General features: G+C 74.4%; 200 protein-coding genes, 1 other RNA gene and 1 riboswitch. Of the genes, 96 read left to right on the top strand and 105 right to left on the bottom strand.

The genetic code is table 11. The features are described 5' to 3' along the window. Positions 1-131: 131 nt before the first annotated feature. Complete coding sequence (locus ACFPK1_RS22820; protein ID WP_378023242.1) at positions 132-905, top strand: HNH endonuclease signature motif containing protein; 774 nt, start codon at positions 132-134, stop codon at positions 903-905. A 4-nt stretch (positions 906-909) separates the two neighbouring features. Here ACFPK1_RS22820 and ACFPK1_RS22815 read toward each other — a convergent pair whose 3' ends face one another. From ACFPK1_RS22815 to ACFPK1_RS22805, 3 genes are read right to left on the bottom strand one after another with little or no spacing between them, the layout of a single operon-like run. Beyond that, a complete protein-coding gene (locus ACFPK1_RS22815; RefSeq protein WP_378023241.1) occupies positions 910-1,044 on the bottom strand; it encodes a hypothetical protein in 135 nt (44 codons plus the stop codon). Positions 1,045-1,073: 29 nt separating this feature from the next. Continuing rightward, on the bottom strand, positions 1,074-1,358 hold the full coding sequence (locus ACFPK1_RS22810) for a hypothetical protein (protein WP_378023240.1): 285 nt from the start codon (positions 1,356-1,358) through the stop codon (positions 1,074-1,076). Positions 1,359-1,368: 10 nt separating this feature from the next. Next, entirely contained in the window at positions 1,369-3,030 is a 1,662-nt protein-coding gene (locus ACFPK1_RS22805) for a sodium:solute symporter family protein (RefSeq protein ID WP_378023239.1), read from the bottom strand. Positions 3,031-3,233: 203 nt separating this feature from the next. Here ACFPK1_RS22805 and galT point away from each other — a divergent pair, with 203 nt between their 5' ends. From galT to ACFPK1_RS22780, 5 genes are read left to right on the top strand one after another with little or no spacing between them, the layout of a single operon-like run. After that, positions 3,234-4,220: a galactose-1-phosphate uridylyltransferase gene (gene galT, locus ACFPK1_RS22800; protein ID WP_378023238.1), complete on the top strand. Its 987-nt coding sequence runs from the start codon at positions 3,234-3,236 to the stop codon at positions 4,218-4,220. Next, positions 4,217-5,389 carry a galactokinase gene (galK, locus tag ACFPK1_RS22795; protein WP_378023237.1) on the top strand — a complete coding sequence of 391 codons (1,173 nt, stop codon included), beginning with the start codon at positions 4,217-4,219 and terminating at the stop codon, positions 5,387-5,389. Before galT ends, galK begins: the two co-directional genes overlap by 4 nt. Positions 5,390-5,399: 10 nt before the next feature. Further along, a complete protein-coding gene (locus ACFPK1_RS22790; protein WP_378023236.1) occupies positions 5,400-6,410 on the top strand; it encodes a LacI family DNA-binding transcriptional regulator in 1,011 nt (336 codons plus the stop codon). Beyond that, positions 6,407-7,054: an alpha/beta fold hydrolase gene (locus tag ACFPK1_RS22785; protein WP_378023235.1), complete on the top strand. Its 648-nt coding sequence runs from the start codon at positions 6,407-6,409 to the stop codon at positions 7,052-7,054. Before ACFPK1_RS22790 ends, ACFPK1_RS22785 begins: the two co-directional genes overlap by 4 nt. Before the next feature lie 8 nt (positions 7,055-7,062). Next, entirely contained in the window at positions 7,063-7,329 is a 267-nt protein-coding gene (locus ACFPK1_RS22780; protein WP_378023234.1) for a CDGSH iron-sulfur domain-containing protein, read from the top strand. Here ACFPK1_RS22780 and ACFPK1_RS22775 read toward each other — a convergent pair. Further along, positions 7,266-8,255, bottom strand: coding sequence for an iron-containing redox enzyme family protein (locus ACFPK1_RS22775; protein ID WP_378023233.1), 990 nt, complete (start codon positions 8,253-8,255; stop codon positions 7,266-7,268). The two genes, ACFPK1_RS22780 and ACFPK1_RS22775, sit on opposite strands and share 64 nt — an antisense overlap. Positions 8,256-8,422: 167 nt before the next feature. On the opposite strand from ACFPK1_RS22775, the gene ACFPK1_RS22770 reads away from it, so the two are divergent. Next, complete coding sequence (locus ACFPK1_RS22770; RefSeq protein ID WP_378023232.1) at positions 8,423-9,184, top strand: HemK2/MTQ2 family protein methyltransferase; 762 nt, start codon at positions 8,423-8,425, stop codon at positions 9,182-9,184. Positions 9,185-9,194: 10 nt separating this feature from the next. Beyond that, complete coding sequence (locus ACFPK1_RS22765; protein WP_378023231.1) at positions 9,195-10,124, top strand: DUF389 domain-containing protein; 930 nt, start codon at positions 9,195-9,197, stop codon at positions 10,122-10,124. 7 nt (positions 10,125-10,131) lie between these two features. Here the strand turns inward: ACFPK1_RS22765 and ACFPK1_RS22760 are convergent, their stop codons facing one another. Then, complete coding sequence (locus ACFPK1_RS22760) at positions 10,132-10,833, bottom strand: DUF4383 domain-containing protein (RefSeq protein ID WP_378023230.1); 702 nt, start codon at positions 10,831-10,833, stop codon at positions 10,132-10,134. A gap of 211 nt (positions 10,834-11,044) precedes the next feature. Here ACFPK1_RS22760 and ACFPK1_RS22755 point away from each other — a divergent pair, with 211 nt between their 5' ends. After that, positions 11,045-12,013: a DUF8129 domain-containing protein gene (locus tag ACFPK1_RS22755; RefSeq protein ID WP_378023229.1), complete on the top strand. Its 969-nt coding sequence runs from the start codon at positions 11,045-11,047 to the stop codon at positions 12,011-12,013. A 75-nt stretch (positions 12,014-12,088) separates the two neighbouring features. After that, the gene (locus ACFPK1_RS22750) at positions 12,089-12,340 is read left to right on the top strand and encodes a hypothetical protein (RefSeq protein ID WP_378023228.1); all 252 of its coding nucleotides are present in this window, start codon (positions 12,089-12,091) and stop codon (positions 12,338-12,340) included. Positions 12,341-12,358: 18 nt separating this feature from the next. Here ACFPK1_RS22750 and ACFPK1_RS22745 read toward each other — a convergent pair whose 3' ends face one another. The 5 genes from ACFPK1_RS22745 to ACFPK1_RS22725 all read right to left on the bottom strand — a co-directional run bounded on the left by ACFPK1_RS22745 (position 12,359) and on the right by ACFPK1_RS22725 (position 18,247). Then, positions 12,359-12,850 (bottom strand): hypothetical protein, encoded by a 492-nt coding sequence (locus tag ACFPK1_RS22745; protein ID WP_378023227.1) that lies wholly within the window; start codon positions 12,848-12,850, stop codon positions 12,359-12,361. Beyond that, positions 12,847-13,083, bottom strand: coding sequence for a hypothetical protein (locus tag ACFPK1_RS22740; RefSeq protein WP_378023226.1), 237 nt, complete (start codon positions 13,081-13,083; stop codon positions 12,847-12,849). Before ACFPK1_RS22740 ends, ACFPK1_RS22745 begins: the two co-directional genes overlap by 4 nt. Positions 13,084-13,226: 143 nt before the next feature. Further along, a complete protein-coding gene (locus tag ACFPK1_RS22735) occupies positions 13,227-14,405 on the bottom strand; it encodes a 2Fe-2S iron-sulfur cluster-binding protein (protein ID WP_378023225.1) in 1,179 nt (392 codons plus the stop codon). Next, positions 14,402-16,303 (bottom strand): NAD(P)H-dependent oxidoreductase subunit E, encoded by a 1,902-nt coding sequence (locus ACFPK1_RS22730; protein WP_378023224.1) that lies wholly within the window; start codon positions 16,301-16,303, stop codon positions 14,402-14,404. Before ACFPK1_RS22730 ends, ACFPK1_RS22735 begins: the two co-directional genes overlap by 4 nt. 3 nt (positions 16,304-16,306) lie before the next feature. Further along, complete coding sequence (locus ACFPK1_RS22725) at positions 16,307-18,247, bottom strand: molybdopterin oxidoreductase family protein (RefSeq protein WP_378023223.1); 1,941 nt, start codon at positions 18,245-18,247, stop codon at positions 16,307-16,309. Positions 18,248-18,452: 205 nt separating this feature from the next. Here ACFPK1_RS22725 and ACFPK1_RS22720 point away from each other — a divergent pair, with 205 nt between their 5' ends. Genes ACFPK1_RS22720 through ACFPK1_RS22710 form a run of 3 tightly spaced genes read left to right on the top strand, consistent with a single transcriptional unit; the run spans position 18,453 to position 20,947 of the window. Then, the gene (locus ACFPK1_RS22720; RefSeq protein WP_378023222.1) at positions 18,453-18,965 is read left to right on the top strand and encodes a hypothetical protein; all 513 of its coding nucleotides are present in this window, start codon (positions 18,453-18,455) and stop codon (positions 18,963-18,965) included. A 60-nt stretch (positions 18,966-19,025) separates the two neighbouring features. After that, the gene (locus ACFPK1_RS22715; RefSeq protein WP_378023221.1) at positions 19,026-19,880 is read left to right on the top strand and encodes an SDR family oxidoreductase; all 855 of its coding nucleotides are present in this window, start codon (positions 19,026-19,028) and stop codon (positions 19,878-19,880) included. Between the two features lie 47 nt (positions 19,881-19,927). After that, the gene (locus ACFPK1_RS22710) at positions 19,928-20,947 is read left to right on the top strand and encodes an NAD-dependent formate dehydrogenase (RefSeq protein ID WP_378023220.1); all 1,020 of its coding nucleotides are present in this window, start codon (positions 19,928-19,930) and stop codon (positions 20,945-20,947) included. A gap of 50 nt (positions 20,948-20,997) precedes the next feature. Here ACFPK1_RS22710 and ACFPK1_RS22705 read toward each other — a convergent pair whose 3' ends face one another. After that, positions 20,998-22,188 (bottom strand): fatty acid desaturase family protein, encoded by a 1,191-nt coding sequence (locus ACFPK1_RS22705; RefSeq protein ID WP_378023219.1) that lies wholly within the window; start codon positions 22,186-22,188, stop codon positions 20,998-21,000. Positions 22,189-22,473: 285 nt separating this feature from the next. Here ACFPK1_RS22705 and ACFPK1_RS22700 point away from each other — a divergent pair, with 285 nt between their 5' ends. Next, positions 22,474-24,000 (top strand): protein kinase domain-containing protein, encoded by a 1,527-nt coding sequence (locus ACFPK1_RS22700; RefSeq protein WP_378023218.1) that lies wholly within the window; start codon positions 22,474-22,476, stop codon positions 23,998-24,000. A 3-nt stretch (positions 24,001-24,003) separates the two neighbouring features. Here ACFPK1_RS22700 and ACFPK1_RS22695 read toward each other — a convergent pair whose 3' ends face one another. From ACFPK1_RS22695 to ACFPK1_RS22680, 4 genes are all read right to left on the bottom strand, one after another. Further along, positions 24,004-24,150: a hypothetical protein gene (locus tag ACFPK1_RS22695; protein WP_378023217.1), complete on the bottom strand. Its 147-nt coding sequence runs from the start codon at positions 24,148-24,150 to the stop codon at positions 24,004-24,006. Positions 24,151-24,382: 232 nt separating this feature from the next. Continuing rightward, complete coding sequence (locus tag ACFPK1_RS22690) at positions 24,383-24,718, bottom strand: hypothetical protein (protein WP_378023216.1); 336 nt, start codon at positions 24,716-24,718, stop codon at positions 24,383-24,385. Positions 24,719-24,801: 83 nt separating this feature from the next. Next, positions 24,802-26,298, bottom strand: a complete 1,497-nt coding sequence (locus ACFPK1_RS22685; RefSeq protein WP_378023215.1) for a multicopper oxidase family protein — start codon at positions 26,296-26,298, stop codon at positions 24,802-24,804. Positions 26,299-26,311: 13 nt separating this feature from the next. Beyond that, entirely contained in the window at positions 26,312-26,764 is a 453-nt protein-coding gene (locus ACFPK1_RS22680; RefSeq protein ID WP_378023214.1) for a hypothetical protein, read from the bottom strand. 276 nt (positions 26,765-27,040) lie between these two features. Between ACFPK1_RS22680 and ACFPK1_RS22675 the strand changes: the two genes are divergently transcribed. Then, entirely contained in the window at positions 27,041-27,307 is a 267-nt protein-coding gene (locus ACFPK1_RS22675) for a PspC domain-containing protein (protein ID WP_378023213.1), read from the top strand. A 69-nt stretch (positions 27,308-27,376) separates the two neighbouring features. Continuing rightward, complete coding sequence (locus ACFPK1_RS22670; RefSeq protein ID WP_378023212.1) at positions 27,377-29,419, top strand: NAD(+) synthase; 2,043 nt, start codon at positions 27,377-27,379, stop codon at positions 29,417-29,419. Position 29,420: 1 nt separating this feature from the next. On the opposite strand, the gene ACFPK1_RS22665 is transcribed toward ACFPK1_RS22670, so the two are convergent. After that, complete coding sequence (locus ACFPK1_RS22665) at positions 29,421-30,329, bottom strand: SCO6745 family protein (protein ID WP_378023211.1); 909 nt, start codon at positions 30,327-30,329, stop codon at positions 29,421-29,423. Between the two features lie 199 nt (positions 30,330-30,528). Here ACFPK1_RS22665 and ACFPK1_RS22660 point away from each other — a divergent pair, with 199 nt between their 5' ends. Both ACFPK1_RS22660 and ACFPK1_RS22655 read left to right on the top strand, forming a co-directional pair. Further along, a complete protein-coding gene (locus ACFPK1_RS22660; RefSeq protein ID WP_378023210.1) occupies positions 30,529-32,901 on the top strand; it encodes a xanthine dehydrogenase family protein molybdopterin-binding subunit in 2,373 nt (790 codons plus the stop codon). Between the two features lie 68 nt (positions 32,902-32,969). After that, on the top strand, positions 32,970-33,740 hold the full coding sequence (locus ACFPK1_RS22655) for a bestrophin-like domain (RefSeq protein ID WP_378023209.1): 771 nt from the start codon (positions 32,970-32,972) through the stop codon (positions 33,738-33,740). A 3-nt stretch (positions 33,741-33,743) separates the two neighbouring features. Here the strand turns inward: ACFPK1_RS22655 and ACFPK1_RS22650 are convergent, their stop codons facing one another. After that, positions 33,744-35,180 (bottom strand): glucose-6-phosphate dehydrogenase, encoded by a 1,437-nt coding sequence (locus ACFPK1_RS22650; RefSeq protein WP_378023208.1) that lies wholly within the window; start codon positions 35,178-35,180, stop codon positions 33,744-33,746. 57 nt (positions 35,181-35,237) lie between these two features. After that, entirely contained in the window at positions 35,238-36,653 is a 1,416-nt protein-coding gene (locus ACFPK1_RS22645; protein ID WP_378023207.1) for an MFS transporter, read from the bottom strand. Positions 36,654-36,984: 331 nt separating this feature from the next. Between ACFPK1_RS22645 and ACFPK1_RS22640 the strand changes: the two genes are divergently transcribed. Next, the gene (locus ACFPK1_RS22640; RefSeq protein WP_378023206.1) at positions 36,985-37,110 is read left to right on the top strand and encodes a hypothetical protein; all 126 of its coding nucleotides are present in this window, start codon (positions 36,985-36,987) and stop codon (positions 37,108-37,110) included. An 80-nt stretch (positions 37,111-37,190) separates the two neighbouring features. Here ACFPK1_RS22640 and ACFPK1_RS22635 read toward each other — a convergent pair whose 3' ends face one another. Together ACFPK1_RS22635 and ACFPK1_RS22630 are read right to left on the bottom strand one after the other, a co-directional pair. Further along, positions 37,191-37,730 (bottom strand): GNAT family N-acetyltransferase, encoded by a 540-nt coding sequence (locus ACFPK1_RS22635; RefSeq protein ID WP_378023205.1) that lies wholly within the window; start codon positions 37,728-37,730, stop codon positions 37,191-37,193. Positions 37,731-37,783: 53 nt separating this feature from the next. Further along, on the bottom strand, positions 37,784-38,020 hold the full coding sequence (locus ACFPK1_RS22630; RefSeq protein WP_378023204.1) for a hypothetical protein: 237 nt from the start codon (positions 38,018-38,020) through the stop codon (positions 37,784-37,786). A 124-nt stretch (positions 38,021-38,144) separates the two neighbouring features. Between ACFPK1_RS22630 and ACFPK1_RS22625 the strand changes: the two genes are divergently transcribed. Then, positions 38,145-38,510, top strand: coding sequence for a hypothetical protein (locus tag ACFPK1_RS22625; RefSeq protein WP_378023203.1), 366 nt, complete (start codon positions 38,145-38,147; stop codon positions 38,508-38,510). Positions 38,511-38,539: 29 nt separating this feature from the next. Continuing rightward, positions 38,540-38,863, top strand: coding sequence for a hypothetical protein (locus ACFPK1_RS22620; RefSeq protein ID WP_378023202.1), 324 nt, complete (start codon positions 38,540-38,542; stop codon positions 38,861-38,863). A gap of 11 nt (positions 38,864-38,874) precedes the next feature. Here the strand turns inward: ACFPK1_RS22620 and tenA are convergent, their stop codons facing one another. Next, complete coding sequence (gene tenA / locus ACFPK1_RS22615) at positions 38,875-39,531, bottom strand: thiaminase II (protein ID WP_378023201.1); 657 nt, start codon at positions 39,529-39,531, stop codon at positions 38,875-38,877. A gap of 157 nt (positions 39,532-39,688) precedes the next feature. Between tenA and ACFPK1_RS22610 the strand changes: the two genes are divergently transcribed. Beyond that, positions 39,689-40,651, top strand: coding sequence for a cobalamin biosynthesis protein (locus ACFPK1_RS22610; protein ID WP_378023200.1), 963 nt, complete (start codon positions 39,689-39,691; stop codon positions 40,649-40,651). Here ACFPK1_RS22610 and ACFPK1_RS22605 read toward each other — a convergent pair. From ACFPK1_RS22605 to ACFPK1_RS22590, 4 genes are all read right to left on the bottom strand, one after another. Then, the gene (locus ACFPK1_RS22605; protein ID WP_378023199.1) at positions 40,636-41,475 is read right to left on the bottom strand and encodes an SURF1 family cytochrome oxidase biogenesis protein; all 840 of its coding nucleotides are present in this window, start codon (positions 41,473-41,475) and stop codon (positions 40,636-40,638) included. The two genes, ACFPK1_RS22610 and ACFPK1_RS22605, sit on opposite strands and share 16 nt — an antisense overlap. Positions 41,476-41,484: 9 nt before the next feature. Continuing rightward, entirely contained in the window at positions 41,485-42,234 is a 750-nt protein-coding gene (locus ACFPK1_RS22600) for a fructosamine kinase family protein (RefSeq protein ID WP_378023249.1), read from the bottom strand. 44 nt (positions 42,235-42,278) lie between these two features. Beyond that, entirely contained in the window at positions 42,279-42,740 is a 462-nt protein-coding gene (locus ACFPK1_RS22595; protein WP_378023198.1) for a low molecular weight protein-tyrosine-phosphatase, read from the bottom strand. A 79-nt stretch (positions 42,741-42,819) separates the two neighbouring features. Next, a complete protein-coding gene (locus tag ACFPK1_RS22590) occupies positions 42,820-43,257 on the bottom strand; it encodes a hypothetical protein (protein WP_378023197.1) in 438 nt (145 codons plus the stop codon). Between the two features lie 159 nt (positions 43,258-43,416). On the opposite strand from ACFPK1_RS22590, the gene ACFPK1_RS22585 reads away from it, so the two are divergent. From ACFPK1_RS22585 to ACFPK1_RS22575, 3 genes are read left to right on the top strand one after another with little or no spacing between them, the layout of a single operon-like run. Beyond that, complete coding sequence (locus ACFPK1_RS22585; protein ID WP_378023196.1) at positions 43,417-44,247, top strand: Nif3-like dinuclear metal center hexameric protein; 831 nt, start codon at positions 43,417-43,419, stop codon at positions 44,245-44,247. Beyond that, entirely contained in the window at positions 44,244-44,984 is a 741-nt protein-coding gene (locus ACFPK1_RS22580) for a zinc ribbon domain-containing protein (RefSeq protein WP_378023195.1), read from the top strand. Before ACFPK1_RS22585 ends, ACFPK1_RS22580 begins: the two co-directional genes overlap by 4 nt. Continuing rightward, positions 44,981-45,646: a histidine phosphatase family protein gene (locus ACFPK1_RS22575; RefSeq protein ID WP_378023194.1), complete on the top strand. Its 666-nt coding sequence runs from the start codon at positions 44,981-44,983 to the stop codon at positions 45,644-45,646. The genes ACFPK1_RS22580 and ACFPK1_RS22575 overlap by 4 nt, the downstream gene beginning before the upstream one ends. 1 nt (position 45,647) lies before the next feature. Here the strand turns inward: ACFPK1_RS22575 and ACFPK1_RS22570 are convergent, their stop codons facing one another. After that, positions 45,648-46,376: a MerR family transcriptional regulator gene (locus tag ACFPK1_RS22570; protein ID WP_378023193.1), complete on the bottom strand. Its 729-nt coding sequence runs from the start codon at positions 46,374-46,376 to the stop codon at positions 45,648-45,650. Between the two features lie 160 nt (positions 46,377-46,536). Here ACFPK1_RS22570 and ACFPK1_RS22565 point away from each other — a divergent pair, with 160 nt between their 5' ends. Beyond that, positions 46,537-47,850, top strand: coding sequence for an MFS transporter (locus tag ACFPK1_RS22565; RefSeq protein ID WP_378023192.1), 1,314 nt, complete (start codon positions 46,537-46,539; stop codon positions 47,848-47,850). Here the strand turns inward: ACFPK1_RS22565 and ACFPK1_RS22560 are convergent. Beyond that, positions 47,756-48,874: a DUF2332 family protein gene (locus ACFPK1_RS22560; RefSeq protein WP_378023191.1), complete on the bottom strand. Its 1,119-nt coding sequence runs from the start codon at positions 48,872-48,874 to the stop codon at positions 47,756-47,758. The genes ACFPK1_RS22565 and ACFPK1_RS22560 overlap by 95 nt on opposite strands. 56 nt (positions 48,875-48,930) lie before the next feature. Next, positions 48,931-49,782, bottom strand: a complete 852-nt coding sequence (locus tag ACFPK1_RS22555; protein ID WP_378023190.1) for an oxidoreductase — start codon at positions 49,780-49,782, stop codon at positions 48,931-48,933. Between the two features lie 100 nt (positions 49,783-49,882). Between ACFPK1_RS22555 and ACFPK1_RS22550 the strand changes: the two genes are divergently transcribed. From ACFPK1_RS22550 to ACFPK1_RS22535, 4 genes are all read left to right on the top strand, one after another. Next, positions 49,883-50,734 carry a helix-turn-helix domain-containing protein gene (locus ACFPK1_RS22550; protein ID WP_378023189.1) on the top strand — a complete coding sequence of 284 codons (852 nt, stop codon included), beginning with the start codon at positions 49,883-49,885 and terminating at the stop codon, positions 50,732-50,734. Between the two features lie 73 nt (positions 50,735-50,807). Next, the gene (locus ACFPK1_RS22545; RefSeq protein WP_378023188.1) at positions 50,808-51,203 is read left to right on the top strand and encodes a nuclear transport factor 2 family protein; all 396 of its coding nucleotides are present in this window, start codon (positions 50,808-50,810) and stop codon (positions 51,201-51,203) included. A gap of 56 nt (positions 51,204-51,259) precedes the next feature. Next, positions 51,260-51,448: a hypothetical protein gene (locus ACFPK1_RS22540; protein WP_378023187.1), complete on the top strand. Its 189-nt coding sequence runs from the start codon at positions 51,260-51,262 to the stop codon at positions 51,446-51,448. 86 nt (positions 51,449-51,534) lie between these two features. Beyond that, complete coding sequence (locus ACFPK1_RS22535; RefSeq protein ID WP_378023186.1) at positions 51,535-51,936, top strand: nuclear transport factor 2 family protein; 402 nt, start codon at positions 51,535-51,537, stop codon at positions 51,934-51,936. A gap of 9 nt (positions 51,937-51,945) precedes the next feature. On the opposite strand, the gene ACFPK1_RS22530 is transcribed toward ACFPK1_RS22535, so the two are convergent. Next, complete coding sequence (locus ACFPK1_RS22530; protein WP_378023185.1) at positions 51,946-53,184, bottom strand: ArsB/NhaD family transporter; 1,239 nt, start codon at positions 53,182-53,184, stop codon at positions 51,946-51,948. 7 nt (positions 53,185-53,191) lie between these two features. Then, on the bottom strand, positions 53,192-53,950 hold the full coding sequence (locus ACFPK1_RS22525) for a sulfite exporter TauE/SafE family protein (protein ID WP_378023184.1): 759 nt from the start codon (positions 53,948-53,950) through the stop codon (positions 53,192-53,194). A gap of 70 nt (positions 53,951-54,020) precedes the next feature. Here ACFPK1_RS22525 and rnpB point away from each other — a divergent pair. Beyond that, an RNA gene (gene rnpB / locus ACFPK1_RS22520) (RNase P RNA component class A) lies at positions 54,021-54,421 on the top strand. Between the two features lie 26 nt (positions 54,422-54,447). On the opposite strand, the gene ACFPK1_RS22515 is transcribed toward rnpB, so the two are convergent. From ACFPK1_RS22515 to ACFPK1_RS22480, 8 genes are all read right to left on the bottom strand, one after another. After that, positions 54,448-55,584 (bottom strand): tyrosine-type recombinase/integrase, encoded by a 1,137-nt coding sequence (locus tag ACFPK1_RS22515; RefSeq protein ID WP_378023183.1) that lies wholly within the window; start codon positions 55,582-55,584, stop codon positions 54,448-54,450. Continuing rightward, positions 55,584-55,781, bottom strand: coding sequence for a helix-turn-helix transcriptional regulator (locus ACFPK1_RS22510; RefSeq protein ID WP_378023182.1), 198 nt, complete (start codon positions 55,779-55,781; stop codon positions 55,584-55,586). The genes ACFPK1_RS22515 and ACFPK1_RS22510 overlap by 1 nt, the downstream gene beginning before the upstream one ends. Before the next feature lie 16 nt (positions 55,782-55,797). Next, positions 55,798-57,327: a replication initiator gene (locus ACFPK1_RS22505; RefSeq protein WP_378023181.1), complete on the bottom strand. Its 1,530-nt coding sequence runs from the start codon at positions 57,325-57,327 to the stop codon at positions 55,798-55,800. Continuing rightward, on the bottom strand, positions 57,324-57,611 hold the full coding sequence (locus ACFPK1_RS22500; protein ID WP_378023180.1) for a hypothetical protein: 288 nt from the start codon (positions 57,609-57,611) through the stop codon (positions 57,324-57,326). Before ACFPK1_RS22500 ends, ACFPK1_RS22505 begins: the two co-directional genes overlap by 4 nt. Next, the gene (locus tag ACFPK1_RS22495; protein ID WP_378023179.1) at positions 57,608-58,504 is read right to left on the bottom strand and encodes an FtsK/SpoIIIE domain-containing protein; all 897 of its coding nucleotides are present in this window, start codon (positions 58,502-58,504) and stop codon (positions 57,608-57,610) included. The genes ACFPK1_RS22500 and ACFPK1_RS22495 overlap by 4 nt, the downstream gene beginning before the upstream one ends. After that, positions 58,497-59,297 carry a hypothetical protein gene (locus ACFPK1_RS22490; protein ID WP_378023178.1) on the bottom strand — a complete coding sequence of 267 codons (801 nt, stop codon included), beginning with the start codon at positions 59,295-59,297 and terminating at the stop codon, positions 58,497-58,499. Before ACFPK1_RS22490 ends, ACFPK1_RS22495 begins: the two co-directional genes overlap by 8 nt. A 129-nt stretch (positions 59,298-59,426) precedes the next feature. After that, positions 59,427-59,675, bottom strand: a complete 249-nt coding sequence (locus tag ACFPK1_RS22485; protein ID WP_378023177.1) for a hypothetical protein — start codon at positions 59,673-59,675, stop codon at positions 59,427-59,429. Next, positions 59,672-60,007, bottom strand: a complete 336-nt coding sequence (locus tag ACFPK1_RS22480; RefSeq protein WP_378023176.1) for a hypothetical protein — start codon at positions 60,005-60,007, stop codon at positions 59,672-59,674. The genes ACFPK1_RS22485 and ACFPK1_RS22480 overlap by 4 nt, the downstream gene beginning before the upstream one ends. A 165-nt stretch (positions 60,008-60,172) precedes the next feature. Between ACFPK1_RS22480 and ACFPK1_RS22475 the strand changes: the two genes are divergently transcribed. Together ACFPK1_RS22475 and ACFPK1_RS22470 are read left to right on the top strand one after the other, a co-directional pair. Next, positions 60,173-61,474, top strand: coding sequence for a helix-turn-helix domain-containing protein (locus ACFPK1_RS22475; RefSeq protein ID WP_378023175.1), 1,302 nt, complete (start codon positions 60,173-60,175; stop codon positions 61,472-61,474). Between the two features lie 65 nt (positions 61,475-61,539). Beyond that, on the top strand, positions 61,540-62,019 hold the full coding sequence (locus ACFPK1_RS22470) for a GNAT family N-acetyltransferase (protein ID WP_378023174.1): 480 nt from the start codon (positions 61,540-61,542) through the stop codon (positions 62,017-62,019). Positions 62,020-62,034: 15 nt separating this feature from the next. On the opposite strand, the gene ACFPK1_RS22465 is transcribed toward ACFPK1_RS22470, so the two are convergent. The 7 genes from ACFPK1_RS22465 to ACFPK1_RS22435 all read right to left on the bottom strand — a co-directional run bounded on the left by ACFPK1_RS22465 (position 62,035) and on the right by ACFPK1_RS22435 (position 67,492). After that, positions 62,035-63,489: a multicopper oxidase family protein gene (locus tag ACFPK1_RS22465; RefSeq protein WP_378023173.1), complete on the bottom strand. Its 1,455-nt coding sequence runs from the start codon at positions 63,487-63,489 to the stop codon at positions 62,035-62,037. A 23-nt stretch (positions 63,490-63,512) separates the two neighbouring features. Then, the gene (locus ACFPK1_RS22460) at positions 63,513-63,710 is read right to left on the bottom strand and encodes an SHOCT domain-containing protein (protein ID WP_378023172.1); all 198 of its coding nucleotides are present in this window, start codon (positions 63,708-63,710) and stop codon (positions 63,513-63,515) included. A gap of 77 nt (positions 63,711-63,787) precedes the next feature. Next, positions 63,788-64,117 carry a rhodanese-like domain-containing protein gene (locus tag ACFPK1_RS22455; protein ID WP_378023171.1) on the bottom strand — a complete coding sequence of 110 codons (330 nt, stop codon included), beginning with the start codon at positions 64,115-64,117 and terminating at the stop codon, positions 63,788-63,790. A gap of 62 nt (positions 64,118-64,179) precedes the next feature. Then, positions 64,180-64,983, bottom strand: a complete 804-nt coding sequence (locus ACFPK1_RS22450; RefSeq protein WP_378023170.1) for a sulfite exporter TauE/SafE family protein — start codon at positions 64,981-64,983, stop codon at positions 64,180-64,182. After that, entirely contained in the window at positions 64,980-65,636 is a 657-nt protein-coding gene (locus ACFPK1_RS22445) for a rhodanese-like domain-containing protein (protein ID WP_378023169.1), read from the bottom strand. The genes ACFPK1_RS22450 and ACFPK1_RS22445 overlap by 4 nt, the downstream gene beginning before the upstream one ends. A gap of 146 nt (positions 65,637-65,782) precedes the next feature. Next, positions 65,783-67,156 carry a rhodanese-like domain-containing protein gene (locus tag ACFPK1_RS22440; RefSeq protein ID WP_378023168.1) on the bottom strand — a complete coding sequence of 458 codons (1,374 nt, stop codon included), beginning with the start codon at positions 67,154-67,156 and terminating at the stop codon, positions 65,783-65,785. 69 nt (positions 67,157-67,225) lie between these two features. Then, a complete protein-coding gene (locus tag ACFPK1_RS22435; protein ID WP_274202261.1) occupies positions 67,226-67,492 on the bottom strand; it encodes a metal-sensitive transcriptional regulator in 267 nt (88 codons plus the stop codon). A gap of 134 nt (positions 67,493-67,626) precedes the next feature. Between ACFPK1_RS22435 and ACFPK1_RS22430 the strand changes: the two genes are divergently transcribed. Further along, on the top strand, positions 67,627-68,028 hold the full coding sequence (locus ACFPK1_RS22430; RefSeq protein WP_378023167.1) for a DUF302 domain-containing protein: 402 nt from the start codon (positions 67,627-67,629) through the stop codon (positions 68,026-68,028). A 532-nt stretch (positions 68,029-68,560) separates the two neighbouring features. Here ACFPK1_RS22430 and ACFPK1_RS22425 read toward each other — a convergent pair. After that, positions 68,561-70,231: a helicase HerA domain-containing protein gene (locus ACFPK1_RS22425; protein WP_378023166.1), complete on the bottom strand. Its 1,671-nt coding sequence runs from the start codon at positions 70,229-70,231 to the stop codon at positions 68,561-68,563. A gap of 868 nt (positions 70,232-71,099) precedes the next feature. Beyond that, the gene (locus ACFPK1_RS22420) at positions 71,100-71,960 is read right to left on the bottom strand and encodes an alpha/beta fold hydrolase (RefSeq protein ID WP_378023165.1); all 861 of its coding nucleotides are present in this window, start codon (positions 71,958-71,960) and stop codon (positions 71,100-71,102) included. Positions 71,961-72,233: 273 nt separating this feature from the next. Here ACFPK1_RS22420 and ACFPK1_RS22415 point away from each other — a divergent pair, with 273 nt between their 5' ends. Beyond that, on the top strand, positions 72,234-72,467 hold the full coding sequence (locus ACFPK1_RS22415) for a hypothetical protein (RefSeq protein WP_378023164.1): 234 nt from the start codon (positions 72,234-72,236) through the stop codon (positions 72,465-72,467). 13 nt (positions 72,468-72,480) lie between these two features. Further along, a complete protein-coding gene (locus ACFPK1_RS22410; RefSeq protein ID WP_378023163.1) occupies positions 72,481-73,674 on the top strand; it encodes an FAD-dependent monooxygenase in 1,194 nt (397 codons plus the stop codon). Here ACFPK1_RS22410 and ACFPK1_RS22405 read toward each other — a convergent pair. Beyond that, complete coding sequence (locus ACFPK1_RS22405) at positions 73,626-74,000, bottom strand: MmcQ/YjbR family DNA-binding protein (protein ID WP_378023162.1); 375 nt, start codon at positions 73,998-74,000, stop codon at positions 73,626-73,628. The two genes, ACFPK1_RS22410 and ACFPK1_RS22405, sit on opposite strands and share 49 nt — an antisense overlap. A 78-nt stretch (positions 74,001-74,078) precedes the next feature. Then, a riboswitch (guanidine-III (ykkC-III) riboswitch) is annotated at positions 74,079-74,149 on the top strand. Between the two features lie 12 nt (positions 74,150-74,161). Here ACFPK1_RS22405 and ACFPK1_RS22400 point away from each other — a divergent pair. Next, positions 74,162-74,476 (top strand): DMT family transporter, encoded by a 315-nt coding sequence (locus tag ACFPK1_RS22400; protein ID WP_378023161.1) that lies wholly within the window; start codon positions 74,162-74,164, stop codon positions 74,474-74,476. Between the two features lie 3 nt (positions 74,477-74,479). Here the strand turns inward: ACFPK1_RS22400 and ACFPK1_RS22395 are convergent, their stop codons facing one another. Beyond that, a complete protein-coding gene (locus ACFPK1_RS22395) occupies positions 74,480-75,622 on the bottom strand; it encodes an agmatinase family protein (RefSeq protein WP_378023160.1) in 1,143 nt (380 codons plus the stop codon). Further along, entirely contained in the window at positions 75,619-77,130 is a 1,512-nt protein-coding gene (locus ACFPK1_RS22390; protein ID WP_378023159.1) for an APC family permease, read from the bottom strand. The genes ACFPK1_RS22395 and ACFPK1_RS22390 overlap by 4 nt, the downstream gene beginning before the upstream one ends. A gap of 187 nt (positions 77,131-77,317) precedes the next feature. On the opposite strand from ACFPK1_RS22390, the gene ACFPK1_RS22385 reads away from it, so the two are divergent. Next, positions 77,318-78,124: a GntR family transcriptional regulator gene (locus ACFPK1_RS22385; RefSeq protein ID WP_378023158.1), complete on the top strand. Its 807-nt coding sequence runs from the start codon at positions 77,318-77,320 to the stop codon at positions 78,122-78,124. On the opposite strand, the gene ACFPK1_RS22380 is transcribed toward ACFPK1_RS22385, so the two are convergent. The 3 genes from ACFPK1_RS22380 to ACFPK1_RS22370 are packed head-to-tail and all read right to left on the bottom strand — an operon-like array spanning position 78,121 to position 79,700. Further along, a complete protein-coding gene (locus ACFPK1_RS22380; protein WP_378023248.1) occupies positions 78,121-78,363 on the bottom strand; it encodes a helix-turn-helix domain-containing protein in 243 nt (80 codons plus the stop codon). The genes ACFPK1_RS22385 and ACFPK1_RS22380 overlap by 4 nt on opposite strands. Beyond that, entirely contained in the window at positions 78,360-78,827 is a 468-nt protein-coding gene (locus tag ACFPK1_RS22375) for a DUF2975 domain-containing protein (RefSeq protein ID WP_378023157.1), read from the bottom strand. The genes ACFPK1_RS22380 and ACFPK1_RS22375 overlap by 4 nt, the downstream gene beginning before the upstream one ends. Before the next feature lie 39 nt (positions 78,828-78,866). Beyond that, positions 78,867-79,700, bottom strand: coding sequence for an intradiol ring-cleavage dioxygenase (locus tag ACFPK1_RS22370; RefSeq protein ID WP_378023156.1), 834 nt, complete (start codon positions 79,698-79,700; stop codon positions 78,867-78,869). Between the two features lie 305 nt (positions 79,701-80,005). Between ACFPK1_RS22370 and ACFPK1_RS22365 the strand changes: the two genes are divergently transcribed. Beyond that, complete coding sequence (locus tag ACFPK1_RS22365; protein WP_378023155.1) at positions 80,006-81,400, top strand: FAD-binding oxidoreductase; 1,395 nt, start codon at positions 80,006-80,008, stop codon at positions 81,398-81,400. Positions 81,401-81,411: 11 nt separating this feature from the next. Here the strand turns inward: ACFPK1_RS22365 and ACFPK1_RS22360 are convergent, their stop codons facing one another. Beyond that, positions 81,412-83,052, bottom strand: a complete 1,641-nt coding sequence (locus ACFPK1_RS22360) for a dihydroxyacetone kinase family protein (protein WP_378023154.1) — start codon at positions 83,050-83,052, stop codon at positions 81,412-81,414. A 219-nt stretch (positions 83,053-83,271) separates the two neighbouring features. Between ACFPK1_RS22360 and ACFPK1_RS22355 the strand changes: the two genes are divergently transcribed. Then, positions 83,272-84,132: a polysaccharide deacetylase family protein gene (locus tag ACFPK1_RS22355; protein WP_378023153.1), complete on the top strand. Its 861-nt coding sequence runs from the start codon at positions 83,272-83,274 to the stop codon at positions 84,130-84,132. 12 nt (positions 84,133-84,144) lie between these two features. On the opposite strand, the gene ACFPK1_RS22350 is transcribed toward ACFPK1_RS22355, so the two are convergent. Together ACFPK1_RS22350 and ACFPK1_RS22345 are read right to left on the bottom strand one after the other, a co-directional pair. Then, entirely contained in the window at positions 84,145-84,636 is a 492-nt protein-coding gene (locus ACFPK1_RS22350; RefSeq protein WP_378023152.1) for a pyridoxamine 5'-phosphate oxidase family protein, read from the bottom strand. A 45-nt stretch (positions 84,637-84,681) separates the two neighbouring features. Then, positions 84,682-85,497: an NAD-dependent epimerase/dehydratase family protein gene (locus ACFPK1_RS22345; protein WP_378023151.1), complete on the bottom strand. Its 816-nt coding sequence runs from the start codon at positions 85,495-85,497 to the stop codon at positions 84,682-84,684. A 184-nt stretch (positions 85,498-85,681) separates the two neighbouring features. Between ACFPK1_RS22345 and ACFPK1_RS22340 the strand changes: the two genes are divergently transcribed. Beyond that, the gene (locus tag ACFPK1_RS22340; RefSeq protein ID WP_465252226.1) at positions 85,682-86,347 is read left to right on the top strand and encodes a biliverdin-producing heme oxygenase; all 666 of its coding nucleotides are present in this window, start codon (positions 85,682-85,684) and stop codon (positions 86,345-86,347) included. Between the two features lie 4 nt (positions 86,348-86,351). Here ACFPK1_RS22340 and ACFPK1_RS22335 read toward each other — a convergent pair whose 3' ends face one another. The 4 genes from ACFPK1_RS22335 to ACFPK1_RS22320 all read right to left on the bottom strand — a co-directional run bounded on the left by ACFPK1_RS22335 (position 86,352) and on the right by ACFPK1_RS22320 (position 89,147). Next, positions 86,352-86,981: a class I SAM-dependent methyltransferase gene (locus ACFPK1_RS22335; RefSeq protein WP_378023149.1), complete on the bottom strand. Its 630-nt coding sequence runs from the start codon at positions 86,979-86,981 to the stop codon at positions 86,352-86,354. A gap of 94 nt (positions 86,982-87,075) precedes the next feature. Next, positions 87,076-87,372 (bottom strand): EthD family reductase, encoded by a 297-nt coding sequence (locus tag ACFPK1_RS22330; protein ID WP_378023148.1) that lies wholly within the window; start codon positions 87,370-87,372, stop codon positions 87,076-87,078. Between the two features lie 91 nt (positions 87,373-87,463). After that, positions 87,464-87,913 (bottom strand): DUF6918 family protein, encoded by a 450-nt coding sequence (locus tag ACFPK1_RS22325; protein ID WP_378023147.1) that lies wholly within the window; start codon positions 87,911-87,913, stop codon positions 87,464-87,466. Positions 87,914-88,010: 97 nt separating this feature from the next. Beyond that, positions 88,011-89,147, bottom strand: coding sequence for an alpha/beta fold hydrolase (locus tag ACFPK1_RS22320; protein WP_378023146.1), 1,137 nt, complete (start codon positions 89,145-89,147; stop codon positions 88,011-88,013). 318 nt (positions 89,148-89,465) lie between these two features. Here ACFPK1_RS22320 and ACFPK1_RS22315 point away from each other — a divergent pair, with 318 nt between their 5' ends. Continuing rightward, the gene (locus ACFPK1_RS22315; RefSeq protein WP_378023145.1) at positions 89,466-90,179 is read left to right on the top strand and encodes a hypothetical protein; all 714 of its coding nucleotides are present in this window, start codon (positions 89,466-89,468) and stop codon (positions 90,177-90,179) included. Positions 90,180-90,264: 85 nt separating this feature from the next. Here the strand turns inward: ACFPK1_RS22315 and ACFPK1_RS22310 are convergent, their stop codons facing one another. Next, positions 90,265-90,570, bottom strand: a complete 306-nt coding sequence (locus ACFPK1_RS22310) for a hypothetical protein (protein WP_378023144.1) — start codon at positions 90,568-90,570, stop codon at positions 90,265-90,267. A 272-nt stretch (positions 90,571-90,842) separates the two neighbouring features. On the opposite strand from ACFPK1_RS22310, the gene ACFPK1_RS22305 reads away from it, so the two are divergent. Next, positions 90,843-91,793: an alpha/beta hydrolase gene (locus ACFPK1_RS22305; RefSeq protein WP_378023143.1), complete on the top strand. Its 951-nt coding sequence runs from the start codon at positions 90,843-90,845 to the stop codon at positions 91,791-91,793. 50 nt (positions 91,794-91,843) lie between these two features. Continuing rightward, positions 91,844-92,545 carry an NADPH-dependent F420 reductase gene (gene npdG / locus ACFPK1_RS22300; protein ID WP_378023142.1) on the top strand — a complete coding sequence of 234 codons (702 nt, stop codon included), beginning with the start codon at positions 91,844-91,846 and terminating at the stop codon, positions 92,543-92,545. A gap of 60 nt (positions 92,546-92,605) precedes the next feature. Here the strand turns inward: npdG and ACFPK1_RS22295 are convergent, their stop codons facing one another. Further along, on the bottom strand, positions 92,606-92,944 hold the full coding sequence (locus ACFPK1_RS22295; RefSeq protein ID WP_378023141.1) for a DUF3140 domain-containing protein: 339 nt from the start codon (positions 92,942-92,944) through the stop codon (positions 92,606-92,608). Between the two features lie 25 nt (positions 92,945-92,969). Between ACFPK1_RS22295 and ACFPK1_RS22290 the strand changes: the two genes are divergently transcribed. Then, the gene (locus ACFPK1_RS22290; RefSeq protein ID WP_378023140.1) at positions 92,970-95,798 is read left to right on the top strand and encodes an ATP-binding protein; all 2,829 of its coding nucleotides are present in this window, start codon (positions 92,970-92,972) and stop codon (positions 95,796-95,798) included. Between the two features lie 62 nt (positions 95,799-95,860). Next, entirely contained in the window at positions 95,861-96,685 is an 825-nt protein-coding gene (locus tag ACFPK1_RS22285; RefSeq protein ID WP_378023139.1) for an alpha/beta fold hydrolase, read from the top strand. A gap of 50 nt (positions 96,686-96,735) precedes the next feature. On the opposite strand, the gene panB is transcribed toward ACFPK1_RS22285, so the two are convergent. Continuing rightward, positions 96,736-97,566, bottom strand: coding sequence for a 3-methyl-2-oxobutanoate hydroxymethyltransferase (panB, locus tag ACFPK1_RS22280; RefSeq protein ID WP_378023138.1), 831 nt, complete (start codon positions 97,564-97,566; stop codon positions 96,736-96,738). 114 nt (positions 97,567-97,680) lie between these two features. After that, positions 97,681-98,871 (bottom strand): cytochrome P450, encoded by a 1,191-nt coding sequence (locus ACFPK1_RS22275; protein ID WP_378023137.1) that lies wholly within the window; start codon positions 98,869-98,871, stop codon positions 97,681-97,683. A 112-nt stretch (positions 98,872-98,983) separates the two neighbouring features. On the opposite strand from ACFPK1_RS22275, the gene ACFPK1_RS22270 reads away from it, so the two are divergent. Next, positions 98,984-100,585: an alpha/beta hydrolase gene (locus ACFPK1_RS22270; protein ID WP_378023136.1), complete on the top strand. Its 1,602-nt coding sequence runs from the start codon at positions 98,984-98,986 to the stop codon at positions 100,583-100,585. Between the two features lie 47 nt (positions 100,586-100,632). Then, complete coding sequence (glnA, locus tag ACFPK1_RS22265) at positions 100,633-101,976, top strand: type I glutamate--ammonia ligase (protein WP_337703100.1); 1,344 nt, start codon at positions 100,633-100,635, stop codon at positions 101,974-101,976. A gap of 1 nt (position 101,977) precedes the next feature. Here glnA (ACFPK1_RS22265) and ACFPK1_RS22260 read toward each other — a convergent pair whose 3' ends face one another. Next, positions 101,978-102,181, bottom strand: coding sequence for a DUF4177 domain-containing protein (locus ACFPK1_RS22260; protein WP_378023135.1), 204 nt, complete (start codon positions 102,179-102,181; stop codon positions 101,978-101,980). Positions 102,182-102,238: 57 nt separating this feature from the next. Here ACFPK1_RS22260 and ACFPK1_RS22255 point away from each other — a divergent pair, with 57 nt between their 5' ends. After that, positions 102,239-105,331 (top strand): bifunctional [glutamine synthetase] adenylyltransferase/[glutamine synthetase]-adenylyl-L-tyrosine phosphorylase, encoded by a 3,093-nt coding sequence (locus tag ACFPK1_RS22255; RefSeq protein ID WP_378023134.1) that lies wholly within the window; start codon positions 102,239-102,241, stop codon positions 105,329-105,331. A gap of 144 nt (positions 105,332-105,475) precedes the next feature. Here ACFPK1_RS22255 and ACFPK1_RS22250 read toward each other — a convergent pair whose 3' ends face one another. From ACFPK1_RS22250 to ACFPK1_RS22235, 4 genes are all read right to left on the bottom strand, one after another. Beyond that, positions 105,476-106,807, bottom strand: coding sequence for a trypsin-like peptidase domain-containing protein (locus ACFPK1_RS22250; protein WP_378023133.1), 1,332 nt, complete (start codon positions 106,805-106,807; stop codon positions 105,476-105,478). A gap of 93 nt (positions 106,808-106,900) precedes the next feature. Further along, positions 106,901-108,118, bottom strand: a complete 1,218-nt coding sequence (locus ACFPK1_RS22245) for an RNA polymerase sigma factor (RefSeq protein WP_378023132.1) — start codon at positions 108,116-108,118, stop codon at positions 106,901-106,903. 17 nt (positions 108,119-108,135) lie between these two features. Beyond that, positions 108,136-108,483: a YciI family protein gene (locus ACFPK1_RS22240; RefSeq protein ID WP_378023131.1), complete on the bottom strand. Its 348-nt coding sequence runs from the start codon at positions 108,481-108,483 to the stop codon at positions 108,136-108,138. 34 nt (positions 108,484-108,517) lie between these two features. Then, complete coding sequence (locus ACFPK1_RS22235; protein ID WP_378023130.1) at positions 108,518-108,940, bottom strand: DUF6069 family protein; 423 nt, start codon at positions 108,938-108,940, stop codon at positions 108,518-108,520. A gap of 184 nt (positions 108,941-109,124) precedes the next feature. Between ACFPK1_RS22235 and ACFPK1_RS22230 the strand changes: the two genes are divergently transcribed. Both ACFPK1_RS22230 and ACFPK1_RS22225 read left to right on the top strand, forming a co-directional pair. After that, positions 109,125-109,460, top strand: coding sequence for a hypothetical protein (locus ACFPK1_RS22230; protein ID WP_378023129.1), 336 nt, complete (start codon positions 109,125-109,127; stop codon positions 109,458-109,460). 43 nt (positions 109,461-109,503) lie between these two features. Further along, complete coding sequence (locus ACFPK1_RS22225) at positions 109,504-109,704, top strand: hypothetical protein (protein WP_378023128.1); 201 nt, start codon at positions 109,504-109,506, stop codon at positions 109,702-109,704. Between the two features lie 58 nt (positions 109,705-109,762). On the opposite strand, the gene glnA (ACFPK1_RS22220) is transcribed toward ACFPK1_RS22225, so the two are convergent. Then, positions 109,763-111,184 carry a type I glutamate--ammonia ligase gene (gene glnA, locus ACFPK1_RS22220; RefSeq protein WP_378023127.1) on the bottom strand — a complete coding sequence of 474 codons (1,422 nt, stop codon included), beginning with the start codon at positions 111,182-111,184 and terminating at the stop codon, positions 109,763-109,765. A gap of 230 nt (positions 111,185-111,414) precedes the next feature. Here glnA (ACFPK1_RS22220) and ACFPK1_RS22215 point away from each other — a divergent pair, with 230 nt between their 5' ends. After that, entirely contained in the window at positions 111,415-111,924 is a 510-nt protein-coding gene (locus ACFPK1_RS22215; protein WP_378023126.1) for an RDD family protein, read from the top strand. Between the two features lie 6 nt (positions 111,925-111,930). Here the strand turns inward: ACFPK1_RS22215 and ACFPK1_RS22210 are convergent, their stop codons facing one another. Together ACFPK1_RS22210 and lipA are read right to left on the bottom strand one after the other, a co-directional pair. Beyond that, positions 111,931-112,677 carry a DUF4191 domain-containing protein gene (locus ACFPK1_RS22210; protein ID WP_378023125.1) on the bottom strand — a complete coding sequence of 249 codons (747 nt, stop codon included), beginning with the start codon at positions 112,675-112,677 and terminating at the stop codon, positions 111,931-111,933. 35 nt (positions 112,678-112,712) lie between these two features. Then, positions 112,713-113,723 carry a lipoyl synthase gene (gene lipA / locus ACFPK1_RS22205; RefSeq protein ID WP_378023124.1) on the bottom strand — a complete coding sequence of 337 codons (1,011 nt, stop codon included), beginning with the start codon at positions 113,721-113,723 and terminating at the stop codon, positions 112,713-112,715. A 92-nt stretch (positions 113,724-113,815) separates the two neighbouring features. On the opposite strand from lipA, the gene ACFPK1_RS22200 reads away from it, so the two are divergent. After that, positions 113,816-114,748 carry an LLM class F420-dependent oxidoreductase gene (locus tag ACFPK1_RS22200; RefSeq protein ID WP_378023123.1) on the top strand — a complete coding sequence of 311 codons (933 nt, stop codon included), beginning with the start codon at positions 113,816-113,818 and terminating at the stop codon, positions 114,746-114,748. 13 nt (positions 114,749-114,761) lie between these two features. On the opposite strand, the gene ACFPK1_RS22195 is transcribed toward ACFPK1_RS22200, so the two are convergent. Next, on the bottom strand, positions 114,762-115,754 hold the full coding sequence (locus ACFPK1_RS22195) for an LLM class flavin-dependent oxidoreductase (RefSeq protein ID WP_378023122.1): 993 nt from the start codon (positions 115,752-115,754) through the stop codon (positions 114,762-114,764). A 28-nt stretch (positions 115,755-115,782) separates the two neighbouring features. Continuing rightward, entirely contained in the window at positions 115,783-116,691 is a 909-nt protein-coding gene (locus ACFPK1_RS22190; protein ID WP_378023121.1) for an SMP-30/gluconolactonase/LRE family protein, read from the bottom strand. 109 nt (positions 116,692-116,800) lie between these two features. On the opposite strand from ACFPK1_RS22190, the gene ACFPK1_RS22185 reads away from it, so the two are divergent. Next, positions 116,801-117,505: a TetR/AcrR family transcriptional regulator gene (locus tag ACFPK1_RS22185; protein WP_378023120.1), complete on the top strand. Its 705-nt coding sequence runs from the start codon at positions 116,801-116,803 to the stop codon at positions 117,503-117,505. Here ACFPK1_RS22185 and lipB read toward each other — a convergent pair. From lipB to ACFPK1_RS22155, 6 genes are all read right to left on the bottom strand, one after another. After that, positions 117,477-118,229: a lipoyl(octanoyl) transferase LipB gene (gene lipB, locus ACFPK1_RS22180; RefSeq protein WP_378023119.1), complete on the bottom strand. Its 753-nt coding sequence runs from the start codon at positions 118,227-118,229 to the stop codon at positions 117,477-117,479. The two genes, ACFPK1_RS22185 and lipB, sit on opposite strands and share 29 nt — an antisense overlap. Positions 118,230-118,239: 10 nt before the next feature. Beyond that, positions 118,240-119,526 carry an NAD(P)/FAD-dependent oxidoreductase gene (locus ACFPK1_RS22175; protein WP_378023118.1) on the bottom strand — a complete coding sequence of 429 codons (1,287 nt, stop codon included), beginning with the start codon at positions 119,524-119,526 and terminating at the stop codon, positions 118,240-118,242. After that, positions 119,523-120,413, bottom strand: a complete 891-nt coding sequence (locus tag ACFPK1_RS22170; RefSeq protein ID WP_378023117.1) for a TIGR01777 family oxidoreductase — start codon at positions 120,411-120,413, stop codon at positions 119,523-119,525. The genes ACFPK1_RS22175 and ACFPK1_RS22170 overlap by 4 nt, the downstream gene beginning before the upstream one ends. Before the next feature lie 199 nt (positions 120,414-120,612). Further along, a complete protein-coding gene (gene sucB / locus ACFPK1_RS22165; protein WP_378023116.1) occupies positions 120,613-122,571 on the bottom strand; it encodes a 2-oxoglutarate dehydrogenase, E2 component, dihydrolipoamide succinyltransferase in 1,959 nt (652 codons plus the stop codon). A gap of 33 nt (positions 122,572-122,604) precedes the next feature. Beyond that, complete coding sequence (gene lpdA, locus ACFPK1_RS22160; protein ID WP_378023115.1) at positions 122,605-123,981, bottom strand: dihydrolipoyl dehydrogenase; 1,377 nt, start codon at positions 123,979-123,981, stop codon at positions 122,605-122,607. 117 nt (positions 123,982-124,098) lie between these two features. Then, a complete protein-coding gene (locus tag ACFPK1_RS22155) occupies positions 124,099-125,625 on the bottom strand; it encodes a leucyl aminopeptidase (RefSeq protein ID WP_378023114.1) in 1,527 nt (508 codons plus the stop codon). 71 nt (positions 125,626-125,696) lie between these two features. Between ACFPK1_RS22155 and gcvT the strand changes: the two genes are divergently transcribed. Next, positions 125,697-126,821: a glycine cleavage system aminomethyltransferase GcvT gene (gcvT, locus tag ACFPK1_RS22150; RefSeq protein WP_378023113.1), complete on the top strand. Its 1,125-nt coding sequence runs from the start codon at positions 125,697-125,699 to the stop codon at positions 126,819-126,821. A 10-nt stretch (positions 126,822-126,831) separates the two neighbouring features. Further along, the gene (locus ACFPK1_RS22145) at positions 126,832-127,335 is read left to right on the top strand and encodes a cupin domain-containing protein (protein WP_378023112.1); all 504 of its coding nucleotides are present in this window, start codon (positions 126,832-126,834) and stop codon (positions 127,333-127,335) included. Here the strand turns inward: ACFPK1_RS22145 and ACFPK1_RS22140 are convergent. Then, entirely contained in the window at positions 127,330-127,926 is a 597-nt protein-coding gene (locus ACFPK1_RS22140; protein ID WP_378023111.1) for a VldE C-terminal domain-containing protein, read from the bottom strand. The two genes, ACFPK1_RS22145 and ACFPK1_RS22140, sit on opposite strands and share 6 nt — an antisense overlap. A gap of 40 nt (positions 127,927-127,966) precedes the next feature. Continuing rightward, positions 127,967-128,626 carry a DUF2461 domain-containing protein gene (locus tag ACFPK1_RS22135; protein ID WP_378023110.1) on the bottom strand — a complete coding sequence of 220 codons (660 nt, stop codon included), beginning with the start codon at positions 128,624-128,626 and terminating at the stop codon, positions 127,967-127,969. A gap of 29 nt (positions 128,627-128,655) precedes the next feature. On the opposite strand from ACFPK1_RS22135, the gene ACFPK1_RS22130 reads away from it, so the two are divergent. Both ACFPK1_RS22130 and ACFPK1_RS22125 read left to right on the top strand, forming a co-directional pair. After that, positions 128,656-130,020, top strand: coding sequence for a PLP-dependent cysteine synthase family protein (locus tag ACFPK1_RS22130; RefSeq protein WP_378023109.1), 1,365 nt, complete (start codon positions 128,656-128,658; stop codon positions 130,018-130,020). 9 nt (positions 130,021-130,029) lie between these two features. Then, positions 130,030-131,130 carry a branched-chain amino acid aminotransferase gene (locus tag ACFPK1_RS22125; protein WP_378023108.1) on the top strand — a complete coding sequence of 367 codons (1,101 nt, stop codon included), beginning with the start codon at positions 130,030-130,032 and terminating at the stop codon, positions 131,128-131,130. Between the two features lie 159 nt (positions 131,131-131,289). Here the strand turns inward: ACFPK1_RS22125 and ACFPK1_RS22120 are convergent, their stop codons facing one another. Genes ACFPK1_RS22120 through ACFPK1_RS22105 form a run of 4 tightly spaced genes read right to left on the bottom strand, consistent with a single transcriptional unit; the run spans position 131,290 to position 134,267 of the window. Next, the gene (locus ACFPK1_RS22120) at positions 131,290-132,045 is read right to left on the bottom strand and encodes an adenosylcobinamide-GDP ribazoletransferase (protein ID WP_378023107.1); all 756 of its coding nucleotides are present in this window, start codon (positions 132,043-132,045) and stop codon (positions 131,290-131,292) included. A 7-nt stretch (positions 132,046-132,052) separates the two neighbouring features. After that, on the bottom strand, positions 132,053-133,051 hold the full coding sequence (locus ACFPK1_RS22115; protein WP_378023106.1) for a nicotinate-nucleotide--dimethylbenzimidazole phosphoribosyltransferase: 999 nt from the start codon (positions 133,049-133,051) through the stop codon (positions 132,053-132,055). 23 nt (positions 133,052-133,074) lie between these two features. After that, positions 133,075-133,602: a bifunctional adenosylcobinamide kinase/adenosylcobinamide-phosphate guanylyltransferase gene (cobU, locus tag ACFPK1_RS22110; RefSeq protein ID WP_378023105.1), complete on the bottom strand. Its 528-nt coding sequence runs from the start codon at positions 133,600-133,602 to the stop codon at positions 133,075-133,077. 8 nt (positions 133,603-133,610) lie between these two features. After that, positions 133,611-134,267: a DUF3043 domain-containing protein gene (locus tag ACFPK1_RS22105; RefSeq protein ID WP_378023104.1), complete on the bottom strand. Its 657-nt coding sequence runs from the start codon at positions 134,265-134,267 to the stop codon at positions 133,611-133,613. A 44-nt stretch (positions 134,268-134,311) separates the two neighbouring features. Between ACFPK1_RS22105 and ACFPK1_RS22100 the strand changes: the two genes are divergently transcribed. Further along, positions 134,312-135,451, top strand: coding sequence for a glycerate kinase family protein (locus ACFPK1_RS22100; RefSeq protein ID WP_378023103.1), 1,140 nt, complete (start codon positions 134,312-134,314; stop codon positions 135,449-135,451). A 312-nt stretch (positions 135,452-135,763) separates the two neighbouring features. Continuing rightward, entirely contained in the window at positions 135,764-136,135 is a 372-nt protein-coding gene (locus tag ACFPK1_RS22095) for a HesB/IscA family protein (RefSeq protein ID WP_378023102.1), read from the top strand. A 65-nt stretch (positions 136,136-136,200) separates the two neighbouring features. On the opposite strand, the gene ACFPK1_RS22090 is transcribed toward ACFPK1_RS22095, so the two are convergent. Both ACFPK1_RS22090 and asnB read right to left on the bottom strand, forming a co-directional pair. Beyond that, complete coding sequence (locus tag ACFPK1_RS22090; protein WP_378023101.1) at positions 136,201-137,187, bottom strand: adenosine kinase; 987 nt, start codon at positions 137,185-137,187, stop codon at positions 136,201-136,203. A gap of 95 nt (positions 137,188-137,282) precedes the next feature. After that, positions 137,283-139,190 (bottom strand): asparagine synthase (glutamine-hydrolyzing), encoded by a 1,908-nt coding sequence (gene asnB, locus ACFPK1_RS22085; RefSeq protein WP_378023100.1) that lies wholly within the window; start codon positions 139,188-139,190, stop codon positions 137,283-137,285. A gap of 317 nt (positions 139,191-139,507) precedes the next feature. On the opposite strand from asnB, the gene ctaC reads away from it, so the two are divergent. Both ctaC and ACFPK1_RS22075 read left to right on the top strand, forming a co-directional pair. Continuing rightward, positions 139,508-140,410 (top strand): aa3-type cytochrome oxidase subunit II, encoded by a 903-nt coding sequence (gene ctaC / locus ACFPK1_RS22080; RefSeq protein WP_378023099.1) that lies wholly within the window; start codon positions 139,508-139,510, stop codon positions 140,408-140,410. 7 nt (positions 140,411-140,417) lie between these two features. Beyond that, positions 140,418-140,816, top strand: a complete 399-nt coding sequence (locus ACFPK1_RS22075; RefSeq protein ID WP_378023098.1) for a cytochrome c oxidase subunit 4 — start codon at positions 140,418-140,420, stop codon at positions 140,814-140,816. A 753-nt stretch (positions 140,817-141,569) separates the two neighbouring features. Here the strand turns inward: ACFPK1_RS22075 and qcrB are convergent. From qcrB to ctaE, 4 genes are all read right to left on the bottom strand, one after another. Beyond that, on the bottom strand, positions 141,570-143,246 hold the full coding sequence (gene qcrB / locus ACFPK1_RS22070) for a cytochrome bc1 complex cytochrome b subunit (protein WP_378023097.1): 1,677 nt from the start codon (positions 143,244-143,246) through the stop codon (positions 141,570-141,572). Further along, complete coding sequence (gene qcrA, locus ACFPK1_RS22065; protein ID WP_378023247.1) at positions 143,243-144,340, bottom strand: cytochrome bc1 complex Rieske iron-sulfur subunit; 1,098 nt, start codon at positions 144,338-144,340, stop codon at positions 143,243-143,245. Before qcrA ends, qcrB begins: the two co-directional genes overlap by 4 nt. Before the next feature lie 68 nt (positions 144,341-144,408). Then, positions 144,409-145,224 (bottom strand): cytochrome bc1 complex diheme cytochrome c subunit, encoded by an 816-nt coding sequence (gene qcrC, locus ACFPK1_RS22060; protein WP_378023096.1) that lies wholly within the window; start codon positions 145,222-145,224, stop codon positions 144,409-144,411. Between the two features lie 87 nt (positions 145,225-145,311). Continuing rightward, positions 145,312-145,935 carry an aa3-type cytochrome oxidase subunit III gene (ctaE, locus tag ACFPK1_RS22055; RefSeq protein ID WP_378023095.1) on the bottom strand — a complete coding sequence of 208 codons (624 nt, stop codon included), beginning with the start codon at positions 145,933-145,935 and terminating at the stop codon, positions 145,312-145,314. A 243-nt stretch (positions 145,936-146,178) separates the two neighbouring features. Here ctaE and ACFPK1_RS22050 point away from each other — a divergent pair, with 243 nt between their 5' ends. Both ACFPK1_RS22050 and trpD read left to right on the top strand, forming a co-directional pair. Beyond that, complete coding sequence (locus ACFPK1_RS22050) at positions 146,179-146,595, top strand: response regulator (protein ID WP_378023094.1); 417 nt, start codon at positions 146,179-146,181, stop codon at positions 146,593-146,595. Beyond that, positions 146,592-147,659: an anthranilate phosphoribosyltransferase gene (trpD, locus tag ACFPK1_RS22045; protein ID WP_378023093.1), complete on the top strand. Its 1,068-nt coding sequence runs from the start codon at positions 146,592-146,594 to the stop codon at positions 147,657-147,659. Before ACFPK1_RS22050 ends, trpD begins: the two co-directional genes overlap by 4 nt. Positions 147,660-147,666: 7 nt before the next feature. Here trpD and ACFPK1_RS22040 read toward each other — a convergent pair whose 3' ends face one another. Continuing rightward, positions 147,667-147,945, bottom strand: a complete 279-nt coding sequence (locus ACFPK1_RS22040) for an Lrp/AsnC family transcriptional regulator (RefSeq protein ID WP_378023092.1) — start codon at positions 147,943-147,945, stop codon at positions 147,667-147,669. Positions 147,946-147,995: 50 nt separating this feature from the next. Continuing rightward, positions 147,996-149,747, bottom strand: a complete 1,752-nt coding sequence (locus ACFPK1_RS22035; protein ID WP_378023091.1) for a DEDD exonuclease domain-containing protein — start codon at positions 149,745-149,747, stop codon at positions 147,996-147,998. Positions 149,748-149,897: 150 nt separating this feature from the next. Between ACFPK1_RS22035 and ACFPK1_RS22030 the strand changes: the two genes are divergently transcribed. The 5 genes from ACFPK1_RS22030 to ACFPK1_RS22010 all read left to right on the top strand — a co-directional run bounded on the left by ACFPK1_RS22030 (position 149,898) and on the right by ACFPK1_RS22010 (position 155,112). Continuing rightward, a complete protein-coding gene (locus tag ACFPK1_RS22030; protein ID WP_378023090.1) occupies positions 149,898-151,253 on the top strand; it encodes an NYN domain-containing protein in 1,356 nt (451 codons plus the stop codon). A gap of 99 nt (positions 151,254-151,352) precedes the next feature. Further along, the gene (locus tag ACFPK1_RS22025) at positions 151,353-151,652 is read left to right on the top strand and encodes a hypothetical protein (protein ID WP_378023089.1); all 300 of its coding nucleotides are present in this window, start codon (positions 151,353-151,355) and stop codon (positions 151,650-151,652) included. A gap of 259 nt (positions 151,653-151,911) precedes the next feature. Beyond that, a complete protein-coding gene (locus tag ACFPK1_RS22020) occupies positions 151,912-152,964 on the top strand; it encodes a C40 family peptidase (RefSeq protein WP_378023088.1) in 1,053 nt (350 codons plus the stop codon). A gap of 56 nt (positions 152,965-153,020) precedes the next feature. Then, positions 153,021-153,908: an alpha/beta fold hydrolase gene (locus tag ACFPK1_RS22015; protein ID WP_378023087.1), complete on the top strand. Its 888-nt coding sequence runs from the start codon at positions 153,021-153,023 to the stop codon at positions 153,906-153,908. Positions 153,909-153,966: 58 nt separating this feature from the next. Then, positions 153,967-155,112, top strand: coding sequence for a glycosyltransferase family 4 protein (locus ACFPK1_RS22010; RefSeq protein WP_378023086.1), 1,146 nt, complete (start codon positions 153,967-153,969; stop codon positions 155,110-155,112). Between the two features lie 111 nt (positions 155,113-155,223). On the opposite strand, the gene ACFPK1_RS22005 is transcribed toward ACFPK1_RS22010, so the two are convergent. Then, complete coding sequence (locus ACFPK1_RS22005) at positions 155,224-157,011, bottom strand: AMP-dependent synthetase/ligase (RefSeq protein WP_378023085.1); 1,788 nt, start codon at positions 157,009-157,011, stop codon at positions 155,224-155,226. Between the two features lie 133 nt (positions 157,012-157,144). On the opposite strand from ACFPK1_RS22005, the gene ACFPK1_RS22000 reads away from it, so the two are divergent. The 5 genes from ACFPK1_RS22000 (at position 157,145) to ACFPK1_RS21980 (ending at position 161,113) form a co-directional block, all read left to right on the top strand. Beyond that, positions 157,145-157,540: a polyketide cyclase / dehydrase and lipid transport gene (locus ACFPK1_RS22000; protein ID WP_378023084.1), complete on the top strand. Its 396-nt coding sequence runs from the start codon at positions 157,145-157,147 to the stop codon at positions 157,538-157,540. Positions 157,541-157,617: 77 nt separating this feature from the next. Then, on the top strand, positions 157,618-158,046 hold the full coding sequence (locus tag ACFPK1_RS21995; RefSeq protein ID WP_378023083.1) for an SRPBCC family protein: 429 nt from the start codon (positions 157,618-157,620) through the stop codon (positions 158,044-158,046). After that, positions 158,047-159,279, top strand: a complete 1,233-nt coding sequence (locus ACFPK1_RS21990; protein WP_378023082.1) for an ArsA family ATPase — start codon at positions 158,047-158,049, stop codon at positions 159,277-159,279. Continuing rightward, the gene (locus tag ACFPK1_RS21985; protein ID WP_378023081.1) at positions 159,276-160,172 is read left to right on the top strand and encodes a hypothetical protein; all 897 of its coding nucleotides are present in this window, start codon (positions 159,276-159,278) and stop codon (positions 160,170-160,172) included. Before ACFPK1_RS21990 ends, ACFPK1_RS21985 begins: the two co-directional genes overlap by 4 nt. Beyond that, positions 160,166-161,113 (top strand): ROK family protein, encoded by a 948-nt coding sequence (locus ACFPK1_RS21980; protein WP_378023080.1) that lies wholly within the window; start codon positions 160,166-160,168, stop codon positions 161,111-161,113. Before ACFPK1_RS21985 ends, ACFPK1_RS21980 begins: the two co-directional genes overlap by 7 nt. Before the next feature lie 9 nt (positions 161,114-161,122). Here ACFPK1_RS21980 and ACFPK1_RS21975 read toward each other — a convergent pair whose 3' ends face one another. Then, positions 161,123-161,725, bottom strand: coding sequence for a hypothetical protein (locus ACFPK1_RS21975; protein WP_378023079.1), 603 nt, complete (start codon positions 161,723-161,725; stop codon positions 161,123-161,125). Continuing rightward, a complete protein-coding gene (locus ACFPK1_RS21970; RefSeq protein ID WP_378023078.1) occupies positions 161,722-162,525 on the bottom strand; it encodes an alpha/beta hydrolase in 804 nt (267 codons plus the stop codon). The genes ACFPK1_RS21975 and ACFPK1_RS21970 overlap by 4 nt, the downstream gene beginning before the upstream one ends. 269 nt (positions 162,526-162,794) lie before the next feature. Between ACFPK1_RS21970 and ACFPK1_RS21965 the strand changes: the two genes are divergently transcribed. The 3 genes from ACFPK1_RS21965 to ACFPK1_RS21955 all read left to right on the top strand — a co-directional run bounded on the left by ACFPK1_RS21965 (position 162,795) and on the right by ACFPK1_RS21955 (position 165,504). Beyond that, positions 162,795-163,484 (top strand): lysophospholipid acyltransferase family protein, encoded by a 690-nt coding sequence (locus tag ACFPK1_RS21965; RefSeq protein WP_378023077.1) that lies wholly within the window; start codon positions 162,795-162,797, stop codon positions 163,482-163,484. A gap of 25 nt (positions 163,485-163,509) precedes the next feature. Next, entirely contained in the window at positions 163,510-164,028 is a 519-nt protein-coding gene (locus tag ACFPK1_RS21960) for a polyadenylate-specific 3'-exoribonuclease AS (protein ID WP_378023076.1), read from the top strand. A gap of 75 nt (positions 164,029-164,103) precedes the next feature. After that, positions 164,104-165,504, top strand: coding sequence for a class II 3-deoxy-7-phosphoheptulonate synthase (locus ACFPK1_RS21955; RefSeq protein WP_378023075.1), 1,401 nt, complete (start codon positions 164,104-164,106; stop codon positions 165,502-165,504). 15 nt (positions 165,505-165,519) lie between these two features. Here ACFPK1_RS21955 and ACFPK1_RS21950 read toward each other — a convergent pair whose 3' ends face one another. Beyond that, positions 165,520-166,815, bottom strand: a complete 1,296-nt coding sequence (locus ACFPK1_RS21950; protein WP_378023074.1) for a protein kinase domain-containing protein — start codon at positions 166,813-166,815, stop codon at positions 165,520-165,522. A 91-nt stretch (positions 166,816-166,906) separates the two neighbouring features. Here ACFPK1_RS21950 and ACFPK1_RS21945 point away from each other — a divergent pair, with 91 nt between their 5' ends. Beyond that, positions 166,907-167,629 (top strand): alpha/beta fold hydrolase, encoded by a 723-nt coding sequence (locus tag ACFPK1_RS21945; protein WP_378023073.1) that lies wholly within the window; start codon positions 166,907-166,909, stop codon positions 167,627-167,629. Between the two features lie 4 nt (positions 167,630-167,633). Further along, positions 167,634-167,996 carry an Rv2175c family DNA-binding protein gene (locus ACFPK1_RS21940; protein WP_378023072.1) on the top strand — a complete coding sequence of 121 codons (363 nt, stop codon included), beginning with the start codon at positions 167,634-167,636 and terminating at the stop codon, positions 167,994-167,996. On the opposite strand, the gene ACFPK1_RS21935 is transcribed toward ACFPK1_RS21940, so the two are convergent. Genes ACFPK1_RS21935 through ACFPK1_RS21920 form a run of 4 tightly spaced genes read right to left on the bottom strand, consistent with a single transcriptional unit; the run spans position 167,965 to position 171,954 of the window. Then, complete coding sequence (locus ACFPK1_RS21935; protein ID WP_378023071.1) at positions 167,965-168,336, bottom strand: hypothetical protein; 372 nt, start codon at positions 168,334-168,336, stop codon at positions 167,965-167,967. The two genes, ACFPK1_RS21940 and ACFPK1_RS21935, sit on opposite strands and share 32 nt — an antisense overlap. Beyond that, on the bottom strand, positions 168,333-169,304 hold the full coding sequence (locus ACFPK1_RS21930; RefSeq protein WP_378023070.1) for a phytoene/squalene synthase family protein: 972 nt from the start codon (positions 169,302-169,304) through the stop codon (positions 168,333-168,335). The genes ACFPK1_RS21935 and ACFPK1_RS21930 overlap by 4 nt, the downstream gene beginning before the upstream one ends. Continuing rightward, the gene (gene crtI, locus ACFPK1_RS21925) at positions 169,301-170,809 is read right to left on the bottom strand and encodes a phytoene desaturase family protein (protein WP_378023069.1); all 1,509 of its coding nucleotides are present in this window, start codon (positions 170,807-170,809) and stop codon (positions 169,301-169,303) included. The genes ACFPK1_RS21930 and crtI overlap by 4 nt, the downstream gene beginning before the upstream one ends. Next, positions 170,806-171,954 (bottom strand): polyprenyl synthetase family protein, encoded by a 1,149-nt coding sequence (locus ACFPK1_RS21920; protein ID WP_378023068.1) that lies wholly within the window; start codon positions 171,952-171,954, stop codon positions 170,806-170,808. The genes crtI and ACFPK1_RS21920 overlap by 4 nt, the downstream gene beginning before the upstream one ends. Positions 171,955-172,086: 132 nt before the next feature. Between ACFPK1_RS21920 and ACFPK1_RS21915 the strand changes: the two genes are divergently transcribed. Next, positions 172,087-172,974 (top strand): methylenetetrahydrofolate reductase, encoded by an 888-nt coding sequence (locus ACFPK1_RS21915; RefSeq protein ID WP_378023067.1) that lies wholly within the window; start codon positions 172,087-172,089, stop codon positions 172,972-172,974. A 35-nt stretch (positions 172,975-173,009) separates the two neighbouring features. Here ACFPK1_RS21915 and ACFPK1_RS21910 read toward each other — a convergent pair whose 3' ends face one another. Together ACFPK1_RS21910 and ACFPK1_RS21905 are read right to left on the bottom strand one after the other, a co-directional pair. Further along, positions 173,010-173,765, bottom strand: a complete 756-nt coding sequence (locus ACFPK1_RS21910) for an LppM family (lipo)protein (protein WP_378023066.1) — start codon at positions 173,763-173,765, stop codon at positions 173,010-173,012. A gap of 35 nt (positions 173,766-173,800) precedes the next feature. Continuing rightward, positions 173,801-174,412: a GNAT family N-acetyltransferase gene (locus tag ACFPK1_RS21905; protein ID WP_378023065.1), complete on the bottom strand. Its 612-nt coding sequence runs from the start codon at positions 174,410-174,412 to the stop codon at positions 173,801-173,803. A gap of 373 nt (positions 174,413-174,785) precedes the next feature. Between ACFPK1_RS21905 and ACFPK1_RS21900 the strand changes: the two genes are divergently transcribed. Then, positions 174,786-175,079 (top strand): hypothetical protein, encoded by a 294-nt coding sequence (locus ACFPK1_RS21900; protein WP_378023064.1) that lies wholly within the window; start codon positions 174,786-174,788, stop codon positions 175,077-175,079. A gap of 33 nt (positions 175,080-175,112) precedes the next feature. Beyond that, positions 175,113-175,682 carry an SAV_6107 family HEPN domain-containing protein gene (locus ACFPK1_RS21895; protein ID WP_378023063.1) on the top strand — a complete coding sequence of 190 codons (570 nt, stop codon included), beginning with the start codon at positions 175,113-175,115 and terminating at the stop codon, positions 175,680-175,682. A gap of 18 nt (positions 175,683-175,700) precedes the next feature. Here ACFPK1_RS21895 and ACFPK1_RS21890 read toward each other — a convergent pair whose 3' ends face one another. Then, positions 175,701-176,540 (bottom strand): ParA family protein, encoded by an 840-nt coding sequence (locus ACFPK1_RS21890; protein WP_378023062.1) that lies wholly within the window; start codon positions 176,538-176,540, stop codon positions 175,701-175,703. A gap of 127 nt (positions 176,541-176,667) precedes the next feature. Between ACFPK1_RS21890 and ACFPK1_RS21885 the strand changes: the two genes are divergently transcribed. From ACFPK1_RS21885 to murC, 14 genes are all read left to right on the top strand, one after another. After that, the gene (locus tag ACFPK1_RS21885; RefSeq protein WP_378023061.1) at positions 176,668-177,414 is read left to right on the top strand and encodes a class I SAM-dependent methyltransferase; all 747 of its coding nucleotides are present in this window, start codon (positions 176,668-176,670) and stop codon (positions 177,412-177,414) included. Then, entirely contained in the window at positions 177,411-178,730 is a 1,320-nt protein-coding gene (dinB, locus tag ACFPK1_RS21880) for a DNA polymerase IV (RefSeq protein WP_378023246.1), read from the top strand. The genes ACFPK1_RS21885 and dinB overlap by 4 nt, the downstream gene beginning before the upstream one ends. A gap of 128 nt (positions 178,731-178,858) precedes the next feature. Then, positions 178,859-179,254 (top strand): DUF3040 domain-containing protein, encoded by a 396-nt coding sequence (locus tag ACFPK1_RS21875; protein WP_378023245.1) that lies wholly within the window; start codon positions 178,859-178,861, stop codon positions 179,252-179,254. Positions 179,255-179,998: 744 nt separating this feature from the next. After that, positions 179,999-180,430 carry a division/cell wall cluster transcriptional repressor MraZ gene (gene mraZ / locus ACFPK1_RS21870; RefSeq protein ID WP_378023060.1) on the top strand — a complete coding sequence of 144 codons (432 nt, stop codon included), beginning with the start codon at positions 179,999-180,001 and terminating at the stop codon, positions 180,428-180,430. 250 nt (positions 180,431-180,680) lie between these two features. Then, a complete protein-coding gene (rsmH, locus tag ACFPK1_RS21865; RefSeq protein WP_378023059.1) occupies positions 180,681-181,676 on the top strand; it encodes a 16S rRNA (cytosine(1402)-N(4))-methyltransferase RsmH in 996 nt (331 codons plus the stop codon). Then, positions 181,673-182,404, top strand: coding sequence for a cell division protein FtsL (gene ftsL, locus ACFPK1_RS21860; protein WP_378023058.1), 732 nt, complete (start codon positions 181,673-181,675; stop codon positions 182,402-182,404). The genes rsmH and ftsL overlap by 4 nt, the downstream gene beginning before the upstream one ends. 164 nt (positions 182,405-182,568) lie before the next feature. Then, a complete protein-coding gene (locus tag ACFPK1_RS21855; protein WP_378023057.1) occupies positions 182,569-184,320 on the top strand; it encodes a peptidoglycan D,D-transpeptidase FtsI family protein in 1,752 nt (583 codons plus the stop codon). Positions 184,321-184,543: 223 nt separating this feature from the next. Next, positions 184,544-186,028, top strand: coding sequence for a UDP-N-acetylmuramoyl-L-alanyl-D-glutamate--2,6-diaminopimelate ligase (locus tag ACFPK1_RS21850; RefSeq protein ID WP_378023244.1), 1,485 nt, complete (start codon positions 184,544-184,546; stop codon positions 186,026-186,028). Continuing rightward, a complete protein-coding gene (locus ACFPK1_RS21845) occupies positions 186,025-187,464 on the top strand; it encodes a UDP-N-acetylmuramoyl-tripeptide--D-alanyl-D-alanine ligase (protein ID WP_378023056.1) in 1,440 nt (479 codons plus the stop codon). Before ACFPK1_RS21850 ends, ACFPK1_RS21845 begins: the two co-directional genes overlap by 4 nt. Further along, positions 187,461-188,528 carry a phospho-N-acetylmuramoyl-pentapeptide-transferase gene (gene mraY / locus ACFPK1_RS21840; protein ID WP_274282601.1) on the top strand — a complete coding sequence of 356 codons (1,068 nt, stop codon included), beginning with the start codon at positions 187,461-187,463 and terminating at the stop codon, positions 188,526-188,528. The genes ACFPK1_RS21845 and mraY overlap by 4 nt, the downstream gene beginning before the upstream one ends. Then, positions 188,521-189,966: a UDP-N-acetylmuramoyl-L-alanine--D-glutamate ligase gene (gene murD / locus ACFPK1_RS21835; protein ID WP_378023055.1), complete on the top strand. Its 1,446-nt coding sequence runs from the start codon at positions 188,521-188,523 to the stop codon at positions 189,964-189,966. The genes mraY and murD overlap by 8 nt, the downstream gene beginning before the upstream one ends. Further along, positions 189,963-191,282: a putative lipid II flippase FtsW gene (gene ftsW, locus ACFPK1_RS21830; protein WP_378023054.1), complete on the top strand. Its 1,320-nt coding sequence runs from the start codon at positions 189,963-189,965 to the stop codon at positions 191,280-191,282. Before murD ends, ftsW begins: the two co-directional genes overlap by 4 nt. 32 nt (positions 191,283-191,314) lie before the next feature. After that, positions 191,315-192,421 (top strand): undecaprenyldiphospho-muramoylpentapeptide beta-N-acetylglucosaminyltransferase, encoded by a 1,107-nt coding sequence (murG, locus tag ACFPK1_RS21825; protein WP_378023053.1) that lies wholly within the window; start codon positions 191,315-191,317, stop codon positions 192,419-192,421. An 89-nt stretch (positions 192,422-192,510) separates the two neighbouring features. Beyond that, positions 192,511-193,941 carry a UDP-N-acetylmuramate--L-alanine ligase gene (gene murC / locus ACFPK1_RS21820; RefSeq protein WP_378023243.1) on the top strand — a complete coding sequence of 477 codons (1,431 nt, stop codon included), beginning with the start codon at positions 192,511-192,513 and terminating at the stop codon, positions 193,939-193,941. Positions 193,942-194,094: the final 153 nt, after the last annotated feature.

Below are 194,094 nucleotides of genomic sequence, written 5' to 3'. Positions count from 1 at the left end.
AGGGCAGCACCGTGCTCGGCTGGAAACAAGCCCTCGGCGCTCTCGCCCTGGCCTACCCCGACCGCATCGGCCCCTACCTCAGCTGACCGACCCATAGATCAACTTACACAGACAACTTGACAGGCCCTGCGGTGGACGTCGAAGCGTTCACCGGGATCATCGACGACCTCGCCGCCCCGTGTGGCCCCGACGACACCCGCCAGCTCGCGCAGCGCCGCATCGAGGGCTTGAAGGACCTCGTCGATACCGCCCGCCACCCACACAACGCGGCACAGCACGCCGCCGGCACCGACCAGCCCGAGCCCACCCCCAACGACCCGCAGGACGACCCGCAGGACGAGACGCAGGACGCGTTGATTCCCGAGCCGCGCCACCCCGCACCCGCCGGGCGACGGCCCAGGCCGGAAGGAGCGGGGCGGGCGCTGCTCACGATCACCATCGACCACCACTGGCTCCGCCAGGCCCTCCAGACCACGGGCGGCTACGGCGTGCTGGACTCCGGGCTCCGCGTGCACCCCGCCACCGTGCGCCGCTGGGCCTGCGACGCCGAGATCATCCCCATGCTGCTCGGCTCGAGATCCGAACCCCTCGACGTCGGGCGCCGCCAACGCACCGCCCCCGACGCCATCCGCCGCGCGCTGAACCACAGAGACGGGGGCTGCGCGTTCCCCGGCTGCACCCGCCCACCCCGACGCTGCCAAGCCCACCACGTGCAGGAATGGGTCGACCTCGGCGCTACCGCGCTCGACAACATGTGCCTGCTGTGTCGCCACCACCACCAACTGATCCACCACGGACACTGGACCATCCACATGATCGACGGCCGGCCCTGGTTCACCCCACCCTGGATCCTCGACCCCGACCGACAACCCCGACCCGGCGGACGACCACACGTCCCCCTCTGAGGTGTCACGCCGACGCCCTCCACCACGTGCAGCTCACGATGCCGGCCGGTCCGGAGGTGCGGGCGCGCGCGTCCGCGCCGGCGGCCGCGAGCTCCGCCTCGGGGTCGAGGACGACGTCCGCTCGGCCCGCACCGGGCACGACGTCACCCCGGCCCGCAGGACCCTGGGTCACGCAGACGGCCCGGCCAGGTCGTCGGCGTCCGCGTCGACGTCGATCCCCAGCGGACGCAGCGACGCCCACGCCAGGAACGCCACCGCGACGAGGACCAGGACGATCCCGGTCCAGAGGTTGACCGCGAACCCGGCCGCCTGGGCGAGCTCCGCGGCGCCGTCCAGCAGCCCGCGGATCACCAGCACGACGCCGTAGAACCCGAGCAGGCCCCCGATCACGTAGCGGACGTCGAACAGGCGCGCCATCCGGCTCGTGACGGCCGGACCGTCTCCAGTGCTCATCGAGGCTCCCTCACGCGAACAGGATGTTGAGGACGACGGTCAGGGCGAGCGCGATCCCGCCGAGCAGGACGGGGCGCCGCCACCAGACGGCCTCGCGCGGCTGGCGCACGGTCGGCACGACCCCGTCGGCGCCCGCGACGCCGTAGACGATGCCGGCGAGCTGCGAGCGGGCCGGGGCGCGGCCGGACAGCGAGACCAGGACGGTGACCACCGCGTCGACCACGAACGCCGCGCCGGCCTGGTAGAAGGTCACCTCGATGTCCGAGCCGAACGTCAGCACGCCAGCCTTGGACAGCACGAACACGAGCGTCCCGGCGACGACACCGGAGAGCAGGCCCCAGAAGCCGCCCGAGCCGGTGGTCCGCTTCCAGAACATGCCGAGGATGAACGTCGCGAAGATCGGCGCGTTGAAGATGCCGAACAGCGACTGCAGGTAGGTCATGATGTTGTTGAAGCCGGCCGCGAGGAACGCGGTGCCCACCGCGATGATCACGCCGCCCGCGGTGACGGCCCGACCCATCCTCAGGTAGTAGGCGTCCGAGCGGCCCCGCGCCAGGTAGGGCTGCACGAGGTCGTAGGTGACGACGGTGTTCAGCGAGCTGACGTTGGCGGCGACACCGGCCATGAACGAGGCGAACAGGCCGGTGACGGCCACACCGAGCACGCCCTGCGGCAGGAGCTGGCCCATGAGCGCGGGGATGGCGTCGTTGTACTCGAGGCCGCCGGTCTCGTCGTTGCCGAAGTTCGGGATGGCGACGAGCGCGACGAGCCCCGGGATGATCGTCACCGCCGGGATGAAGATCTTCGGGAAGGCGGCGATCAGCGGGGTGCGCTGCGAGGCCGACCGGTCCTTGGCCGAGAGCGCGCGCTGGATCTCGGCGAAGTTCGTCGTCCAGTAGCCGAAGGACAGCACGAAGCCGAGCCCCAGCACGATCCCGATCCAGCTGGCGCCGATGGGGTTGGTGACGTCCCCGACGCCGGTGCCCTGCCAGGCGTGCAGGCCGTTCGGGCCGAGGGTGGAGGCCTCCACGCGGCGGCCGAGCTCGGCGAACCCGCCCACCGAGCGGACCGCGACGATCGCGAGCGGGATCAGCCCGGCGAGGATGATGAAGAACTGCAGGACCTCGCCGTAGATCGCGCTGCCCAGCCCGCCGGCGCCGATGTAGATCAGGACGACCGCGGCGGAGGCGAGGATGCCGGCCCAGAGCGGCCAGCCGAGCAGAGCCTGGAGCACGATCGCCAGGGCGTAGAGGTTGACACCGGCGATGAGCACGCTGGCCACCGCGAACACGACGGCGTTGAGCACGTGGGTCTGGTTGTTGTAGCGCAGCTTGAGGAACTCGGGGACCGAGCGGACCTTCGAGCGGTAGTAGAAGGGCATCATCACGATGCCCAGGAAGACCATCGCCGGAATCGCGCCGATCCAGTAGTAGTGCACGGTCGCGACGCCGTACTGGGCGCCGTTCGCCGCCATGCCGATGATCTCGGTGGCGCCGAGGTTGGCCGCGACGAACGCCAGGCCCGTCACCCACGCGGGCAGCGAGCGCCCGGCGAGGAGGAAGTCGGCGCTCGTGCCCACTGCGCGCCGGGCGACGACGCCGATGCCCAGGACCACCACGAAGTAGACCGCCAGCAGCGTGTAGTCCAGCCATCCCAGGTCGAGCCGCAGCATCGCGTCTCCCTGTCGCATGTGGGCCGTGAACGTTAACGTGATGGTTCACGAGATTGATACCGGCGTGAGGTCGGCGTCAAGGGGGAGGGGTCGTTGGACGAGCACGGAGCGTCGGGGCCACCCGAGGAGGCCGCGGTCCGCGAGGAGGTCGAGCAGCTCGCCGACGGCCGCACGATCCGCTGGTTCTCGTGGGGGGACGAGTCGTGAGCGAGCGCCGCTTCGACCCCACCCACGGCGAGTGGGTCACGTTCGCGACGCACCGCCAGGACCGGACCTACAAGCCCGCGGCCGCGGCGTGCCCGCTGTGCCCGACGCGCCCCGGGGGGCCCGGCACCGAGATCCCGCGCGAGCACTTCGACGTCGCGGTGTTCGACAACCGCTTCCCGTCGCTGTCGACCGACCCCCCGCCACCGGAGATCGCCGGCACCGATCTCGTCCCCGTCGAGCCGGCCTACGGCCACTGCGAGGTCGTCGTGTTCACCGACGACCACGACGCCACCCTCGCCGACGTCGGCGTCGCCCGGGTGCACCTGCTCGTCGAGACGTGGGCCCGCCGGGTCGCCGACCTCGGCGCCGACCCCCGCGTGCGCTACGTGCTCCCGTTCGAGAACAAGGGCGAGGCGGTCGGGGTGACGCTGCACCACCCCCACGGGCAGATCTACGCCTACCCCGACGTCCCCCCGCGCCCGGCGCGCGAGCTCGCCGCCGGACGCCGCCACCACGACCGCACCGGGCGCTGCGTGTTCTGCGACGTCGTCGCCGCCGAGGCCGGCGGCCCCCGGGAGGTCGTGGCCGGCGAGCACTTCGTGGCCGGGGTGCCGCCGTGGGCGCGCTTCCCCTACGAGATCGACATCTGGGCCCGCGAGCACGTGCCGTCGCTGCCCGGGACCAGCACAGCGGCGAGAGCCGACCTCGCCCGCGTCCTCGCCCGGGTGCTGGCCGGCTACGACGCGTGGTTCGGCTTCCGGACGTCCTACCTGCTCGGCGTCCACGCCGCGCCCACCGACGGCACCGACCGCGACGTCGCCCACGTGCACCTGGAGATCTGCCCCCCGCACCGCGGCGGGGGCAAGCTGAAGTACCTGGCGGGGTCGGAGACCTTCGGCGGCGCGTTCCTCACCGACGTCGCCCCCGAGCTGGCCGCCGAGCGCCTCCGCGAGGCGTGCCGAGACGTGGAGGTGCCGGCGTGAGCAGCGGGGCGGCGGACCGGGTCGAGGAGATCGTCACGACCTTCCGCGACACCGTCGGCCGCGACCCCGAGGGCGTCTTCTCGGCGCCGGGCCGCGTGAACCTCATCGGCGAGCACACCGACCACAACGAGGGTCACGTGCTGCCCTTCGCGATCGACCGGCGCTGCCGGGTCGCCGCCGGGCGCCGCGGCGACGACGTGGTCACGCTGCGGTCGGCGCAGGAGCCCGGCGAGCCGGTCACGACCACCCTCGACGCCCTGCCGCGGGCCCGGGGCTGGTCGGCCTACGCCCTCGGCACGCTGTGGGCGCTGCGCGAGGCCGGGCTGCCGGGCGGGCACGGCTTCGACCTCGTCGTCGCGGGCGACGTCCCGCTCGGGTCGGGGCTGTCGTCGTCGGCGGCGCTCGAGTGCGCGGTCGCCCTGGCGGTCGCGGAGCTGAGCGGCGCCGACATCGACCGCCCCACGCTGGCCCGCGCCGGCCGGCGCGCCGAGAACGACGTCGTCGGTGCGCCGGTCGGGATCATGGACCAGGCGGCGTCGCTGCTGTGCCGCGACGGGGCCGCGCTGCTGCTCGACTGCCGCACGCTGGAGGGGCAGGACGTGCTGCTCGGGCTCGACGAGGTCGGGCTGGTCACGCTGGTCGTCGACACCCGGGTGCGCCACGACCTCGCCGACGGCGGGTACGCCGACCGTCGCGCCGCCTGCGCCGCGGCCGCCGGCGCGCTCGGCGTCCCGGCGCTGCGCGACGCGACGCGGGACATGCTCGAGCAGCTGGACGGCCAGCTGCTGCAGCGGGCCCGCCACGTCGTCACCGAGCAGGAGCGCGTGCACCGGGTGGTCGAGCTCCTGCGCGCCGGGCGCCCCGCCGAGGTCGGCCCGGAGCTCACCGCGTCCCACGCCTCGCTCCGCGACGACTTCGCTGTGTCCGTGCCGGCGCTCGACGCGGTCGTCGACACCGCACTCGAGCACGGCGCGCTCGGCGCCCGCCTGGTCGGCGGCGGCTTCGGGGGCAGCGCGCTGGTGCTCGCCCCGGCCAGCGCGGCCGAGGGGATCGGCGAGGCCGTCGCGCGCCGCGCCGCCGACGACGGCCATCCGCGCCCCGTGGTCCGCGAGGTGCACCCCGCCGGCGGCGCGCGTCGCGAGCCGTGGACGCCGGACGGGCGGCACTAGGGTCGACACGATGGAGGTCGAGCCGTCGGTCCGCGTCACCATCGACGACGTCGCCCGCGCCGCCGGGGTCTCGCGGCAGACCGTCTCGCGCGCCATGAACGGCAAGGGCGAGATCAGCGCGGCGACCCGGCGCCGGGTGCTCGCGACGATCGAGGAGCTCGACTACCGGCCCAGCGTGTTCGCGCGCGGCATGCGCACCCAGCGGGCCGGGACCCTCGGGCTGATCCTCTCCGACATCGCCAACCCCTTCTTCCCCGCGGTGGCGCGCGGGGTGTTCGACGCCGCCGGGGCCCACGGGTTCTCGGTGGTCGTGCACAACACCGACGCCCACGCGGGGCGGGAGTCGACCGCGGCCCGCGAGATCCTCGAGGGCGGCGCCGAGGGCGTCATCGGGTTCTTCGAGGCGCTCGGCGACGAGGAGCTCGTCGCGCTGCACCGCCGCCTGCCCCTCGTCGTCGCGGACCGGCGCGCGCCCGCCCCCACGGTCGCGAGCGTGTCGTCGGACTTCGCCACCGGCACCCGCCTCGCCGTCGAGCACCTCCACGCGCAGGGGCACCGGCACCTCGGGATGCTGGACGGCGCCGTCGGCGTCGACCACGTCCGCCGCCACGCGTTCGCCGCGGCCGCCGCCCCCGGGTCGCCGATCGTCACCGGCCCCCCGACGATCACCGGCGGCGCCGCCGCGGCCGCGCAGCTGCTCGGCGAGCACCCGGAGGTCACCGCGCTGTTCGCGTTCAACGACCTCATGGCCGTCGGCGCGATCCGCGCCCTGCGCGAGCGGGGGCGCCACGTGCCCGACGACTGCGCGGTCGTCGGCTACGACGACCTCACCCTCGCCGCCGACCTGGACCCGCCGCTGACCACCGTGCACACCGACAAGTACGAGCTGGGGCGCACGCTGGTCGAGGCCCTGGACGCCATCGTGCGCGCCCGCCGCCGTGACACCGGGGACACCGGTGACACGCCCGATCCCGAGCCCCGCCTCCTGCCCGCGACGCTCGTGGTGCGCCGGTCCGCATGAGAGCGGTCGCCGTGCCCGGTCTCGGCCTCACCGAGCGCGGGTGGCGTGACGTCGCGGAGCGCCTCCCCGGCACGGCGGTCGTCGCCCTCCCCGCCTACGGGCTCCGGGCGGGGCCCGGGCCGATCACGCCGGCGGCGTCGGCCGACGACCTCGCACGCCGGCTGCCCGGGCCCGGCCCGGTCGTGCTGATCGGGCACTCCGCGAGCTGCCAGGTGGTCGCCGAGGCCGCACGGCGCCACCCCGACGCGGTCAGCGGGCTGGTCCTCGTCGGTCCGACCGCGGACCCGCGGATGTCGCCGCGGCGCACGCTCGTCACCCGCTGGCTGCGCACGGCCGCCCGCGAGGACCCGCGGCGGGTCCCGGTGATGCTGCGCCAGTACGCCACGACCCGGCTCTCCGGCTTCGCCCGCGCGCTGCGGGCGGCCCGGCGGCACGATCTGCGCGAGACGCTCCGCGGCTCGGACGTCCCGGTCCTCGTGGTCCGCGGCCCCCACGACCACCTCGCGCCGTCGGCGTGGCTGGCCGACCTCGCCGCCGTCCGCCCCGGCATCACGGTGGTGACCACCCGGAACGGGGCGCACATGGTGCCGCTCACGCACCCCGGGGAGCTCGCGCGGGTGTGCCGCCCGGCGCTGCCGGGGTAGTCGCCGCCATGGCCGCACCGTCACGCCCCACCCGCGTCACGATGACCGAGGGCGGTCCGTTCCTCGTCGAGGGACCCGTCGAGCTCGAGCTCCCGGACGGGACCACGGTGACCAGCGAGCGCCCGGTGGTCGCGCTGTGTGCGTGCCGGCGCACCAAGCGCTACCCGTTCTGCGACACGAGCCACCGGCGCAAGGCGCGCCCCCCGAAGGATCAGGCGGGCGCCGGCACCCCGAGCAGCGACGACTCCCCGGCCGACCAGGCCGCCACCAGCTGATCGGCGAGCCGGTCCTCGAGCAGCGTCGAGGCCTGGATCCCCAGCACGACGTCCGCGGCGAGCTCCGGCTCGCGCTCCAGCAGGCCGGCGAGGAGCTCGCGGCGCACCAGCTGCTCGTGCACGGCGTCGGCCTCGACGTGCTCGGCGTAGAACGCTGTGACCTCGGCCGGGAGCCCCAGCCGCTCGATGGCGGTGACGAGGCGCGCCGCCCCGGGCGGTGAGGTGATCTCGATGAGCGCGAACTGGCCCACCGACGCCCCGCGCCAGCGCCGGTGCAGCCCGAACAGCGACATGATGTTGACGGTGGCCAGCGTCGCCGCCGGCGCGACCTCGAGGTAGGCGCCGTACGCGGTGTCGAGACCGAGACCGGCCATCATCTCGCTGTAGATCCGCGCGTGCATGCGCTCGGGGTGGCCGGCGCCGAACTCGTCGTGCTCGACGGTCATCAGCGACGCCTTCGCGCGCCCGTGCACGGCGTCGAGGCGCGGGATCACCCACGCCTGCGGGTCGGCCTCCTTGAGGTGGTAGATCGAGCGGTGCGCGACGTACTCGTCGAGCTGCCAGCGCTCGCCGTCGCGGGCGAGGTGCCACGAGGGCCCGGAGCCGTCGACGGGCTCGACGAGCAGCGCGTCCACCGCCGCCTCGACGTCGTCGCCGCCGGCGACCTCGGCGCGCACGGCGTCGAGGAACAGCGTCTCGAGGTGTCCGCGCAGGCGCAGCAGGTCGGGGTCCCACTCGAGGTCGTCGGCGACGCCGTCGAAGGAGCGGTAGTGCAGCTCGTAGCAGCAGTAGAGGGCGAGCTGGAGGTCCTCGCCCAGCGGATCCCCGTCGGGTCGGTGCGGCAGGTCGGCTGCCGCCCGGCGCCCGGCGAGGACGTCGAGCACGGCGGACGAGACCGGTCCGCGGGCAGAGGGCAGGGCGGTCACGGATCGCTCCTTCGCAGGGGGGCGGACGTCGACGAGGCCGGTGGGTGGGCACGGCGGAGCCGAGGTGGTACCCGATCGGATCGCCGCTCCAGCGCCGTTCCGCACGTGAGATCCGCGACCCGGCGCGGCGGACTCCCCGGCGCCGACAGCCGGGTAACGCCGAACTCATGACCACCGTCGACCCGCGCCGCTCCCCGAGTGCGCCGAGGACCACGACGCCGGAGCCGATGGCCGGCATCCGGCCGCACCACCGCGTCTTCCGCGTGCCCGGCGTGTACCCCGTCCAGCGGGACACCTGGCTGCTCGCGGACGTGCTGCGCGCCGAGCTCACCGACCACGGCTGCGGCGTCGCGCGCCCGTGCCGGGTGCTCGAGCTCGGCGCCGGGGCGGGCGCCCTGTCGGTCGTCGCCGCCGGGGTGCCCTGCACCGACGTCACGGCGGTCGACCTCTCCCGGCGCGCCCTGCTCTCGACCCGGATCAACGCCCTGCGGCACGGCCGGCGGGTCCGGACCCGCCGCGGCGACCTCACCGCGCCGGTGGCGGGGGAGCGGTTCGACGTCGTCGTCTCCAACCCGCCCTACGTCCCGGCCGCGACCGACGAGCTGCCCGCATACGGGATCGCGCGCGCCTTCGACGGCGGCCGTGACGGCCGCGCCGTGCTCGACCGCGTGTGCGACGAGGCCCCGGAGGTGCTGACCGACGGCGGGCGGCTGCTGGTCGTGCACTCGGCCTTCAACGACCCCGCGCTGACCGTTCGCCGGCTGCAGGAGCGGGGCTTGTCCGCGGAGGTCGTCGCCCGCCACGAGCACCCCTACGGGCCCGTGCTCACGGCGCGCAGCGAGCTGCTGTGCCAGCGCGGCCTCGCGACGCCGGGGCAGAGCACCGAGGAGCTCGTCGTCGTGCGGGCCGTGCGTCCCGTCGGCTGCTGAGGGGGCGGGCGTGCACCACCAGATCGACGTGACCGTCCCGTCCGCCGCGGCCGACGACCTGGTCGAGGAGCTCTCCGCCCACGACGGCGTGCTCGCGCTGACCCACCAGCGCGACGGGTCGGTCAAGCCGCCCGGCGACGTGCTCAGCCTGCACGTGCTCAACCGCGCCATCGACGACGTCCTCGCGGCCGTCGAGCGCGCCCGCGAGCAGGGGCCGATCACCGTGGCCACCGTGCGCACGGAGAGCGTCGTCGCCACCGGCATGCAGGACGCCGTCGAGGACGACGCCGACGAGTCGCCGTGGGAGGAGTTCGAGCGCACCCTGCGCCACCACGGCCGGCTGAGCACGAACTACCTCGCGCTGATGGCCCTCGGCGGTGCGATCGCGGTGGCCGGGCTGGTCTCGCCGCCCGTGCCCCAGGCCCTGGCGCTGGCCGCGTCGGCGATCATCGCCCCGGCGTTCGAGCCGGTCGCGAAGCTGGCGGTGGCCGTCCTGCGCGGCAGCCTCTACCGCATCCGCCGCTCCCTGGTGTCGGTCGTCGTCGGCTACCTGGTGCTGGCGGCATCGGGCGGTGTCACGTTCCTCGTGCTGCGCGCCCTCGGGATGGGCACGCCGGAGATGCTCGCCAAGAGCGAGGGCGTGCACATGGTGGTCGACCCGACGGTCGCCGACTGGCTCGTCGGGGCGGGCGGCGCGCTCGCGGGCCTCGTCATCATCACCTCGTTCCGCGAGGCCGTTCTCGCGGGCGCGCTCATCGCGCTGGCGCTCGTGCCCGCGGCGGCGCTCGTCGGCGCCGGTGTGTTCACCGGCGACTGGACGCTCGCGCTCGAGGGACTGCAGCGGACGGGTGCCGACATGGGCCTCGTCGTCGTGCTGGGCGGCGCGGTGGTGCTGATCAAGGATCGGCTCCACCACGGCGGCCGGCGCCCGCTCGCCTGAGCGCTCGTCAGTCCCGGTCCGCGGGGTGCGGCTCCGTGCGTCCCTGGTTGACGTCCGAGTCGCGGCTCGGCTCCGGCTGCGCCGGTGTCGGGCCCTGCGGGGGCTCCTCCCCGGTGTCCGGGAGGACGCCGGGGTAGGGCAGTGACCCGGGCGGGGGCTCGACGATGCGCGCGCTCGCGATCATCACGGTGATGAAGCCGAGGATCGCCAGCACGCCGTGCAGCACGTGGTCGGGCGTGTTGAGGGCGAGGAACGTCGCGGTGCCGGTGTTGAGGCTGTAGGCCGCGCCGAACACGAACAGCAGCAGGTAGACGATGGCCTGGCCGCCCGCGAAGAACCGCAGCCACGTGCGCTTGCGCAGGCTGATCGCGGCCAGCACGGCGGTGACCAGCAGCAGCACGCTGTGGGCCGGGTTGAGGCGCAGCGCGAGGAAGGTGTCCTCGGTCTGCTCGGTGAAGGCGGCGCCCCAGGTCATGACGAGCCCGGCGACACCGACGACCGCGAGCACCACCGCCTCGCCGGCGACGATGGCCGTCGCGATCCGCCCGAGCAGCCCTTCGTGGGGCACGGACGGGATCGGGTTGCCCTGGTCGTCCCGGCCCGGCGGGGAGTAGGGGCCCGAGCCGCGGCCCTCTCGGTCGTGCTGTGCGGCGGTCCCGTGCCTGTCGGGGTTGGGTGGTTCGCCGTGGCGGTTCGTCGGCTGCGACATGGGCGCAGGGGTGCCCGGCCGGTGGGGCCGGGCGAACCCCCGCGGTGCGTCCCAGCGCACGGATCGATCCGGACGCTGCACGAATACGGGGACGGTGGCGGTGGTAGCCGATGGGTGACCGGCCGGTAGGCCGGCCTCGCGAGCGTCGCGGTGACCCCGCGACCGGCGGGGAACGCGAACGAGCAACCCGATCCGTTCACGAGGAGAACTGTTGAGCACAAAGGCCGACATGATCGCCCAGCTGCGTTCGATGCTGCAGCTGACCCAGACCGAGGTCCAGGTCGCGCGCATCCGGGTGTCGCAGGCGCGTACCGAGGCCGTGCGCAAGGAGCTCACCGAGAACGCGCGCAACGCCCAGCTGCGCACCGAGGAGATCGCCCGCGAGCTGCAGCGCCTCGGCGGGGTCGCCGACGTCGTCTCACCGCTGGTGGGACGCGTGGGCGCCGTCGTCAAGGCCACGATCGAGCAGGCGGGCCCGGTCGACGAGGCCCTGCTCGGCGACCTCACCCTCGAGCACCAGCTGCGTGACCGCGCCGTCTACCTGCGCGGGCTCGCCCAGGCCGCCCACGAGCCCGGCGTGCGCACGCTCGCCGAGCGTCTCGAGAAGGCGCACAGCGCGACCATCGAGTGGCTGACCACCGTGCTCGCCGAGCACGCGCTCGGTGGGCCGCCCGCGCTGAAGCCGACCCCGGTGCAGATGGTGGTCGGCGGTGCCACGCGCGCCGTGCGGCTGCCGGTGGACTTCGCCCGCGAGCAGGTCAGCCGATGGGTCAACCGTCTGCAGCAGGGCGGCGACCAGGTCCGCGCGGTCGTCACCGACACCGCCGGCCGCGCCGCCCGCCTCGGTGAGGACGCGCGGGACGTCGTGGTCACCGGCCGCGACGCCGCGCTCGACCGCGCCGAGCAGGTCAGCCGCCGCGAGGGGGCGACCGACGCCGCGCAGGTCCTGCACGAGGCCCGCACGCGCCTCGGCGCGCTGCACGCCTCCGAGCTGCCGATCCGCGACTACGACACGCTCGGCGTCAACGACGCCGTCGCGAGGATCAAGCAGCTCGAGGACATCGAGGACCTCAACAAGGTCATCGTCTACGAGGAGGCGAACAAGAACCGCTCGGGTGTCGTCTCCGCGGCCCAGACGCGCCACGCCGCGCTGGCCCAGGAGCTCGTCGGCATCCGCTGAGCGCGACGCCGTACCGCGACCGGCCGGGTCCCCACCACGGGGCCCCGGCCGGTCGCGTACGTCCGGAGGTGTGCCGTGGCGTTCCTGCGCAGCAACGACCTCGACGGCGAGGACTTCCGGGTCACCGTCTCCTGCACCGACCTGCCCGGCGCCGAGTACTGGAACACCTGGGACATCCAGCCCGCGATCTACGAGGGCTTGCGGCCCCCGGCCCGGCCCGCGCAGCACAGCGAGGACCAGGCCGGGGAACAGACCGGGCGGATCACCGAGGAGCCCGCCGACGAGCGCCGGGTCGCGGCCACCACGGGGGCGACCGAGGGCACGTGAGCCGTCGACCGCGGCCGCTCAGTTCTTGACCGCCCCCACGATCGCCATCACGAGCAGCACGATCGCGAGCACCAGCAGCACGACCGGCGCGAGCACCGCGGTGAGGATCAGCAGCAGCGCGACGACCACCTTCGTCGACGTGCTCATCGCCCCGACCGCGCCCTTGATCGCCGCGACCACGGGGTTCTGGCCCTGCAGCGCCGCGAGCCCGGCCCTGATCATCGCGTTGCCGCCCACGCCGCCGGGGAGCTGACCCTTGACGGCGTCGGCGGCGATGTCCCCGAGCTTGTCGGCGTACTCCTCGACCTTCGCGGCCGCCACCCCGGCCAGCCGGTCGATCGCGGTGACGGCCAGGGCGCGGAGCCGGTCGCCCGCGGACGGCGGCCCCGCGGATGCGGCCGACGACGGGGACGAGGCCGACGCCGTCGGGTTCCCGTTCGGCACCGACACGGGCCGGGCCGGCGCGGGGCGCCCGTCGGCCACCGGGTCGAACGCGGCAGCGGCGGTCACGCCTGCGCCTGCGCCCGCCGAGCGAGGGCGAGCCCGTCGCGCATGCCCTCGGCGTAGGACCGGGTCTCGCGTTCCTCCACCGACGGCTCGTCCGCCGGCTCGCTCTCGATCAGGGTGGTCAGCACCGCTTCGACGTCCTCCACCCGACCGGCCTCGACGAGCTGGTGCAGACCCTCCACCACCTCGTCGGTCCGGTCCTTCTTGCCCGATGACTTCTTCTGTGACACAGCCACGGCGGACTCCTTTCGTCGAGGCCGAGCAGCCGGTTGCGCACACCTCATCAGTCGTGTTCCCCGTCCAGAAGGTCCGCCACGGTGATGGCGACCCATGGCCGCGCGTGTTCGGCCGGACGCTGTCGGTGACGGGGCCGGACGGCTCAGAGGTTCTGCACGTGCTGGAACCCGAACCGCCCCTTGATGCAGAGGTGCCCGTGGGTCACGGAGTGGTCCGACGGGCTGGTGACGTTGACGATCTCGTTCTGCTGGACGTGCAGCTCGAGGTTGCAGCCCACCCCGCAGAAGGAGCAGATCGTGGTGGTGACCGTCTCCTCCTCGGGGTGCCAGTCGCCGGCCTCGCGCAGGTCGTACTCGCGGCGCGACACCAGCGCGCCGGTGGGGCACACGCCGATGCAGTTGCCGCAGTAGACGCACGCCGACTCGGGCAACGGGGCGTCGAACTCGGTGGCGATGCGGGCGTCGAACCCGCGCCCGGCCGCGGCGATCGCGAACGTGAACTGCGCGTCGGTCCCGCAGGCGTTGACGCACTTGTAGCACATGATGCAGCGCGAGTAGTCCCGCACGTAGAGGTCGTTGTCGACCTTGACGGGCTGGGCGACGGTGGCCGCGGTGGACCCGTCGGGGGCGTGATGGTGGCCCGGGTGGCGACGGTCGCGCTCGCCGGCCGCGGCGGGCTCGGCGAACGGCCCGTACCGCTCGGTGTCGACGCCGTACTCGTCCATCCAGCGCTGGACGTCCGCGCTCGCCCGGTCCATCGCCACCGACGACCCCAGCAGCTCGAGCACCATGCGCCGGCTGTGGCGGACCTTCTCGGTGTCGGTGCGGACCTCCATGCCGTCCTCGCACTTCCGTGCGCAGGACGGCACCAGCGTGCGCGAGCCCTCGACCTCGACCACGCAGACCCGGCAGGCGTTGATCGGGTCCATGTTCGGCGCCCAGCACAACGTCGGGGTGTCGGCCTGCTCCGGGGTGCCCTCGTCGTGCAGGGCGCCGAGGATCGTCGTGCCCTCGGGCACCCGCACCTCGCGGCCGTCGAGGCTCACCGTCACCCGGCGCTTGATCGTCCCGAGCATCACCGGGCCGGAGCCCAGGCGTTCCTCGGGACCGCGGGCCGGCGCCACCGGGTCGATGACGGTCGGCCCGACCGGCGCGGGGACGTCGGTGTCGCCGTCGGTGCGCTCGCCCGGCGGGGGCCCCGTCTCCGTGGTGGTGGCGACGGCCGCGCCGCCCGACGCCTCGGTGGGTCCGTCGATCGGCTCGTCCGCGGGGGCGGTCGACCCGCCCTCCGGTCCGACCGGTCCCTTGCCCGTGGTGGTCATGAGCTGGGCACCCTTCCGTTGCGCGACCCGTTCGAGGGCCGGTCGAGCAGCCCGAGGTCCAGCGCCGAGGCGATGGCCGCGGGCGCGGTCTGGCCGAGGCCGCAGATCGACGCGTCCCGCATCACGCGCGCCAGGTCGTCGAGCAGGGCGAGCTCGGTCTCGCGGGACCCGAGCGGGGCGTCGCGCTCGAGGCGCGCGAGCGCCTCCTCCTGCCGCACCGTGCCGACGCGGCACGGCACGCACTGCCCGCACGACTCGTCGCGGAAGAACGCCGCGATCCGGCGCAGCGTGCCGGTGAGGTCGGCGTGGGAGTCGAACACGAGCACCACGCCCGACCCGAGCGTCGCCCCGATCTCGCGCGTGCCCTCCAGGGTGAGCGGGACGTCGAGGTTCTCCGGCATGACGAACCCGCCCGCGGCGCCGCCCAGCAGCACCGTGCGCAGGTCGCCCCGCGCGCCGCCGGCGAGGTCGAGCAGCTCCCGCAGCGTCGTGCCGAACTCCACCTCGTAGACGCCCGGCGTCCCGACCGCCCCGGACACGCAGAAGAGCTTCGTACCCGTGGAGCGCCCGCCGCCGATCTCGGCGAACGCCTGCCCGCCGATGTCGAGGACCCCGAGCACGTTGTAGAGCGTCTCGACGTTGTTGATCGCGGTCGGCTTGCCGAACAGGCCGTTGACGCTCGGGAACGGCGGCTTGTTGCGCGGCTCGCCGCGGAAGCCCTCGATCGACTCGAGCAGCGCGGTCTCCTCGCCGCAGATGTAGGCCCCGGCGCCGCGGCGCAGCTCGATGTCGAAGGCGAAGCCCTCGCCCATGACGTCCTCGCCGAGGAAGCCGCGGGCGCGGGCCGCCGCGATCGCGTTCTCCAGCCGGCGCGTCGCCAGCGGGTACTCGCCGCGGATGTAGAGGTAGCCGGTGCGCGAGCCCGTCACGTACCCGGCGATCGTCATGGCCTCGATGAGCCCGAACGGGTCGGACTCCATCAGCACGCGGTCCTTGAAGGTGCCGGGCTCGGACTCGTCGGCGTTGCACACCAGGTAGTGCGGCCGCTCGGGGGCGCCGGCGACGCCCTTCCACTTCACGCCGGTCGGGAAGGCGGCGCCGCCGCGTCCCATCAGCGAGGAGTCCTCGAGCTCGGTGATGACCCGCGTCGGGCCGAACTCGACGGCCCGGCGCAGCGCCCCGTAGCCACCGTGCGCGCGGTAGTCGTCGAGGCTCTCCGGGTCGACGACCCCGATCCGGCGCAGCAGCCGCAGCGGGCTGCCGCTGGGCAGACGCGCCCCCGGCCCGGACTGCGGCACGCTGACCCGGGTGTCGTCGAAGACCGCGTCGGCGGCCTCGGCGGTGCCCGCGTCGGCCGTCCGCGCCGCGGCCACGACGGCGTCCGGCGTGGCCGGGGCCTGGCTGAGGTCGCGCTCGCCGGTGCGCTGGTGGAGCACCGCGGGCGCCCGCTCGCACAGCCCCAGGCAGGGGGAGCGGACCCAGCAGACGTCGTCCCCGGCGCCCTCGGCACCGAGCTCACCGGTGAGCGTCTCGATGATCTCCTCGCCGCCGTACGGGCCGCACGCCACGTCGTCGCAGACGTGCACGACGTGCGGTGCGCGCGGCTCGACGGAGAACATCGCGTAGAACGTCGCGACGCCGTAGATCTCCGCGGGCGGGACCGAGAGCGTGCGCGCCACGTGGTTGAGCGCGCCCTCGGAGATCCAGCCCACGGCGTCGTGCACGGCGTGCAGCACCGGCAGCAGCAGGTGGCGGCGGGCGCGGGCGTCGTGGCCCGCGTGGTGCGAGCGCGTCGGCCGGTCCTCCCGGCTCGACGGGCCCACGAGGTCGCCGAACGCCGCGTCGATCGTCTCCTGCTCGAGCGTGGTGGGTTCGGCCTTCGAGAGGTGCAGATCCATCCGTCAGCTTCCTGCCACCGGCAGTGCGGGGGCGCGCTCGGACAACTTCTCGACTCGGACCGCCGTGGCCTTGAACTCCGAGGTCCCCGACTTGGGGTCCCAGGCGTCGTTGGTCAGCACGTTGACGTCCACCTCCTCGGTGAAGTGGGGCGTGAACGAGGCCAGCCCCGGGCGCAGTGACGGATCGACGGCGATCGGTGCCTCGACGGCACCGCGCCGCGAGACCACCCGCACGCGCTCGCCGTCGGCGATGCCGAGGCGGGCGGCGTCGTCGGCGTCGATGCGCAGCGACTCGCGGCGGCGCAGCGGCGAGGAGTACCCGCCGGTCTGCACCCCGGAGTTGTAGGCGTCGAGCACCCGCACCGTGGTCAGGCGGATGGGGAAGTCGGCGTCGAGGGCGTCGACGGGCGCGACGTGCTCCACCGGCGTGAACGGCGCCGGCCGGCCCCGGTCGGCGGGGTCGTCGGCCCAGAGCCGGGCGTGCATCAGCGGCGTGCCCGGGTGGTCGAGCGACGGGCACGGCCACTGGATTCCGCCGAGCGCGTCGAGCCGCTCGTAGCTCATGCCGGCGTGCCAGTTGAGCGAGACCGAGCGCAGCTCGTCCCACACCTCCTCGGCCGTCGGCTCGCCCCAGTCGTGCCCGAGCGCGGTGGCCAGCGCACAGATGATGTGGGTGTCCGGGCGGGCCTGCCCCGGCGGGTCGATCGCCTTGCGGACGCGCTGGACCCGGCGCTCGGAGTTGGTGACCGTGCCCTCGTACTCGCACCAGTCGGCCGTCGCCGGGAACACGACGTCGGCGAGCTGGGCCGTGGCCGTGAGGAAGATGTCCTGCACGATCAGGCAGTCGAGCCCCTCGAGCATGTGCCGGGCGTGGGCCGCGTTGGCCTCGGACTCGGCGGGGTTCTCGCCGATGCAGTAGAGCGCGCGCAGCTCGCCGCGCTCCATCGCCTCGAACATCTGCGAGAGGTGCATGCCGGGCTCGGAGCGCAGCGTCACCGGGTGCTCGGGGGTCGACCACGCCGTCTCGAAGCGGTGGCGCGCCTCGTCGTCGCCGAGGTCGTAGCCGCCGGGCAGCTTGGCCGGGATCGAGCCCATGTCGCCGCCGCCCTGCACGTTGTTCTGCCCGCGCAGGGGGACCAGCCCCGAGCCGTAGCGGCCGACGTGCCCGGTGAGCAGCGCGAGGTTGATCAGCGCGAACACGTAGTCGGCGGCGTTGTGGTGCTCGGTGATGCCCAGGGTCCAGCAGATCTGCGCGCGGTCGGCCCGCGCGTAGGCGTGCGCCAGTTCCTTGATCGTCGCGGCGGGCACGCCGGTGATCTCCTCGGCGCGCTCGAGCGTGTAGGGCTCGACGGCCGCGGCGTAGTCGTCGTAGCCGGAGGTGGACCGGTCGACGAACGCGTGGTTCACCAGGCCCGCGTGGATGATCTCGCGCCCGATGGCGTTGGCCAGCGCGATGTCCGTGCCGACGTCGAGACCGAGCCAGGCGTCGGCCCAGTGCGCGGTCGAGGTGTGGCGCGGGTCGACCGAGTACATGCGGGCGCCGTTGCGCAGCCCCTGCAGGACGTGGTGGAAGAAGATCGGGTGGGTCTCACGCGCGTTGGAGCCCCACAGCACGAGCAGGTCGGCGTGTTCCGCCTCCACGTAGGCGGAGGTGCCGCCGCCGGCACCGAACACCGTCGTCAGACCGACGACACTGGGAGCGTGTCAAGTGCGGTTGCAGCTGTCGACGTTGTTGCTGCCCATCACCACCCGCGTGAACTTCTGCGCGGCGTAGTTCATCTCGTTGGTCGCCTTCGAGCAGCTGAACATGCCGAACGCCTCTGGGGAGACCCCGCGCAGGCCGGCGGCCGCGCGTTCGAGCGCCTCGTCCCAGCTCGCCGGCCGCAGGGCGCCGTTCTCCCGGACCAGGGGTTCCGTGATCCGGACGTGGCGTGGCTTGCGCATTGATCAACCCTCCGAACGCTGTTGCCGCGGCCACCACTGTAGGTGTCGATGGGAGGCGCGTCACACGCGGATTTCGTGCTGGGAAACTTTGTTTCCTGACACCTCCCTCGGCGTCCGGAAGGTCCCTTCCGCTCGCCTGTTCGGGGGTGCACGGTTCGGGGTAACGACGCACACACACGAGTCGGGGCCGACGAGGAGGAGCGACATGGCGGGCAACCCGAGGGTCGAGCAGGTGGTCGAGCAGGTCCGGAGCCTCAACGAGCAGATCGTCGATCGCGCCCGCCAGGGCGGCGAGGAGTCGCTGCGGGCCTACAAGGAGCTCCTGGAGAACCTCGCCGAGGCCGAGGAGGCCGCCGGCGACCGCACGGCCGAGTGGGTCCAGGCGTTCGCGCGGGCCCAGGCGTCGTTCACCCGCGAGCTCGCCGAGGCCTTCCCGGCGCTGCTGCAGCGGCTGGGACAGGGCTTCAGCGGGGTCACCGGGGCGGCCGCGCAGCAGGCGCGCCGGGTGCCGGGGGTGGCGACGGCCGAGGGCGAGGCCAAGGGCGCGGTGTCGGTCGAGGACGACCTGCCGATCGAGAACTACGACGACCTGAACGCGGCCGACGCCGCCAAGGCGGTCGAGGGCCTGTCGGCGGGCGACCTCGGCAAGGTCGACGCCTACGAGCGGCGCACCAAGAACCGCAAGACGGTGCTGGACAAGATCGCGTCCCTGCGGTGACGGGTGTCCGTGCCCGGGTCCGGTGTTTCGGGCCCGGGCGCGGGCGTCAAGCCGCCGCGCATGACCTCCGAGCAACCTCCTCCGCAGGAGCAGACCTACCCGGGCAGCACCGGCGCGATGGACCCCGAGCCCACCGACGAGATGCGCGGCTACGTCGGGCGCGACCTGCTGGCCGGGCGCCGCGCGCTCATCACCGGCGGCGACTCCGGCATCGGGCGCGCCGTGGCGATCGCGTTCGCCGAGGAGGGCGCCGACGTCGCGATCAGCTACCTCTCCGAGGGCGACGACGCGACGCACACCCAGCAGCTCGTCGAGGGCAAGGGGCGGCGCTGCGTGCGGCTGCCCGGCGACATCGCCGACCGCGACCACTGCGCCCGCATGGTGCAGCGCGCCGTGGACGAGCTCGGCGGGCTCGACCTGGTGGTCAACAACGCCGCGGTGCAGACCCCGGTGGACGGGCCCGAGGAGCTCTCCGACGAGCAGTGGGACCGCACGTTCGCCACGAACGTCTCGAGCTTCTTCTGGATCACCAAGGACGCGCTCCCGCATCTCGGGGAGGGTGCCGCGATCATCAACACCGGCTCGGTGAACGGGTTGCGCGGCAACAAGTCGCTGCTCGACTACTCCGCGGCCAAGGGCGCGGTGCACGCGCTGACCATGTCGCTGTCCCAGCAGCTGCTCCCGCGCGGCATCCGGGTCAACTGCGTGGCGCCCGGCCCGGTCTGGACACCGCTGATCCCGGCCACGATGCCCGAGGACAAGGTCGACTCGTTCGGCGCGCAGGCCCCGATCGGCCGCGCCGCCTCACCCGACGAGATCGCCCCGTCGTACGTGTTCTTCGCGGCGGACCGGCTCTCGTCGTACTACAGCGGCGAGGTCCTGGCCCCGGCCGGCGGCGAGACGCATCCCGGCTGACGTCACACCGCCGTGTCCCGGGCGGCGGGCGCCGGGTAGCCGACCGCATGAAGGTCGTCTACGTGTCCTACCCGCCGTCCGACGCCGCCGACGGTGACGTCCTGGCGAGCGCCGGCCAGGCGCTGGGGCTGCAGGAGTTCCTCACCTCCCGCGGCCACGAGCTCGTCACCACCACCGACACCGGTGCGGGGCTCGACGAGGAGCTCGCCGACGCCGAGGTGCTGATCACGACGCCCTTCTGGCCGGTGTACCTCGACGCCGACCGGGTCGCGAAGGCGTCGAACCTGAAGCTGGTCCTCACCGCCGGCGTCGGCTCCGACCACACCGACCCGGAGACCGCGCGCCAGCACGGCATCACGGTGGCCGAGGTGACCGGCAGCAACGTCGTCAGCGTCGCCGAGCACAACGTGCTGCAGATCCTCGCCCTGGTGCGGAACTTCATCCCGGCCCACGACAACGCCCGCGAGGGCGGCTGGGACGTCGCCGGGGTGTCGGCGCCGTCGCACGACCTCGAGGGCAAGACCGTGGGGATCGTCGGGCTCGGGGCGATCGGTGCGCGCACCGCGCTGCGGCTCAAGGGCTTCGACGTGACGATGCTGTACTACGCGAACCACCGCCGGTCGCCGGGGGAGGAGGCCACGCTGGGCGTGCGCTACGCCCGGCTCGACACCCTCGTCGCGCAGTCCGACGTGATCTGCCTGGCGCTGCCGCTGATGGACGGCAGCCAGGCCCTCTTCGGCCCCGAGCGCCTGAAGGCGATGAAGCCGGGGTCGTGGCTGGTAAACACCGCGCGGGGCGCCATCGTCGACCGGGACGCGCTGGTCGAGGCCCTCGAGTCCGGGCACCTCGCGGGCTACGCGGGGGACACCTGGTACCCGCAGCCGGCGCCGGCCGACCACCCGTGGCGCTCGCTGCCCACGGGCCACGAGGCCATGACCATCCACTGCTCGGGGATGACGCAGGAGGCGCAGGTCAAGATCGCCGAGGGCGTGCGCGAGATGCTGGAGGCGCACTTCGACGGCAGGCCCCTGCCCGCCGACTACGTCATGGTCGACCCGGCGGCGTAGTCATGTGAGCACTTTCCGGGCCCATGGGCCCGGAAAGTGCTCACACAGGGTCAGGCGGCCACCGGCTCGCGGATCTCGACGGCGTCGGCGGGCTCGGTGCGCGGGGCCGGGGCGTCGGCGGCCGGCTTCTCGCGGCCGGTCAGGCGGGCCACGAAGCGCTTGAGCTCGCCGGCCACCGGCAGCGAGAGCTTCCAGATCGAGCGCGTCGACTGCCAGAACTGCTTCGGGAACGGGCCGGTCGTGTACGGCAGGTCCCAGCGGGCGCAGATGTCGCGCACCTTCTCCGCGATCTCCGGGTACCGGTTGGACGGCAGGTCGGGGAACAGGTGGTGCTCGATCTGGTAGCCCAGGTTGCCGCTCATGAGGTGCATGAGCTTCCCGCCGGTGAAGTTGGCGGACCCGAGCAGCTGGCGCAGGTACCACTCGCCCCACGTCTCGCCGTCGAGCTCCTCCTCCGTGAAGACCTCGGCCCCATCCGGGAAGTGCCCGCAGAAGATGATCGCGTACGACCACACGTTGCGGACGAGGTTCGCCGTCGCGTTCGCCGCGATCGTCGCCGGGAAGAACGGGCCGGACAGGGCCGGGAAGAACACGTAGTCCTTGAGCGCCTGCTTGCCGGCCTTGCGCCCGATCTGGCGCAGCTTGGCCTTCATCTGCTCGGGGTCGGCGTCCATCGTCGCCGCGCCCTCGATGTCGAGGTCGTGCAGCGCGACGCCCCACTGGAACAGGAACATCAGCAGTGCGTTGTAGAGCGGCTGGCCCAGGTAGTACGGGTGCCACGGCTGGTCGGAGCGGACGCGGAGGATCTCGTACCCGACGTCCTTGTCCTTGCCGATGACGTTCGTATAGGTGTGGTGCAGGTAGTTGTGGGAGTGCTTCCACTGCTCGGCCGGGCAGACGTTGTCCCACTCCCACTGCGCCGAGTGGATCTCCGGATCGTTCATCCAGTCCCACTGGCCGTGCATGACGTTGTGGCCGATCTCCATGTTCTCGATGATCTTGGAGGCGGCCAGAGCGGCGGTGCCGGCGATCCAGAGCGGCGGCAGGACGCTGCCGACGAGCGCGATGCGCGCGCCGGTCTCGAGGCGGCGCTGCAGGGCGATGACGCGCCGGATGTAGGCGGCGTCGTCCGCGCCGCGCGAGGCCTCGACCTCCTGGCGGATCGCGTCGAACTCACGCCCGATGGCCGCGACGTCGGCCTCGCTCAGGTGCGTGAACTCCTTGATGTCCGAGATGGCCACGGCGGGGTTCCTTCCGCGTCGGGGGAGTCGGTCGGTACCTGAAGTACTGGGTACCGACGGTACCGAGCATGTGGCGTGAACGGGCCCGTGATCGCTGTGGTGCTGCGCACCGAGCCGGCGATGACCCCCGTCACACGCTGTCGCGGGCGGGTCGGGTGCGGACGCCCGCGCGGGCCGGGCGAGGATGCGTGCCACCCGATCGGGGGGCCCGATTTTTCGTCGTCAGATTCGGTAACGGAAAGGTCACGGCCCGCGATAGGCGGTCACGGAGCAGAAGGGAGGGGTATGTCGACGCCGACCTCGGTGCCGAACGCCCTCGGCGACGCACGGGCCACCATCGAGCCCGGACGCCTGGTCGCCGGGCGCTACCTCCTGATCGCGCCCGTGGGGCGCGGTGGCTCGGGCTCGGTCTGGCGGGCCCACGACGAGCTGCTCGACCGCGACGTCGCCATCAAGCGGCTGCACGGGGGACGGGCGCTCGACGCCCAGCGCGCCCGGCAGATCCGCGACCGCGCCCACCGCGAGGGCCGCGTCGCGGCGCGCCTGCACCACCCGCGCCTCGCCGCGATCTTCGACATGACCGAGCTCGACGGCGAGGTCTGCCTGGTCATGGAGTACGTGGCGGCCCCGTCGCTCGCCGACCTCCTCGACCGCGAGGGCTCCCTGCCGCCCGTGCGGGTCGCGTCGATCGGGGCCCAGATCGCCGAGGGCCTCGCCGCGATGCACGAGCGCGGCATCGTCCACCGCGACGTCAAGCCCGCCAACGTCATGATCGGCGCCGGCGACGCGGTGACGGTCACCGACTTCGGCATCGCGGTCGTCGACACCGACCCCGCCACCGCCGACCAGCTCGTCGCCGGCACCCCCCACTACATGGCCCCCGAGCTCGCCCGCGGCGGCACCGCCACCGCCGCGGCCGACGTCTTCTCGCTCGGCGCCACGCTCTACGCCGCCCTCGAGGGCGCCCCGCCCGCGGGCGACGGCGGCAACGCGCTCGAGGTGCTCTCGCGCGTCGCCACCGGCGTCGTCACCCCGGCCCGCCGCGCGGGTGACCTCACCCCGGTGCTGCGGGCCCTGCTCGACCACGACCCCGCCCGCCGGCCCGACGCCGCCCGCGCCGCCCGGATGCTCGCGAGCCATGACGCCGACGCCGGGCCCCCCACGGGCGTCGGGCCGGTGGTCGCCGTGCGCTCCGACCTGCTCGGGGCCGATGTCACGCCCGAGCCGCTCGCCGCGGACGACGCCCGTACCGGCCCGCTCCGGCTGCCCGGACGCGTCGCCGCGAGGGCGGGCACCGCGACCGCGGCGGTCCCGCGCGGGCGCGCGACGCGGATGGTCACGCCCGTCGACGCCGGCGCGGACCGCCCGGCGCGCGCGGCCCGGATCGGTCGCCCGACGCGGCGGGTCGCCGCGGTGGGTGCGGGGCTCGTCGGCGTGCTCGGTGCGGCCGGGATCGTGGCCGCGGCCACCGGCACGTCCGACCCGACGCCCGTCGCGGCCCCGGACACCGCCGCGCCCCCGGCGCCGATGCCGGTCCCGGTGGCGGCGCCGCCGGTGATCCCGGCGGGCCCGACCACCACGCCCTCGCGCGCCACCCGCTCCGCCACCGCCGACGACGTCGAGGAGGTCGCGTCGTCCACGCGGGCGACCTCGGCCCGGCGCTCGCGCGACGCCTCCGCCGAGCGCGCGGCCGCGCAGTGGGAGCGCTGGTTCGAGCGCTGGCGGGCGCAGGCGCGCGCGGGTCAGGGCAACGGCAACGGCAACGGCGACGACCACTCCCCGCGCGGACGGGCCCGCGGCCACGGCCGCTGACTGTCAGTCCTCCGGGTGCTCGTCGCGCACGGGCCCCCGGGGCGACGGCACGCCGCCGCGCTCGTCGGGCGGTGGTGCGCTCGGGCGGGGGCGCACGATGCGCCGGATGCGCGGCTCCTGGATGAGGCGGTCGTCCGTCCGGTCGCGCATGGTGCCTCCCGTGCGTCCGCGATGGCGGGGACGTCGAGGGCCGAGGCTACGGGCGGACAGCGCGCGAGCGCTGTACGTCATTGTGCGTACGTCCGGGTGGCGGGGGTGCGGGTCGTGCGGTGTCGACCTTCACGACGACCGGACCGCCCGGTACGTTCCCGGACGGGACCGCCGGTGCGGACGAGGGGCCCGCACCGGCGAGGGCCCGGGGCGCGGAGCAGCGTCGAGGGTGTCAGACGCCGCCGCGCAGCACCTCGCAGAGCACCACGGGATCGGCGTCGGCCGGCAGCGCGAGCGGGTGCCACCGCGGCGCGCGGCGCAGCGCGGGGTCGGTTGTGACCTCCCACCCCTCGGCGGCCGACCAGCGCAGCGCCCGCACCTCGCGGGGCGGGTCGGCGAGCACCCGGAGCGTGAACCCGTCGGCGGCGGGCAGGGTCTCGACCTCGTCGCCATCGAGCAGGTCGAGCGCGGTGGCCGCGGCCTCGGCGCACGCGGTGGCGTGGGAGACCAGCCAGGGCTCCGGCTCGAGCGGGGCGAGCGGGGCCGGGGGAGCGGTCGGCGCGGTCATCGGGGGTCACCTCCGGGCGGTCCCGGGATCCGGCCGGGCACCGCGTGGTTACCGGCGAGTATCCCCGCGTCCCCGGGACGGCGTCACTCCGGGTCGTTGTGGGGGTCGCCACCCACCCGGTAGGGCGTCGTGACGCCCTCGTACATGAGGTGGGCGATCAGCCCCTCGCCGGGATGGGCCAGGTTGTGGCAGTGGTCCATCCACAGGCCCGGGTTGTCGGCGACGAACGCGATGTCGACGCTGTGGCCGTCCTGCACGTCGATGCTGTCGGTCCACCACGGGCTGCCGGTGGCCGGGACGCCGTCACGGGCGAGCACCACGGCGTGGTGGCCGTGCAGGTGCATCGGGTGCAGCTCGCCGCTGGCGTTCTCGACGTGCATCCGGACGACGTCGCCCTTGCGCACCACGTACATCGGCACGTCGGGCCAGAGGTGACCGTTGACCGTCCACCACAGGCCGGGGGTGCCGTCGAGGAACCCGGGACGCCGGCCGATCACGTAGTCGAAGCTCCGGGTCGCGGCGGCCGGGTCGAACGGCAGCGCCGCGGGGGTGCCGTGGTGCAGCGGGTCGAGCTCGGCGGCCGGCCGCGGTGTCGGGGCCAGGGGTCGCCCGAAGGTGACCGCCGACGCGCCGCCCAGCTCGACCCGCACGCCCGCGCCGTCGGCGGGGAGGTCGATCTCGAGGTCGGCGCGCCCACCGGCGGTGACGGCGAGCGAGTCGGTCGACGGGGTGGGCCCGGTGACCTCGGTGCCGTCGATCGCGGCCAGTCGGTAGGGCGCGCCGCCGACCCACACCTGGACCGGCCCGTTGTCGGTGTTGACGACCCGCACGCGCACCCGCTGCCCGGGGGCGCCCGCGGCGGGCACGTCGCCCTCGAGGCCGTTGACGGTGCGCCGGCCGGCGTACAGGTGGGTCAGCGCCGTCGTGTCGACCGTGTCGCCGAGCGCTTCGCGCGGGGTGACGACGAGCGCGCCGAAGAGCCCGCCCTTGACCTGCGGGTCGGCGACCTGGTGCGAGTGGTACCAGAACGTGCCGGCCTGGTCGGCGCGGAACCGGTAGACGAAGGAGCCGCCGATGCCCACGGCGTCCTGGGTGACGCCCGCCACCCCGTCGTCGCCGGCCGGGACGTCGTAGCCGTGCCAGTGCAGGGTGACGCCCTCGGCGACGTTCTCGTTGACCAGGCGCACCTGCACCATCTGCCCCTGCACCGCGCGGATCTCGGGGCCGGGCGTGGTGCCGTTGAGCGTGAAGCCGTCGACCACGCGGCCCGACGCGAGCGTCACGCGCCCCGCCCGTGCGACGAGGATCAGGTCGACGTCCGCGGGGCCCGGGGGCTCGCGCAGCTGGTCGACCGGGATGCCGGCCGCACCGCCGTGCGCGGCGTGGTCCGTGCCGGCCGGACCGCCGCCCAGGTCCGGCGTGCCCATGTCCTCGACCGAGTAGGTCGACGGCGCCAGGCTGTCGACCCACATCCAGGCGATCGGGACGACGACCACGAGCGCGGCGACGACGGCGACCAGGGTCCGGCGGCTCCTGCCGCGGCCCCGGGTGCGCCGGAACGGCCGCCGCGCTCGCAGCATCGGTCCGGCCCGCTCAGACGACCGCGGCGGTGCGCTCGTCGACGGTGCGCGCCGCCGGCGTGAGCCGCGCGGACATCACCGCGGTGACGAGGATGGCGAGGGCCAGCGCGCCGTGGAGCATGCCCAGCGACGGCACCGCGTGCGCGATCATCCCGAGCAGGACCTGCGCCACGACCATGAGGAACAGCGCGGCCGCCAGCGCGACGCCCCGCGTCAGCTTGGCGAAGAACGAGACGACCAGCAGGAGCAGGGCCACGACCGGCACGATGATCGTGCCGTTCATGCCGTGGACCATGAAGCCGACGACCCCGTCGAACTGGGGCTCGGCCTGCATGGCGGCCGCGTCGAGCACCCCGCCGTTCTGGATCCAGGTGGACAGCCCGAACAGGGCCCACGCGATCGCCGCGGCCTGGACGACCACCTCGAGGGCGAGGATCCAGGCCAGAACCCGATAGGTCGTGCGCACGGCCGACCCCTTCCCGCGGGTCCCCGACACCGCGTCCGGGCCGCCCGCACTTCGTGGTGGTCCACCGGGAGCCCAGTGGTGGCGGTCACAATAAGTCAGATTTGGGCGCCACGGCTAGTCCGAAGGAATGACTACGCGTGGCGCAAGCAGTTGGTCGTGACGATGCGTGACAGATGGGGCGGGTGGGGACGCCACCCCACCTCGGGGTACGGACCAGGGTCGAACCCGGGACCGACCCCGAGGGCAGGGCCGGCGCGCGGCGGCACGCTCGGAGCCATGACCACACCGCAGAGCCGCCCCACCCCCTCCACTTTCGGCTTCCGCCGCAGCGTCGGTGACCGCTGGATCGCCGGCGTCTGCGGCGGTATCGCCGCCCGCACCGGCCTCGACGTCACCCTCGTGCGCGTCCTCGCGGTACTCCTGGCCGTGTTCGGGCACCTCGTGGGTCTGATCGCCTACCTGGCCGCCTGGGCGCTGGTGCCCGAGGAGGGGGCGGAGCGCACGACGAGCGCGCCGCCGGACCCGTCCTCGACCATCGTGTGACCTCCCGGCGCAGCGCGGGCGGGCGATCTACGCTCGCCCGCGTCGTCGCCCCCCGGGAGGACCCCACCGATGCCCACCCCGCCCTTCACGTCGGTCTACCACCAGGGGTTCGTGCGCGTGGCCGCCGCGACGCTGCGCACCACGATCGCCGACCCGGCGGCCAACGCGAGGTCGTTGCTGGCCGTCGCCCGCGAGTGTCACGACGACGGCGTCGGCCTCGTCGTCTTCCCCGAGCTGACGCTCTCGGGGTACTCGATCGAGGATCTGCTCCTGCAGGACACGCTGCTCGACGCCGTCGTCGACGCGCTGGGCGAGGTCGTGACCGCGTCGGAGGACCTCACCCCGGTGCTCGTGGTCGGCGCCCCGCTGCGCCACCGTCACCGGATCTACAACTGCGCCGTCGTCGTGCACCGCGGGAGCGTGCTGGGGGTCGTGCCCAAGACCTACCTGCCCAACTACCGCGAGTTCTACGAGCCGCGCCAGCTCGCCGCGGGCGCGGGGGAGGACGGCACGATCGCCCTGCTCGGTGCCGACGTCCCCTTCGGCGCCGACCTGCTCTTCGCGGCCGCCGACGTCGACGGCCTCGTGCTGCACGTCGAGGTGTGCGAGGACATGTTCGTCCCGATCCCGCCGAGTGCGCAGGCCGCGCTGGCCGGGGCGACGGTGCTGGCGAACCTCTCGGGCAGCCCGATCACCGTCGGCCGCGCCGAGGACCGCCAGCTCCTGGCGCGCTCGGCGTCGGCCCGCTGCTCGGCCGCGTACGTCTACGCCGCGGCGGGGGAGGGGGAGTCGACCACCGAGGTCTCCTGGGACGGCCAGACGAGCATCCACGAGAACGGCGCGCTGCTCGCCGAGACCGAGCGCTTCCCCTCCGGCGAGCGCCACGCCGTCGCCGACGTCGACCTGCGCCTGCTGCGCTCCGAGCGCCTGCGCATGGGGACGTTCGACGACAACCGCCGCCGCCACGGCCGCGACTTCCGCACCGTCTCCTTCACGCTCGCCCCGCCGGCGGGCGACATCGGGTTCCGCCGGGAGGTCGAGCGCTTCCCGTTCGTGCCGTCGGACCCGGCCCGCCTCGAGCAGGACTGCTACGAGGCCTACAACATCCAGGTCGCCGGCCTCGAGCAGCGCATGCGGGCCATCGGCAACCCGAAGATCGTCATCGGGGTCTCCGGCGGGCTCGACTCCACCCATGCCCTCATCGTCGCCGCGCGGGCGCTGGACCGCGCGGGGCGCCCGCGCTCGGACATCCTGGCCTTCACGCTGCCCGGCTTCGCCACCGGCGAGCGGACGAAGTCGAACGCGCAGCGCCTCGCCGAGGCCCTGGGCGTCACCTTCGAGACGATCGACATCACCGAGACCGCCCGGCTCATGCTGGGCAACCTCGGGCACCCCTTCTCCCGCGGCGAGCCGCAGTACGACGTGACCTTCGAGAACGTCCAGGCGGGCCTGCGCACCGACTACCTCTTCCGCGCCGCCAACCAGCGCGGCGGCATCGTGCTGGGCACCGGCGACCTCTCCGAGGCCGCGCTGGGCTGGTCCACCTACGGCGTCGGCGACCAGATGTCGCACTACACGGTGAACACCGGCGTCCCGAAGACCCTGGTCCAGCACCTCATCCGCTGGGTGATCAGCTCGCAGCAGTTCGACGACGACGTGAGCACCGTGCTGGCCGACGTCCTCGACACCGAGATCAGCCCCGAGCTCGTGCCGGCCGACTCCGACGAGGAGATCCAGTCGAGCGAGGAGAAGATCGGGCCCTACGACCTGCAGGACTTCAACCTCTACTGGGTGCTCCGGCACGGGTTCCGGCCCTCGCGCATCGCGTTCCTGTCCTGGCACGCGTGGCGCGACCTCGACGCGGGCTCCTGGCCGCCCGGCTACCCGGAGGACGACCGCCGCGCCTACGACCTCGCCGAGATCCGCCGGTGGCTGCAGGTGTTCGCGCAGCGGTTCTTCGGATTCGCGCAGTTCAAGCGCTCGGCCATGCCGAACGGGCCCAAGGTCGTCGCCGGCGGGTCGCTCTCGCCGCGCGGTGACTGGCGCGCGCCGTCGGACTCGTCGGCGACGATCTGGCTGGACGAGATCGAGCGCTGCGTGCCGGAGAGCTGACTCAGCCGGCGGCGCGCTTGTAGGGGTCGGGCGGGAACCAGCCACGGGCCACGACGGCCCCCGACCAGCCGCCCAGGGCGTCGACGAGGCGGTCGACGTCGTCACCCAGGGCGTCGACGACGGGCTGCTGGGCGCGGTCGGTGGCCGCCTCGACCCGGTCGCGCAGGCGGCGCCCCTCGGCGGAGAGCGCATCCCCGTCCAGCAGCCCCCGCGCGCGCAGCCGCGTGAGCGCGGTGTCCATGGCCTCGGGCGACCACCCGCGCGTCGAGGTGTACTCCAGCAGCTCGAACCCGACCCACAGCTCGGTCAGCACGTTCGCCTCGATGCCGTCGAGGCCCGCGGCGACGCAGGCGGCGACGTGGGAGTCGCCGCGGTGCTCGCGCAGCAGCGTCGTCGCGTGCCACAGGCGTCCGTGGGCGTCCCGCGGCCAGGGCAGCGCGGACAGCCCGGCGTAGAGCGGGCGCCCGATGACGTCGGCGGGGTCGAGCGCGACGCGCAGCGCCTCGACCACCGTGTCGATCTCGGCCTCGCCCACGTCGGCCAGCACGGTGCGCAGGGCCGCGGTGCCGGCCCGCTCGCGCATGGCGCGCAGGTCGGTCACGGAGCACGCGGCGCGCGCCTGGTCCCAGAGCCCGCCCACCAGACCGGGCTCGAACACCGCGAACGCCGCCGCGACCACCGAGCCCTCGACGTCGCCCAGGGCCGAGGCGCGCCCGCCGACGTAGCCGCCGAGGAAGTCGAGGCCCGCCGCGCCGCTCTGCTCGGCGGCCGGGTCGCTCCACACCGTCACCATCGCGAGCGGCTCGACGGCGTCCCGCAGGCGCCGGGCGGCCCCGGACCCGACGGGAGGGTCGACGACCGTCCCCGTCCGCGGCTGACAGAAGACGGACCGGGCCTCGTCGAAGTCCATGGCGCCGGATCGTCGCCCGCGACCGCGTTCCCGTCCATAGTTGTGGGCGACCTGGACGACGACGATCAGATCGTGCACGACCGACGGGACCGCGGCTGGCCGCACGCCGGGTTCCGGTGGGCCGAATGCCGACTCGACGTGCGGGCGTCGGTCTGATCTTCTGATCGCCACGGCACGGGCACCACTGGAGGACCCCCGCATGACCATCACCCCCACCCGGACCACCTCGATCTTCGGCAACTCGGTCAAGCGCACCGAGGACAAGGGTCTGATCCGGGGCGCCGAGGACTACACCGGAGACCTGCCGATCGAGGGTTCGCTCCACGCGGTCTTCGTCCGCTCGCCGATCGCGCACGGCACGATCACGAGCATCGACGCCTCCGAGGCGCGCTCGATGCCGGGCGTCGTCGCCGTCTACACCGACGGCGAGCTGAACGTGAACGACCGCGCCGGGCTGCCCGGCGTCGTCCCGGACGCGATGAGCCGCCCGGCCCTCGCGCGCGGCAAGGTGCGCTTCGTCGGCGACATCGTCGCCGTCGTCGTCGCGGAGACCGCCGGTCAGGCCCTCGACGCCTCCGAGACCGTCTTCGCCGACATCGAGCCGCTGCCCGCGGTCACCGACATCGAGGCCGCGCTCGCCGACGACGCGCCCCGCCTGTTCGACGAGCTCGAGTCGAACCTCGTCGCCGGGGCCGGGACGGGCGACGTCGAGGGCATCTTCGACGCGGCCGACACGGTCGTGAAGGGCACCTTCTACAACCAGAAGCTCGCCGGCGTCCCCATGGAGCCGAACGCCTGCGTCGCGATCCCGGGCGACGAGGGCCGGATCAAGATGTACCTGTCGACCCAGGGCCCGCACGGCGCGCGCGACGCGATGGCCGGTGACCTGGGCATCGACGGCGAGAACGTGCACGTCATCGCGCCGCGCGTCGGCGGCGGGTTCGGGCCGAAGATGCACGCCTACCAGGAGTGGGGCATCGTCGGCGCCGCCGCGCTCGCCCTGGGCAAGCCGGTCCGCTGGAACGAGACCCGCTCCGAGAACATGCTCTCGATGGTCCACGGGCGCGCCCAGGTCCAGCACGTCGAGCTCGGCGTGAAGAACGACGGCACGATCGTCGGGCTGCGCGCCACCGCCATCGGCGACGCGGGCGCCTACCCCGTCCTCGGCACGATCCTGCCCAGCCTCACCCAGCTGATGGCCCAGGGCGTCTACGACATCCCGGCCATCGACTTCACGTGGAAGGCCGTCGCCACCAACACGACCCAGATCGGGGCGTACCGCGGCGCCGGGCGGCCCGAGGCCACGCAGATGCTCGAGCGGATCATCGACATGGCCGCCGACGAGATCGGCGTCGACCCGCTGGAGATGCGGCGCAAGAACTTCCTGACGCCGGACAAGTTCCCGATGACCAGCATCACCGGGGCCCAGTACGACAACGCCGAGCACGCCAAGGCGCTCGACGCGGCCAAGGAGGCGGCGGGCTACGACGCGCTGCTCGCCGAGCAGCAGAAGCTGCGCTCCGAGGGCTCGCGCAGGGCCATGGGCATCGGCATCGCCTCCTACGTCGAGGTCACCGCGCCGCTGGGGCTCGACGTCGAGTTCGGGTCGGCGCAGGCCCACCCGGACGGCACCTTCACGGTCATGGCGGGCACGAGCGCGCACGGCCAGGGCCACGAGACCGCCTTCACCCACATCGCCTCGCAGATCCTCGAGGTGCCGATGGAGAAGGTGCGCCTCGTCCAGTCCGACACGGCGCTGGTCCGCAGCGGCAACGGCACCGCGGGCTCGCGGTCGCTGCAGACCGGCGGCAGCGCGATCTGGACCGCGTCGGAGAAGCTCGTCGGGCGCGCCCGCGAGATCGCCGCGCACATGCTGGAGGCCGCGCCCGAGGACATCGAGCACCGCGAGGGCGGGTTCGGCGTCAAGGGCGTCGGCGACGCCCAGGTCACCTGGGCGCAGGTGGCGACGGCGTCCGAGGACGGCTCGGGCTTCGAGTGGGGCCAGGGGCGCCCGCTGCTCGAGCAGCTCGACTTCGAGCAGGGCCAGTCGAGCTTCCCGTTCGGGTCGCACATCTCGGTCGTCGACGTCGACCTCGACACCGGCATGGTGAAGCTGCGCCGGCACATCGCCGTCGACGACTGCGGGCGCATCCTCAACCCGATGCTCGTCACCGGCCAGCAGCACGGCGGCATCGCGCAGGGCATCTCGCAGGCCCTCTTCGAGCGCGTCACCTACGACGAGGACGGCAACCCGACCTCGGGCAACCTCGCCTCCTACGTCATCCCCTCGGCCGCGGACCTCATCTCCTACGAGGCCACGAACACCGAGACGCCGACCCCGCTCAACCCGCTCGGCGCCAAGGGCATCGGCGAGTCGGGCACGATCGGCTCGACGCCCGCCGTGCACAACGCGGTGGTCGACGCGCTCTCGCACCTCGGTGTGCGGCACGTCGACATGCCGCTGACCCCGGAGACGGTGTGGCGCGCGATCCAGGGCGCCGCCGGCAGCGACCCGGCCAACCGTCCCGCCGCCGGCCCGGAGTACGCCGGCGAGCCGGGCGCCCAGCACTGACCCCCACGTGAGCGAACTTCGGGGCTATAGCCCCGAAGTTCGCTCACATGGGCCGGAGGGGGGCGGGGATGATCGCGTGGCCGGGGCACGCGCCGCTGCCCGTGCTGGTGCTGGTGGTCTTCGCCGCGGTCTACCTGGGCGCGGCGCTGGTCCTCGCCGGGCTGTGGCTCGCGCGCCGGTCGGGGCACGGCGAGTCGCTGGGGCCGCTGAGCCCGGGACTGCTCTCCCCGCTGGGCCTGATCTTCGGCCTGCTCGTCGGGTTCCTCGTCGCCGACGTCTGGGCCGACCGCGACGACGCCGCGGCGGCCGTGAGCCGGGAGGCGAGCGCGCTGCGCGACGTCGACCTGCTGATGGGGGCGTTCCCGGCGCAGCACCGCGAGGTGCAGCGGCTGCTCGCGGAGCAGATCGACCAGTACGTCACCGACGAGTGGCCCGAGATGGCCGACGGCGACGCCACGCTCACCGTCGCGCCCGCCCGGCTCGTCGCCGTGCAGGCGGCCGTCCTGTCGCTGCCGGTGCAGACCGAGGGGCAGCGGGTGGCCCAGGACCGCCTCGTGACCGCGGTCGACCAGGCCCTGGAGTCCCGGCGGACCCGCCTCGTGCTCAGTGGGTCGGCGATCGATCCCCTGCGGCTGACGGCGCTCTACCTCGTCGCGCTCACGACGCTCGCCGCCATGGGCTGCATCCACGCCGACCGGCTGCGGCGCGCCGGGGTGTCCCTCGCGCTGCTCGCGACGGCGATGGCGCTGGCCCTGACGCTGCTGTGCGCCCAGGCGGCCCCGTTCGCCGGCTACTTCGCGATCGACCCCGACCTGCTGCTCCAGGTCCGCCCCACGTGAGCACTAGCCGGGGAGCACCCAGCCGACGGGGTCGGCGAGGCGCAGGGCGGACTCGGGGCCCCAGGAGCCGGGCGCGTAGGGCTCGGGCGCCCGGTGGTCGTCGAGCACCTCGGCCGCCGCGATCCAGACGTCCTCGAGGCCGTCGGGTCGGGTGAACAGCGCGCGGTCGCCGGTGAGCACGTCGTGGATCAGCCGCACGTACGGGGGCAGCGGGTCGCCGCCGGACAGCGTGTCGAGCGGGATCTGGGTCCAGGTGGTGCCGAGCTCCGAGGAGGCCCCGGGCGTCTTGACGTTCATCGACAGCGCCAGCGCCCCGTCGCCGGCGAGGTCGAAGCACAGCACGTTGCCCCGCGTCGGCAGGTCGCGCTCGTCGACCGGGCCGTCCTGGGGGTCCCGGAAGATGAGGTTGACCTTCTGGTGGCTCTCGGCCATCCGCTTGCCGGTGCGCAGCAGGAACGGCACGCCGCGCCAGCGGTCGGTGTCGATCCACAGCCGTGCCGCCACGAACGTCTCGGTGGTGGAGTCGTCGGCGACGTGGTCGAGGTCGCGGTAGCCCTCGAACTGGCCGCGGACCACCTCGTCGCGCTGCAGCGGGCGGAAGTGCCGCACGGCCTCGTCGCGGGCCGCGGCCACGTCGTCGGCGCGGAACGACGCCGGCGGGTCCATCGCGACCTCGGCGGCCACCTGGAACAGGTGCGTCACGAGCATGTCGAGCACGGCGCCGGTGGCGTCGTAGAACTCGGCGCGGTCGGCGACGTCGAGGGTCTCCGGGACGTCGATCTCCACCGCGGCGACGTGGTGGCGGTCCCAGGAGCTGCCGAACAGGCCGTTGGCGAAGCGCAGGGCCCGCAGCTCCTGGGTGGCCTCCTTGCCCAGGAAGTGGTCGATGCGGAAGACCTGCGACTCGTCGAGGACCTCGTGCACGACCCGGTCGAGCTCGCGGAAGCTCTCGAGCGAGGTGCCGAAGGGCTTCTCGTAGACCACGCGCGAGCCCTGCGCGAGGCCCTGCGCCCCGATGGCACGCGTGTACTCGCCGAACGTGGTCGGCGGCAGGCCCAGGTAGTGGACGAGCTGGGCGTCCTCCCCGATCTCGCCGCGGGCCTCGGCGATCCGGTCGAGCAGCTCACCGGGGTCGTCGGCGGTGAACCCGCCGCCGGCGAAGCGCAGCCCCGCGGCGAACTCGTCCCAGGGACCGTCCTCGGGCGTCAGGCCGCCGAACTGCTCGAGGGCCTCGCGGACCTCGTCGCGGAACTCGTCGTCGGTCTTGGTGCGGCGCCCGTTGCCGATCAGCCGCCAGTCGTCGGGCAGGAGCTTCTCCTGGACCAGGCGGAAGAACGACGGCAGGACCAGGCGCTTGGCCAGGTCGCCGGTGGCGCCGAACAGGACGAAGACGGTGGGGCCGGGTGCGTCCTCGGACGGCCCTGACGCGGACGAAGTCACGGGAGCATCGTGCCCGCGATCAGGGAGGGCCGACACCCGGCGACCCACCGTCGTGGCTCAGCGACGCGAGGCGACCAGCTCGCGGGCCTCCTGTTCGGTGGACACCGCCGGGTGCGACCCCGGCAGCGGCCTGCCCGCCGGGTCGCGCAGTCTGGTCAGGACGACGACGCCCGCGATGCCGAAGATGATCAGGTAGACGGCCGGCCAGTACGCCCAGCCGGTGCCCAGCACGACCGCGGTCATGATCAGCGACGTGGTCCCGGCGAAGGCCGACACGAAGATGTTGAACGAGATCGAGAGGCCGCCGTAGCGGATCTCGGTGGGGAACAGCGCCGGCAGCGTCGAGGGGCAGGTCGACGAGAAGCAGATCAGCAGCGCGCCCATGACCGCGAGCCCGACGCCGACCAGCGGCACCGACCCGCTCTTGAGCACCAGGATCATCGGGAAGGCCAGCACGATCGTGCCGACCGCGCCGGTCCACAGGATCGGCTTGCGGCCGACCCGGTCGGACAGCCGCCCCAGCAGCGGGATGATGAAGACCGCGACCCAGAGGACCCCGATCTGGAGCCACTGCGACGTGGTGCTGTCGATGGCGATGCCGCCGACCACGGAGACGTTGTCCTCGAGGTAGGTCGGCATGTAGCTGGTGAGCATGTAGTTCGGGACGTTCCAGGCGACGACGAGACCGCCCGCCGCGAGCATCGCCGGCCAGTAGTCGACGAACAGTTTCTTGATGCCGGCGCCGGCCTGCGTCCCCTCGCGCTCCTCGGATTCCGAGAGCAATGTCTGGAATGCCGGGGTCTCCTCGAGCTTCACGCGCAGATAGACACCGACAATGCCCAGCGGCAGCGCGATGAAGAACGGGATGCGCCAGGCCCAGGTGGACGCGAACTCCGGCGTCGAGACCAGCGGGATGACGGTGGCGACCGTCGCGCCGAGCGCGTAGCCGATGAACGTGCCGCATTCCAGGAAACTGCCGAAGAAACCGCGTCGGCGATCGGGGGAGTACTCGGCGATGAACGTCATCGCGCCCGCGTACTCGCCGCCGGTGGAGAAGCCCTGCACGACGCGGCAGAGCACGAGCAGGATCGGCGCCCAGATGCCGATCGACTCGTACGGCGGGATGAACCCGAGCAGGAACGTGCCGATGGCCATCATGATGACGGTGATCGAGAGGACCTTCGTGCGGCCGATGCGGTCGCCGAGCGGCCCGAAGAACAGCCCGCCCAGCGGCCTGACCAGGAACGACACCGCGAACCCGGCGAACACCCCGACCTGGGCGAGGGTCGGGTTGTCGGGCGGGAAGAAGTTCTCCTCGATGGTGGTGGCCAGGTAGGCGTAGACGCCGAAGTCGAACCACTCGGTGATGTTGCCGACCGCCGCCGCGCCGACGGCGCGCTTCATGGTGGCGGTGTCGGTGACGGTGACGCCGTCGGGCGCCCCGCCTCCGTCACCCGCTTCCGTCTGCGTCATGTCGTCTCCCTGCCGTCGCCGAAGCACTGCCCCCGACGGGATCGCGCGTCCGATTTGACGGAAACGACCCGAAAGTCGTTAACGCCCGTTTACTTTTCTCGCTCGCCGGACACTACTGCGCCCGCTCCGGGATCACACGGTGAACGCAGACGCTTGCTGTGAGTGGGGTCATGGGCGTGGGCCGGACCGGGATGGAACACGCCCCCCGCCCGATGCGTCTCTACGGGTGGGCGCAGACAGCGCCCACCGTTCGCAAGCGCACGCGGACCGGTCGGGTCATCCGGACCCGGGCACCGGCCTCGGCGCGTGCACGTGGTGAGGAGGAGCCGTCATGGCGGCAGTGTTCATCGGCATGATCGTGAGTGCGGGAGCGGGCGTCGGGGTGGCCACCGCCCTCGTCCGGCACGCGCAGCGCCACTGGGTCAGCCGTCCGTCGGCCGTGGCCGTCGAGGCCTGACCCGCTCGATCAGCCGACCGGGCCGTCCCGCACCCCGCGGGGCGGCCCGTCGTCGTTCCTGTGCCTCTTCCGCGGCCCGGTCAGCCGTCGGGGCGCAGGTCGGCCTGCATGAGCACGGTGTCGGCCCACTGGCCGTTCTTGTAGCCCGCCGACGGCATCCGGCCGACCTCGACGAAGCCGAGGCGGCGGTGCAGCACGATCGACGGGGTGTCGTGGCGGGAGCCGGCCAGCGCCGCGATCACGGCGACGACGTGACGGATCTCGGTGCCGCGCAGCGTGTCGAGCAGGCCCGCGAGCAGCTGCGAGCCGAGCCCGCGCCCGGCCGCCTCCGGCGCGATGTAGATCGAGTCCTCGACCGTGTAGCGGTACGCGGCATGGGGCCGGAACGACGTGATGTAGGCGAAGCCCTCGACCTCGCCGTCGACCTCGGCGACGAGGAAGGGCCGCGTCGGCCCCGCGGCGGTGATGCGCTCGCGCCAGAGCTCGTCGGAGGGCGGCTCCTCGACGAAGGTCGCGATCGAGTGCAGGACGTAGCCGGCGAAGATCGCCGCGACCCGCTCCGCGTCCTCGGGAGCGGCGGGACGCAGCACGCCGGTGGCGGTGGCGGGATCCGTGGTCACGACCCGATTCTGGACCATCACCCCGGACCGCCACGACCGTCCGACGAGCGGGGCTACTCCACGCGCACGAGCGTGAACTCCCACTCGGCCGCCTCGTTGTAGCCGGTGCGCTCGTAGATCGCGGTCTGCCCGCCCCCGGCCATGTCCGACACCGTGCGCCGCAGGCCGTGCTCACCGCTGGGCAGCGGGATGCGCTGCAGGAGCGGCGGCTCCGCGCCGGCGGCATCGGGCTGCGTGATCGACCCGACGCCCTGCAGCGGGCCGTTGACGTACCGGACAGCGAACTCCATGTGCCCTCCCTGGCGAGATCGGCTCACACTACGACCCCGCGTCGCGATCGTCACCGCCACCATGCGGACGTCATTGCCCCGAACAGCCGACTGTTCGGCCGAGATGACCACGTAGCGTGGTCTCGTGCGCTCCGCTCTCCTCCTGCTCGGCGGTCTGGTCCTCCTCGGGGCCGGCATCGCCGTCATCGCGCTCGGGGTGCCCGGCGGATGGGTGTTCGGGCCGGGGCTCATCGTCGCCGGCCTCCTGGTCAAGGTCGCCGGTTTCCTGCTCACCGACGACGCCCCGGGGACCCCGCCCGGTGGGTCCGGCCGCACCGTGACGACGCTGGGCCCCGCCGCGGAGCGGACCCGCGGCGCGACGGCCGCGGGGCGCACCTCGGCGCTGCGCCGGGCCCGCACGGCCCGGACCGCGCGCGCCACCGAGGCCGCCCGCGCCGCCGCGCTGTCACCGGTGACGGGCCGGCGCGGACCGGGTCGGCGCGCGTCCTGACCGGGCGGGACGCGGGTTAGGGTCGGCCCGTGGCCGGCGCCTGGGAGTACGCGACCCTGGAGATCTCGGCCGTGGGCCTGTCCGAGGACGCGGCCGGCGAGGTCGGCGCCGAGTGGCAGATCTACGCCATCGGCCCCGCCGACGAGCTGATCCTCGAGGAGTACCGGCCCTACCGCGTGGCGTGGGCGCGCGTCTACGCCGAGCAGCTCAACCGGCTGGGGCAGCAGGGCTGGGAGCTCGTCGCGCTCGCGGGCCCGCAGGGTGCCCTCGTGCCGAGCGCCCCGGGACGCGCGCCGGGCACGGCGCCGCACGTCGTCGAGACGCGGTTCGTGCTGCGGCGGCCGGCTCGCTAGACGGCGCGCTCTCAGACCGGCCAGGCCTCCTGGCGCCACGCGGCGTCCCAGAACATCCACTCGTAGCGGCACGTCGTCACGTAGTGCTCGGTGACGCGCCGGCGCTCGAGCTCGCCGAGGGTCGGGCCGACGCGGTCGGTCAGCGCCAGCACCGCGTCGACGACCGCCTGGAACTCCTCGCCGCCGTACATCGCGATCCAGCGCGCGTAGAGCGGGTCGGGCGACGAGCCCTCGAGCAGCGCCTCGCCGACCCGCGCGTAGATCCAGTAGCACGGCAGCACCGCGCCGAGCCCCTCCGCGAACGACCCGCCGTGGCACGTGGCGAGCAAGTAGCTGGTGTAGGCGGTGGTGGTCGGGGCGACGGGGACGTCGGCGTCGCTCGCGGTTCCGAGGGCGTCGGCGAGCTCGGCGTGCATGTCCTGCTCGGCGGCGATCGCGCCGGCGGCGTGCTGGCTGAACATCACCGTGTCGGCCTCGGTCGGCGCCCGCGCGGCGAGCACGGCGAGCGCCCGGGCGTAGCCGCGCAGGTAGTGGGCGTCCTGCACGACGAAGTGCCGGAACGCCGCGTGCGGCAGCGTGCCGTCGGACAGGCCGGTGAGGAACGGGTGCGCGCGGACCCGGTCGTAGACGCCGGCGCCCGCGGTCCAGAGCTCGTCGCTGAAACCCACGGCGAGCACCCTGTCACGGGCGGGGTGAGATCATCGCGGGGTGCTGGCGGCGTCGGCGGTTCCGAGCGAAGGGCACCTTCGATCGGATAGATGGGCGAGGGGCGCTCCTCGCCGGGACCGCCGCCGCCGGTGTCGCGCGGCGAGGGGCACGATGCGCATGATCGACAGGGCCCGCCGCCTGCCGAACGCACCGCTCGCGCGTCCCGCCGGCCTCGCGCTCGGGGTGCTGGCGGACGCGGTGCTCGGCGACCCGCGGCGCGGCCACCCCGTCGCGGCCTTCGGCACGGTGGCCGGCACGCTCGAGCGGCGCTGGTGGGCCGACCGGCGCGGCCCGGGGGTGGCGTACGCCGCGGTGCTCGTCGGCGGGGCGGTGGGCGTGGGGGTGCTCGCCGAGCGTGTCCGGCACCCCGTCGCGCGCACGCTGCTGACCGCCGCGGCGACGTGGACCGTGCTCGGCGGGACGTCGCTCGCGGCCGAGGGCACGGCGATGGCGGCGTCGCTGCGGGCGGGCGACGTCGGCGCCGCCCGCGCGCGACTGCCGCACCTGTGCGGGCGCGACCCGTCGGCCCTCGACCCCGACGGCCTGGCGCGCGCGGCGCTCGAGTCGATCGCCGAGAACACCGCCGACGCCGTCGTCGCGCCGCTCGTGTGGGGCGCGGTGGCCGGGGTGCCAGGGCTGCTCGGGCACCGCGCGGTGAACACCCTCGACGCGATGGTCGGGCACCGCTCGGCGCGCCACGAGCACTTCGGCTGGGCCTGCGCGCGCGCCGACGACGTCGCCGGCGTGGTGCCCGCGCGCGTGTCGGCGCTGGTCACGGCGGCGTGCGCCCCGCTGGTCGGCGGACGCCCGGCCGACGCGTGGCGGGCGTGGCGCCGCGACGCCCCGGCGCACCCGAGCCCGAACGCCGGCCCCGTGGAGGCGTCGTTCGCGGGGGCGCTGGGCCTGCGTCTCGGCGGGCGCACCGTGTACCCCTACGGCGTCCAGGACCGCCCGGTGCTCGGCGACGGCCGCGCGCCCGCCGTCGCCGACCTCCCGCGCGCCGTGCGCCTGTCGCGGGCAGTGAGCCTCGCGACAGCCGCGGGCGCGGTGGTCGTGGCGGCGACTCAGCGGCGGCCGTAGCGGTCGGCGAGCTTCTCGTCCGCGGGGGAGGGCTGTGCGTCCCAGGGCGTGCCGTCGGCGGCGTCGCGGGGGTCCTCGCGGTCGCGGGGCCGCGGTTCGAGCCCGTGCTCGCGGCGGTACTCGAGGCGCGCGAAGTAGACCCACGCGCCGATCGCCATCAGCCCGAAGATCAGCCACTGCCAGGCGTAGGAGTACGACGGGTTCGGGTCGGGCGGGGGGAGCGGGACGGCGGTGAGCACGCCGGGCTGGCCGGGCAGCAGCTGGACGTAGCCCGGGCTCGTCGCCACCCCGCCGGCGGCGGCGATCGTGGCGGCGTCCGCGGAGTAGACCTGCCGCTGCCCGTCGGCGACGACCGCGGGGCGGGTCGGCGCGCCCTCGTCGAGGCGCTGGTGGCCCGCGACCGTCACCGTCCCCGCCGGCGGCGCCGGGATCGGCGGCAGCGTGCCCTGCCCGTCGGTGCGCACGTAGCCGCGGTCGACGAGCACGGTCTCGCCGGTGGTGCTGACCAGCGGCGTCATGACCTCGCTCGCGGGGTGCCCCTCGATGCTGCGCAGGCGCACCAGCACCTGGCCCTCGGGGCGGTAGGTCCCGGTGACGACGACCTGGCGCCACGCCACCTCCGCGCCGGGCGCCGCGCCGGGGGCGACGAGCTCGCCGCGCGGCACCGGCGCCGTCGCGACCGCCCGCACCAGCGCGGCGTTGTCCCCGGAGCGCTCGTCACCGCGGTGGAACTGCCACGGGGCCAGCAGGTAGTAGCACGCGAACGCGAAGGCGGCCACGGCGAGCGTCAGTGCGATCCACCCGGGTCGCAGCAGGAACCGCACGGGCCCAGGTTACGTCGCGATCCGTGAGCAGACCGCGAGCGCCCGGTCGCCGTACCCGCCCCCGAACAGTTCCGCGTGCACGAGCAGGGGCCACAGCTGGTGCAGCCCGACGCGGTCGCGCCAGCCCTCGGCGAGCGGGGCGGCCTCGTCGTAGGCGGCGAGGATCGTCTCCAGCTGCGGGGTGCCGAAGAGCGCGAGCATGGCGAGGTCGGTCTCGCGGTGCCCGCCGTGGGCGGCGGGGTCGATCACCCACCCCTGCCCGCCGGACCACAGCACGTTCCCCGTCCACAGGTCCCCGTGCAGGCGCGCCGGCGGTTCGGGCGGGCCGGCGACGTCGTCGAAGCGCGCGCAGGCCCGTTCGACGAGCGCGAGGTCGTCGCCGGACAGGGCGCGCCGGGCGTGGGGCAGGACGCGGTGCTCGGCGTACCAGGAGGGCCAGTGCTCGCCGGTCTCGTTGACCATGCGCGCCTCGCCGATCCACGCGTGCACGGGCCCGCCGGGCGGCGGCGCGCCGAACGCGGGCGCGCCGGCGGCGTGCAGCGCGGCGAGACCCCGCCCGAAGCGTTCGGCCGATCCGGCGTCGGGCCGGCCGGACGGGATCCGCGTCGACACCATCCGGCCCTCGGTCTCCCCGAGCACCTCCGGCACACCCACGGCGCCGGGCGAGGCGAGCCAGCGCAGCCCGGCCGCCTCGGCGGCGATCGCCGACGGTGCCCCGGACTTGACGACGACCTCGGTGCCGTCGTCCAGCGTGGCCATCGCCACGCCGCGCCCGCTCCCGGCCAGCAGCGCGTCGACCGACGTCACGGGGTGACCCGCGCGACCAGCCCCGGCATCGCCGCCTCGACCATGTCGAGCACCTCGTCGAAGCCGTCGGGGCCGCCGTAGTACGGGTCGGGGACCTCGGCGCCCTCGGGAGCGGCGGGGTCGAACGCGCGCAGCAGCACGACCTTCTCCGGGTCCGCGCCGGCCGCGATCAGGTCGCGGGCGTGGTCGCGCGTCGCGGCGACGAGCAGGTCCGCGGCGAGCAGCTCGGGGTCGATCTGACGCGCGGTGTGCTGCGTGTCGTAGCCCCGCTCGCGCAGCGTCACGGCCGCGCGCCGGTCCATCGGCTCACCGACGTGCCAGTCCCCGATCCCGGCGCTGGCGACCGTCACCGCGCCGTCGAGGCCGGCCTCGGCGAGACGCGTGCGGAAGACGCTCTCGGCCACCGGCGAGCGGCAGATGTTGCCCGTACAGACGAAGACGACGTGCACGGGCGCCATGATCCCGGTGCGGCCCCGGTGCGGGCGAGGGCGTCCCTCGCTGCGTGCGACGCAGCCGGGGCGTCCCTCGCCCGACCGGTCAGGCCGCCGCCGGGGCCGCGCCCGGCCGGCGCATCGACGTCGGGGCCACCGCGTCGGACAGCAGCTCGATCTCGACGAGGTCGTCGGCCAGCTCCGTGACGCGGATGCGGTCCGCGTCGAACGCCCGCGCGATGGCCTTCCCGACCGCCGTGAGGTCGTCGAACGTCTGGCCGGCGCCCAGCCGGACGGTGAAGCGCTCGGGCCGGCCGAGCACCACCCGGGCGATCCGCGGTTCGACACGGTGGACCCCGCCGGGCAGGTACACCCGTTCGGACAGGCCGATCTCGCGGACCGCCGCCCGCCAGCGCCGGTGGATGTCGTGGCGGCGCGCGCCCGCGGCGGCGTGCGGCGCGGCGCCGGGGTGCCCCGGGCCCCACCAGCGGTCGGCGGCCTCCCGCGCGATCCGCCGGCCGCGGTGCAGGAAGGTCTCGGTCATCGTGGTCCCCCTCGTGGTCGCGTCCTCGCTGCTCACGAGCCTGATCCGGGGCGCCGCCGGCCACGAGGGGGCGGGCCCCCGCGCGGGTGGGGCGGACCCGCCGCCGCACCGGGGGACACTACCCGGCGCTCACGGGCGCGATGGGCAGAATGGGCGGCCATGACCCCCGCCCCCGCGATCACCGTCGCCGACGCCGTCGCCGCGCTCGAGGCCGCGTACCCGCCGGCGCTGGCGCACGACTGGGACGCGGTGGGGCTCTCGGTCGGCGACCCGGCGGCCCCGGTGCGCCGGGTCCTCGTCGCCGTCGACCCGCTCCCGTCGGTCATCGAGGAGGCCCTGGACGTCGACCTCCTCGTCACCCACCACCCGCTGCTGCTGCGCGGGGTGCACGCCGTCGCGACGACCGCCCCGAAGGGCTCCGCGATCCACCGGCTCATCCGTGGCGGCGTGGCCCTGTTCACCGCCCACACCAACGCCGACGCGGCGAGCCCCGGGGTCTCCGACGCGCTGGCCGCCGCGCTCGGCGTCACCGTCGAGCGCCCGCTGGCCCCCGAGGGCGACGGCACGGTGGGCATCGGGCGCATCGGCACGCTGCGCGCCCCCGAGACCCTCGCCGCGTTCACCCGGCGGGTCGCCGATGCCCTGCCCGCGACCGCCTGGGGCGTGCGCGCCGCCGGCGACCCGGAGAGGATCGTCGAGAGGGTCGCGCTCTCCGGTGGCGCCGGCGACTCGATGCTCCACCTCGCCCGCGCGGCCGGGGTCGACGTCTACGTCACCGCCGACCTGCGCCACCACCCCGCCACCGACCACCTCGCCGAGCCCGGAGCCCCCGCCCTCGTCGACGTCGCGCACTGGGCGTCCGAGCACCCCTGGTGCGCGCAGGCCGCGGCCGTGCTCGCCCGGGCCGCGCCCGACCTCGAGATCACCGTGTCCACCACCCGCACCGACGCGTGGACCGTCGGCCAGCCCTCAGGAGCCGTGACCGCATGAAGGCCGACCCGACCGCCCAGCGCCGCCTGCTCGAGCTGGCCGCGCTCGACGCCGAGCTCGCCCGCGCCCAGTACCGGCGGCGGACGCTCCCCGAGCAGACGGCGGTGGAGGAGGCCGAGACGACGGTCCGGGGCCACCGCGACGCGGTCGTGCGCGCGAAGACGTCGGTGAGCGACCTCGGCCGCGAGGTGGCCAAGCTCGAGCAGGAGGTCACCCAGGTCCGCACCCGCGAGGACCGCGACCGCGGGCTCATGGACTCCGGCAGCGTGTCGGCCAAGCAGATGACCGACCTCTCCCACGAGCTCGACACCCTCGCCCGTCGCCGCGGCGTCCTGGAGGACGAGCAGCTCGAGGTCATGGAGCGCCTCGACGCGGCGGAGACCGACCTCGCCCACGAGCAGTCGCAGCTCGAGACCGCCGAGACGTCCCTCGCCGACGCCGTCGAGCGCCGCGACGGGGTGCTCGGCGACCTCGACGTGCTCGAGGAGCGCCGCGGCGGCGAGCGCACGACGCTGGCCGCCGAGCTGCCCGCCGACCTCGTCGCGCTCTACGACCAGCTGCGCGCCCGCAGCGGCACAGGGGCGGGCGAGCTCGTCGGCAACCGGTGCGGCGCCTGCCGGCTGGAGATGGACCGCAGCGAGCTGCGCGACATCGCCGCGGCCGCCCCCGACGACGTCGTGCGCTGCGAGCAGTGCGGCGCGATCGTGGTGCGCACCGGCAAGGGGGCGAACGCATGACCACCGCCGGTTCCTGGACCGGGCGCGGGAGCACCCAGCCGACCCGGGTCCTGCTGCTGCGCCACGGGCAGAGCCCGCTGTCGGTCGAGCGGCGCTACTCGGGACGCGGCAACCCCGAGCTCACCCGCGAGGGGCTCGAGCAGGCGGCGGCCGCGGCGACCGCGCTGGCCGCCCGCCACGTCGCCGCCGACGGCCACATCCGCGCGGTGATCAGCTCGCCGCTGCTGCGCGCCCGCCAGACCGCCGAGCCCGTCGCGGGCGTGCTCGGGCTGGGCGTCACCGTCGATGACCGGCTCACCGAGACCGACTTCGGCGCGTGGGAGGGGCTGACGTTCTCGGAGGCCGCCGCGCAGGACCCCGAGGTCCACCGCGCGTGGCTCGGCGACAGCGCGGTCAGCCCGCCCGGGGGCGAGAGCTTCGACCTCGTCGCGGGCCGGGTGAACGGCGCGCTCGACGACCTGCTGCGCCGCTTCCCCGGGCAGACCGTCGTGGTCGTCAGCCACGTCACGCCGATCAAGCTGATCCTGCGCCGCGCGCTCGACGCGGGCCCGCAGATGCTCTATCGGCTCCACCTCGACCTGGCGTGCCTGTCGGTGGTCGAGTTCTGGCCCGACGGCGGGGCCTCCGTGCGCCTGGTGAACGACACGTCCTACCTGGCCTGAGTCACGCCTCCAGCTTCTTGATCTCGGCCTCCAGCCGGATGAGGACGTCGATCTGGGCGCGGTTGTACAGCTCGCGCATCGCCGTGCCCATCGTCTCGCCCGCGCGCTTGCGCCCGAGCGGGCTGTCCGTCCCCAGGTCCGGCACGGGATGGCTGGCGCGCAGCGCGCGGCTGGGCTCGGCCATCCGCGCGGCCAGGTCCTGGCGGGTGCTCTCGTCGGCGTCGGCGGGGAGGTCGTCGAACTCGGTGAACGACGGGTGCTTGGGCACCTCGCGGAGCATGTCCGCGTAGGCCTGGAGGCTCTGCGTCCCCAGCACCCGGCTCATGACCACCGTGAACGCGCGGTCGGCCTCGGAGAGCTCGACGGTGCGCGCGACCTGCCCGAGCTCGGGCGGGAGGTCGGTGGGCGTCGACTGGTTGAGGATCAGCGCGAGCTCCACCCGGGCCCGCTGCAGCCGCTCGATGGTCTCGGCGAGCTCGGCGTCGAGGGTGCGCAGGGCCTGCTCGGGGTGGTCGTCGGCGTCGCCCATGTCCTGGATCTGCGCCAGCGAGAACCCGAGGTCGGTCAGGCGCTTGATCCGCAGCACCCGGACGAGGTGCGTCACCCCGTACTGCTTGTAGCCGTTGGCGCGCCGCTCGGGCTCCTCGAGCAGCCCCACCTCGTGGTAGTGCCGCACCGCCCGCAGCGTCGTCCCGGTGAGCTCGGCGAGCTGGCGGGTGCTCCACCCCATGCGTCGGTCCTCCTGGTCACGGCGACGAACACCCACAGTGGAAACCGTGCCGCTGCGTCACGGTCAAGCGTGGCGTGGATCACCGCGCCACCGCCTTGAGTGTGCCCCGGCGGCCGGGTGCGTCCTGGTCCGGTCACGGGACCACGGGAGGCACACACCGATGACCGCCAGCAGGACGACGTTCTTCGTCTCGTACGGCCTGTCGCTGCTCGGCCAGGGCATCGCGTCGGTCGTCCTGCCGCTGATCGTGCTGGCCCGCACCGGCGACGTCCTCGCCGCCGGCGTCCTCGCGACCGCGACGACCACCGCGGCGGCGCTCGCCGGGCTGGTGTCCGGGCTGCTCGTCGACCGCGTCGACCGGCGCCGCGTGTCGATCGCCTGCGACGTGCTCGCCGCGGGCGCCGTCGCGGCGCTCCCGGTGGTCGACGCCCTCGTCGGCCTCGACACGGGCTGGTTCCTGCTGCTCGGCGTGATCGGCGCGGTGATCCGCGTGCCTGGGATGACGGCGCGCGAGACGCTGCTGCCCGCCCTCGCACGCCTCGGTCCCGGAGGACCCGCGGCGCTCGACCGGCTCGTCGCCACCCGCGAGACGGTCGGCAACGTCCTGATCCTCACGGGCCCCGGCCTGGGCGGGCTGCTCGTCGCCGTGCTCGGGCTGTCGCCGGTCGTCATGCTCGCGACCGCCGCGACGAGCCTGCTCGCCGCGGTCACGGCCCTGGGCGTCGACCCGCGCGCCGGCGCGGTGCCCCCGCGGGAGGCGGGGTCGGGCGGCGCGGTCCGCCGCGCGGTGACCGACCTCGTCGACGCCTGGCGCTTCCTCGCCCGCCGGCGCCTGGTGCTGGGCGCCACTCTGCTCACCGCGGTGCTCGCCGCCGTGCTGGGCGCGCTGCAGACCACGCTGATGCCTGCCTACTTCAGCGCCGAGGGCCTCGCCGGGCTCACCGGCCTCACGCTGTCGGCGATCGCCGGCGGCAGCATCGCCGGCTCCGCGCTCTACGCCGCGGTCGCCGGGCGGCTGGCGCGCCGGACCTGGTTCGTCCTCGGGATGGTCGGGCTGCTCGTCGGGTTCGGCGCGGTCGGCAGCATTGCCTCGCCGTGGGTCGTGCTCGGCGGCGCCGCGGTCGTCGGGCTCACCTACGCCCCGGCGGCGGCGCTGCTCGGCGTGGTCATCGTCGAGGAGACCCCGGACGCCCTGCGCGGGCGCGTCCTCGGCGCGCAGAACACGGTCGTGCTCGCCGCGCCCGCCGTCACCAGCGCCCCGCTCGCGGCGGTCGCCGCCGGCGCCGGGCTGCCGGTGGCCGGGCTGGTGCTCGCCGTCCTCGTCGGTGTCGCGGCCCTGCTGACCCTCGTCGCGCCCGCGTTCCGCGCGCTGGACGCGCCTAGAACCACTCCAGCCACGCCCCACCCGGATGCGCCAGACCCAGCACCTCTCCGGACGACGACCCGTCCCGACGCACCGACAGGTGCCCGATGACCCCCGTGACGCCCGCGCGGGTCGCCTCGAGCGCCCGAGGCGGCACGCGCAGCGACTGGGTGCTCTCGCGGCCCTCGGCGCCCAGCGGCACGAGGGGGTCCACCGCGATCCACTCGACGTCGCGGCCCAGCTCGCCGAGCCCGCGGCGGAAGTCGGCCCGCTGATCGTCGGTGAGGAAGACGGTGACGTAGGTGTCGACGAGCACCAGCAGCGCGTCCGCGGGCATCCGCGCGCACAGCGACGGCAGGTCGGCGACGAGGTCGGCGCGCGCGGTCGTGGCCGGGTGCGTCCGCGCGATCTCGGACGCCGCGGCGAAGCGGTCGACCGCGGAGGTCTCCGGCGGGATGCAGGCGGCGAGCCAGTCGCGCACGCGCGCGTCCTCGAGGTCGAGCGGCTCGACGTCGACGCCGAGCCGCGCGACGATCTCGGGCAGGCGCGCCGGCAGCGGCGCCGGGCGCCCGCGCAGCTCGGGGGCGAGGGTCAGCGCGGCGTCCGCGGGCCCGAGGGTGCGCCCGCCGAAGTCGTAGCGGTAGCGGTCGAGGTGCAGCCCGAGCCCCGCACCGGTGCCGAGGTCGACCAGGGCGATCGGCCGGTCGGGGTCGAGGCGGGACAGCACCGGGACCACGTCGGCGCTGCGGGCGACCTCGTTCATCTGGTAGCGGTGCTCGAGGCAGAGCTGTGCGAGCTCGTCGGCGTGCTCGCGGGCGAAGGCGACCAGCGCGGGGCGGAAGCCGTCGTCGAGCGCCGGCTGTCCCGAGCCGGGCACCGGGAAGTACCCCGCGAGGGGGTCGGGCCGCCGCCGGGCCACGAGGTGGCGCAGGGCGGCGCTGAGCAGCAGCGGGGGCAGGCGGTCGAGCGGGATCGCCGCGGCGAGCTCGAGCAGCTCGGGCTCGTCGGCGATCGTCGCGAAGAGCTCGGCGGTGAGCGCCCAGGTCGGGGGCGCGTCCGGCCCCGACCAGCCCGCCGCGACGCCCTGGGCCTGTTCACGGACGCGGGCGCGTGCCTCCACGTCGGCTGCCGTCACGCCGGTGAGCTTGCCGAGGGGCGGGCCGGCCGCGCAACGCGACCGGCCCGCGTCCCTCAGATGGCGTCGAGCTCGGCGACCGCGTCGGCGGGCAGGACGAGGTCGGCGGCGGCCAGGTTCTCCCGCAGGTGCGCCCGCGAGGACGTGCCGGGGATGAGCAGCATCGTCGGCGAGCGCTGCAGCAGCCACGCCAGCGCGGTCTGCTGCGGGGTCGCCCCGAGGCGCTGCGCGACGCGGGCGAGCGTGTCCGACTGCAGCGGGCTGAATCCGCCGAGCGGGAAGAACGAGGTGTAGGCGATGCCCTCGGCGGCGCAGTGGTCGACGAGGGCGTCGTCGGCGCGGTGCACCAGGTTGTAGTGGTTCTGCACGCATACGACGGGCGCGACGCCGCGGGCCTCCTCCAGCTGCTCGGGGGAGACGTTGCTGACCCCGAGGTGGCGGATCAGACCCTTCTCGCGCAGCTCGGCCAGCGTCCCGAACGCCTCCGCGAGCGACTCGGAGTGGTCGTCGGAGACGCGCAGGTTGACGACGTCGATTTCCTCGAGGTCGAGCCGCTCGAGGTTCTCGTGCACCTCGCGGACCAGTTCGTCGGGCGAGGTGTCGAGGTTCCACGACCCGTCCTCGCCGCGCCGGCAGCCGACCTTGGTGACGATCCGCAGGTCCGCCGGGTAGGGGTGCAGGGCCTCGCGGAGGATCTCGTTGACGATGAAGGGGCCGTAGTAGTCGCTGGTGTCGATGTGCGTGACGCCACGCTCGACGGCCTCGCGCAGGACGGCGATCGCCTCGTCCCGGTCCCGCGGCGGACCCATGACGCCCGGCCCGGCGAGCTGCATGGTGCCGTAGCCCATGCGGGTCAGGACGAGGTCGTCGGCCAGGGCGAGGCGGTCGGTCAGCTCGGGTGTGGTCATGGACCCAGGGTTACCCCGTCGCGACACCCCGGGGAGCGACGGATCGTCCTGGTACATCCCGTACCCCCCAGCCGGGCCTGCGCGGGCGGATGATCGGGGCGTGAGCACGGGTGAGCTGGCCGCGGCCCTGCGGACGTGGCGCGACCGCACCGACCCCGCCGACGTCGGGATGGCCGTCAACGCGCCACGGCGCGCGCCGGGGCTGCGCCGCGAGGAGCTCGCGCTGCTCGCCGGTATCTCCATCGACTACGTCGTGCGCCTCGAGCAGGGCCGCACCCGCACCCCGTCGGCGCAGGTGTGCGCCTCCCTCGCCCGCGCGCTGCGCCTCTCCGACCACGAGCAGGCGCACCTGTTCCGCCTCGCCGGCCACGCCCCCGACCGCGGGCGCGTCTCCCGGCGTGTCCCCGCGGGCGTGCGCCGCATCGTCGAGGCGCTGCACGACCACCCCGTCGCGGTCCTCGACGCCACCTGGACGCTGATCTCCTGGAACCCGCTCTACGCCGCGCTCATGGGCGACCCGAGCGGGCTCTCCGACCGCGGCCGCAACACGCTGTGGAAGCAGTTCACCGAGGGCCACACCAACGCCCGCGTCCGGCACACGCCCGAGGAGCGCGACGTGCTCGTCCGCTCGCTGGTCGCCGACCTGCGCGGCAGCACCAGCCGCTACCCCCACGACACGGATCTGACGGAACTGATCGCCGACCTCTACGCCGCGAGCGAGGAGTTCGCCGCGCTGTGGGACTCCGGCGTCGTCGCGGGCCACCACCAGAGCCGCAAGACCGTCGAGCACCCCGAGGTCGGCGACGTCGTCGTCGACTGCGACACCCTCACCACCGCCGAGGACGACCTGCGCCTGCTCGTCTTCACCCCGGCGCCGGGCTCCGACGCGCGCAGCCGGCTGGACCTGCTGGCGGCGGTGGGCACACAGGCGATGGGCGCGGCCAGTACGTAGTTCGCGCCCTGTCCCGGCGGCCCTGGCCGCCCCAGGCTTCCCGGGAGGCCGTACCGATCACGGGGAGCACCGGATGACCACCACCACCGACACCGCGACCGCCGTCCGCGCGGTCTACGACGCCTTCGGCCGGGGCGACATCCCCACCGTCCTCGAGGCCTTCGACCCCGAGATCGTCTGGATCGAGTCGACCGGGCTCATCCGCGGCACGTACCGGGGTCCGCAGGGCGTCCTCGAGGGAGTGTTCGTCCCGATCGGGAACGACTGGGAGGGCTTCACCGTCGAGACCGAGCGCCTGGTCGGCCAGGGAGACGTCGTCGTCGCCGTCGGCACCTACCGGGGGACCTACCGCGCGACCGGCAAGGCGATGACCTCCCGCTTCGCCCACGTGTGGGAGATGCGGGACGGCAGGGTCGTGCGCTTCGAGCAGATCGCGGACACCGAGTCGTTCAACGCTGCGCTGACCTGAGCTCCGTCACCACGACAGGACGAGGGCGAGCGCGGGACCGTCGCGGGGCCCCACCAGTGCCGCAAGACCGTCGAGTACCCCGAGGTCGCGACGCCGTCGTCGATCGTGACACCGCCACCACCGCCGAGGACGACCTGCGCCTGCTCGTCTTCACCCCGGCGCCGGGCTCCGACGCGCGCAGCCGGCTGGACCTGCTGGCGGCGGTGGGCACGCAGTCGATGGAGGTGAGCCGACCCCCCGCCTGACGTCGATACGTACATCTACGAACTGTCCGACCTCGTGGATCGGCGCAGGCTCGCTCCACGAGCCCACTCCGAGCGGGGGACCCACCATGAGCACCGTCGCCACCGACAACGTCGCCGCCGTCCGCAGCGCCTACGAGGCCTTCGCGCGGGGCGACATCCCCGCCGTGATCGATTTCCTCGCCCCCGAGGTGCTCTGGATCGAGACCCAGGGCGGGCCGTACGGCGGTGTCTACAAGGGCCCGCAGGCCGTGCTCGAGGGCATCTTCGCGCGGGTCGGCTCCGACTGGGACGGGTTCGTCTGCGACGTGGACCGTGTACTCGCCGACGGCGACACGGTCGTGGGGATCTGTACCTACCGCGGAACCTACCGGGCCACCGGGCGCGACATGGCCGCACGTGTCGTCCACGTCTGGGAGGTGCGCGACGGCCAGGCCCTGAGCATGGAGCAGTTCGTCGACTCCGAGCAGCTCAACGCGGCCGCGCGCTGACCCCGACCGTCACACCACCAACGCCAGCGCGGCGGTCCCGGCGACGATGGCGAGGGGGACCGTCGCGAGCCCCGCGACCGTGAACGTGCCCAGTGGGGCGGGGACGCCGCGGGCGGCGAGGACGCGACGCCACAACAGCGTCGCGAGCGAGCCGACCGGGGTGAGGTTCGGCCCGACGTTCACGCCGATGAGCACGGCGAGCACGGCGCCGACCGCCGGGGTCGGGCCGAGCGCGGCCAGCAGGACCAGCGTCGCCGGGAGGTTGTTGACCAGGTTCGCGAGCACGGCCGCGATCGCCGCCAGCCCGAGCAGCGCCCCGAACGACGTGCCGTCCGGGAGCAGGCCGGCGACGAGCTGGCCGAGGCCGCGGTCGGTCACGGCGGCCACCACGACGCCGAGGGCCAGGACGAACAGGCAGAACAGCGGCGAGGCCGCGGCGACGACGTCCGGGACGCGGGTGCGGTGAGTGGCGAGCGTCCGGATCGCCAGGACGCCCGCGCCCGCCACCGCGACCCACACCGGCTCGATCCCCAGCGGCGACGAGGCGGCGAAGCCGAGCAGTGTCGCGCCGAGGACCGCGAGCGCGACGCGGGGGACCGGCGCCTCGTCGTCCGGGCCCGCGGGATCGGCGGGCGCGGCGAGGTCGCCGCGGAACGTCAGCCGCAGCCCCACGTACTCGACGAGCAGCACTGCGAGCTGCGGCAGCAGCATCAGCCCCGCGAACCCGAGGAAGGTCACGCCGCTGGACTGCAGGGCCTGCAGGGCCAACAGGTTGGTCAGGTTGGCGACGGGCAGCAGCAGCGATCCGCTGTTGGCCAGGTGCGCGCAGGCGAAGGCGTGCGGGGCGGGGCGCGCGCCGAGGCGCCGGGCGGTGTCGAGCACGACCGGCGTGAGCAGCACGACGGTGGCGTCGAGGCTCAGGACCGCCGTGGTCGCCGTCGCGGCGAGCACGACCAGCGCGAACAGGCGCCGTGGGCGGTGGTGCGAGTGGTGGGCGAGCAGCCCGCCCGCCCAGCGGAACACCCCCTCGGCGTCGGCGAGGTGCGCGAGGACCAGCACCGCGGCGAGGAAGCCGACCGTCGGCCCGAGCTCGCGGACCTCGTCCCACGCCCGGCCCGGCGCGATCAGGCCGGTCACGAGGACGATCAGCGCGGCCGGGATCGCGGCGGCCGCCTCGGGCAGGTTGCGGGGACGGGTGACGGCGCCGACGAGCACGACGGCCAGCAGGCCGACCGCGAAGACGGTCACCGTGCCGTCACCGCAGGAAGAGGTAGATCGCCACCGCGACGCCGAGCACCACGACGCTCCAGCGCAGCACGCCGTCGGGCATCTTCTTGGCGACGGCCATGCCGAGGAACCCGCCGATCAGCGTGGTCGGCGCGAGCAGCAGCACGGCGAGCCAGTCGACGGGGGCGAAGAGCGCGAACAGCACCACGGTGACCGTGCTCGTCACCAGCGAGAGCAGGACCTTGACGGCGTTGAGCCGCCGCAGGGTGTCGTGGGCGAGCAGGGAGAGCACGGCGATGAGGACGACGCCCAGCGCGCCGCCGAAGTAGCCGCCGTAGACCGCGGCGACGAAGATCGTCGGGAGCAGGACCCTGGGGTTGTCGGCGGTGCGCTCGGTGCGCCCCGTCCACTGCTTGATCCAGGGTTGCGCGCCGAGCGTGAGGCTCGCCAGCAGCACGAGCACGGGCACGACGGCGTCGAACACCGACTGCGGGAGGACCAGCAGCAGCCCGCACCCGAGCGCCGACCCGAGCGCGGCGACGATGCTCGTGCCGACGAGGCGCCGGCGCTGTCCCCGCAGGTCGCGGCGCGCGTTGACCGTCGAGCCCGCGTAGCCCGGCCACTGGGCGACGGAGTTCGTCACGTTCGCGGGCAGCGGCGGCAGCCCCACGGCGAGCAGGGCGGGGAAGACGATGAGCGATCCGCCCCCGGCGACGGCGTTGACCGCGCCGGCCAGCAGCCCGAGGGCGGCGAGCAGCGCGATCTGGAGCACCGACGGGTCCGACACGATGCGCGACGCTAACGGTCGTGCCGACCCGTGTCCTGGGGACACGGGTCGGTACCATCGGCGGCGCGGACGAGTCGGCCGGGCGACCGCGGCGGGTGATCCCCGTCGAGGAAAGTCCGGACTCCACAGGGCAGGGTGGTTGCCAACAGCAACCCGGGGTGACCCGCGGGACAGTGCCACAGAGAACAGACCGCCATCGGGCTCGCGCCCGGTGGTGAGGGTGAAACGGTGGTGTAAGAGACCACCAGCGTCCTGGGCGACCAGGACGGCTCGGTAAACCCCACCCGGAGCAAGGTCAAGAAGGTCGGTCCGCGAGGACCGGCCGCGCAGGTCATCCGAGGGCTGCCCGCCCGAGACCTGCGGGTAGACCGCTGGAGCCCGCCGGCGACGGCGGGCCGAGATGGATGGTCGCCACCCACGCGCCTGTGAGGGACGTGGGCACAGGATCCGGCTTACAGGCCGACTCGTCCGCCCCACCTCCTGTGACCTGCATCTTCCTAGCTGGCTCCTTCCTCGGACTCCTCATCGGGGCACACCGGGGGCACAGCAGGCCGACGGAGCACCGTGTCCACCGCCTCGCGCGTGCGGTCGTCCGAGTCCGGCCACAGGTGCGAGTAGGTGTCCAGGGTCTCGGCCGCGGTCGCGTGCCCCAGCCGGCTCTGTACGGTCTTCACCGACTCGCCGTGGCGGATCAGCAGCGACGCGAAGTAGTGCCGGAGATCGTGGAAGCCGGTGCCGACCGGAGCGCCGGCGGCGGCCACCATCGGACGCCAGACGCGGGAGAACGCCGTGCGCCGCAGTCCGCTCCCGTTGCCGACGGTGAAGACCAGACCGTCGGGATGCGACGACGGGAACCGCCGCACGTGCTCGGCCAGCTCCTCGACGACGACCTGGGGGAGTGGAATCGTCCGGTGCGAGGCCGACGTCTTCGGCGGCGCGAGGAATGTGGCCTTCCCGGGCATGAGCACGAGCTGTTGGTCCACGCGCAGCGTCCGGCGCAAGAAGTCGATTCGGTCGAGCGCGAGCCCGAAGCACTCGCCCTGCCGCATCCCCGTTCCGGCCCCGAGGACGACGAGCGCGCGGAGACGCGGGGGAGCGGCTGAGATCAACGCCTCGACCGTCTCGGTCGTCAACGGGACGATCTCCCGCGGGAGCTTCTTGGGCAACCGCGTCCCCTCGCACGGCGACGAGGAGACGAGCCGGTCGCGGATCGCCGCCTTATAGATCGAGGCCATGATCCCGTGCACGACCTGGACCGTGGAGGCCGACAGCGCGTCCGGTTCCGACGACAGCCGGCTCACCCACGCCTGAACCTCACTCGGGCGGATCGAGGCCAGCCGACGGTCACCGAAGCACGGATAGACGTTCCGGCGCAGATTGGTCTCCACGTGCGCCTGCGTGGTCGGTCGGTGGACCTGCGCCAGCCGCCACGATTCCGCGTAGTCCCGGAAGACCGTCTTGTCGTTCGGGTCGACGTACGACCCACGTACAAGATCGGCCTCCACCGTGGCGAGGAAGCGTTGCGCGTCGAGCTTGCGCGAGAACGAGCGCTTGCGCTGCTTCCTCGACGGGTCGCGCCACCTCGCGACCCACGTGGTGTTGCCGTCGCGAAGCCGCTTCTCGATCGACGACATCAGGCAGCGCCGTCAAGGTCGGCAAACCAGCGGCGCACGTCCCGCGGGTCGTATCGGACATGACGGCCCACGCGTCGGCCCACGGGGCCGATGCCCTGGTACCGCCACTGATAGAGCGTGCTCACCGGCACGCCCAGGAACGCCGAGACGTCGGCGACTCCCCACAGCCGTTCCGGTTCCTCGTTCTGCATCGTCATTCCCCCTCCTCGTTGTTCACGCAGTGATCGAGTCGACTTCGTCGCGGGCGGCACATCGCCGGGCGCGGGCGTTGGCCGCCGAGGTGTTCGCGAGGAGCGCGTCGGCGCTGGTGTGCCAGCCGATGCCGGCGTAGGCCAGAGAGCTGACGATGATCTCGGTGGTGTCCTCCTCGCTCGGCTCGTCGTCCTCGTCAGGGCCAGCCTGGTGCTGGGCCAGGCGCCAGTCCCGGCGCGCCCGGCGCAGGGCGCCGAGGGTGGTGGAGTACCGGCGGCTGCGGGTGGAGAAGTGGCCACCGAAGCCGAGCATGTGCGCCCAGCGTTGGAGCCGGCCCCAGCTGGCGGCCCATTCCTTGGCGTCGGCGCGTTCGGGGCGGGTGCCGAGGTGCCAGCAGGCGTCGACCTGTCGGCCGGGGTGGGTGTCGAGAGTGGCGTGGTCTCTGACGGTGTCGGGGCGCAGGCGGCTGGAGGTGTGGCCGGCGAGTTCGGTGGCTTTGGTGGCGTATTTGGCGAGGTAGCCGGCGACGGCGGTGGTGGTGATCTCTCCGGCGTCGTCGAGGTCGAGCCGGGAGAGTCGGACGGGGCGGGGGTCGACCTGCTCGCCCCACGTGATCGGCCACCCCTGCTTGCGGCCCGGGTGCGGCGCAGTCGTGAACCGGGTCTCGGCGACGGCGTCCCGGAGGATCGTGGCGAGGTGGTTTGCGCCGACGCGGGGGTCGGGCGGGTTGACCGCGTCGGGGTCGCGGGGGTCGAGCCCGTCGAGGCGAACCAGGGCATGGAAGTGCACCGCGCCGCGGTGCTGGAACTCGGCGACCTTGGTGTACGAGAGCCGCAGCTTGATCCCGTCGCGCTTCGCGAGCGCCGAGACGGCCCGGCGGGCGGTGATGATGGTGCGGCGCCACAGCTCCCCGCTCGCCAGGTTCCACACGGCCTGGTGGGGGTGGTCGTAGCAGTCCAGGCACAGCGGACGGCCCCGCTCCTCGGCGTCGTCGCCGTGGCGGGTGAAGCAGGCGAGCGGGTGGCCGTGGGGGCAGTGCTCGAGGGAGCGGCGGGGGCGGCACGGCAGGGTGCGTCCAGCGCGGTCGGTGCGGTGGGTGTGCACGGGGCCGAAGGAGGGGGCGGTGGCGGTCAGGAACACGCAGGGGTGCTCGCCGACGGAGGCCGGGACGCCTTTGCCGCCGACGAGGCCGGCGGTGACGAGCTGGTAGGTGTCGGCGCGGTAGGTCTCCGCGCATCCGGGGCAGACGGCGGCGCGTCGGTTGCCGCAGGGGGTGTAGAGGACCCCGTCGGGCATGTCGGTGGTGTGGCGCTCGCCGGTGATACGGCCGGTCGCGGCCTGGACGTGTTGTACGAGACCGGTCAGGCGGATGGGGTGGGAGCAGCCGGCGGCGCCGGCCACGTGGGCGGTCCAGGCGTCGTAGTCGCGGGCGAGGGAGGCTGCGAGCTCGTCGAACGACACCCCGCGAGCCGCCTTCGCGAGCCGGCGGGCGGCGAGCTCGTCGACCGTCGCCCCCGTCGGCCGCGTGATCTGAGCGGTGGCCGTGGTCATCGTCGGTCCCATCGGGAGGTGTCGATCGATGGATCGCGGCTGGCGAGGTAGCGGGCGTTGGCGCGCAGGTCGCGTCCGAGCAGGTCCGCCTCGTTCGGCGAGAGGATCACTTCCACGGTGGTGTCGGGCAGGACGGTCAGCCGGACGACGAGCACGATCGCGGCGGCGTCCATGACCGTGGCGATGTTGGCCGCGCACAGCCGGAACAGCAGTGGTCGCCCGTCGTCGTCCGGGGCGGCATCGAGGGCGAGCTGGGTGGCCTCACCGCGAGCGGGGGCGTTCACGGCGTGCTCCCGGCGCGGAGGGCGGTGGCGCGGTCGGCCAGGGCGTAGACCTGCTCGTCGGACAGGTAGGCCGACTTGATCCGGCGCGGTTCGCCGCCTTCGGCCAGGAGAAGCCCGACGCCCTTGTCTTCGGGGGCGATGGCGGCGGCGCTGTGGCCGCGGGTGGCCCAGCCGGCGCCGAGCACGATGTCGCTGCTGCTGTCGGTGGTGCAGCGGAACGCCCACCGGTAGCCGAACAGGTCCCGCAGGCTCGTCGGGATGATGTCCGAGGACGGGCGCTGGGTGGCGGCGATGACGATGATCCCGGCCGCGCGACCGCGGGCGACGAGGTCGCGGACGAGGACCGCGAACGTCTCGCGCTGGGTCTTGGTGCCGACCGTGGCTGAGTAGTAGGCCACCTCGTCGAAGACGCCGACGATGGGGCGGATGCCCTGCGCGGCATCGTCGGGCGTGATCTTGCGGCGGCGTCCGGCGTCGAGGCGGTCGTAGCGGCGATCCATCTCGGCCTGCAGCTCTTCGCAAGCGCCGATGGCCTCGTCGAGGTCCGGGCCGACGAACCGGTCCGCGCAGGTGCGCCAGAGGCCGAGTTCGACCAGCTTGCCGTCGAAGAGCCAGAGGTCGCAGTCGGTCGAGAGAGCGGCGTGGCCCACCGGCAGGTTCAGCCCGACCGACTTCCCCGCGCCGGGCTCTCCGGCCAGCAGCATGTTCCGGTAGGCCAGCGTCACGCGCACCGGGCGGCCGTGCTCGTCGACCCCAAGGTGGATCGGCTCCCAGATCGACAGACCAGCCGGCTCGGGAGCCTCGTCGCAGAAGAGGGCAGGGGGGCGCACGGCGGCGAGCCAGTCGCGCAGGAGAGCGCGGAGACGGACGGGTTCGGTGGCCGGCTCAGACATAGTCCGACCAGTCCCCACCCCGGTCGGGCACGACCGGCCGGTCCTGCGGGCCGTCGGGCGCGTGCTTCGGGTCATGGTGCTCGACGAGAGCGGGGACGTCGTCCCGCTCGTCGACGGTCGCGCGGGGAGTCGAGACCCGCGCTCCGGAGCGGTCGCCGGTCCCTGACCAGTGCCGGTTGGCCGGGATGGGCGGCACCACGACCGCGCCGACCGGCGGGGGCGTGCCGTTAGAGGCGGTCCAGTCGTCCAGTTCGGATGCGATCAGCTCCGTGGCGAGCGGGTCACGGCGGATGACGTCGACCCGCACGAGCGCCGTCATGCGCCGCGTGGTGGTCACACGGGCATCGCGGGCGAAGCAGCCCGAGGCGATCCACTCGGCCTCGTCTTCGACGTCCGAGGGTGAGATGCCGGCCCGCAAGAGCAGCCAGACGGTCTCGCCGACCTCGGTGGGGTGCGACCACAGGAACAGCGGCGCAGCGCGGGAGAAGTTCAGGCAGCGGCGCTCGATGAGGACCTGACGCAGGCGGTGACGGGTCATCACCGCCGCCGCGCGGCGGGTTACGAAGCGCCGCAGCACTGGCACCGCCAGCACCACGGCAACGATCACGGCGATGAACGCCGAGGCAGCCACGGGCGGGAGCCAGGAGTAGGCGACGGCGAGGAACACGAAGACCAGCGCGAGCGCGGCCAGTTCGGCCCGTAGCCGGACCGCGAGACCGGCCAAGCGCGCGGCCGGATGGATCGGGGGCGAGGTGATGATCTCGAATCCATCGGTCCGCGAGCCGCGGACCATCGGACGAGAGCGGGAGGACGAGGAGCGAGCCATGACGTGACTCCGAGGACGAAGGTGAATGGGGAGAGGCGAGGGCGTGGGTCGGGGCTGCGGGGAAGCCAGCCCCGACCTACGACAGCGACCGGGCCGTCAGTCGGGCCAGGCGAGCGCGGCGCAGATGCCCGCACACGCGAAGACCTGCGACCCGGTCCGCGACCGGCCGACCGGCACCGCGGCGATGCCCGACGGACCCGACCGCGTGCCGGGGATCGGCTCCGGGAGGTACTCGGGTGGGAGTTCGGGCAACAGGAACGAGCGCTCGCACATCGCGCACTCGGTCCCGTCGGCCTGGCTCTCGTTGAGCCCGGACCACACCGCCTCGCTGCGGGCGGCGGTCACGACCCCGAGCCCTTCGGCGCCGGGGCGCCCGCCGGCGCATGCTCGATGCTGTCGGCGCGGAAGGCGACCCCGGAGCGCTGCCCCTGCTGCCACGGGATGGCGACCAGGTTGACCGGCCGGACCTCTGCGCCCTGCCCGACGTCCGGCGCGCCCGGCGTGGTCACGGTGATGATCTCCGCGCCGTCGTCGTCGAGCTTGATGAGCTGTGTGACGAACAGCGGCGTTCCGGTCAGGCGGTCGGTGCGCTGGCGGCCTTCCATGTCGTTCTTCGGGCGCGGCACCACGCCCACGCTGTAGCGAGAGCCCGAGATGTCGACCTTGATCGCTGCCATGATCTTCTCCTGTATTCGCGTCCCGCGAAGTGCGGGAATGTCGCGAAGCCAGTAGAGGCGCCGGCAGTCGAGTGAAGCCCCGGCCTATTCAGCTCTGAATCGCCACCGCCGTGTCTGCATAGCGGGGTACGGTCAACCTGCCCGCTCACGGCCAGGGGAGGCGCCATGGCGGACGAGAAGGCGACTGTCGTCGCCGCTCTACTCTCGCCCGAACACCGGACCGCTACCGCGGCCGGTGACGCCGGCTCGGTCGTCCGTGCCGCACGCAAGGCGCTCGGATGGAGCCAGGGGGAGCTTGCATCGCGCGTTGGCTACTCGCAAGCGACGATCTCACGCTTGGAGCGCGGGTCGACCAGGGCGGCGCAGGACGCCGTGCTGCTCGCCGACGTGGCCGACGCGCTCGGCGTTCCACCTGCGGTTCTTGGCCTCGCCACGGCCCGTGCCGGACCCGCCGGGACTAACCTGGACGATGTGAGACGGCGCGACTTTCTTGGCGGCGCCGCCGCGCTCACAGCGGCGGCGTTGCTGCCGCAGGCCATTGTCTCGCCGGCTGCGGTGGGTCAGCCCGAGATCGATCAGGCATGGCGGGCGCTGGAGCGCCTCTTCGAGCTGGACGACCTCCAGGGCGGCGCGCAGGTCTACCAAGTCGCCGACGCCATGGCCACCAAGCTCGGCGCAGCCCTGAACCAAGGTCGCTTCACCGCGGACGTCGGTCGCCAGCTCGCCGGCGTCGCCGGAACCACCATGGAACACGCCGGATGGCTCGCCTTCGACGCCGGCCAGAACGCCGCCGCCCGCTCCTGGTGGCTCGAGACCATCCACCTCGCCCGCGACTTGGGCGAGGCACCCACCGCGCACGTCGCGGCCCTAGCGTCGATGTCCTTGCAGGCAAGCGGCGACCCCACAAGAGCGCGGGAGGCGTCGACCCTGGCCGATGCAGCGCGTACAGCGGCCGGGGGAGAGGCCACGCCAACATTGCTCTCCGTCCTCGCCGCCCGCGAGGCGGTCGCGCACGCGCAACGGGGCGACGCCGTGGCGGCCAAGGCGGCGATGAGCGAATCGCGCCGGCAGCTGGACCACGGTCCGCGCGCCGACGAGCCGCTGTGGCTTCAGTTCTGGAGCCCGGCCGACCTCGCGTGCCACGAGACTCGGGTAGCGCTCGCTCTTGGTCACCCCGGTATCGCGGAGACCTCGGCTCGCGCGGCGCTTGCCACGGCCGACGAGCGGCGGTTCCCTCGCAACCACGCGATCTACTCTGCCCGCCTCGGCTCCGTCCTCGCGCGTCGCGGACAGCTCGACGAAGCGATCTCCGTGACCGCCGACGCCGTGAAGCGCATCGACCAACTGAGCGGTTCACGACGCATCGTCGCCGACTTGACCACGACGGTGGACCACCTCGGCACGCGGTCCTACGCGCCGGCCCAGCACTTCGCCACGGCCGCACGTCGACTTCTGGCGGCCGCGTGACCCTCGCCTCCGCCAGCATCACGACTTACGGAGCCGGCGCCCCGGACTCTGCTCTCGCGGACGCCGTGGCGCTCTACCGCCTGGTGTACGCGGAGCCGCCTTACAGCGAGGGTGAAAGCGACTTCCGGGACTTCGCCGACTCGCTCCCACGTCGTGCAAAAGCGCCAAATTTTCGCCTGGTCATCGCACGCGAGAGTTTCCGAGCGGTCGGCTTCGCCATGGGTCACAACCTCACCCCGAACACCAGATGGTGGCAGGGTGCGATTACGACGCTACCTGAGGACCTCACCCTCGAGCACGATGGCCGCACATTCGCCGTCATCGAGCTCGCAGTGCTTGCGGAGCGGCGGCGTCAGGGTTACGCACGAGCGCTGCACGCGCATCTGCTCGCCGATCTGCGCGAGGAACGGGTAACGCTGCTGGTCCGACCTGACGCGACGGCTGCTCGATCAACCTACGAAGCACTCGGTTACGAGGCGGTCGGGCAGATCAGGCCCTTCCCGGATGCACCGATTTACAACGCAATGGTTCGACAGCTTCGGTAGTTCGCCGAGGCCGTTCTAGCGTGCGTCGATGGTGGCCATCATGCCGGCGTCCTCGTGGTCCAGGACGTGGCAGTGATAGACGCTTCGTCCGGGCTGGGCGGTGAAGGGGACACGGAGTCGCGCCCACCCTTGCGCGGGGACGAGGACGACGTCCTGGAGGGTGCCGGTGGGTGGTGTCGCGGCGCTGGTGGCGAGGACCTCGAAGGGCCAGACGTGCAGGTGGAACGGATGGGCCATCGGGGTTGGGTTGGTGATCGTCCATTCCTCGATCGATCCGAGAGCGACGTATTGGTCGGTCCGGACGGGGTCGTAGGGTCGGCCGTCGATTGCGAAGGTCATCCCGCCCCCGGGACCGTTCCCGCCCATTCCGCCGCCCATCCCCATCGTGAAGGCGATCTGGCGGCGGCCGGTGATCGGCCCGCTGGGGGCGCTCTCGGGGACCGGAGTGGCGGGCAGGGCTGCGGGTGCGGTCTCGGCGCCGGTGACGGTCAGGGTGGCCAAGGTCGTGGTGGACGTGGTGGCGGTGCCGCCGGGATTCATGCCCATGGCGGTAGTGCCTCGGTCGTCGGGTTCCGCGCGCAGGGCGTAGGTACCGGGTCGGGTGGGCCGGACGAGGACGTCGGCGCGGTTGCCGGGAGCGAGCAGGACGCGGTCGCGGGCTGCGGGCGCGGGCAAGTAGGCGCCGTCGAGCGCGATCTGGGTGAGGACGTGGTCGTCGAGGCGCAGCGCGAGTGCGCGCGAGCTGCACGCGTTGATCACCCGCCAGCGCTGGACATCCCCGGCGGCAACGTCGATGGCGGGTTGGTGCTGGCCGTTGACCAGGAGCAGCTCGCCCTGGCGGCCGGCCATGCGCTGCATCGGGTCGGGGGTGACGACGCCGCCCTCGGCGTCGAGGGTGGTGTCGGTGATGAGGACGGTGTGCTCGGCGCTGACGGCGAGCTCCTCGCCGCCTTCGACGATGAGGGCGCCGGCGAGGCCGCCGTAGAGCTGGTCGGCGACGGTGCCGTGGTGGTGGGGGTGGTACCAGAAGGTGCCGGTGGGATGGTCGGACGGGATGGTGATCCGGTAGTCGAAGGCCGTGCCGGGGTCGATCCGGAGGAAGGGGTTGTCGGAATTGCCTTCGGGGGAGACGCGCAGCCCGTGGGTGTGCAGGTTGGTGGGCTGGTCGAGCTCGTTGCGCAGCCGCAGCGCGATCTCGTCGCCGGGACGTACCCGCAGGGTCGGGCCGGGCGAGGAGCCGGTGTAGCCCAGCGCCTGGGTGCGGCGCCCGGCCAGCACGGTCCCCACACCGGCGGTGAGCTCGAGGGCCAGCCGACCGCCGCCGCTGCGCATCTCCGACGGGTCGCGCAGCGGTTGGCCGGTGACGGGCTCCAGTCGGCCGCCGTCGCTGGTGGTGATCCATCCCGCGGTGCCGGCGGCCACGGTGGCGGCGCCCAGCCCCATCAACCCCAGGGCAGCGCGCCGGCTCATCCGTGGTCCGCGAGCGGGGTGGCTCATGACAGCTGGTCGCGTCGGCGCTGGTACTCGGCGTCGTCGATCTCGCCGCGGGCGTAGCGCTGGTCGAGGAGCTCGCGGGCGGTGGGCCCGGAGCTCGCGACCCCGCGTCGGCGGCTGAGGGCGATGACGCCGATGGCGAGCACGATCAGCCCGATGATGATCAGTGTGGGCCACAGCCAGCCCAGCATTCCCATCGAACCCATCATGGTGGTTGCTCCTTTGGGGAGATGGTGCGCTGTGGTGCGCCTGGGACCTCGGTCCCGGAGTCGGTTCAGCGGCGTCCGGTCTCGGTGGGTCGGCCGGACTCGCTCCAGCCGGAGGTGCCGCCGGTGACGGAGACGGCGTCGATGTCGGCTCGCAGGAGTTGCTGGACGGCTTGCGCGCTTCGACGCCCGGACTGGCAGACGACGTGGACGGGCCGGTCGGGTGGGACGTCGCCGAGGCGCTGGTCGAGCTCGGAGAGCGGGATCAGCACGGCGCCGGGGATGTGGGCGTCGGCGTACTCATCCGGGTTGCGCACGTCGAGCACGCGCCCGCCGGAGGCGAGGTGGCGGTCCAGCTCGTCGACGGTGGTCTCCGGGGTGGTGTCGGGGGTGGTCATTCGAGTCCTTTCGGGGTTCGTCGTCGGGTGGAGTAGCGGTGGTGGTGACGTCTGCGGCCGGCTCAGGTGAGTAGCTCGATGACGGTGTCGGTGGCGATGCCAGCGGCGACGAGGAGTACGAGGACCGCGAAGCCGCGGCGCAGGGTCTGGGCGGGGAGTCGGCGGGCGAGGTGCCCGGCGGGCAGAGACGCGACGATCGCGGCGAGGGCGAAGGTGCCGATGAGGGCCCAGTTCATCGGGGGCCCGCTACCGGCGGGGGCGGTGAGGTAGGGGATAAGGCCTGCGACAGCGTTGATGGTGACCACGACGAGGGAGGTGGCGACCGCGGTGGGTGTGCGCAGGCCGAGCGCGACGATGAGCGCGGGGACCAGCAGGAAGCCGCCACCGACCCCGAGCAGGCCGGTCAGGAAACCGACGGCCAGCCCGGTCAGCACGGCCCGGGGCAGGCAGCGCCGCCAGGCCACCCCGCCCTCAGGGAGCTCGCACACCCCGCCGCCCTCGCCGGTACCGCGCAGCATGCGCACGCCCGCGGCGACCATGATCGCGGCGAAGGCGAGCATGAGCCATCGCTGGTCAAGGTGGCGGTTGACCACGCCGCCGGCCAGGGCGGTGGGGACGCCGGCCGTCCCGATGATCGCCGCGAGCCGCCAGGCGACCTCGTGGCGGGCCCGCGGGGCGACCGCCACCGCGGAGGCGGCGCCGATGACGACCAGCGACGCGGGCACGGCGGCGGCCAGTGGCAGTCCCAGGCCGTAGACCAGGGCGGGAACGGCGAGGATGCCCCCGCCGCCGCCCACCAGGCCGAGCAGGGCCCCGATGACCAGCCCGAACACCGCGGCGAGCACGGCGGTCAGGGCCATCGTCATCGCCTCCGCGGCCTCGAGGCGGCGACGTCGCCGAGCTGGGTGAGGCTCTCGGTGGCGGTGGGTTCCGGGGTGGCCTGGTTGATCGGCAACCGCGAGAGCAGCCGGCCCATCGCGCAGGTGTCGGTGAGCGCGGAGAAGGTCAGGCCGGCGCCGACACCAGTAGCGAGCAGCCGTGCCCTCGGCGAGAGGTAACGCCCGGCGGCGAGCCCGACGAGCACGAGGGACCCGGCGGCGAGGCGGACCTGGCGCTCGAGGGCCCAGGTGCGGCGTCCGCGCACGACGTCGCCACCGGCTGCGGTGTATGCGGGTACTCCGCCGTCGAGCACGCGGGCGTTGTCGAAGCCGGCCGCGAGCAGGCGCTGGCGGGCCTGCTCGGCGCGGACCCCGGACTGGCAGACCAGCACCACCGGCGTGCCCTCGTCCGGCGTGCCGGGTGTCTGCGAGCTGTCGAGCTGGCGGACCAGCTGCTCGGTGTGCTCGGACAGGATGGGCAACGGCACGTGGTGGGAGCCGCGGATGTGCAGCGCTTCGTACTCGGCGGCGCTGCGTACGTCCACGACGACAGGCGCGGCGGAGCGCTCGACGACCTCTGGTCGCATCCAAGCGGTCAGCGTCGGAGCGGTCAGCGTCTCCGGGGTGGCGGAGGCGGCCATGGAAACGGTTCCTCTCGGTGCAAATGCTCGTTGGGGATGACGGGCCGGAGTGCTCGCGCCAGCGGGAGGGCGACCCGGGATGGCCGGGCCGCCCTCGCTGCGCCGAACGCGGGTGGTCCGCGGAGCTCCGGGTGGCGCGGATGCGGCTACCGGCCGCCAGTGGTGATGGGCAGGCCAGCGTCGGCGGCGTTCGCCCACTCGTCGTTGATCACCACGAGGTGTCGCTCCTTGTCGTCGCCGGCGGCGAGCAGCGAGGCGGCAACCGAGGCGCGGTAGCCCGAGCCGCAATAGACCCAGACCTCGCCCTGGGTGGGGACCTCGTCGCGGCGGGCGGGAAGCTCGTGCAGCGGGATGTGCACCGAGCCGCGGACGCCGCCGCTGGCGCGCTCGCCGTCGGTGCGGGCGTCGATGACGAACACCCGGTCGGGGTCGCGCTCGGCCAGCCCGGCGAAGTCCGAGACCGGGTAGGACTCGAGGGCCTGCCCGTCGGCGAGCTCGTCGATGCTGCCGGTGGCGGCGGCCATGCGGTCGATGCCGATGCGCACGAGCTCGCGCTGGGCCTCGGCGACCTGCTCGGGGCTCTCGCCGATCAACGTCAGTTCCTGGTCGAACGGGAAGAGCCAGCCCAGGTAGGTCACGAACGGCTGCGCGAGCTGGAAGGACAGCGACCCGGGCAGGTGCCCGGCCGCGAACGCGGTGCGGTCACGCAGGTCGGCGACCCACTGCCCGGCCTCGAGGCGACGCCGCAGCTCAGTCGTGTCGACCCGTTCGGGTGCGGAGAGGTCGGCCGGGGCGGGACCGGCGGCGTTGGTCGGGCCCATGCGGGCGTAGTAGGCGGGGTAGGCGCCGAGCCCGGCGATGAGGTCGTCGACGAACTGCTGCTCGTCCTTGGTCAGCGCGGGGTTGGCGTCGGCCTCCTCGCCGATGGTGGAGCTGTCGGCGCCGGAGGCGGGGGTGCCGGCGCAGAAGCTGCCGAACCCGTGGGTCGGGTACACCGCGGCCTCGGCGGGGAGCTCGTCGACCAGGCGGCGCACCGAGTGGTACTGGGCGTGGGTGAGCTCGTCGGTGTCGGCGGGGGAGACCAGGTCGGTGCGGCCGGTGGTGCCGTAGAGCAGCGAGCCTCCCGTGAACACCGCCTGCACCCGCCCGTCGGCGTCGGTCAGGGCGTAGGACAGGTGGTGGTGGGTGTGTCCGGGGGTCGCGATCGGGCGCAGCCGCATCGACCCGACGACGATCTCATCGCCCTCGGAGACCGGTGTCCGCTCGAACCCGACCTCGTCGCGGGCATCCACGAGGTACGCGGCACCGGTGCGCTCGGCCAGATCGAGGCCGCCGGTCAGGTAGTCGTTGTGGATGTGGGTCTCGGCGACGTGGGTGACCCGCACGCCCAGCTGCTCGACCAGCTCGGTGACGCGGTCGATGTCGCGCTGCGGGTCGACCACCAGGGCGACCTCGCCGTCGTGGGCCAGGTAGCTGCGGTCGCCCAGCCCGGGGGTGGCGATCGTCTGGATGTCGATCATCTTGGTTCCCTACCCGGTAGGGTATATCCTACCGTTACGTCGATCTCGGGACGAGAGGGCGAGCGATGGTCAGGCCAGCGAGAGGAACAGACGTTCCATCTCGGCGACGTCGACCGCGCGCTCGCCCTCGTCGTTCTCGGTCATGCAGTGCCGCAGGCCGGTGGCGATGATCTTGAAGCCTGCCTTGTCCAGAGCCCGGGCTGCGGCGGCGAGCTGGGTGACCACGTCCTTGCACTCCCGACCGTCCTCGATCATGCGGATGATCCCGCTGATCTGGCCCTCGACCCGGCGCAGCCGGCTCACCACGTCGCTCAGCTCGCTGGCCTGCACCTGCATGGCTGTCTCCGTCTCTGGACATCCCCACGGTGGGTCCGTGGGCTTGCCCCTCGCACAACCAAGGTACCCCTGGGGGTATTTCGTCCAGTCTGTGACCCCGACCACCCGAACAACAATCAGGAGAGGCATCCGCTGTGCAGATCGCCCACACGGTCGAGGTCGACCTCGACCACCAACAAGCCATCGACGCCGTCACCGCCGCCCTGGCCGACCAGGGTTTCGGTGTCCTCACCACCATCGACATCAAGGCCACCCTTGCGGCAAAGCTCGGCCAACAGGTCGACGACTACACCATCCTCGGCGCCTGCAACCCCCGCCTCGCCCACGCCGCGCTCAGCGCCAGCCCCGAGGTCGGCCTCCTGCTGCCCTGCAACGTCACCGTCCGTCGCGCCGACGACCGCACCATCGTCCAGGCCGTCGACCCCGGTGCTCTGCTCGGTATGGCCGCCGGTGACGACGCCGAGCTCGGTGACACTGCCGCCGATGCCGGCAAACGACTCCGAGCCGCGCTCGACACCCTGAGTCGTAGCTCTTGACATGACCTGAACCGGCCAGACGAGACGAGTATCCAATGTCTGGTGAGGACTTTCTTTACGTCTTCAAGCCGGCCCTGACGGGCCGGACCGGGCGGCCTCGCAGCCGGCACGCCTCTACCTTCGGCCCGGCGGCCGGCGCGGGCACGCCCGGCCATACCCTTAGACCAGCAGTAGACGCACAAGCCTCCCCGGACGCGAGGCAGCTCAGGGCCGCGCGGCCAAGAACATCAACCGGGAACCGCCTCCGGCGGTGCTCAACGACGAGGCGTCGGCGCGAGCTTGACCGGCCGTCCCTCGCCAGCAAGGGCCGCAAACCATCTTGCCCGGCGACATCACGAGGAATGGCCGTCCGGCAGGACGGGCCGTTCAAGATCGTTTGCTTCCTCCCTTGCTGGCGAGCCTCCGACGGCCGAAGCGCCCGCGTGCGCGGTGGAGCCAAGAACGGGCCCCACCCACCACGCGCCGACGCCGCGTAATCCTGGCGCCGAATTGATCGACATGTCGAGGCAGGAGACATATCGCGTTATGGCTACTACGACAGGGCACTCGGAGGATCAACTTCCACGATAACCGGACTGTCGCAGTTGAAGGCGGGTCCTACACAGAGCATCTCATGCCTGCCCAGAGAGGGAACGACATCTCGCACAATCGGCCCGCCAACTGTTTCGAGATAACTTAGAGAAGTGTCGTCGACGGTACGAAAAACCGCGTAGCTTTCACACTGACTCAGCACGGACTTCGAGAGCACGGCTGTTCTCTGGGTGACCATTAGGAAGGATAGGGCGTACTTACGCGCCTGCATCACCATGCGTGCAGTGTCGTTCACGTGGTCCAAGTTAGGCCGAGCGCAGAAGTTGAACTCAGGGACGAACGTGTGCGCCTCCTCCATGCATATCACACGCGAGAGCGGCAACTGACCAGAGGCGTACTCGTTGTAGGCAACGGTCATCGCATCTTCTACGAGTTTCTTTGCCTGCTTCGGCTCCTCGCCTCGCGGCTCATAAACCCAGGTTCCGGTTGACCCAAAGTCTCCACCCTCCCAAGAGCTCATTCCGAGACGTTGGACATATTCGCCAGTTGTGTCAACCGCAAGTACGAACTTAGAAGACCCCAAGCTCCGACAAACCTCAGACACCAGTGTGGTCTTGCCCATGCCGGACATCCCGACCACAGCGATGTGTCCACTCACAACGGCGTCGCCGGTGATTCCGATCGGGAATTCAGTGCCTTTTACCTTCCCAATCCGATGGTATCCACCGGGAAGCGTAGAAGTAACCAAACTGGACGGCCGCCTGACTGAAGAGTGAGCGGGCGGCAGCTCGGGAGCCACTCGCAGATGGCCGTTCTCGTTTTCACCGAGGAGGGTGGCGGAAGTGCGAGCCGTTACTGTCTTGCTGCCACTCCATGATTCATCAACAAGCCGCATTCCGCTAACCTGGTAAAGCCGATCCCCCTCACGAAATCCGACGACTAGGGGATCGCCAATAGCAAGCGGTTCAACTTCATCAAACAGTACCGATGTTGGAGTCGAGCCGGCAGCCACAAGACCAACCACGGCTGGGTGAGTCGCAGTTGCTTGCAGATCGATATGAGAGCCAATCTTGGCGGTCAGTACGTGAGATTCGCTCTCCATAACAAGAACTGCCCTCGACCTACCTTCACCCGGAAGTAGCGCGACAACCGCAGCGCGAATCTCGGAGGCTCCGCTTCCTAGCAGTACTGCGTCCCCAGTTTCGACCGAGTCTCCGACATTGCTGACCACGATCATCGAGGGCGAGCGGGCATCGACGATCTGCACCAATTCCCTCGACTGATCCTTAGATCGCCTCCAGAGCGTCGTCCAGTCTACGGATAAGCTGACGACCAGAAGGAGAGTTCCAACTATCAATGGCACCCCTCCGACCTGGTCTGCGGAGATTCGACTAACTCCCTCGAGGATAAGAGCCGAACCACCGAGAAGAACCACGCGACCTGCCCTAGTTGACAGCTGGTAGCAGGCCGACTTGAGAAATGAGGGTGGTCGAACGACTGACGGGTAAATAGCGATGACCATCAACGCGAGCACTGCCCACAAATACACATTCCACAGCTGAGGGAGACTATCTTTGTTCGCCGAGAAATAGGCGGCGACCGAGGCTGCACTATTTACTATTGCGTCTTGGGGCTTGGTAATGAAGGGCTCCACGAATGTCGCCCCGATCACTACTGCAGCTCCTACGTAGAACCACCATTGTGCCCAGATGTTCAGGTCAGCGAATAGACCTAAGCCTGTAAACGCCAGGAACCCAACGCTGGCCGGGACAAGGCGCGCCCAAACTGGCACTGAAACAACCCCCCTGAGGATCTTTGACGCACGATTATCGCCGTGCGGTCGCAGGTGTTACGGGTAGTGGGCCACTCTGGGGCGAGCGCCGAGCGGCCCCGCGTGCCACCGGGGCGTCTCGCTCGGTCTCCTCCTTCGACTCAGAGTCCGGGGCGCTTGCCATGGCTCGCGCATACGCTCGCCTATGTGCGAGAGCGGCAGCATGGGCGCTCTCGGGCACGGACTTCCGGGTCCCGGCGGCACGTAGCGGACCGTCGCCGCGCCCGCTCACAACCGACGAGCGTCAGCCAGAAGGTATTGCCGGTCCCGAGGGCGATCACTGTGGAGTTGGCAAGGATCATGTCCCCAGCGGCCCGCGTGCGACTAATGTGCGATTAGGGGCGGTCAGCCGGAGTTATCACAGGCAGCACCAGCTGGGTGTCGACCGGGGCAGCCCACGTAGTCGCTCCCCCACGCGGCCTTTCCAAGCTGGGGCTCGGCCCACATTGCGATCGACCTCCGGGGCACAGCGGGGGCACGGGAGCCCTCGACGGGCCGCGAGACGGCCAGATACGACAGAAGGTCAACGCGCAGGTCACCACCAGGATCAGCCCGTTTCCCCTGGTCGTCCTCGACCCCTGAACACGCTCCGGCTTACAGGCCGACTCGTCCGCCCCGCACCCCGCCCGACGAGGAGCGGACTCCTGATCTTTCGGACCCTGCGGTCTTTCGCGGTCTCGGACGGCTCCGGCTACCGGCCCGTCAGGGCCTACTTGCTCGCTTGCACGATGGCGCCGGCGAAGATGTCGGGCGCCTCGACCGGGACGAAGTGACCGACCCCGTCCACGAGCTGCACGGTGACCTGCGCGAAGAACTCTCCGAGGCGGTCGGACCAGGCGCGCAGGAACAGGGGGTCGTGCTCGGCCCACAGGAACGTCGTGGGGACCATGATCTTCTCGTCGGGGACCGTCTCGCCCAGGTAGCGCGCCACGACGCTTCCGGCCGCTCGGTAGTACCCGATCGAAGCAACGAACGCGCCGGCGGGGCCGTACGCCGACGTCAGGTGCTCGAGCCGGGCGGCGTCCACGATGAAGTCAGGGCCGGACCAGTGCGTCCAGAAGTACTCCAGATAGTCCCGCACAGCGTCCGGTTTCCCGTCGAGGAGCTTCTCGGCCAGGTCGAGATGATGGAAGGACTGATACCAGAACTCGCGAAACGGACCTTCGCTGAGGATCCGTGACCCGACGCCTGGAGCTGGTGGCGTGATGACCATGGCGCTGAGCAGGTCGGGCCTGTCCTTCGCGAGCTGCTGACCGACCCTGCTGCCGATGTCGTAACCGCCCAGCACGACGTGGGAGAGCCCCAGCTCGTCGATCAGTCCCGCGACACTGCGGGCCTGGGCCACCAGGCTGTAGTAGTCGCCGGGGTCGCGGAGGTGCTTGTCCGAGGCGCCGAAACCGCGCAGGTCCGGCACGACGACGTCGAACTCGTCCCCGAGCCTCTCGGCGACGGATGCCATGTCTGTCCGGTCCCCGGGCCAACCATGGAGCAGGACCACCGGCGGCCGACCAACCGATCCCAGACGGTCGAAGCTCAGGGTGAACCCATCGACCGGGGCTCCCGTCGGCATCGAGAACACGCTCCTTCCAGCAACGCTTGCCCGCGGCCCGAGCCGCGAGCCGACGCACGCTCTCGCGCGCCGAGCGACCCACCATCGACGATCACCTTCCGCGAACTCTAGTGGCCGGACGGGCAACAACCGTCAAGATCAAGCCACTCCCGCACACCGGCCGGGCTCGTCACCCAGCACCACGAGCACCTCCGCCGCGGGATCCAACGAGGACTGTCACCCGGGGGCCAACTGGGGACCACAGCGGGTCCACGCGGAGTTACGGTGCCGCGCATGGACAGATCCACCCTCGACACGCTGCGACGCCTCCTCGTGGCGGCGGTGCTCGTGAGCGCCGGGACCTTCGGAGTGCTCGTCTCCATGGCCTTCGACGCCGGGGCCGACCTGTTCGCGTGGATCGTCGTGGTCCTCGCCTTCGTCGCGCTCGCCCTGGTCGGGCAGGCCCGGCGCCTGGTCGACCGCGTCGAGGTCCCGTCGTCGACGACCGTCGACGCGCCGAACGTCTGAGCGGGGGAGCACGGTGGGCGGCACCAGGGTGTTGGTGGCGGGGGCGAGCATCGCCGGGCCCGCGGCGGCCCACTGGCTGACCCGACGGGGCGCCGAGGTGACCGTGGTGGAGCGGGCCCCCGCGCTGCGTCCCGGCGGGCAGGCGGTCGACGCGCGTGGGGTGGCCAGGGACGTCATCGTCCGGATGGGGCTGGACGTGCCGGTGCGCGCGGCCCGCACCCCGACCGCCGGCGCCCACACCGTCGACGTCGACGGGAACGTGCTCGAGACCTTCCGCGCGGACGACGACGGCGGCGACGGGTTCATCGCGGACATCGAGATCCTGCGCGGGGACCTGTCCCGGGTGCTCCACGACGACACGCAGGACCGCGTCGAGTACGTCTTCGGCGACCGCATCGCCGAGCTCACCCAGGACGCGGACGGGGTCGACGTCGCCTTCGCAGGGGGCGACCGGCGCCGCTTCGACCTGGTGATCGGCGCCGACGGTCTGCACTCGTCGCTGCGGGCGATGGCCTTCGGGCCGCATGACCGGTTCGTCCGCCACCTCGGCCACGTGCTCGCCTTCTACAGCGTGCCCAACGAGTTCGAGCTGGACGACTGGCTGATCGACTGCCAGGAGGCCGCCACCGGGCGCTCCGCGGGCCTGAGGCCCATCCGGGACGCCACCCGGGCGATGGCGATGTTCTCCTTCCCCTCGCCCGACGTCGGCTTCGACCACCGTGACGTCGCGGCCCAGAAGCGCCTGCTGCGCGAGCGCATGGACGGCTTCGGCTGGTGGAGCCCGCGGATCCTGGCGCACCTCGACGACACCCCGGACTTCTACCTCGACCAGGTCGCCCAGGTGGTGATGGACCGCTGGTCGACCGGGCGGGTGGGGCTGATCGGCGACGCCGCGTTCAGCTCGTCGCCGATGTCCGGGCAGGGCACCGGGATCGCCCTGGTCGGTGCGTACGTGCTGGCCGGGGAGCTGGCCGCCGCCGGCTGGGACCCGGAGGCCGGGTTGGCCGGCTACGAGGCGCGCATGCGTGCCTTCGTCGAGGACAACCAGCAGATCGGCCGGTGGAACGCGGAGAGCCGGATCCCCGGCGCGACGACGGACCCGTCCGAGTGGGACATGGCGGTGATCGAGCGCGCGATCAACGGCATCGAGCTGCCCGACTACGCCGGGGCGCCGGAGCCCGGACCGTCGGGGTGGGCGAGGTCGTAGGCGCGGGCGAGCTTCTTCGGCACGACCATGCGCCAGGCGTCGACCACGAACTCGCGCGCCTCGGCCGGGTCGAGGGCGGCGAGGTCCGACTCGACCCAGTGGAAGCGCAGGTCCGAGGCGCGCGGCAGGTGGAAACGGTCCGGCTGGCCCTCGACGAGCGCCGCCCGCTCGTCCTTCGGGAACGCGAAGCCCATCCGCGTCTCGTCGCGGGAGAACGCGACGTAGACGATCTGCCCGACGCGGAACTTCAGGCAGCCGCGCACGACCACCGGGTACGAGCGCTCCAGGCTCGAGCCCAGCGCCCGCACGTCCTCGACGTCGGCCACGATGCCGAGCCTGCCCCCGGGAGACCAGCCTCACCAGCACCCGCCTGGCCTCGCCGCCGCCCGGTTGCGATCATGAGGTCGTCGCCCCGAGGACGCGGGGTACCTGGACGAGCGGCGCCGTACCCAGACCACGACAAGACGGCAGCCCTGCGAGGTCCGTCATGGCGTGGATCGTGCTCGTCGTGTCCGGGGTGCTGGAGGCCGTGTGGGCCACCGCCCTCGGCAGGACCGCCGGGTTCTCCCGGCTCACCCCCTCGATCGTCTTCGTCGTCGGCCTGGTGCTCTCGATGGTCGGCCTGGCGTACGCGATGCGCTCGCTCCCCACCGGTACCGCTTACGCGGTGTGGGTCGGGATCGGCGCGGCGCTCACCGTCGCCTACGCGATGCTCAGCGGCGACGAGGCGGCGTCGCCGCTCAAGATCGTCCTGCTGCTCGGCGTCGTCGGCTGCGTGGTCGGGCTCAAGGTGCTGTCCTGACCGTCAGGACCCGTCGCCGGGGGCGCGCGTGCCCAGCTTGCCCTCGGCGACGAGGACGCCCAGCACGTCCATGATCGCGCGGCAGCCGAGCTGGGCGGTGGAGTCGCTGGTGTCGTAGGGCGGGGAGATCTCGATGACCTCCATGCCGCAGATGCCCTCGCGCGCGATCGTGCGCAGGGCGTGCAGCGCCTCGCGGGGGAGCAGCCCGCCGGGCTCGGGCGAGCCGGTGCCCGGGGCGATCCCGCCGTCGACCGAGTCGATGTCGAACGAGAGGAACACCGCTGCGGCGTCCTTCCACGCCACCTCGAGCGCGATCTCGACGGCCTTGTCGATGCCCAGCTTCTCGACGTCGCCGATGGTCATCACCGTGGTGTCGCGCTCGTAGGCCACCGAGAGGCCGGGCCGCGAGCCGTACCAGCCCCCGATGCCGATCTGCACGAGGTTCTCGGGCGGCACGTTCGGGATGTTCGTGGCATGGAACCAGTGCGTCGTGTGCATGCGCTCGTCCATGTCGCGCTCTTGGATGTCGATGTGGCGGTCGAAGTGGATGATGCCGACGTTGCCGTCGACGTACTTCGAGATCGCGCGCACGTCGGGGTAGCCGATGGAGTGGTCGCCGCCGATGATCACGGGGAAGACGCCCTGGGACACGACGTGCGAGATGGCCCGGTCGATCTGGTCGAACGTCTTCTCGATGTTGGACGGGATGACGAAGACGTCCCCCGCGTCGCACAGCGCGAGCTCCTCGTCGAGGTCGACGCCGAGATCGAGGCTGTAGGAGTCGTAGACCGCGGAGATCCGCCGCACCGCCTGCGGGCCGAACCGGCAGCCCGAGCGGTAGGTCGTCCCCATGTCGAAGGGCACCCCGATGACCGCGGCGTCGTAGCGCCCGACCTCGCGGATGTCCTCGCAGTAGGGCGCCTTGAGGAAGGTGTTGATGCCGGCGAAGGCGGGCTGCGCGCCGCGCGAGAACGTGCTGATGCGCCGGTCCTGCACCGAGTCCGCGGCCTCGAGCCCGTACTCGAGACCCTGCTGCACGGCGCGGTGCTGCGCCGTCGCCGGGATCTGGGCGAGGCGCCGCAGCCCCTGCATCCCCTGCAGGGTCGAGCGGTCGAAGCCGTGGGTCTGCTCGGGGCCGTCGGTCATGCTGGCTCCTTCCCGGGGACCTGCTCCTCGGTCGACGGCTCTCCCATCGACACGCTGTTCTCGACGAACCGGCGGTCGGGGCGGCTGGCGAGGAAGTACGCCAGCCCGACCGCGCCGAAGCACGCGAGCCCGAGCAGGAACGCGTAGGTCTGCCACCACGGCAGGCCCAGGTCCCGGGGCCAGGCGATGTTCACGAGCTCGAACGTCAGCCACAGGACGGCGACGACGTTGATGACCAGGCCGGCCTTCCCGTACCCACGCTCCCCGGGTGCGCCCCGCCAGCGGCCGCGCAGACGCTGGTAGAGCAGGGCGACCACCGGGGCGAGGAACCCGACGTAGTAGGCGCCCGTGGCGAAGGCGACGAGCACCGTCAGGGCGTTGGCGTACACGAAGGCGAGCGCCGAGAGCGTGGCGACCAAGCCGACGGCGTACAGCGGCGTCTGGTTGCGGGTGGAGACCCGCCGCCACACCCGCGACAGCGGCAGCATGCCGTCGCGGGCGTAGGAGAAGACGACCCGGACACCCGTGGCCTGCACCGCGATCCCGCAGGCGATGAACGCGATCACGACGACGACCAGGAAGGGCTTGGCCGCCCACGCGCCGAGCCCGGCCACCACGGCGTCGGAGACGGGGTCGGCGGACTGCCCGCTGATCACCGCGCCGAGGTCGGGGTTGGCGAGCACCAGCGCGCACGCCGCGAGGATGTCGACCGCCCCGACGGTGATCAGCGAGACGACGATCGCGCGGGGCACCTGACGGCGCGGCTCGCGGGTCTCCTCGGCCACGCTGCCGCAGGCGTCGAAGCCGAGGATGACCCAGCCGCCGATGGCCAGCGCGGCGATGAACGCGGGCAGGAAGGGGGCGCCGTCGGGCGTCATCGAGGTGTCGACGAGGACGCCCACCGGCTGCACGCGGAACAGCGAGATCAGGAGCACGCCGATCCCGATGCTCGCCACCAGCTCGCAGGCGATGCCGATGTTGACCACCCACCGCAGCAGGTGCAGGCCCGCCGCGTTCACCGACGTGAAGATCGCCATGACGACGAGGCCGAGCAGCACGCTCTGCGCCGTCGTCGGCTCCTCCCAGCCGATCAGCTGACCGAGGAAGAACCCGCCGCCGTAGGCGACCGTGGACAGCGTGAGCACGAGCGCCCACATGTAGATCCAGCCGGCCCACCACCCGTACGCGGGCCCGACGAGCCGCCGCGACCACTGGTAGATGCCGCCGGCCAGCGGCCACCGGCTGGCCAGGTTGGCGTACACGAGCGCGACGAACATCTGGCCGAGCAGGACGATCGGCAGCACCCACACCCACGCGGGCCCGGCGGTCTGCGCGCCGAGCGCCACGACGGTGTAGAGGCCGACGATCGGGGAGATGAAGGCGAACCCGAGCGCCCAGTTGGTCCAGAAGCGCAGGACCCGGGGCAGCTCCTGGCGGTAGCCGAACTCGGAGAGCAGGCGGTCGTCCTCGGAGCTCTGCTGGGCCGGCGCCGACGTCGCTTCGTCCATGGGCCCGTCCTGTCCGGTTGCTAGAACAAGTGGGGCCGTCAGTAGAGGGGCAGCGCGAGAGGGTGTCAAGGCTTCGAGAGGCCTTTGACCAGCGCAGATGCCCCCTCCGACCGTGCTCGGAGCCTGGGGTTGTCCGGTGACTAGTTGTACGGTTGTCCCATCGACCGAGATCTGCGGGGAGCCGAGGATGGCCAGGTGGAGCGGGAAGATCCCTGCCGGCGCGGGCGCGCTTGACCGGACGAGCTTCGTGCCCCTGTACTACCAGCTGCAGGAGCTGCTGAAGCAGCACATCGAGTCCGGAACCTGGCGGCCCGGGGATGTCCTGCCGTCCGAACCGGAGCTCGCGCGGCACTTCGGTGTCAGCCGCGTCGTCGTGCGCCAGGCCCTGGCCATCCTCGAGGACGACCGCCAGATCCGGCGCGTCCGCGGGCGCGGCACCTTCGTCGCGCCCCCCAAGCGCTCGTCGCGCGCAGGCGGGCTGTCGCGCCAGCTCGGGTCGCCGGAGGCCGCCGAGGGTGGCGTCCTCATCCTCGACGTCGGCGTTCCCGTGGTCGAGCGCAGCATCCGCGAGCGGTTGGACGCCGCCGACGGCGAGGACGTCCTGCGGGTCACCTCGCTGCTGACGTTGGACGAGACCGCGCTGGCGATCGCGTACTCCTTCTTCCGCCGGGCGGACGCGGCCTGGTTGGAGGAGCGCCTGCACGTGGGGCGCCACCTGCCCGAGGGGCTGTCGCTCGCCGACCACGGCGTCGTGCTGGGCCGCTCGCAGATGTCCATCGAGACCAGCCAGTGCGGCCAGTTCGAGGCCGACCGCTTCGGGGTGCCGCACCGCACGCCCGTGTTCCTGGTCCTGTGCACCGAGTACCGGACGACGGCGACCGGCGACCGGCCCTTCGAGGTGGCCCGGGTCGAGTACCGGGGCGACGTGGTGCAGCTGCGCCTCGACACCGGCACCGACCGGGGGAGCGGGCTCGAGGCCGTCGTCGGGCGTTAGGGACCGACGGGCTGCGCCGCCGCGCTCGTCTCGTCGTCGGGCACCCAGCGCAGGACGTCGCCGGGCTGGCAGTCGAGCACGCGGCACACGGCGTCGAGGGTGGTGAAGCGGACGGCCTTGGCGCGCCCGTTCTTGAGCACGGCGACGTTCGCCGGCGTGATGCCCACCGCCTCGGCGAACTCGGCGACCGACATCTTGCGGCGCGCGAGCATGACGTCGATGTCGACGACGATCATCAGACGACCTCGTCGAGCTCGCGGCGCAGCACGGTCGCGTTCTGCAGCAGGCCGTGCATCACCAGCATGAGCAGGGCATAGGCGGTGCCGCCGATCCCGATGCCGCCGCCGATGAGGATGAGGCCGGGGGCATCGTCGATCTCGCCGTAGTGCACGCACACGGCGGCGACGAGGAGCGCGGCGGCGAGGCCGGCGGCGGTGACGACGCGGACCCAGCGGAACGCGCCGTCGTCGAAGATCGCCTCCCGGCGCACCATCCCCAGCAGCACCCACAGGGCGACCAGCCCCACCTCCAGTGCCCCGAGCGCGAGCAGGCCGAGCACGGCGTAGACCGCGAGGAACGCCGGGACCCCGGCGCCGGCGAGCTCCACGACCAGCGGCACCACGATCGCGACCTGCCCGGCGAGCGCGCTGAGCCCGATGAGGACGAGGAGCACCCGCAGGGCGGCGATGACGAGGGGACTCATGCATCGATCATCGAGCGGAAGCTATCGATAGTCAATAGGTCACCGCGGGGGTCCGCCGCTCCCGGGCGCGGTCGCCGGGTCGACGCGCACGGGGAGCGCGACGGTGTAACCGGTGGTGACGTCGCCGGTGACGGTCGCGAGCTGGCTCGCGCCGCCGTCGTCGCCGAAGACGGTGTCGCCGGCGAGGGTGACGTCCCCGAGGTTCGCGACCGACCGCTCGTACCCCGGCTGGGCGTAGACCTGCCGGCAGGTGTCCTCGGGCAGCGCGACCTGGGAGGTCGCGACGGCCCTCGCCGCGTCGGTGATGCTCGCGGGGTCGGGATAGACCTCGAGGTGCACGTGCGGCCAGCGACCCGCGTAGCAGGCGGGGACGATGCTGGTGAACCGCACGCGGCCCGCCGCGTCGGCGATCTGGACCCCGCGCAGGTAGTTCTCGCCCTCGACGCCCGGCGAGTAGAGCGAGTACCCGCCGGCGCGGTCGCAGTGCCAGACGTACACCGCGGCGCCGGCGTAGGGCTCGCCGCCCCGCGCGAGGTCGGCGACGGTCAGCTCGAGGGTCATCGGGACCCCCTCGGCGACGCCGGTCGGGCCGCCGAAGCTCGGTCGGATGTCGCTGCGCACGACCCCGCTCTGCGCCAGCACGTTGACGCCGTTGGACCCGTCGCCGGGGAAGGGCCCGGCCGTCTCCTCGGGGATCTCGCCGGGGCTCGTCGCCGCCGGTGCCGGCGGACCCCCGCACGCGGCGACGCCGAGCGCGACCGCGCCGAGCCCCAGGACGCGCAACGCCCGCCGGCGGCCGAGCGTGCCGAGGTCGAAGCCCAGTCCCTGGTCCTCGAGGTCCTCGCCGGGGCGGGGGAGCGGTCGGTCGTCCACGGGTCCTCCGTACACCTGGTCCACGGGTGATCGGGACCATGACACGCGTCCGGGCTGGGTGGCGGCTGTGGGCGTCCTGGTCGCGGGGTGTGCGCCGCGCGCTCCTCCTGATCGCTCCCGCCCGTGGGGATATCGACCCGTACCGTCAATCGCCCCGCGCGGGCGAGCCGCGCGGCCCGGCGCGCCCCCACCGTGACCCGTTCCAGGAGTGAGCCCCGTCCGCCGGGGCGGAGCGGGGTGGATCGAGGATCGGGGACAGAGCGATGACAGTGACGGCAGTTCGGCCGGACGGCTCACAGGAACAGTTGGCCGAGGACGTCCTCCAGGAACTCCAGGCGCACTTCCGCGGCGCGGTGGTGGCGCGGGACGGGGCGCCGGACACCACCGAGCCCCGCGCGGCGTGGAACGCCATGCACACGGACAGCCCGGCGATCGCGACCCGGTGCAGCGGCGCCGCCGACGTCGTCGACGCGGTGCGGTTCGCGCGCGAGCACGGTCTGCTCGTCGGTGTCCGTGGTGGCGGGCACTCGGTCGGAGGGCTCTCGACGATCCGCGACGGCATGCTCATCGACCTCTCGGCGATGCGCGGTGTCCAGGTCGACCCCGTGCGGCGGCTCGCCCACGTCCAGGGCGGGGCCCTGCTCGGCGATGTCGACCGCGAGACGCAGGCCTTCGGTCTGGCGACCCCGCTCGGGCGGGTGTCCGAGACGGGGGTCGCGGGTCTGACCCTCGGCGGGGGTTACGGCAACCTGAACTCCAAGTACGGCTTGAGCTGCGACAACGTCGTCGAGGCCCAGGTCGTGACCGCCGACGGCCGCCTCCTCACCGCCTCCGCGGACGAGAACCCCGACCTGTTCTGGGCGTTGCGCGGCGGAGGCGGCAACTTCGGGATCGTCACGTCGTTCACCTTCCGGCTCCACCCGGTCGGCCCGATCGTCGGCTTCGTCGGGACGTTCTATCCGCTCGCCGACCTCGCGGAGGTGGAGCGGCGCTGGCGGGACTACGTCGAGGACGCCCCACGGGAGGTCACCTCGTTCATCGTCACGATGACGTTCCCGGCGGCCCCCGGCATGCCCGACGTCATCCACGACCGGCCGGTGGCCATCGTCGGCGGGGTGCACTGCGGGGAGCCCGAGGCCGGGATGGGCGTCCTCCAGCCGCTGCGCGAGCTGGGGACACCCCTGTTCGACATGTCGCAGCCGATGCCGTACGACGTGATGCAGGCGTCGTTCGACGCGTTCTTCCCGCGGCAGACGCTGCGCGCCTACTGGAAGTCGCAGTACCTCGACGTCCTCCCGGACGAGGCCATCGACATCATCGCGGCTCGTGCCTCCGAGAGACCGGGACCGATGAGTCTCGTCAACACCTTCCATCTGGGCGGCGCCGTGCACGACGTCGGCACCGAGGAGACGGCGTTCCCGGAGCGGTCGGCCCCGTTCCTCGTGTCGTTCGACAGCATGTGGACCGACCCGGCGCAGGACGAGGCCGCCGTGGCGTGGACCCGGTCGGCGTGGGAGCAGATGCGGGCCTTCGGCACCGGGGCGCCGTTCCTGAACTTCACCGGGCTCGCCGACGAGCCCCTCGACGCCGGTGTCGGCGCTGCCTTCGGTCGCAACCTCGAGCGGCTCCGCCGGGTCAAGACGGCGTACGACCCGGAGAACTTCTTCCGGCTCAACAACAACGTCCTGCCCCTCGCCTGACGGGTCCCGCGTCAGGCGTCCGCGAGCGCGCGCAGGACGATGCCGACCGCCTCGGCGCCGGCGTCGCGGTGGCCGTGGGCGCGCTCGCCGAGGTAGCTCGAGCGCCCGCGCCGCGGGGTCATCGTCGCCGTCGCCTCGGCGCCCTCCTCGGCGGCGCTCGCGGCCGCGGCGATCGAGCCGGACGACGCGAGCTCGTCGGCGGCGGGGTAGAGGGCGTCGAGCAGGGTGCGGTCGCCGCGCCGGGCGCCGCCCAGGTCGGCGATGCCGTCCGCGGCGGCGCGCAGGGCCTCGTCCGGTGCGCCGCCGTCGTCGAGGTGCTCCGCGGCGTGCAGGAAGGCGGTGGCCAGGAGCGGGCCGGACGTGCCGCCGATCGCGCGCCGGACGGCGGCGGCCGCCGTCCGCAGGGTGGCCGCGGTGTCGTCGAGGTCGGTGCTGTCGAGACCCTCGAGGACGGCCGTGGCGCCGCGGGTCAGTGAGGTGCCCAGGTCGCCGTCGCCGGTCGCGGCGTCGAGCTCGGTGAGGTGGCCCTCGGCGTCCTGCACCGCCCGGCACACGCCCTCGACGGTGGCGCGCAGGCGCCCCGTGCCGTCGCCCGAGGCGGGATCGGTCTCGGTCGGCACGGACACCGTCGGCACCGGCTCGGCGGCGGGCCCGGAGAGGACGCCCGAGCCGGAGGGCCACCCCGCCGACCGGGCCGGCGCGTCGACCAGGGCGAGGCGGTCGTCGTCGACCGGCAGCAGCGCGACCGAGACCCCGGCCATGTCGATGGACGACAGGAACGTCCCCGACCAGCCCCGCTCCACGGTGACGCCGCGCTTCCCGAGGTCGTCGACGACCCGGCGCAGCACGATGGAGAGCTCCATCGGCGGCGTGGCGCCGGTGCCGTTGACCAGGGCGACGACGCGGTCGCCCGCGGTGATCCCCCGGTCGGCGCACACCGTCTCGACGAGCTCGTCGGCGAGGGCGTCGACGGGGCGCAGGGACTCCCGCCGGACGCCGGGCTCGCCGTGGATGCCGAGGCCGACCTCGATCTCGTCCTCGCCGAGCGCGAAGCCGGCCTCGCCGCCGGGCACGGTGGCCGGCGTGAGCGCGAGCCCCATCGTCCCGACGGCGTCGGCGGCCTCCCGAGCGGCCGCGGTGACCTGCTCGAGGGAGCGGCCGTCGGCGGCCGCGGCGCCCGCGACCTTGGTGACGAGCACCGTGCCGGCCAGGCCGCGGCGCCCGGCGGTCACGTCGTCGTCGGCGTCGAGGGCGACGTCGTCGGCGACCGTGATCATCGTGGCCTCGCGGCCCTCGGCCCGGGCGAGCTGCGCGGCGAGGCCGAAGTTCAGCCGGTCGCCGGTGTAGTTCATGACGATCAGCAGGGTCGGCGCGTCCACCGCGCGGATCGCCGCCAGGACGGCGTCGACGCCCGGCGAGGCGAAGACCTCGCCGCAGACCGCGCCGTCGAGGTGCCCCGGGCCGACGTAGCCGGCGAACGCGGGCTCGTGCCCGGAGCCGCCGCCCGAGAGCACGGCGACCCGGCCCGACGGGCGGTCGGTGCGCACCAGCACGCGGTGGCCGTCGACCAGCGCCGCGCCCTCGGTGACCCGGGCGACCCCGGTGAGGGACTCGTCGACGACGTCCGCGGGGTCATTGATCAGCTTCTTCATCCGCCGGGTCTTCCCGGCGCCCGGCGGTCCGGAACGGCGGGGTGATCCACGAGGCGGCGGACCGGGCGGTCCCGTTGCGTGCCCGCGCGGTGGCGAGCCGCCGCCATGTTCACTCGATCAGAGGTAGAGGGTCTATCGCGAGTCACCGAGCCGACCCTCTATGGTGACCAACGCTGTGACGCGTGTGGTTCCTGTGACCGATGGGACGGTTGAGACTTGATGCTCACCCCGAGGCAGCGCGTCATCCTGCGCCAGATCGTCAGCCCGCCCTACATCTACCGGTGGGCCGGGCTCCTCACGACGCTCGCGCTGATGACCGGCGTGACGTTCGTGGTCCTCAGCGACGTCGGCTCGCGCGAGGTGCTGGCCACCGGGGCGGCGCCCGCCGTGTCGACCGGACCGGCCGGGCGCCCGGTGCGGTCGGCGGCCGACGCCCCCGCGCTCGGCATGCCCGGCATGGCGCGGCCGGCGATCACGCCGTCGCTGCTGACCGTCACCGACTCGAGCGTCGACCGCCCCGCGGTGGCGCTGACCTTCGACGACGGGCCGACCCCGCAGTACACGCCGCAGGTGCTCGACCTGCTCGCCGAGTACAACGTCAAGGCCACGTTCTGCACCATCGGCAACCAGTCGGTGGCCCACCCCGAGCTGATGCAGCGCATCATCGCCGAGGGCCACCGCCTGTGCGACCACACGATGACCCACGACGCGACCGTCGGGCAGAACCCCCACGACCTCATGAGCCGCCAGCTCGGCACCAGCAGGACCACGATCGCCGGCTCCGTGGACCCGCCGGCCACGATCGACTACTTCCGTGCCCCGGAGGGGGCGTGGACCCCGGCGCTCGACCAGGTCGCGGCCGAGACGGGCATGCGGCCCCTGGGCTGGTCGGTGGACACCCTGGACTGGACCCAGCCCGGGACCGCCGCGATCGTGAACAGCGTCAAGCAGGGCATGCACCCCGGCGCGATCGTGCTCTTCCACGACGGCGGCGGCCCGCGCGAGCAGACCGTCGAGGCCGTGCGTCAGCTCCTGCCCTGGATCCAGGAGCAGGGCTACCAGACCGTCTTCCCGAGCTGACGCGCTCGGCGGTCAGTGCTTGCGGACGACCTTCTCCTGGGCGCCCTCCCGCCAGGTGGTGACGTCCATGTGCTCGTCGCCGACGGCCACCGACGCCGCGCCGACGATGTCCGCGCGGAGGAACTGGTCGAACCGCTGGCCCCGCAGGTCGAGCCCGATGTCCGCGTAGACCGCCTCGGCGAACCGCTGGTGCAGCGCCTCGTCGCGGACGTCCTCGACCCGGCCCCACAGCTTCGCGTCGCCGTCGGAGACCTGCGTGTCGACCGTCGCGGTGTGCAGCGCGAAGCGCGGGTCGGCCTGCAGGTCGGCGAACTTCGCGGTGTGCGGCATGCCGACCAGCCACAGGTCGCCCTCGAGGAAGCGCGGCTCCATCGGGCTGATGCGCGGGAAGCCGTCGGGGCGCAGCGTCCCGAGCATGCAGAGGTTGCCCGTGGCGGCGTGACGGCGGGTGAAGACCTCGGCGATGCGGGGCGCGGCCGCGGCGAAGTCGGTCCAGAGAGCCATGCACCGCACGGTAGGGGTGACCCCCGACACGGCTCGTCGATCCCGTCAGGACAGGGCGTCGCGCACGATCCGGTCGAGGGTGGAGCGGCGGGCCGTCCAGCCCAGCTCGTCGCGCGCCTGCACCGGGTCCACGGTCACCGCCGGGGCCTCGGGGGCCGCCTCGCGGTGGCGCACCGGCACCGGTCGACCGGTCGCCCGGGCGACGGCGTCGAGCACGTCGAGCACGCTGACCGGGCGCCCGCTCCCGATCGGCACCGCCCGGTACGACCCCGGCGCCGCCACGGCGAGGGCGGCGACCACGGCGTCGGCGGCGTCCGCGACGTGCACCAGGTCCCGCACCGCCGACCCGTCGCCGTTCACCACGAACTCCTCGCCCCCCGCCGCCGCGGCGAGGACCGCCGGGAGCAGGCGGCTGCGGTCGTCGTCGCCCGGTCCGGCGACGTTGGCGAAGCGCAGCGACACCGCGCCCACCGCCCCGGTCCCCGCGACGTCGCGGAGGGCGACCTCGGCCGCCAGCTTCGAGGCGCCGTACGGATGCGCGGGGGGCCGGTCGCCCGCGAGCGCGGCCGTCGAGGCCAGCACGACCCGCGCGCCGGGCCGCAGGGCGTCGAGCACCGCGAGCGTCCCGCCGACGTTGGTGCGCCAGGTGCCGAGGGGGTCGGTGCGAGAGTCGCGCACCCGCACGACGGCCGCGAGGTGGCACACGGCGTCGACGTCCGCGAGCGCCGCGGCGACCTCGGCCGGGCGCGCGAGGTCCGCCCTCGCCCGCGTCACGGGCGCGACCGTGTGGTCCGCCGCCGCGAGCGCGGCCACCACGGCCCGCCCGACGAACCCGCCCGCCCCCGTGACCGCGACCCGCACGCCGGCCACCCTCGCAGGTCGAGCGCGTGGCCCTATCGGCGTGCTCAGTAGGACACGGACACTCAACGTCTGCGACGCCACGCCGCTGACACGGGGACGCGCCGAAGTGAGGGTAGCCTTACCGCGCCGCGGACCCTACTGTCGACCTCGACCGGCGACACCCGGCCACCCCCGGAGGCGGACCGTGAGCGTGAGCGAGCAGCAGCCCTTCTCCCAGTCCCTGCGTCGGGCGACGGCCGCCGCCCACGACCGCGCGCACCACTCGCGCTACATGGACGCCCTCTTCGGCGGGCGCCTCGCGCTCGCGGACTACGGCACGCTCGTCGTGCAGTACTGGCACATCTACGCCGCGCTCGAGGACGGCGCCGACCGCCTCGCGGACCACCCGGTGGTCGGCGGGTTCGCGGTGGACGCGCTGCGCCGGCGCGACGCGATCGCCGCCGACCTGGCGTTCCTGCGCGGCCCCGACTGGGCGGACGAGCTGCACCCGCTGGCCAGCACGGCCGCCTACGCCGCCCGCATCCGCGAGACCGTCGAGGCGTGGCCCGGCGGCTGGGTGGCCCACCACTACACCCGCTACCTCGGCGACATCGCCGGCGGGCAGGCGGTCCGGGTGCTGCTCGAGCGCCACTACGGGGTCACCGGCGACGGGGCGCGGTTCTACGACTTCGCCGCGCTCGGCCCCGTGCCGCCCTTCCGGACCCACTACCGCGCACTGCTCGACGCCGCCGCCTGGGACGACGTCGAGCGCGCCCGGATCGCCGACGAGGCGTGCCACGCCTTCGAGCTCAACATCGCGATGCTCCGGGAGCTGGCCGACACGGTGCCGCCGGAGCACCTCGCCGCCTGACCCGTCACACGCGGCGGGCCACCGCCAGCCACGCCGGCAGGTCGACGTGCCCGCCGACGGGCACGCGCAGCGTGTCGGCCTGCGCCTCGTCGGGCACGCGCCCGCGGTAGGTGCTCTCGCGGAGCTCCTCGAGCGTCCAGCCGGGGCGCGAGAACGCCGCGCGGATCTCGTCGTCGGTGACCTCGGGACCGAACGCGGGGCCGGGCGCCAGGCCGAGCAGGACGACGCGGCCGCCGTCGACCACGACGTCGCGCAGGGCGTCGGCGTACCGGGCCTGGTCGTCGCCGTCGAAGATGTGGAACAGCGCGCTGTCGAGGACGGTGTCGAACCCGCGCAGCTGCGCGGGGTCCATCGCGTCGGCGACGACGAACTCCGGGTCGACGCCGTGCGCGGCGGCGACGGCGCGGGCGCGCTCGAGGGCGGCCGGGGCGGAGTCCGCGCCGACGACGTCGTAGCTGCGCTCGGCGAGCAGGACGGTGTGCTCGCCGGTGCCGCAGCCGAGATCGAGCACCCGGCCGCGGAGCAGGCCCTCGGCCTCGGCGGCGACCACGGCGGGCTGGGGCTCGCCGATGATCCACGGAGGCTCGCCGGTGAGGTAGGCGTCCTGGAAGCGGGACGGTGCGGGGGTGGACATGGGGACCTCCTGGGCTCGGTCGACGACGTGATCGTCGGTGTCGACCGAGCCTCGGCCCTCGACCTCGCTCGAGGTCAAGGGCCGGGGCGGGAGATCAGTCGTGGGCGATGAACATCGTCACGCCGGCGCCGGCGAAGTTCGGGACGTCGGCCACCGCCGCCTGGCCGGCCTCCGAGCCCAGCGCGCCCTGGAGGGTCTCGAGGGAGTCGAAGGCGAGTTCGGCGATGAGGTGGTAGGGCGGCGGGTTCTCGTCCAGCGAGACGGTGTGGCGATAGGTGAAGGACTTCACGTCGGGGATCGCGTCCGCCAGGGGGGCATGCGTCTCGCGGTAGTACTTGTCGAACGCCGCGGGGTCGTCGGGGTGGTGGTACAGGACCGTGAGGATGTGCATTGGATCACTCCATCACGAACGACGGCCCCGGAGCCACGGTCTGTTCGTACAGTCCGCGGCGCCGGGGCCGTCGTGGGGGAGCGGGGAGGGCTCAGACGCGCGCGTGCTTCTCGATCACGGCGCCGAGGCCCGGGAGGGCCTCGATGACGTTCTCCTGCGCCTTCGGGCGCAGCTTGCTGTAGATCGAGGTGATCGCGCCGCGGCTGCTGCGCTCGGCCCGGCGGTCGGTCACCGTCAGCAGGGCCTCGGAGGCCTCCTGCGGGCGGGTGCCGAGGAACGTGCCGAAGTCGCCGGTGGCCTCGGTGGTGTAGGTGGTCCAGAAGGGCTCGAGCTGCTCGACGAACTCGTCGAGCATCTTGTCGAGCGCCTCGCGGACGATGCCGGGCTTGATCTTCTTGAGGCCGGCGTAGCCGGTCTTGACGACGCCGCCGGAGAGGCCGCTCTTGTTCGCGACCTCGGAGTCGACGAGGCCCTGCAGGTCGTCGATGACGGCGCTGCGACGGTCGGAGTCGAGAAGGCGGGCCTTGAGCGTCTCGGCCATCGGTGTCCTTCCTCGGGGAGCAGGGGAGCGGCGCCGACCGTACGGGAGCCCAGGGTCCGGATCTCCACCAGGGGCCGCGGAACGACACGCGTGTGGTTCACGCGTCGTGGTCGGCGAGGAACTCCTGGAGGTCGCGCCACGAGTTCTCGCGGGCGCGGCGCCCGGCGAGCACACCGAGGTGCCCGCCGGGGCGCACGACGAAGCGCAGGTCGGGGCTCGCGGTGAGCAGCTCGGTGGCGCGCTCGACGGAGGCGACCGGGGCGATGACGTCGTCGGCGCCCGCGATCAGCAGCACCGGGACGTCGACGTCGGCCAGCCGCACCGGCCGCCCGGCCAGGCGCAGCTCGTCCTGCGCGAGGTCGTTGGAGCGGACCACGTGGTGGTAGATCTGCCCGAACGCCCGGCCCGGGTAGGCGGTCATGCTGGCCATGAGCAGGTCCACGGCCTCGATCTGCTCGAGCAGCTCCCGGTCGTCGAGGTGGGTCGCGAGGGTCACCGGCTTGGTCAGGTAGCGCTCGACGCTGGTCAGCTGGAACGCCCACTTGACGGCGGTGGCGGGGAACGAGCCGAGCGTGCGGTACGCCGCGGAGAAGACCCGCCCGCCCGTGTACTCGGCGACCGACCGGAACGGCGCCACGAGCGGGACCGCGGAGACGTCCACGGGCGACGCGAACGCGGTGACCGACCGGATCGGCGCCCCCGAGATCCCGCTCGCGGCCGCGAGCAGCGTGAACAGGCCGCCGAGGCTCCAGCCCGCGAGGTGGACCGCGCGGTCGCCGTGGCTCTCGGCGATGGCGTACAGGGCCGCCGGGACGATCTCGTCGACCCACAGCTCGAGGCCCCGTCGCCCCGCGGCCGGCCCGGTGGCGTCGTAGGTGACGATGACGACCTCGCGCCCGGTCGCGAGGAGGTCCTCGACGAGGCTCGCCCCGCGGCGCAGGTCGAAGGCGAAGTCCGGTGCCCCGAGCGGCGGGACGAGCAGGAGCGGCGCGAGCGCGGGGTCGGTCGGCGCGGTCGGTTCGTAGCGGTACACCGTGTAGCCGTCGCCGTGGTGGATCGGCAGCCGCGGCATGCGCCGGGTGTCGGCGAGGTGGCCGTGGGCCGCCCAGTCGCGCACGTTGTCCCACGCCCGGGCGGCCGTGCTCGCGGGGACGCCGGCCAGCCCGGCGAGGGCGGGCAGCGCGCCGCGGGGGGCCCGCTCGGGGGACGGGTCGTCGGACTGCTCGGCGGTCACGCGCGCCGATGCTAAGGCCGCCGGGGCATCCGTGACGGCCGCCGTCACTCACGCGTCGTGGGACCGGTTCACGCTCGGTGACCCCGGAGGAGGGGTGCCGACGCCGTTCCCGCAGCTCGGAGCCCGATCCGAGGTGCAGCGCGCTGCGCCGTCCGGGCGCCGCCCGGTCCGCCCGATCGTCAGAACCACCGTCACGACCGCGGCGCGTTGGACCAGGTGGCGCCGCCCCGGGATCTGCGCCCGGGGCGGCGAGGCGCTCGCCGCGCACCCGCGGCCGAGAGCGCCGCCGGGTCGCCGAGGATGAGGAGAGAACGCGCCGTGAGCCTGTGGGAGCCCACCTCGGCGGTCACCGACGAGTCGACCCGCGCCCCGCAGCCCCACAGCGAGACGCCCTGCGACCCGCCCCCGCTCCCGCGCGGGGAGCGCCGCGCGCGGCTGTCCCGGATCGCGGCGGGCTTCGGCGTCGGGATCATGGGCGCCGCCTCGCTGACGACGGCGGTGTACCAGACGACCACCCAGGCCTCGACCGCGCTCGGGATGCCCGGCGCGGTCGACGAGCTCGACAGCCCGCTGCCGTGGGCCGCCGCGCCGGTCGCGGCGGCCGGGACCGCGCTCCCGTCCTCCACCACGATCGTTCCGACCGTCGCGGACCTGGCCCTGCGCGCCGACCAGCAGCCGCTCCCGGCGCCGTCGCCCGCGGCGGCCGGGCCGGCGTCCGCGGGGCCCGCGCCGGCGGTCGTCGCAGCGGCCCCGGAGCCCGGACCGCGGGCGGCGCCCCCGGCCCGCGGGACCGCCCGCCCGTCGTCCCCGGGGACCTCGTCCGGCACCGGTCGCCCGACGACCTCGCCCGGGTCGAGCACCCCGGCGCCCTCGAGCCCGACCTCGTCGCCGGAGACGACCACCCCGGCGCCGTCGGAGACGCCGAGCGAGACGCCGAGCGAGACGCCGTCCGAGGCGCCGTCCGAGACCCCGAGCGAGACGCCTCCGTCCTCGGGGACGAGCGGGACCACGACCCCCGCCGGCGACGGCTGAGCCCGCCGACCGCTCCCCGCGAACGCCGACGGCCCCGCCCCCGGGAGGGAGCGGGGCCGTCGGTGTGCGGGACCCGGTGTGCCGGTCAGCCCAGGGGGCGACGCAGCGCGGTGCGGCGCTCCGGGCGCAGGTGGTAGACGACCGCGGGCAGGACCACGACGGCGACGAACGGCAGCCCCACCAGCGGCAGGACGAACAGCAGCGCCAGGCCGACGAGCATCACGACGAGCGCGGTCAGCGGGTTGGTCGCGATCTCGCCGAGGCGCACCAGGCTCGGGTGCCGGCGCGCGGCGGTGCCGACGCGACCGGCGACGCCGGCCGGCGTCGGGCGCGGGGCGGCGGGGACGGGGCGGGGGAGGGTCGGGGCGGTGTTCGGCCAGGGGAGAGCCATCGCGAGCGTCGGTCCTAACGGGGTCGTGAGGGGGTCCAGCGGGGCGCGTCGGGGAGCCGCGCCGGGGCTCGCGGCCGGGTGGGGCCGGAGAGCTCCGGGGCGTCGCGGGGATCGACACCGGGATGACGCCCGTGCGCCCCGGGTGGTTCCCGCCGTTCGGTATCGATTCGGCAACGGCGGGTCCCCGTCGTCGCCGACCATCATCCTCGCGTCACCCGGATGGCGGCAGTGCCCCGAGCAGGTGAACTGCTCGGCATCCTAGGGTGAGGCGAATGACCGGCGTACCCGACCGTGCCGACGAGGACACACTCCGCGCACCCCTCGATGCGGGCGTGCGCGCGCTGCTCGACCGGTGGGCGGACGAGCCGGCGATGTTCGCCGGCACGGCACCGGGGACGACCGACGGCGTGCCCGAGGCGCGCGCCCGGTTCGCCGCGCAGATGATCGAGGGAGCGGGGCGCGCACCGCGTGATCCGGAGGTGCGCGAGGCCGGTGGGGTCACCGTCCGGGTGCACCGGCCGGCGGAACGCGTCACCGACGTCCTGGTCGTCTTCGTCCACGGCGGCGGCTGGGTGCTGGGCACCGGCGACGCCTACGACGCGGTGGCCGCGCGGCTGGCCGACGACCTCGGGGCGGTCGTCGCCGCCGTCGACTACCGGCCCGCGCCCGAGCACCCGTTCCCGGCGCCGCTGGAGGACACGCTCGCCGCCGTGCGGGCGCTGACCGGGGACGGCACCCGTTACGCCCTCGTCGGCGACAGCGCCGGCGCCAACCTCGCCGCGGTCACTGCCCTGACGCTGCGCGAGGAGGGCCGGGCGCCGGCCGCCTGCCTGCTCGTCTACCCGCCGCCGGACTTCGAGGGCCGCTACCCGTCGGTGGCCGAGAACGCCGAGGGCCACTGGCTCACGGCGTCCGACGTGAAGACGTGCTCGAGGCTCTACCTCGCGGGCCACGACCCTCGCGGCGACGTCCGGCTCTCGCCGCTGCGGGCGCCGTCGCTGGCGGGGTTCGCGGCGACGATCGTGGCGACGGCGGGCTGGGACCCGCTGCGTGACGCCGGTCATGCGTTCGCCGACGCGCTGCTCGCGGCGGGTGTGGACGCGCGCCGGCGCGAGCACCCGACGCTGGTGCACGGCTTCTACGGGTTCACTGCCGCGGTGCCCGCCGCCGACACCGCCGTGGGCGCGCTGCACGCCGAGCTCGCCGAGCTGCTGGGGCGCTGATCGTGGTAGGAACCCGTCCGATCTGACCGTCCGTGGCAGGGAGCGTCCCCGTGAGTGCACCGTCCTCGTCGGACCAGCCGATCGATCCGACCGCGTGGACGGTCGGCGTCCTGGGTGGCACCGGCAACCAGGGCAAGGGGCTGGCGCTGCGCTGGGCCGCCGCCGGGATCAAGGTGATCGTCGGGTCGCGCGCGGCCGAGCGCGCCGAGAACTCGGCGCAGGAGTACTGCGACGCCGCCGGCGTCGACCACGTGCGCGGCGCCGACAACGCGACCTGCGCCGCCGAGGCCGACATCGTGCTCGCCGCGATCCCGTGGGAGTCGCACGCCGAGACCCTCCAGGGCCTCGTCGAGCCGCTCAAGGGCAAGATCCTGATCGATTGCGTCAACCCGATCGGCTTCGACAAGAAGGGCCCGTACCCGCTGCCCGTCGAGGAGGGCAGCGTCGCCCAGCAGGCCGAGCAGCTGCTGCCCGAGACCCGGGTGACCGCGGCGTTCCACAACGTGTCCGCGGTCCTGCTCGCCGACCTCGAGCAGCCGCGGGTCGACTGCGACGTGCTCGTGCTCGGCGACGACCGCGAGGCCACCGACGTGGTGCGGGCCCTCGCCGACGCGATCCCCGGCGTGCGCGGGGTCTACGGCGGGCGGCTGCGCAACGCCTACCAGGTGGAGTGCCTGACCGCGAACCTCATCGCGATCAACCGCCGGTACAAGGTGCACGCCGGCATCAAGATCACCGATCTGGATGGCTGACGCCACGTGAGTGATCCGGGTTGCCCTGGCGACCCGGATCACTCACGTGGCCGGAGGCCATCACTTCAGCGGGTCGTGGCCCCAGTTCATCAGCGAGTAGCGCCACTTCGACGTCTTGAGCTCCTCCGTCGACGGCTTCTGCTTCAGGTGCCGCGCGACGTAGCCGTGGACCTTCTTCATCGCCGCGAGGTCGTCGTCATCGAGGTCGCCCTTGTTCTTCTCCAGGATCTCGACGATCCGGCGACCCATGTAGTGGCCCGTCGACTCGTCGCCGTCACCCGACGACTGCCCCACCGACTGCGACTCGTCGGTGCCCAGCCAGTCCTTCAGCTCCTTCGAGCCCATGTTGACGACGTCGTCGAACTCGGAGCGGATCTCATCGGTGCTCTTGTCGGCCATGGGCCCGGTTACCCACGCTGACCCGGTGCAGGCAGGTCCGGGGAGCGCACCACTCGTCGGGCGCGACGACGAGCTCGGCGCGCTCGTCGCGGCGGCGCTGTCGGGCGGCGGCGGGGTCACCCTGCTCGCCGGCGAGGCGGGCAGCGGGAAGACGCGGCTGCTCGACGAGGTCGCCGACCGGGCCGCGCGCGCCGGCGCCCGCGTGCTGCGGGGCCACGCGGTGCCGGGCGGGGGTGCGTTCCGTCCGCTCGCCGAGGCGCTCGCCCCGGCCGCGGACCCGGCGCTCGCACGCGACGAGCGCGTCGCCGCCTTCCGCCCGGTGCTCGCCCGCATCCTGCCGGCCTGGACCGCGGGCGGCGTCGACGCGGTCCACCTGGTCGACCCGGTGCTCGTGCTGGGCGAGGCGGTCGGCGAGCTGCTCGGGGTGATCGCGGGCGACGGCCGTGCGGTCGTCGTGCTCGACGACCTGCACTGGGCGGACCGCGACACCCTCGCCGTCCTCGAGTACCTGGCCGGCCGCCTCGAGGGCGCCCGCGTCCGGGTGCTCGGCTCGATGCGTTCCGACGAGCACCCGCCCGCGGGCCTCGCGCCGCTGCGCCGGGCCGCCGGGGTCGGGACGGTGGACCTGGGCCGCCTCGCCGGCGACGACGCCGCGCGCCTGGCGGAGGCGGTGGTCGGCGGCGCGCTGTCGGTCGAGGTCCGCGAGCACGTCGTGGGCGCGGCCGAGGGTCTGCCGCTGCTGGTCGAGGAGCTCGCCGCCCGCCTCGCCGAGTCCGGGGCGATCATCCGGCGCGACGGGCGCTGGGCGGCGTCGGGCCCGCTGCCGACCGAGGTGCCCGAGGCGTTCGCGGAGACCGTCGCCGAGCGCGTCGTCGCCCTGGACCCCGCCGACCGGGACGTCGTGCGGGTGGCCGCCCTGCTCGGGCGGGACCTCCCGTGGGACCTGCTGCCCACCGCCGCCGGGACCGACGCCGCCGCGGCCGCGGGGGCACTGCGGCGCGCCGTGGAGGCCCGCCTGCTCGTCGCCGGGCCGGACGGGGTCCTGCGCTGGCGCCACGCGCTGACCCAGGACGCGGTGCTCGCCGGCCTCACCGGCCCCGAGCGTGCGGTGCTCGCCGCCCGCGCCGCGGGGTCGCTCGACCGGACGGACCTCGCCGGGCCGGCCCTGGCGCGCGTGGCCGAGCTGCACGCGCGCGGCGGCGACCCCGACCGCGCGGCCGCCCTCCTGCTCCGGCACGCCCGCGAGCACCGCGCCGCCGGCGCGCCCGCCGCCGCCCTCGGTGTCCTGGAGCAGGCCACGGCGCTGGCGGGGGCGACCCACCGCGTGCCGGTCGCGGTGGAACGGGTCGAGGTGCTCTCCCTCCTCGCCCGCCCCGACGCCGCGCTGGCCGTGGGCGCGCCGCTGCTCGGGGCCGCGGCCGGCGCGTCGCGCACCGCACTGGCCGTGGCCCTCGCCCGCGGGTGCGTGGCCGCCGACCGGCTCGACGAGGCCCGCGCGTTCCTCGACCGGGCCGGCGACCCCGACGACCCGGGCGTGCTCGCCCTGTCCGCGCACGTGGCACTGGGGTCGGGCGACGTCGGCGAGGCGCTGCGGCTCGCCGGGGCGGCCGTCGACACCGCGGTCGACACCACCGTCGAGGCCGGGGGGCACCCGGAGGCGGCCTGCGAGGCGCTCGAGGTCGTCGGACGGGTGCACCGGCGCACGGACCCGGAGCGGTCGGCGGCCGCGTTCCGGCGCGCGGCCGACCTCGCCGAGCGGCACGGGCTCACCGACTGGCGCATCCGCGCGCTCGCCGAGCTCGGCGTGGCCGACATCTTCGGCACCGGCGACGGCGAGCCCCTGCGCCGCGGCGCCGAGCTCGCGCGCGAGGCCGGCATGCTCGCGACGGCGGCGATGCTCGAGGTGCAGCTGATCGCGGTCGCGAACGGCCGGCAGGGCCCGGTCGCCTCGGGGGTGGACGCGGAGCGGGTCGCCCAGCGCGCCGGGCGCCTCGGGCTGCGCGGGCTGCAGGGGCACGCGCTGGCGTTCGTGGCGCGCGGCCGGGTGTTCGCCGGCCGGATCGAGGAGGTCGACGCGCTGCTCGACGAGGCGGCGGCGCTCTCGGCGAACCCCGTGCACGTCGAGAGTGCCCGCGCCCTCGCCCGGGCCCACGACCGCTGGCTCGCCGGGGACGTCGCCGCGGCCCTGCCCGCGTACGACACCGCGATCGACGTCCTGCGCCGGGCCGAGGGCTCGAACCCGACCCCGTCGTGGGGCGAGCGCGCCCTGCTGCGCACCGCGCTGGCCCCGGAGGACGACGGCCCGCGCGAGGAGCTGCGCCGCTCCGACGTGCTGGTCCAGTCCCTCAACCGCGGCGCCCTGCACTGGTGCGACGCGGTGGCCGCCGCCGCGCGCGGCGACGATCCGGCCCCGGAGCTCGCGGCCGGCGACGAGCTCCTGCGCCACCGGCCGTTCTTCCGGCACCTGCTGCGCGGCTACCTGCTCGAGGGCACCGTGCTCGGGGACACCGTGCTCGGGGACCCTCTCCCGGTCCTGCACGAGGCGCTGGCGTGGGCGGCCGGCACCGGCGAGGTCCGGCTCGCGGAGTGGTGCCGGGAGCGGCTGCGGCAGCTGGGCGCGCCCGTCCCGCGCCCGCAGCGCGACCACACCGGGGTCCCGCCGGAGCTGCGCGCGGTCGGGGTCACCGGGCGGGAGATGGAGGTGCTGCGCCTGGTCGGCGAGGGGCTGGCGAACCCGGAGATCGCCGCCCGGCTGCACCTCTCGCGGCGCACGGTCGAGACCCACGTCGGGAACCTGCTGGCCAAGACGGGGGCGCCGAGCCGGGGCGCGCTGCGGAGCCGGGTCCCGAGCTGAGCGCGCTGGATCCGTGTGGCGCACGGAGTCGCCGCCGCGTCGGGGCCAGCAGGCTCGACGCCATGACCGAGACACACGAGATCACCACGGGCACCGTCGACGTCGAGGGCGTCCGCCTGCACTATCGCGAGCGGGGCACCGGCGCCCCGGTGCTGCTGATGCACGCCGGCGGGTTCGGGGAGTGGTTCTCCCCGGTGTTCGAGGAACCCGCCCTCGACGGGGTGCGCCTCGTCGAGATGCACCGCCCCGGCTACGGCGGGAGCTCGACCCCCGAGGGCCACGTGACCTTCGCCGACGACGCCCGCTACGCCCGCCTGCTCCTGCGCGCGCTCGGCATCGAACGGGCGACGTGGGTCGGGCACTCGTCGAGCGCGAGCATGGCGCTCCAGGCCGCGATCGACACCCCGGACGCGGTCGAGCGCCTGATCCTGCTCGAGCCGGCGCCCAGCCCCGCCGGCCCGTCGTCGGAGGAGCTCGTGCGCACCGCGGTCGGCCCCGCGATCGGCGCGGCGCAGGCCGGCGACGTCCGCGGTGCCACCGCCATGTTCATGACCGGGGTCTGCGGGCCGGGGTGGGCCGACCTCGTCCGCGAGCGCCTCGGCGACGACGCGGTCGAGCGGCTGATGCGCGACTCCCGCTTCTTCCTCGCCGACGAGGTCGTCGCCGCGATGGAGTGGCCGATCGACGAGGAGACCGCGGCGCGGGTCACGGCGCCGACGACGCTCGTGTACGGCGACTCCGGCGCGACGAAGGCGCACGAGGAGACCACCCGGCAGCTCGCCGCGTGGATCCCCGGCGCCGAGCTGGTCGCCCTGCCCGGCGTCGGGCACGCCATGACCCTCGAGGACCCGGCCGCGGTGGCCCGGCTGGTGGCTGCCGCCACGTGAGTGTTCTGGGTCGCTCCGGCAACCCAGATCACTCACGTGGCCGGAGGCCATCAGTCGAAGCTGTGCTCCGGGCCGGGGAAGGAGCCCTCGCGGACCTCGCGGGCGTAGGTGCTCGCGGCGTCGGCGAGGACCTCGCCCATCGCCGCGTAGCGCTTGACGAACTTCGGGGTCCGGCGCGACGGGTCCGACAGCCCGACCATGTCGGTCCACACCAGGACCTGCGCGTCGGTCTCCGGGCCGGCGCCGATCCCGACGGTCGGGACGGCGATGTCGGCGGTCACGCGCTTGGCGACGTGCGCGGGGACCATCTCGAGCACGACCGCGAACGCGCCCGCCTCGGTGACCGCTCGGGCGTTGGCGATGAGCTTCTCGGCCGCGTCGTCGCCGCGGCCCTGGACCCGGTAGCCGCCGAGGGCGTGCTCGCTCTGCGGGGTGAAGCCGAGGTGCGCCATCACCGGGATGCCGGCGTCGACGATGGCCCTGATGCGGTCAGCGTAGTGCGCCCCGCCCTCCAGCTTCACCGCGTGCGCGCCGCCGGCCTTCATGAACTCGATCGCGGTGCCGACGGCCTGCTCGACCGAGACCTGGTAGCTGCCGAACGGGAGGTCGGCGACGACCAGCGCGTGCGGGGCGCCGCGGACCACGGCGCGGGTGAGGATCAGCAGCTCCTCGGTGGTCACCGGCACCGTCGTGTCGTAGCCGAGCACGGTGTTGCCGGCCGAGTCGCCGACGAGGAGGACCGGCACCCCCGCCTCGTCGAAGATCCGCGCCGTGTTCACGTCGTACGCCGTGAGCATCGGCCAGCGCTCACCGCGGGCCTTCATCTCCTGGAGGTGGTGGACGCGGGTGCGCTTGCGTGCAGGGGCCTGCGGTGACGTCATCGTCGTCCGTCCTTGCCTCGAGGCCCGCCGAGAGCGGCGGGTCCCCGGGTCGTCGGGGTGGATGAGCACACGGTGTCACCGCGCGAGCGCGCCGACCGCTCGCTGGGACCAGCCTCACAGCGCGGGCGGCCCCCACGTCACCGGGAGGTCGGTCAGGCCCCGGAACACCCAGCCCGACCAGGCCTCCTCGCGCCGGGTGTCGGTGCGCAGGCCGGGCAGGGCCGCGTAGAGCCGCGGGACCGCGATCTCGCCGACGGCGATGCGTGCCGCCCAGTGCCCGGGGCAGAGGTGCACCCCGCTCCCGAAGCCCAGGTGCGCGCGCTGCGAGCGGGCGATGTCGAAGCGCTCGGGGTGGTCGAACACGGCGGGGTCGCGGTTGGCGGCGCCGATCACGACACCCAGGATCGTCCCGCGGGGCAGGTCGACGCCGTCGAGCACCGTCGCCCGGGTCGTCTCGCGGGGGTACATCCCGATCGGGGAGAGCCACCGCAGCGCCTCGTCGAACACGACCGGCCACAGCGCGGGGTCGGCGAGGACGCGGTCGCGCTGCTCGGGGTGCCGGCTCAGCGCCCACACCATGTTGGTGATCATGTGCTGGGGCTCGTTCATGCCCCCCGAGATCGTGAGCTTCACGTTCGCCCGCACGGCCGGCTCGGGGAGGCCGCCGTTGACCAGCGCCGAGGTCATCGAGGGGTCCGGGTGGCGCCGGAGGTGCGGGATCAGCGCGTCGAGGTGCTCGTCCACCTCCCGCTGGGCGGCGTCGCACCGGGCCCAGACGTCCGGGTCGTCGCCCAGGTTCCCGATCCCGGCGATGAAGGCGTGCGACCAGCGCTGCATCCCCTCGGGGGTCGCCTCGGGGAGCCCGAGCAGGTCGACGAGGTTGCGCGCGGCGACGGGCGCCGCGTAGTCGCGGTTCAGCTCGGCCCGCTCGGGGCCGCGCTCCCGCAGGACGTCGAGCTGGCTCTCGGCGTTGTGCGCGAAGCGCGGCACCCACGTCGCGCGGATGCTCTTCGCGCGCAGGCCCGGGTTGATCGGCGCGCGTTCCGCCTCGTGGCGGGGGTCGTCCTGGCGCAGCATGGGCTTCGCGCCGAGCGCCCTCGCCATCGTCGCGCCGCTCCCGCTCACGTCGGCCGAGTACGTGGCCTGGTCGGCCTCGACGGCGCGGCACGCGGCGAACCCGGTGACGAGGTGGCGTCCCAGCGCCGGCACGCGGACCACGGGCCCCTGCGCGCGGAGCCGGGCGTACGTCTCGTAAGGGTCGCGGAGCATCGCCGCGACGTCGACCCAGTCCGCCGTCGCGGTCATCGCGCTCCTCGGATCGCACCGCCAGGGAGGCGACCAGGGTCGGGCGAGCACACCGCCGCTGTAAAGGTGCCCGTCACCGGACGATCACGGACCCCGTGGGAAGGTGACCGCCGTGCGCGCCACCCTCCGCCGACGCCCCCTCCGACGCCGGGGCAGCACCCTGATCGCCACCGCTCTCGGGGCCGCGGCCGTCGTGCTCGCGGGGTGCGCGCAGGTGGTCCCGGGGGTCGCGGTGCCCGACCCGGCCGCGAGCGCCCCGCCCGGGCTGGAGCGGTTCTACGGCCAGCAGCTCGCCTGGGGGCCGTGCGCGCCGTTCGCGGCCACCGAGGAGGACCGCCAGATCTACGCGGACCCCGCGCTGCAGTGCGCGCGGATGGAGGTCCCGCTGGACTACGCGCAGCCCGACGGGCGCACCGGCTCGATCGCCGTGCTGCGCCACGCGGCGCCGGCCTCGCCGCAGCGCCTCGGGTCGCTGGTGCTCAACCCCGGCGGGCCGGGGGCGTCGGGCATCCAGACCGCCGCGTACCTGTCGACGTCGCTGGCCCAGACCGAGGTCGGGCGCCGCTTCGACGTCGTCGGCTTCGACCCCCGCGGCGTCGGGGAGAGCGAGCCCGCGATCCGGTGCCTCGAGGGTCCCGAGCGCGACGCCGACCGTCGCGACGACGACACCGACGCCTCGCCGGCCGGGGTCGCGCAGACCGAGGCCGAGGAGCGCGGGACCGTCGACCGCTGCGCCCAGCGCACCGGGGTCGACGTGCTCGCCAACGTCGGCACCCGTGACGTCGCGCGCGACATGGACGTGCTGCGGGCGACGCTGGGCGACGCGCAGCTGACCTACCTCGGCTACTCCTACGGCACCCGGATCGGCTCGACCTACGCCGAGGAGTTCCCGCGCAACGTGCGGGCGATGATCCTCGACGGCGCGCTCGACCCCGACCAGGACCCGACGGTCGAGCTCATCGAGCAGGGCCGCGGCTTCCAGGGCGCGTTCGACGCCTTCGCCCGCGACTGCACCACCCGCCCGAACTGCCCGCTGGGCCAGGACCCGGCGCAGACGACGGCGGTGTACCAGCAGCTGACCCGCCCGCTGATCGACGCGCCGCTCCCGCTGCCCGACGGCCGCGTCCTGTCCTACGGGGACGCCCAGCAGGGCACGATCAACGCGCTGTACGTCGAGGCCTACTGGCCGCGCCTGAACCGGGCGCTGACCGAGCTGCGCGCGGGCCGGGGCAGCCAGCTGATGACGCTGGCCGACGAGTACTACGAGCGGAACCCGGACGGCACCTACGCCTCGTCGCAGGACGCCTTCGAGGCCATCCGCTGCGTCGACGACCCCCGGGTCACCGACCCGGCCCAGTCGCTCGCGCGGGCCCAGGCCTACAACCAGGCCGCGCCGTTCCTCGACAGCGGGCGCGGGGCGTCCGCGGCGCGCGACAGCTGCGCGTTCTGGCCGGTGCCGCCCACGAGCCAGCCCCACATCCCGCAGGTCCCGGGCCTCGCGCCGCCCCTGGTCGTGTCGACCACCGGCGACCCGGCGACGCCGTACCAGGCCGGTGTCGAGCTGGCCCGCGCGCTGAACGGCTCGCTCCTGACGAAGATCGGCGACGAGCACACCGCGGTGTTCCAGAACTCGCCGTGCGTCGACGACATCGCGACCCGCTACCTCATCGACGGCACGCCGGCGCCGCCCGGCGCCACCTGTCCCGCGACGTGACCCACCCTCGTCTTCCGGGCGTCACACCGCGCACTTAGGGTCGGCCCATGGATCGCCAGCAGGAGTTCGTCCTGCGCACGCTCGAGGAGCGCGACATCCGCTTCGTGCGGCTGTGGTTCACCGACGTGCTCGGTTACCTGAAGTCGGTGGCCGTCGCGCCCGCCGAGCTCGAGGGCGCGTTCGCCGAGGGCATCGGGTTCGACGGGTCGGCGATCGAGGGCTTCGCCCGCGTCTACGAGTCGGACATGGTCGCGAAGCCCGACCCCGCGACGTTCCAGGTGCTGCCGTGGGAGACCGCGGGCGGCGGGCACTACTCGGCGCGCATGTTCTGCGACATCACGATGCCCGACGGCTCGCCGTCGTGGGCCGACCCGCGCCACGTGCTGCGCCGCGGGCTCTCGCGGGCCGCCGAGGCGGGGTTCACCTGCTACGTGCACCCCGAGATCGAGTTCTACCTGCTGCGCGACCTGCCGGGCGACGGCACGCCGCCGGTCCCCGCCGACACCGGCGGCTACTTCGACCAGGCGAGCCACGACGCCGCGCCGCACTTCCGGCGCCGGGCGATCGAGTCGCTCGAGGCGATGGGCATCTCGGTCGAGTTCAGCCACCACGAGGGCGGGCCGGGCCAGCAGGAGATCGACCTGCGCTACGCCGACGCCCTGACGATGGCGGACAACATCATGACGTTCCGCTACATCGTCAAGGAGGTCGCGATCACCCAGGGGGTGCGCGCGTCCTTCATGCCCAAGCCGTTCACCGAGCACGCGGGCTCGGCGATGCACACGCACATCAGCCTGTTCGAGGGCGACCAGAACGCGTTCCACGACGCCGCCGAGCCCTACGAGCTCTCGAAGACCGGCAAGGCGTTCGTGGCCGGCATCCTGCGCCACGCCCGCGAGATCTCCGCGGTGACCAACCAGTTCGTCAACTCCTACAAGCGCCTCATCGTGGGCGGCGAGGCCCCGACCACCGTGTGCTGGGGCCACGCCAACCGTTCGGCGCTGGTCCGCGTGCCGATGTACTCGCCGGGCAAGGCGTCGTCGCGCCGCGTCGAGGTGCGCACGATCGACACCGCGGCGAACCCGTACCTGGCGTACGCGGTGATCCTCGGCGCCGGGCTGCAGGGCGTGGCCGAGGGCTACGAGCTGCCGCCGGCCGCCGAGGACAACGTCTGGATGCTCTCCGAGGGCGAGCGCCGGGCGATGGGCTACGAGACGCTGCCGCAGAACCTCGACGGCGCGCTCGCGGCGATGGAGCGCTCGGAGCTCATGGCCGAGATCCTCGGTGAGCACGTCTTCGACTTCTTCCTGCGCAACAAGCGCGCGGAGTGGGACGCCTACCGCCGCAACGTCACCCCGTACGAGCTGGCGACGTACCTGCCGACCCTCTAGATCAGACCGGTCGCTCGAACGTGACCAGCAGGCCGTCGACGCCGCCCGGCCCGAGCCGCCCCTTGACGTCCGCGCCGGTGATCGTCCGGAGCTGCCAGCCCTCGGCGGCCTCCTTGTTGAGGACCTTCTCGAGCTTGTCGTCGGACAGCTTGCCGCCCATCAGGCTCTCGCGGAGCTGGACGACCTTGTACTCGAAGCGCTGCATGTCCCCGATCCTGCCAGTGGACGCGCCGGTCACCGGCCGGGCTGGAATCCTCGGGGCATGACCGAGTCCGCGACGGGGAGCCCACGGCGCGACCGGACGGGACGCGCGCCGGCACGGCTCGGACTCACCGACCCCGACGCCGGTCCGCGCCTGGCCGCGCTCGGCTTCTGGGACGGCGACGCGCCCGTCCCCGACGCCGAGCTCACCGTCTGGGCGCTGGCCCGCAGCCCCGACCCCGACCTCGCGCTGCTCGCGATCGAGCGGCTGCGCGAGGCGATGGGCGAGCAGGAGTGGAGCGCGCTCGTCGAGGCGCTGCGCACCGACCAGGGCCTGCGCGGGCGGCTGTTCGGCGTCCTCGGCGGCTCGACCGCGCTGGGCGACCACCTCGTCGCCCACCCCGACCGCTGGCGCACGCTGCGCAGCCGGAGCACCCCGGGGCGCACGTACGACGCCTCGGAGCTGCCCGACCTCGACGACCGGACGCGGACGCTGCTCGACGCGGTCGGCGCCGAGCGCACCGGCGACGGCCCGCCCCGCGCGGGCGTGCTCGAGCCGGAGGGCATCGGGGTGCTGCGCCTGGCCTACCGCGACGAGGTCCTCGCCGTGGCCGCGAGCGACCTGCAGTCGGTGTGCGAGCCCGACCTGCCCGTCGTCCCGGTCGAGGTCGTCGCCGCCCAGCTCGCCGACCTCGCCGCGGCCGGGCTGCGGGCCTCGCTCGCCGTCGCCGACGCGACGATCGCGGACGCACTGGGGACCAGGGACGGGCGCGAGCCCGGCGACCCGCTCCCGTGCCGCCTCGCGGTGATCGGCATGGGCAAGTGCGGTGGGCGCGAGCTCAACTACGTCAGCGACATCGACGTGATCTTCGTGGCCGAGGGCGCCACCGACCTCGCCACCCGGCTCGCCTCGACGATGATGCGCATCGCCACCGAGGCGTTCCTCGAGGTGGACGCCAACCTGCGCCCCGAGGGCCGGCAGGGCGCGCTCGTGCGCACGCTCGAGGGCCACGTCACCTACTACGAGCGCTGGGCGAAGACCTGGGAGTTCCAGGCGCTGCTCAAGGCCCGCCCGGTCGCCGGCGACGACCCGCTGGCCCGCGAGTACTGCGAGGCGCTCGCGCCGATGGTGTGGAGCGCCGCCGACCGCGACGACTTCGTCGCCGACGTGCGCGCGATGCGCCGCCGGGTCGTCGACCACATCCGCGCCGAGCACGCCGACCGCGAGCTCAAGCTCGGGCGGGGCGGGCTGCGCGACGTGGAGTTCGCGGTGCAGCTGCTGCAGATGGTGCACGGCCGCGGCGACGAGACGATCCGCAGCCAGAACACCCTCGAGGCCCTCGCGGCGCTGGCCGACGGCGGCTACGTCGGCCGCGACGACGCCGCCAACCTCGCCGCGTCCTACCGCTTCCTGCGCCTGCTCGAGCACCGCGTGCAGCTGCAGAAGATGCGCCGCACCCACCTCTTCCCGCCCGACGACGACACCGCGGGCCTGCGCTGGCTCGCCCGCGCCGCCAAGCTGCGCGCCGACGGCACCCGCGACGCGGTCGGGGTGCTGCAGCACGAGCGCTCGCGGCACACGGTGCGGGTGCGCCGCCTGCACGAGAAGCTCTTCTACCGCCCGCTGCTCGAGTCGGTGGCGCGCGTGCCGGGCGAGGACCTGGTGCTGACCTCGGAGTCGGCGATGCGGCGGCTCAAGGCGCTGGGCTGGACGTCGCCGCAGGGCGCGCTCGGGCACCTGCAGGCGCTGACCAGCGGCGTCAGCCGGGCCAGCCGCATCCAGCGCGCGCTGCTGCCGGTGCTGCTCGACGAGCTCGGGCACTCCGCCGACCCCGACCACGGGCTGCTCGCCTACCGCAAGGTGTCCGAGGCGCTCGCCGACACGCCCTGGTTCCTGGGCTACCTGCGGGACGAGGGCATCGCGGCCGAGCGGCTGATGCGGGTGCTGGGCACGTCGCGCTGGGTCGCCGAGATGATGCCGCGCACCCCCGAGGTGCTGCGGCTGCTCGCCGGCGACGGGCCGAACGCCGAGCTCGTCGCGCGCCGGCCGGAGGACGTCGCCGCGTCCCTGCGCCGCGCCGTCGCCCGCCACACCGACCCCGACTCGGCCGGCCAGGTCGGGCGCTCCATGCGCCGCATCGAGCTGGTGCGCGTGGCGTGCGCCGACCTGCTCGGGCTGCTCGACGTGTCGGCCGTGTGCGCGGCGCTGTCGAGCATCTGGGTGGCGGTGCTCCAGGCCGCGCTCGACGCCGCGTCCCGCGGCCACGTCGGCGACGGCGACGCGCCCGCCCGCATCGCCGTGATCGGGATGGGGCGTCTCGGCGGCGGCGAGCTGGGCTACTCGTCGGACGCCGACGTGCTGTTCGTCTGCGAGCCCGCCGAGGGCGTCGACGACGCCGAGGCCGTGCGCTACGCCAAGGCCGTGGCCGAGGCGACCGTGTCGGCCCTCGGCGCGCCGAGCCCGGACCCGCCGCTCGAGGTGGACACGAAGCTGCGCCCCGAGGGCAAGAGCGGCCCGCTCGTGCGGACCCTGGACTCCTACCGGCAGTACTACGCGAAGCTCGCCGACACCTGGGAGTTCCAGGCGCTGCTGCGCGCTCGGCCGGTGGCCGGCGACGAGGCGCTGGGCGCGGCGTTCGTCGAGGTCATCGACCCCTACCGGTACCCCGCCGACGGGCTGCCCGACGAGAAGGCCCGCGAGATCCGCCGGATCAAGGCGCGCGTCGACAACGAGCGGATGCCGCGGCGCGCCGACAAGGCCCTGCACACCAAGCTCGGCACCGGGGGGCTCTCCGACGTCGAGTGGACCGTGCAGCTGATCCAGCTCCAGCACGCAGGGAAGGTCCCGTCGCTGCGGACGCCCTCGACGCTGGAGGCGCTCGCCGCCGCGGCGAAGGCCGGCCTGATCGAGCCGGGCGACGCCGACGAGCTCGCCGCCGGCTGGACGATGGCCACCCACGCCCGGGGCGCGGCGACCCTGGTCCGGGGCCGGCCCACCGACGAGGTCCCGCGCTCCGGCCGCGACCTCGCCGCCGTCGCCTCGGCGCTGGGCCACGACCCCGACGACGACCCGGGCGAGTTCCTCGACGAGTACCGCCGCCTGACCCGCCGTGCCCGCGCCGTCGTGGACCGGATCTTCTACCTCGTGGACTAGCGGTCGTGCAGCGAACGGGCGGTTCGCTGCTTCTATGCGACCGAAGTCCCCGTTGATCACCGACTGCGCCGGGCCCGCGGGAGATCAGCAGTGCGACAGGCACCTCGAGGGGCGTCCCCGAGGTGCCTGTCGACCTGGTGATCTTCAGCAGACGGTGTCGGCCCTGGACGGCGGCACCTCGGGGGACGGGGTCCGGGGCACCGGGGGCCCGAAGGGCGACACGACCGGCGGCGGCCCGTACGGCCGGGTCAGCGGAGGGATCGGGCCCGTCGGGGGATCCACCGGCCCCGGGGGACCGGCCGGGCGGCGCCGCCGCACCACGATCACCGCGGCGGCCGTCCCGACGACGAGCAGCAGCAGCGCCCCGCCGGCGATGCCCCACACCATCGCCCGCCGCTCGCTGACGTCACCGTCGGCGGCGTAGGCCGCCTCGGCGAGCCGCAGCTGCTCCTGCGCGCTGCCGTGGTCGGGCCGCAGGCGCAGGGTCTCGCGGAAGGCGGCGACGGCGTCGGCGTTCTCACCGGTCACGCGGTGGTCGAGCCCGGCGCGGTAGGCGACGTCGACCGGCCCGGGCCCGGTGCGCACGCCGTGGCGGTCGAGCATCGCGCGCAGCGTCGATGTCGGTGCGACGAAGTTGAACGCGCCGGACTCGCCGAGTCCCATGCTGTTCAGCCCGAGGACCCGGCCGCGGCCGTCGACCGCCGGCCCGCCGCTCATCCCCGGCGCCATCGCGGCGCTGACCTCGACGAACGGGATGCCGTTGCGGGTCTGCACGGAGCTGACCGTGCCGTCCTTCCAGCTCGGCTCGCGGCTCGGGTCGAGCGCGCGGTCGCGGTCGGCGGGGTAGCCGACGCTGGTGACGGGCGTGCCGGGCGTCGGCTCGCCGGCCGGCGCGAGCGCGGCGGCCGGCAGGTCGGTGGCGTCGACGTCGAGCAGCGCGACGTCGCCGCGGCGGTGGGGCTCGGCGTCGACGATCCGGGCGGGCATGCGGGTCTCGCCGTCCGTGCCGTCGGCGCGCACCGCGGTCACCGTCCGGTCGATCGGGGTGCCGGGGGTGCGTCCCTCGAACTGGTAGCGGATGAGGATGAAGGCGAAGAGCCGGTCGCGGGGGCCGACGCCGCGGGCCTCGAGCCGCGCGGCGAGGTCGCGGGCCATGGTGGTGCGGATGTCGTCGGGGTGCACGCAGTGCCCGGCGGTGGCGATGTGCCCGTCGTTCGACACCACCACCCCCGAGCAGGTCCCGGTGACCGCCACCGAGCCGATCTCGCGGCCGGTGCCCCGCTCGCGGACGACGGCCTCGCTGCGGGTCTCGAGGTAGGTCACCGCCGGCAGCACCTCGGCGACGACCCGCTCGCGGGGGAGCGGCGGCTCCGCGGGGGTCGTGGCCAGGGCCGGGGCGGCGGTGAGGAGGAGGGCGGTGCCGGCGACGGCGCCGGCGAGCACGGTGCTCCATGGCCGGGTCCACGGTCGAGTCATGGGAGGGCTCGCTTCTCTCGTGTGTCGTGCGCGGTCGCTGACCTGCGGTGACACCGAAACTACGAAGCGCAACCGTGTCCGGTATGCGTAGAGCTACCCGGTCGGGGCAGGGGTTTCCCCGGGCGCGTCGGCCAGGCGCGCCCGTCGCGCCTCCAGGAAGGCGCGCTCGGTGTCGTTGGTGACGAGCGTGATCGCGTCGGTGTAGGCGGCGGCCGCGTCCGCGGGGCGGCCGAGGCGGACGAGCAGGTCCGCGCGGGTGGCGGGCAGCAGGTGGTAGCCCGGGATGTCCAGGGCGTCGACGGCCGCGAGCGCCGCCTCCGGCCCGTGCACCTCGGCCACGGCGACCGCGCGGTTGAGCGCCACGATCGGGGTCGGCACGTGCGCCACGAGCTGGTCGTAGAGCGCCAGCACCTGCGTCCAGTCGGTCGCCGGGCCGTCGGTGTGCACGGCGTTGATCGCCGCCTGCAGCTGGTAGGGACCGGGGCGGCCGCGGCGCAGGCACCGGCGCACCAGCCCGTGGCCCTCGGCGATCAGCTCATGGTCCCAGAGCGACCGGTCCTGCTCCGCGAGCACCACCAGCTCGCCCGAGGGTCCCGTCCGCGCGGGCCGGCGGGCCTCGGTGAGCAGGAGCAGCGCCAGCAGCCCGAGCACCTCCGGCTCGTCGGGCATGAGGTCGGCGAGCGCGCGGGCCAGCCGAATCGCCTCCCGGCACAGGTCCGTGCGCACCAGCTCGCCCGTGGTCGACGTGTATCCCTCGTTGAAGACGAGGTAGAGCACGGTGAGCACCGGGTCCAGGCGGTCGGGGAGCTCGGCCGCGCCGGGCACGCAGTAGGGGATGCCGGCGTCGCGGATCTTCTTCTTGGCGCGGACGATCCGTTGGGAGATCGTCGCCTCGGGCACCACGTACGCCCGCGCGATCTCGGGCACCTCGAGCCCGCCGAGCAGCCGCAGGGTCAGCGCGGTCTGCGCGAGCGGGGAGAGCGCCGGGTGGCAGCAGGTGAAGATCAGGCGGAGCTGGTCGTCGCGCACCGGTCCCACCTCCTCCGGCTCGTCGGGGGTGTGCAGCAGCAGCGCCTGGGCGTGGCGGGCCTCGCGGGTGGACTCGCGGCGCAGGCGGTCGAGGGCCCGGTTCCGGGCGGTGGTGACGATCCAGGCGCCGGGGTTGCGGGGCGGCTCCTCCTCCCACGCCCGGACCGCCGTCGCGAACGCGTCCTGCACGGCCTCCTCGGCGAGCCCGATGTCGCCCAGCAGGCGGGTCAGCGTGGCCACGCAGCGCCCGTACTCGGCGCGGTAGACCTCCGTGAGGTCCACGGTATCCACCCCCGGGCTCAGGCGACGCCGTCGAACGGGCGCACCTCGATCGGCACCCGGCAGGCCCCGGCGACCTTCTCGGCCCAGGCCAGCGCCGCGTCGAGGTCGTCGACCTCGATGACGTAGAAGCCCCCGAGTTGCTCCTTGGTCTCGGCGAACGGCCCGTCGGTCATGGCGGTCCGGCCGTTCTCGACGCGCACGACGGTGGCGCTGTCGGAGGGCCGCAGCCCGCCGCCGAACACCCAGATCCCCGCCGCCTTCATCTCGTCGTTGACGGCCCCCACCCGGGCGAAGGACGCCTCGAGCTCCTCGTCGGAGTACGGGAGCACGCTCTCGTCGATCCGGACACCCATGAGGTAGTGCACGGCACTCTCCCTGCGTCTCGTCGGTCGGTGGTGGTCAGGACAGCCGGCGGGCGACGGCCGGGATCACGATGGCAGCGGCGACGACGTGGGTCAGCATCAGCAGCGCCTTCGTGGTCACCGAGGCGTCCGCGACCACGTCGGGGACCAGCGACAGCACGGTGAGCGCCAGGGTGGTGCGGACGAACGTCGTGCGCGGGCGGCGTGCCCAGCGGGCCAGCCCCAGGGCGAGCAGCACGCCCACCACGGAGAAGATCGCGGTCAGGACGGCGAAGCCGAGCGCGGGGATCGGCGCCCCGCCGACGATCGCGCCGACGCCGGCGAGCTCGCCCGCGGCGGCGACGGCCGCGGTGGCCACGGCGGCGACGGCGGTGGCGGCCAGCCCGTCGCGGACCAGGGGCAGGGTCCGGGCGCCGGGAGCGGTGGTGGCGGGGACGGGGCTGGCGGTGGTGACGGACATCGTGGCCTCCGGGGGCGGGCGACCGGCCCGTTGCCGGTCTCTCACTGGTGCGACGAACGCCCGCGCCGCCTTTCGACATCACCTCCGGAGATTTTCCCGGGCGGTCGTGAGCTGTGCCGCCATCTGCGGACACACCCGGCCGTGCGGCTGGCGTGGCGGGCCCGGATGACCGACGATCGAACACGTGTTCGACGATCGGGGTCCGGCGCAGCGCCGCAACGACCGGTCCGGTGCGCTGCAGCGAGACGAGGTCAAGCGGGTCTGGGTCGACCTCGCGATCGCCTACCCGCGCCCGCAGGAGCGGCCTGTGCGCCCGATGCCCGAGGGCGTCGACCTCCAGAGCCGCGTCCCCGGCGAGCTGCTGGCCTGGCGGCGCACCACGACGGGGGAGTGGGTCGGCTGGGTGTGCCTGCCGGTGCGGCGGGGCGAGGAGATCCGCTACGTCTACCAGTACGTCGTGGCGGCGGCGCTGTCCCCGCGCGAGGACGTGCCCGACAAGAGATCACACGACGGTCCGTAGCGAACACAGCACGCCGATAGGAGGTCGTGCCAGCATGGCGGGCATGTTCTCGGCTCTCGGTCTGACGACCATGCGCGGCTGTGTCATCGGCTGGGTGATCAGCGCCGTGCTCCTGGTGGCCGGCCTCTTCTTCGTCTTCTCCCCGAACTCGGTGCTCGGGATCATCCTGTTCACCGTCGGCGCGGTGGGGGTGGTGACGGTGGCGCTCGCCGTCCTGCGGGTGCGCAAGGGCCAGGCGCACTGACGCACGACGGCCCGGCCACCCCGCGGGGTGACCGGGCCGGTCGGTGCTGCTCAGGCGCTCAGCAGTTGTAGTACAGCTCGAACTCGTACGGGTGCGGACGCAGCCGCAGGCCGGTGACGTCGTCGCGCTTGAGCTCGATCCACTTCTCGATGAGGTCCGAGGTGAACACGCCGCCCTCGAGCAGGAAGTCGTGGTCGGCCTCGAGGTTGTTGATCGCCGCGTCGAGGCTGGCCGGCACCTGCGCGATGTTGGCGGCCTCCTCGGGCGGGAGCTCGTACAGGTCCTTGTCGATCGGCGTCGGCGGCTCGATCTTGTTCCGGATGCCGTCGAGGCCGGCCATCATCATGGCGGCGAAGGCCAGGTACGGGTTGCCCGACGAGTCGGGGCAACGGAACTCGAGGCGCTTGGCCTTCGGGTTGTCGCCCGTGATCGGGATGCGGACGCACGCCGAGCGGTTGCGGTTCGAGTAGACCAGGTTGATCGGGGCCTCGAAGCCGGGCACCAGGCGGTGGTACGAGTTGGCCGTCGGGTTGGTGAAGGCCACCAGGCTCGGGGCGTGGTGCAGGATGCCGCCGATGTAGTGGCGGCCCAGGTCCGACAGGCCCGCGTAGCCGTTGGCGTCGTAGAACAGCGGCTCGCCGCCCTTGAACAGCGACTGGTGGCAGTGCATGCCCGAGCCGTTGTCGCCGGCGAGCGGCTTCGGCATGAAGGTGACCGACTTGCCGGCCTGCCACGCCGTGTTCTTGACGATGTACTTGAACAGCTGCAGGTCGTCCGCGGCGTGCAGCAGGGTGTTGAACTTGTAGTTGATCTCGGCCTGGCCGCCGGTGCCGACCTCGTGGTGCAGCTTCTCGAGGGCGAAGCCGGCGTTGGTGAGGTTGGTGCCGATGGCGGCGCGCAGGTCGGAGCTCTGGTCGGTCGGCTCGACGGGGAAGTACCCGCCCTTCATGTTGACCTTGTTGCCCTTGTTGCCGCCGAGCTCGTCACGGCCGGTGTTCCAGTGGCCCTCGATCGAGTCGACCTCGTAGAACGTGCCGTTGGCCTTCGACTCGTAGCGCACCGAGTCGAAGATGTAGAACTCGGCCTCGGGGCCGAAGAAGCAGGTGTCGGCCACGTCGACGGTCGAGAGGAACTTCTCGGCCTTGCGGGCGACGTTGCGCGGGTCGCGGCTGTAGGCCTCGAGCGTCAGCGGGTCGTGCACGAAGAAGTTGACGTTCAGCGTCTTCTGCGCCCGGAACGGGTCGATCCGCGACGTCGCCACGTCGGGCAGCAGCGTCATGTCCGACTCGTTGATGCTCTGGAAGCCGGTGATCGACGAGCCGTCGAAGGCCAGTCCGGTGGTGAAGACGTCCTCGTCGAACTCCGACGCCGGCACGGTGAAGTGCTGCATCTGCCCCGGCAGGTCGCAGAAGCGGACGTCGACGTACTTCACCCCCTCGTCGGAGATGTACTTGAAGACCTCGTCCTGGTTGTTGAACACCCTCGGTGGCTCCTTCACACGCTTGCCGGGGACGACGGGGGTCGAGTCGTCAGCGGATCGCACCGTACCCACTGATCGGGGGTACCGACCGTGACCGATCCTGGTGATCCCGACGCTAGGTCGGTGCTGTTGCTCGGCCGTCACCGGCATGTTTCACAGCAGTTAACGCGCGCTGGGTGGTCGTGTGGTGACTCACCACCCCCCGCTCCCGATCGCCGTAGCCTGTCACGGTGGCGTGGTTTCGGGAATGGCTCGAGGGCTCGGGCGGGGACGGGCGCACGGCGGCACCCCCGTCCGCGCCGCGGGAGACGCCCCGCACCCCGGCGCCCGGAGCCACCGAGGAGGGCTACCCGGGCGAGCGCTTCGGGCTCCCCGAGCGGGGGCCCGGGTCGGTGGCGACGCTGGGCCGTCGGGGCGCGCAGTTCCTGCTCGACGCGGTGCTCGCGGGCGTCCTCGCGGCGCTGTTCACCTACCCGGCGCTCCCGCAGAACTGGAGCCTGCTGACCTGGGCGATCATCATGGTCGTGCCGGTCGCAGTGGTCGGCGCGACGCCCGCGATGGTGCTGCTGGGCATGCGCGTGGTCCGCCTCGACCGCCCGGAGCGCCCCGGCGTCGGCCTGCTCTGGACGCTGGTGCGCACGGCGTCGCTGTTCTTCGTGATCCCCGCGCTGATCGTCGACCGCGACTCGCGCGGCATCCAGGACCGCGCGAGCCGCACGGTCGTGGTGAAGTCCCGCTGAGCCTCTCTAGCGCCGACGGGCCGTGCGCTGCATGCCCTTGAGCTGCTGGGCGTTGCGCGGCACCGGGCCCTTGGGCATGGCCGGCCCGGCGCGGTTGGCCAGGGCGGCGAGGCGCTTCTCGACGGTCTCCATCTGGGACTTGTCGATGTTGCGGGGCAGCTTCGTCATGTGGCGCTGCAGCCTGGCGAGCGGGACCTGGCCCTCCTCCTCGCCCACCGTGACCTCGTAGATCGGCACCTGGCCGATGATGCGCGCGACCCGCTTCTTCTCCTGGGCGACCAGGCTCTTGGTGCGGTGCGGGGCGCCCTCGGCGACGAGGACGACGCCCGGCCGGCCGATGACGCGGTGCACGGCGTCGAGCTGGGTGGTGCCCGCGACGGCCTGGGTGACGCGCCACTGGCCGCGCATGTTGTCGAGCGCCCAGCCGGCGGCACCGGGCTGGCCGGTGGCCTTCGAGTAGACGTTCTTCTGCACCCGGCGGCCGAAGATGATCACGGCGAGGAGCACGCCGAGCAGCACGCCCGTGGGCAGCAGGAACCACTCCTGGCCGATGAGCAGGCCGATGCCGAACAGCACCAGCGCGGTGACGACGACCGCGCCGATCATCAGCGGGAGCAGCGCCTTGTCCTCGCGGCGCTGCATCTGGAACGCCTGCCAGATCTGGCGGAACCGCTCGCGACGGGCCGCCTTCGCGGCCTGCTTGGCGGCCTTCTTCTCTTCCTTGCTCGCCGCGCCGGAGCCCTTCTTCGCCATGTGCCCCATTCTGCCCTACGGGGACATCACGGCACTCAGGAGCGCGTGCGGGCCAGCACCTCGCCGACCTCCTGGCGGGCGGGCCCCTCCTGCGCGAGCTCGGCCATGCCCGCGGGCAGCTCCTCGCCGCGGGCGATCTTGGCCTGGGCGTAGAGGCGGCCCGCCCGGTACGACGAGCGCACCAGCGGTCCGGCCATGACGCCGGGGAAGCCCATCGCGAGCGCGGCGTCGCGGTGCTCGACGAACTCCTCGGGCTTGACCCAGCGCTCGACGGGGTGGTGGCGCACGGTCGGGCGCAGGTACTGGGTGAGCGTGAGCAGCTCGCAGCCGGCGTCGACCAGGTCCCGCATCGCGCCGGTGACCTCCTCGGGGGTCTCGCCCATGCCGAGGATGAGGTTCGACTTGGTGACCAGCCCGGCGTCGCGCGCCTGGCGGATGACGTCGAGGGAGCGCTCGTAGCGGAACGCCGGCCGGATGCGGCGGAAGATGCGCGGGACGGTCTCGAGGTTGTGCGCGAGCACCTCGGGGGCGGCGTCGAACACCGGGCCGAGCTGGTCGGCGCGCCCGTCGAAGTCGGGGATCAGCAGCTCGACGCCGGTGCCGGGGTTGAGCTCGTGGACCTGGCGCACGGTCTCGGCGTAGAGCCACGAGCCGCCGTCGTCGAGGTCGTCACGCGCGACGCCGGTGATCGTGGAGTAGCGCAGCCCCATCTGGCGGACCGACTCGGCCACCTTGCGGGGCTCCATCGTGTCCAGCGGCGAGGGCTTGCCGGTGTCGATCTGGCAGAAGTCGCAGCGGCGCGTGCACTGCTCACCCCCGATGAGGAAGGTGGCCTCGCGGTCCTCCCAGCACTCGAAGATGTTCGGGCAGCCGGCCTCCTCGCACACGGTGGCCAGCCCCGACCCCTTCACCAGGCCCTTGAGCTCGGTGAAGTTCGGTCCGGTGGCCACGCGCGTGCGGATCCACTCCGGCTTGCGCTCGATGGGCGTCTGGGAGTTGCGGACCTCGAGCCGCAACATCTTCCGTCCTTCGGGAGCAACCGTCACGCGCCCGAGCCTACGCCGCCCGCCGCACGCGCCCGGCGGATGCGACCCCGGGGGGACGGTTCGGAACGTGACGCGGTGACTACCCTGATCGTGTGGACCTCCGGATCTTCACCGAGCCGCAGCAGGGCGCGTCCTACGATGACCTGCTCCGCGTGGCCCGGGCCGCGGAGGACGCCGGCTTCGACGCCTTCTTCCGCTCGGACCACTACCTCGCCATGGGGGAGGCCAACGGCCTGCCCGGCCCGAGCGACGCGTGGGTGACGCTCGCTGCCCTCGCCCGCGAGACGCGCACCATCCGCCTCGGCACGCTGATGACCGCGGTGACGTTCCGGCTGCCCGGCCCGCTGGGGATCGCGGTGGCGCAGGTCGACCAGATGTCGGGCGGGCGCGTCGAGCTCGGCATCGGCACCGGGTGGTACGAGGCCGAGCACCGCGCCTACGGCATCCCGTTCCCGCCGCTGGGGGAGCGGTTCGCGATGCTCACCGAGCAGCTGGAGATCCTCACGGGGTCGTGGCGCACGCCGGTGGGCGTCAAGTTCACCCACCACGGCGAGCACTACACCTTCGACGACAGCCCCGGCCTGCCCAAGCCGGCGCAGACCCCGCACCCGCCGATCATCGTCGGCGGCAACGGTCCGCGCCGCACCCCGGCGCTGGCGGCGACCTACGCGACCGAGTTCAACATGCCGTTCGTCGGGCTCGACGACCTCGTGGCCGGGCAGGAGCGCGTCGACGCGGCGTGCCGCGAGCTCGGGCGCGACCCCGCGACCCTGGGCCGCTCCACCGCCCAGGTGCTGTGCGCCGGCCGCGACGACGCCGAGGTCGCCCGGCGCGCCGCCGCCATCGGGCGCGACCCCGCCGAGCTGCGCGCCAGCGGGCTCGCGGGCACGCCGGCCGAGCTCGTCGACAAGCTCGGCACCTTCCGCGAGCGCGCGGGCCTGCAGCGGGTCTACCTGCAGGTGCTCGACCTCTCCGACCTCGACCAGCTCGACCTCGTCGCCTCCGAGGTCGCCGCGAAGCTGTAGCGCGACCATCCGGTCAGCGCGAGGTCGCCGCGTCGTGGAAGCGCTCGAGCTCGCGGCGGGTGTCCGGCCCGCAGGGCTGGAAGACGATCTCGGTGACGCCCTTGCCCGCGAGCTCGTCGAGGCGGTCGCGGACCTCGTTGCGGGTCCCGGAGATCGTGGCGTCGCGCAGCATCGTGTGCCCGCCGGCGTCCCAGGCCGCCCGGTCGGCGTCGTTGAGCTCCACGCAGTGCCCGACGTGGACCGCGAGGTGCCGGCGGCCGTCGGGGGCCTTCTCCACCGTGTCCATCCACGCGTCGCCCCCGGCCAGCTCGCGGACCGCGTCGGGCCCGCCGAACTCGTAGGCGCCGTGGTAGGCGAGCGCCCAGCCGGGGCCGGCCGCGACCTTCGCGTGCTCGGAGTCCTGGGCCTCGTCCTCGTCGAGCACGGTGCCCCAGGCCAGGTACGGCACCCAGGAGTACGCCGGCATGAACTCCGGCTGCGCGAGGGTGACGTACAGCCCGTCGCCGAGCTCGCGCGCCACGGCGTCGCCCTTCGGCCCGAGCGCGCCGACGAGCACCGGGACCTCGACGGGGCGCGCCGGCGCGTGGCCGTCGGGGTGGAGCATCTGCATCTGTGCGCCCTCCCACTCGACGACCTCGCCGCGCAGCAGGGCGCGATAGGTGCGGATGTAGGCGTCCATGAACGACCACGGGATGGCGCGGTAGCCCATCGCGCGGCGCCCGGTGAAGCCGGTGCCGAAGGCGACGGCGACGCGGCCCGGGGCGAGCGCGGCGAGGGTCGCGGTGGCGGCCGCGTTGGTCATCGGGTGGCGCAGGGTCGGCACGAGCACGCCGGGCCCGAGCCCGATCCGCTCGGTGCGCTCGGCCGCGAGCGCGAGGGTCATCCAGACGTCCGGGCTCTGCTGCGGGGTGTCGTAGACCCACGCGCGGGCGTAGCCCAGTTCCTCGGCGAGGGCGATGTCGTCCGGCGAGCTCAGGGCGGTGGGGAAGGCGACGGACACGTCCATGTGTTCTCCTCCTCGCGGTCGGGACGGATCAGGGCAGGCCGGCGTGCGGCACGTCCACCCGCACGGCGAGCAGCTGGGCCTCGCGGACCGGGCGCCGCTCGTGCTCGGCGAACGAGGGCGCCGCGCAGAGGAACAGGGTGCGGCCGTCGTCGCCGCCGAGCATGCAGGCGAACACGCCGGTGCCGGTGGGGATCTCCTCGACGACCTCGCCGCCCTCGCGGACCCGCAGGACGCGCGCGTGCAGGGCGTCCGCCACCCACACCGCGCCCTCGGCGTCCGCGCAGATGCCGTCCGGGGCGACCTCGAGCGCCGCGACGGCCTCGCCGACGTCGGTGGTGCGCGGGGGCTCGCCGAACCCGGCCCAGACCCGCCGTCCCACGAGGTCGCCGTCGTCGGTGACGTCGAACGCGGTCAGGCGGCCCCCGAACGTCTCGGCGACCACGAGCACGCCCCCGGGCAGCAGCACCATGCCGTTGGGGAAGGCGAGGTCGCTCGCCACCGTGGTGACGGTCCCGTCGGGGTCGACGCGCGTGAGGGTGGTGTCGCGCAGGGGCTCGCCGCCCATGAGGTCGAAGCCGAAGTTGCCGACGAAGGCCCGGCCGCGCTCGTCGACGAGCATGTCGTTGAGCACCCCGCTCACGGCGCCCGACAGGTCCGCGTGCTCGGTGAGCGTCCCGCCGGCGTCGCGCACCAGCAGCCGGTGGTCGCGCATGGAGACGAGCAGCGGGCGCCCGTCGGGCAGGAAGCCCAGCCCCGAGGGCTGCCGGGGGATCTCGGCCTCGACCCGCACGTCGCCGCGCGTGTCGGTGGAGACCACCTGCTCGGTGTAGAAGTCCGAGACCCACAGGCGGCCGTCGTGCCACCGCGGGCACTCGAGGTACGAGTACCCGTCGAGCACGACGGTGAGCTGCCTGTCCGCGGTCCGACCGTCCGCCATCCGTGAGCCTCCTCGCGACCGCCCGGCCCCCGGGTCCACCGACCGCTCGCCCGGGATCCGGGCGGCGGGGGCTGGTGCGCTGATGTGACTGAGCGCATAGTTACCTCTGATGGCGGCTGTGTCAACGGTCACGGAGGGCGGGCACGTGGGGGCGTCGGAGGCGCGGGACGGGCGTGACGACCACCGGGCGGTCCCGGACGGGTTCTGGGATCCCCGGACCACGACGGCCGCCCGCGCGCTGCTCGACTCGGCGGTGCGCTGCTTCGCCGACCTCGGCTACCACGCGACGACGACCCGCCACATCACCGCCGGCGTCGGGCTGAGCCCGGGCGCGCTCTACGTGCACTTCGCCTCGAAGGAGGAGCTGCTCCACGAGATCACGCGCACCGGCCACGAGCGGGCCCTGGAGGCCCTCCTCGCGGTCCCGGACGACGGGGACGCCCGGGAGCACGTGCGCCGCCTGGTCGCCGCGCACGTCACCTGGCACGCGCGGCACCACACGGTGGCGCGGGTGTGCCAGTACGAGCTCGCCGCCCTGGACGCGCCGCACCGCGCCACCGTGCTCGACCTGCGGGCGCGCTTCACCGCGACGCTGCGGGCCGCGGTCGAGCGGGGCGCGGCGGAGGGCCTGTTCGACGTGCCCGACGTCAACCGCGCCCTGCGCGCGATCATGTCCCTGGGGATCGACCTGGTCCGCTGGTACCGGCTCGACGGCGCGGACTCCCCGGAGTTCCTCGGCGAGTGCTACGCCGAGCTGGCGCTGCGCATGATCGACGCGCCGGGGCTCAGCGGGCCGCGCCCACCCGCACCGTGAGGCCGCCGACGGTGACCTCCTGCGCCTCGTCGGCCGGGGGCACGGCGAGCGTGCGGTCGGTGATCTCGAGGGTGCCGTCGAGCGCGGCCAGCACGGCGTCGCGGGTGTCGTCACGGACCTCGTCGACACCCACGTGGCGCCCCAGCTCGGCGGTGAGGCTGGTGACCCCCGCGTCGCGGATGCCGCACGGCACGATGGCGCCGAACGCGGCGAGGTCCGGGTCGGCGTTGAGGGCGAACCCGTGCAGCGTCACCCCGCGGGCCACCCGCACGCCGATCGCGGCGATCTTGCGGGCCGGGCCGCGGTCGTCGGCGGGCAGCCAGACGCCGCTGCGGCCGTCGATGCGCCCGGTGGCCAGGCCGTAGCCGTCGCACACGGCGATGAGCGCCTGCTCGAGGCGCCGCACGTGCTCGACCACGTCCACCGGCTCGGCCAGCCGGATGATCGGGTAGCCGACCAGCTGCCCGGGCCCGTGCCAGGTGATCTTGCCGCCGCGGTCGACGTCGATCACCGGCGTGCCGTCGACGGGCTTCTCCTCGGGCAGCGTGCGCCGGCCCGCCGTGTAGACCGACGGGTGCTCGAGCAGCATGAGGACGTCGCCGCCCGTGCCCGCCACCCGCGCGTCGGCGTGCGCGCGCTGGCGCTCCCAGGCCTCGAGGTAGTCGACGGTGCCGAGCGCGTGGACCTCCACGGGCTCGGCGGCGGCGCGGCTGGAACGGCTCACGGCGCCGACGCTACCCCTGCCTCGTCGGGTCCGGCTCCGCTCCGCTGCGCGTCCCGCCGAGGTACCGCAGGGCCTCCTGTGCCGTCCGCCGCCCGCTGACCAGCGCGCCCTGGGTCGACGGGGTGTCGCGGTGGTCGCCGGCGACGAAGAGGCCGTCGCCGACGTCGACGGGCCGGCGCAGCCCGGCCGGGGTCGGCGGCACCGCGGCGGGCAGCGCGTGCGGCACCCGCACCGTCGCGAGCGCGTCCCACGCGCCGGCCGGCGTGCCGTACAGCCGGGTGAGCTCCCGGCGCAGCTCGGCGTCGGGCAGCGGCTCGGCGCCGAGGACGGTGCTGGCGACGAGGTGGCGGTGGTCGGGGGAGTAGGACGGCGCGGCCGCCGTGAGCACCACGGTGTTGACGACCGGGCCGCCCGCCCCGTCGAGGTGCAGCAGCGCCTGGCGCGTCGGCGGATCGGCGGTGACGTGGTAGTGCGTGGTCAGGGCGAACGTCCGCGGCGGCGGCACCCGCCCGGCGAGCAGCGCCGACGCGGAGGTGCCCTCGGTCGCGACGATCACCGCGCCGGCGCGCACGCTGCCGCGGGCGGTCCGGACGACGCCGGGCGCCACCTGCTCGACGGGCGTGTCGGTGAGCACCGTCCCGGCGGGCAGGCGCGCCGCGAGCTGGGCGGGCACGGCGCCGATCCCGCGCGAGGGCAGCGTCAGGTCGCCGAGGGCGAAGCTGCGCCAGAACAGCGAGAACACCCGCGACGACGTCTCCAGGTCGCGGTCGCCCAGCACGCCGGCGAGGAACGGGCGCAGGAACGTGTCGGTCGGCGTGCCCCCGAGGCCCCAGTGCGCCAGCTCGTCGGCGGTGGTGCGCTCCGGGGCGCGGGCCTGGCGCTGCGGTGGCACGAGCAGCGAGCGCAGGGTCACCGCGCCGATGCGGGCCTTGTCGCCGGGGCCGAGCAGCCGGTCGAGGGCGGTGCGCGGGGCCCAGGTCGGCACGCGGCGGGGGTCGGCGAGGCGGTGCAGGCGCGCCTCACCGTCGCGCACCGCCGCGCCGGGCACGAAGCGGCGCAGGTCGAGCGCGTCGAGGTCGACGCTCGCGCGCAGCGCCGGGTACGAGGTGTTGAGGATCTGGAACCCGCGGTCCACGAGGAAGCCGTCGACGACGTCGGTGCGCACCCGCCCGCCGACCGCGTCCCCGGCCTCGCAGACCACGACCGAACGCCCGGCGCGCGCCACCGTCTGCGCCGCGCGCAGGCCCGCCAGGCCCGCGCCGACCACGACGACGTCGACGGCCTCCGGGACGCTCATCCGTCGAGCACGGCGTGCAGCGCCTCGCCGAGGGTCTGGTGACGGAAGACGTAGCCGTCCTGCTCGAGCTTGACGGGCAGCGCGCGCTTACTGGTCAGGAGCGCCTCGTCGGCGAACTCGCCCAGCGCGATCCGCAGCGCGAACGGCGGAGCGAACCACGGCGCCGGCCGGCGCATGTGCGCGGCGACCTGGCGGGTGAACTCGGCGTTCGTCACCGGCTCCGGTCCGGTCGCGTTGACCGGTCCGTCGAGCGTCGCGCTCTCCAGCGCGTGGGCGATCAGGCCGACCTCGTCGTCCAGGGTGATCCAGGGCCAGTACTGGTCGCCGGACCCGAGGCGGGCGCCGAGACCGAAGCGGAACAGCGGCGTGATCTGACCCATCACTCCACCGCTCGGCGAGAGGACGAGGCCGGAGCGCAACGTGACCACCCGCGCGCCCCCGCTCGCGGCCGGCTCGGTGGCGCGCTCCCAGTCCCGGCAGAGTCCGGACAGGAAGCCGGTGCCGGCGCGGGCGCTCTCGTCGATGGGCATCGAACCCGCATCGGCGTAGTAGTCGACGCCGGACGCGCTGACCATGACCGGGATGCCCTGGTCGGCGACGGCCCGGGCGAGCACGTCGGTCGGGATCAACCGGCTGTCGCGCAGCTGCTGCTTGTAGGCACCGGTCCAGCGCTTGTCGCCGACGCCGACGCCGTTGAGGTTGACGACGGCGTCCGCGCCCTCCAGCGCGCCCGGCGCGAGGTGGCCGGCGGCGGGGTCCCAGCCCCGCTCGTCGGGGGCCTGCGGGGTCCGCCGCACCAGGCGGACGACCTCGTGGCCCGCCTCCCGCAGGCGGGGGACCAGTGCGGAGCCGATGAGCCCGGAGGACCCGGCGATGACGACGCGCATGGGGTGATCGTCGCGGAGTGTCCGGCCCGCCGCGACCCGGGGGTGGGGGCCCGGTGCCGAGCGAAGGGCACCTTCGTTCGCACAGACGAGCGAGGGGCGCCCTTCGCCGCAATCTCGGCGCGGGTCCCGGAGTGAGCGAAGGGCACCTTCGCTCGACCAGTTCGAGCGAAGGTGCCCTTCGGTCAGGACGGGCGCGGGATCAGAAGCCCAGCTCACCCTCGAAGGCGCCGCCCTCGAGGCGGTCCTTGACGGTGGTCAGGAAGCGGGCCGCGTCGGCGCCGTCGACGATCCGGTGGTCGTAGGACAGGCACAGGTACGCCGTGGAGCGCACCGCGATGACGTCGCCGCCCGAGTCGTCCTGGAGCACGACCGGCTTCTTGACGACGGCGCCCGTGCCCAGGATGCCGACCTGGGGCTGGTTGATGATCGGCGTGTCGATCAGGGCGCCGCGCGAGCCGGTGTTGGTGATCGTGAAGGTGCCACCGGCCAGCTCGTCCGGGGTGATCTTGTTCGCGCGGGTGCGGTCCGCGACGTCGGTGATCTTGCGGGCGAGCCCGGCCAGGTTGAGGTCCCCGGCGTCGTGGATCACCGGGACGATCAGTCCGGCCGGCGAGTCCACGGCGATCCCCAGGTGCTCGGCGCCGTGGTAGGTGACCTCGCTCTTCTCGGTGTCGATCGAGGCGTTCACCGACGGGTGGGCCTTGAGCGCCTCGACCGTCGCCAGCGCCATGAACGGCAGGAACGAGAGCTTCACGCCCTCGCGGCGCTGGAAGTCGGCCTTCACGCGGTCGCGCAGGCGGGCGATCCGGGTGACGTCGGCCTCGACGACGGTCGTGAGCTGCGCGGAGACCTGCAGCGACTCGACCATGCGCTTGGCGATCGTCTGGCGGCGCCGCGACATCTTCTGCGTGGTGCCGCGCAGCCCGGAGGTGTCCGGGGCCGGCGCGCTCGACGAGCCGCGGGCGCCGGCCGCCGCCGGCCTCTGCACCTCGCCGCCGTGCACCGTGCCGCCGCCGGAGCCGCCCGAGGGGGCCGCCTGGGCCGGGGCGTCTGCGGCCGGGGCGGACTTCTGCCGGTCCTGCTCGTCGGCCGCCTTGACGACGTCCTGCTTGCGGATGCGGCCGCCGACGCCGGTGCCCGTCAGCGACGAGAGGTCGACGCCGCGCTCGTTCGCGAGCTTGCGCACCAGCGGCGTGACGTACGGCGAGCCGGTCTCGGTGGTGCCCGAGCCCTCCGTGTCGGCCGCGGCCGAGGTCCCGTTGCCCCCGCCCCGGGGCTCGAGGGCGCCGGCGTTGGCCGGGCCGCTCGCGGTGGTCGACCGCTCGGTCTCGTGCGAGACGTAGTCGTCGGCGCCGGACGCGGCCTGCGCCCCGGCCGGGGCCGACGCCGGCTCGGGCTCGTTCGGGCGCTCCGGCTCGGGCCGGGGGTCCTGCTGGGCCGGCTGCTGGGTCTCCTGCTGCGCGGGCTGCTCCTGCGCCGGCGCCGCGGACCCGCCGCCCGCGGCCTGGGACGCGTCGCCGATGACGGCGAGGGCGCCGCCGACCTCGACCGTGTCGTCCTCGCCGGCCTTGAGCTCCAGGACCGTGCCGGCCACCGGCGAGGGGATCTCGGTGTCGACCTTGTCGGTGGAGACCTCGAGCAGGGGCTCGTCGACGTCGACCGAGTCGCCGACCTGCTTGAGCCAGCGCGTCACCGTGCCCTCGGTCACCGACTCGCCGAGGGCGGGCATCTCGACGGTCGTGCCGCCGGAGGAGCCCCCCGACGACGCCGCCGCGGCCGGCGGCTGCTGCGGCTCGGCCTGCGGGGCGGGCTCGGGCTCGGGCGCCGACTGCTGCGGCTCGGCCTGCGGGGCGGGCTCCGGCTCGGGCTGCGCGGCGGGCGCCGACTGCTCGCCACCACCGCCGCCCCCCGCGGACTCACCCTCGTCGCCGATCACGGCGAGCTCGCCGCCGACCTCGACGGTGTCGTCCTCCTGCGCGACGATCCGCTGCAGGACGCCCGCCTGGGGCGAGGGGATCTCGGTGTCGACCTTGTCGGTGGAGACCTCGAGCAGGGGCTCGTCGACGTCGACGTGGTCGCCCTCCTGCTTGAGCCACCGCGTGATGGTGCCCTCGGTGACGCTCTCCCCGAGAGCGGGCATCTGGACGGAGTAGGCCATCGTGCTCGAACTCCTCGCTCGGTCTTCTCGGGGTCAGGAGTGGCTGTGCAGGGGCTTGCCGGCGAGCGCGAGGTGCGCCTCCCCGAGGGCCTCGTTCTGCGTCGGGTGGGCGTGGATGAGGTTGGCGACGTCGTCGGGCAGCGCCTCCCAGTTGTAGATCAGCTGGGCCTCGCCGACCTGCTCGCCCATCCGCGTGCCGATCATGTGGACGCCGACGACGGGGGCGTCGTCCCCGGTGCCGCCCTTGACCAGCTTGATCGCGCCGGCGGTCTTGAGGATCTGCGACTTGCCGTTGCCGGCGAGGTCGTAGGTCATCGTCCTCACCTCGCCGTAGAGCTCCTTGGCCTGCGCCTCGGTGAGCCCGACCGACGCGACCTCGGGCTCGCAGTAGGTGACGCGCGGGATGCCCTTCTCGTCGATCACCGGCGGGTGCAGCCCGGCGATCTCCTCGGCGACGAAGATGCCCTGCTGGAAGCCGCGGTGGGCCAGCTGGAGGCCGGGGACGATGTCGCCGACGGCGTAGATGTTGCCGACCCCGGTGTGCAGCCGGTCGTTGGTCGGCACGAAGCCGCGGTCGAGGGTGATGCCGTTCTCCTCGTAGCCGAGGTCGGCGGTGTTGGGGCCGCGGCCGACGGCGACGAGCAGGAGGTCGGCCTCGATCTGCTCGCCGGTCTCCAGCGAGATCGTCACCGAGTCGGAGGTCTGCGTGACGCCGGTGAACTTCGTGCCGGTCTTGAACGCGATCTTGCGCTTGCGGAACTGGCGCTCGAGCTGCTTGGAGAGGAACTCGTCCTCGTTGGGCACGAGGTTGGGCAGCGCCTCGACGATGGTGACCTCGGCGCCGAAGCTCTTCCACACGCTGGCGAACTCGACGCCGATGACGCCGCCGCCCAGGACGACGACCCGCTCGGGCACGTAGTCGAGGTTGATGGCCTCGGTGGAGGTGAGCACACGGCCGCCGAGCTCGAGCCCGGGCAGCGTCTTGGAGTACGAGCCGGAGGCCAGGACGACGTGGCGACCCTGGTAGCGCCGGCCGTCGACCTCGACGGTGTCCTGCCCGACGAGCTTGCCGGCGCCCTCGATCAGCGTGACCTTGTTGGCCTTCACCAGGCCCTGCAGGCCCTTGTAGAGGCGGGCGACGACGTTGTCCTTGTAGGAGTTGACGCCGCTCATGTCGATGCCCGACAGCGAGCTCTTCACGCCGAACTGCTCGCCCTCCCGCGCCGAGTCGGCCACCTCGGCGGCGTGCAGCAGCGCCTTGGTGGGGATGCAGCCGCGGTGCAGGCAGGTCCCGCCGACCTTGTCCTTCTCCACCAGGGCGACCGACAGGCCCAGCTCGGCGGCGCGGAAGGCGCAGGCGTAACCGCCCGAGCCCGCTCCGAGGATGATGACGTCGTACGTGTCGCTCACTGCTGCTTCTCCCGCGTCGGCGTGTGGCGTGCGGCGGCCCCGCCGCCGAGTGGTGACTCCGACGGGGCGATGTCCGGGTTCATCCTTCCACCTCGTCCTGTACCCCGTCGGGGCCGATCAGCCATGCCGTGCGATGTCGTCCAGCAGGGCCGCGATCGTCCGGACGGGGACGCCGGTGCCACCCTTGGGGGTGTAGCCGTGCGGGCCGCCGGTGTTGAACGCCGGGCCGGCGATGTCGAGGTGCACCCACGGCACGCCGTCGGCCACGAACTCGCGCAGGAAGATGCCGCCGACGAGCATCCCGCCGAAGCGGTGGTTGGTGACGTTGGCGAGGTCGGCGACCCGGGAGTCGAGGTCTGAGCGCAGCTCCTCGGGCAGCGGCATCGCCCAGCCGCCGTCGCCCGCGGCCACGGCGTGCCCGGCGACGCGGTCGCGGAACTCCTCGGTGCCCATGACACCCGGGGTGCGCGCGCCGAGGGCGACGGTCTGGGCGCCGGTGAGCGTGGAGGTCTCCAGCAGGTAGTCCGGGGCGTCCTCGCAGGCGCGGGCGATCGCGTCGCCCAGGACCAGGCGGCCCTCGGCGTCGGTGTTGAGGACCTCGACGGTGGTGCCGCCGTACATCCGCAGCACGTCGCCCGGGCGGTAGGCGGTGCCCGAGGGCATGTTCTCGGCCATCGGGACGGTCGCGACCACCTCGACGTCCAGCCCGAGCTCGGCGGCCAGGCAGGTCGCGGCGACGACGCCGGCGGCCCCGGACATGTCCGAGGTCATGTGGTCCATGTTCGCCGCCGGCTTGATCGAGATGCCGCCGGTGTCGAACGTGATGCCCTTGCCGACGAGCGCCACCTTCTTGCGCGGGTTCGCCGGGGAGTAGGTCAGCCGGACCAGCCGCGGCGGCCGCGAGGACCCGCCGCCGACGCCGAGCACGCCGCCGAAGCCGCCCTCGGCCAGCGCCGACTCGTCGAGGATCTCGACGGTGACGCCCGCCGCCTCGGCGAGGGACCTCGCGCGCTGCGCGAAGGCGTCGGGGTAGAGGTCGTTGGGCGGGGTGTTGACGAGGTCGCGGGCGTTGCGGACGGCCCGGGCGATGGTCGCCGCGCGCGTCACGGTGTCCTGGTCGCCGTCGCCCACCAGCCCGACCCGCGCCAGCTCCGTCGGCGCCGTGTCCGGGGTCTTCTTGTAGTCGGTGAAGGCGTAGTCGCCGAGCAGCGTGCCCTCGACCGTCGCGGCCGTGTCGAGCGTCGAGAGCGTCGTGACGACGTGCGCGGCCTTCCCGTGGAGGGCGCGCGCGGCGGCGCCGGCGGCGCGGCGGACCTGCTCGGCGAGATCGGGGGCCTCGCCGGCGGCCTGCGCCGGCTCCTTGCCCAGCCCCACCGCGAGGACCAGCGGGGTCCCGATCGCCCCGCGCGTCGGCACCCGGGTGACTTCCTCGGCCTTCCCGGTGCCGCCGAGGAGCGCGACGAGGGCGGGCAGCTCGCCGGCCAGGTCGCCGAGCACGGCCGTGTCGCCCGCGACGACGGGGTCCGCCCCACCAGCCCCGTCACCACTGCCGGGACGGACACCGACGACGAGCGCGTCGGCGTCGGTGAGGGCGTCTCCACCCGGCGCGGCGCCGAGGAGCTCGAGGGCGGGGGTGCTGCTCACGTGCGGTCTCTCCCCAGGTCGGCGGTGTCGATCACATGCTAGGACCGGACGGGCTCGGTTACCGTGCCGCGGTGTCCGACACCGATCCTCGCCGGAGCCCGCTGCACGATCACCACGTCGCCCTCGGCGCCTCGTTCGCGCCCTTCGGCGGGTGGGAGATGCCCGTCCAGTACAGCCGTGACGGTCGTGGGGGCACGGTGGCCGAGCACACCGCGACGCGCGAGGCCGTCGGGCTCTTCGACGTCAGCCACCTGGGCAAGGTCCGCGTCAGCGGCCCGGGCGCGGCGGCGTTCGTCGACCGCTGCCTGACCAACGACCTGTCCCGCATCCAGCCCGGCGGGGCGCAGTACACGCTGTGCTGCGCGGACGACGGCGGGGTGATCGACGACCTCATCCTCTACCTCGTCGGGCCCGACGAGGTGTTCGCCGTCCCCAACGCCGCCAACTCGGCGGGGGTCGGCCGGCAGCTCGCCGAGGTCGCGCCGGAGGAGATCACGGTCGCCGACGAGCACGAGGCCCACGTCGTGCTGGCGGTGCAGGGGCCGGCGTCGCCGGCGGTGCTCGCCGAGGTCGGCCTCCTCGCCCCCGACACCGAGCTCGACTACATGGCCTTCGTCGACGCCGAGTGGCACGGGCGCCCGGTGCGGGTGTGCCGCACGGGCTACACCGGCGAGCGCGGCTACGAGCTCATCGCCCCCTCCGACGGTGCGGGGGAGCTGTGGGACGCGCTGGCCGCCGTGGTGGCCGAGCAAGGTGGCCTGCCCGCCGGGCTCGGCGCCCGCGACACGCTGCGCACCGAGGCGGGGCTCCCGCTGCACGGCCAGGACCTGGGCCCGGACATCACGCCGCTGCAGGCGCGGTGCGGGTTCGCGGTGGGCTGGAAGAAGGACGCGTTCTGGGGCCGGGAGGCCCTGGTCGCCGAGCGCGAGGCCGGGCCGCGGCGCCGGTCGTGGGGGCTGAAGGCCACCGGGCGCGGGGTGCCGCGCGGGCACATGACCGTGAGGCGCGGCGACGAGACCGTCGGCGAGACCACGTCGGGCACCTTCTCGCCGACGCTGAGGACCGGCATCGCGCTCGCGCTTCTCGACACCGCCGCGGGGCTGGACGAGGGCGACGTCGTGGCCATCGACGTGCGGGGACGCACCCTCGAGTGCGAGGTCGTCTCGCCGCCTTTCGTGGCCTCGCACGTGCGGTGAGGATGGCCGGGTGAGCTTCCCGACGGAGATCCCCGCGTCCGACCCCGGCGTCTTCCGCTTCCGCTCGCAGGCCGAGCAGGCCGGGCCGGCGATCTTCCTGGCGCCCGGCGACGTCACCGGCGGCGGCTACGGGCTGTTCGAGAGCGCCGCCGAGCCCGGGCGGATGGGCGCGGTGCCGCACTTCCACACCGGGTTCAGCGAGGCGTTCTGGGTGATCTCCGGGCGTCTCGCGGTGATGAGCGGGCGCGAGTGGCAGGTGCTGGGCAGCGGCGACTTCGCCCACGTGCCCGTCAACGGCGTGCACGCGTTCCGCGCCGTCGGCGACGAGCAGGCCCGGTTCCTCATCCTCTTCGTGCCCGGCGCACCGGCGTCCCGGTACCCGCGCGAGCACTACTTCCGCGGGCTCGCCGAACGCTTCGCCCGCGGCGCCTCGGCCGAGGAGATCGACGAGTTCGCCCTCGAGTGCGACCAGGTCAACCTGCGCGACTGGGAGAGCGGCCCGATCCCGTCATGAGCGACCCACGCTGACGTGCACGTGGTCGAAGTGCCCGCCGGTGGCGTCCTCCGGGTCGTACACGCCGCCGCCGCGGTAGGGCCGGCCCCAGCCGTCGGCGGCGTCGGCGCTCCCGCGGTACCAGATGCGGCCCTGCCAGATGACGTAGCGGACGTCGAGCTCCCGGGCCTCCGCCCGCAGCCACTCCGCGACGGCCCACCCGGCGGCGAGGTCGTCGCCCTGCGGGAACTCGCCCGAGCGGGCGGGGAAGAAGTCGCAGGCGCGGCCCTTCGGATGGTCGCTCGAGGGGTTCCAGGCGTGCTCGGACCAGCAGCTGATCGACCGGATCGGGGCGTCGCGGCCCGGGTCGCCGAAGCGGGCGACGGCCGCGTCGTGCAGCCGCAGGGCGGTCGGGGTCAGGCAGCCCCGGGCCGACCCGTCGGCCGTCGGGTCGCTCTCGCTGCACGGCTCCGGCGGCGGGGGCTCGACGACCTCCCACAGGTCGCGGGCGGTGAGGCCCCGCTCGGCGGCCACCCACCACAGGAGGCCCGCGAGCAGCGCGAGGACCAGCAGGAGGCCCGCCCCGACCGCCGCCCGGGTCCTCGTCTGCACGGGGACCAGGCTAGGCGCGCCGTGGCGTGGTGACGGTGAGTCAGCGGCGACGCCCGCCCGGGCGCTCGGCGGCGTCGTCGAGGTCGACCCCGACGTGGTCGTCGAGCCAGCGGCCCAACGGCGCGAGGCGGCGCCAGGTGGTCGCGACGCGGTCGGCGAGCCCGGGCTCGTGCAGCTCGTCCGACGGCGGCCAGGCGTACCAGGCGAACAGGCTCTTGTGGCGCAGCAGCGCGAGGCGCGGGTGCGCGGGGTCGACGCCGCGCGGGCGCGACTTCAGCTGCTCGCCGCCGATCGTGAACCCCTCGCCGCGCAGGCCGTCGACGATCTCCTCGAGCGCCGGTCCGTGGCGCTCGTCGTCCACCGCCGCCCGGTAGCGGGCGACCTGCGCCGAGGTCATCCGGTAGTAGCCGCCGGCCACCATCAGCCCGTCGGCGGAGACCTGGACGTAGTGCGGGCCGGCGGTGGCCCCGCACTGCGTCTTGTAGGGCGTCTTGTCGGCCGCGAACCGGACGTCGCGGTAGGGGCGGAAGACCTTGCCCGCGCCGAACTCCGTCTCGAGGTCCGCGAGCAGCGCGACCATCGGCGCCCGCACCTGCTCGTCGTAGACCGCCTTGTGGTCGGTCCAGTACGCCTTGGTGTTGTCGGCCTCGAGACCCTCGTAGAAGTCGACGACCGCCTCGCCGAAGCCCGGGAACGTCACGGGGACATCCTGACGTGTAGACACGACCCGTGTCCGGAGCGGTGCACGAGTCGGTGCTCGACGCGATCGGGGCGACCCCGCTGATCCGCCTGCGGCGGGTGAGCGAGGGCCTGGCCCCGCGGATCTACCTCAAGGCCGAGTGGCAGAACGCGGGCGGCAGCGTGAAGGACCGCGCGGCGCTCGCCATGGTCCGCGCCGCCGAGCGGTCCGGGGACCTGCGGCCGGGCGGGGTGATCGTCGAGGGCACCTCGGGCAACACGGGGATCGGGCTCGCGCTGGTCGGCGGGGTGCTCGGCTACCGCACGGTGATCGTCGTCCCGGACACCACCGCCGCCGAGAAGATCGCCGCGCTGCGGGCCTACGGCGCCGAGGTCGTGCCGACCCCCGGCGGCCTGACGCGCGAGGACCCGCGCCACGTGAACAACCTCGCCGCGAGGATCGCGCAGGAGACGCCGGGCGGCTGGCTCGCCGACCAGTACGGCAACCCCGCCAACCCGCAGGCCCACCGCGACACCACCGCGCCCGAGATCTGGGAGCAGACCGGCGGCGCGGTGACCCACCTCGTCGCCGGCATCGGCACCGGCGGCACCATCTCGGGCACGGGGTCGGCGCTCAAGGAGCGCGGCCCGGTGCGGGTCGTCGGCGTCGACCCCGCGACCTCGGCCTACGGCGGCGGGGACGGCAGCCCGTACTACGTCGAGGCCATCGGGCACTACCGCCACCCCGACACCGTCGACGACCCCTGGCCCGCCAACTGGGACCGTTCCGTCGCCGACGAGATCGTGCGCGTCGACGACCGCACGACGATGCTCACCGCCCGCCGCCTGGCCCGCGAGGAGGGCCTGCTGCTGGGCGGGTCGTCGGCCACGGCCGTCGCGGGGGCGCTGCGGATCGCCCGCGACCTGGGCCCCGACGACGTCGTGGTCGTCATCGCGCCCGACTCCGGGCGGGCCTACCTGTCGAAGTACTTCGACGACGGGTGGCTCGGCCGGCTGGGGTTCACCGAGGAGGGGCCGGGGTCCGTCGGTGAGCTGGACGTCGTCGATCTGCCGGTGCTGCGCGCGTCGTGGACGGTGGCCCGCGCCCGCGAGGTGCTCGACGGGGTGCCCGGCCCGGTGCCGGTGTCCCGCGACCGCGACGCCGGCGCCGCCGCGCCGTCGGAGATCCTCGGGGCGCTCGCGGTCCGCGACCTGGACGGCCTGCCCGACGGCGACGCCGTCGTCACCCACGTCCGCCCGGTGGCACCGAGCGTCGGGGCGGGGGAGGGGCTCGAGGCCGCCCGCGCGATCGTCGGGGACGCCGAGGCGGCGTGGGTGGTGCGCGACGGACGGGTCACCGGTCTCGTGACGCGGGCGGCGCTGGGCTCACCCGAGAGTCTTGCCCCGTCGGACTAGTCTGGGCCCATGAGTACGACCTTCACCCATGCCCCGCACCCCGCCCCGGCGACCGCGGAGCGTGTGGCGGAGGTACTGGCCGCGCCCGGGTTCGGCAAGTTCTTCACCGACCACATGGTCACGATCTCCTGGGACGCCGCCCGCGGCTGGCACGACGCCACCGTCGGGCCCTACCAGCCGCTGGCCATGGACCCGGCCTCGGTCGTGCTCCACTACAGCCAGACGATCTTCGAGGGCCTGAAGGCGTACCGCTGGGCCGACGACTCGGTGCACGCGTTCCGCCCGGCCGCCAACGCGGCCCGCATGGCCCGCTCCGCCGAGCGGCTCGCGATGCCGCCGCTGCCCGAGGACCTCTTCCTCGACTCGCTGCACGAGCTCATCGCGGTCGACCACCGCTGGGTCCCGGCCGCCGGCGGCGAGGACTCGCTGTACCTGCGGCCGTTCATGTTCGGGTCGTCGTCCGGGCTCGGTGTGCGGCCCAGCGAGGAGTACCTCTACCTGCTCATCGCCTCCCCGGCGGGCGCCTACTTCCCGCGGGGCCTGGCCCCGGTCACCGTGTGGCTGTCCACCGACTACGTGCGCGCGGTGCCCGGCGGCACCGGCGAGGCGAAGTGCGGCGGCAACTACGCGGCCTCACTCGCCGCGCAGGCCCAGGCGTCGGCGCAGGGCTGCGACCAGGTCGTGTGGCTCGACGGCTTCGAGCACCGGTGGATCGAGGAGATGGGGGGCATGAACCTCTTCTTCGTGTTCACCGACCCCTCGGGCGCGGTCGAGGTCGTCACCCCCGAGCTCTCCGGCTCCCTGCTCCCCGGCGTGACGCGCCGGTCGCTGCTCGAGCTCGCCCAGGAGGAGGGCGCCACCGTCACCGAGCGGCGGATCTCCACCGACGAGATGGAGAAGGAGGTCGCCGCGGGCCACCTCACCGAGGTGTTCGCGTGCGGCACGGCGGCGGTGATCACCCCGGTCGGCACGGTGAAGCACGAGGGCGGCGGCTACGACATCGGCGACGGCACGCCCGGCCCGATGACCCACCGCCTGCGCGACCGCCTCACCGCCATCCAGCGTGGCGCGGCCCCCGACCCGCGCGGCTGGATGCAGAAGCTCGCCTGAGCTCTCTTTGTCGCAGCGAACGCGCTGTTCGCTGCTTCTCGGCGCGCAAAGTCCCCGTTGATCACGACTCCCCGTTCGCGGTGCTCGCCGCGAACCGGGCGTTCGCGCGCCGAGAAGCACCGAACGCCACGTTCGCTGCGGCCAGGCTGGCCGGGCTGCTCAGGCCGTCGCGAGGACGATCAGGGCGGCGGTGGCGGCGAGCTCCGCGCAGGCGCCGAACACGTCGCCCGACACGCCCCCGAGGCGCCGGCGCGCGTGGGCCGCGACGAGCACGACGACCACGGCGGCGAGCACCGCCGCGACCGGCGCGCGCCAGCCCAGTACGGGGGACGCGCCGGCCGCGAGGACCACCGCCCACGCGGGCGCCACCCACGCCGGCTGGGTGCCCGCGACCAGGGCGCCGAGGCCGTCGGGCGACGCCGCCGGCACCCCGCGGCGCGCGACCCACGCGAACGCCGCACGCCCGAGGGCCAGGGCCAGCGCGCCGGCGACGACGGCGATGAGCAGGCCCCGGTCGGCGAGCGCCCCGACCGCGGTGGCCTGCACACCGATGACCACGACCAGCCAGACGACCGCGAACGCCCCGGTGCCCGGGTCGCGCATCACCGCGAGGGTGCGGGCGGGGTCGCCGTGGCTGCCGAGGCCGTCGGCGAGGTCGGCGAGCCCGTCGAGGTGCAGGCCGCGGGTGGCCGCGGCCCCGAGACCGACCGCGACGAGGCCCCCGAGCAGCGCGGGCGCCCCGAGGGCGACGAGCCCGGTCGCGGACGCCCCGAGCAGCGCGCCCAGGACCACCCCGACCAGCGGCACCACGACCAGCGCGACGCCGGCCGCCGCCCGGTCGATCCGCGACGCGCGCACCGGCGCGACCGTGAACATCGCGACCGCGAGCGCGACCCCGGCGCCGATCCGGCTCACACGGGGCTCAGACCGCGACGGCCGCGCGGACCAGCCCGACCGCGGCGAGCGCTCCCGTGCCCTGGCCGGCCCGCATCTGCAGGTCGAGCAGGGGCTCGAGGTCGAGGACGGTGAGCGCGAGGGCCTGGGCGGGCTCCGTGCACCGCGACCCGGCCACCCACCAGGCCCGCGCGCCGGGGGCCTCGGCGTCGGCGAGCAGCGCGGCCACGGCCGTCGCGGCGCCGTCGAGCACGACCGGGGTGCGCCGGCGCGCGGCCTGGGCGAGGAAGCCCACGAGCGCGGCGAGGTCCGCACCGCCGGTGATGCGCAGCAGGCCCTGCGGGTCGCGACCCACCGAGCGGGCACGCCACAGGCCGTCGCGCACCGCCGCCGCCTTCACCATCCACACGCGGTCGTCGATCCCGCTGCCGCGCCCGACCGCGGCCACCGGCTCGCGGCCCGTCATCGCCGCGGCGAGCACCGCCGTCGGGGTGCTGACGCCGACGGCCAGCTCGCCCACGACGAGCAGGTCGGCGCCCTCGTCGACCTCCTCGTCGGCCACCTCGCGGCCGGCGCGGACCGCGGCGGCGGCCTGGTCGGCGGTCAGGACGTCCTCGACGTCGAGCCGACCGCCGCCGCGCACGACGGCCCGGTCGTCGCGCGCGTCGCCGGGCGCGGGGGCGGCGAGCCCCACGTCGACGACCCGCAGCCCGGCTCCTGCGGCCTCGGCGAAGCGGCAGACCGGCGCGGACCCGTCCCGCACGGCGGCGACCCGCGCCGCGGTCTCGCTCGGCGCGTGCGCCGAGACCCCGGCGGCAGCGATCCCGTGGTCGGCGGCGAAGAGCACCGCCCGCACCCGCCGCGGCGCGCGCACCGGCGCCCGGCCCTGGCAGGCGGCGAGCCACGCCGCGAGCTCCTCGAGCCGTCCGTAGCTCCCGCCCGGCATCGCCGCGAGGGCCTCGCGCCGGGCGGTCTCGTCGGGCGGCGCCACGGCGTGCGACGAGGCGGTCGGGGTCGCGGGCTGCACGCCGCCGACGGTATCCACAGGTCTCACCGCAGGCGCAGCGGCACCCCGGCGACGAGCAGCCACACCTCGTCACACACGGCCGCGAGCTCCTGGTTCAGCGCGCCGAGCTCGTCGCGGAAGCGGCGCCCCGCGCTCGTCGAGGGCACGACGCCGAGCCCGACCTCGGCCGACACGAGCAGCAGGGTGCCGGCGAACCCCGCGACCGCCGCGACGAGGTCGGCCCGCGCGGCCGCCACCGACAGCGCGTCGCGCTCCCAGCCGGCGTCGTCGAGCAGGCCGGTGACCCAGGTGGCGAGGTCGTCGACCAGCACCGGGACGCCCGGGGCGCCGGCCAGCACCGCGGGGAGGTCGGCGTCCTCGATGGTGCGCCAGTGCGGGGGCCGCCGGGCCCGGTGGACCTCGACCCGGCCCGCCCACTCCGGGTCGGCGGCCGGGTCGACGCCGCGCGCCGTCGCCACGTAGAGGGCGGGCGCCTCGGCGTCGAGCAGGGCCTCGGCGTACGCGGACTTGCCCGAACGGGTGCCGCCGAGGACGAGGACGCGCGGGGTCACGCCACCCGTCAGTCGACGGGCGTGCCGCGCGCGACCCGCGGCGCCGGCATGCGCAGCTTGCGGATCTGGGTGGCGCGGGTGAAGGCGTACCAGCCGAAGGACAGGCCGCCGACCTGCTCGTTCGGGAACTTCGCGCGGACCTTCGAGACCACGTGCCGGCCGAGCAGCACGCCCTCGAGCGCCATCATCACGAGCATGATCAGGCAGATCAGGCTGCCCGCGGTCTGCACGGCGGGCACGGGGACGATCACCGTCACGAAGATGACGACCGCCAGCGGCATGAACAGGCCCATGAGGTTGCGGCGGCCGTCGACGAGGTCGCGCGCGTAGGCGCGGGCGGGGCCGCGGTCGCGGGGCATGAGCACCGCGTCGTCGCCGGCCATCATCCGCTTGCGGCGCTCGGCGGAGGCGCTGCGCCGGTCCTCCTTGCTGCCGCGCAGCGACCGCGCGCGCTTGATGGCCTCCCGCTGGGTCTTCGGTGCGGGCGCGACGGGACCGCGCTTCTTGCCCTCGGCGTCGCGCCGCGACGGCGTCGGGCGGCCCTTGCCCGCCGTCTGCGAGCGCACCCGCTCGCCCACCACCACGGACTCACGGTCCTCGGTCTCGTCCGACACGGCGGTGTCGGTGGACTCGGAGGAAGCGGTGCCGCGGCGCAGGAACTTCACGCGACCAGGATAGGACACGGCCCCCACCCCCTACCGTGATCCTCATGCGCGTTCTGCTCGCTCCCGACTCCTTCGGCGGCAGCCTCACCGCTGCCGAGGCCGCGACCGCGATGGCGGAGGGCTGGGCGCGCACGCACCCCGACGACCGGACGGTGCTGCTGCCCCTGGCGGACGGGGGGACGGGGTTCGTGGAGGTCCTGCACACCGCGCGCGGCGGCACCCGTCACGACGTCGAGGTCACCGGGCCGCTGGGGGAGCCGACGACGGCGACGTGGCTGGAGCTCGACGGGACCGCGTACGTCGAGTCGGCGTCGGCGTGCGGCCTGCACCTCGTGCCCGAGCGCACCCCGGAGACCGCCGCGGCCGCGACGAGCCGGGGCGTCGGCGAGCTGGTGGCCGCGGCGCTCGCCCGATCGCCGCAGCGGATCGTCGTCGGGCTCGGCGGCTCGGCGTGCACCGACGGCGGCGCCGGGATGCTCGCCGCGCTCGGCGCGGTCGCCCTCGACGGCGACGGCCACCCGCTGCCCGACGGCGGGGGCGCGCTGGCGGCGGTCGCGCGCCTGGTCGGGCTGCCCGACGTCCGGGCGCACCTCGCGGGCGTGGCGCTGGTGGTCGCCGCCGACGTCGACCACGTGCTGACCGGCCCCGAGGGCGCCGCGGCGGTGTTCGGGCCGCAGAAGGGGGCCGACGAGCAGACGGTCGCCGCCCTCGACGCGGCGCTCGCGACGTGGGGCGGCGTGCTGGGGGAGGAGTGCGGGCTCCCGGACCTCGCGGGGCAGCCCGGCGCCGGGGCGGCCGGCGGCCTGGGGGCGGCGCTCGCCGCGCTGGGCGCGGCGCGTGTGCCCGGCGGGGAGCTGGTCCGCGACGTCGCGGGGCTGGACGCGGCGATGCGGGACGCGGACCTCGTCGTCACCGGCGAGGGACGGCTCGACGGGCAGTCGCTGCACGGCAAGCTCGTCTCGGTCGTTGCCGCCCGGGCGCGCGAGCACGAGGTGCCGTGCATCGCGCTGGCCGGACAGGTCGAGATGACCGGCGGCGAGGCCGTCGAGGCCGGGCTGGACGGCGCGTACTCGGTGGCCGCCGACGCGGGCTCGGTGGAGGCGGCGCTCGCCGAGCCGGCGGCCCGCCTGGCGGACCTGGCGGAGGGCGTCGCCCGGAGGTGGGGCGCGCGGCCCCCCGGGTGACGGGAGACGGAGCGAAGCGGGAGCTCGACCCGAGTGACGGGAGACGGAGCGAAGCGGGAGCTCGACCCGAGTGACGGGAGACGGAGCGAAGCGGGAGCTCGACCCGAGTGACGGGAGACGGAGCGAAGCAGGAGCTCGACCCGAGTGACGGGCGTGAGCGCGCTCGCATGAAGCACCGCGTCCGGTGTGCGACGATGGGATCAGGCCGCGGGGACGGGTACACCGGTCCCCGAGGGAACACACGGCACCGCGCCCGGGTTGCACTCGGCGAGTGTGTGCACCACGTCCGTCCCGGGAGCTCAAGGGAGAACCATGACCGTCGAGAACCCTGCCGCGCCGACCGAGGCCGACACCAAGCCCCACGGCGTCGAGCTGACCGACTCGGCCGCCGGGAAGGCGAAGGCCCTGCTCGACCAGGAGGGCCGCAACGACATGTCGCTGCGCATCGCCGTGCAGCCCGGTGGCTGCGCGGGCCTGCGCTACCAGCTGTTCTTCGACGACCGCAGCCTCGACGGCGACCTCGAGGTCGACTTCAACGGCCTGACCGTCGCGGTCGACCGCATGAGCGCCCCGTACCTGCAGGGTGCGGTCATCGACTTCGTCGACACCATCGAGAAGCAGGGCTTCACGATCGACAACCCGAACGCGGGCGGATCGTGCGCCTGCGGCGACAGCTTCAACTGATCGCCGCCTGACGGCACACGGCCCCGGACCTCGCCGAGGTCCGGGGCCGTCGTGCGTCCGGGGTCCTACAGGCCGTCGACCTCGGCCGCGACCTTGTCCCGCAGGCCCTCCGGCGGCTGGGCGCCGAGCTGGGCCACGACGTGGGACGCCGCCACGGCGCCGATCCGCCCGGAGGTGGCGTGGCCGAGCCCGCGGCTCCAGCCGTAGAGGAACCCGCCGGCGTAGGCGTCGCCCGCGCCGGTGGTGTCGACGAGCTCGTCGGCGTCGCGGACGCCGACCTCCTCGACGCTGCCGTCGGCGTCGTAGACCGTCGAGCCCTTCGGCCCGTGGGTGACGACGACGACCTCGCAGTTGCCGCCCTGGCCGCGCAGCAGCGAGGTGACCGGGTCGTCGCCGACCAGCGCGGCGACCTCGTCCTCGTCCGCGATGAGGATCTCGACGTTCTCGCGGGTCAGCTCGCGGAAGTACTCGCGGTGGCGCTCGACGCAGCCCGCGTCCGAGAGCGTGAGGCCCACGCGCGCCTCGCTCTTGGCGGCGGCGTCCACGATCTTGCCGATCGTGCGGCGCGCGTGCTCGGTGTCGGCGAGGTAGCCCTCGATGAGGCTGACCTTGCTGCCGGCGACGTCGTCCTGCTCGATGTCGTCGGGGCCGAGCGCGGTGCAGGCGCCCAGGAACGTGCTCATGGTGCGCTCGCCGTCGGGCGTGACCATGACCAGGCAGCGGGCCGTGGCCGGGCTGCCGGACAGGGCGGGCGTGCTGAACGAGACCCCGTGCGAGCGGATCGACTCGGTGAACGACGTCCCGAGACGGTCGTCGGACACCTTCCCGACGTAGCCGGCGTCGGCGCCCAGGGCCGCGGCGATGGCGATGGTGTTGGCGACGCTGCCGCCCGAGCGCTCCGTCGTGTCGCCGGCCTCGGTGTAGAGCTTCTCGGCCTGGGCCTCGTCGATGAGCGTCATGCCGCCCTTGGGCAGCTCGTGCGCACGGATGGTGTCGTCGTCCGTGCGGAACAGCACGTCGACGATGGCGTTGCCGATCCCCAGTACGTCCATGCCTACCTCTCGAATCGCACTACGTCCTTCGGACCAGCGATCGAGCCTAGGTGAAACTCAGCGCGACCGGGACCGGACCGTTGCGTGGCGCACGTTCACGCATACACCGGGTAGTTCGGCTCGGGGATCTCCGGGCGGATGCGCCGCTCGACGAAGATGCCGTGCCAGAGCATGAACACGAGCAGCGTCCAGATGCGCCGCGAGTGGTCGACCGGCCCGGCGCGGTGCTCGTCGAGGAGCCGCAGCACGGCCGCCTTGTCGAGGATCGCGTCGGTCTGCGAGTCGCGGACGATCTGGCGCGCCCAGTCGAGCATGTCGTGGGCGAGCCAGTAGCGGATCGGCACCGGGAACCCGAGCTTGCGGCGGTTGAGCACGTGCGGGGGCACGATGCCGTCGATGGCACGGCGCAGCGCGTACTTCGTGGTGCCGTGCGCGACCTTCTGCTCGGTGGGCAGGTGCGACGCGACCTCGAACACCTCGCGGTCGAGGAACGGCACCCGCAGCTCGAGCGAGTTCGCCATCGTCATCTTGTCGGCCTTGACGAGGATGTCGCCGCGCAGCCAGGTGAACAGGTCGACGTGCTGCATGCGCGCCACCGGGTCCCAGCTGCCGGAGTCGGCGTAGAGCGGGGCGGTGACGTCGACGTGCGAGAGGCCCGGGTCGTGGCCGCGCAGGACGGCCGCGAGCTGGTCGTTGCGGAAGATGCGGGCGTTGCCGTAGTAGCGCTCCTCGAGGGGGAGCGCGCCGCGGCGCAGCAGGTCCTTGCCGCGCATGCCGTCGGGCAGCCGGGACGAGAGCGCGCCGGCGAGCTTGCGCACGGCGCCCGGGAGCTTCTCGAACGGCGCGAGGGAGAGCGGCTCCTTGTAGATGGTGTAGCCGCCGAAGAGCTCGTCGGCGCCCTCCCCGGACAGCACGACCTTGACGTGCTTGCGGGCCTCGCGCGCCACGAACCACAGGGGCACCAGCGCGGGGTCGGCCACCGGGTCGTCGAGGTACCAGACGATGAGCGGGAGCGCGTCCATCATCTCCCGGGCGTCGACCGTGCGGACGACGTGCCGCACGCCGATGGCCTCGGCCGACTCGCGCGCGACATCGACCTCGGAGTAGCCCTCGCGCTCGAAGCCGGTGGTGAAGGTGATGAGGTCCGGGTTGTGCTCGCGGGCCAGCGCCGCGATCGCCGTCGAGTCGATGCCGCCGGAGAGGAACGCGCCCACCGTGACGTCGGCGCGCATGTGCTTGGCCACCGAGTCGCGCAGCACCTCGGTGATCTCGTGGTGCAGGCGCACCTCGTCGTCGACCGGCTTCTCGTCGAACGACGGGGTGAAGTAGCGCTCGGCGGTCATCGGCTCGCCGGGGGAGACGGTGAAGCTCGTCCCGGACTCGACGCGGCGGATCGAGCGGTGCAGCGTCAGCGGCTCGGGGACGTACTGCAGCTGGAGGTAGTGCTGCAGCGCGGTCGGGTCGGGCGCGGTGGTGGGCTCGCCGAGGGCCTGCGCGAGCTCGAGCAGGCTCTTCTTCTCGCTGGCGAACGCGACGCCGTGCGGGCCGGCGGCGACGAACAGCGGTTTGATGCCGAACGGGTCGCGCGCGCCGAACAGCACCCGCTCCTGCGTGTCCCAGATGAGGAACGCGAACATGCCCCGCAGCCGGCGGACCGCGTCGGCGCCCCACACGTCGTAGGCCGCGACGATGGCCTCGGTGTCGCCGTCGGTGACGAACTGCGCGCCGTGGTCGCGGGCCAGCTCCTCACGCAGCTCGAGGTAGTTGTAGATCTCGCCGTTGAAGACGATGCGGTAGCGGTCGCTCGCGTACGTCAGGGGCTGGTGCGAGCCCTCGACGTCGATGATGGACAGCCGGTTGAACCCGAGCACCACGTCCTCGTCGTGCCACTCGCCGGACTCGTCCGGCCCGCGGTGGCGCATGCACGTGAGGCTCTCCCGCACCGCCTCGGCGCGCGCCGCGCCCGCACCGTCGGACGTGATCAATCCCATCAGGCCGCACACGCGTCCGCTGACACCTCCGGTTCCGGGGTCGCCGTCGGGCCCGGACGAGCCGGGCCCGGGCCAGTATGACGACCCTCGGGACCGGGCCTCCGGACGCCCCGGGCCGCGTGGGCGAGCGACCCGCCGCGCCCCTCCGACAGCGCGTAGTGGCTGGCTCGGCTAGTCTCCGCAACGACGTCGGGGCCCGGGTCCGCCGGGCCGCTCACCACGCCGACGCCGGGCTGTATGACCAGCGCGGACGTGGGGGCACCGCCCGAGGAGGAAGGCAGCCAGCAGTGCGCCGAGATGGGACGCCGGTCCGGAGCCGCACCGGTCGCGTGCGCCGGGCCGTGGGCCTGGCCTTCGCGGCCGTCACCGTGGCCTTGTTGACGTCCGGCTGCACCGTCGACGAGGTCCTGCGCTTCGGCTGGCCCGTCGGCGTCACGCCCGAGGCGACGCAGATGCGCACCCTCTGGACCTGGTCCGCGGTCGCCGCCCTCGTCGTCGGCGCCATCGTGTGGGGGCTGACGGCCTGGACCGTCGCCTTCCACCGGAAGAAGGCCGGCGCGTCGGACCTGCCGCGGCAGTTCCAGTACAACCTGCCGCTCGAGCTGGTGCTCACGGTCGTCCCGCTGATCATCGTCGCGGTGCTCTTCTACTTCACGGTCGTCGTGCAGAACGTGGTCGACCGGAACGCGACGGGCAACGAGCTGAAGGTCGACGTCGTCGGGTTCCAGTGGAACTGGGAGTTCAGCTACCCCGACACCCCGGCACCGAACGGTGAACCCGCCTCGGTCATCGGGACGACGACCCAGGTGCCGATCCTCGTGCTGCCGGTCGACCGGCCGATCGCCTTCACCCAGGAGTCGCAGGACGTCATCCACTCGTTCTGGGTGCCGGAGTTCCTGTTCAAGCGTGACGTCATCCCGTACCCGGCCGAGAACGACCAGAAGAACACCTGGGTGATCGACCGGATCGAACGTCCCGGTGCCTTCGTCGGACGCTGCGCGGAGTTCTGCGGCGCGTACCACTCGATGATGAACTTCGAGGTCCGTGCCCTGCCGCAGGACCAGTTCGAGCAGTTCCTGCGTCTGCGCGGCCAGGTCAACCCGCAGACGGGGCAGGGTTACACGACCGCGGACGCCCTGGCGACGATGAACTGCGGCGAGCTGTGCGCCCCGCAGTCGATCACCACGCCGCCGTTCGACCAGAGCCCCACCTCGCAGATCGCCGTCAAGTGAGGACCCGATGAGAGTCGAATCCCGCATCTTCGAGATCCTCACGGTCTTCTGCTTCGTCTGCGCGATCGTGTACGGCATCCTCTCGGGCGAGGAGGTCGGCATCGTCGCCCTGACGCTGACCGGCGGCCTCACCCTGATCATCGGCACCTACTTCCGCTTCGTGGCCCGCCGCCTCGAGGAGCGCCCCGAGGACAACCCCGAGGCCGAGGTGTCCGACGGCGCCGGCGACCTGGGCTTCTTCAGCCCGGGCAGCTACTGGCCGCTCGCCGTCGCCGGCGGCACCGCGATGACCGGCCTGGGCATCGCGCTGTGGCAGTGGTGGCTGATCGTCCTGGCCGGCATCGGCCTGCTCATCGCCATCTGCGGCCTCGTCTTCGAATACCACGCGGGCCCCGAGGCGCACTGAGGTCCGCACCCGCGTTGCCCCCACGACCCCGCTCCGCCCGCCGGAGCGGGGTCGTGGTGTGTCCGGGGCGTGCGTGCGGGGCTCTGAGAGGCGTTCTGCGGGGTCGGCGGGCTGGTGTCGGCGTTGGAACGCACGAACGGCGCGTTCGCTGCCTCTGGCGGCGCGAACGGCGCTTTCGTGTCATCGCTGGGCGGGGGTGCGAGGCGTGGCCCCGCGCGACCGGCACGTTCGGCAGGCGGGCGAGCCCGTCGATCATGCGGAAGGTGCTCCTCGGCGCGGCGGTGACGGGATGTTCGGGGCGGCGGGCCCTGCGCCCCTGATCAGGAGAGCGTGGTGCACCGGGGGCGTCGTTCCGGGGTGCACTCGGTGCTCGTGATCTCGGTGGCGGCGGGGTGTGGAGCGGGCGCACCGGGTGTCGGGGCTCTGGCGAAGATCAGGAGGTCGAAAGACCCTCGTGCGCCGGCTCTGGGGTGCCTTTCCGCCTGCTGATCACCGGACGTACGGAGGCTGCGCCCCGACCTCGTGATCAGGGGAGCGTGTTGCACCGGGGGCGTCGTTCCGGGGTGCACTCGGTGCTCGTGATCTCGGTGGTGGGCGGGGAGTGGGGCGGGGGCGGGTTCGCGGGGCCTTGCCACCTGCTGATCACCGGAGGCCAGCAACGCCGCATCGCTCGCACACGCCCACCCACGCAGAACAACGACGGGCCGGGAGCGTACGTGACGCTCCCGGCCCGTCGTGGGTCGTGCTGGGTGCCTACTCCTGGATGTCGCGCGGACGGCCGGCGTCCGGACGGCCCGCGAGCTCGCGGGTCTCGCCGGGCTCGACCTCCAGCGGGTCGCCACCGCCGCCGCCGAGGGCGTCCTGCTCCTCGGCCGGGTCGGGGCGGAACCAGCCGCCCTTGAGGGGCTGGCCGGCCGAGCCGAGGTCGTTCATCCGCTTCGGCACCTTGGCGCCCTGGTAGGCGAGCGGCACGGCGTGGCCGTGGTCGTCGACGCCGCCGAGGGGCTGGTGCACCTCGATGAACTCGCCGTGCGGGAGGCGCTTGATGTGCCCGGTCTCGATGCCGTGCTCGAGCACCTCGCGGTCGCTGCGCTGGAGGCCCAGGCAGATGCGGTAGGTCGCGAAGTACACCAGCGGCGGCAGCACGAGCAGGCCGATGCGCCCGATCCACGTCATCACGTTCAGGGAGATGTCGAACGTGTAGGCGAAGATGTCGTTGCCGCACGCCAGCAGCAGCCAGAAGTAGAACGTCATGGCCATCATGCCGGTCGCCGTGCGGACGGGGACGTCGCGCGGCCGCTGCAGCAGGTTGTGGTGGGCCTCGTCGCCGGTCAGCTTGCGCTCGATCATCGGATAGAGCGCCAGCAGTGTCGTGAGGATGCCCATCCCGATCACGGCCGGGAAGAAGATCGCTGGGATCGTGTATCTGCCGAACAGGTACATCTCCCACGACGGCCACAGCCGGACCGCGCCGTCGAACACGGCCATGTACCAGTCGGGCTGCGAGCCCGCCGAGACCTGTGTCGGGTCGTACGGCCCCAGCTTCCAGATCGGGTTGATCTGGAACATCCCCGACATCATCGCCATCGCGCCGACCGACACGACCATGAAGCCGCCGGCCTTGGTGGCGAACGTCGGGAGGATGCGGACACCGACGACGTTGCGCTCGGTGCGGCCGGGCCCGGGGAACTGCGTGTGCTTCTGGAACCACACGAGCGCCACGTGGATCGCGATGACCGCCGTGATGATCCCGGGCAGCAGGAACACGTGGACGATGTAGAGCCGCGGGATGATGATCGAGCCCGGGAACTCGCCCCCGAGGATCGCCCAGTGCAGCCAGGTGCCGATCACCGGGATCGACAGGACGATCGCCGAGAGGCCGGTGCGCAGGCCCGTGCCGGAGAGCAGGTCGTCCGGCAGCGAGTAGCCGAGGAAGCCCTCGATCATGCCCGTGAGCAGGAGGACGACGCCGAGGATCCAGTTGGTCTCGCGCGGGCGGCGGAACGCTCCGGTGAAGAACGTCCGCATCATGTGCGCGATCATCGCGGCGACGAACAGCAGGGCCGACCAGTGGTGGACCTGGCGGATGAACAGGCCGCCGCGCACGTCCATCGAGATGTTGACGGTCGACTCGTAGGCCATCGACACCGTGACGCCACGGAGGCCCGGGTAGGTGCCCTCGTAGGTGGTCTCGGCCATCGACGGGTCGTAGAAGACGGCCAGCCAGGTGCCCGAGATCAGCAGCACGATGAAGCTGTACATCGCGACTTCGCCGAGCATGAAGGACCAGTGCGTCGGGAAGACCTTGTTGATCTGACGACGGATCGGTCCCGCGGGGTGGATGCGGCTGTCGACCTCGTCGGCGGCGGTGCCGGCGAGCTTCATCGCCAGGCCGCCGCCCTTGCGGGTGGGTGTGGTGATCGAGCTCATGAGTTCCGCTCCCAGAACGCCGGACCCACCGGTTCGATGAAGTCGCTGCGTGCGTACAGGTACCCCTGATCGTCCACCGCGATCGGCAGTTGCGCCAGCGGACGGGTCGCGGGACCGAAGACCGGCTTCGCGAACTCGTTGGCCTGGAACTGCGACTGGTGGCAGGGGCACAGGATGCGGTTCGTCTGGTCCTCGTACAGCGACGTGGGGCACCCCATGTGGCTGCAGATCTTCGAGTAGGCGAACAGCGTGCCGTAGTTGAAGTCCTCCTGGCCCGCGCGCTTGATCACGGCGACGTTGGGCCGGAGGCGGATGAGCATGACCGGCGAGTCGGACGAGCGCAGGACCTCGGCGAGGTGCTCGGGGTCCTCCCGCTCCTCCTCGCGGAACGGGAAGACCGTCTCCATGGCCCCGGGCTCGAGGTCGCCCGCGCGGACGAGGACGACGTCGGTGTTGATGCCGGAGTTCTTGCGCAGGTAGACCCGCTCGCCGTGCTTCGACTTCCAGTCCGTGACGAGGAGCGGCGAGTTCGGCCCCTCCTTCCACGGGTTCTTCACGAAGCCGCCGAACGCGGCGACGAGGACGCCGAGGCCCAGCACGCCGCCGGCCGCGCCCATGGAGCGGTAGATCAGCTTGCGGCGCGAGAGCCCGCTCTGCTGACCGGTCTGGACGAGGCGCGCGGCCGCGGTGCGGCGGTCGACCTCGGAGGAGCGCCCGTCGTGGCGCTGCTGGATCGTGAGGTCCTCGGGCAGCAGCTTCTTCGAGTAGGCGATGACGCCCATGCCCACCGCGAACACGGACAGCCCGAAGGTGATGCCGATGATCGGGGTGTAGAGCGCGTAGACCCACGCGCCCTCCTCGGTGGGCGAGCGGTACTCCCACGGCCACGCGATGAACGCGACGATGAAGACGATCCCCGAGATCAGGGCGAGGATGAACCATCCCGCGACCTGGCGCTCGGCGCGCTTCTCGGCGCGCGTCCCGGGGACCGGGAAGCGCTCGCGGGACGACACGACCTCGATGTCGTCGATCTGGTTGCCCAGACGCACGAGGTCGTCGGTGCTCATCCGGGCGAGCTCCTCGTCCGACGGGATGCGCGGGGTGGCGTCCGTCGGGTGGGGCTCGCTGGGCGCGTTGGCGCCGCGGTCGGCGGGGCGCGTGCTCACTGGCGGCTTCCGATCCAGAGGGAGATACCGATCAGGGCGGCGAGCCCGACGAAGAAGGCCACGATGCCCTCGGGCACGGGGCCGAATCCGCCGAGACCGTTGCCGCCCGGGTTGGCGCCGGTGTTGTTGCTCGACACCGACTTGATGTAGCCGATGATGTCGCGCTTCTCCTCGGGGGAGAGCTGCGAGTCCGCGAAGGTCGGCATGTTGGCCGGGCCCGAGAGCATCGCGGCGTAGATCTGCTGCTCGTTCGCCGGGTCGAGGTTCGGCGCGAACTTGCCCGACGAGAGCGCGCCGCCGCGGCCGGTGAAGTTGTGGCAGGAGGCGCAGTTGAGGCGGAACAGCTCACCGCCGCGCCCGAGCTCCTCGCCGCGCAGCGCCTCGCCGCGCTCCTCGGGCAGCACGGGTCCGCCGCCGTTGGCCTGGATGTAGGCGCCGAGGGCGTCGATCTGGGCCTCGTCGAACCGCGGGGGCTTGCGCTCCGCGGCCGCACCCTGGGCCGCGAGCGGCATGCGGCCGGTGGAGACCTGGTAGTAGACCGAGGCCTCGCCGGTGCCGATCAGGCTCGGGCCGCGCCCCTCCACGCCCTGCAGGTTGCTGCCGTGGCAGGTGATGCAGGAGTTGTCGTAGATCTGCTGACCCTCGCGCACGATCGCCGGGTCGGCCGCGATCGCCTGGTCCGGCTCGGGGGTGAACACCGTGTAGAGGCCGCCGACGGCGACCAGGGCCACGCCCAGGGCGAGCAGTCCGGACAGGCGCCGGCGCATCTTCGACCCGCGCCGTGCCCGGGTGCGGGGCTTGTCGTCACTCATGGGGTGCCCAACCTCGAGCTCTCCTCGCCGTGGGTGGTGGTCCTGGCGGTCGTGCGCCGTGTCGTCGTGCGGGGTCGCGGCCATCGATCAGCGGATGAAGTAGATGACGGCGAACAGGCCGATCCAGACGACGTCGACGAAGTGCCAGTAGTACGAGACGACGATCGCGGCGGTGGCCTGCGCCGGGGTGAACCGGCTGAGGAACGTGCGGGCTATGAGCAGGACGAACGCGATCAGACCGCCCGTGACGTGCAGCGCGTGGAAGCCGGTCGTGATGTAGAAGACCGACCCGTACGAGCTGCTGGAGATCGTCGTCGCGTGCGCGGTGACCAGCGTGTAGTACTCGAACACCTGGCCGAGCACGAAGACCGTGCCCATCACGAAGGTGATCGCGTACCAGCGCCGCAGCCCGAAGACGTCACCCCGCTCGGCCGCGAACACGCCGTACTGGCAGGTGAACGACGAGGCCACGAGGATGATCGTGTTGACCAGCGCGTACGGCACGTCGAGCTCGGTCGGCTCCGGTGGCCAGCCCTCGGTCGCGTTCGCCCGCGCGACGAAGTACATGGCGAACAGCCCGGCGAAGAACATCAGCTCGCTGGAGAGCCAGATGATGGTCCCCACGCTCACGACGTTGGGCCGGTTGAGGGAGTGAATCCTCGCGCTGAAGGAAGGCGCCGGCGCACCCTGGGCGGTCGTCACGGGCGTCATGATGACACCTCCGGCCGACGTGAGCCCGTCGGGGCGAGGCCTCGTCGTGTCACCGGCCCGTCCTCCCGCGATCGCCTCCCCGACGGCGCCCGTACCCGCGCCGACCTGCACCGCCTCTCACCTGCGGGTTCTCCTACCCGTCGTCGTACGTCGGGCCGTCGTACCGGTTCCCGGGCGGGTCGGCAGGTGGTCGTGACGGTGCGTGCGGCCCGCTAGCATCCGGCGCATGCAGGAGCGCACGCGATGACGGCCCCGACCACCACGCTGACGGTCGTCGTGATGAGCCACCGGCCGGAGGTCCGCGAGGCCATCGCGGGAGCCGTCGGGCGCCGTCCGGCCCCCGATCTCCCGCGCCTGCGCTTCGTCGAGGCCGGCAACGTCGCCGACGTCCTCGGCGCGGCCGACGCGGGGGAGATCGACCTCGCCGTGCTCGACGGCGAGGCGCAGCCCACCGGCGGGATGGGGGTCTGCCGCCAGCTCAAGAACGAGAGCGACGACCCGCCGCCCGTGATCGTCGTCGTGCGCCGCCGCGACGACCACTGGCTCGCGACGTGGTCGCAGGCCGACGCCGTCCTCGTGCAGCCGCTCGACCCGGTGACCGCGGCCGAGACCGTCGCCACCGTCCTGCGCGAGCGCGCCCTCCCGGCCGTCCGCGGGTGACCGCCCCGGTCGGGGCCCCGAGCTGGCCCGGGCTCCTCGGCCGCCTGCTCGCGGGCCGGGACCTCGCCGCGGACGACACCGAGTGGGCGATGGACCAGGTGATGTCGGGCGAGGCGTCGCCCGCGCAGGTCGCCGGGTTCGTCGTCGCGCTGCGGGCGAAGGGCGAGACGGCCCCCGAGATCGCCGGGCTCGCGACGGCGATGCTCGCCCACGCGCGCCCGGTCGAGGTCCCCGGCCCGGTCGTCGACATCGTCGGCACCGGCGGCGACGGGGCGCACACGGTCAACATCTCGACCATGTCGGCCGTGGTGATGGCCGCCGCGGGCGCGCGGGTGGTCAAGCACGGCGGGCGGGCGGCCTCCTCGCAGAGCGGGTCGGTGGACGTCCTCGAGGCGCTCGGGGTCCCGGTCGACCTCGGCCCCGACGCCGTCGCGCGCTGCGTCGCCGAGGTGGGGATCGGGTTCTGCTTCGCCCAGGTGTTCCACCCGGCGATGCGCCACGCCGGCCCCGTGCGCGGCCAGCTCGGCGTCCCCACCGCGTTCAACCTGCTCGGGCCGCTGACCAACCCGGCGCGCCCGGGCGCGGCGCTCATCGGGTGCGCCGACGTGCGCTTCGCGCCGATCCTCGCCGAGGTGCTCGCCGCGCGGGGCGACCGTGCGGTGGTGGTGCGCGGCGACGACGGGCTCGACGAGGTCACCACGGCCACGACCACCACCGTCTGGCACGCGGGCCCCGGCGGGGTGCGCGTCGAGACCCTCGACCCGACCTCGCTCGGCGTGCCCGTGTCCACCGCCGGCGACCTGCGGGGCGGTGACGCCGCGCACAACGCCACGGTGGCCCGGGCGGTGTTCGCCGGCGAGCGCGGGCCGGTCCGCGACGCGGTGCTGCTTAACGCCGGGGCGGCGCTCGCCGCCTACGAGGAGGCCGTCACCGGCACGGCGATGGCCGACCTCCACGAGGGCGTGGCGGCCGGGCAGCGCCGCGCCGCCGAGGCCGTCGACTCCGGCGCGGCGACCGCGCTGCTCGAGCGCTGGTCGGCCGTCGCGCGAGCCGTCCGCGAGTGATCGGGGACTAATCGAGCCCGACCGAGAAGGCCGACGCGTCGTCCCGCGAGGAGTACGAGCGGAAGGCGATGTGGGTGGTGGTGCTCTGCACGCCCTCCACCTTCGACAGGCCGCCGGCGATGGCGTCGGCGAGCTGCTCGTGCTCGCGGACGCGGACCACGGCGACGAGGTCGACGTCCCCCGCGCAGGAGTAGACCTCGGCCACGCCGTCGAGGTCGGCGATGGCCTGCGCGGTCTCGGGGATGCGGTCGGCGTCGGCGTGGACCAGCACGAAGGCCGTGATCACGGGCGCTCCTCGGTGGCTCGGGGTGCTCGGTGGGTGTCGCCCGGGGGAGTCTAGGGCGGCTCGCCGGGCGCCCTCACGGGATCGCGGCGCGCCTCGCGGGCGCGTCCCACCCAGCCGGCCCACGCCCCGGCGCCGAGGGCGGGCATCGCCCAGGGCGTCGTGGTGCGCACCATCCGCGTCCCGGGCCGCTCGAGCCACCGCGTGACCACCGCGACCTCCTCGGGCGGCGCGCCCCGCAGCGGGCCGTCGCCGGGGATCACGGTCTCGGCCGACGCGACGAGGGCCTCGACGACCGGCATCGGCGGCACCCCGCGCCGCGCGCGCCCGGCGCTGGCGAGGCGGCCGTGGCGCACGACGGCGAGGTCCCAGCCGCGGGCGCCGTCGGGGCGCGCCGCGATCATCTCGGGCGTGCCGGCCACCGACGACAGCCGCTGCACCCGCCCGAGCGCGGTGGCGAGGTCGGCGAGCCGGTCGCGGTGGGCGGCGGCGTCCTCGAAGCGCTCGGCGTCGGCGAGCGCGCCCACCGTCGCCGAGAGCCGCCGCAGCCCCGCGTCGTCGGCGCCGCGGACCAGCGCGCGGGCGTCGGCGACCACCGGCCGGTAGGCCTCCACGTCCACGTGACCGGCGCACGGGGCGCCGCAGCGGCCCATCTCGTGCAGGGCGCACGGCGTGCCCGAGGCCCCGCGCGCCGGGATGCGCTGGGTGCAGGGGCGCAGCGGCAGCGCGTCCTGGAGCGCCTGGACGGCGTTGACGGCGTCCGGGCGGCGCCCGAAGGGGCCGACGGCGTCGGCGCGGGGCGTGCGCACGACGGACAGGCGGGGGAAGGGCTCGTCGGTCAGCGCGACCCACCAGCCGCGGTGAGGGAAGCGCGAGCGGCGGTTGTAGCGCGGCGCGTGCCCGGCGAGCAGGCGCAGCTCGCGGACCTCGGCCTCCAGCGAGGTCGAGCACACGACCCAGTCGACGCGCTCGACGAGGCCGATCATCTCCTTCATGCGCGCCCGCTTGTCGCCGCCGGTGAAGTACGAGCGCACGCGTCGTCGCAGGTCACGACTGGTGCCGACGTAGAGCACCTCGTCGCCCGGCCCGCGGAACAGGTACACGCCGGGCTCCTCGGGCACGGCGTCGGCGAGGTGGCGCTTGGCGCGCTGGGCGGGGCTGACCTCGACCTGGAGCGCCAGGAGGTCCTCGAGCGTCGACACGCCGCGGCTGCCGACGCGCTCGAGCAGGCCGTGCAGGACGTCGACGGTGGCCTTGGCGTCGTCGAGGGCGCGGTGGATCGGGCGCGTCCGGGCGTGGAAGAGGGTCGCCAGCGCCGAGAGCCGGCACGACGGTGCCTCGTCGCGGGTGAGCACGCGCCGGCCCAGCTGCGCCGTGCAGACCACCGCGGGGCGCGCCCACGGCGGGCCGTGGCGCCGGCAGGCCGCGCGGAGGTGGCCCATGTCGAACGGGGCGTTGTGGGCGACGAGCACCGCGCCCGCGCAGAACTCCAGGAACGCGCCGAGCACGGCCGGCAGGCGCGGGGCGTCGCGCACCATCGCCGTGGTGATCCCGGTGAGCGAGACGATCTGCGGGGGCACCGCGACCCCCGGGTCGACGAGCGTGGCGAACTCGCCGACGACCTCGCCGCCGCGGACCTTGACCGCGCCGATCTCGGTGATCGCGTCCGAGTCGGGCGGTCCGCCCGTCGTCTCCAGGTCGACCACGACGAACGTGACCGCCGACAGCGGCGTGCCGAGCTCGCCGAACGAGAGCTGGGGGTCCGGGCCGGTGACCGGACGGGCTGAACGGGCTGTGGCGTCCATCGCCGGCGGACGCTAGGCGCGACCCCCGACAGCGCTCCGCCGTGTCAGCGGCGTGGCGTCGCAGACACTCAACGTCCGTATCGCCACGCGCTCGATCGCCGGTGGCGAGGGTCGGCTCCGGGGCGCGGGGCGGGTCTAGCCTGACCGGTCATGGAGGAGGGGGCCGCCGGGCCGGAGGAGACGTCGGACGACGACGTCGCCGCCCGGTCCGCGGTCCGCGCCCGGCTGCTCGAGGCCGCGCCGGAGACGGTGCGCGCGAAGGTCGCCGAGCTGGTCGCGGTCGCCGTCGGGAACCTGCCCGTCGCCGACCTCCCGCCCCCGGTCCGCCCGGTGGCCCGGTTCGCGCCGGCCAAGCGGGCCCGGGCCGGCGCGGGCCCCCTGCTCGGGGCGCTGGGCGGCACCACGGGGTTCGCCGCCCGCGTCGTCGACTGGTGGACCGAGGAGCGCCCGGCGGACTGGCGGCCGCCGTCGCCCGACCCCGTCCACGCCGCCGCGGTCGCCGTGCTCGAGGGCCGCGAGGAGGGCTCGGGGCTGGTCCGCGACCTGGGGGAGCGCGCGGACGCCGGGCGTGCCCGCGCCGAGCGCGACGCCGCCCTCGCCCGCGCCGAGCGCCTCGAGGCCGAGGTGCGCCGCCTGACCGCCGAGCTCGACCGGGCGCGCGCCGCGGTCGACGAGGCCGCCGAGGGGAACCGCGACGAGATCGCCAAGCTGCGCGCGCGGCTGCGCGAGCAGGGCACCCGCGTCCGCCGCGCCGAGGACGAGGCCGCCGAGCTGCGCGCCGCCCGGGAGGCCGGCGACGGCGGCCTGCGCGCCGAGCTGGCGGAGCTGCGCCGCGACCGGGACCGCCAGCGCGAGCTCGCGGCCGCCGCCGAGGACCGCGCCCGGCGCGCCGCGGACGACCTGACGAACGCCCGGCGCGCCGCGGTCGACGCCCGCCGCGCCGACGACGCCCGGCTCGCGCTGCTCGTCGACACCGTCGCGGGCGCCGCCGAGGGCCTGCGCCAGGAGCTCGGGCTCCGCGCGGGTGACACCGGGGCGCGGCCCGCCGAGCTGGTCGGCGCCGGGTCCGGGTCGGCGCCCAAGGCCCGCGTCACCGACCCGGCGGCGCTGGACCGGCTGCTCGCGCTGCCCGAGGTGCACCTCGTGGTCGACGGCTACAACGTCACCAAGACCGGCTGGCCCGAGCTCTCCCTGGCCGTGCAGCGCGAGCGGCTCGTGGCGGCCCTCGCCCCGCTCACCGCGCGGACGGGCGCGGAGACGACGCTCGTGTTCGACGGGGCCGGGATCACGAACGTGCCGACGCACTCGGTGCGCGGGGTGCGGGTGCTGTTCAGCGACCCCGGGGTGATCGCGGACGACCTCATCCGCTCGCTGGTCGGCGCCGAGCCGGAGGGGCGCCCGCTGGTGGTGGTGACCTCGGACCGCGCGGTCGTCGACTCGGTGCGCCGCCAGGGCGCCCACCCCGTGCCGTCGAGCGTCCTGCTCGCGCGGCTGTCCCGCATCTGACCTGCGCGTCCGTCCTCGTCGGGCGGCGTTGTCGGGGGTCGCTCCTAGCGTGCGTGCCATGACCCCGGACCGGCCGGGGAGCGAGTCCGGGAGGCTCCCGTGCTGATCGACTGCGACACCTGCACCGTCCGCGACGTGGCGTGCCACGACTGCGTGGTCGGCGTGCTCCTCGGCACGCCCGCGGTCCCGGCGGCCGGCGACGCCGCGGCGCGCCCGTCCGACGCCGCGCCCGGCGGCCCGCTGCCCCTCGAGTTCGGGCCCGTCGAGCAGCGGGCGCTCGAGGTCCTGGCCGACCACGGACTGATCCCGCGGCTGCGGCTCGTGCCGCCCGCCCCGCAGGCCCCGCCACGGGAGCGTCCGGGGCGTCCGGCCGCCCGCCGGGCCCGGGGCGTCGGGTGAGCGCACGCCGCCGCCGGCGCGCCCCGCCCACCGCCGCCCGGGCGCCCGCCGTTCGGTGCCGGTCGGTGCGGGACGCCGATGACCCGTCGGTAGGGTTCGCTCACCCGCGAGGCGCCGACGGCGTCGCCGCGGGCTCCGGATCGTGGCCGTCGGGGGCCGACGCGTCCGGCACGGGGGCGGTGTCCGAGGGCCGCCCGCGGGTCCGGGAGCGCGGTCGGGCCGGGCAGCGCAGAGAGGACCCGACGAGACCGTGGTCGCGGTGGACAGATCCCGACGCCGCATCGTCCCGGCGCTGGGCGCCGGTGTCGTCACCGCGCTCGTGGCGGCGCTGCTCGCGACCGGGCTCGCGGCCGCCCCGCCCGCCGCGGCCGACCCCATCGTCCCGCCCGGAGCCCCCGACGCCGTCGCCGCGCTCGCCGCGGCCAACGCCCGCGCGGCCGACGCCACGGAGGCGTCGCTGGACGCCGAGGAGCAGCTGCGCGTGCGCCGCGGCGAGGCCGACCGCACCCGCCGCGACGCCCGCACCGCCCGCGACACCGCCGACGACGCCCGCGCCGAGCGCGACCGCGCGTTCGTCGACGTCGACCAGATCTCCCGCGCCGCCTACCAGGGCGGGCAGCTCGACGCGCTGGCCGCCGTGCTGGGCAGCGAGTCCCCGCAGGCCTACCTCGAGCGCACCACCCTGCTCGACACCATCGCCACCGAGAACCGCGCGTTCGTCCAGCGCTTCCTCGACGCCACCGCCGCCGCCGAGTCCGCCGAGCGCGACGCCGAGGCCCGCGCCCGCGACGCCGACCGCTCCGCGGCCGACGCCCAGACCGCCGAGGACGCGCAGCGCCGCCGGGCCGACGCCGACCGGGGGGTCGCCGCGGCCGAGCGCGCCCTCGAGGACGCCTCCCCGGCCACGCTGGCCGCGCTGCGCCGCGGGGGCACCACCGACTTCCCCACGAACATCCCCGGCACGGGGATCGCGATCGAGGCGCTGCGGGTGGCGCTGACCCAGCAGGGCAAGCCGTACCTCTGGGGTGCCACCGGCCCGAGCACGTACGACTGCTCGGGGCTGGTGCAGTGGGCCTACCGGCAGGTCGGGGTCGGTCTGCCGCGGGTGTCGCGCCAGCAGGCGCTGATCGGCATCCCGGTCTCGATGGCCGACGCCCGCCCCGGCGACCTGCTGTTCTTCAACGACCCGGTCACCCACGTGGGGTTCTACGTCGGTGGCGGCAAGTTCCTCGAGGCCCCGCAGTCCGGCGACGTCGTCAAGGTGTCCGACGTCCGGTCGAGCCTCAGCGGCGTCCGGCGCGTCGTGCTGTAGCGGGTCCGGAACGCCCGATTGACACGAGGGTGGTCCACACCACACTCTCCGCTCCCATGAGCGCCGCTCGGACGATCACCGTGCCCCACCTCGGCTCCTCGCACGTCGGGTACGCGCTGAGCGAACCCTTCGACGAGGCGCTGCCGACGCTGGTGCTGATCAACTCGTTCACGACCTCGTCGGAGCTCTACCGCCCGCAGTTCCACGACGAGGAGCTCGGTCGCACCGCGAACCTGCTCGCCATCGAGCCGTACGGCCACGGCAGCACCCGCGCCGGGTACGCCGACTTCACCTACTGGGACACCGCCGTCGCCGCGCTGCAGGTCCTCGACGCCCTCGGCATCGAGCGCGCGTTCGTCCTCGGGACCTCGCAGGGCGGCTGGCTCGCCGTCCGGATGGCCCTGCTCGCGCCCGACGCCGTCCAGGGCGTCATCGTGCTGGGCAGCTCGATGGACTACGAGAGCGCGCGCAGCCGCGAGCTCGGCTGCTGGGACGGCATCGCGTTCCTCAGCCCGGCGATCGACGCGCTCGCCGAGCCCGTGGGCGACGGCTGGGTGATCCCGGTCGAGCTGGTCGACGCGGTGCTCGCGGAGGGCCTCGGCCCCGACGTCGACGACGAGACCCGCAGGTTCTGGCACGCGACCCACCAGCAGAACTACACCGGCGACGCCGGACGCCGCCGGCTGCGGACCTCCTCGATCAACCTGCGCGACCGCGACGGGCTGCACGGGCGTCTCGACGAGGTCCGCTGCCCGGTGCTGTGGCTGCACGGCACGGCGGACCCGGTGTACTCGGTGGCCAACGCGCAGGAGGAGATCGGGATGTTCACCCGCTCCCCGCAGGCCGAGCTGCGGATCGTCGAGGGCGGCCAGCACTTCCTCAGCGCGTCGCACCCCGAGGTCGTCGACGCAGCGGCCGTCGAGTTCCTCGGGCGCTGGGCGTAGCCCGCCCCGGCGAACGGCCGGTGCCGACCGTCCGGGGAGCCCGTGCGAGGCTCCGGCGGTGGCGCGGACCCTGCTGGTCACCAACGACTTCCCGCCCCGCCCGGGCGGCATCCAGTCCTACCTGCACGCGCTCGCCACGCACCTGCCGTCCGACGAGCTGGTGGTCCTCGCGTCGACCTGGCAGCGCACCGACGAGGCCCGCGCGGCGTGCCGGCGCTTCGACGCCGAGCAGCCGTTCGAGGTCCACCGCCTGCCCACGACGATGATGCTGCCCACCCCGGGCGCGACCCGGCGGGCGGCGGAGCTGGTGCGCGCGCACGGCGCCCGCACGGTGTGGTTCGGCGCGGCGGCCCCGCTGGGCCTCATGGCGCCGGGGCTGCGGCGCGCGGGCGCCGAGCGCGTGCTCGCGAGCACCCACGGCCACGAGGTCGGGTGGTCGATGCTGCCGGGCAGCCGCCAGCTGCTCGCGCGGATCGGGCGCGACAGCGACGTCGTGACGACGGTCAGCCGGTACACGCGCGGGCGGATCGCGCCGGCGCTCGGGCCCGACGCCGCCCTGGAGCCGTTGCCGTCGGGCATCGACACCGACCGCTTCCGGCCCGATCCGGGCGGGCGAGAGGAGATCCGGCGCCGCCACGGGCTGGGGGAACGTCCCGTGGTGGGGTGCGTGTCGCGGCTGGTGCGCCGCAAGGGCCAGGACGTGCTGATCGAGGCACTGGCGCGCCTGCGGCGGATCGTGCCGGGCGCCGCGCTGCTCATCGCCGGCGACGGGCCCGACCGCGACCGCCTGCGCCGCCTCGCGCGCCGCCACGACGTCGCCGACCACGTGGTCTTCACCGGCCCCATGACCCCCGACGAGGTGCCCGCGCACCACGCCGCCGCCGACGTCTCCGCGCTGCCGTGCCGGACGCTGGGCGGGGGCCTGGACGTCGAGGGCCTCGGCATCGTGCTGCTCGAGGCCCAGGCGTGCGGGGTGCCCGTGGTCGCCGGGCGGTCCGGCGGCGCGCCCGAGACGGTGCAGCCCGGGAAGACCGGGCGCCTCGTCGACGGGCGCGACGCCGCGGACGTCGCCGACACCCTCGCGGACCTCCTCGCCGCCCCCGACGCCGCGCGCGCGATGGGCGAGACCGGGCGACGCTGGATGCGCGCCGACTGGACGTGGGACGCCCGCGCCGCGCGCCTGCGCACCCTCGCCGCCGGCTGACCCGCTCGGCGTATCCCGCTGCTCCGCCCGCGCGCCGACCCCAGTGATCAACGGGGACTTCGCGCGCCTAGAAGCAGCGAGATACCCGTTCGCTGCAACCCCGGCGGGCGCTCAGCGCTGGTAGACCGCCTCGATGTCGTCGGCGCGCTTCTCGGCGATGACGTTGCGCTTGAGCTTCATCGTCGGGGTGAGCTCGCCGCTCTCCTCGGTGAAGTCGGTGCCGAGGATGCGCCACTGGCGGATGGCCTCGGCGCGCGAGACGGCCCGGTTGGCGTCGTCGATCGCCGCGGAGATCTCCGACTGGATGTCGGGGTCGTCGGCGAGCGCGGCCGGGTCGGAGGTGTCCTTGCCGTTCTCGGTGCTCCAGCCCGGCAGGGCCTCGGCGTCGAGGGTGATCAGCGCGCCGACGTAGGGGCGGTTGTCGCCGACGACGAGCGCCTGGCTGACCAGGCGGTGGGCGCGCACCCGGTCCTCGAGCACCGCGGGGGCGACGTTCTTGCCGCCGGCGGTGACGATGAGCTCCTTCTTGCGGCCGGTGATCGAGAGGTAGCCGTCGTCGTCGAGGCTGCCGAGGTCGCCGGTGTGGAACCAGCCGTCGACGATGGTCGAGGCCGTCGCCTCCGCGTTGTTCCAGTAGCCGCGGAACACGACGTCGCCCTTGGCGAGGACCTCGCCGTCCTCGGCGATGGCGATCGTGACGCCGGGGATCGGCTTGCCGACGGTGCCGACCCTGATCGCGCCGTTGGGGTTCGCGGTGATCGCCGCGCTGGTCTCGGTGAGCCCGTAGCCCTCGTGGATCGGGACGCCGACGCCGCGGAAGAAGTGGCCGATGCGCGCGCCGAGCGCCGAGCCGCCGGAGACCGCGCCGATCACCTTGCCGCCGAGCGCCGCGCGCAGCTTGCCGTAGACGAGCTTGTCGAACAGGGCGTGCTGCAGCCGCAGCGCGATGCCGGGCCCGCCGTCGTCGAGCGACTTCGAGTAGTTGACCGCGGTGGTCTCGGCGATGTCGAAGATCCGGCCCTTGCCGTCGCCGTGCGCCTTGGCCTTCGCGCCGTTGTAGACCTTCTCGAACACGCGCGGCACCGAGAGCAGGAAGTCCGGCCGGAAGCGGGGCAGCTCGGCGGTCAGCTTCTTGGTGTCGGCGAAGTGGCCGATGGTGTAGCGGTACTCCTGGGCGGCGCACTGGATCACCCGGGCGAAGATGTGCGCGAGCGGCAGGAACAGCAGCGTGCTGTTGCCGGGCTGCATGAGGTCGCCGAAGGTGTCGGCGACGGCGCGGACCTCGAACAGCAGGTTGCGGTGGGTGATCTCGCAGCCCTTGGGACGCCCGGTGGTGCCCGAGGTGTAGATCAGGGTCGCGAGGTCGTCGGCGTGCACCGCGGTGCGCCGCTCCTCGAGCGTCGCGTCGTCGACCCCGGCGCCGGCCTCGCGCAGCTCGTCGACGGCCCCGGCGTCGATCTGCCACACGTGGCCGAGCTCGGAGAGCTTCTCGCGCAGTCCCTCGACGATGCCGCGGTGCTCGTCGGACTCGATGACCACGCCGCGCGCGCCCGAGTCGGAGAGGCACCACTCGACCTGGTCGGCCGAGGAGGTCTCGTAGATCGGCAGCGTCACGGCGCCGGCGGCCCAGAGCGCGTAGTCGACGAGCGTCCACTCGTAGCGGGTCTTCGAGATCAGCCCCACCCGGTCGCTCGGCTGCAGGCCCGCGGCGATGAAGCCCTTGGCCACGGCGGCGACCTCGTCGCGGAACTCGGCGAACGTGACGGGCTGCCATTCGTCCTGGACCAGGCGCCGGTAGGCGACGTCGCCACCGTGCGCGGCGGCGTTGGCCCACGGCGCCGAGGTGAGGTTGTCGTCGTCGGCGACCTTGCCGACCGCCGGCTCCGTGTACTGCTGCATCTGTCACCTCTCCGCACCCGCGCCTCTGCGTCGGCTGTGACCATAGTCGCGCCGGACTACTTCCCGGTAGCCGGACAATCCGCCCAGCGGCGTCGCCGGAACGGGCTCGGGGCGAGCCTGTCAGGCTGGGCGTGTGGCGACCGTCGACGTGGTGGACGAGACCTTCCTGGCCGTGCCGCCCGAGCGGCTGGCCCCGGAGTTCGCCGACCCCGCGGCGTGGCGCCGGCTCTGGCCCGACCTCGACCTGCGCGTCTTCGCCGACCGCGCCGAGAAGGGCGTGCGCTGGAGCGTCGTGGGGGACGCGTGGCGGGGGAGCATGGAGGTGTGGCTCGAGGCCGTCGGGGACGGCACCGTGCTGCACTGGTTCCTGCGCGTGGACCCCGTCGGCGAGGCCCTGCCCCCGCGCGCGGCGACGCGGGAGGTCGTCCGTCGCCAGCGGGCGGCGAAGGCGCTGGCGTTCGCCCTCAAGGACCGGCTCGAGGCGGGCCGCCCGCCCGGTGTGCCGCCGGGGCAGTGGTCGGGGGTGTGAGGGGTCGATCACGTGCCGTCGGCCCCGGTGCACGGGGCGTGCCCGCCCGGCCGGGCGCGGCGGTAACCTCTCCCGCCATGGCCGACGAGTCGACCCAGTCCATCACGATCGCGGCGCCGGCCTCCGACGTGCTCGGGGTCATCGCCGACTTCGAGGCCTACCCCGAGTGGGCGGACTCGATCACGTCGGCCACGGTGCTGACGCACGACGACGAGGGACGTCCCGAGCAGGTCCGGTTCAACCTGGACGCCGGTCCGATCAAGGACAACTACGTCCTGGCCTACGACTGGGTGGACGACGGCGTCACCTGGGACCTCGTGTCCGGGCAGATGCAGCGTTCGCAGCGGGGCCGCTACCGCGTCGCCGACGGCGGTGACACCACCGAGGTGACCTACACCCTCTCGGTGGACCTCGCGGTGCCGCTGCCCGGCCTGCTCAAGCGGCGGGCCGAGAAGCGGATCATGGACCAGGCGCTGACCGGGCTGAAGCGTCGCGTGGAGGGCTGAGTGCGGGTCCTGCTGTTCACCGGCAAGGGCGGGGTCGGGAAGACGACCACGGCGGCCGCGACGGCCGTCGCGCTCGCGCGCGGCGGGCGCAAGGTGCTCGCCCTCTCGGCCGATCCCGCGCACTCGCTGGGTGACGCGCTCGCCACCCGCCTCGACGGCAGCCCCCGCGAGATCGCCCCGGAGCTCTACCCGGGCCTCTTCGCCGCCCACATCGACACCCGCGCGCTCGTCGACGACGCGTGGGAGCCGCTGCGCACCCAGCTGCGCACGCTGCTGGCCGGTGCCGGCGTCGACGAGATGGTCGCCGACGAGCTGACCGTCCTGCCCGGCGTCGAGGAGCTGCTCGCCCTCGAGGACGTGCGGCGCGCGACGACCGACGGGCCCTGGGAGGTCGTCGTCGTCGACTGCGGGCCGACCGCCGAGACCCTGCGCCTGCTGGCACTGCCCGAAGCGCTCGGCTCCTACCTCGAGCGGCTCTTCCCGACCCACCGGCGCGCCGTGCGCGGCGTCCTGGCGGGCCTCGCGGGCAGCAGCGCCACGGTCGCCCGGTGGGACGCCGCCGCGGCGTCGCTCTCGCGGCTCGCCGAGCAGCTCGCGGGCCTGCGCGACCTGCTCGCCGACCACCGCACCACGACGATCCGGCTCGTGCTCACCCCGGAGCGGGTCGTGGCGGCCGAGACGCGCCGCACGCTGACCGCCCTGGCGCTGCACGGGCTGCACGTCGACGGGATGGTCGCCAACCGGCTGGTGCCCGACGCCGGCGGCGGGCGCGGCGAGGCCGCGACCTGGGTGCGCGCCCGGCGCGCCGAGCAGGAGGCCGTCCTCGCCGACCTCTCGGGCGCCGGCGGCGACGTGCCGGTGCGCCGCGTGCCCCACAGCGCCGGCGAGCCTGTCGGCGTCGAGGCCCTCGCCGAGCTGGCCGACACCCTCTACGGCGACGACGACCCCCTCGACGGCCCGGTCGGCCGGGCGCTCGTGGCCGTGCGCCGCACCGCCGGGGTCGGGACGGAGCCCGACAGCGAGTTCGCCCTCGACCTGCACGTCGCGGGCATCGGCGAGGCCGAGGTCGACCTGGCCCGCATCGGCGACGAGCTCGCCGTCACCGTCGACGGCCGCCGCCGGGCGGTCGCGCTGCCCCCGGTGCTGCGCCGCTGCGAGGTCACCGGCGCCGACCTGGACGACGACCTGCTCTCGGTGGTCTTCCGCCCGGACCCCGCGGTGTGGATGCGGTGAGCACGCCGGGGGGAGACGCCGGGCGTGCCGCGCAGGAGCGCCTGACCGAGGAGGCCCGCGCGACGGCGTCGGCGCTGATCGACTGGCTCTCCACGCGCGTCGACGCGGCCGCGGCCGGCACGCACGCGACCCCGCACGGCACCCCGCACAGCACCCCGCACGCCACCCCGGGCCCGACCCGGACCGGGCGCGCGCGGCTGGGCATGCGGCCGCCGCAGAGCCCCGGACCGTGCTCCTGGTGCCCGGTGTGCGCGCTCGTGGCGGCGCTGCGGGGCGAGCAGCCCGAGCTCACCGCCCGCCTCGCCGAGCAGGCGTCGGGGCTGATGGTGCTGCTGCGGCTGATGGTGCAGGCGCACCAGGAGCCGGCCCACACCCACGCCCCCCCACCCCCCGCGCCGGACCGGACACGGGGACCGGGCACCGGCGACCGCCCGCCGGCGGGCTGGCCGGCCGAGTGGGGTGCGTGGGACGCCTGGGGCGCGACGCCGCCGCGCGCCGAGGCCGGGGAACCGGCGGGGGAACCACCCGCGGAACCCCCACCTGCGGAATCCCCACCCGCGGAACCCCCGACCGCGGCGCCGCGCCCCCGCCGCTCCGCCGGCGGCCCCGGGGGTCGTCGCGTGCCGATCCGCCGGGCGTCGCCCCGGTCCGCGGCGTTCCGGGACGTGACGGGTGAGCCCGCGGCGTCGGCCAGCGTCACGCCGGACCACGGAGACGTCGCCGGAGCCACGGCACCACCCCCGACCGCCCACCGCGGCGCCACCCCGACCGACGGCACCACGCCGCCCGCGGGCGCGCCGCGGCCGTCCGTGCAGCGCATCGCGATCCGGCGGCCCGAGCGCCCGGGCCGGTCGCCGGGCCGGGACGGCCCCGAGGGCCCGGTGTCGTGCTGACCGTCGGCGTCGACATCGGCGGCACCTCGGTGCGCGCCGGGGTGGTCGACGCCGACGGCACCGTGATCGCCGACGTGTCGGCGGCGCCGACCCCGACCCGGGCCGACGAGCTCGACGACACCGTCGCCGACCTCGTCGGCGGGCTCGCCGCGCAGCACGATGTCAGCGCGGTCGGGCTCGCGGTCGCCGGGTTCGTCGACCCCGACAAGCGCAGCGTGGCGTTCGGCGCGCACCTGCCGTGGCGCGACGACCCGGTGGTCGACCGGCTCGGCGCGCGCCTCGGCGTGCCCGTGGTGCTCGAGCACGACGCGAACGCCGCGGGCCTGGCCGAGCACCGGGTCGGGGCGGCGGCCGGCGCGTCGGTCGCCGTGCTCGTGGCCCTGGGCACCGGCATCGGGGCGGCGCTGCTGGTCGAGGGCGCCGTGTTCCGCGGGGCCCACGGCGTGGCGCCGGAGCTCGGGCACCTCACGGTCGTCCGGGGCGGGCGCCCGTGCCCGTGCGGCAAGCGCGGCTGCCTCGAGCGGTACTGCAGCGGCACCGCGCTGGGCCGTTCCGCCGAGGAGCTGGTCGCCGCCTCCGAGGACTTCTCGGTGCTCCGGGCGACCTGGGAGCGCGCCGAGCCGATCACGGGGCGCGACGTCGCCCGCGCCGCCGAGGCCGGCGACGCCCTGGCCCGCCGGGTGGTCGACCAGTTCGCCGACTGGCTCGGGCAGGCGCTCGCCCTGGTCGCCGACGTGTTCGACCCCGACGTGGTGGTGATCGGCGGCGAGGTCTCGGCGTCGGCGTCGCTCTACCTGGACCGGGCGCGGCGGCGCTACGCCGACGAGGTCACCGGGAACGGGCACCGTCGGCTCGCCGAGGTCCGCCCGGCGGTGCTGGGCGGGCGCGCCGGGATCATCGGCGCGGCGCTGGACGCCCGCGAGCAGGCGATCAGTTCCTAGGGAACGGCCCTAGAGGACCGCGCCGCCGTCCGGCCCGTCCTCGGGGTCGCGGTGGCGGCGCAGCCCGAACACGAGCCAGCCCAGCCCCGCGGTCATCGCGAGCAGCCCGGGCACGATGCCCAGCCCCACCGGCCCGCCGAGCAGGCCGGGCACCGCCAGCAGCACGACCCCGACGACGAGCAGCGCGAGGCCGAGCAGGCTGCTCAGCCCCAGGCGCGGCAGCGGCGGGGGCTCCGGCGGGACGTAGTGCTCGTCCTCGGGGGGCGTCGGCGGCGTGTGGCGCCGGTGGCCCCCGGCGGCGGGGTCGACGGTCGGGCGCACCGCGGGGCCCGGCGCGTCGGGACGGGGCGCGTCGGGGGCGGGCGGCGAGGGCCGCGGCCCGCGCGGCGGTGTCGCCGTGACCGGGCCCGAGGAGGGCCCGTCGTCGGAGCGGGACTGCGGCGCCGGCGACCCGGCGTCCTCGTCGGGCCAGCGCGGGGCGCCGTCGGCGGCCCAGTCGGCGACGATGGAGGCGAAGGCGGCGTCGACGTCGTCGGGCAGGTCGGGGCGCCGGCCGGTGGGGTCGGGGCGGACGCCGTCGGGTCCGGTGGCGTCGGGGTCGGGCGCGGTCATGCGGTGGTCCCTGGGGTGGAGCCGGCGGAAGCCGTCGAGCGGGCGGCGTGCACGCGGCGGACGAACGCCACGCTGTCGGTGAAGATGCGGGGGGCGTCGTTGTCGAGCGTCGCGACGTGGTGGCTGTCGTGCAGGACGACGTCGGTGACGTCGTCGGACCCGACGCCCTCGAGGACGAGGTCGCTGTTGACCGGCTCCACCACGTGGTCGGTGGGCGAGCGGAACAGCAGGACCGGGCAGCGCACCCGGCCCAGGTCGGGCCGCACGAGCCCCCACAGGGCGGTCAGCGACACCGCCGCGCGCGTCGGCAGCCGGTCGTAGGCGAGCTCGGTGGCGCCGGGCTTCTTGATGTCGTTCGCGACGCCGGGCACCCAGGGCACGAACCACTGGATGTACGGCGCGATGGTGGCGTCCTTGCGCAGGGTCGTCACCGAGGGGTTGACCAGCGCGATGCCCGCCAGGTCGTCGCCGCGCTCCTGCGCGAGGCGCAGCGTGAGCGTCCCGCCCATCGACTGCCCGAAGACGAACACCGAGCGGTACTCGCGCCGCAGGTCGTCGACGGCGCGCTCGACCTCGGCGTACCAGTCGGGCCAGCGGGTGCGGTTGAGGTCCTGCCACCGGGTGCCGTGCCCGGGCAGCCGGGGTCCGCGCACGCCGATGCCCTCCGCCGCGAGGTGCTCGCCCCACGCCCGCATGCTCTGCGGCGTGCCGGTGAGGCCGTGGCTGAGCACGACCCCGATCTCCCGCGCTCCGTCGCCGGGGTCGGAGGCGAAAGGCTCGGCTCCGGGCAACACGGGCACGGGGTCCTCCGGGCGCCGGACGGCGCGGCGTCGGGCCGCCACGGGGGCGGGGGAGCGGTCGGGATCCCTATCGTGGCATGTCCCACACGGTCGGGTCACGCGCCGGGTCCCGTGTCGCGCCGGACGGTCCCCGCCTGCGGCGGACCGGGTGCCCCGTGTCCGGTGATCGGACGCACGACGGGTGTGACCCGTCGCGCGGCGGTGCCGCCGCGGACCCGCCACGACCTAGGCTCGGCGCCGCGGCGGGGCGACGACGGACGGGAGGCCCGATGCTCTACTGGATCATGAAGTACGTCCTGCTCGGGCCGCTGATGCGGGTCGCGTTCCGGCCGCGCGTCGAGGGCGCCGAGAACCTCCCGCGCCACGGCGGGGCGCTGGTCGCGTCCAACCACCTCGCGGTCCTCGACTCGTTCGTCCTGCCGCTGATGGTGCCGCGGCGGATGGCGTTCCCCGCCAAGGCCGAGTACTTCACGCAGCCCGGCCTCGTCGGCACCCTCAAGCGCTGGTTCTTCACCGGCATGGGACAGGTGCCGATCGAGCGCGGCAACGGCCGCGCCGCGCGCGCCGCGCTCGACACCGGCATCGGGGTGCTGCGCGAGGGCCGGCTGTTCGGCATCTACCCCGAGGGCACGCGCTCGCCCGACGGCCGCCTCTACAAGGGCCGCACGGGCGTCGCCCGGATGGCGCTCGAGGCCGGCGTGCCCGTCGTCCCGGTCGCGATGATCGGCACCGACCGGGCCAACCCCGTCGGCTCGCGGTTCTGGCGCCCCTGCCGCATCGGCATCCGCATCGGCCCGCCGCTGGACTTCTCGCGCTACCTGGAGATCACCGACGACCGGCAGGTCGAGCGGGCCATGACCGACGAGATCATGGACGCCGTCCGCGTGCTCTCGGAGCAGGAGTACGTCGACGTCTACGCCAGCACCGTCAAGGACCAGGGCACCCCGCAGGCGGCCTGACCGCCGGCCCGCGACAATGGGCGCCGTGGCGCGGTACTTCTACGACTGCGAGTTCATCGAGGACGGGACCACCATCGAGCTGGTCTCCGTCGGCGTGGTCGACGAGCAGGGCCACGAGTTCTACGCGATCTCCCGCCAGTTCGACCCGATGCGCGCGGGGCCCTGGGTCCGCCGGAACGTCCTCGACAAGCTGCCCCCGATGTCCGACCCCGCCTGGAAGAGCAGGCTCGCGATCCGCGAGGCGTTCTACGAGTTCGTGACCGCCGGCGAGGGCCCGGTCGAGCTCTGGGCCTGGTACGCGGCCTACGACCACGTCGCGATCGCCCAGCTCTGGGGCGCGATGCCCGACCTCCCGCGGGCCCTGCCGCGCTTCACCCGCGACCTGCGCCAGCGCTGGGACGACGTCGGGCGCCCCGAGCTCCCGCCGGCGCCGGCCGACGCGCACGACGCCCTCGCCGACGCGCGCCACAACCTCGCGCGCTGGCAGGTGATCGACGCCCACTGGCGGCGCCGGCTGGGCAGCGAGCCCGTCACCGCCGACTGACCGACACGCGCGGCGACGAGGCGGTCGCGGGGAACACAGTCGACGGTCCTGACCGCACCATTACGCTTGCGTGTCGTGTGGTCCGTCGACCTTCCCGTGGATGCCCTCCCGGGTCTGCCCCCGTTGCCCTCCCACCTGCGTGACCGCCTGGACGACGCGCTCTCGCGCCCGGCGCTCCAGCAGCCGGACTGGCCGGACGCGCAGGCGGTGACGGACGTGCGCACGGTGCTCGAGCACGTCCCGCCGATCACCGTGCCCGCCGAGGTCGACCGGCTGCAGTCGCAGCTGGCCGCGGTGGCGCGGGGCGAGGCGTTCCTGCTGCAGGGCGGCGACTGTGCGGAGACCTTCGCCGACAACACCGAGCCCCACCTGCGCGGCAACATCCGCACGCTGCTGCAGATGGCGGTGGTGCTGACCTACGGCGCGTCGCTGCCGGTCGTGAAGATCGGGCGGATCGCCGGGCAGTACGCCAAGCCGCGCTCGTCGGCGACCGACGCGCTCGGCCTGCCCAGCTACCGCGGCGACATGGTCAACTCGCTGGCCGCGCACGCCGAGCGCCGGATCCCCGACCCGGGCCGCATGATCCGCGCCTACGCCAACGCGGGCGCGGCGATGAACCTGGTGCGCGCGCTGACCTCGGGCGGCATGGCCGACCTGCACGAGGTCCACGAGTGGAACCGCGAGTTCGTGCGCACCAGCGCCGCCGGCGAGCGCTACGAGGCCGTCGCCGCCGAGATCGACCGGGCGCTGCGGTTCATGTCCGCGGCGGGGGTGAACGACCACTCGCTGCGCGGCACGGAGATCTTCGCCAGCCACGAGGCGCTGGTGCTGGACTACGAGCGGGCCCTGCTGCGCCTGGACTCGCGGGTCGAGGCCACCAGCCGGGAGGACGCGCGCCTGTTCTCCCTGGGCGCGCACTTCCTGTGGATCGGGGAGCGCACCCGCGCGCTGGACGGGGCGCACATCGCGTTCGCCGAGCTGCTGGCCAACCCCATCGGCATCAAGATCGGGCCGGGGACCACCCCCGAGCAGGCCGTGGAGTACGTCGAGCGCCTCGACCCGCACCGCCAGCCCGGCCGGCTGACGCTGATCTCGCGGATGGGTGCGGGCAAGGTCCGGGACGTGCTGCCCGCGATCGTGGAGAAGGTCACCGCGTCCGGCCACCAGGTGATCTGGCAGTGCGACCCCATGCACGGCAACACGGTCGAGGCCACCACCGGCTACAAGACCCGCCACTTCGACCAGGTCGTCGACGAGGTCCAGGGCTTCTTCGAGGTCCACCAGCGCCTGGGCACCCACCCCGGCGGCATCCACGTCGAGCTCACCGGCGAGAACGTCACCGAGTGCCTCGGCGGCGCCCAGGACATCTCCGACACCGACCTCGCCGGGCGCTACGAGACGGCCTGCGACCCCCGCCTGAACACCCAGCAGTCGCTGGAGCTGGCGTTCCTGGTCGCGGAGATGCTGCGGGGCTGATCGCACCCGGCGGGATCAGCCGGGGAGGCCGAGGCCCCACCCGGCGGCCCCGGCCACCACGGTCGCGACCGCCTCGAGCAGGAGCCACGCGGCGAGCAGCCGGCGCGAGCGCGAGCGCGCGCGCCGGCGCTCGATCTGCTCGATCGCGACGTCGATGTCGTCCACCGGGGCGTCGGCGCGGCGCCGCCCGGAGGGCTGGTCGTCGTCCTCGTCGTCCTCCTCGGGCCCGGGGTCGTCGAGGAGGTCCTCGTCGGGGTCCTCCTCCCAGGCCTCGCCCTCCCAGGTGTCGTCCTCCCAGCGGTCGTCGCCGTCGTCCTCGTCGAGGTCGTCCTCCGGTGGCGGCGGGCGCCGCGTGCGCAGGCCCTCGGCGCCGTCGAGGTCGAGCAGCCGCGTGCCCCGCAGCGGCCGGGAGCCCCCGGTGCTCGCGCGCCGCGGCGGCAGCGGCACGGGGTGGAACGGCAGGTCGGCGTCCATCCGCACGCCGCGGGCGGCGGCGAGGAACGCGTGGGCGTCGGCGAGCCGGCGCTCGGGGTCGCGGTGGGTCGCGGCGATCACCAGCCGGTCCAGCGCCCGCGGCACGCCCCCGACCACCGACGAGGGGAGCGGCACGTCGTTCTGCACGTGGCGGCGCGCGACGGTCACGGCGTCGTCGCCGCCGTGCGGCGGGACACCGGTGAGCAGCTCGAACAGCACGATGCCGGTGGCGTAGAGGTCGCTGCGCGCGTCGGCGCGGCCGTCGGTGACCTGCTCGGGCGCCAGGTAGGCGACGGTGCCGAGCACCATCTCGCCGGAGTCGTCGGGGTCGGTCTCCCACGCGGCCGCGACCAGCCCGAAGTCGGCGACCTTCACCGCCCCGTCGCGCCCGATCAGCACGTTCTCCGGCTTCACGTCGCGGTGCACCAGGCCCCGGTCGTGGGCGACCTGCAGCGCCGTGACCACCTGCTCGGCCACCGTCAGCGCCGCCGCCGGGTGCAGCCGGGCCTGGTCGCGCAGGACGTCGCGCAGCGTGCCGCCCTCGACCAGCTCGAGGACGAGGAACACGGTGCCGTCGGGGTCGCGCCCCTGGTCGTGCACGGCGACGATGCCGGGGTGCGCGAGGCGGGCCGCGGCGCGCGCCTCCCGCTCGAAGCGCCGCACGAACGCCGGGTCGGACGCCAGCGCGCCGTCCAGCACCTTGATCGCCACCGGGCGCTCCAGGCGCAGGTCGACGCCCCGGTGCACCACCGACATCCCGCCGCGCGCGAGCACCCCGTCCACCCGGTACCGCCCCTCCAGCACCGTCCCCTCGGGGTGGATGGTGGGTGCGGCCATGGCCGCGATGCTACGAGGACGGCGATGACCTGCGGGGATCCTCGGGCGCGACGCGCGGTCCCCGTCGGGTGACGGCCCTAGGGTGCTCGCCATGACGACGTGGCTGCTGCTGGCCGGTGCGGGCGGCGCGGGGTGGTACTGGCACCTGGTGGCGCAGCGGCTGCGCGCCCGCGGCGACGACGTCGTCGCGCCCGACCTGCCCGCCGACGACCCGAGCGCGGGCATCCCGCGCTACGTCGAGGTGGCGCTCGCGGCGCTGGGCGACCGGTCCGACGTCGTCGTGGTGGGCTCGTCGCTGGGCGGACCGAGCGCGGCCGAGATCGCCCGCACCACGCCGGTGCGCCGGCTGGTGCTGGTCAACGCCATGATCCCGGCGGTCGGGGAGTCGCCGGGGGACTGGTGGACGGCCTCGGGGCACGAGGAGGTCAAGGAGGCGGCGGTCCGGGCGGCGGGACGCGAGGACGCGGGGTTCGACGAGGAGTGGGAGTTCCTGCACGACGTCCCCGCCGACGTGGTCGCCGCGGGCGCCGAGCACCAGCGCGAGCAGACCGACGGCCCGTTCCGCGACGGCTGGTCGCTGCCGGCGTGGCCGGACGTGCCGGTCACGGTCGTCGTGGGCCGCGACGACCGGTTCTTCCCCGCCGACTTCCAGGTCCGCCTGGCCCGCGAGCGCGCGGGCGTCGAGGCGGTCGTGATCCCGGGCGGGCACCTGCTCGCGCTCGCCAACCCGGACGGTCTCACCCGGGCGCTGGTCGACGCCGTGTCGGACCCGGCGCGTACGGGGTCCGAAAGCGCCCCGCCTCTGGCACAGTGACCGCGTGTCCGAGTCCGCCGTCGCCGCCATCGTGGGCCACGACATCGAGGTCGAGACGCTCGCGCAGGTCGCCGAGCGTCTGGACGTGCCGCGCACGCGCGTCAGCCAGATGATCAAGCAGGGTCAGCTGCTGGGGATCCGCGAGGACGACCGGTGGGTGGTACCCAGCGCGTTCCTCACCGCGGACGGGGTGGTCAAGGGCCTGCCCGGCACCATCCAGGTGCTCCGCGACGGCGGCTACGCCGACGGCGAGATCCTGCGCTGGCTCTTCGCGCACGACGAGTCCCTGCCGGGCATGCCGATCGACGCCCTGCGCTCCGACCGCGGGCGCGAGGTCAAGCGCCGCGCCCAGGCGATGGCTTTCTGAGGGACCTCCCGACACCGACCCGCACGGCGTCGGACAGGACGCCGTGCGCGTGCAGGGCCCGCACCAGCCGCACCGCCCGCCGTGCGCCGAGCCTCCGCACCAGTGCTGTGACCAGCGCGGGCCCGGTCCACGCGCGGACCCGGTCGTCGCCGTCGGTCGCGGTGATCTCGATGAGGGTGGGCACGTCGTCGTCCACGCCGGCCTCGGCGCGCCACAGGGCGACGCGGTAGTCGGCCAGCGGCAGCACGTCGAGGTCGGGACCCACGGTCCGCGCGACGGTCGCGGCCACCGCCCGGCAGCGCCGGCACTCCGCGTCGAAGGCGAGGACGAGCTCGCTCACGCCGCCGACCCGGCGACGCGGTGGCGCCACCGGGTCCCGACGGCGTGCGCCAGCCGGGGCAGGGCCACGGCCGCGCGCCGCCCGGAGCCGACCGCGACGCGCCGGGCGAGCACGTCGTAGTCGGCGGCCACGATCTCGTCGAGGATCCCGCCGTAGAGCACGTGGGCGGTCCGCACGCACGGCCGCGAGACCGGGTGGAGCAGGGCGATGCCGCGCTCGGCGCGCCGGTAGACCGCGCGGGTGCGGGCGACGAGGTGGGCCAGCGCCCGGCGCACCCGCGGGTCGGTGCGCCCGTTCGCCCGGCCGTGCGCGAGCAGGTCGCGGTCGACGCCGAACGCCGCCAGCTCGTCGCGGGGGAGGTAGACGCGGCCGCGGTCGAGGTCCTCGCCGACGTCGCGCAGGAAGTTCGTCACCTGGAACGCCACGCCGAGGTCGGCGGCGTAGGGCGCGGCCTCCTCGCGGGGCACGACCGTGCCGAGCACGGGCAGGACCTGCAGCCCGATGACCGCGGCCGAGCCGTGCACGTAGCGGGCGAGGTCGTCGAAGGTCGGGTAGTCGGTGACGGTGAGGTCCATGGCCATCGAGTCCATGAAGTCCTCGAGGTGGCGGTGGTCGATGCCGTAGCGGGCGACGGTGTCGGCCAGCGCGGCGACCACCGGCTCGCCCTCGGCCACGAGCTCGCGCGGGTCGGTGCCCGCGAGCCCGCGGCGCATGCGCGTGCGGACCTCCTCGAGGCGGGCGGCGACGGCGGCGGGGGAGGCGTCGGCCGCCGGGTCGTCGACGACGTCGTCGGCCATCCGCGCGAACCCGTAGAGCGCGTGGATCGCCGGGCGCTGGGCGGGGGCGAGCAGGCGCGTGGCCAGGAAGTACGTGCGCCCGTGCGCGGCGTTGAGCCCGCGGCACTGCGCGTACGCGTCGCGCAGGGCCGGGTCGGTGACCCCCGCGGCGTCGAGCTCGGTCGCGCTCATCCCGTGATCCGCGCGGCGGCCAGCTTCCCGGACACGAGCACGGTCGGCACCCCGACGCCCGGGGTCGTCCCGGAGCCCGCGAGCACGACGTTGCCCTCGCCGCGCACCAGGTTGCCGGCGCGGAAGGGCCCGGTCTGCGCGAAGGTGTGCGCCGCCGAGAACGGGGTGCCCGCGGCGAGGCCCAGGCGGCCCCAGTCGTCCGGGGTGATGAGGTGCTCGGCGACCGGCTCGCCCAGCTCGATCCCGCGGCCGGCCAGCACCCCGCGCAGCTCGTCGCGGTAGCGCGGTCCGATGCGGTCCCAGTCCAGCGGGGCGAGGTCGGTGTTCGGGGCGGGCGCGAGGACGCTGACCAGCTCGTGGCCCGGCGGCGCGAGCGCGGGGTCGGTCGCCGTGGGGTGCGTGATCAGCAGCGACGGGTCGGACATCAGCCGGCCCTCGGTGATGATCTCGTCGAAGGTGCTCGCCCACGCGTCGCCGAACGAGATGGTGTGGTGGCCCAGCCCGGTGCCCGCGGGGACGCCGGCGTGCCACACGTACGCCGACGGCGACCAGCGCATCGGGACCGCGCGCCGCGGCGTGCGCCCGAGCAGGCCGTACGCGACGGGCAGGTCGCAGGTGAGCACGACGGCGTCGGCGGCGAGGCGGTCGGTGTCGGCGGTGGGCGCGCCGGTCGGCACGGTGCGCAGCGCCCGCACCCGGCCGGCGGAGCGCTCCAGCCCGGTCACCGTCGTCCCGTACCGGAACTCGGCCCCGGCGTCGGCCGCCGCGTCGGCGAGGGCCTGCGGCAGCGCGCGCACCCCGCCCTTCGGGAAGGAGACGCCCGCGATCGTGTCCATGTAGGCGATCACGGCGTACGCGGCGAGCGCCCGGGCCGGCGGCACACCGGCGTAGAGCGCCTGGAATGAGAAGATCCGCCGCAGCCGCTCGTCGGCGAGGAACTTCCCGATCCGCGGGCCCAGCCGGCCGAAGCCGCCCATGACGCCCAGGCGCGCGAGGTCGGGGGAGAGGACGTCGAGCGGGGAGTCGAAGTTGGCGTCGATGAACGTCGCCATCTGCACCCGGTAGAGCTCGGTGAGCCAGTCGCGCAGCCGCCGGTAGCCCTCGGCGTCGGCGGCGGAGACCTTCTCGCGGATCTCCTGCTCCATCGCCCCGGGGTCGGTGTGCACGTCGATCGCCGAGCCGTCGGCGAACCGCGCGTGGTACGCGGGGTGCAGGTCGACCATCTCGAGCCGGTCGCCGATCTTCTCCCCGACCGCGCCCAGGGCCTCGTCGATCAGCTCGGGCATGGTGATGACGGTCGGGCCGGTGTCGAGGCGGAAGCCCCTGTCGGCGTGCTGCCCCCCAGTGAGGTCGAGCCGGCCCGCGCGCCCGCCGGGCGTGGGGTCGCGCTCGACGACGGTGACCCGCCGGCCCGCACCGAGCAGGTGCAGGGCGGTCGCCAGCCCGGCGAGGCCCGCGCCCACGACCACGACGTGGTCGGTGGGGGACCGGACGGTGCGGGTCACCGGGCGCGCCGGGTGGCGGCGACGGCCAGGTCGGCGAGCCGTTCCGGGGCGGGCGGGGCGAGGACCGGGGCGTCGGGGCCGCGGACGGCGTCGAGGGCCGAGGCGGTGAGCTCGGCGATCCGCTGCTCGACGTCGTCGACGACGCCGAGGGCCTTCAGCGCCTCGCGGGCGGCGGCGACGTCGTCGGTGCCGAGGTCGGGCTTGCCGAGGGTCCGCTCGACCACGGCGGCGGTCTCGCGGTCGGGGTGCCGGCGGGTCAGCGCGACGAGCAGCGTGAGCTTGCCCTCGCGCAGGTCGTCGCCCGCGGGCTTGCCGGTGACGGCCGGGTCGCCGAACACGCCGAGCAGGTCGTCGCGCAGCTGGAAGGCGATGCCGAGGTCGCGGCCGTAGTGGCGCAGGGCCTGCACGGTCGCGTCGTCGGCGCCGGCGATGGCCGCGCCGAGGTGCAGCGGGCGCTCGATCGTGTAGGCCGCCGTCTTGTAGCGGCTGATGCGCAGCGCGGTCTCGGGCCGCGAGTCCGACGAGGCGTGGCCCGCGACGTCGAGGAACTGCCCGCCGAGCACCTCGGTGCGCATGGCCTGCCACACCGGGCGCGCGCGGGCGATCGCGGCGCGGTCGAGCCCGGCGTCGTGGAGCATGTCGTCGGCCCACGCCAGCGCCACGTCACCGAGCAGGATGGCGACCGCGGCGCCGAAGCGGGTCGGGTCGCCCGCCCACGCGGCGCCGGCGTGGCGCGACGACCACCGGGCGTGCACGGTCGGCTCGCCGCGGCGGGTGTCCGAGTCGTCGATGAGGTCGTCGTGCACGAGCGCACAGCCCTGGATCAGCTCCAGGGCGCTCACCGCGCGCAGCACGGTGGCGGCGTGGTCGAGCCCGCCCGCCGCGCGCCAGCCCCACCACGCGAACGTCGGGCGCAGGCGCTTGCCGCCCGCGAGGACGAACCGCGTCAGGTCGTCGGTCGCCTCGGCGAACTCCTCGGCGACGTCGAGGACGTCCATCCGGCGACCGGCCAGGTAGTCCGCGAGCTCGGCGGTGACGGCCGCGGGCAGGTCGCCCTCGAGGGCGTCGAGGTCGTACCGGCCGTCGGTGTGGAAGGGGTCCGCAGGCCCGCTCCCGACCGTCGTCGAGGCTCCGCCCACCGTCATCCGCGCTCTTCCCCTCCGGACGTCCGCCGTGTATGGGAACGAGCGTAGGGGCGTCCGGCGGAACCGGCTGATCGGGCGGTCCCGGTCACAACGGGCCCCCGCACGAACGCCCCGTCACCGTAGGGTCGCCGGATGGCTACTGTGACGGAGCGCATCCAGCGCGGGGTGCCGACGTTCTCGGCGGAGTTCTTCCCGCCCAAGGACGACGAGGGCGAGGCGACCCTCTGGCGGACCATCCGTGACCTCGAGCCCCTGGACCCGGCCTTCGTGTCGGTCACCTACGGCGCGGGCGGCTCCAGCCGCGACCGCACCGTGCGGACCACCGGGCGCATCGCCACCGACACCACCCTGACGGCGATGGCCCACCTCACGGCGGTGGACGCCTCCCTCGACGACCTGCGTCAGGTGATCGGCTCCTACGCCGCGGCCGGGATCAGCAACGTGCTCGCCATCCGGGGTGATCCCCCCGGGGACAAGGACGCCGACTGGGTGCCGCACCCCGCCGGGCTGAGCTATACCGAGGAGCTGGTGCACATGGTGCGCCGTCTCGGCGACTTCTGCTGCGGCGTCGCGGCCTTCCCCTACCTGCACCCGCGGTCGGTCGACGAGGACTCCGACACCCGCTTCTTCATCCAGAAGGTGAAGGCGGGCGCGGAGTTCGCCATCACCCAGATGTTCTACGACGCCGACCAGTTCCTGCGGATGCGTGACCGGATCGCCGCCGCGGGCTGCGACATCCCGATCATGCCGGGGCTCATGCCGGTGACCACGCCGAAGTCGGCGGAGCGCGGCGCGGACTTCGCGGGCGCGCCCCTGCCCGCCGCGATGCGCGAGCGGCTCGACCCGCTGCGCGACGACAAGGCCGGCTACCGCGACGCGGGCATCGACCTGTGCGTGGAGCTGTCCCAGCGGATGTTCGACGAGGGCGTCACCAACATCCACTACATCAGCATGAACCGGTCGCCGGCGGTGGTGGACGTCGTCCAGCGCCTCGGCATCGCGGCCCGCCCGGGCGCCTGACCCGCCCGACCCCGTCCGGTGCTCCCCGGGCGGGGTCAGCGGCGGGCGCGCGTGTGCGTCTGGGTGCGCGAGGAGTTGGCCAGCACGAACACGATCGCCACGGCCACCGCGACGACCGCGAGCAGCAGCAGGGCCCAGAGGATCCAGGACGGCGCGTCGGGGTCCGGGTAGTCGACCACCGCGTTGACGTCGGTGACCGTGCCGGGCTGGAAGGTCCAGCTGATGACGCCGTTCGCTGCGGTGCCGTCGGTCTGGCGGATCTCGCCCGGGAACGCGATCTTGAGCTGCACGTCGGCGCTCTCCGGCGACACCCGGGTCAGGTCGACCTGCCCGGTGACCAGCACGCGGTCGCCCGAGCGGCGCATCTGCACGCGGACGGCCTGCCCCGTCGACGGGCTGACCGCGGGCAGGACACGGGTGACGTCGTCGAAGGACAGGTCGTCGAAGCGCAGGCGGGAGCCGATGTAGCCGTCCTGCTCGTAGCGCTCGACCGAGACGTCGCCGCTGAGGTCGTCGGGCACCTGGAGCGGCGGCCCGGACCCGCCGGGCGCCCCGTCCGGCGTCGCGATGTCGACGACGCCCGAGACCCGGTCGTCGGGGGAGACCGCCATGCCGGCCCGCACCCGCACGCAGCCGGTGCCCACGACACCCACCAGCGCGAGGACGACCGCGAGCAGGACCAGCGCGCGACGGCTCCGGCCCGGGCCGGGGCCGGGCGTGCTCCCCGGGCGGGTCACCGGGTCGGTCCCGGGAGCGGTGCCGGCGGTCGGGGCGGGAGCGGTGTCGGGCACCCGCGCATGGTGCCAGGCGCCCCCGACGCTCCTCCTCAGGCGCGGCCCGGGTGCCCGCGCTCACCCTCGGGCGGGTCGAGGGGCAGCGCGCGTCCGAGCACGGCGAAGGGGCGCGGGTCGCTGGTGAAGCGGTGGTGGCGCAGCACGTCGCGGAAGCCGAGGCGCCGGTAGAGCGACCACGCCCGGGTCGGGTTGTCCGCCTCCGGGGTGGAGAGCAGGACGTGCCGGTCGGCGGGGTGGACGAGCAGCCGGCGGGCGAGCGCCTCGCCGATCCCGCCGCCCTGGACGTCGGGGCGCACGTGCAGCTCGGTGAGCTCGAAGTAGTCGCCCAGGACGTTCTCGGCCAGCTCGCGGCCCGCCGCGCCGGCGGCCAGCAGGCCCCGGCGCACCTCCTCGTACCACCACTGGCCGCGCGCCCCCGGGTAGCCGTAGGCGATGCCCCACAGCGAGCGGTCCGGGCCGATCGCGGCCGCGGCGTGCCATCCCGCGCGGCGGGAGTGCTCGGTCCACATGGGACGGCGCTGGCGCACGGTGCCCGCCGGGTAGCCCATCGCCCGGACGTAGACGGTCAGCGCCTCGTCGAGCCGCGCCGCGAGATCGGCGGGCGTCAGGTCGACGACGGACGCGCGGGCGGGAGCGGCGGTCACCGGCCGGCTCCCGGACCGGCTCCCGGACCAGCTCCCGGACCAGCTCCCGGACGAGCAGCGGCGGGGTGGGGCACCCCGTCATCTCACCACGCCACCCCACCGCGGCGGGGCCGTCGGGCCACCCGTCCGTCGTCCGGAGGAGGGTCGTCGGGGACGCGACGCAGCGGCGCCCGACACCCCGCCGGGGCGACTTGACGGCGCCGGACCGAGCGGGTTCACTGGTCGCCATCGAACACATGTTCGATGGCTCGGGCGGCGGGGCGGGGGAAGCGCCCCGTCGCCCGGGAGTGCCGCCGGCTCCCCACGGTGGCAGGCACCCCACCCGGCCCGAGCCACGGGCCGGGGAGCACGAGCCGCCGTGGAGGAACGCATCGTGGTTCGCAGTCCCTCGCCGGTCCAGGTCCGCTGCGCGGACGGCGACCCCGTCGAGTTCCATCGCCGGCCCAACCGGCGCGACAGTCACTACCTGGTCACCGAGGTCCGCGATCGCTGGATCGAGGAGTCCCGCTGGCCGTTCCTCTCGGCCATGCCCGTCGGGGGCGACCGGTGCCGCTGCTGGCGGGTGCTCGCCTGCCGCACCGACGAGCCGCACCTGCCGCCCGGCGAGTTCGTGCTGCGCATGCGCTCCGGGCCCGGCGTGTGGGACCTGCGCTGGGCCGGTGCCTGACCCCTGCTCGCCCCGCCTCGGAGGAGACCGACCGTGACCAGCGCTCTCGCGATGCCCGGACTGTTCGACACCACGCCGGCCGACGGCCCGCACGCCGCCGTGCCCGCCGGCCGGCACGCCCACCCGACCGCCGTCCCGGCCCCCGCCACGGGACGCGAGGGCCGTCCGGTGCGCTCCGCCACGCGCGGAGCCACCGGCCGGTCCGCCGAGCCCGCCCCGCCCGCCCCGCCGCCCTCGCGCACCGTCGTGCAGCTGCTGGGCGCGGCGCGCGACGAGCTGCGGGCCGCCCAGGCCGCGGACGAGCCCGCCGAGCGGTTCCGGTCGGCCCACCTCGGGGCGCTGCGCGCCGCGGCGGCCGTGCTCGCGCTGCGGGCACGCTCCAAGCGCGCCTCGCGTCCCACCGACGCCTGGACGCTGCTCGCGTCCGTGGCGCCCGAGTACGGCGAGTGGGCGGCGTTCTTCGCGGCGCACTCGGCGACGCGCTCGGCGGTGGAGGCCGGGGTGCGGGGACGGGTGTCACAGCGTGACGCCGACGACATGGTGCGCCAGGCCGACCTGTTCCTCGCCCTCGTCACCCGCACCGTGGCGGGCCGAGCGCGCTGAGCGGGCGCCGGGCCCGGGTCAGGCGTCGGGAGTGCGGCGGGCGCGGGCGCGGTGCGACCGCCCCGAGCGCGACCGGACGATCCGGCCCAGCAGCCCGTCGAACTGGTTCGAGATCTCGCGGGCGCCCGGGGTGTCCCAGCGCTGGATCGGCACCCCGGCGCCCTGGGCCTGCTGCACGGCGCTGCGGTCGGGCAGCACGCCGGAGAGCACCAGCGGGCCGAAGAGCTCGCGCAGCTCGGCGACGCGGAACTCGTGCTCCGACGACCGCGAGCGGTACTTGTTCACCAGCACGCCCAACGGCTGCAGGTCCGGGTTGTTGTCGCGCTCGGCCTGCACGGCCTCGAAGGCACGTTGCACCCCGGACACCGCGAAGATCGTCGGCTCGGTCACCAGCACCGCCCGGTCGACGGCGACCAGCGCCGACCGGGTCAGCTGGCCGAGCGAGGGCGGGCAGTCGATGAGCACGAGGTCGTACGCCGCGACCCCGGTCTCGGTGGCGTCGGCGCCGTCGCGGGGCAGGGCGGCGAGCAGGCGCGCCAGCCGTCCGAGGCGCTGCGAGTTCGGGTCGGGGTGGTTGTGGCGCTCCACGTCCTCCGACCCGACGAGCACGTCGACGTCCTCGCCCCACGCGCTCATGCCGATCGACGACGCGAGCAGGGCCGCCGAGGGCCGCTCCATCGCCTGGGCGATCGTGGTCTCGGTGGGCTGGGGCTCGAGCGCCGTGGTCGCGTTGCCCTGGGGATCGAGATCGACCACCAGGGTCCGCAGACCCGCCCGGAGCGCCGCCCCGGCCAGGCCCAGGACGACGGTCGTCTTGCCGACACCGCCCTTGAGGCTCAGCACCGCCGTGACGTGCACGCGGCGAACCTACCGGCCCGACGCGGAGCCTGCCGGAGCCGGACCGTCGACTCGACGCCGAGCCTGCCCCAGCCGGACCGCGATCCTGGTGGCGCCGAGGTCCCGGCACACGTTCTACGGTGTCGTCGTGTCCCGCGCCGCGTCGTTCGCCCCGGTCGACGTCGTCGCGCGCACCCTGCGTGTCGAGCTCACCGCGGCGCGTGCCCGCCGCGACGGTGCCGCGCCGCGCGTGCTCGACGTCGGCGGGGGCAGTGGCACCTGGGCGGTCCCGCTGGCGGCCGACGGCTGCGAGGTCACCGTGGTCGACTCCAGCGCCAACGCCCTCGCCGTGCTGCAGAGCCGGGCCCGCGAGTCCGGGGTGGCCGCGGGCGTGCGCGCGGTCCAGGGCGACGTCGACGCGCTCGCCGACGCGGTCGGCGACACCGAGGCCGACCTCGTCCTCGGCCACGGGCTGCTCGAGTACGTCGACGACCCCGCCGAGGCGTGCCGCGCGCTGGCCGGCGCGGCGGCACCGGGCGGCGCGGTCTCGCTGCTCGTCGCCGGGCGCTTCGCCGCCGTGCTCTCGCGGGTCGTCGCCGGCCGGCTCGTCGAGGCGCGCCAGGTGCTCGTCGACCCCACCGGTCGCTGGGGCCCGGGCGATCCGCTGCGCCGGCGCATGGACGTCGAGGAGATCCGCACGCTCGTCGAGGCCGGCGGCCGGCTCGCGGTCGAGCGGGTGCAGGGCCACCGGGTGCTCGCCGACCTCGTGCCCGACGGCGTGCTCGAGTCCGGGTCGTCCGACCCGCTCGCCGAGCTCGAGGACATCGCCGCCGGCACCCCGCCGCTGCGCGACATGGCCGCGCGTCTGCACGTCCTCGCCCGGCGGCCGGGCTGAGCGGCTCCTCGGCCGACGCCCGTCCCGGCGCCGACGCCGGGTGCGGCGTCCTGCACGTCGACATGGACGCCTTCTACGCGGCCGTGGAGATCCGGTCGCGTCCGGAGCTGAAGGGCCGGCCGGTGGTGGTCGGCGGCGGTCCCGAGCGCGGCGTGGTGCTCTCGGCCAGCTACGAGGCGCGGGCCTACGGGGTGCGCTCGGCGATGCCGTCCGCCCGCGCGCACCGCCTCTGCCCGCAGGCCGTGTTCCTGCGCCCCGACTTCGCGGCGTACGCCGAGGTGTCCCGCGCGGTCATGGCGGTGTTCCGCTCGGTGACCCCGCTCGTGCAGCCGCTGAGCCTCGACGAGGCGTTCCTCGACGTCTCCGGCGCGCTGCGCCGTCTCGGGACCACGCCGCTCGGCGTCGCCGCGTCGATCCGCGAGGAGGTCGAGGCGGGCCAGGGGATCACGTGCTCGGTCGGGGTCGCCCCGACGATGTTCGTGGCCAAGCTCGCCTCCCGGGTCGCGAAGCCAGACGGGGTGCACCTCGTGCCCGCCGACGGCGTGCGCGCCTTCCTCGACCCGCTGCCCGTGGGGGCGCTGTGGGGCGTCGGCGCGCGGACCGAGGAGGTGCTCGCCCGGCACGGGATCAGCACGGTGGCCGACGTCGCCGCGGCCGGGCCCACGACGATGCGCCGCGCGGTGGGGGAGGCGCACGCCGCGCACCTGATCTCCCTCGCCCACGGGATCGACGAGCGCAAGGTCGACCCGCACGGCCGGGAGAAGTCCGCGGGAGCCGAGGAGACCTTCGCCCGCGACCTCGTCGACCCGGCCGTGCGGCGGCGCGAACTGCTGCGCCTCGCCGACCGCGCGGCCCGGATGTTGCGGCAGCGCGGGATGCGCGCGCGGACCGTCGCCCTCAAGGTCCGGTTCGACGATTTCACGACGATCACACGCGCGCGGACGCTCGCGGCGCCCACCGATCTCGCCCGCGACCTCCACGCCACCGCGGTCGACCTCCACGACGCGCTCGGCGAGATCGCGCCGGTCCGGTTGCTCGGCGTGCGTGGTGAAGGCCTCGTCCCGGCCGACCGCGCGCCCGAACAGATCGTCCTCGGCGAGCCCGAGCACGGCTGGTCCGACGCGGAGCGCGCCGCTGACCAGGCGCGTTCCCGGTTCGGCGTCGCGGCGATCCGGCCGGCGAGCCTGCTGGGGGACCCGGACCCGGAGCGCGCGCGATCACCGGTCGAGGCCGCGGACCCGAGCCGGGACCGTCACCGACAGCATCCGGCCGGTTCCCGAGCGACATCGCTCCGGCGCCGAACGGATGATCAGTGACGGCAACACGCCGGTCCGGGTAGTCGGACTGCCGACGGACTCGTAGGATGGTGCTGGGTCATCAGGACGATGCCCGCCAGACCCTGACGGGTCGGGCGAATTTTCCATTCCGGTGCCGGAGGAGAATCATGCCGCTCTCCGAGCACGAGCAGCGTCTGCTCGAGCAGATCGAGCGCGCTCTCTACGACGAGGACCCGAAGTTCGCGTCCACGGTTCGGGGAGGCAAGCTCCGACGCCCGTCGCGTCGCCGGCGCGTCCAGGGGATCGCGCTGTTCGTCATCGGCGTCGTGATGCTGGTGCTCGGCGTCGTCTTCAGCTCCTCCACGGTGGGCATCATCGTCAGCGTGGTGGGCTTCCTCGCGATGTTCGGCGGTGCCGTCCTCGCGATCACCTCGTTCGGCGCCCGCAAGAAAGAGGCAGCCGCCGAGGGTGAAGCCACGGCCGGCGCCACCGGCGAGAAGGAGCGGAGCCGCTTCACCTCGCGCATGGAGGAGCGCTTCCGCCGCCGCTTCGAGCAGGAGTAGATCGCTCAGCTCGCCCGTTCTCCGACGCGCCGCCGACCCTCGTGGTCGGCGGCGCGTCGTCGTCGTGCGCCCGGGGTGGTCGCAGCGAACGCGCCGTTCGCTGCTTCTATGCGCGCGAAGTCCGCGTTCGCGGGGCCGGCCTGGAGATCAGGAGGCCGATATGCACCTCGGGAGCGCGTGCGGGGTGCGTGAGGTCCTGCTGATCTCCGCCGGGTGCTGAGCGCCCCACCCCGCCCCACCCCGGTCCCCACCTCGCCCCACGCCGAGCAACGAACGCGCCGTTCGCTGCTTCTATGCGCGCGAAGTCCGCGTTCGCGGGGCGGGCGCGGAGATCAGGAGGGCGACATGCACCTCGGGAGCGCGTGCGGGGTGCGTGAGGTCCTGCTGATCTCCGCCGGGTGCTGAGCGCCCCACTCCGCCCCACCCCCGCCCCCCACCTCGCCCCACCGGCGCCCTCGCGAGCCCCCACCACCCCCCACCGGGCGCCCCACCACGCCCCACACGGCGCATCCGCCCTGCTCAGGAGGGGAAAGGCGGGGCGCACGGCGGCGTGTCGGTGGACCTCCGGGCCCTCGGGCCGTCAAGGTCACGGTCGGTCCCCCCACGGCTCCCCACCGCCGCTGACCAGCGAGAACTCCCTCGATCGGGCATCACGACACCGGTGATGTGGTTTGGTCGTGGGGCTTGGTGGGGTATGGTGGTGGACAGTGGGGCGAACGGGGCCTCACCGGGGAGGTGGGGGCCGTGTTCCTCGGCACCCATACCCCGAGGTTGGACGACAAGGGCAGGTTGACCCTGCCCGCGAAGTTCCGCGACGAGCTGGCAGGGGGACTGATGATCACGAAGGGTCAGGACCACTGCCTCTACGTGTTCCCCCGTGACGAGTTCGAGCAGATGGCCCGCAAGGTGGCCGAGGCGCCGTTCACCGACGAGCGGGTGCGCGCCTACCAGCGCTACCTGTTCGCCGGCACCGACGAGCAGCGCCCCGACTCCCAGGGCCGCATCCCCATCGCGGCCGAGCTGCGTCGCTACGCCGGTCTCGAGCGGGACTGCACCGTGATCGGTGCGGTCAACCGCCTCGAGATCTGGGACAGCACCGCGTGGAGCCGCTACCAGGACGAGCACGAGGCCGGCTACGCCCAGGCCCAGCAGGAAGTGCTGCCGGGCGTCTTCTGACGCCGACCGCACCGACGACAAGCGAACAGGGAGCGCCCCGCACGGGGCGCACGGGTCCGGTGCCGTGAGGCCCCGGCCCGCAGGGCGACGGCCCTGGCGCACCTTCCCCGGCGCCAGGTCCGTCGATCTGCGGACCGGGACGTGACGACATCGGACCCCTCGGGACACGGAGCTCGGTCGAGCCGGCCCGTGGTCCCGGCAGGCGAAGGGCCGATCCCGGCCCGGGCGACGAGTCGGTGGAGGGCGTGCGGTGGACGAGCACGGGGCACGGCCTCCGGGGGGAGACCCCGCAGACCGCGAGCGTCACGTCCCCGTCCTGCTCGACCGCATCGTCGCTCTCTTCGAGCCCGCCCTCGCCGACCGCGACGCGGTCGTCGTGGACGCCACCCTGGGGGCCGGCGGCCACTCCGCCGCGCTCCTTTCTCAGCACTCGAGACTCACTCTTGTGGGTGTTGATAGAGACGAGTCGGCGCTGCGGCTTGCCCGAACGCGCCTCGCGCCCTACGCCGACCGGACGCACCTGGTGCACGCGGTGTTCGACGCGCTGCCCGAGGTGCTCGACGACCTCGGCTACGACGCGGTGCAGGGCGTCCTGTTCGACCTCGGGGTCTCCTCGATGCAGCTCGACGAGGACGAGCGCGGCTTCTCCTACGCCCGCGACGCCCCCCTGGACATGCGGATGGACCCGACGACGGGCCCGACCGCCGCGGACGTCCTCAACACCTACGCACCCGGCGAGCTGATCCGGGTGCTCCACGACTACGGCGAGGAGCGAGCGGCCCGGCGCATCGTCGAGGCCGTCGTGCGTGCCCGGCGACGGGCTCCGTTGCGCACCAGCGCGGAGCTCGTCGCCCTCCTCGAGGACGCCATCCCGGCCGCCGCCCGGCGCACCGGCGGCAACCCCGCGAAGCGCACGTTCCAGGCGCTGCGTGTGGAGGTCAACGGCGAGCTGGACGCGGTGCAAGCGGCGGTCCCGGCCGCGGTCCGCGCGCTCGCGGTGGGCGGCCGGGTGGTCGTGATGTCCTACCAGTCGCTGGAGGACCGCATCGTCAAGCGGGTGCTCGCCGAGCACAGCCGCTCCAAGGCGCCGCCGGACATGCCGGTGGTGCGCCCCGAGGACGAGCCCGAACTGCGCCTGCTGACCCGCGGCGCCGAGAAGGCCGACGACGACGAGATCGCCGCCAACCCCCGGGCGGCGTCGGTGCGGCTGCGTGCCGCCGAGCGAGTGCGGGAGGCCGCAGCATGAGCAGCGCGACCCTGGCCGAGCCCCGCACGGGGACGAGCACACGGACCGAGCCCCGCCGCCAGGCCGGACGGGACACCGGACGGGACAGCGGCCGCGACGCCGCGCGCCGTCCCGGGACGCGCCCGGCGGGCGGGGCCACCACGACGACGGCCGACGTCCGCTCCGGCGGCACCGCGCCCTTCGTGCTCCTGATCATGGTGCTGCTCACCGGCGGCCTCGTGGCGACGCTGTGGCTCTCCACGGCGGCCGCCGCCGACTCCTACCGCCTCGACGAGGCCCGCCAGGTCGCCCGCGACCTCTCCGAGCAGACCGAGCGCCTGCACCGCGACGTCGCGGCCGCCCAGTCCGCGCCCGCCCTGGCCGCCGCCGCCCGCGCGCAGGGCATGGTGCCCGCCGGGGAGCCGGCGGTGCTGCTGGTCGCCCCCGACGGGTCCTCGCAGGTGATCGGCGACGCGAAGCCCGCCCAGGCGGCCGCCCCGCCGCCCGCGCCCCCGGTCGACCCCGCGCAGCAGAACCCCGGGCAGCAGAACCCCGCGCAACAGAACCCCGGGCAGCAGGCCCTCGCGCAGGACACCAACGGCGCGCAGGCCGCCACCGACGGCCAGCCGGCCCCCGCGCCCGCCGGCGCCGCCGCGGCCGAGGACCACCTGACCGCGGTGCCGAGCACGCAGCCCGGCGACGCGGAGACCACCACGGACGACGCCGCGCCCACCCCGGCCGGCCGGTGATGGCGCGCAGCGCGCCGACCCTGAGCCGGCCGCCGGCCCGCGGACCGGGTGGTCGCGCCCCGAGCGGTCGGCGGCCGTCGCCGCCACCTCCGCCCCCGCGCCGCCCCGCGCGCCGGCCCGCCCCCCGCCCGCCGGACCCGCGCCGCCGGCTGCGCGTCGGCCGGGTGCTGCTGGTGGCCGTGCTGCTGCTGTGCACGCTGAAGCTCGTCGAGGTCCAGGGCCTGCGGGCGGGCGAGCTGTCGGCCGACGCCGCGCAGCAGCGCACCACGCGGCTGAACGTGCCGGCCGAGCGCGGCGCGATCCTCGACCGCTACGGCACGCCGCTGGCGTTCAGCGTCGAGGCGAAGGCGCTCGTCGCCAACCCGCGGCGGATCACGCAGGACTGGAACGAGCCGGCTGTGCGCGCGCAGCCGGGGGCGCCGACGCCCGACCAGCGCAAGTCGGCGATCGCGGTCGGCATGGGCCGCGTCCTCGGCCTCGACCCCGGCCCGATCTTCGCCTCGCTGACCTCGGACCGCAGCTACGTCGTGCTCGCCCCGCTCGTGGACCCCGGCGCGGCGCGGCAGGTGCGCGAGATGTTCCCGGAGATCGCCGAGGAGGACCGCGAGTCCCGCCAGTACCCGGCCGGCGACGTCGCGGCGACCGTGGTGGGCAGCGCGTCCTGGAACATGGACCGCCAGAAGATCCGCGGCTCGATCGGGCTGGAGAGCGCGCTCGACACCACGCTCGCGGGCACCGACGGCTTCCGCGTCGTCGACACCGCCGAGGGCAGCGACGCCGTCATCCCGGGCACCACCCGCGCCGAGCAGCCCGCCCAGGCCGGGCGCGACGTCGTGCTCACCCTCGACACCGACCTGCAGTACGCCGTCGAGCAGCGCCTGCGCGACTACACCGCGCGGGTCGGCGCCCGCAGCGGCAGCGCGGTGGTCCTCGACGCGCACACCGGCCAGGTGCTCTCGATGGCGAACTCGGGGTCGTTCAACCCCGCGGCGCCGGGCGCGGCGGGCGCACAGCTGAGCAACCCGTCGGTGACGTCGCCCTTCGAGCCGGGCTCGGTCAACAAGCTCGTGACGATGGCCGCGGCGATCGAGAACGGCATCGCCCGGCCCGAGGACGTCCTGCAGGTCCCCGGCAGCATCCGCGTGGCCGACCGAACGATCAGCGACGCCTGGTCGCACGGGACGATCACCATGACCCTCAACGGCGTGCTCGGGCGCTCGTCGAACGTCGGCACGCTGATGACGGCGCAGCGCCTCGGGCCGGACCGGTTCAACGCGATGCTGCGCGCGCTCGGCATCGGCCAGCGCACGGGCATCGAGCTGCCGGGCGAGAGCCCCGGGTCGGTACCGGCCCGCGAGGACTGGTCGGGCAGCACGTTCGGGAACCTGCCGATCGGCCAGGGCCTGTCGATGACGACCCTGCAGATGGCCAGCATGTACCAGGCGGTGGCCAACGACGGCGTGCGCGTGCCGCCGCGGGTCGTCGAGGCCGAGGTCGGCGGCGACGGGGTGCGCATCCCGTCGGCGGTGCCCGAGGGCGTGCGGGCGATGAGCCCGGAGACGGCCCGGACGATGCGCGACATGCTGCAGTCGGTGACCCAGGACGGCACCGGGGCCAACCGCGGCACCGGACCGGCCGCCGCGATCCCCGGCTACCCGGTGGCGGGCAAGACCGGCACCGCGCAGCAGGTCGACCCGGGCTGCGGTTGCTACTCGCAGTCGAACTACTGGATCACCTTCGCCGGCATGTTCCCGGCGCAGGACCCGCGCTACGTGGTCGCGCTGATGCTCGACCGCCCGCCGGGCGGCGACTCCGCGGCGCCGCTGTTCCACGAGATCGGCGCCTACCTCGCCCAGCACGGGGCCGTGCCGGTGTCGACCGCGCCGCCGCGCGAGGTGCCGCTCACGCTCCCGTAACACACCCGCCCCGGGCGTCCCGCAGGCCACAGGGCCTGCGAGGGGGCCCCGGAGACGGTGAGTAGCCTGCGCGATCGTGCCCGCCGCACCGCCGAGGACCTTCGACGACGCCGCCGGCCCCGCCTCGGGGCGGGTCGTCGGCGGTGACTCCGACGGCGACAGCGGGGGTGCCCCCGAGGAGACCGGCACGGGCCCGTTGCGGCCGCGCCGGACGGAGCCCGTGATGATCACTGCCGTCGCCGAGCGCATCCGCTCCGCCCGCCCCGACGACGGGCCGGTGGAGATCGTCGGTGACGCCGGCGCGCGGGTCACCGGGGCGACGCTGCGCGCCCACGAGGTCCGCCCCGGCGACCTGTTCGCGGCCCTGCCCGGCGCCCGGGCGCACGGCGCGGACTTCGTCGACCAGGCGCTCGCGCGCGGCGCGGCCGCCGTGCTGACCGACCCGGACGGCGCCGCGCGCACGGCCGTCCGCGACGCCGGCGTGCCCGTCCTCGTGCACGCCGACCCGCGCGCGGCGATCGGCCCGGCGTCGGCCCTGGTCTACGGCGACCCCTCGACGCGCCTCGACGTGCTCGGCGTCACCGGCACCAGCGGCAAGACCACCACCGTCTACCTGCTCGAGGCCGCCCTCGCGGCGGCGGGCGCGTCCACCGGGCTCATCGGCACCGTCGAGACCCGCCTCGGCGGCCGGCGCCTGCCCAGCGCGTTCACGACGCCCGAGGCGCCCGACCTGCAGGCCCTGCTCGCCCGGATGGCCGACGACGGCGCGACCCACGTGGCGATGGAGGTCTCCAGCCACGCGCTGAGCCTCGGCCGGGTCGCCGGCACCGGCTTCGCCGTCGGCGCCTTCACCAACCTGTCGGCCGAGCACCTCGACTTCCACGCCGACATGGAGGACTACTTCGCGGCCAAGGCGCGCCTGTTCGACGGGCGCTCGCGCCGCGAGGTCGTCTGCGTCGACGGGCCCTGGGGCCGCCGGCTGGTGCGCGAGGGCACCGTCACCGTCGGCGCACCCGACGCCGACTGGCGCGCCGAGGACGTCGTCGCGCTCCCGGACGGGACGCAGCGCTTCACCGTCCACGGCCCCGACGGGCTCGTGCTGCCGGTGGCCGTGCGGCTGCCCGGCGCCTTCAACGTCACCAACGCCCTGCTCGCCCTGGCCTGCGGCGCGGCCACCGGGTACGACACCGCGGTGCTCGCCCGCGGGCTCGCGGAGGTCCGCGTGCCGGGCCGGATGCAGCGCGTCGAGGCGGGGCAGCCGTTCCTCGCGGTCGTCGACTACGCCCACAAGCCCGCGGCCGTCGAGGCGCTGCTCGAGACGCTGCGCGCCGGCACCGAGGGCCGCCTGCTCACCGTGCTGGGCTGCGGCGGCGACCGCGACCGCGCCAAGCGCCCGGTGATGGGCCGGCTCGGCGCGCAGCTCTCCGACCACCTGTGGGTCACCGACGACAACCCGCGCTCCGAGGACCCGGCCGCGATCCGCGCCGAGGTGCTCGCCGGCGCCCGCGACGTCGAGGGCGCCCTGGTCGACGAGATCGGCGACCGGCGCGCGGCCATCGCGGCCGCCGTGGCCGACGCCCGGCCCGGCGACGTCGTCGTGGTGGCGGGCAAGGGGCACGAGACCGGCCAGCAGGTCGGTGACGAGAAGCTCCCGTTCTCCGACGTCGAGGAGCTCGAACGCGCCCTGCGGGCCGGTGATCGCCCGTGATCGAGCTGACCCTCGCCGACGTCGCCCGCATCACCGGGGGCCGGCTGCACGGCGCCACCGGACAGGAGCGGGTCACCGGCTCCGTCGAGTTCGACAGCCGCGCGGTCACGCCCGGCGGGCTCTTCGTCGCCCTGCCCGGCGAGCGCGTCGACGGGCACGACTTCGTCGGCGCCGCGACCGCGGCCGGTGCGGCCGGGGTGCTCGCCGCCCGCGAGGTCGACGCGCCGGCGGTGATCGTGCCGCCGGTGGCGCAGGTGTCGTCGTCCTACGTCCTCGCCGCCGACGCGGACGGGGCGGGCGCCGGCGTGCTCGCGGCGCTGGCCCTGCTCGCGCGCCACGTCGTCGACGTCCTCGCCGCCGACGGCCTGCTCGTCGTCGGCATCACGGGGTCGTCGGGCAAGACCTCGACCAAGGACCTCACCGCGCACCTGCTCGAGGAGCTCGGCGAGACCGTCGCCCCGCCCGGGTCGTTCAACAACGAGCTCGGGCACCCGTGGACCGCGCTGCGCGCCACGCCGGGCACCCGCCACCTCGTCCTCGAGCTCTCCGCCCGCGGTCCGGGGCACGTGGCCGCGCTGTGCCGGGTCGCGCCGCCGCGCATCGGCGCGGTGCTCAACGTCGGGTCGGCGCACCTGGGCGAGTTCGGCTCGCGCGAGGCGATCGCGCAGGCCAAGGGCGAGCTGGTCGAGGCGCTGCCGAGCGACGGCGTCGCCGTGCTCGGCGCCGACGACCCGGTCGTCGCCGCGATGGCACGGCGCACCGCCGCCCGCGTCGTGCACGCCGGGCGGGCCCCGGAGGCGACCGTCCGTGCCGCCGACGTCGTGCTCGACGACGCCGGGCGCGCCGCCTTCCGCCTGGTCACCCCGGCCGGCGAGGCCCCCGTCCGGCTGGCGCTGCACGGCGCCCACCACGTCGACAACGCCCTCGCGGCCGCGGCGATCGCCCTCGACGCGGGGCTGGGCGTCGCGGCGATCGCCGAGCGTCTCGGCACGGCCGCGCCGCGCTCGCGCTGGCGCATGGAGCTCACCGAGCGCCCCGACGGCGTCCGGGTGCTCAACGACGCCTACAACGCCAACCCCGAGTCGATGCGGGCCGCGCTCGCGACGCTCGGGGCGATGGGCGGGCGCCACACCGCGGTGCTCGGCGTCATGGCCGAGCTCGGCGACGACGCCCCGCGCGCCCACACGGAGATCGGGCGCGAGGTCGCCCGCACCGGGGTGGAGCGACTCGTCGTCGTCGGGGACGCCGCGCGTCCGCTGCACGAGGCGGCCGCGTCGGAGGGCGTCGACTCCCGCCTGGTGCCCGACGCCGCGGCGGCCGCCGAGCTGGTGAGCGCCGGCGTCGCGCCGGGGGATGTCGTCCTGATCAAGGCCTCGCGCTCGGCCGGACTGGAGAAGGTCGCCGAGGCGCTCGTCGCACGGGGAGGAGCCTCATGAGGGGCGTGCTGGTGGCGGCGGGGGTCGCGCTGGCCGTGTCGATCCTCCTGACCCCGTACGTGATCCGCCTGTTCATCAAGCAGGGGTTCGGGCAGGAGATCCGCGAGGAGGGGCCGCAGAGCCACCGCGGCAAGCGCGGCACGCCCACCATGGGCGGCGTCGCGATCCTCGCGGCGGTGTGGATCGGCTACCTCGCCGCCCACCTCGTCGGCGACGTCGCGATCTCCGCGTCGGCGCTGCTGGTGCTGATGCTGATGACGGCGCTGGGGGTCGTCGGGTTCCTCGACGACTTCATCAAGATCCGGCGCCAGCGCAACCTGGGCCTGAACAAGACCGCGAAGCTCGTCGGGCAGTTCGTCAGCGCGGTGGTGTTCGCGGTGCTGGCGCTGCAGTTCCCCGACGAGCAGGGCCTGAGACCGGTGTCGACGAACCTCTCGTTCGTGCGCGACATCGCGGTCGTCGGCTTCGGCGCGGTCGGGTTCGTGCTGTTCTGCTACCTGATCGTCACGGCGGCCTCGAACGCGGTGAACCTCACCGACGGGCTCGACGGCCTCGCCGCGGGCACCTCGGCGATGGTCCTGGCGACCTACCTGATCGTGTCCTTCTGGCAGTTCCGCAACGCCTGCGGGGTGCAGATCGAGGCGGGCTGCTACCAGGTCCGGGACCCGCTCGACATCACGCTCGTGGCGGCGGCGGCCATGGGCGCGTGCATCGGGTTCCTGTGGTGGAACGCCGCCCCGGCCCGCATCTTCATGGGCGACACCGGGTCGCTCGCGCTCGGCGGGCTCTTCGCGGGCCTGGCCATGGTGACGCGCACCGAGCTGCTGCTGGTGGTGCTCGGCGGCGTGTTCGTGGTCGAGGCGCTGTCGGTGGTCATCCAGGTCGCGGTGTTCCGCACGACGCGCCGGCGTCCCTTCCGGATGGCGCCCTTCCACCACCACTTCGAGCTCGCGGGCTGGGCGGAGACCACGGTCATCATCCGGTTCTGGCTGCTCGCCGCGATCTGCTGCGCGCTGGGGCTGGGCCTGTTCTACAGCGAATGGCTGGCGGCCTCGGGTGGTTGAGTGGTCGGCGAGGCACGTCCTCGTCGCCGGGGCCCGCCGCACCGGCCTCTCGGTCGTCGACGTGCTGCTGCACCTCGGCGCGCGGGTGACCGTCGCCGACGGCGACCCGGCCCAGCTGGACACCCTCGGCGAGCGGCCCGTCGCACGCACGCAGGACATGACGACCGTGCCCGCCGGGGTCGACCTCGTCGTGACCAGCCCCGGCTTCCGCACCGACTCGCCGCTGGCGCTGGCCGCCCGGGCCGCGTCGGTGCCGATGGTGGGCGAGCCGGAGCTGGCCTGGTGGCTGGGGGAGGACCCGGCGGTGTGCCCGGACGGGCCGCCGCGCTGGCTCGCGGTCACCGGCACCAACGGCAAGACGACCACGACGACGATGCTCGAGGCGATCCTGCGCGCGGCGGGGGAGGACACCGTCGCCTGCGGCAACATCGGCCTGCCGATCGTCGACGCCCTGCGCGCGGGGCACCGGGTGCTCGCCGTCGAGCTCTCCAGCTTCCAGCTCGAGTGGTCGCCGTCGGTGCGCCCGTTCGCCGGCGCGGTGCTCAACCTCGCCGAGGACCACCTCGACTGGCACGGCTCGATGGCGGCCTACGGCGCGGCGAAGGCCCGGGTGCTGCGCGGGGAGGTCGCGGTCGGGGGCCTCGACGACCGCGAGGCGGCGGCGCTGCTGCTCGCGGCGCCCGCGCCGCGCCATGTCGGCTTCACCCGCGGCGAGCCCTCGCACGGCGAGCTGGGGATCGTCGACGGGCACCTGGTCGACCGCGCGTTCGGGGACCGGGTGCGCCTCGCCGAGGTGGCCGACGTCGCCCCGCCCGGACCGCCGGGGGAGGCCAACGCCCTGGCCGCCGCGGCGCTCGCCCGGGCGCACGGGGTGTCCCCGGAGGCGGTCGCCGCCGGGCTGCGCGCGGTGGCGCCGGGGCCGCACCGGGGCGCCGTGGTGGCCGAGGCGGGCGGGGTCCGCTGGGTCGACGACTCGAAGGCCACCAACCCGCACGCCGCCGCGGCCTCGCTCGCCGCGCATCCCGGCGTCGTCTGGGTGGCCGGCGGCCTGCTCAAGGGCGCGGACGTCACCGACGTCGTCGTGGCCCACCGCGGGCGGCTCGCCGGGGCCGTCGTGCTGGGCCGCGATCGCGCCGTCGTGGCCGCGGCCCTTCGGCGACACGCCCCCGAGGTCCCCGTCCTGGACGTGGGCGGGGGCGACGATGACCGGGTGAGCGATGACGAGGACGGCATGCTGCGTGCGGCGCGGGCCGCCGCCACCCTGGCGCGGCCCGGCGACACCGTGCTGCTCGCCCCGGCCGCGGCGTCGATGGACATGTTCCGCGACTACGCCGCGCGCGGTGACGCGTTCGCCGCGGCGGCGCGCACTGTCGCGGGCGGGGTGGGCCCCCACGGGGCCACGACCACCCCCGACGTCGAGACCTCGCCGACCTCGTGAGCGCGCCGGCCCGCGGTCCGGGCCGGCAGCGTGGCGCGGGGCGGGGTCCCTCCCGTCCCGGCGTCCTCGCCGCCGCCCGCTCGGCGCTGCACCAGTGGCTCGAGCGCCCGCTGACGTCGCTGCACCTCGTGCTCGCGGTGTTCGGGCTGCTCACCGCGCTCGGGCTCGTCATGGTGCTCTCCGCGTCGGCGGTGTCGGCCTACGCGGCGGGCGGCTCGTCGTACGGGGTGTTCTTCCGCCAGACCGTGTTCGCGCTGATCGGGCTGGTGCTGTTCTGGCTGGGGCTGCGCGTGCCGCCACGCCGGCTCCGGGCGGCGAGCCCGTGGCTGCTCGCCGGGTGCCTCGTGCTGCTCGTCCTGGTGCTCGTGCCCGGGCTGGGCGCGGTGGTCAACGGCTCGCGCTCGTGGTTCCGCGTCGCGGGCCTGTCGCTGCAGCCCTCGGAGCTGACGAAGATCGCGCTCGCGCTGTGGGGCGCCCACGTCCTCGTGCGCCACCGGCCGCACCCGCGCACCTGGCGGGCCGCGCTCATGCCGCTGCTGCCGGTGTCGCTCGCGATCCTCGGGCTCGTGCTCGCGCAGCCCGACCTGGGCACCACGGTCTCGCTGATGATCATCGTGTTCGCCCTGCTGTGGTTCGCGTGCGCGCCGCTGGGCCTGATGGCGTTCATCGTGTCGAGCGGGGTCGTCGCCTCGGTGGTGCTCGGGGTGGTCGCCACCTACCGGCAGAGCCGCATCACCGCGTTCCTCAACCCGGACGCCGCCGACCCCCTCGGTCCCGCCTACCAGGCCCGCCAGGCCCTCTTCTCGCTCGCCGACGGCGGCCTGTTCGGCGCCGGGCTCGGCCAGGGTCGCGCGAAGTGGGACTACCTGCCCAACGCCGACAACGACTTCATCTTCGCGATCATCGGCGAGGAGCTGGGGTTCGTCGGCGCCGCGGCCGTGATCGCGCTGTTCGCGACGCTCGCCTACGTCGGCCTGCGGATCGCCGTCCGCAGCGTCGACCCGTGGATCCGCGTGGTCGCCGCGACGCTGACCGTGTGGCTCGTCGCCCAGGCCTGCATCAACATCGGCTACGTCGTCGGCCTGCTCCCGGTCACCGGCATCCCGCTCCCGCTGGTGTCCTCGGGCGGCACGTCGCTCGCGCTCGCGCTGCTCTCCGGGGGCCTGCTCGCGAACTTCGCGCGTCACGAGCCCGAGGCGGCGCGGGTGCTGCGGGCCCACGGCCAGGGCCGGCTCGCCCGCGCGCTGCGCCTGCCCGAGCCCGAGGTCGCGTCGCGCCCGGCGGCGAGGAACGGACCCCGGGGAGGGGGCCGGTGAACCGCGCCGAGGGTGGGCCGGACCATGGGGGCATGGACACCCCGCTCTCCGTGGTCGTGGCCGGCGGCGGCAGCGCCGGGCACGTCGAGCCGGCCCTCGCCACCGCCGACGCCGTGCGCCGCCTGCGCCCGGACGCGCGGGTCACGGCGCTGGGCACGGAGAAGGGCCTCGACACCCGCCTCATCCCGGCGCGCGGCTACCCGCTCGAGCTGATCCCGCCGGTCCCGCTGCCCCGCAGGCCGAACGCCGACCTCGCGCGCCTGCCCTACCGCGTCGTCCGCTCGGTGCACCGCACCCGCCGGGTGCTGCGCGAGGTCGGCGCCGACGTGGTCGTGGGCTTCGGTGGCTACGTCGCCCTGCCCGCCTACCTCGCCGCCGCCTCGATGCGCCTGCCGGTCGTCGTCCACGAGGCCAACGCCCGGGCCGGCGTGGCGAACAAGGTCGGCGCCCGCTTCGCGCGCGAGGTCCTCGCCGCGGTGCCCGGGAGCGGGCTCGCCGGCGCCCGCGTCATCGGCATCCCGCTGCGCCGCGCGATCACCGACCTCGACCGGGCGGGGCTGCGCGCGCAGGCGCGCGAGCACTTCGGGCTCGACCCGCAGGCGCCCGTGCTGCTGGTGTTCGGCGGCTCGCAGGGCGCGCGCTCGCTCAACGAGGCCGTGTCGGCCGCCGTCCCCGCGCTCACCGCCGCCGGGGTGTGGATCCTGCACGCGCACGGGCCGGGGAACGCGCCGACGGTCGAGGCGCCCGGCTACGTGCCCGTGCCCTACCTCGAGCGGATGGACCTCGCCTACGCCGCCGCGGACGTGGCCCTGTGCCGGTCCGGGGCGATGACCGTCGCCGAGGTCTCGACGGTCGGGCTGCCCGCGATCTACGTGCCGCTGCCGCACGGCAACGGCGAGCAGGAGCTCAACGCGAAGCCCGTCGTCGACGCCGGGGGCGGCGAGCTCGTGCCCGACGCGGAGCTCACCGGCGAGCGGGTCGCCGCGCTCGTCACGGGGCTCGTCGCCGACCCCGCACGGCTCGCCGCGACCGCGGAGGCGGCCCGGCGTTCGGGGCACGCGGGGGCGGACGAGACACTGGCGCGGACGGTGCTCGACGTGGCGGGTCACGTGGGCGCGAGCGCGACGGGGAGGACGTAGGCATGGGCTCGACGGACCAGGCGGAGCAGGCCGGACGCGTAGCGCAGCGGAGCCGGACCCTTGACTCCGTCGAGTCCGGCGTACCGCCCCTGCCGAGGTTGCTCTCGCGCGTGCACTTCATCGGCGCGGGCGGCGCGGCCATGAGCGGGATCGCGCGCATCCTGCTCGCCCGCGGTGCGATGGTCTCGGGCTCGGACGCCAAGGACTCGCGTGCCGTGCTGGCCCTGCGCACGCTCGGCGCCGAGGTCACCGTCGGCCACGACGCCCACAACCTCGACCTGCTGCCCGGCGGCCCGACGTGCCTGGTCACGACGAAGGCCGTGCACCAGGCCGACCCGGACAACCCCGAGCTGGTCGAGGCCGCCGCCCGCGGCATCCCGGTGCTGCACCGTTCCGCGGTGCTCGCCGAGCTGATGGCCGACCACCGCGCCGCCTGCGTGTCGGGCAGCGCCGGCAAGACCTCGACGACCTCGATGCTCGTGGTCGCGCTGCAGGCCTGCGGCGAGGACCCGTCGTTCATGATCGGCGGTGACCTGCTCGCCTCCGGCTCGAGCGCCCACCACGGCCTGGGCGACGTCTTCGTCGCGGAGGCCGACGAGAGCGACGGCTCCTTCCTGGCCTACTCGCCGGCCGTCGCCGTCGTCACCAACGTCGAGCCCGACCACCTCGACCACCACGGCACCGCCGAGGCCTACATGGCCGTGTTCGACGCGTTCGCCGCGCGCATCGAGCCCGGTGGCGCCCTCGTGGTCTGCGCCGACGACCCCGGCTCGGCGACGCTGGGCGACCGCGCCGCGGCCACCGGGGTGCGCGTGCGCCGCTACGGCCGCACCGCCACGGGCCCCGACGACGTGACGGTGCTCGACTACCGCGCCGAGGGGTCCGCGGGCATCCTGCGCATCCGCCTCGCCGGGCAGGAGCACGAGCTGCGCCTCGGCGTGCCCGGCGAGCACCAGGCCCTCAACGCCTGCGCCGCCCTGCTCGCCGGCCTGGACCTCGGCGCCCCGATCGACGGCCTGCTCGGCGGGCTCGCCGGGTTCGACGGGGTGCGGCGGCGCTTCGAGTACCGCGGCACCGCCGCCGGGGTGCGGGTCTACGACGACTACGCGCACGCCCCCAAGAAGGTCGCGGCCCAGCTCCGCGCCGCCCGCCCGGTGCTCGGCGAGCACGGCCGGCTCATCGTGGCGTTCCAGCCGCACCTGTACTCGCGCACCCGCGACTTCGCCGCCGAGTTCGGCGCCGCGCTCTCGCTGGCCGACGAGGTCGTGGTGCTCGACGTCTACGGCGCCCGCGAGCAGCCCGAGCCCGGCGTCAACGGCGAGCTCATCGCCCGCCAGCTCACGCTGCCCCAGGAGAACGTGCACTACGAGCCCTCGTGGGGTCAGGTGCCGGCGCTGCTCGCCGACCTCGCCCGGCCCGGCGACCTCGTCGTGACGATGGGCGCGGGCGACATCACGGTCCTCGGTCCCGAGGTCCTCTCCGAGCTCGAGCGCCGCGAAGCGCAGGCCGACGCGCGGTGACCGGCCCACGATGACCGGCCAGGCCCGGCCCACCGGACGACCCGGCCGCGGCGGCCGGGCCGGCCGGTCGGGGCGGGCGGGCCGTCCCGACCGGGCCCCGCGCGCCGAGGCCCCGCGCACCGACCTCCGCTCCGGCGGTGCCGGCGCCCGCCC

The organism is Actinomycetospora rhizophila (genome assembly GCF_042657905.1).
Taxonomy (GTDB): domain Bacteria; phylum Actinomycetota; class Actinomycetes; order Mycobacteriales; family Pseudonocardiaceae; genus Actinomycetospora; species Actinomycetospora rhizophila.
This window is presented reverse-complemented; position numbering and strand designations above follow the sequence as displayed.

Bases quoted from the DNA above. Each gene is read 5' to 3' on its own strand.
- ACFPK1_RS22810 (WP_378023240.1), bottom strand. From the start codon at position 1,358: ATGAGCACTGGAGACGGTCCGGCCGTCACGAGCCGGATGGCGCGCCTG.
- ACFPK1_RS22805 (WP_378023239.1), bottom strand. From the start codon at position 3,030: ATGCTGCGGCTCGACCTGGGATGGCTGGACTACACGCTGCTGGCGGTC.
- ACFPK1_RS22790 (WP_378023236.1), top strand. From the start codon at position 5,400: ATGGAGGTCGAGCCGTCGGTCCGCGTCACCATCGACGACGTCGCCCGC.
- ACFPK1_RS22785 (WP_378023235.1), top strand. From the start codon at position 6,407: ATGAGAGCGGTCGCCGTGCCCGGTCTCGGCCTCACCGAGCGCGGGTGG.
- ACFPK1_RS22780 (WP_378023234.1), top strand. From the start codon at position 7,063: ATGGCCGCACCGTCACGCCCCACCCGCGTCACGATGACCGAGGGCGGT.
- ACFPK1_RS22770 (WP_378023232.1), top strand. From the start codon at position 8,423: ATGACCACCGTCGACCCGCGCCGCTCCCCGAGTGCGCCGAGGACCACG.
- ACFPK1_RS22760 (WP_378023230.1), bottom strand. From the start codon at position 10,833: ATGTCGCAGCCGACGAACCGCCACGGCGAACCACCCAACCCCGACAGG.
- ACFPK1_RS22735 (WP_378023225.1), bottom strand. From the start codon at position 14,405: ATGACCACCACGGGCAAGGGACCGGTCGGACCGGAGGGCGGGTCGACC.
- ACFPK1_RS22730 (WP_378023224.1), bottom strand. From the start codon at position 16,303: ATGGATCTGCACCTCTCGAAGGCCGAACCCACCACGCTCGAGCAGGAG.
- ACFPK1_RS22720 (WP_378023222.1), top strand. From the start codon at position 18,453: ATGGCGGGCAACCCGAGGGTCGAGCAGGTGGTCGAGCAGGTCCGGAGC.
- ACFPK1_RS22715 (WP_378023221.1), top strand. From the start codon at position 19,026: ATGACCTCCGAGCAACCTCCTCCGCAGGAGCAGACCTACCCGGGCAGC.
- ACFPK1_RS22710 (WP_378023220.1), top strand. From the start codon at position 19,928: ATGAAGGTCGTCTACGTGTCCTACCCGCCGTCCGACGCCGCCGACGGT.
- ACFPK1_RS22700 (WP_378023218.1), top strand. From the start codon at position 22,474: ATGTCGACGCCGACCTCGGTGCCGAACGCCCTCGGCGACGCACGGGCC.
- ACFPK1_RS22695 (WP_378023217.1), bottom strand. From the start codon at position 24,150: ATGCGCGACCGGACGGACGACCGCCTCATCCAGGAGCCGCGCATCCGG.
- ACFPK1_RS22690 (WP_378023216.1), bottom strand. From the start codon at position 24,718: ATGACCGCGCCGACCGCTCCCCCGGCCCCGCTCGCCCCGCTCGAGCCG.
- ACFPK1_RS22685 (WP_378023215.1), bottom strand. From the start codon at position 26,298: ATGCTGCGAGCGCGGCGGCCGTTCCGGCGCACCCGGGGCCGCGGCAGG.
- ACFPK1_RS22675 (WP_378023213.1), top strand. From the start codon at position 27,041: ATGACCACACCGCAGAGCCGCCCCACCCCCTCCACTTTCGGCTTCCGC.
- ACFPK1_RS22670 (WP_378023212.1), top strand. From the start codon at position 27,377: ATGCCCACCCCGCCCTTCACGTCGGTCTACCACCAGGGGTTCGTGCGC.
- ACFPK1_RS22665 (WP_378023211.1), bottom strand. From the start codon at position 30,329: ATGGACTTCGACGAGGCCCGGTCCGTCTTCTGTCAGCCGCGGACGGGG.
- ACFPK1_RS22660 (WP_378023210.1), top strand. From the start codon at position 30,529: ATGACCATCACCCCCACCCGGACCACCTCGATCTTCGGCAACTCGGTC.
- ACFPK1_RS22655 (WP_378023209.1), top strand. From the start codon at position 32,970: ATGATCGCGTGGCCGGGGCACGCGCCGCTGCCCGTGCTGGTGCTGGTG.
- ACFPK1_RS22645 (WP_378023207.1), bottom strand. From the start codon at position 36,653: ATGACGCAGACGGAAGCGGGTGACGGAGGCGGGGCGCCCGACGGCGTC.
- ACFPK1_RS22640 (WP_378023206.1), top strand. From the start codon at position 36,985: ATGGCGGCAGTGTTCATCGGCATGATCGTGAGTGCGGGAGCGGGCGTC.
- ACFPK1_RS22630 (WP_378023204.1), bottom strand. From the start codon at position 38,020: ATGGAGTTCGCTGTCCGGTACGTCAACGGCCCGCTGCAGGGCGTCGGG.
- ACFPK1_RS22610 (WP_378023200.1), top strand. From the start codon at position 39,689: ATGATCGACAGGGCCCGCCGCCTGCCGAACGCACCGCTCGCGCGTCCC.
- ACFPK1_RS22600 (WP_378023249.1), bottom strand. From the start codon at position 42,234: ATGGCCACGCTGGACGACGGCACCGAGGTCGTCGTCAAGTCCGGGGCA.
- ACFPK1_RS22595 (WP_378023198.1), bottom strand. From the start codon at position 42,740: ATGGCGCCCGTGCACGTCGTCTTCGTCTGTACGGGCAACATCTGCCGC.
- ACFPK1_RS22590 (WP_378023197.1), bottom strand. From the start codon at position 43,257: ATGACCGAGACCTTCCTGCACCGCGGCCGGCGGATCGCGCGGGAGGCC.
- ACFPK1_RS22585 (WP_378023196.1), top strand. From the start codon at position 43,417: ATGACCCCCGCCCCCGCGATCACCGTCGCCGACGCCGTCGCCGCGCTC.
- ACFPK1_RS22580 (WP_378023195.1), top strand. From the start codon at position 44,244: ATGAAGGCCGACCCGACCGCCCAGCGCCGCCTGCTCGAGCTGGCCGCG.
- ACFPK1_RS22575 (WP_378023194.1), top strand. From the start codon at position 44,981: ATGACCACCGCCGGTTCCTGGACCGGGCGCGGGAGCACCCAGCCGACC.
- ACFPK1_RS22570 (WP_378023193.1), bottom strand. From the start codon at position 46,376: ATGGGGTGGAGCACCCGCCAGCTCGCCGAGCTCACCGGGACGACGCTG.
- ACFPK1_RS22565 (WP_378023192.1), top strand. From the start codon at position 46,537: ATGACCGCCAGCAGGACGACGTTCTTCGTCTCGTACGGCCTGTCGCTG.
- ACFPK1_RS22555 (WP_378023190.1), bottom strand. From the start codon at position 49,782: ATGACCACACCCGAGCTGACCGACCGCCTCGCCCTGGCCGACGACCTC.
- ACFPK1_RS22545 (WP_378023188.1), top strand. From the start codon at position 50,808: ATGACCACCACCACCGACACCGCGACCGCCGTCCGCGCGGTCTACGAC.
- ACFPK1_RS22535 (WP_378023186.1), top strand. From the start codon at position 51,535: ATGAGCACCGTCGCCACCGACAACGTCGCCGCCGTCCGCAGCGCCTAC.
- ACFPK1_RS22515 (WP_378023183.1), bottom strand. From the start codon at position 55,584: ATGTCGTCGATCGAGAAGCGGCTTCGCGACGGCAACACCACGTGGGTC.
- ACFPK1_RS22510 (WP_378023182.1), bottom strand. From the start codon at position 55,781: ATGACGATGCAGAACGAGGAACCGGAACGGCTGTGGGGAGTCGCCGAC.
- ACFPK1_RS22505 (WP_378023181.1), bottom strand. From the start codon at position 57,327: ATGACCACGGCCACCGCTCAGATCACGCGGCCGACGGGGGCGACGGTC.
- ACFPK1_RS22495 (WP_378023179.1), bottom strand. From the start codon at position 58,504: ATGTCTGAGCCGGCCACCGAACCCGTCCGTCTCCGCGCTCTCCTGCGC.
- ACFPK1_RS22490 (WP_378023178.1), bottom strand. From the start codon at position 59,297: ATGGTCCGCGGCTCGCGGACCGATGGATTCGAGATCATCACCTCGCCC.
- ACFPK1_RS22480 (WP_378023176.1), bottom strand. From the start codon at position 60,007: ATGGCAGCGATCAAGGTCGACATCTCGGGCTCTCGCTACAGCGTGGGC.
- ACFPK1_RS22475 (WP_378023175.1), top strand. From the start codon at position 60,173: ATGGCGGACGAGAAGGCGACTGTCGTCGCCGCTCTACTCTCGCCCGAA.
- ACFPK1_RS22465 (WP_378023173.1), bottom strand. From the start codon at position 63,489: ATGAGCCGGCGCGCTGCCCTGGGGTTGATGGGGCTGGGCGCCGCCACC.
- ACFPK1_RS22460 (WP_378023172.1), bottom strand. From the start codon at position 63,710: ATGGGAATGCTGGGCTGGCTGTGGCCCACACTGATCATCATCGGGCTG.
- ACFPK1_RS22455 (WP_378023171.1), bottom strand. From the start codon at position 64,117: ATGACCACCCCCGACACCACCCCGGAGACCACCGTCGACGAGCTGGAC.
- ACFPK1_RS22450 (WP_378023170.1), bottom strand. From the start codon at position 64,983: ATGACGATGGCCCTGACCGCCGTGCTCGCCGCGGTGTTCGGGCTGGTC.
- ACFPK1_RS22445 (WP_378023169.1), bottom strand. From the start codon at position 65,636: ATGGCCGCCTCCGCCACCCCGGAGACGCTGACCGCTCCGACGCTGACC.
- ACFPK1_RS22440 (WP_378023168.1), bottom strand. From the start codon at position 67,156: ATGATCGACATCCAGACGATCGCCACCCCCGGGCTGGGCGACCGCAGC.
- ACFPK1_RS22435 (WP_274202261.1), bottom strand. From the start codon at position 67,492: ATGCAGGTGCAGGCCAGCGAGCTGAGCGACGTGGTGAGCCGGCTGCGC.
- ACFPK1_RS22420 (WP_378023165.1), bottom strand. From the start codon at position 71,960: ATGCCGACGGGAGCCCCGGTCGATGGGTTCACCCTGAGCTTCGACCGT.
- ACFPK1_RS22415 (WP_378023164.1), top strand. From the start codon at position 72,234: ATGGACAGATCCACCCTCGACACGCTGCGACGCCTCCTCGTGGCGGCG.
- ACFPK1_RS22400 (WP_378023161.1), top strand. From the start codon at position 74,162: ATGGCGTGGATCGTGCTCGTCGTGTCCGGGGTGCTGGAGGCCGTGTGG.
- ACFPK1_RS22395 (WP_378023160.1), bottom strand. From the start codon at position 75,622: ATGACCGACGGCCCCGAGCAGACCCACGGCTTCGACCGCTCGACCCTG.
- ACFPK1_RS22390 (WP_378023159.1), bottom strand. From the start codon at position 77,130: ATGGACGAAGCGACGTCGGCGCCGGCCCAGCAGAGCTCCGAGGACGAC.
- ACFPK1_RS22385 (WP_378023158.1), top strand. From the start codon at position 77,318: ATGGCCAGGTGGAGCGGGAAGATCCCTGCCGGCGCGGGCGCGCTTGAC.
- ACFPK1_RS22375 (WP_378023157.1), bottom strand. From the start codon at position 78,827: ATGAGTCCCCTCGTCATCGCCGCCCTGCGGGTGCTCCTCGTCCTCATC.
- ACFPK1_RS22360 (WP_378023154.1), bottom strand. From the start codon at position 83,052: ATGAAGAAGCTGATCAATGACCCCGCGGACGTCGTCGACGAGTCCCTC.
- ACFPK1_RS22355 (WP_378023153.1), top strand. From the start codon at position 83,272: ATGCTCACCCCGAGGCAGCGCGTCATCCTGCGCCAGATCGTCAGCCCG.
- ACFPK1_RS22350 (WP_378023152.1), bottom strand. From the start codon at position 84,636: ATGGCTCTCTGGACCGACTTCGCCGCGGCCGCGCCCCGCATCGCCGAG.
- ACFPK1_RS22335 (WP_378023149.1), bottom strand. From the start codon at position 86,981: ATGTCCACCCCCGCACCGTCCCGCTTCCAGGACGCCTACCTCACCGGC.
- ACFPK1_RS22330 (WP_378023148.1), bottom strand. From the start codon at position 87,372: ATGCACATCCTCACGGTCCTGTACCACCACCCCGACGACCCCGCGGCG.
- ACFPK1_RS22325 (WP_378023147.1), bottom strand. From the start codon at position 87,913: ATGGCCGAGACGCTCAAGGCCCGCCTTCTCGACTCCGACCGTCGCAGC.
- ACFPK1_RS22310 (WP_378023144.1), bottom strand. From the start codon at position 90,570: ATGGCTCTCCCCTGGCCGAACACCGCCCCGACCCTCCCCCGCCCCGTC.
- ACFPK1_RS22305 (WP_378023143.1), top strand. From the start codon at position 90,843: ATGACCGGCGTACCCGACCGTGCCGACGAGGACACACTCCGCGCACCC.
- ACFPK1_RS22295 (WP_378023141.1), bottom strand. From the start codon at position 92,944: ATGGCCGACAAGAGCACCGATGAGATCCGCTCCGAGTTCGACGACGTC.
- ACFPK1_RS22285 (WP_378023139.1), top strand. From the start codon at position 95,861: ATGACCGAGACACACGAGATCACCACGGGCACCGTCGACGTCGAGGGC.
- panB (WP_378023138.1), bottom strand. From the start codon at position 97,566: ATGACGTCACCGCAGGCCCCTGCACGCAAGCGCACCCGCGTCCACCAC.
- ACFPK1_RS22275 (WP_378023137.1), bottom strand. From the start codon at position 98,871: ATGACCGCGACGGCGGACTGGGTCGACGTCGCGGCGATGCTCCGCGAC.
- glnA (WP_337703100.1), top strand. From the start codon at position 100,633: ATGGATCGCCAGCAGGAGTTCGTCCTGCGCACGCTCGAGGAGCGCGAC.
- ACFPK1_RS22260 (WP_378023135.1), bottom strand. From the start codon at position 102,181: ATGCAGCGCTTCGAGTACAAGGTCGTCCAGCTCCGCGAGAGCCTGATG.
- ACFPK1_RS22255 (WP_378023134.1), top strand. From the start codon at position 102,239: ATGACCGAGTCCGCGACGGGGAGCCCACGGCGCGACCGGACGGGACGC.
- ACFPK1_RS22250 (WP_378023133.1), bottom strand. From the start codon at position 106,807: ATGACTCGACCGTGGACCCGGCCATGGAGCACCGTGCTCGCCGGCGCC.
- ACFPK1_RS22235 (WP_378023130.1), bottom strand. From the start codon at position 108,940: ATGTCCGTCACCACCGCCAGCCCCGTCCCCGCCACCACCGCTCCCGGC.
- ACFPK1_RS22225 (WP_378023128.1), top strand. From the start codon at position 109,504: ATGTTCTCGGCTCTCGGTCTGACGACCATGCGCGGCTGTGTCATCGGC.
- ACFPK1_RS22210 (WP_378023125.1), bottom strand. From the start codon at position 112,677: ATGGCGAAGAAGGGCTCCGGCGCGGCGAGCAAGGAAGAGAAGAAGGCC.
- ACFPK1_RS22195 (WP_378023122.1), bottom strand. From the start codon at position 115,754: ATGGACGTGTCCGTCGCCTTCCCCACCGCCCTGAGCTCGCCGGACGAC.
- ACFPK1_RS22190 (WP_378023121.1), bottom strand. From the start codon at position 116,691: ATGGCGGACGGTCGGACCGCGGACAGGCAGCTCACCGTCGTGCTCGAC.
- ACFPK1_RS22185 (WP_378023120.1), top strand. From the start codon at position 116,801: ATGGCGGCTGTGTCAACGGTCACGGAGGGCGGGCACGTGGGGGCGTCG.
- ACFPK1_RS22175 (WP_378023118.1), bottom strand. From the start codon at position 119,526: ATGAGCGTCCCGGAGGCCGTCGACGTCGTCGTGGTCGGCGCGGGCCTG.
- ACFPK1_RS22170 (WP_378023117.1), bottom strand. From the start codon at position 120,413: ATGCGCGTCGTCATCGCCGGGTCCTCCGGGCTCATCGGCTCCGCACTG.
- sucB (WP_378023116.1), bottom strand. From the start codon at position 122,571: ATGGCCTACTCCGTCCAGATGCCCGCTCTCGGGGAGAGCGTCACCGAG.
- ACFPK1_RS22125 (WP_378023108.1), top strand. From the start codon at position 130,030: ATGAGTACGACCTTCACCCATGCCCCGCACCCCGCCCCGGCGACCGCG.
- ACFPK1_RS22100 (WP_378023103.1), top strand. From the start codon at position 134,312: ATGCGCGTTCTGCTCGCTCCCGACTCCTTCGGCGGCAGCCTCACCGCT.
- ACFPK1_RS22095 (WP_378023102.1), top strand. From the start codon at position 135,764: ATGACCGTCGAGAACCCTGCCGCGCCGACCGAGGCCGACACCAAGCCC.
- ACFPK1_RS22090 (WP_378023101.1), bottom strand. From the start codon at position 137,187: ATGGACGTACTGGGGATCGGCAACGCCATCGTCGACGTGCTGTTCCGC.
- ACFPK1_RS22075 (WP_378023098.1), top strand. From the start codon at position 140,418: ATGAGAGTCGAATCCCGCATCTTCGAGATCCTCACGGTCTTCTGCTTC.
- qcrB (WP_378023097.1), bottom strand. From the start codon at position 143,246: ATGAGCTCGATCACCACACCCACCCGCAAGGGCGGCGGCCTGGCGATG.
- qcrC (WP_378023096.1), bottom strand. From the start codon at position 145,224: ATGAGTGACGACAAGCCCCGCACCCGGGCACGGCGCGGGTCGAAGATG.
- ctaE (WP_378023095.1), bottom strand. From the start codon at position 145,935: ATGACGCCCGTGACGACCGCCCAGGGTGCGCCGGCGCCTTCCTTCAGC.
- ACFPK1_RS22050 (WP_378023094.1), top strand. From the start codon at position 146,179: ATGACGGCCCCGACCACCACGCTGACGGTCGTCGTGATGAGCCACCGG.
- ACFPK1_RS22035 (WP_378023091.1), bottom strand. From the start codon at position 149,747: ATGGACGCCACAGCCCGTTCAGCCCGTCCGGTCACCGGCCCGGACCCC.
- ACFPK1_RS22030 (WP_378023090.1), top strand. From the start codon at position 149,898: ATGGAGGAGGGGGCCGCCGGGCCGGAGGAGACGTCGGACGACGACGTC.
- ACFPK1_RS22015 (WP_378023087.1), top strand. From the start codon at position 153,021: ATGAGCGCCGCTCGGACGATCACCGTGCCCCACCTCGGCTCCTCGCAC.
- ACFPK1_RS22005 (WP_378023085.1), bottom strand. From the start codon at position 157,011: ATGCAGCAGTACACGGAGCCGGCGGTCGGCAAGGTCGCCGACGACGAC.
- ACFPK1_RS21995 (WP_378023083.1), top strand. From the start codon at position 157,618: ATGGCCGACGAGTCGACCCAGTCCATCACGATCGCGGCGCCGGCCTCC.
- ACFPK1_RS21975 (WP_378023079.1), bottom strand. From the start codon at position 161,725: ATGACCGCGCCCGACCCCGACGCCACCGGACCCGACGGCGTCCGCCCC.
- ACFPK1_RS21965 (WP_378023077.1), top strand. From the start codon at position 162,795: ATGCTCTACTGGATCATGAAGTACGTCCTGCTCGGGCCGCTGATGCGG.
- ACFPK1_RS21950 (WP_378023074.1), bottom strand. From the start codon at position 166,815: ATGGCCGCACCCACCATCCACCCCGAGGGGACGGTGCTGGAGGGGCGG.
- ACFPK1_RS21945 (WP_378023073.1), top strand. From the start codon at position 166,907: ATGACGACGTGGCTGCTGCTGGCCGGTGCGGGCGGCGCGGGGTGGTAC.
- ACFPK1_RS21930 (WP_378023070.1), bottom strand. From the start codon at position 169,304: ATGAGCGCGACCGAGCTCGACGCCGCGGGGGTCACCGACCCGGCCCTG.
- ACFPK1_RS21920 (WP_378023068.1), bottom strand. From the start codon at position 171,954: ATGACGGTGGGCGGAGCCTCGACGACGGTCGGGAGCGGGCCTGCGGAC.
- ACFPK1_RS21915 (WP_378023067.1), top strand. From the start codon at position 172,087: ATGGCTACTGTGACGGAGCGCATCCAGCGCGGGGTGCCGACGTTCTCG.
- ACFPK1_RS21875 (WP_378023245.1), top strand. From the start codon at position 178,859: ATGCCGCTCTCCGAGCACGAGCAGCGTCTGCTCGAGCAGATCGAGCGC.
- ftsL (WP_378023058.1), top strand. From the start codon at position 181,673: ATGAGCAGCGCGACCCTGGCCGAGCCCCGCACGGGGACGAGCACACGG.
- ACFPK1_RS21850 (WP_378023244.1), top strand. From the start codon at position 184,544: ATGATCACTGCCGTCGCCGAGCGCATCCGCTCCGCCCGCCCCGACGAC.
- mraY (WP_274282601.1), top strand. From the start codon at position 187,461: ATGAGGGGCGTGCTGGTGGCGGCGGGGGTCGCGCTGGCCGTGTCGATC.
- murG (WP_378023053.1), top strand. From the start codon at position 191,315: ATGGACACCCCGCTCTCCGTGGTCGTGGCCGGCGGCGGCAGCGCCGGG.